The following is a 191,347-nucleotide window of genomic DNA, read 5'->3' on the forward strand; positions in this document are numbered from 1 at the left end:
CGAAGAGCTTGGTGCCGGGAGCGACGAGGCCACGCGGAATCTTCACCGTGACCTGATCGATACCCGCCCCGTAGAAGTTGTTCACCTCCTGGATGAGGACCGGATTCTCTGAGGGCACACCGGGCTGCGCCGTGGTCCAAGCGCCGAGGCTGCTGCCATACTGCACCGCGGGATTGAAGGAAGCTGAGTCATCGGTGCGGCGGAAGACGAAGTTCAGGTAGCTGGCGTCTACAGTGATTACCGGAGCAAGGGCGCTGGAATCCGAATCGGAAGGATCGCCGCCGATGACGAACTCAACACCATTGGGAATTCCATCGTGATCGGAGTCTGCGTTGGCACCCGCACCGGAGATTCCATTCGCACTCTCCCAAGCATTGTAGGCATTGCCGAGTGAGTAGGAGAGCTGCAGCGCATTGCCCACGACCTGCACCGACCATGAACCGGTGCCCGGGAAGGCGGTGTGATCGATGACGATCTCGCCCGCATCCAAGCCGGAGATACCGCCACTGGTGGAAACCAGCGTGAAGGTCTTGGGCGTCTCGCTAAAGTTCGCCAGCGACTCCGGGGTGATCACGATTGTGAGCGGAGACGCAGTCGTCGCTCCAATGGTGAGCGTGCCCGTCTGGATCTTGTCGTAGCCGCTACCGGCGGTGCCATTCCAGTCGGAGATCTGCCATGCGATCCGCGAACCCGCATCAAGCGAAAGACTATCGCCAAATGTCAGCGTGCCCACGCCATTGCCCGGAGCGAGTGTGCCGCTGACCGCGGAGGCGGTGGCCACCGTGCCGCTGCCGCCAAGGGTGCCCCCGGCATCCACTAACACCGGTGAGCTTGGCAAAGTGGTATTCAGGAGCAGCTTGCCACTGCGAACCGTGGTGAAGCCGCTGTAGCTCTTGGCGCCGGTAAAGGTGACTTCCTGGGCGTCGCTGCCGGTGGGGAGGCCGATGAAGACCTGGCCGCCGCCGCTGATCGCATTGCCCACCGTGAGGGCGTCCGTGCGGGTGAAGCTCAGAGTGCCCTCATTCACCACCGTAACACCACCGAGGCTACCGGCAGGGCCTGCGCCGCCTTGATTGATATCGGTATTGCCGGGGACGCCGCCGATCCGCACCGGCACACCGGTCGGGATGGTGAGAGTGCCACTCATGGTACTTTCCCCGGTGAGGATGAAGCCCATGAGGTTGTTCGTCATCGCCGCCGCCGGGTCTTCGATCGTGAGATTGCCGCTGCCCGAGATGATGCCTTGCAGCTTCATCGAGCGGTTCGTGCCGACCGAGCGGTTGATGATCTTGTTGTCCGCGCCGTTGAGCACGATGTCATTGGTCCAAGTCCAGTTGCCCTCGATCTGCGAGAGCTTTCCGCTCGTCGTCGTGTCGCCCAGGACCACATCGCCGCTACCCATGGCGGTCGCGCCGTTGCGGATGGTTTGGAACTCGGAGCCATTGGTGATTACCAGATTGCCGGAGAATCCCGCCCAAGAGCTGCCTTCACTGAAGCCGATGCCCGTGCCCGGATAACTGAAGACCGTGCCACCGCCATCGATCCGGATCTCGCCCTCGCCGCTCACAGTGCGCAGGTGCGGGCTGGTCTTGTAGTCCAGCAGGTCACTGCGATGGATCTTCAGGACCGCACCGGCACTGACCGCTACCGGCCCGCTGCCGATCTGACCGGAGGTCGCGCCATCGCCGAAGGTCAGGGATCCTTCTTCAACAAAAGTACTACCGGTGTAGGAGGTCGCCGCGGTCACAGTGGCGGTGCCCGTTCCCTGTTTGGTAAAGTCGCCGGTGCCACCAAGACTACCGCTGCCGCCGAGGGTGTAGGCCAAGGTGGAATTCGCCACCGTCACCGCGCCGGGAGTCAAGGTGCCGGTCAGGCTGACACTGCCGGTGCTCGCGCCATTCACGAATTCCACCAGATCTCCCTGCAAGTAGCTCGCGGGGCTGCCGCCGAGATTCCAATTCGTCGCACCGCCCGCTTCCCAGACACCGGTTCCACCGGTCCACTGCAGGGTGCCGCCCTTGTATTCCAACTCGACCTGCGTATCGGTCGTATTGTTCACCAGCGCGAAGCGCGAACCCGGGGCCAGCGAGAGATTCGCGAAGCCGGTGAAGCTGCCGCTGTAGTCAATGATTGGAATCCTGTCGCCGAAGTTCAGTCCACCGGTCGAAATCGCCGTGATCGTGTGGGGACCGCTCACCAGCAGACCGTCCGCCTGATTCACCACCAGTAGATCATAAACCGAGCCAGCGCGGAATTCCGAGGCACTGCCGCCGACAAGGGTTAGGGTCTTCACGAAGCCGGCACCGGCTTGGGCGGCGGTGCCCGCCGCGATCTTTGCGCCGGAGTTCACCGTCACCGCGCTGGAGGCGAGATCGCCGCCAAGTTTGAGAGTGCCGCCTTCCACCGTGGTCGCACCGCTGAGCGTGCTGATACCACTCAAGATCACCGTCCCCGCGCCGCGCTTCGCCAGCGTGCCGCTGCCGGAGATGACATTCGCCACGCTGACTGCGGCTCCCGTCCCGTAGTTGAAGACGAGCGCGCCGTCGTTGGCCACCGCATCCGCACCGATCGTGCCGATGGTGCCGCCATTGCCAATCTGCAGTGTGCCGGCAGCATTCACGGTGGTGGTGCCGGTGCGGGTGTTGTTCGCGCCGAGAATCAAGGTGCCGCCGGCGATCGTGAGATTGACGTTCGCGGAATTCGAGCCGCCGCTCTGCGTTTGCTTGCCAACCACGCCGGCCAAGGTCAGCGAGCCGATGCCATCCTTGGTGATGCTGAGTTGGCGAATGTCGGTGTTGTTCGTGCCAGTGTGGGCGAGAACCAGACCATTGAAGACCGTATCGCTCGCTTGATTGACGCTCAGCGTGACGGTGCTGGCGCCGGAGCCGGAGTCGCGGCGCAGGGCACCATAGCCGCTCAGCGAGCTCAGATTGATCGTCTTGCCACCCCATGAGCCGCTATCAAGAATCACATCCTTGGCATCGGTCGCTCCCGCTCCGGTATCGAGGCTGAAGGAAGTGCCTGCCGCTTGGGTGATCCCGGTGCGGCCGAGATAGAAGAAGCTGCCGCCAACCGCAGCGGGCGTGGTCGCCGCATTGCCGCCGCGCAGGGCCAGGGTGCCGTTGAAATTGAGAGCATTCGCGGTATTGAAGGCGGCCACCCCGAGATTGGAGGTGCCATTGGCCACCGTCAGGCGACCACTGCCACTGAGGCTGGAAAAGTTCAGGCTGTTGTTCGCCGCGCTGGTGGTGAGGGTGAGATTGTTCGCGCCCAGATTGATGGCTCCGGCGGTGAGGGTGTTGGCCCCGCCAATGCTTACGGCACCACTCGCGGCGCTCACATTGAGGCCGCCCCAGGTGAGGTTCGCGCCAAGGGTATTGGCCAAGGCGCTGGCCGCATTCCAGGTGGCAGTGTCCGCCGCCAGGGGTGGACTGCCATCGCTCCACGCGGCAGGCAGGTTCAGATTGTCCAAGGTGGTGCTGCGGAGGTCCTGTGCTTGGCCGGCACCGGTCGCAATCACAGCGAAGAGGAAGGCGTAGGATCGGGTATCCATGGAGGTATTTTTTCGAGGTTCGACGGGAACACGATCCGACGACGCGCGGCCCACGGCAACCAACCCCAAGCGGTCGGTCGGGCAGACCGGTTTGGAAAGCGCGCGGCATACCCATGCCTACTACTACCGGCCCCGTACTTGCTCGACATGCCTCGCCACGAGCGGCTCTTCGCCGGGTGCGCGGGAGCTCAGCCCCGCAGAAGCTACCGGTGCGGCACGACAGTATCTCGAGATGAAAACGTGGCTCTGCTGCGGACCTTTGCAGCAGACGGCAGTCAGGGACCATTCTGCGGGGCGGAGCCTCCGCGCTCCCGGCGAAGAGCCGCAGGTGACTCAAGGCAGCACTCTTACGCGGAAGAAGCGCTGGGTTCCCGCCTCGACCTCCAAGGAAGTCTCCGAGCCAGCAGCCCTTACCGGTCCAGCATAGTCCACCCAATTCAACAAATCCTCACTCCGCTCTACCACGTAGCTCCGACCCGGCACACTCTTCCAAGACAGCTTCCCCCCATCCAAGGAAGACGCACCAAACCTGGAAGCGCCCGACTGCGGATTCGTGCCCGCCGCATACTCCGCGCCATTCGACATCCCGTCGCCATCCGAGTCCCCTGCAGCATCATTCAGCGCCAGATTCAAGCCATTCAAGAGCTCCCACGCGTCCGGCATGCCATCTCCGTCGGCGTCCACCGCAGGATTCAGCAGCCAATCCTCCTCCACCCGTGCGAAGGTCAACTTGGTGTAGTCATCCTTCTCAAACAGAACTCCTACCGAGCGATCTGGCAGAATGCAGATCGAGGAATACGCCGCCGAGCCCGCATACAATTGCCGCGATACCGGCCACGAGGCCCCGCCGTCCGCAGAGACCCGCAGCGTGAAATTCACCCGTGAGGAACTGCTCGCGGGGTTGCCAAAGATCACCAGCTCGCGCGGATCGCCGCGATGCGTGCTGGCCCACTGGATTACGCTGCCTTGGCACACCGGATCCGGCACGGATGACAAGCGGAACAAGCTTTCCCACGTTCCATCGCGCATCGGCACCGCGCCACCCGGTGCATAGCGGATCCAGGCCCGCTGTCCGTTCGAGCCACTGGGCGTGCGCATGGAGAAGAGCAAACGGCCGTCATCGAGTTCGCAGACCGTGTTCTCATTCGTCTGCGGCGATGAGGTTGGAACGCCCGCCCCGAAGTCCCAGGTCGCCCCGTGATCGCTGCTGAAGACGGAGCAGACCCGCACCGTTCCACTGGCATCCCGATACTGGGACGGAAAAACCAAGGTGCCATTGCGCAGAGCGAGACCGTGCCCCGGCCCTTGGAAGATCAGGTGCCAATTCGGATCGTCCTTCACCGCCGCAGTCACATTGATCGGCGTGCTCCAAGTCTGGCCATTGTCCTCGCTCTTGGTCAGCACGTATTGGCCCGTTTCGCCCGGCAAGGTGCCTGCGCCCGAGCCATTGTAGGCGTGATTGCCGAAGGACCACAGCGCAGCCACCCACAGCGTGCCCGTTTGAGGATCGCGCAGAATGCAGGGATCGCCGACGCCATTGCCAGAGGAGCCAGTCACCGAGGCATCGAAATCCAGGATCACCCGTGTCGCGCTCCAAGTCGCACCACCATCGGTCGAGCGCGCATAGCCTACGTCGACGTTCGCAGGGAGGTCCCCTGAGTTATCGTAGCGATGATCATAGACTGCGTGCAGTACACCGTCCGCATCACTGACGATCCCGGGGATTCGGAAGGTGTTGATGCCTGCATCGCCGCTCTTTACCACATCCGAGAAGGCAGGGACCAGGCCCAGGGTCAGGACTCCCGGCGGATTGGCGTTCACTGGTGCCACCGTGCCGCTATGAACTCCCGAAAAGACCAGCGAGCCCCAACTCGCATCGAGAGTGCTGCCAAGTGCCGCGTATCGCCGCGGCACGACCGCCAGAGCCAAGCGATTCTCGCCATCCACCAAGGGCAGCGTGAACGTGAAGTCCAGCGTATCGCTGGCGGGAGCATTGATCGTCGCCAAGGTCGCACCGCTGTCTCGTGAGACCAGCGACACCGACTCGATCAGCGCCCGCGTCCCGGCTGCCAGCGTCGCCTGCACGCCTTGCAGGGAAGTCCCCGGCCCATCGTTTGCGATTACGCATTCCAACAAGTCATGCCGGCCAAAGCGCGCGATCTCCCGCGGTGTCTGCACGACCGTGCTTGAAAAGGGTGGCGCACCAATCGAACCCCAACGCGCATCCCAGCGCTGCTTCAACTCCGCAACCTCTCCTGCCCCCAACGCGCTGCTGTAGACCGCGACCTCGGCGATATCCGCCGCGAGCCGGGAGAAGGGCGAGCCGCCATTCGAGCCGAGGATCAAGCCGCCGAGCGGTGCGGTGCCGGCATCGGTTACGGTGGCCACTGCCACTCCGTCGATCCAATGCGTCACCGCGGTATTGCCGCTACCGTCCGGCGCAAAAGTGAAAACGTGCTGCTGCCAGGCTCCGGCCTGCCGCGGCGCGGTCGTGCTCTCCGCGCCATTCCAAGTGCCCGCCTGTGCGGTTATGCCCGCTTGCCAGTTGCCATCACGCACCTCCGCCCGGGTCCTGCCACTCGAAGTCGTGCCGTCGAAGAGGAAGCCGTTGTTAGAATCGGTCACGCGGCAGAGCAGCGCAATACTCCGCGCTCCGGTGATCGTGCCGAACTCGGTCGTGGCATTCGACCACAGGTCGTTGCTACCATCAAAGCGCATCGCCTTGCGCGGCTCGCCTGTGCCGGAACTCACTGCCCGCTGGAAGGTCTGACCGGCCACCTTGCGCGTCAGGTCCCGCAAGGCAGAGCCATTGTGCAGGTCCGCCCAACGCGTCACCGCATTTGCCGTGTCGAAGCCCATGCCATTGTCGGCGACGAACCATGCGTGCAGGTTCGCCCACGCCGGGAGCGGCTGTATCGGAAGAGAAGCCGTCGCCAGTGCCTCGGCAGCCATGCGTTCGCCGAGCAGGATCTGGCTCTCCGCATCGTAGTGCAGGCTCAGGCCATCCTGGTTGTGGATCACCAAGCCGGTGGACTCCGCATAGCCGATATCCGCGCGGGCATTCGCCAAGGCAAGCTGCCCGGCACGAGTCGTATCGCGAGCGCTACCCGTTCCCGCGATCTCACCGAAGACACCCTTCATCCCTGCTGCCGCCGGCAAGTCCGCCTGCAAGTTGGTGATGAGCTCGCTGAAGCGCGTGCCTGCCTCGCTCGCCTCCGTCGCGGTGTTGCTCTCGCCTTGCACGTAGAGCAATCCGGCAATGCGATGCGAGAGGTAGCCCGCGGGTAGATGCGCCACCGCGGCATTCACCGTGTTCACCACCTGATCGTACATGTGGTGATCCGCCGCGCTCTTTTGCCAGAAGCTATTGCCACCACCTCCGCGGGAGGCCTTCACCACCGCGAAGTTCCGGTAGCCGGCATTCCACAACATCCGCGCGAAGCCAATCTCTGGCCCCCAATGGTCGTCATTCCCCGCGTAGACACCGCCCGTCTGAGCGCCCATCACAGTCCAACCGCCGGAGGCCCCGAGCGCGGCATCGCCGGCTGCCGTACCGTCGCTACGATTGTCCCAGTAGAACGGCACCCCGCCCGCTTGTTCCGCGGGATGACTGCCGATCGCACCGTTCCGCATCCCCAAGTCGGTGGTCCCAAGCGTACCCAGCGAGTTCGACTGGCCGGTCAGCACGAAGATCTTCAGCACTTGGTTCTCGGCTACAGGTGCTTCTTCCTTCCACGACAAGCGCACATCCTCGAAGCCGATGTAGCGGGCATTGTTCTTCGCCAGCAGGCGGATCTCCAGGGGCTGGCCAAGCCGAGCGGCAAAGTCATCCGAGCGGAATTCGGCAGTGAATTCCTTGAGTAGCTTGCCGAGTTGATTGCCCGTACCGGTGGCATACATCGGCAGGGATTCCGTCATGGGCACCGATGCCAGCAGAGCGCCATTCGCGCGAATCTCCGCCGCGTAGTCGCCCGCGGCTGCGGCCGAGGAAGCCTTGAACATTGACACCTGGAGCTGGTAGCGGCGTCCCGCTTGGAGCGTCGCCGCAAGACTTTGCGTGATCCCAGTATCCGCTGGCCCCGCAATGATATAGCTGGATCCCGGCGTGCCAGTGCCGGTATCCGCTGCGCTCTCCGCAACGATCGAGTAGTCGGTCAGGCGCTTGGGAATCGCTGCGGCGTTCGGTGTGCCGGTTAGAGTCCATGATTCCGGCCCGCAGGCAGCCGTGCCACTATTGAGGAAAGCACCTTCAAAGTTGCCATTCGGCACCGGCACGCTCGTCCAGCGCGAAACCAGCGCCATGGAATCCGCAACATGGCTCGCGACATGCGCTTCACCCGCGCTGTTGGGATGCACATTGTCGTAGGTCATCGCCGCCGGGTCCCAGCCGCCCGCGAGCGGAGTCCAGTCGCTACCATCCCATGCCGGATTGGCCATCGGCACGATGCTCACGGTCGAGTTCGCATTCGTTTTCGCCGCAGCGATGGCAGGGAGCTGCGTGGCATTGTAGGCATCCACCGCCGTATTCAGCGCCACGCGGTTCGCATGCGTCGGGCCGACGTGGAGCAGTTCGCAGAGGTGGATCCGCACTGCCGGATTGTCCGCTTGCAGAAGATCGACCAGCGAGGAGACGTTCGCAGCCAGAGTGGCCGGAGTCTGTCCGGGATCATTCAGATCATTGATCCCGATCATCGTCACCACGGTGTCCGGCGTGTAACTCGCCAACCATGTCACCAGATCGCCGCTACCACGCTTGCCAGAGGAAGGACCCTCCGCGGCCCCCAGGATCTGCGAAGCCCGCCAGCCCCAGTGCCCCTCATGATCGCGGTCGAAGGCCCGCCCGCGCCATGTCGGGTAGAAAGCATTTGTCACGTCGTCCGCCGCGGTCGAGTTCGTGTAGTTGGTTGTGAGCGAGCCGACGAAATCGAAGTCCACGCCGGAATCGACCAAACGCTTGAAGAACTCCCAGCGCCAGGAGCGATTGCCGTTCTGCGCGAAGGTGTTCCCATTCACCGCATACCCGGAGCCCTGGGTGATTGAGTCACCGATCAAAGTGATCTTGCCCGGATCGGCGAAGGCCGTGACTGCGGAGAACAAAAACAACAAAAGGAAGCGCAACATGGCACGATAGGGTGAAGGAGACCCTCAGCGACGGCGGCGCAGCAGAGCGACCGCGCCTAACAGGCCAAGCATGGAGAGCGCAGGCTCCGGCACGGGCGCATAGGCCCCGGTGCTATCGAGACGGATCGAATCGATGGAGTAGTTGCCCGCGAGGCTGCTGCTGTAGTCGCCGATGAAGATCGAGCCACTCGCATTCATATTCGGATTGCCCGGCGCGATCGGTGTCGAGAGGCTGGCATTCAGCAGGGTCCCGTTGACCCAGTAGTAGTAACTGTTCGCCACGGCATCGTGGGCAATCCGGATGGTGTAGTAGTCGCCATTGCCGAAAGCAGTGCCGCTCATGAAGTCCAGATCGGTGGCGCCCGCCTCGATGCTCACGCGGTCGTCCTTCAGATAGATCGCGCTGGAGAGATTCTCGCCCGCCGGATCCGTCGCGATGCCGAACCAGCCGTTCGTGCCCTGCGTGCCGCCGGTCTTCGCCACCGTGATCTCCATGGTCCAATCCGCCGTGGTCGCATTCGCCACCGAGCGGAAGATCGCGCCGGTGAAGTCGCCGCGGTAGAGCTGGTCTGCCGCGGTGTTCGCTGCATAGCCGCCGCTCACCGTCGGAATGCCTGTATCCCACCAGTCATCGGTGGCATTCGCATCGAGATCCTGGTTGTTCGGCGCGCTATCCAGCTCATAGCGATACTGGAATAACGCGGAGTCAAGTTGCAGGGTGGCCGCGGCGTGGACCGGTAGCGCCAGGCAAACAAGAAGAAGGGCAAGCGGCTTCATCGGCCCCATCCATGCACCTCGCGCCGGCGGCATGCGACCCGCCGCATCCGGTCGGATGACAAGACCGGTTTTCCTTGTTCCGCGATTTCCCGGATCAGGTGATCATTGTGCATGCCATCGCTCTTCCGGCTTCTGTTCGTTCTGCTCTTCGCCCCACCTGCGATGGCTGGCGAGCTTGCGATCGGCCGCGCCTTCGGCAGCTCGATGGTGCTGCCGATGAATCGGTCCGTGCCAGTGCATGGCCATGCTGCGGCGGGCAGCGAGGTCAGCCTCCGCTTCGCCGGCCAGGCATTGCGCACGCAGGCTGACGCGCGCGGAAATTGGAGCATCACGCTGGCCGCCATGCCTGTCTCTGCATCGGGTCGCGAAATGCTGATCCAAGCCGGGGAAGAGAGGATCAAGCTGGAGGACATCCTCGTCGGCCGCGTCTTCCTCTGCTCCGGGCAATCGAATATGGACTTCTCGCTCTCCCGCGCGGTTGGTGGCGCCGCCGCGGCCAAAGAGGCGAAGAACCACTCCACGCTCCGACTTTTCAATCTAACAGGAGCGCCCACCGATAACCGGGCCTACGATGCGGCCACCCTCGCGAGCCTCAATACCCGCGATCATTTCCACGGCCAATGGCAGCGCCCTACTGAAGCCTCCGCGTGCGACTTCTCCGCGATCGCCTGGTGGACCGGCCTGCTGCTTCAGCGACGCGACTCGGTCCCCATCGGCCTGATCGAGAATGCCGTCGGCGGTTCCCCCACGGAGGCTTGGCTGCCGCGCGATCTCCTCCAGTCTCAGCGCGAGTATCGCGGCCTGCTCGGCAAGGACTGGCTGCAGTCAGAGATGATGAGTCCTTGGGCACGCGCACGCGCGAAGCAGAATCTTGGCAGCCACCTCGATGCCGAGCACCCCTTCCGCCCGGGCTTCCTCTTCGAGTCCGGTGTCCGCGACTTCTCGGGCTTTCCCTTCGATGGCGTGCTCTGGTATCAGGGCGAGACCAATGCCGAGCTCAATGAACCTACTTGGCACCGCCGTGTGATGACGGATCTGGTCAGCGGCTGGCGCAGCCGCCTCGGCGACAAGCGCCTGCCCTTCTACATCATCCAGCTTCCGCGCATCGGCGGCAAGGATCCCCTGCGCCGCTACTGGCCGGAGTATCGCAAGGCGCAGGCCGATGTCGCCAGGAGCCTCGACCGCGTGACCCTCATCGTCACCGAAGACCTCGGCTGGGACTCCCCGGATGTCCATCCGCCCGACAAGCTGCCGGTGGCGCGGCGCTTGGCGGCAGCGATCCCGCCACCCTGACGCGAAAGCTCGACGACAGCCCGCGCCTCCCGTGCCATCGGTGAAACGATGGCATCCGACGAGAACGAGCTCCTCCGCTGGCTTCACCGCTCCGCCCTGGCCACGGAGGAGACGGTGGACCGAGCGCGCCGCTGGCTGTGGCGCAGCACTGGCCGGAATCAGCCACAGGAGATCGCCGCCTACCACGGCTACGCGGATGCCACCGCGGTTCATCTAACAGGTAGGGTGCTGGCCCAGCGCGCCGCGGGCGGACCGCTGGATGACGACGGCTGGTGGGACAACCTCGTAAATACCTGGCGGCGCTGGGAAAGCGATGAAGTCGCGAATGTGCCCGTGACGATCGGCTTCGGTGATCAGGAGCAGACGGTGACCACTGACGAGGAGGGCTACTACCAGGCAAGCTTCCCAGCGCCCGCCGGACACCGCGATGAGCTCAGTTGGCAAAGCGCCAGCGCCGCGGTGGACTCGAAGGAAGGCATGATCCAGGCCACGCACGAAATCCTCATCCCCTCGCCCCGCGCGGCCTTCGGCATCATCAGCGATCTGGACGACACGGTCATCCACACCGGCATTACCAGCCTGCTGCTCGCGGCGAAACTCACCTTTCTGGAAAATGCCAAGACCCGCAAACCGCTCGATGGCGTCGCTGAACTCTATCAGGCACTGCAACGCGGGCTGGCACGGCAGCCGAGGAATCCCCTCTTCTACATCTCCAGCTCGCCTTGGAATCTCTACGACCTGCTGGTGGACTTCCTGCGTCTGAATGAGATCCCCGCCGGCCCTCTGATGCTCCGTGATCTCGGGATCGATGAAACGAAGTTCATCAAGGAGCAGGGACACGGTCACAAGCGGGAGAAAGCCCTGCGCCTGATTGATGCCTATCCCTCGCTACCCTTCGTCCTACTGGGCGATTCAGGCCAGCAAGACCCGGAAATCTACGCCGAAATCGCCCGATCAAGGCCGGGGCGGATCCTCGCCTGCTACATCCGCGACATCGATCCGGACTTCGATTCGGAGCGCGACACCCGTGTCCGGCGCGCCGTCGAGCTCGCCGCGGCGGCCGGTGTGCCGATGGTTCTCGCCCGCGACAGCGTTAGCATCTCCGAACACGCCCGCAGCCTCGGACTGCTACCGCCGTCTGCCTTACCAGCCGTGGCGCAGGAGGCAGCGGCCGACAAGCAACGGCCCGAGACCGGCGAGCAAGCGGTTCATGACGCACTGGAATCCCTGCTGCCCGGATAAGCTTTATAAATCTTTTATACAGAAGATTTTAGCATTTAACCTGAGATTTGCGTATTGTCGCCTCTCTCCCCTTGAAACACCGGGGTTCCTGACCTAGTTTCCGTGAATGGAGACCGTTGAGAGCCTTCGCGAGAAGTTCATGGAGAACAAGCCGGCGCCCCTGCCGCAGGAAGCCTACGAGGGGGAACAAGCACGCCGCCGTCGCAAGACCATGGCCGAGAACCACGCGATCCCCAAATGGGGCTGGGCGGTGGTCGGTGTGGCATTGGTCGTAGTGGGTGCCGCCACGATCTTCGCCTACCTCGGCAAGCAGGCTTTGGTAAACTCCATGCCGGACGTGATGCAGTGGGGCTACTACAGCGTGATCGCCCTCGCCGCACTGGTGGTCTACTTCCTGCCTGCAATCATCGCGCTGAACTACCGCGTGCGCCGCTCCGGAGCAGTCACCGTGATGAACTTGCTGCTGGGTTTCACTGGAGCCTTCATTCCGCTCCTCACCGCGGAGCATGCCGTGACGCTCTACCTGCTCCTCGGCTTCAGCTTCTTCCTGTGGATGCTTACCCTCGTGTGGTCGATCGCCGAGGCGGAGACCCGGGATCTGCACGGTCATTGAAATCAGGCATCCCTTTGCTCCTGTCGGAGTGAGAGAGACCGGACGACCGATCTGGAGCCTTTTCGCGTCAAGGGTTCATGGCTCAAGCGCGGGTATTTTACCGACCTTGGAAGGCTGGCAGCCGCAGACGACGCAGCCGCAGCCATCTTTTCCGCAGCAATTGGCGTGGCACTTGGTGATATTGACGCAGTTCATGCTGAATCGGTTCCCCCGGTCTTTCTCGTAGGACCAGCCACTCAAGCTGCGATGCGATACGTTCCCTGAGCGTTCCGGCTGGATCAGCCCGGCGGTCGAATAGTGGTTGTTATTCCCCGTTCCGAAAGGTCTGGCGGGATTTCCCAAGGGGCCCGCCATTCGCTTGTCCGCCGCCGGCGCTTCGGGTGCAGGGATCACCGTGGGAACCGCCGCCTTGGCCGCGGCAGCCGCACCCGCGGGACGAACTCTGACCGAGTCCTTCACGATGGAAAACTCAACGCCAGCTTGCCCGCCAAGATGGCGGAGTGCCTCCCAGAACGGAACCGATTTCAGGTCGAGGGTCAGCTCGTAGCGCGGCTTGAAATCCGCTGGCAGCTCGACCACGAAGGGAACCTGCAACGCATCTTGCGGTGATGCCAATGCCTTGATCTGAAGATACACAAGGGCATCCGTGAAATCAGCGTTGTGGAAACGGACCTCCGGCAGGACCCTCGCTTCGAGCTGCCGCTGCAGCGCCGGCTTGAAAATAGTTGGCTCGCCCGCCCGGGCCGGGCCGCCCAAAAGCAAACATCCGATCACGAGCCCTGGCAGGGAAGTGCTGAGCTTCGTTCCCGGAGCCTTCATGTGGAAACGTTGATGGCAGGAAGTCTTCATGGTGCGGGCTATGAGATGAATTGGAGGTTCTCATCCTGATCACGTGAGCCGGTCACAAACTGCCGCCTCATGAGAATTGAAGCGATGAGCGGGTTTTTGAATCCCATCAACTTTCACCCTGGCAGGAAGCTGCCGGAGAAGTGTCAAAAGATTGTCAAATCTGTTCAGACACGCGCTCCGCACCGCATGGACTCGCCTCGAACTCGGTCTTAAGCCCCAACCCTCTTAAACCGCGGCTTGTGCCCATCATCGGCAGAAGTCCTCTGCCGTCTGAGATAAGATCTACAGCCTTCCCGCTGCCTTGATGTCGAGGTAGCGGTTCGCGAGTGCGATCGGGAACTGCTGGGCTGGGACGTCCAGAGTCAGGATCCCGAAACCCTGGAGAGTGGCCAAGACCTCCGCGCGTTCGGCATCGTAGCGTTCGGCGGCGGCGAAGCGGAGGGCATCGCCAAAATCCTCAATCGGTTTGGTTCGGGCGTTTTCCACCGACCGCTCGCGCAGACTGGCGAGCAGCACCAGATGCTTCGAGCGCAAGAGGCGCAAGGCGGGCACGATTTCGGAGGCGTCCTCGCCGCGGAGGTTGGTCATTACCACCACCAGCGCACGGCGCTTCTGGTGGGCCAGCAGGCGCTCAGCGGCGGCAGAGAAATCGCTGGGTTCAGGCGTGGTGCGGTAGTCGAAGAGGTGATTCAGCAGCACCGACATCGAGTGCGAGCCCTTCACCGGTGGCAGCCAGCGGTTGGTGCCGCCGAAGGCTTGGACGCCGACTTGGTCACCCTGGCGGAGAGCCACGTAGGCCAGCAGCAGCATGGCGTTCAAGCAGTGGTCGAACTGCGGTAGTTCACCATCCATGGCGCGCATGCGGCGGCCGGTATCGGTGAGGAAGACGATGTTCTGATTGCGCTGCTCCTGGAACTCGCGGCTGATCAGCATCGCGCGGCGCGAGGTCGCCTTCCAATCGATCTGCGACATGGGGTCGCCCTCGCGATACTCGCGGAGCTGGTGGAAATCGCGGCTGCTGCCCGCGAAGGATTTTCGCACGATGCCCATTTGCTCCTGGCGGTGCTGCAGACTGAGAAGCGCGAAGCGGAGGACCGGCTCATAGTCCGGATAGACCTTCACTTCTTCCGGCGCGCCGACGAGGTAGCGGCGAAGCCATCCACCTAACAGCGACCAGCGGCGCACGTGGACTTGCCCGAAGGTCGAGATTCCACGCTCAATGATCCGCACCGCATGAGTCACCCGCGCCTTGCCCTGCGGTGCGATCGTGCCGCTCCACGGCATCGACTCGGCCTCGGCACCGGCAGGTACGCCATCGAAGATCTCCACCCGAGCGGGCACGCCGCCGGTATTGCGGATTTCGAGGCGCACATCCGACTTCTCCCCGACCGCAAAGCGCCCGGGCAGGCGGCGGCTGATCTCCACTTTCTTGAGCAGTAGCAGGACGATGGCATCCAGTAGGGCCACGGCTCCGAGCACGCTGCCACTGATCCACCAAGCCTTGGCAAGATCATGCCAGACCGAGGCAGCCAGCCCGAAGAGGGCCCAGGCCACCACGATCCATAGCGTTCTACCCGTCGGACTCATTACTGCCTCGGTGCGGGCACGGACTCGACGATGATCTTGAGCACCTCGTCCATCGATTGGCCGCCCATGGCGACTTCCGGGGCGAGTTGGACGCGGTGGCGGAGGACCGGCAGGGAGGCTGCCTTGATGTCGTCCGGGATCACATAGTGGCGGCCGTACATGAGTGCGATGGCCTTGCCGATGCGCACCAAAGCGATCGCACCGCGGGTGCCGGCACCGAGCCACACAGTCTTCGCTTCGCGCGTGGCCTGGACGATCGCCACGGCGTAGTCGACCACCTCACGGACCACTTGGACCGCTGCGGTGGCAGCTTGGGCACGGACTACATCTTCCGGCGTGGCCACAACCTGCAACACCTTGGTGGCGTTGTCGCCCGGCGCTTCGGCAGCGGCACGCGCCACGATCTCCGACTCCGAAGTCTTGTCCGGATAGTCGATGAGGATCTTCATCAGGAAGCGGTCGAGCTGAGCTTCCGGAAGTGGATAGGTGCCTTCGTGTTCCACCGGGTTCTGCGTGGCCAAGGTCATGAAGGGCGGCGAGAGACTCAGGGTCTCACCATCGATCGTGACCTGGCGCTCCTGCATCACTTCCAGCAGCGCGGCCTGGGTCTTGGCCGGGGCGCGGTTGATTTCGTCCGCCAGCAAAAGATTACAGAAGACCGGCCCGCGGCGGAGCTGGAAGGTCTGGCTCTTCATGTCGAAGAGGCGGAAGCCAGTCACGTCCGAAGGCATCAGATCAGGCGTGAACTGGATGCGGCCGAAAATCCCGCCGAAGGCCCGTGCGAGGCCGAGCACCAGTTGGGTCTTGCCGAGACCAGGCTTGCCTTCAAGCAAGACGTGGCCGCCTGCCAACAAGCCGGCCAGCACTTGGCTAACAACTTCACGCTGACCCAGCACGGCATGCTCCACCTGGGCGCGCAGGCGGGCTACCAGTGCCGAGGCATCCGGCGCTTGCGGCTGCGGCTGGTCCGCCTGGAAGTGCTCCGGCACGGCGGCCGGTGGCTGGTCCACCGGAGGAGGTGGTGGTTGATACATCGCATCTTCAGTCATGAGAGGGATAGGTGGATCTTCTGCAAATCGGCGATCACACGGGTGAAGGTCCCGGCATCCGGCGGACGCTCCTGAGTCATCGCGCGCTCGGCGCGCTCACGGCCGATGCCGGAGCGTTCGCCGATCCACTCGAAGAGATCGATCCCGCGCTGCGCGGCGGCGGAGTGGCGTTGCGCCCGTTCAATAATCAATTCACGCAACGGGCGCAGCATCGCCGAGCCGCGGTCGAGCCGCCATTGGAAATCGCCCAGCGCTTCGAGGTGGTGATCGTAGTCGCGCAGGTTTGAGCGCGCTTCCTCGCGGCGCAGCGGGCCGAAGCGCGGCATGTTCTTCCACAACCAGACAAGGGTGAGGGCAAACAAGCCGATCAGAGCCGGCCAAGCATTCCGCCACAGAAGATTCCAGAGTGAGAGCGCGGCATCCCGTACCACGATGATGCGCCCCTCATTCGGCGATTGCTCCGCCAGGGCCAGCAGCAGCGCCGCGTGTTCATGATCGGCGATGTAGCGGTTCCGGAAAGGCCGGGCATCGGTCATCACGCTGATCAGTCCCTCACCGTAGGCACACTGACCAAACAGCCCCGCCGGCCCCTTGAATGCCGAGACCGTGGCAAAGGACTCCGCGAAGACCTGATAGGTTTCCTCACCCGTCTTCAGTTCTTCCGCCGTCTGCTTCTTGTCCGTGGACTCACCGAGCTCAAGCCGCATCGCGGTCAGCCACTTCTTCAGCGGTGCCGGCACCACCTCTTCATCCTCGTCCCGGTAGCGGGAGTGGAATTGTGACCAGTCGTCGATGTAGGATTCGGCATTCTCCACCAGGCAGACCAAGTGGCCGCCGTTCGACACCCAGGTGGCAACCTCACGCACGTAGGTCTCCGTCGAGAGCACCGAGCCCGGAACGATCAACATCGAGGCATCGTGATCCAAGTCCGGCCAGCCCGGCTCGCTTTCGACCGTGTAGCCGTAGCGCTCCAAGAAGCGCTCCGCAGCAAGGTAGGCATCCAGCCGGGCCTTCCCCTTGTAGCCGATCTCACGGATGATGGTCTGGTGGGAGCCACAGCCGGCAAGCAAAAGACCCAGGAAGCAGGCGAGCCAATGCCAGCGTTTCATGCCGACCTCCTTTCTGAAAAGGGCCAGCGCGCACAGAGCTCGCGAATCGTCTCATCCGCCGGAACGGTGCGCCCGTAGGCAAGGCGCATCCATGCCTCGGTAAGCCCGCCGAAATAGGGCGCGTGCGGGGCGGCCTCCGCGGCCACCCGGCGCATGCAATCGCTCTCGGTGTCCGACTCCGAGATCTCAACCTTGCCAGCTTCGATCAGGCGCGAGATCGCGCCGCGATAAAGCAGGCTCATCGCCTCCTGGCGGCGGCCCACGCGCCACAACTCCAACGCCGCAGCCGGAATATCCGGCGGCAGGGTCTCGGGGGCCACATCCATGCCCATCACCACCCGTGCCGGCGGCGGGCGGAGGCGCCCTCCAGAGTCCACGGACCTGCCCCGGAGGAGATGGCGATAGCGCCAAATCAAGCTCACCACAAAAGCGATGGCAGCGGCGAGGACGAGATAGAGAACGATCTGCCCCAAGACGCCCAGCCACGAGAGATCGGCACCACCGCCGCCCGAAGGCTTGGGAGCATCAGGTGCCCGTTCCTCGACCTTGTGGATGGTGAAGTCCTCATGGGACTTCACGCTGTCGATGGTTTCCTTCGGAGTGGTTGCCGCGTCCGCAGCGGGCACCGAGAACATGATCAGAATCACCGCCAGCAAGGCGCTGCTCGCACCCCGCAGCCGGTTCGCCAGACGGCGGAAAGCCAGTTCAACATCCCAGCCCTCGATCCACGTACGATGGTTCACGTAAATGCCGAAGCCCGCACCCGTGGAAAAAACATCCACCAGCGACATGGACAAGAGGCAGGACAGGGTGATCGACCACATCAAGGTCCCGGGCAGGTCCAGCCAGGAGCCATCCCAGCTGTCGAGTGCGATCCACCATTCCTCGCCGGTCTGGTGGGGCAGGAAGAGCACTCCGGTGCCGAAGATTGCCGCCGCCAGCCAGATCGTCAGGGCGACGCGCCATAGGGCCAGCGCCACCACCGTGGCGTCACCGCGGCGCAGCAGCAGACGCACACGCTGGGCATAGTCCTTGCCGCGCAGTCCTTCCAGATCCTCCACTGCCATCGTCAGCGGCCGCCAGGGCGAGAGCCGCGCCCAGATCATGCGGAAAAAGAAACGCCGGAAGATCGCCCGCGGCCACTCGCGGAAGGTCGCCTTCCACGAAGGCAACTCGCCAAAGAGGTGGCGGCTGACCACGAACAGCACCATCCGCGAACCGATCGGCACAAACCACAGGCAGACCAGCAGTAGCAGGATCGGCGTGTCGTGAAGAAAAACGAAACTGAGCACGACCACCGGCAGCATGCCGAGCCACCAGCAGACGAAGAGGCGCCAGAAATCGCGCCGTGCCAACGCCAGGCCGAGATCCACGGCCTCCCAATCGCTGCGCGGACGGAGTTCCGCCGTCACATCTTCAAGCCGCACGGGTCCCCCTTCCCATCAGCAGGAAATAGGCGAAGCAGAGCACCCAGCCGGCGATGCCGACGCCATACTTGATGCCCACCGGTATCGGCTCCGCCGACCAGAAGCCCTCGAAGACGGCGGCCAACGCGGTCATCGCTCCGGCACCGTAGATCAGCGGCAGAGCCTGTTTCGCGGCTTCCCCCATCGCCCGGCCACGTGGCAAGCGTCCCGGTTTGAGCACTCCCATGCCAAGGCGCATTCCGGCCATGCCAGCCACGACCATCCCCAGCAGCTCATAGGAGGAGTGGCCGGCGACGAAGCTCCAGAAGGCCTCTGGATTGCAGGCATAGTTCGCATAGCCGGCGGACGCACCGATCTGGATGCCATTGAAGACCAGGAAGAAGATTGTGCCCAGACAGGCCACGATGCCGCCGGCGAAGATCTGGAAGTCGATCCCCACGTTGTTCTTGATGTAGAAGGCAAACATCCGGAAGTCGGAGCCGAACTCGCTGCGCAAATGGCTGAGCTGCTGGTCGCCCCCATACATGGACTCCATGCGCGACATCCCGTCTGGCCCAAGGGTCGCCCGAATCCAATCGATATCCAGATAGGCGGAGGCCATCATCCCGAAGAAAGGGATCCAGAACAGCGCGCTGCAAAGCCAGAACATGCGCCACTCCGCACGCACTGCCTGGGGGAAGCCTGCCAGGAAGAAGCGCACGACCGCCTCCCAGCCACGCTGGCGGGTCCGGTAGAGCTGCTTGTAGCCGCGGATCACCAGCGAGTTCAGCCGGTCGATCAACTGGCTGGGGTACATCCGGTGACGGGCCAGCGCGAGATCCGCGCAGGCTTCGCGGAAGCGCTTGGGCAGGGTTTCCACCCCAGGCTCGGGTTTGCCCTTCTCGGCTCCCGTAAGCAGGCGGTCGAGCTCGACCCACTCCGCGGCGCGGCGTTCTTCAAAGGATCCGGGGCTCATCGTTTTTCCTGCAGCCAGTGTGCAATCGCCATCATCCGTGAAACGCCGGTGGCGCCTTTTCCGCCGGTCAATTCGCTGGCGTGATCGGAGATTTCCGCCCGCCTCCCCTCAGACCACAAGCCGGCCCGCTCGCGGAAGGCAACCACTGCGCGGATTTCCTCCGGCCGCAAGGGCACCGTGGGGCGGGCCGCAGCCATCGGCGGCGGAGCTGGCACCGACGGTTCCGGGATCACCTTGTCATAGACCACCACCGTGCCGGCGGCGAGATCACCCAAACGCTGGAAACGCTTGGTAGCGAGGCAGCAAGCCAAGCCAAAACCCATCGTGGGCATACCCATGATCCCGGCACCGAGATAGGGCATCCCGTCCGCCACCCGCAGGAAACAGCGGACCACCGCTTGAGAGAAAGTAATGGGAGCCCCGGAGGTTTGCACCACCCGCAGACCCATCGCCCGCTTGCCGGGAGTCGCCCCCCAGCGGCTGGCCTCGAAGAAAACCGGAAACCACCACCAGGTGAAGAAGGAGGCCAGCTTCAGTATCCCGTCCGCCACGTTGCCGCCCGGTCCCATCATCCCGAGAATCCCTAGGATCATGGCCGCCACGATCAGTATTACCAACTGGAGGCCGGTATCGATCAACAAGGCCATCCCGCGGAGCAGCGGCCCCGCAATCCGCAGACGCACTTCCACGCCTTCCGCCAATTCGATGGCCTGCAACGTATCGATCCGTCCCGCGCTTTCCTCCATGGTTTGGAAATCGCCCTGAAGCTACCCGCTGGGGGGATGGCGTAAAGCTGGTTTTCAGGGGGCGCTTTGCGGGGCCCTAATCTTTGTAGATATCACCACGCGGACCGATGGCATCCACGTAGAGCACCTCGTCGATCTCGATGACCGTCACCTGCAAAATGGCGCGGTAGCTGCCGATCCGGAGGCGGGACCATCCGGCCATCCCGCCGCTCATCTGCTTGATGTGGGGATGGTCCGCGATATTGGCGAGTCCCGCGACTTCCCGCAGGGCGTCGCGCACTTGGACCACCCGATCTCGTGGCATGCGGCTCAAATAGCGGGCGGCGCGGCGGTGAAAGACGATCGACCGCATCAGATGCCCAGCTCCTTCTCCAGATCCTCCAAGGCAATGAAGTTCTCAGTCCGCCCCGCCTCACGATCGGCCTTGGCCTCGCGGATCGAGTCCTTTTCATCGGGAGTCAGATCGAGGCCGTGGGTCTCGATGAGGTCGATAAATTCCTCGTAAGGAATCACGACCTCAAGCGGCTTGCCGTCGCGGTCATACCGGACACTTTTTTGCAGGATGGCTTCCGCAGTCATGCCCCCAAGGTAACGGCTCGCCGGGTTTTTGCGAGCCTAGGTTTGCCGACAAACTCGAACCTTGCAGGAGCAGGAATGAACCTCAGGAATTGTTTGTTCCATGAAACCAGAACCCACCGCCATCTGGGGCGTCCCAGCTTACCTTCCCTACGTGCAGCCCGAACTGACTGACGAGGCCATCGCGGAGGTGGAACGCAAAATCGGCTACCGCTTGCCGGAGGCCTATCTGGCCTTGCTGCGGGTCCAGAATGGCGGCTACATCCGCCTCGGATTGCCGGATCAAGTCCACGACGTCATCGCGGGCATCGGCCCGCACTACCCGGCCCTGGAAGCACCGGACTGGGATGAGGTCCGTGAATATGTCAGTTTTCCCCTGGACGGGCTGGTGCCCTTCGATGGCGACGGCCACTGGCATCTTTGCTTGGACTACCGGGAAAACCCCGACTCTCCCAAGGTCACCTTGGCCGATGTCGAATGCGATCACGAAACTCCGATTGCTGATTCCTTCGAGGAATACCTGAGCCTTCTCACGGAGGACATGGAGGGAGACGAACTGGTACTCCCGGAAGTCCAAAACATCACGGCCCTCCTGGAGAAGCTTGGGCGCCACCTCGGGGTGACCTTCGAGGATCAGGGTGCATGGGGAAACGGCTATCCCGTGTATCGCGCCACGAGCAAGCAACTCCAAGAGCCAAACTGGATTTGGATTAGTCCCAATACCGTGTCTCGGGGCTTTGTCCGCGAGAACGATGAACGCTATGAGGAGGTCCGGGACTACTTGCCCGGCCAAGCGGATCGCTATCCCGACCTGCCGCCTGACAGCTATATCGTAAGTGCCACGGCGGGATGGGACGGGGCGATCTTGAGGGCATCCCGCGAACTGGAAATCCCTGCCCGGCCGTTTGACGAGTATCGTTAGGACTTGGCGACGGCTCACTCCCCGCCTTGTCGAAGACGCTGCGCTTGGTGCCCCTTGGTCAAATTCAAGCCACAAGCTCACCACATCATCGAAATCCCCGCGCTGATCGTATCCGTATCCGCTCCCGTATCCTCCTGCGTCCGGGTGCCGATGTAGGCGAGCTTGACGCCCACGGTGCGGCTGAGCGGGATGCCGATGCTGAGCGCCCAGCCCAGGTTGCCCTTCACGTCGTCGGAGGCGACGCCATTAACGGTGGATTCCCCGCCGTAGCCATAGCCGGTGCTGGCGGTGATCCACAGGCCCGGCCGGAACGTGTAACTGATGTGTCCCTGCCCGACAAAATAGACCTGCTCCTCCAAGGTGTTGCCCTTGAAGAACTCGTCGTTTTCGGTGGCGAAGCTTGCCGAACCAGAGAGCTCAAACGACCACGGACCCGAGTTGTGAACCCAGCCGAGTTGCGGCGTGAAGGTGTAGCGGTTGGAGCCCAGATTAATCAGCTTGTCCTGGAGATACTCACCAGTGGGCAGTCGTACCAGCAGCCCGAGGCCCACGATGTCCTCGCAGTCCTTCGCGGCGTTGTAGGCGGCGAATTCCTTCCCGGCGAGAGGGGGCGCTCCGTAGAGATTGATCGCGAAACGCAGCGTGGTATCAGCGAAGCCCTCGCGGTCCACGCTAGCGGGGACCCCATCCAGCAAGCCCTTCCAAGTCCCACTCTGGTAGGCTTGGGCCAAGTCGAAGCGCGCGGATTTCCCAAATAGCTCGAAGGAGCGGATATACTGAAGGCCGACGGTTTGAAGGTCGAATTGCCCGTCCTCGATCCGCAGCACCGGGTTGAAGGTGATTTCGCCACTACTGTAGGCGTAAGCGCCGCCGAGGAAATTCGCGCCGATCGGCAGGTGGCTCCAGCGTCGAGGTTCGATATCTTGGGCCAAACAGGGCGTAGCAAGAAGGACGGCGCCAATCCCAGCCGACATACCCCACCACCATTTCGAAGACCACGCTTCCGAGCACCTTGGCGTTGATACCATCGCCGGTCCCTATCCGATTTCCCCAGCCCGGCAAAGTTTAAGGTCGCGGTGGTGAACCAAGGTGCAACGGGAACTCCTCGCGACAGATAGACCGGGCCCGTCCCCCCGGACAGGCCCGGCCCGCCATGTGCGCACTCACATTCGGCCAGAAATGAAATGATCAGGCGGTGGCAGCCATCTCATTGAGCCCGCGGCTGAAGATTCCGCCGGTAGCGAGGCGGGTGAAGGCCTCGTCGGCGTCGCTCTCTTCCTCCAGAGTGGTGCCGAGAATGTCCGCATCATCGGTGTAGCCCAGACACTCGGCAAAGGAGCGCGCCGTACCATAGCCGGCGATCTCGTAGTGCTCGATCCGATTGGTAGCGGCGATCAGCACCGCATCACGGAGACTGCCGCCGCGGGTCCGGACGACATGCTTGCGGGCCTCGCGGATCAGTCCGCGGACGGCTTCGCATTCCTCGCCTCCAGGGTTCAGGCCATGGCGGCAGAAGATGTCCTGAAGCCGGGCGCGGTGGTTGCGGGTTTCTCCGATGTGCTTCTGGAAGGACTTGCGGAGGTTGGGATCGCTCACGCTATTGGTGAGGTCCGGCAGCGCGGCGATCAACTGCGACTCAGCGCTGTAAAGGTCACGCAACTGGTCGAAGTAAAGCTGCTCAAGGTTCGTGATCATGGTTGGGAAATGTTCCTGCCGCGACATTGCGAGCGGGGGAGTTTTTGATTCCGCGTTCCTCATCGCAGACCCTGTGCCGCCGCCGCGGCCAGAGCGTCCTCACTGACCATCAATGTAATACAGATACATCAGCCAATTCCAGCAGGCACATCGTGCATTCCGCATGACAGCCTCGCATTGCAAGCTGCGCGTTTTGCCCGGCTGGGCAGCGGCCCCCGCCAGAGAACGGTCAGTGTGATCCGACAGATCCCGCCGCACAACGATGACAGCCGCAGCGTGCACGGGATTCGACCTTGCCGCCGTATGGGTGGGCCGAAAGAGTCGCCGCTAACCCAAGAACGATGGAAGACCCGAACCGAATGGCCGACAGCACGGCGGCAGAACCCTCGCCACCCATGGCACTGTCGGAGGCCCAACAGCGGGCGGTGATCTCGCGGGTGAGTTGGAATCTGGTTCCCCTGCTCTTTTTCTGCTACATCGTCGCCTATATCGACCGGATCAACGTCGGCTTTGCAAAGTCGCATCTGGAGCCGGTGTTAGGGGTGGACCCCAAGATCTTTGGAGAGGTATTCGGAACCGGCGCCGGGCTCTTCTTCATCGGCTACTTCCTCTTCGAGGTGCCGAGCAACCTGGCGATGCAAAAGGTGGGTGCGAGGATCTGGATCGCGCGGATCATGATCGTGTGGGGCCTAGTCTCGATGTGCTTCATGTTCATCCATGACAAGACCAGCTTCTACCTGTTGCGCTTCCTGCTGGGCGCGGCGGAGGCCGGCTTCTTCCCGGGAGTGATCCTGTATCTGACCTGGTGGTTCCCGGCGAAGGAACGGGCCAAAACGGTGGCGCTCTTTGCCCTAGGCGGGGTGGCGGCAGGGATGATCGGCTCTCCAATCTCGGGACTGCTGCTCAAGATGGATGGCATCGCAAACCTGCCGGGATGGAAGTGGCTTTTCCTGATCGAGGCGATCCCGGCGGTGCTGATGGGCTTGGTCGTGCTCTTCTATCTGCCGAACCGGCCTGCTGACGCAAAGTGGCTTTCGATCCCGGAACGGACCTGGCTGATCAACAAGATCGCGGCGGAGGCGCAGCAGGCCGAAGTGCGGCGGATGAGCCTCAAGGATGTCTTCACCAGCCCGCTGGTGTGGGTGCTGTGCCTGCTCTACTTCCTGGTGAATGTGGCGGGCTACGGCTACGAATTCTGGCTACCCTCGATCGTGAAGGGCAAGATCGAGCCGATGTTCGCCAAGGAGCATCTCGATCTGCTGACGGGCTTGCTCAACATGATCCCCTACTTCGTCGCCGGGGTGGCGATGATCCTGGTGAGCCGCCACTCGGACCAGAGCGGGGAGCGTCGCAAGCACATCGCGGCCTCGGCCTTTGTCGCGGCGATCGGTTTCGCGGGAGCGGCTTTCTTGCAAAATCCCTGGCTCGCGCTGGCCAGCCTGGTGGTGGCGCTGGCCGGACAAAAGTCGACGCTGGGCCCATTCTGGGCGCTGGGTACCTCGCAACTAAGTGGCACCGCAGCAGCGGGCGGGATCGCTTTTATCAATTCAGTGGGCAATCTCGGCGGTTACTTCGGTCCCAAGATGGTGGGCATGATCGCGGACAAGGATCGCGGCAGCGGTACCATCGCGATGCTGTGGCTGGGCGGAGCGCTGCTGCTGCTATCGGTGATCGCGATGAATTTGCCGGAAGCGAAGCGAAAGGCCGAATGACGACGGTAGTCGCTCAGCTCACTATTCTTCGGCTTTGCCGATGCGCATGCGGGGACGCTCGCGCTCGACGCCCGGTTTCTGAGTTCCGGGGAGTTCCTTGGAATCAGGTGATTGCACCGGACTCTTGAAGGGTTCATGGGGACCGTCGCCCATGTCCACGTAGCGGCCTTTGACGGCATAACGCTTGTCGGCTTCCTCCTGCGCCTTGGCCTCGGCCACAGCGGCCTTCTTGGCCTCGTCCTGGCGGGCGGTGTAGGCCCACCACGCAAATGAGCCGCAGAAAATCACCACGCAAATGGTGATCGTGCGAATACGGCTCCAAGTGTTCGGACTCATCGGGCTGACTGGCGGGAGAGTTGCGCGGATTCAGAGACGGTCGAGAAAATTTCCCGCGCGGTTATGGGGAGATACGGAGCTTGGTGAGCAGAATTGGGAACGCATGCCCTCCGAACGCGCGGCTAGGCGGAATCTTGGGTCTCTCCTGCGAGCTTCTGCAGGCGGCTGAGATGGATGCGGGGGTCGGCAGCGTCGCCGTGATTTGGGAGGACGCCATCGAGGTTCAGGGCGAGGGCCTTGTGGATACTGGCGGAAATCCGCCCTTCCTCTGAATTGAAGATGGCCGGCGGACGGTGCGCGAGGCGGCCGTAGCTGGCGAAGAGATCGGCGCAGAAAAGCAGGCGGTGGCGCTCGCAATAGTAGCCGGTATGACCGGCAGTGTGGCCAGGGAGATGGACCGCGCGGAGACCCTGCCAGATCTCGAGTTCGTCGCCATTGTCGAGCCAGCGGTCGGGCGTGAAAGGCGCAAAACCCAGCAAGGGCCGACCGATTTTTTCCATGATGCCGGTAACCCGCGACCAGCCTTGATAGGACGGGTGGCCTGCATAGTGGGCGGCATCCAAACGCGGCGCGGCGATCCAGGCCCCGGTCTCGCGGGCGAGCCGGCTGACGTGGAGGATATGATCGAGATGGCCGTGGGTAAGGATGATGCCGAGGATCTTCTCCTGCTCCCAACCACTGCGGCGCAGGGCTTGCTTGAGGAGAAGCGGGCCGCCGATGAAGCCGCAATCTAACAGATAGAGGCCGTTCTCATCACGCAGGACGTGGAAGTTCACGAAGGGCGCGCGGACGATGAGCAGGCCGGGGACGCGCATGCCGCAGATCAACGTCGGACTACTCCACCCGCAAGCGCAGAAAGCGGCGGCGGTCGGCAGGGCCGATTGACAGGGTGGCGCGGAGATGGACGCGGGTGGCGTCTTCCTCAAGTGTGGACACGCTGAGACCGGCGGTCTGCCAGTTGTCGAACGTTTCCGACCACTCCGGCGTGGCCGTCACATCGGTGGCGGATTTCGAGGCCCACCACGTGAGGCTCAGATGGGTCGCATCGCGAGCCGCCACCGGCAGTGAGGACCCGGCGTCCAGGACGCCGGGATTGGCGGCAAGGTAGTATTCCAGGATGTTGGCCATCCCGTCGTGATCAGGATCCCCGTTCTTGGCATTGGGCGAGAGCCCGGGATAGCCGGTGAGCCAGGTATCGTAGCTGCTGCTGCCACCCACTGAAACCGCCACCGCGGCCGAGGTCGTGGTTCCGCCCAAGGCATCCGTGGCGATGGCGGTTAGATTATGGCTCCCGGAGGAGGGCACAAAGGAGAAGCTGAAGGGCGCGCTGGTATCGGTGGCGACCGGGCTGCCGTTGTCGAGCAACTGTACGGCATTCACCGTGCCGGTGGTGCCATTGCCATTCAGGTCGCCGGCGCTCACGCTGACGTTCAGGCTCTGACCGACGCTCAAGACTGCGCCGGCGGAGGGTGCGGTGATCGCAACCGTAGGCAGTGGATTGAAGGGCGGGCCGTGAATCTTCACACTGGCCGCGGTCAAGATGCCGGTGTCGTCGCTTGCCACGTCAGCGATCTTCAGTGTCCAAGTGCCGCTCGAGGACTCGCCCCAGTGGCGGACCGTGGAGAAAGTCCAGTTATCATAGCTGCCTGCCACATTGTTCGCCTCCATGAGCTTACTGACCATGCCTGAAGGCGAAGTGAGCGTAATCTCCAGATCACCGCAGTAGGTGTGGTCTACACTGAGGGTAACCTCCACGTGCTCCACGCGGCGGGCGCTGCCGTTGAATTGGAAAGTGCGGGTGATGCCCGCGGGCGCGGCGTCGGGGATGCTCACTGCCAAGCCGGTCTGCGAAACGGTTTGCGGGGAGCCTTTGGCGGGAAGATTGGTCCAAGTTGCCGCGAGGTTCACCGCCGCGGTGGCATCAATCAAACCGGCCCCGAAGTTGTGGTTGAAGTGGTAGCCGGCGGAGTTGTTCGACCAATCGGAATCCGCGGGGGCGATCTTCTTCGCGCTTTGAATGAGAATCTCCTGCACATCGCGCCAGCCAAGGTTGGGATTCTTCTGGAGCATCAGCGCGACGACGCCCGCGGCGGTGGGTGTCGCGGAGGAAGTGCCGCCGAAGGTGCTGGTGTAGTCGGTGGATGAATAGCCCAAGCTACCCGTGCGGTCGGTGGTGGTGATTCCCACTGCGGGGCTCGAGCCATTTGAGGGCGCGCAGACGACTACATTGGAGCCGCGTTCGCTGTAGTAGGAATGTCGGCCACGGCTATCGGTGGCACCGATGGCGATGGTGTGTATGTCGTTGGCATAGCCATCCAGGTTCGAGTTGTCGCCCTCGTTGCCGCCATTGCCCGCCGCCCACATGAAGATGGTGCCCAGGCCGCCGCGACCGGTGCTCGCGGCATTGGCGAGGGCCGCACGGGCCAGCGAGCCGGGGCCTTCGAGAGTCGCGCCATCGTCCTTCGGCCCCCAGCTGTTGGATTTTACCTGGATCAGCTGCGGCAGGTAGTCCATCGCCTCTGCCTCCACGGAGTCCGGCTCCAAAGAAGAGATCAGGCGCATGCCGACCAAGGTAGCTTCCGGGGCAGTGCCACTGACGCCGAGGCCATTGTTACCGCGGGCCGCGGCATTGCCGGCACAGGCAGTGCCGTGGTCATCATCGGTCTCGGGAGTAGGATCGTCGTCGCCGCCGTTCCAGTCCTTGTCATTCAAGGTATCGAGGTTGGCGGCGAGGTCGGGATGATTGGTCTGCAAGCCATCATCCACGATGCCAATGCGGATGCCGCTGCCGCGGACTCCACCAGCGCCGCCGTAGTTCCAAGCGCTTTCGATGTTCAAGTCGGTGCCGCTGAGGACTCCGCTTTGGTTCTGATATTTCAGGTGCCACTGCTGGGCGACCATCGGATCGTTCGGCATCGTGCGCTTCTGGCGCAGCGAGGCGAGTTGCAGCTCGACCAGCTCGACAGTGGGCGTCTTGCGCAGGGCATCAAGCACGGCGATCGCGGCCAAAGGATCGGCGGCTGAGACGACGGCGAATTCCGGGGCATAGGAGGGCCGTTCCTTGAGCACCACTCCGGCTGGCAGAGCTGGCACCGGGGATTGCGCGTCCGGCAGCTTCAGCGTGATGTCGCGGGTGATCGCCTTGCGATACTGGGGATCGTGCGGCTTGCCGGGCTCGTAGCAGACCGGGAGGACCTCGCGGTTGCGGTTGGAGACCTGAAGCTGCTTGAGGCGCTCGCGCAGGGTGGCGAGGGTCGCGGGAGGATCGAGGCGCAGGGTGATGTCGACACCATCCGCGCCTTTGGTCACGGCCTCGTCCAAGGCAATCTCGAAGGTCCGGGTGCTACCGCGGTCGCTGGTGGTGAGGGTAGCGGGCGCTTCGTCGGATGGGGCGAGCGATGGGGCGTCCTTTGCGGGTTCCGCGGCGGCTTGCGCTTGTGGCTGTTGTTCACTGGCGGGCGCACAGGTCAGCAGCGCGACCAAGCCGAGGGAGCCGGCAGCCACGAGAGTAGCGGCGACGATCCTGCGTCGTGAACGGGACATGGGTATGAAAGGGTGACAGCGTATCCGCAGATCGGATGGGTGGTATTAGGGAAAGAAGAAAGCACGGAGGCCTTGGCAGTCAAAGCGCCAAGGGGCCCGGAACCGTAAAATCACGCACCGACCGTCCTAAATCCGGGCCGCCCCGGAGACAGCCTGAAGGGGCCGTTCCAGCAGCTCTGAACGAATGCGACTCCCTTGAACCCAGTGGCTACCCCTAACCCTTCCCGCCGACCTCATAGCGCAGCTCCACCATCCCGCCACCCATCTGGCGGACCGCGGTCAACTGCAAGGTGGGACTAAGCACCCGCCGGGGAAACAGTGGCTTGCCCTGCCCCAAGGTGACAGAGCCGATCTGCACGATCATCTCATCCAGGAGACCAGCATCGTAGAATTGACCTGCGAGATCCCCGCCACCGACGACCCAGAGGTTCTTCTCCCCTGCTGCTTCCCGCATCAGGGAGTGAATTTCCCGGACATCCCCCTGAACGAAACGGATGTCCGCGCCTTCGACCGGCGGCAGCGAGCGGGTGCTGAAGACCCACACCGGCTGGGTATAAGGCCAAGCGGCTCCGGTTTCAGCAGCGACCTTGTCGGCGTTTCGCAGCATCCACTCATAGGTTGCAGATCCCATCGCCAGCGCGCCGACCTCCGCGATGAATTCCGGATAGCTGGACTCGCCCAGATCGCCTAGCGTGAAAAGCCATTCCAAGGAGTCGTCCTCAGTCGCGATGAATCCGTCGAGGCTGGTGGCGGTGTAGTATTGGGTCTTCGTCTTCATGCGGCGGGGTGAAGAGGGAAGCAAGTCCCTCACCTTGGATCAAGAGGTCCCCATAAAATCACGGGCCAAATTCCCACCGACCCATCCGAACGACAGCGGCGCAGCCGCTATTATCGGTTAGACCGCCAGCTCACCCCGCCTTCGCCGCAGCCCCGAGGCCCGGAGATTGATCGCGCGAGGGCGCGGAGACGCGCAATCCATGCCCAACCAGCCGCGGCAAGATACAGCCGGTGACCGCGAAGATCACAGTAGCCATGCAGAGTAGCATCGTTCCCATACCGCCATAGCGCAGGCCGATGATGGCGGCGATGGCAACCAAAGCAGACTCCACAAACTGCACCCGTGCCAGCCGCCCGATCTGGCCGCTGCCGATCATCATGGCATGATTGAGGTGACGCCAGACGTGGGCGACAAAATAGGTGGCATAGCACGCGATCAAGGTGCGCGGGGTGTCCGCGAATTCCTTGCCGAGCCAGAGCGGAAGCAGCAGCGGACCGAGCAGCACGAGGCCACCGAACGAACATAGTGCGAAGCCGCTGCCGTAGAGATAGAGACGACGGGCGGCGCGCTTGGCCCAGTGGTTGTCACCGCGGGCAAGAGCTTCCGCGACGGCAGGCCAAGTTGGCGTGCTGAGCATCATCACGAAGCCCAGCTGCATGATGGTCATCGAGACGAACACGCCGTAGAGCGCGGTGGCAGCGGGTCCATTCACATGACCGACGAGCCAACCGCAAAAACTGTATTCGACGTAGCCAGTGACGAGGGTGCAGGCGGAGAAGGCGAGGCCATCACTGAAAAGATGCTTGCCGATGGCCGGGCGGAATTGGGCCCAAGCCGGGCGGATCTCCGGATGCTTCCGCCACAGGGCAGCCGTGTTGCAAACCTTGGCGGTCACCACCGAGCCGTGGACAGCCAGCACGAGATACCAGACCTGCGGGATGAAAAAAATGCCCGTACCCACGGCGATGGCAGCCAACACATTGCCCAAGGCACCCCAGATATTATTGACGGAGGCCTCGAGCAAACCTTCACGGACGCGCTCGGTAAGATTGAGAACGAAGAGCAGAAGAAAAAGGCCGAGGCCAACCCAGAGAGCAGGACGCAAAGCGGACTCCTTGCCAGCGAAGCCTTGGCCAAACAGCTGCGGCAGCGGCACCAGCAGCAGCAGCGAGGCGAGGATCAAGCCGGCCAGAAGCGCCATGCCGATCATCACGAAGAAAGCCGTGGAAGCCAGTTCCCCGGCCTGCTTGCCGTCGCCCTTGGCCTTCGCGGCCGAGAGCCCGTGGGCAAGCGAGGGCCCGACGCCGATTTGCAGCAACGCGACCATCGCGAGGGTCATATTGACCGTCGTGTAGAGCCCGAATTCTTCGCGGCCGAGCACGCGTGCTGCCAGCGGGATCGAGAGCAACTGGAAGAGTGCCGTGCCCGCCTTCGAGAGGAAGGAGGTCACCACCGCCAGCTTGATCGACCGGTCGCGGTGGGCGGCATGGGCCGCCTGTTCCGTCCTGTCCGGACCTGTAGTTTCGTCGCTCAAAGGATTCTCTCTAACAGGCTCCCTTGCGGTTGAAGAAGGTCATCACCAGGATCTGAAGATCGAGGAAGAAGTTCCAGTTCTCGATGTAATCGAGATCGAACTTCACGCGCTCACGCAGACAGGTATCACCGCGCAAGCCGTTGACCTGGGCCCAGCCGGTGACGCCAGGCTTGATGTTGTGGCGCACATTGTAGTGCGGGATTTCCTCCTTGAAGCCCTCGATCAATTCCGGGCGCTCAGGACGCGGGCCTACGAGGCTCATCTCGCCATGCAACACGTTGAGGAACTGCGGCAGTTCGTCGATGTTCCATTCGCGCATGAAGGCTCCGATCTTGAGGCGGCGGGGGTCGTCCTTCACGGTCCAGCCGGGAGCTCCGCTGGCCTCAGCATCGACCTTCATCGAGCGGATCTTGAGGATATTGAAGGGGCGGCCGTTCAGGCCGATGCGGCGCTGCTTGTAGAAGATCGGGCCGCGGGATTCCATGCGGACCAAGATCCCGAAAACCGCGATCAGAGGGGCGAAGAGCACCAAGCCGACCAAGGCGCCGACGATATCGATGCCGCGCTTCAGCGCATTGTTGAAGGTGTGGTGAAGCGGCAGCTTGCCGATACCGAGGACCGGCATGCCGTGGAAGCTTTCGATCTGGAGGCCGGAGACAAGAATCTGGAAGCAGCTCGGGACCAGCTTGAAGTCGACGAACTCCTTGCCGCAGGTTTCCGCGAGCAGGAGCATCTGGTGGCGGTCCATGCAACCGTCCACCGCCATGATCAGGTCGGCACCAGACTCGCGGACGGTTTCGCGGAAGTCGTTGTAGCCTCCCAGCACCGGCACATCCGCCGGCGGCTCGGAGTCGAGCTCGCCATTCGGCGGCAGGATCACGCCATGCACATTGATCTGGTGGGCGCGGCCTTCACCGAAGCGTTCGATCGCACGACTGCACTCATCATTCCAACCGACGAAGACGGCCTTCTGGCGCAGCGCATTTGCGAAGGAATCGCGGCGCAACACGCAATAGAGGAACCAGCGCCAGGCGCTGAGCATGACCACAGAGATCAGCGCGGCGATCACGCAGTAAACGCGGCTGATCGCCGGATCAATCTTGAGGATCAAGGTGAGGCCGAGGAAGCCAACCAGCCACATCGCGCAGGTCTTCACGATCACGACGACGGTGCTGCGGATCGCGAGATAGTTCCGAGGGTCGTGAACGCGGAAGTTCGCGAGCATCACCAACATCATCAAGCCACCGAAAATGACGTGGCCGAGGTAGCCGCGCAGGCTGATGGCGGGATCGTCCACGCCGAAACTCTGGAGGCCGGATTCGAAGCGCAGGACGTACGCCAACATCATCGCGCCGAAAACCACCGCGGCATCACCGAGGAAGCTGGTGATGACGAGTTTCTGGTGAGCCACCCAAGGGCGGTGACGGTGTCGAAGGGCAAAAGTGTTCGGATTCTCGTCTATCGAGAGGTCCGGGGGGGGCGCTGCCGGGGAAGCAGACGTCTCCACGGATGGTGCCGGGGGTGCACAATTCATGGTTCGGGGGGATGTAGGGGGATTTTTCCGGATCGGGGGGGATCCTGCTACGACGGGGGAGCCGCAACTGGGTGAAGAACTAACAAAATCTAGCGGGACCGCTATTACGTGATCGGGGAGGGGGGAATTTCGGACATTCCACCCTCTGCAGCCGATGGGCTAGCCGCCACCGTTACGCCGGATCCGGACGAGGAAAGAGCCGGATGACTGAGGGGGACGACGGGCTCAGGTGCGCCATTTTCTTTGCCCCCGAACGGAGATTCGTTCCAGACAAATCCAATCAAATTTCCGCCAGATGAGCGGAGCAGATCAGCGGCTTTCTTGAGTTCCCGGCGCTCGCTGGCGTTCTGACGAACCACCAGACAAACGCGGTCGGCGTAGCGAGAAATGGCCAAGGCATCACTGACCGCCAGAACCGGAGGGCTATCGATCACCACCGAATCGAACCAACGGAAGGCATCCTCCAAAAGGACCGGCAGGCGGGTGCCGGAAAGCAGCTCCGCGGCGTCATCCCGCATGGGACCGGACGAGAGCAGGTAAAGATTCGGAAGGGCTGTGGGGAAGCAGGCGCTGGCTGGCTCCGCCTCACCGGTGAGGTAGGCACCGAGGCCGGCGGTATGGCCATTCACGTGCTGGCGGCTGAGGCCGGGACGGCGCATGTCCGCGTCCAGCAGCAGGGTCCGCTGGCCCTGCATGGCAAGGGAAGCCGCGTAGTTCATCGCGCAGAGCGAGCGCCCCTCGCCGGGCAGGGCGCTGGTGAAGAGGACGGTGCGGGCATTTGGCTTGGCCGGCGGCGGCAGCAAGACCGCGCGCAGGCGGCGAAAGGCCTCAGCCACCGGGGAGCCGGGATCGGAAAGCAGGACCATGTCCCCCTCCCTGCCGGACTGTATGGCCGGGAGACTCGCGAGGAGCGGGGAGCCGGTAGCGCGGGCAGCAGCGGCGGCATCCCGCACGCGGCCATCGCGCAGCTCGGTGCCGACCATCAGCACCAGCCCGCCGAGCATGCCTGCAAGGGCGGCCACCGGGAAAAGCACCTTCTTGGCCGGACGGGCGGCCTTTTCAGGGACAAAGGGGACGTCCCGCCAATCGATGGCAGAAGCGGTCAGCGAGCCAGCCATGGTGGCCTCGCGCAAGCGCTTGTCCACGGAGGCGTGCAAATCGCGGGCAGCCTCGGCATCGCGGCGGAGCTTGTCGAACTGCGCGCGCAGGCCATCCACGCCGACTGCGGCGGTGCGTGCATTGTTCACTTCGTCGGAGAGCTTGTGCTCGTTCTCCATCGCGACGTGATAGCTCTTTTCCAAGGCCTCACCGGCCGAGCGGACGGATTCGGCCAGATCCTGTTTCAGCTTCGCCACTTCGGCCGACAGCGCCTTGTAGACCGGATGCTTTTGCAGGTAGGTCTCCTTGGCCGTCGTGAACTCCAATTCCTTGGCCTGCAAGGCCCGGACCCGGGACATCACTTCATCGGCATGAGTGCTGCGGCCGATGCCTGCGATCGCGTCTGGATCCTCGGGATCGAACTTCTTGAAGGCTTCGTACTCCGCTTCCAGGCGCAGGCGCTCGGACTTGGCTTGAGTGAGCTGGGTATTGAGGTTGCCGAGGGGATCACCCGCAACCGCACTGCCCTCGCGGCCTTCAAGGCCCGGGATGGGATGGGCTTCGCGGAAAGACTGCAGGCCTTGCTCGGCCTCATCCATGACACCACGCAGCTCCTTTTCCTTCACGGCCAAGCCTTCGCTGGCCTTGCGGGCGGTTCCCTCGCGGCGCTCTCTGCTGGCAAGCTGGTACTCCGCGACGATCGACTCGACGAGCTCCTTGGCACGGACCGGATCCGTGTCCTCCACGGAGATCTCGACGACGCGGGTGCCGCGGTCGAGCTCTACCCGCAAGCGGCCGAGGAGGATGCCGATGAGACCTTGGTCCGTGGTACCAGCCGGAGCGAAGTCGGTCGCCTTGGCGAGTTGGTTGGACTTCACCACACGCAGCATCACCTCACGCGACGCCATGTTGCGCTCGATAGTGCGGAGTTGCTCCAGATCCTTGGTGTCCTCCCGGCCGAAGTCCGTGCCCATGGCGTCCGAGACCCGGGTGCCGACTTCCACCGAGCCGGTGGAAATGTAGATCTTTGGTGCCTTTTGGGTGTAGAGAACCATCGCGCCGATGGCCGCGGCCATGCAGAGCACGACGATCCAGCCGCGGCGGATGAGGATGCCGAGGAGGCGACCGGCTTCCACCTTCGGCAGATAGAGCGTGGGGCTGGAGGCCGCCAGTTCAGCCTTGGGCGGCGAATTGGTCAGGAAATGGTCCGGTTTGCGGGGGGAAGCCATGGGACGGGGCTGGGGGGAAGATGGAAAAATCAGAAGATACTCTCCGGGACGTTCAGGACGTCGCCATCGCGGAGCGTGATATCGTCCGCCTTGCCCGCGGTGATGTCCTTGAGGCTGAGGGTCTGGACCGAGCCGCCGCGCTTGAGGGTGATCTTCTTGATATTGGCGATGCGGGTAGTGCCACCAGCCATGCCAATGGCCTCGACCAAGGTGAGCTTGCGATCGGAAGGGATCTCAAAGACGCCGGAATTCTGGACTTGTCCCAAGACGGTGACACTGCGGCGCACGCGGGCCTCAATGGTGACGCTGACCTGCGGATTCACGAGGTAGCCATCCTTGAGCTTGGCGGTGATGGCGGCGGCAGCCTGGTCGGTGGTGAGGCCAGCCATCTTTACTGCGCCGATCAAAGGTATGCTGATGCTGCCATTCGGCGAGAGCTGGCCGCTGGTGGTCAGGTCATCCTGACGGAAGACGCGGATCTCCACATTGTCGCGCTGGCCGATCACGCCCGAGGAACGGGTGGGAGTCGACTGGCCGGCGGCGCGACCAGTAATGGCCGCGAGGATCCCCGCCAAGGCGGCAAGGATCAGAAAGATCTTCACATTCATAAGTGGGGGGGCTTGGGGGATCGATCAGAAGCGGTAGCCCATTTCGACGCCGGCTGTGTGGCTGTCGTAACCGAGGCCGGGGCGATTCGAGGAATTTTCCGAATAGCGGTAGAACAGGCCCATGCTGAAATCGTCTGTGAAACGGTACTCGAGCGCAGGACGAATGAAGTGGATGTTATCCACGCGGCCCGCGGGGGCGGTGCCGGAAACCTGAGTGTAGCTAGCACGCTCCGCCCCGGCTTCCAAGCGCGCACTCCACTTCTCGCCGAGGCGCTGGGCGATGCCGAGCGCGACGCCGGTCTGGGAGTAGTTCTGGCCCGGAGTGTAGGCAGAGGCCTGCTCGCGGCGGTAGCCATTCAAGTAGAACTCGGTGCCTTCGCGGGGCATCCAGCCGACACGACCTTCGAGAACCGGGTTGGTGTCCGAGCCATTGTCGAAGCTGCGGTGCTCGCCACCGAGCTCAAGGTCGACGGCAACCTTCTGGGTGGGCATCCACTCAAGTCGGCCGGTGACGCGGTGGACGGTCTGTTTGCCTGCGCCATCCACCTCGAAGTTGCCGCCGCGGTAGATCAGACCAAGGCGGGTCTTGGGCGAGTGGGTGTAGCGCAGGGCGACCTCACCGAAGGTGTGGCTGGAGTCCGCGAACCGCGAGGAGTCGTAGGAAATGGATTCGTAGCCGCCGCCGGCTTCGACGCTGACCTTCTCGCGAACTGACCAGGCTATGCGGACCGCAGTCGAAAGTTCAGTGCGGTCGGTGAGGGTGCCGGTATCCGCGGTGGCATCGCCGAGCTGGCCGACCGAGCCCTGCCAAGAAATCTGGGTCTTCTTGCCGCGCCAGCCGAGATCCCATTCGGCGACCTGGTCGACGCGGTCGTTGTCACTGTGGTCGAGGTAGGCGACGCCGGTGGGCTTGTAGGCGACCTGGAGGTAGCCGCCCTCGCCCGTGTTCTTGTCACCACGGCGATAGGCGATCGCCGGTGAGACGCGGATCACCGTATCCGACTCCGGGCGGCGGGCACTGAGGTAGATATTGCTCTCGTAGGCAGCGGAGACATTGACGCCCATCTGGAGCTCCTGCTCGCGGACCTCACCGGCCTGAGGGTCAAAGCGGTAGCCGCTGCCACGGGGCACAATCGCGCTGTCCACCTCCCCGCTCAAGCGACCGGGAGCAGTGGAATGCACCTCCTCGCCGGGAGCAGAAGCCACCAGCCCGGCCGCCAGATTGGCAACAAGGAGAGATGGCAACACCCGGGGGGTTTGGGGCGTGCGACGGGACATGCGAACGGGAAACAGCGGGCAGATCCTAAAATTTCCACCCCCTCGAAGGCAAGGAATTTCAAAATTCCAAACCTTACGAGATCACGTAATGCCCTCCATGTGACTTCCTGATAGAAGGAAGTTAGCACGTTCCAGCGGCGGATTTTGGCCATCCAAGAGCCCTTCCCACCGCTGGAGCGATGAGAATGAGAAGGAGATCGCGCGGATTGCCAGACCGTCGGTTTTTCAATATTTTCACTGCACCCACCCCCCCGTCGCCAGCCCCCCATGACCGCTGTCCCCCAAGCGCAGGAAGCCCTGCTTCTGCTCGACCGATTTCTTGCCCCTTTTGAAGCCCGAGCCCGCCGGGCACCGGATGAAACGGTGATCGTGGCAGGCGAGCGAAGCCTGAGCGCGGCTGATCTCGAGGCGCGCGCGAATCGTCTGGCCCGGCATCTCCAGACCATGGGTGTGTGCCCCGGTGTCTATGTGGGGATTGGCTTGGGCCGCTCGATCGAATTGATCGTGGCGCTGCTGGCGGTGGTGAAGGCGGGCGGGGCCTATGTGCCGCTCGATCCCGGCTACCCGCGCGAGCGACTGGACCACATGGTGGCCGCGGCGGGACTGAAGCTGGTGATCACGCTGCCGGAGCTGGCGGGGAACTTCAATGCGACGGCGGTGGACGTGAATGATGCGGCGCTGGAGGAACTCTCCCCTGCCCCGGTGAGCAGCTTCGCGACGGCGGAGGATCCGATGTATGCGATCTTCACCTCGGGCTCCACCGGTCAACCGAAAGCGGCATCGGTCTTCCGCAAGGGCTTTGCCAATCTGGTGGAATGGTACCTGGCGGAACTGGGCGCGGATCATAGGACGCTGGTGATCAGCTCGCCGAGCTTTGACCTGACGCAGAAGAATTTCTTCGCGCCACTGCTAGGCGGTGGCCTGCTGGTGCTGGATGAGGGCACGACCTACGATATCTCCCGTATCAGCAGGATGATGCGCAGTCATGGCATCACGCTGGTGAATTGCACGCCGAGTGCCTTCTACCCGCTGGTGGAAGCGGATGGGGCGGCGTTGGCGAGCGTGCGTTTCGCGGTACTGGGCGGCGAGCCGATTTCGATTCCGCGCCTGCGCGCCTGGCTGGAAACTGGCGCGGCGGAGGTGGTGAATACCTATGGGCCCACTGAGTGCACGGACATCTGCGCCTTCTACCGAATGCAAGGGCGGAATCTGGATGCCTTTGGCTTCGTGCCGCTGGGACATGAGATCCCGAATGTGAGGGTGACGATTCGCGATGAGGATCTGGCGGTAGTGCCGGATGGCGAGATGGGCGAGCTGTGCATTGCGGGCATTGGTCTCGGTGGCGGTTATCTCAACGATGCGGAGCGGACTCGGAAGGCTTTCGCGCTGGCCGGCGGGGTCTATCGCACGGGTGACTTGGCGCGGCGGTTGCCATGCGGGACTCTGGAGTTCCGCGGGCGGGCCGACCACCAGGTGAAGGTGAATGGCTATCGAATCGAGCTCGGCGAGATCGAGATCGCACTGGATACTCATGAAGCCGTGCGGGAAGCCGTAGTGCTGGCGCGCGATGGCCGGCTGACGGCACATGTGCGGGGCACGGCAACGGCGGCGGAACTGAAGACCCATCTCGCGACGAAGCTGCCTGCCTACATGATCCCGGGTGAGTTTGTTTTCCGGGACAGCTTTCCGCTTACCCCGAATGGAAAGATCGATCGCTTGGCTTTAGCTACTGAGGAGAATAGCTCCCATGGGTTTCATCGGACAAATGATGGCTCGCTGGTGGAGCGGATTCTCGGACTATGGAGCGATCTGCTAGAGAAAGAGGTCAGCGATCCTGAGGCGAACTTCTTCGATCTCGGTGGCACTTCCATTCACCTGGCCGTGATGCACGTGAAGCTGCGCGAGATGAGCGGCAAGGAGCTGGCGATCACGGATCTCTTTGCACGGCCGAGCGCGAAGGCGCTGGCAGATTTCCTTTCGCCCCAAGCGGCGGCCACCACCTCAAGCGCGCAAGATCGCGCGCGACTGCAACAGGCAGGCCTCGCGCGTTTCCGTCGCCCTTCCCCCCGCTAACAATATCCGATGAACGAAGAGCTCCCCCCAGCAGAAGCGATCGCGGTGATCGGCATGTCCGGGCGTTTTCCCGGTGCGGGGAATCCGGATGAATTCTGGCAGAACCTGATCGCGGGCAAGGATAGCATCACCCGCTTCGAGAGCCGCGTGGAGAGCGATGGCAGCAAGTATGTGGGGGCCCGTAGCATGTTCGACAAGCCGGACATGTTCGATGCTTCTTTCTTCGGGATCTACCCGAAGGAGGCCGAGCTGATGGACCCGCAGCACCGGGTATTCCTGGAGTGCGCGTGGGAAGCGATTGAGCATGGCGGCTACGATCCGCATGCCTATGCGGGCATGATCGGCGTTTACGCAGGTCTGAGCTTGAACTCCTATCTCTTGCACAATCTGGGCAAGGCCAAGGAGCTGGCGAAGAACTACCAGGTGGCCGAGTACCAGACGATGCTCGGCAATGACAAGGACTTCCTGCCGGTGCGGGTGAGCTACAAGCTCAACTTGCGCGGCCCGAGCATGACGATCCAGACGGCGTGCTCGACCTCGCTGGTGGCGATCTGCCAGGCGGCCACCTCATTGCTGACGTATCAGTGCGACATGGCACTGGCGGGCGGGGTTTCGATCAGCTTCCCGCAGCAGCGTGAGTATCTCTATACCGAGGAAGGCATGGTGTCGGGCGACGGCACGGTGCGGGCTTTTGATCAAGGTGCAAATGGCACTGTCTTCGGGCACGGCTGCGGCGTGGTCCTGCTGAAGCGCTTGAGTGAAGCGGTGGCGGACCGCGATCCGATCCTGGCGGTGATCAAGGGCTGGGCGGTGAACAACGATGGCTCGGACAAGATTGGCTTTGCCGCGCCGGGATTGAACGCACAAGCGGAGGTGATTGCCTTGGCGCAGGCATCCGCGGGGGTGAGCCCGCAGCAGGTTTCCTATATTGAGGCGCATGGCACAGGGACACCGCTCGGCGATCCGATTGAGATCGCGGCTCTGACAAAGGCGTTCCGCGATGGTGGTGCGGTTGGAAATGGGTATTGCGCGATCGGGACGGGCAAGACTCACATCGGGCATCTGGATGTGGCGGCGGGGGTGACTGGTCTTATTAAGACGATCCAGCAGTTCCGGTTTGGGAAGATCCCGGCTTTGCTGCACTTCACCGCGCCAAATCCGCGGATTGATTTTGCGAATAGCCCCCTGGCTCCGGTGGCGGAGATGAAGGAGTGGTTGAAGAATGGTACGCCGCGGATTGCGGGCGTCAGCGCCTTCGGTGTGGGTGGAACGAATGCGCATGTAGTGATGGAGGAGGCGCCGGAGGTGACGGCGACGAGTGGAGGGAGGAAGCAAGAGTTGTTTGTTTTGTCCGCCAAGACGGCCACGGCGCTTGAGGCGATGTCCGCGAACCTTGCGGCTCATATGGAGTGCGGTGGCATGACACCGCTTTCGCTCCGGGTTGGTGATGCTGCGGTGGGCGGAACCGGATCGGCGGAGAGTGAGTCTTCCCCAAGCCAAAGCGGTGTCGTGCCACCGCACTCCACAGGGCTTTCCGATGTGTCGTATACGCTGGCGATGGGCCGACGTGCCTTTCCCTTCCGCCGCCATGTGGTGGCAGGGAGTGTGGAAGAGGCGGTTGCGAAGCTGCGGGAGGGCGCGAAGTCGAGCGCTGCGCCGAAGGCGGCGAAGGTTGCGTTTCTGTTTCCCGGTCAGGGTTCGCAGTATTTGAACATGGGCCGTGAGTTGCTTGCGGAGCCAGCCTTCCGCGAGGCGGTGGATATATGCGCCTCGCTGCTGCAAGGGCATCTGGGATTGGATATCCGGGAGACGCTTTATCCTTCGGAAGCCACGCGCGATGAGGCGGAACAGCGAATTCACCAGACTTGGCTGACGCAGCCGTGCATCTTCGTGGTGGAGTATGCGCTTGCAAAGCTGTGGATGTCCTGGGGCGTTCAGCCTTGTCTTCTGATCGGACATAGCGTCGGCGAGTATGTCGCGGCGGTGCTGGCTGGGACTTTCTCTTTGCCGGATGCGCTGGGTCTGCTGGCGGTGCGTGCACGCCTGATGCAGGGGCTGCCTTCAGGAGCGATGCTGGCGGTGCGGCAGGGCGTGGATGAACTGGCGCTGCCGGAAGGAATTTACTTGGCGGCAATCAATTCGCCGAAGCTTTGCACGGTGTCCGGCTCGCATGAGGCAATCGCGGCCTATCAAGCTGAGCTGGAGGAGAAGAAGATTGTCAGCCGCCTGCTGAAGACTTCACACGCCTTCCACTCGGCGATGATGGAGCCGATGGTGGCGCCCTTCACGGCAGAGGCCGCGAAGGTGAGGACGAATGCGCCGACGATTCCCTGGATCTCGACTTGCACGGGCAAGGCGATGAATGCGACGACGCTGGCCGACGCCTCCTATTGGGCGCGGCAGCTGCGGCATGAGGTGCGCTTCACTGATGCGCTGGCAACCGCCTATGCGGAGCAAGGCCTGGTCTTGCTGGAAGTCGGGCCAGGGCAGGCGCTCGGGCCATTTGCACGGCAGCATCCGGACAAGGGTGGCGCCACGGTGATCTCCACCCTGCCTGCTTCTAACACCGCGAACGACCTGGCGGATCTGCTGAATGCCGCCGGCGAACTCTGGAAGGCTGGCACGACGCTGGACTGGACCGCCTTCTTCGCCGGACAGGAGCGCGCACGCGTGCACCTGCCGACTTACCCCTTCGAGCGCCAGAGCTTCTGGATCGACAAATCCGTTGAAGTCGAAGCTCCGGTGGCCGCGCCTGCGGGTGTTGCCGTTCCGTCCCCCCTTTCCGTTTCTGCTCTTCCCCCAAGCCCCCCTGTCATGTCTGCCCCCGCTGACCGCCGTCCTGATCTTGCCGCAAAGCTGCGCGCGATTGTCCTCGATCTCTCCGGCGTGGCCGTGGAGGACGATGCCGCGACCTTCACTGAACTTAGCTTCGATTCGCTTTTCCTGACTCAAGCCGCGCAGGCGATCCAATCGCGATTCGGCGTGAAGATCACCTTCCGGCAGATGTTGGGCGAGCTTTCGTCGGTGGCGGCCATTGCGGTGCACCTCGACAAGGAGATGCCTGCGGAGGTGGTGAGTGCGCCAGTTGCAGTGGCGGCTCGGGTGGTGGCTGCGCCTACGACAGCCGCCTTACTTCCGCCCGCAGCGAACGGTGGCACGACCATCGAGCAACTGATGGCGAATCAGATTCAACTGATGCAGGCACTGTTGGAATCCCAGCGGGGCGCGACACCGGCTGCGGTTGCTCCGGCTGCCAGCGGCAATCTTCCCGCGGTGAAGTGGCCCGTGGGCCACACGCGCAATGCCGTCACCAACACCCGCTTTGGCCCCTTCAAGCCGATCGACAAGGGCGAGAACGGTGGATTGACCGAGACGCAGGACAAGGCCCTGAGCGAGCTGATCAGCCGCTACGTCCGCAAGACTGCTTCCTCGAAGGCTTATACTGCAGAACACCGCGAGCACTATGCGGACCCGCGCGCGGTCGCGGGCTTCAAATCGCTGTGGAAGGAGATGGTCTATCCGATCGTTTCCGCGCGTTCGAAGGGCGCGAAGATCTGGGACCTCGACGGCAATGAGTATGTCGATATCACGATGGGCTTCGGCACCTACTTCTTCGGCCACTCGCCGGATTGGTTGATCGAGGCAGTCGAGAAGCAGCTCAAGACCGGCATCGAAATCGGGCCGCAGTCGCCGATCGCGGGCAAGCTCGCCAAGGCGATCTGCGAGCTGACGAACATGGATCGCGCGACCTTTTGCAACACCGGCTCCGAAGCGGTGATGGCGGCGATGCGGCTCTCCCGGACGATCACGGGACGGACGCGGATCGCGTATTTCACCGGCGACTACCACGGCATGTTCGAGGAAGTGCTGGTGCGCGGTGCCTGGGTGGATGGCGTTTACAAGGCTCAGCCGATCGCGCCGGGCATCCCGCAATCGCTGGTGGAGAACATGCTGGTGCTGGACTACGCGGATCCGGCCTCGCTGGAGATCCTGCGGGCGCATGCGCATGAGCTGGCGGCAGTGATGGTCGAGCCGGTGCAGAGCCGCGCGCCGGGCCTGCAGCCGCGCGAGTTCATGCAGGAGGTCCGCGCGATCACGAAGGCCGCAGGCACTGCCCTAATCTTTGATGAAGTGGTGACCGGCTTCCGCTGTCATCCGGGCGGTGCGCAGGCATACTTCGGCGTTGATGCGGACTTGGCGACCTATGGCAAGGTCATCGGCGGCGGCATGCCGATCGGCGTCCTGGCCGGCAAGCGCGAGTACATGGATGCGCTTGATGGCGGGGCCTGGAACTACGGTGATGATAGTTTCCCGGAGGTCGGCGTGACCTTCTTCGCGGGCACTTTTGTCAGGCATCCGCTGGCACTGGCCGCGGCTTGGCGCGTGGTGGAGCACCTGAAGGGTGAAGGCCCACGTTTGCAGATCGAGGTGACGGAGCGGGTGGATCGCCTGTGCCGCACCTTGAATGACTATCTCGCAGCGATCGGGGTTCCGATCCGCCTGCCGAACTTCAGTGCCTACGCGGTGATCGAACACGCGCCGGAGCTGAAGCATGCGAGTCTGCTGTGGTACTTCCTGCGCGAGCGCGGGGTGCACGTGTGGGAGGGCCGTCCGCTCTACTTCACGACGGCTCACACGGATGAAGATTTCGACCGGATTATACGCGGCTTCACCGAAGCGGTGGCCGACATGCAGGCAGCAGGCTTCTTGCCCGGCTCCAGTGCGGTGGTGGAAGCGCCGACGGTATTCCCGCGGCGTGACGTCTCGCTGACGACCGAGGCGCAGCGTGAGATTTTCCACTCGCTGATGATGGGAGATGACGCGAACTGCTCCTACAACGAGTCGAACGTGATCCGCTTCGAGGGTGAGCTGGATGCGGGTGCGCTGCGCACTGCGCTGGCGGACATCGTGACACGCCACCCGGCGCTGCGCAGCTCCTTCAGCGAGGATGGGCAGCAGCAAATTTTCCACGCCGCACCGCGCGAGGCGGCGGTGACGGCGCATGATTTCTCCGCGCTGACGGCTGATGTCCGCGAGATGAACTGGGCGCAGACCAAGGAGGATGAGGCCCGCACGCCCTTCGACTTGGTGCAGGGGCCGCTGCTTCGCCTGCAACTCGCGAAGCTGACCGCGGATCGCCACGAGCTGCTCTTCACCGCACATCACCTGGTGTGCGACGGCTGGTCCTTCGGGATGATCCTGATGGAGCTGGCGCAGGCCTACAATGCACGCAAGGCGAGCCGACTGCCGATGCTTCCGCCAGCGATGTCCTTTGCGGATTACGCGCGACTCGAGCTTTCCAACAAGGATTCCGAGGAGCGTGGCGCCGCAGAAAATTTCTGGGTGGCCAAGTTCTCGAATGGTGCCCCGGTGCTGGAGCTGCCGACTGACCGGGCTCGCCCGCAACTGAAGACCTATGCCGGTGCGATGGAAGCGATCACGCTGGATGCGGAGGGCTACGCACGGCTCAAGAAGGCATCCCCGAAGCTGGGCGGAACCTTGTTTGCGACCCTGCTTGGCACCTTCGCCACGCTATTGCATCGGCTTACAGGCCAGGACGATCTGGTGATTGGCGTGCCGGCGGCGGGTCAGACCCGCGTGGGCCGCGATGAGCTGGTGGGGCATTGCCTGAACTTCCTGCCGCTGCGCCTGAATACGGCTGCAGAACGCTCCTTCCGGACCTTCGCCGCAGAGGTGAAGGAACAGGTGCTCGAAGCCTATGATCACCAAGACTACACCTTCGGCAGCCTGCTGAAGAAACTGACCTTGCCGCGCGATACGAGTCGCCTGCCGTTGGTGACGGTGATGTTCAATATCGACAAGTCGGGCAGTGACCAGATCGGCTTCGATGGCCTGGGCTTCGATGTGGCGACGAATCCGAAGCGCCACGTCAACTTCGACCTCTTCTTCAACCTCGTGCAGACCGACGAGCGGATGATCGTGGAGTGCGAGTATAACACCGACCTGCATGATGCCGCGACAATCCGCCGCTGGCTCGGCTGCTTCGAGCAACTGATCGAGAGCGTGACCGCGGATGGCGATACCGCGCTGCAATCGCTGCCGATCCTGGCGGCGACCGAGAGCAAGCAGGTTCTGGTGGAGTGGAATGCGACGCAGCGGGAGTATCCGCGCACGGCTACCCTCCCTTGCTTGATCTCGCATGTCGCGGCGCGGGTGCCGGAGAAGGCGGCCGTGAGCTGTGGCTCGCAGGCCCTGACATACGGCCAGCTGGAGCTCCGGGCGAATGCGATCGCGGCGCGCTTGCAAATCGCAGGCGTAAAGCGCGGCCACCTGGTGGGCATTCACCTCGAACGCTCGACCGAGATGGTCGCGGGCCTGCTGGCGATCCTGAAGTGCGGCGCGGCCTATGTGCCGATGGACCCGAGTTTCCCAGCGGAGCGGCTGGCCTTCATGGTGGAGGATGCGCACATGCCGGTGATCCTGTCGCAGACGTCGCTGCACCGCGAGCTACCGGCCTCGCAGGCGACCGTGTTGCTGGCGGATGAGATTCCGGGCGATGCTTCCGGGTTTACTTCGGTGAAAGTCGATAGCGAGGATACCGCCTATGTGATCTTCACTTCCGGCTCGACCGGTCGACCGAAGGGCGTGCGGATCCCGCACCGTGCGGTGGTGAATTTCCTGAACTCGATGCGCCGTGAGCCGGGCCTGAGGCCGGATGATGTGTTGCTGGCGGTGACAACACTGTCCTTCGACATCGCGGGGCTGGAGATCTTCCTGCCGGTGACGACGGGTGCTGAAGTGGTGATCGCGACACGGGAGATCACGATCGACGGCAACCGCCTTGCTGAGACCATTTCGAGCAAGAATATCACGGTGTTGCAGGCGACGCCAGCGACCTGGCGGCTCTTGCTAGAGGGTGGCTGGAGCGGCAAGCCGGGCTTCAAAGCCCTGGTCGGAGGAGAAGCGGTGCCACGCGATTTGGTGAACCGACTGGCTCCCCTGTGCGGCGAGATCTGGAATGTCTATGGCCCGACCGAGACGACGATTTGGTCGACCACGGCGCAGGTTTTCGCGGGTGAAGGCCCGGTATTGATCGGTCGCCCGATCGACAATACGCAGGTGTATATCGTGAACAATGCGATGCTGCCGCAGCCGGTGGGTATCGCTGGTGAACTATTGATCGGCGGCGATGGCTTGGCGGAAGGTTATCATGACCGCCCGGACCTGACCGCGGACCGCTTCATCACGCTGCAGGGTGTGAGGCTGTATCGCACCGGTGACTTGGCGCGCTGGTTGCCAGATGGCAGCATCGAATGCTTGGGCCGCATGGATCACCAAGTGAAGGTGCGCGGCTTCCGGATCGAGCTGGGGGATATTGAAACTCACCTTGAGCAACACCCGGCGGTGGCGCAGGCAGTGGCGCATGTAAATGACGGCCGCCTCATTGCCTATGTGAAGACCGGTGCCAATGGTGGCAACGGCAGCGACGGCACGGCGATCTGGCGCGACCAGTGGGATCTGCTCTACAAATCCGCGATCGACCAATCGGGCAGCGACAGGCTGGATCGGCTGGATTCGGTGATCGCTGGTTGGGCCGGCGCGACGGATATCGACGCCCAGGTCGGCGAGTGGATCGATGCGACGGCAGCGCGGTTGCGGAAGTATGGTCCGCGCCGTATTTACGAGATCGGTTGTGGCACGGGGCAAATCCTGTCGCGCTTCGCGAGCGAGACCGAGGTCTACTGGGCATCGGACATTTCCGAGGTGGCGATCGAGGCGCTGCGAAAGAATTGGCCGCACCCTCACCTGAAGTTCTTCCACCGTCCGGCGGATGAGTTCACGGATATTCCCGCGCAGTATTTCGATACCGTGGTGATCAACTCGGTGGCGCAGTATTTCCCCGATGCCAACTACCTCGCGAAGGTGCTTCAGGGCGCGGCGAAGTGCCTGAGACCCGGTGGGCGTATTTTCCTGGGCGACATCCAGAGCAATGCGCTGCTGGCGGCCCACCATGCGGAGATTCTACGCGAGCGCTCGCCTGATGGCACCACGTGCCGACAGTTGCGTGAAAAGGTGGCACAGAGATTGGCGCGTGAGACCGAGCTGTCGCTCGATCCTGCGTGGTTCGATCGCGTGGATGTTCCTGGGCTTGCCCATGCGGAGATCCAACTGCGCCGCGGCCGGATGGCGAATGAGACGACGACTTATCACTACGACGTGATTCTCCACATCGGCGAGAAACCGGCGGTGCAACTGGTGACCAAGTGGCGGCAATGGGAGCGACTGAATTTGGAACAGCTTGAAGCGATTTTGGCGGAAGGCCCGGATGAGCTGGCGATCGCGGGCATTCCGGATGTGCGCTTGAATTCACCACTGGGTTTCCTGCGGGCTCTGGAACATTCACCGGAAGATGGGCCACTGCCCTTCGCCCCTGGCGTTCCTGGCAATGCGCTTTCCGCGGAGGCGCTCTTCGCCGTGGCGGAGTCCACCGGCTACCGGGCACATGTCCGCTGGCGGGGCAATGGCACGGCAGGCCTGATCGACGTGATCTTCCTTCCCGCGGGCAGCGGAGCGTTGCCGCTGTGGCCGATCCAATCGACGCCGGCTCCGCTCGCGAATGTGCCGTGGCAAGACGCACCGAGCGCATCGGGCGGCGAGCTGCCCGCACTGCTGCGGCTGCACCTGACGGGCAAACTGCCGGACTATATGGTGCCGACGGCATTCGTGGTGCTGGAGAACTTCCCGCTTACGCCCAATGGCAAGGTAGACCGCAAGGCCCTGCCTGCCCCGGGTGTGGGTGAAGAAGCCTCCGCCCGCGACATTGCCCAACCGAAGAACGAGACCGAGCGCCAGCTCGTCGAGATTTGGAAGCAGGTGCTCGGCTTGAAGGAGATCGGCGCCACGGATGACATCTTCGAGCTCGGTGGCGATTCGATCCTGATCTTCCAGATTAGCACGAGGGCGACCCGTGCCGGACTGAAGCTCACCCCAGCGCAGGTCTTCCGGCACCGCAATATTGCGGCAATCGCCGCGGATCTAACCGCAGCACCGGAGCCGGCTGCGGCCGGAAGCACGATCCAGCGGGTAAACCGCGATGCCTACCGCCGGAAGTCCTAACGCGAATCCGGAATTCCCAAGTTCCACCAATCGTGTTCATCCTCTCCTCCAGCCCGATGAGCCAAGCGCCCCAGACCCAAGACGCGACTGCTGCCCCTGCCGGGGATGGTGAGGAGCTGCTTGCCTTCCCGGCGTCGATCGCGCAGCAGGTTTTCTGGTACCTCGAGCTGCTGCAGCCTGAGGTCACGGCATTCAATATCCCAATGCGGTTCCGTCTGGAAGGGCCGCTCGAGCTTGGCCTGCTAGAGCGGAGCCTGCGAACAATCATCGAGCGCCACGAGGCACTGCGGACGCACTTCGAGGAAGATGAGGGCGAGCTGCTGCAGATCGTGCGGCCAAATGCGAACTTGACGCTGCCGCTGCACGATCTCACGGCGCTCCCGGAGAACGAGCGGCAGGCGGAGGCGGATCTCCTAGGCAGCATCGAGGCGCAGCGGCCCTTCCATCTAGCGACCGGTCCGGCCTTCCGGGCAGAGCTGGTGCGGCTCTCGACCACGGTGCACATTTTGCATGTCACGGTGCATCATGCGCTCTTCGACGGCTCGTCGATGACGGTGCTGACTGAAGAGCTGGCGACGATCTATCAGGCCTATTTCGAGGGCCGCGATTGCCCACTCGATGCGCCGCCGATCCAGTATGGCGACTTCAGCGTGTGGCAGAAGGAGTTCCTGGCCGGGCCGGAGATCGCCAAGCAACTGGCCTATTGGAAGCAGCGTCTGGCCGGGATGACCGAGCTGGACCTGCCAACCGACCGGCCGCGGCCTCCGGTGAAGACTTGGAGCGGTGATCTGATCTCCGCCCTGCTGCCGAAGGAGCTGACCCAGCGGCTGCAAGCGATCGCCTCGCGTCACGGGGCTACGCTCTATCATCTACTGCTCGCGGCGTACAAGACCCTGCTCCACCGCTACAGTGGCAGCACGGACATCGCGATCGGCTCGCCGATCACAGGTCGCACGCGTGCCGAGCTGGAGCCACTGATCGGGGTTTTCATCAACTCGCTGATTCTGCGCAGCGATCTCTCTGGCGACCCTCCTTTCGAGTCGCTGCTCTGCCAAGTGCGGGATACCGCGCTGGAGGCGGTGGAGAACCAGGAATTGCCCTTCGAGTGCCTGGTGAGAGCGGTCAAACCGGAGCGTGATCCGAGCCGCAATCCGCTGTTCCAAGTGAATTTCACGCACCAGCGTTCTTTCGCGAAGGCCGGGCGCTTTGGCGGAGTCGAGCTGATCCCGATCCCCTCGCGCTCACCGGGCGCGATCTTCGACCTGCACTTCTTCATGGTCGAGCGGGCCGAAGGTTGGCGGGTGACCTGCGACTACAGCAGCGATCTCTTCGACCGAGCCACGGCGGAGCGGATGCTCGGCCACTACCGGCAGCTGCTGGAGAACATCGCGGCGGATCCGGCCAAGCCGATCTCGCAGCTGGAAATCCTGACGCCGGCGGAAAAGCAAACGATCCTCGGCGAGTGGGCGGGAAGCACCAGTGAGTATCCACGCGATTCCAATATCGCGGCACTGTTCATCGAAACGGCGAAGGCGAATCCGGAGCGGACCGCACTGGTGTATGGATCGAGGTCCTTCACCTACTGGCAGATGCTGACGGAAGCCTCTGCCATCGCATCCAAACTGGAAGGCGCTGGCCTGCGCGCTGGAGAATTGGTGGCACTCAGCGCCAAGCCATCACCGGAGATGATCACCGGCCTGCTAGGCATCCTGCTGGCTGGCGGTGCCTATGTGCCGCTGGATCCGGACTATCCGGCGGAGCGCTTCACGCTGCTGTTAGAGGAGAGCAGCGCAAAGCTGGCACTCGCGGCGCCCGGCTGCAGTGGAACCTTCGAAGGATGGCACGGCAAGGTGGTCGAGATCCCTCAAGCGGGTCACGCCTCACCCTTCAACGCCACGCCGGAGCCGTTGTTCGGAGCTGAGCATCCGGCCTACCTGCTCTTCACCTCCGGCTCGACTGGCACGCCGAAGGGCGTATTGGTGCCGCATCGTGCGGTGCTGCGCTTGGTGCGCGGTTGCGACTTTATTTCGATCACGCCGGAGGACGTCTTTCTGCAGGCCGCGCCCTTGTCCTTCGATGCGTCCACAGTGGAGATCTGGGGCCCGCTGCTGAATGGCGGCAAGCTGGTGATCCCCTCCGGCGGGACCGGCTTGCAAGAAATCGCGAGCGCCGTGCGGGAGCAGGGCGTGACCACCCTGTGGCTCACCGCGGGCTTGTTCCAAGTGATGATTGAAGAGCACGCGGAGGCCCTGCGCGGCCTACGTTACTTGCTCGCGGGCGGCGACGTCCTCTCTGTGCCACACGTGCGCCGCGCGCTGGAGATGCTGCCCGGCACCACGCTGATCAATGGCTACGGGCCCACCGAGAATACCACCTTCACCGCATGCCACCGGATCTCGCTGGAGGATTGCGAACGGCCATCGATTCCGATTGGCCGCCCGATTGCGAATACCACAGTCTACATCGTCGATGAACAGGGCCGCACACTACCCGCCGGCATCCCTGGGGAACTGCTCACCGGCGGCGACGGCCTCGCGCTGGGCTATCACAACGATCCAGCCCTGACAGCAGAGCGCTTCATTTCGAACCCCTCGCTCTCCGCTCAAAGCTCCAGGCTCTACCGTACCGGAGATCTCTGCCGCTGGCTGGCGGATGGCACGATCGAATTCATCGGCCGGCGCGACCAACAGGTAAAGGTCCGCGGCTTCCGCATCGAACTAGGCGAGATCGAGGCTGCGCTCGCCTCGCATCCCGAGGTCCGCCAATCGAAGGTAGCGGTACGCGGCGCCAGCTCGGAAACGAAGCGGATCCTCGCTTGGGTGATGACCGAGCAGGGCAGCCTGCTGGATGCCAACTCCCTCTCGGCATGGCTGGCCACACGCCTACCTGCCTATCTCCGCCCGGACGGCGTGGCGCTGGTGGAGCAGTTCCCGGTCACCGCAAATGGCAAGATCGACGTCGCCGCGCTGCCGGACCCCGCGCAGGCGGCGGCCAGCGAGAGCAAGCCCTTCTCCCCACCGCAGGGCGAAACCGAACAAAAGCTCGCCGCACTATGGAGCGAACTACTACAAGTTCCGGAAATCGGCCGCGATGATGACTTCTTCGCGCTCGGTGGCCACTCGCTAATGGCGCTGCGCCTATTCTCGCGGCTGAACCGCGAGTTTGGCCAAAGCTTGCCGCTTGCTGCGCTCTTGAATCATCCCACGGTGGCTCGCCTCGCCGCCTTGCTCGCGCCCCAAGACATCGCGGCAACTCCGGCTGCGGCCTCCAAGGGCAAAGGTCACTTGGTCACGCTCTCCCCGGAGGGCAGTGGCACTCCTCTTTTCTGCCTGCATGGCGGTGATGGAGGGGTGCTCTTCTACCGCGATCTGGCGGAGAAGATGCCAAAGTCCTACCCGCTGCACGCGATCGAGTCCCTGAACCTCAGCAATAGCGGGCCCATCCATCCAGGGTCGGTCGAAGAGACCGCAGCGGCTTATGTGCAAATGCTTCTGAAGGTGCAGCCCGGCGGTCCCTATCGCCTCGCGGGCTATTCCTTCGGCGGCGTGGTCGCGCACGAGATGGCCTGTATCCTCCAGGAGCGCGGACATCAGGTAGAATTCGTCGGACTCTTCGACACCCACAATCCGGTCGCTCCCGCCAAGCGTTACACGCTGACCGGCCGCTTCAATGCCTTCTGGCAGCAGCAGCACGACTTGCCCTTGCCCGCGCGTCTCGAGCGCCTGCGCGAACGGATCGCCGAGGGCATCGCGACCAACCGCCGCGTGAAGGCCGAGCTGGCCGAAGCCTTCGGCAGCGGTCCGGCGGAGGCGCACAGCGACCTGCGCCGCGTGCAAGTGCGCGAGGAGAACTGGCGCGCCATGCAGGCCTACAAACCGCGACGCTTCCACGGCAAGCTGACCCTCTTCAAGGCGATAAGCTTGAGCGACAAGGTCCAGTGGCCGGAAGACTACGGTTGGCGCGAGTATGCCGGCGGCGGACTGGAAATCGTGCCAGTGCCCGGAGGCCACCTCACCCTCTTCAATTCCGAGAATGTGTCTGCGCTGGCTGCTGCCCTGGCGGCAAAGTTGGGTTGAAGAGGCGGGTGCCTCACGGCTGGTAGTAACCAAAGCGATAAAACTCACGCGCTCCGAGCTTCAGCCCGAGGCTGGCATGACCGCCGGAATCCAGCACCACCGTGCGCTCCAAGTTCCAGCCGCTGAGCAAAGACGAGCGATAGACCTCGACGATGGCCTTTGGCTGCGGATTGCTCAGAATCAGAGTGCCACTCGCGTCCGGCCGCACCGAGAGTTGCGCGGCGATCGCTGCGGTCATCGCACCCTGCTCGCCGACCGGCAGCGGCGCTGAGATGAAGACATAGGTCGCATAGGCCAGGCCAGACTTCGGCGCTTGGCCGACTCCGAAGACGACTTGGCCACGGTAGAAAGCGATTTGGCCAAATACATGATTGGAATGCGGGACGTCGCTCTTCCACAAGGCCAGCGCCTCGGCGGCGCTTTCGCTGGGCACACCCGCCATGCTCTCCACGGTGTTGTTGTCGGGAGGATAATTCGAAGGCAGCGGATAGCCTTCATTGAGTACCCGCTGATTCGACCAGACACCACTCGGATTGCGGTGGTCGAAGAACTTCCGTGCCTGCGTGTCCTGGGCATGTTTGCGTGCAGCCAGACAAAGACGCGGATCCAGCACGACCTGGACGCGCTGCTGCAGCGCATCATCGCGAATCAGCCGGTAGAGCTCCGCCTCTTTTGCATTTGGTTGGAATACCTGCTGGGCTCCAGATTCCACCACCATGCTGATGATCGACGCCAGGGCAAACGCCAACCCCTTCGACAAATAAACATGTGTTTTCATGGGATTAGGTGAACTACCTAAGATAATTCATATTTCCCAAGTGCAAGGCAGGGGCCCGCACCCCGACAGCTGCATTGCGAGTTGGTAGTCCGTGCGTGGTGCAAAGGATAGCAAATGCGCCACCGCGGTTGGCACCGGCTCTGCGGAACAAGCTCCAAGAACAACCCGAATGAAGTCATGAGCATGGACCCGAAACGCAGCAAAAAACCCAGGAAGGAGTTGGCACCCGACGATCCCAGCCGCGATGAGAATCACGACGAGAGTCGCATAAACCCCTTGGATTTTCCGGAGGATAAAGGTCAGCAAGGAGGCAAAGGCAAGAAGGGCTAGGAAATTGGACCTGCACCTTTGCAGGACTGCCGACGTTTGCAAATTGCAACCGTCGAAGGGGGATTTTGCAGCGTTCGCCCGGGAAACGATCGTTTATCTCCATTGGGGCTCAAGACATGTCGGAGGACCTATCTCAGGCACGCCACCCGCTAGGGACGATGCATGGATTTGACCGCCCCCGCTGTGAATAACAGCATCAGTAGCCGCGAGAACCGGGAAGCGAGGGTTTTCAGGGTTCCCACTCTTCGCAGGATCGCCTTCCTGGGCACTTATATCCCCCGCCGCTGCGGCATCGCTACTTTCACCGACGACCTCAATTGCGCGGTGAGCCGAGCCCTTCCGTCGGCAGAGCGAATCGTGATCGCAATGGGGGAACACGACGCCTATCCCGAGCAAGTCACGCTGGCCATTCGTGGCGACGATACCACGGCCTACCGGCGCGCGGCTGCTCACCTCAATCAGTCCGGAGTGGACCTGCTCTGCGTGCAGCACGAGTTTGGGATCTATGGAGGGCCGGCAGGCAGCTACCTGATGCCGCTGTTGCGCGAAGTGAGGATGCCGGTGGTGACCACTCTCCACAGCGTATTGCGTGGGCCTGACATCGCACAACGCAAGGTGATGGAAGAATTGGTCAAGCTCAGCACGCGCCTGGTGGTGATGGCGGAGAAGGGCGCCGAAATCCTGCGCGACGTGTATGAGGTCGATTCCCGCAAGATCGATGTGATCCCCCATGGCATTCCCGATTTCGCATGGTCGGAGAGCGATTCCACCAAGCAAGAGCTAGGCCTCGCCGCGCGCAAGGTCTTGCTGACCTTCGGCCTGCTCGGCCCGGGCAAGGGCATCGAGTACGCGATCCGTTCGCTGCCGGAGATCGCCGCACGCCACCCGGATATCCTCTATGTGGTGCTTGGAGCCACACATCCCAATCTGCTCGCGCATGAAGGCGAGCGTTACCGCGAAAGCCTGCAGCAACTGGCGGATGATCTCGGCGTCAGCGCGCAGCTCCGATTTGAAAACCGCTTTGTCGAAATGGAGGAACTGAAGCGCTTCATCGCCGCTGCCGACATCTACCTCACGCCCTATCCGAATGAGGCACAGATCACCTCGGGCACGCTGGCCTACGCCTTCGGTGCGGGAAAGGCGGTGATCTCTACACCCTACTGGCATGCCCAGGAGTTGCTGGCGAGGGGCGGCGGCTTGCTCGTGCCCGCGCGCGATTCCAGCGCGATTGCCGCGGCGGCCACGGGCCTGCTTGATGCACCCGAGAAGATGGACAGCCTCCGCCGCACCGCCTTCCAGCAGGGACGCGAGATGGTCTGGACGCGGGTGGGCGACCTCTACGCGCGCAGCTTCAGCCGTGCGGTGGCGGAGAGCGCCGGCCAAGTTCAGCGATCCGGTGTTTCATTCCCCCTCAGGAGCAAGCTGCCGCGCCTCAAGCTCGATCACCTGGAGCGCCTGACCGATGGCACCGGCATCTTCCAGCACGCGATCTTCGACGTGCCAAACTACCGCGAGGGCTACTGCACGGATGACAACGCGCGCGCCTTCCTCCTTGCGCTGATGTTGGAGACGGAAGGCCGCTTCCCCGCACTGCCGCGAATGGCCAGCACCTACCTCGCCTTCCTGGCAGCGTCCTTCAATGAAGCGAAGGGCCGCTTCCGGAACTTCATGAGCCATGGACGCGAGTGGCTGGAGGAGGCTGGCAGCGAGGACAGCCATGGACGCGCGCTATGGGCTCTCGGAACCGGTGCCGCGAGCGCCCGCCGCGACGGCTGGCGGCTACTCTGCCTGAAGCTCTTCCAAGGCGGCTTGCGGGCAGTGGAAGACTTCACCTCGCCACGGGCGTGGGCCTTCACCTTGCTCGGGCTTCATGAGTATCTGAAGGCCTATCCCGGGGACCTGCAGGCGCATCGCGTGCGCTTGCTGCTGGTGGATCGGTTACTGGAATGCTGGGACCACAGCGCCACGGGCGATTGGCGCTGGTTTGAGATCTCGCTGGCCTACGACAACGCGCGTCTCCCGCAGGCCCTGATCGCGAGCGGAAGCTGTCTTCCAGAGAGCCGCGCGCTGGAGGTCGGCATCGAATCGCTGAAGTGGCTCCTGCGGGTGCAGACCGCGGGCATGGGTCACTTCCGGCCGATCGGCAGCAATGGCTTCTACACTCGGGGCGGCGAACGGGCCGATTTCGACCAGCAGCCGCTGGAAGCACAGGCGACCGTGTCCGCATGCCTCGCTGCATGGCGGACCGAGGGCGATCCTCGCTGGCTGCGCGAGGCGGAGCGCGCCTTCGATTGGTTCCTCGGGCGGAATGACGTCGGGTTGCCACTCCATGATTCAGAGACCGGCGGCTGCTGCGACGGGCTGGAGCCGGATCGCGTGAATGCGAATCAAGGCGCGGAATCTTCTCTTGCGTTCGCGCTCTCGCTGACCGAGTTACGAGAGGCGATTGTCGCCAATACGCAAACCGTGAAGCAGATCGCATGACCAGGATTCGACTCCGCCGCCACGACCTGAACCTCCACCCCGAGAGTAACCGGGTGATCATTCGCCCCTTCATCCCGGGGGACACGCAGCGGATCACCACGGTCATTGGACGGGCCCTCGCGTTGTCGGAGGATGAGGTGGAGACCGAACTGGCGGGCGTGAAGAGCGAATTCCATGACCGCCACTTCGACATCGATGGTCTGCTGCTACAGCACTTCAACAAGGTCTCGGCTCATGTCTTCACGCAGCGCAATCTTTCCGTTTCGCGGCGCCTTCTGATCGGAGCGCTGTTCTCCGGGGAATATGCCCTGGAGTCGGCGGCGCTGTTCAATCCCTCGATCGTCCCCCACCCCAGTCAGGACAATCTCTCCGAGGGCGCGCTGCGCTTCATCATGAGCCTGCGCGCCACCGGCGAAGGCCATATCTCCTCGATCGAATTCCGCAGCGGCCAGATTCTCGCCGATGGCGGCATTCACCTCGATCCGGTGTCACGCTTCACCACCGTGCCGGAAATCATGCCGAATCCCTCCTACGAAAAGGAGAGCTTCGAGACCAAGCTCCACGAGATGGGTTTTGAGAACGGTTGGACCACCGGCTTGCTCGAACCCTTGGAAGAGCACTTCACCCGCAGCGACCTGCGCAAGTCAATGCGCGCCGTGCGCCAGCAATCGCGCAATCCATCCCGCGATCTGCTGCGCACCCTGGAGTGCGCGCTATGGCTCGCGGATTCAAACTACGAGCTGCGTTTCCCGGAAAAGCTGGCGGTGAGCGAGCGCATCATCTTTCCGGTTTCTCCCAACGAGAGCAACGGCATCGAGGATGCACGCTTCGTTCGCTTCGTGGAGGAAGACGGTTCGGTCATCTATCGGGCCACCTATACCGCCTACAACGGCAAGGCGATCCTCCCGCAGATGATCGAGACCGAGGATTTCCTGAGCTTCCGCGTGCTTACGCTCAATGGCAGCGCCGTGCAAAACAAGGGCATGGCGCTCTTCCCGCGGCGGGTCCAGGGCAGCTACGTGATGCTCTCGCGCCAGGATGACGAGAACCTTCTCATCATGTTCGCGAATGATCCACACCACTGGAATGACCCGCAGGTGCTCCTGCGGCCGGCGGAAATGTGGGAGTGCGTGAAGATCGGCAATTGCGGCTCGCCGATGGAAACGGAGGAGGGCTGGCTGGTGCTAACCCATGGCGTGGGTCCGATGAGGAAGTACTGCATCGGTGCCGCACTGCTCGATTTGGAAGATCCCACGCGGGTGATTGGACGCTTGCGGCAGCCGCTGCTCTCGCCCGAGGGTAACGAGCGGGAGGGCTATGTGCCGAATGTGGTGTACAGCTGTGGAGGGCTGATCCATGGGCGCACCCTGGTGCTGCCCTATGCGATGAGCGACAAGGCCTCCGCGGTGGTCTCCGTGTCGCTGGATGAGCTGCTAGTGGAATTAAAGGCGGGGGTCTAGCTTGATGAAACGCGGCTCCCGGGGCATCCTGATTCAGGCAACCCGAAGTAGGACTTGGGGATGTGCGTGATGCGGCAGGCGAGGTCATCCTCGCCGGACGCGACGATGAAATGCTCGCCCGCATCGGCGATGCCGGTGGTGAAGACCACACCCGTCAGGTAGCTCAGCTCGGCCCAGGGCTCCACCAGCTCGGGCCGCGGCTCGAGCACCGGCACCTCATCCTGGATAGCCACCACCATCCGCGGATCCTCCGCATCAAGGAAGGCATGAAAGGTCCGGTAGGTACCGACCACGCTGCCAGGCTGCACGCCGTGGTAAAGCATCAGCCAGCCCGCCTCTGTTAGGAGCGGTGGAGCACCACCCCCGATCCGCATCGCTGAAGAAGTGCCTCGCCGCGGCCGGATCAATGGAGTATCCGCAGGCTTCCAGTGCAGTGCATCCGGAGAGGAGGCCAGATTGATCGACGGACCAGCCTCGAACTCACTGTCCGGCGGGTAGGCGAAGTAGAGATCGCCCAAGGGCCGGGTCAGCGCATGGAACTTGCCGCCGGGTCGCCCCTCAAAGATCAGCATGTCCTTGTTTTGATGGTCCAGGATGATGCCCTGCAGCTCATAGTTCAGGCCATCCTGCGAGGTGTAGAGTGTCGTGGAGTGGCGCTCCGCGCTGACCGAGCAGGTGGTCATGTAGTAGCTATCGTTGACCCGCGAGATGCGGGCATCCTCCACGCCATACTCCTGATAGCTGGCTGCGGGGATGATTGCCTTGTCGTAGAGAATCTCCAGCACCTCGCCCCCATCCGGATCGAGGATGACCGGTAGCAACCAGGACAGCGAAGTCAGCGCCATCACCTTCGAGGCGTGGGCCAGCAGGCGGAACTTGCGGGGATCCGTCGCATCCACCGTCGAAAGCTCGTGCGCATCCACCACAAAGCCCTCGCGCGGGCTCCAGCGGATCGCGTGAATGCGGTCGCCGCGCACCGCCTCTTTCAGGGCTTCCGCGATCCGCACCATCAGCAGCAGCCTGCCGTCCGGCAAGCGGGTGAGAGCGGGATTGAAGACACCCAGCACAAAGGTCTCCCCTAGGATTCCCGAGCGTAGCGGCGAGCGCTCCAAGTCGACATCAGGTGGAGCGAGAACGATCCGGTCGCGTTGGAAGCTCATGAGGTTTCAGGTGGGTTGCAGTGACCGCCGGGCTGGTACTTGGATCCGGTCGCCACGGGCCGCTTGCCGCGGGATCAATACCATGGCACGGGCTGGATCAGATTCATCCCGCATCTTCAGCCCCGAATGCTCAACGCTCCGGGGTTCAAGGGATAGGGTCGAGGGCTGCCTTCATGGGCACTTTTGCCCACTGGTCATCTGGCTCACCTTTGGGGATTTTTCGTGACCGCTTTAACCACTCTTTCTTACGATCTACCCATGCGTCCATTCCTGTTGAGCCTGCTCCTCTGCCTTCCCATGCAGGCGGAAGTCCCCGTGATCCCGCTGCCACTGACGATGCGGGAGCAAGCGGTGGATTTCTCGCTCGAGGGAGCGGCGGCATCAGGCGCCCCGGACCCGCTGTTCCTGGAGTTGCTCTCGGAAGCGGCGGGACAGACCATCAAGGCGGACCCCGCGGGCAAGATCCGCTTCCTCCCCGTGGGCAATATCGCGATCAGCAGTGCGGAAGGCTATGTCCTGAAGATCGGCAAGGATAAGATCGAGATCAACGCGCCGAGTCCCGCCGGTCACTTCTACGGCCTACAAACGCTCCTGCAGCTCATGCGCTCGGCGCCGCGCGATGGCAACACCGTCCATTTCCCCTGCTCGCTCCTAGCCGACCAACCGCGCTTCGCGTGGCGCGGCTTTATGCTCGACGAAAGCCGCCACTTCAGCGGCGAGCTCGCGGTGAAGCGCCTGATCGACGCAATGGCGCGCTACAAGCTCAACCGCCTGCACTGGCATCTAACGGATTCCGCGGGCTGGCGGATCGAGATCAAGCGCTACCCGAAGCTCACGACTATCGGCGGCCGCGGCAATGAGTCCGACCGCTCGGCCAAGGCGCCGGTGGGCTACTACACCCAGGAGCAGATCCGCGCGATCGTGGCCTATGCCAAGCAGCGCAACGTGACCATCATCCCGGAGATCGATATGCCCGGTCATGCCGATGCCGCGATCGCTGCCTATCCGCAGCACGATGGCGGCGGCTACCTTCAGCCGAACAGCAAGGAGAAGTGGCCGCACTTCACCTTCAACCCGGCGAAGAAAGAGACCCTGGAGTTCCTCGACAATATCCTCAAGGAAGTCGCCACCCTCTTCCCCGATGCAGGGGTGATCCACATGGGGGGCGATGAAGTCCACTTCGGCTGGAAGCAGTGGACCGAGCTCCCCGAAGTGAAGGAGTTGATGGAGCGTGAGAAGCTCAAAGATCTGGCCGCGGTGGAGACTTGGTTTAGCAAGCGCATGGCGAAGACCGTGAATGGCCTTGGCTTCAGCGCCGGCGGCTGGGACGAGATCGCTTCCCGCGGCCTGCCGAAGGACAAGACCCTCGTCTTCTGGTGGCGGCACGACAAACCCCAGGTGCTGGAGCAGGCACTGGCGGAAGGCTATCCCGTGGTGCTTTGCCCGCGGCGCCCCTGCTACTTCGATTTCGTGCAGGATGACTCGCACAAGACAGGCCGGCGCTGGGGTGGCTTCAATACCTTGGCGGACACCTATCGTTTCCCTGCCGACCTGAAGCTCTCGACGGGGGACGAAAAACTGGTGCGCGGCGTCGAGGCCTGCCTGTGGACGGAGACCTGCCTCACCCAGGCACGGCGCGACTTCATGACTTGGCCCCGCTTGGTGGCGCTGGCCGAGACGGGTTGGACCAAGGAAGAGCGGAAAGATTACGCGAGCTTCGAGACCCGTCTGCCCACGGAACTCGCCTGGCTCAAGTCACATGGGATTCAAGCGTACGATCCCTTTGCAAAAAGCCCGGAAGTGGGCGATCTGGGCGCAAAACCGGAGTATCCGGACCGACCGGATTGATAGCCTAAGAAATGCGTAATAAAACACACGTTTTTCTAATGGAGCAGACCAGGGAAAGCTGCTAGACGGCCCCTGCTGTTTCCTCACCCCACCCCCATGTTCCGTCTCCCCTTTCTACGGTCCGTGCTGCTCTGTGCCCTCCTCTCCGGAGCAGCCTGCGCACAGACTTATGTCGATTTGAGTTTCTCGAACAACGTCCAGCCCGCGCTGGAAATGTATCCGAACAACTCGACCCTCGGCCCCTACTACACCTCCGGGCTGAACTTGGATTTCGCCGGCGCCGGCAACTACAATGGCAGCTCTGTCGACGTCCGCGTCAGTGTGATCGGCTTGACTGATGGCGAGAGTTCCAGCTTCCGTCCGACCAGCACCTATCAATGGGTGGGCTGGATCCCGGACTACAATTCGGTCAACAACTCCGACGACTTGGGCGTCTACTACCGCCACGATGGCAACCTGCTGCAGCCGAGTGGCGGCGTGGCTTGGACCATGTCCTTCTACGAGGGGGGCAGCAATTTCACCAATCCGCTCACGCTTCCCGGCGTGCGCTTCCTAGTCTATGACCACGATGGCGAGCCCCTCCAGCACGAGTCGATCCGAGCCTTTGGCGACGATGGCCTTGTCGGCTACCAGCTCGCCAATGGCAGCAACATCAGCGCCCATCAGGAAGGCGATGAATGGCGCTTTAACTCCGGCGGCCTCGGACTGTCCGAAACCGGCCCCGAGGGCGGCATGATTCTCTACTACCAGAATACCCAATCGATCCGTTTCGATCAATTCGCGACGACCTTCTTCGGGCTGCCTTCCGCCCAGAGCGGAGTCTTCCAAGCTTGGGATGGAAACCTCAACCTCATCGGTGGCAACACCAGCGGCTTCGGACCGCTCGTAAGCGTGCCGGAGCCCTCCGCACCGATGCTGGCTGCGATAGCGATGCTGGGATTGGTACTGCGGCGGAGACGCTGAGGCATTTCCGCAAAGACTTCAGATCTCCGCGGTGTCGATCCACCAATCGGCTCCCGCTTGCAAGGCGTGCCCATAGATCGCCGCAGGGGCAAGGGTCACGGGAACATCTTCCAGTTCCTGCAACAGCGCACCGCTCATTCTCTGCGGCACTGCCACAAACAGAGCCGGCATCCCGTTCTTCGTCGCCAACGCGGCAGCCCCCCTTAGCAAGCGAGCTCCCGCCACTGCATTGGCATAGGCGAAACACGAAAGATGCGCCGAAAGCATCTCCGATCCATTTTCCAGGAAGAGCCGCTTGCCCCGGCGCGTGTCTTCCAGAATCCCGCAGGCATCACCATCCCTCGTCGTGAGATGCACGGGCTCCATCAGTGAGCGCAACTCGGGCCTTGAGCGGCAAGCCGAATAGCCGCGCTGCGCGATACTTGAGCGCAATCCCGCGAATTCGTCCGGCGCGATCTCAACCACGCTCCCCTCGCATTCACTCGCTCCGATCCTCAGAATCGTGATCTCCGCCAAGCGTTGAAAGCGTGGCACTCCAAGCCGGCCGGTGTAGTCCGTCGGCAACTTGCCCGTGCCCTCCATCACCACGCAGTAGCAGCGATGCGAGTCGCTGCCTTCAATCGTGCGCTTCGTCTCGCGGATCAGCCTCGGCAAGGCCAACGAGCTGCGGGCAGCCGCGCTCAGTTTGAGATCACAAAGGTAGTGTGCCATCTGCACCATGCCCGCTTCGCCCCGCAATTCAAGCGAGCGCACGACCCGAGCCAGCCCCCCTCGAACGATACCGGCTTCCTCTAGCAAAACCAGCTCCGCTTCCCCCATTGCTTGGAAGAAAGGCAAGTAGTCCTCGCCATGGGAAATATAGAAGTACCCGGAGCTGCCGAGCGGATAGCTGAACTCTCTCTCAAAAGCAGCAAGGGCCCCGCCCATGCTCTCCGGAATCCGCGTGCGGAAACGATGCAAATTCATGGCCGGCTGCCGACGTGAATCAGCGGATAAAAATAGCTGCGGTCACGCCGCTCCATCGCCTGGCCCAGCGCGGCATTCCAGTCTAATCCAGTATCCAAGGCCGGGATATCGAGCGAAGAATTCAACTGGCGGATGATCACTTTCCCGCGCGGCTTCAGCACCCGCCGTGCAGCCAGCAAGGTCGCTTGGCCATCCTCGGGCGAAAGCCAATCAAGGATGTTCGAGAGGTGCACCAGCCCTGCGCTCTCCGCCGGCATCGCTTCCAGCAAGTCTCTCATCTTGCCGTGATGCCACTCCGCCTGCGCATTCATCGCATGCGGGGCTTGCAGCCAATCGTAGCGAAAGCCCGGATGGAAGCCCCCGCAAAGGATCTGCTGGAGAAAGGGATTCGTGCACGGCGCCACGCGACAAATGATCTCGCGCGTCCGCGACGCGAAATGCTCGGCGAAGGGCCGCTGCGGATTGCGGGTCGCCTCCGCGCCGAAAAGCCGGACCAGATTCTGGAGCGACATCACTTCAGCGAACGCCGCATCCAGAGCCCGCGCCAATCCCGATTCGCCAAAGCCCGGCAAAGGCAGCGGGCAAGCCAGCATCTCCGCGAGCGAAGCTTGCCACGGCAGCAGCTGCGTCCGGAGTCGAGCGAAGATCTGCTCATAGCGCCCGCATTGATCAGGCCCGATCGCCGCCACCCGCTCCGCTGGACCAAAGATATCATCCTCCAAGCCGAGCTCTTCCTTCAGTTCCCCGAGCCCATGGGCGCGCTCGAAAAGATTCATTGGCAGGTGTCCGAGCAAAGCCGCGGCATGCTCGCTCGGAACATCGGAAGCCAGCCGCCATTTCAGCCGGCCCAGCGCAAGCTGCGTCGGATTCACGTCCACCAAATGAATCTGCAGCGGCAACCGTCCCAAGCTGGCAGCAGTATCGCCGCCGGAAGCAATCATCACAATCCGCTCGCCCGCCGGCAAATGGCGCGCCAGCTCCATGTCCAGACGCGGATCCTCTCGCACCTGAGCAAACGCCAGCGGCCAGGCCGCGGCATCCACGGCCCAGGCATCGGCAGACGGCAATTCCGGCATCGAACTCATCGCTGCCTCCAGCCAAGCGGACTGCGCTTGAGGCTGCCAAGAACGAACTCCTTCACGAACGAACTATACGATGGAATGTACGGAGCACCCCGCTCGCGCAACTCGCCTCCCAAGGCTTCATGCACTTTCGGGAGCTGGTGCCAAGGAACCCCCGGGTAGAGGTGGTGCTCCAGGTGATAGTTCTCGTTGCACATGAAAAAGCGCACCACCGGCGAAGTCAGGATGCTGCGCGTGCCACGGATCTCGTCATCCGAGTGCTCGAGCAGCGTGTGCTGGCTCATCCCGCGGATATTCACCATCGTATTGATGAATAGCATCGGGATCAGCCACGCGTGGATCAGCCAGATTCCGGGAATCGGCGAATGACATAAGGCCGTGATCAGCAGCGCAGTCACCGCCACCTCAGCCAGGATACCAGCACGCGCCTTGGCATCGCCGTGCTTGAAGCCGAGAATCGGGATCGCGACGATATAAACCGGATAGCCTACCAGCAGCCGGAGCCAGTTCATGGTGAAAACCATCCAGGTCCAGCGCGTGTAGTTGGCGTAGTGGTCGGGATCACCCTCTTCCCCGAGGTGGCTGTGGTGGCGCAAGTGGAGAACGCGATAAGCGGAGCAATTCTGCAGCACCGGAATCGCACAAGCCGCGCCCAACACATCATTCAAGATCCGGTTCTTCGAAAGCGTCCCATGTACCGCCTCATGCGTGAAAAGGCTGATCCCATGCAAAGAAGCCGCCGCCAGGACGTAGACCGGAATCAGGAGCAACCACTGCCACCACACGATAACCTGCGCCGCGCCCATCACCGCAACGCCAGCCGTGCCGGCATAGAGCACGACGAAGCAGGCCAGCCTCGCCCAATGCCGCCACTCGCCGCGCGCATGGAATTCCCGCGCAAGTCCGGCAGGCAGCTTGGGTCTATCGGTCAATTCCATAGGGTCTTCTCTCGCTTGCGATCAAGGCCAGCAATCCACGATGCCAGTCAGCTCACGCTCTCGTTTCAGATCCATGACAATGCGGGCATCAATCCGCTCACGCGCCCCGCCGCCACTCAGGTAATAGCCACGCAGGGTGATGTGATAGGGCGCTGCGGCAATCGACAGCTCCGGATGGATCTTGAACTCCGCATAGTGTTTCGCCACCGGCCCTTCCTGCCGTGGCACCCCGTAGATCGAGAATTCCTTCCTCTTGAAAGCTAGCCGCAGCGGCAGCCCGACACCAGGATCCACCACCTTGCCGCGGCGATCCTCCATCGCGAGCAGCTCCACCACCACGCTGCGGTCCCTCCCGCGTGGCCGGATAAAGCCCAGCCGGATCTCGCCGTCCTCGCTGCTGCCGCCATCCGCCATCAGCACCGGATTGATCTCGGTATTGAAGCCCTTGTTCCCCTGTTGCCACCACGCATTGATCTCACGGTGGCCACCGGTGTTGATGTAGTTGTGCTCATGGAAGTCCGCCACCACATGGCTGCGGTAGCAGACGCAGCTGGCCATGCTCACGCTTAGCGCGGCCGTCGGCAGCCGCGCCATGATGAGTGCAGTATTCATCGTCATCGCGCAGCCGGATCGAGTTCCTCGTAAAGCCGGTTGAAAACATGCAGCCCGAGCTGCACCCCGTCTTCGATCGCCATGCGCCCGGCTGGATCGCGAGTCCACGCACCGTCCACCACCTTGAAGAAATCCGCGGCGTGACGTTTGTCGATCTGCGCATGGAGTTTGTAGTGGACCAGTTCCTCCTGCTCGATCCACCCGCGTTCCACGACCTTGCGACCGATCAGTTCGCAGATGTCCGCGAAGGCATACTCGATCACGCCGAGACAACCGAAAGCGGTCTCAATCCGCTCCATCGTGCAGGCCCCCATCAATGCCACATTGAAGGCGCGCACTCCCGCAGCCTCGCGCTCCTTCCCCATCTCCTGTGCTGTAACGCCCAGCGTGCGCAGGAAGGCCAAGAAAGTCAGATCATGCGCCACCGCCGGATCGAAGCCGTGCGGAGTGTCCTCCGACTCATCGTCAAATCCGTGCTCCTCGGAAAGATTGTGGATTAATCCTTGGCGGGAAGCGGAGTCCGGCATCCGCGCCATCAGCGCCGCCATCGGTCGGGAGAAGTAGCGCACCGCGAAATAAAACTGCTTCTGCGAGCGGACAAAGCGCTCGCGGCTCATCGCGTCCGTAGCGAGTTCCGTGAAGTAGTCATTGCTGAGAATCGCCCTTCGCCGGTGGGCCTGATCCACATAGTCGATCAAGGTTCCGGCCTGCTCCAAAGTGGCTTCCGACATAGTCACAGGGTAGAAGCCGAGTCCCCCGGGAGCAAGGTCGCCGGGAGCTGCGCGCCTTCTGGGAAGAGGCCTTAAAAAACACCCGCCAGCCCGAGGATTGAATTCACGCGGCTTCCAGCGCGGCAACATCGATGGACGCGATGATTAGCGCGAATTTTTCAATGGCCAAGCGATCGTCCGCTTCGCCTCAAAGAGCGCCCGGAAAAGAAACTGCGGCCCGACCGGACCACCGCGGGGAAACCCATGAACCCGCGTCAACCGGTCGGACCGCCATAGTAGTGTGAGATGAGAAAAGCAAAGCGCGTGCCAGATATGGCCAGTGAACTTCAGCCCTTCCTACTGAGTCTCCACTCTACTGCTTCGTCCACTGCAGCACCCCACCGGAGACACCTTCTTCCAGCTGCAGTTCCATCTTCAGCGCCCGCGTCTTCACCGGCGTGAACTTCACCACATTCGGCCGGTTCACCGCCGTTCCGAACGGCCCGGTTGCATCAACCGGCTTCCACTCCGTGCCATCAAGATAGAGCAAGCGCCAGGACTCCGGCACACGACAGCGTCCCGAGCCGCTGTCATCGAACCAATAGACCGAAGTCGACGAAGCTTCCTCCGGCTTGTCGAAGGTCCATTGCAACCACTCCCGTGTGCCCAGATGATTCCAGAAGGTGAGCCGCGGGATGCCCTCCCCGCGTGAGGAAGCAGGCGCCGGATTGCGCAAGATCTCCTCCCCGGCGTCGCCACCGTTGCGATATGAATAGCTGAAGCCCGGCTCCAGCACCGGCCCACCCCGCAGCAACGGGAAGGCCGTGATCCGCAAGGTCTGTGCGCCAAAGGGCACCAGCGTGACTTCTTCCAGCGGCTGGTCGCTCTTCACCGGGCTCGGCGGCACCTCGGCGGCCATATGATCATCCCGCACCAGGCCCCAATCCGGCAGACGCTTCGCCGCCACCGTGAGCTTCACCGGCGTCGTCTCCGGCAGCCACGGGTTGTTCGGCATCTTGCTGCGGCTGAGCTTGGCCTGCGGCTTGGCCCGATCGAGATCCAGGGCATAATTCCAAGGCGAGGCCGGCGTCAGCTCCACCTCATCGAAGCCACCGGGAAATAGCGTCACCGGCTTCACCTCCTCCTTGATCCGCAGCGAGAAGACCAAGGGCCCACGCCACAGGGAGGCTGAGCCATTGTAGGCATTCTCCGTCGCAAGCTCAGCCGGAAACTCCGCCACTACCTGGTCACCTTCCTTCCAAGTCCGCTCCAGCGTGAGGAATTCCCCGGCCTTCACTCCATCTACAAACTCGCCATTCACCGCCACGCGCGGGTTCACCACCCAGGACGGGATGCGCAACTTCAACGGGAACTCCAGCGGCTTGCCCGGGTGCAATGTGAAGCGCAGCGCGTCGGAGAAGGGATAGTCGGTCTCTTCGAGAATGCTCACCGGCGTATCGCCGAGCGTCACCGAAACCTTCGTCGGCCCATACGCCACCGCTGCCAGGCCGCCGTCCTGGGTGGCCATCCACGCGTGCTGCACATACTTCGGCCAGCCCATGTGCAGGTTGTAGCAGCAGCAGTGGAAGCCCGAGTGCGGGCTGCACAACAGGTCATCGCCATGATCGTCGGCAAAGGGCATCGTGCCCTTGAAGTTGCGCTGCGCCACCGGGGCATTCGGCAATGTGTAGTACTGGAATTGCTTGAATTCCTTCGTTGTGCCGCCGGGCAGCAGGTTGAACGCGATCCGCTCGTGGCGATCGGCAATCAGCGGATCGCCCAGCACCTCCATCGCCACCTCATTGCTCAGCATCTGCTCGACAATCGAGCACATCTCGATCCCCTGGGTGGTGGACTTCCCGGCCAGCGGCTCGGAGCCACTCCACATCCCGATGGATAGACCATGGCTGCGGCGCAGGCTGGTCCACGCATCCTGGAAGACCAGCGCATCGTCGCGATTCCCGGTGCGCTCGTAGTTGGCCACCGGGAACTTCATTCCTTGCGAAACATTCACCCCGTGCTCGATCCGGAAGTCCCCCGCACTGCCGCGCAGGCTTCTGTAGAATCCATTCCACCGGTTCGCCTGCTTTTCCAAGAGCGTCGCCAGCTCTAACAGGAAGGCATCGCCCGTGCGCTTGTAGAGCCACTGCACGGTATCGATCTGGTCGCCGGCGCGGGCCTTCGCCCACTCTTGCAGCGGCTGCTGCGGCAGGCTCATCAGCATGTACTGGCAGTATTTCGTCATCAGCGGGATGACGCGCGGATCCTTGGTCGCCTCGTAATAATCGCGCAGGGTCCACAAGATCACCATCCGCGGCCACCAGTCCTTGTTCGATGCCGGGCCGATCTGTCCATCCGGCCGCTGCGAGGCAATGATGGCATCGATCCACTTCTGCGCCTGAGCCTTCAGCTTCGGATCCTTCGTGACATAGGCGAGGCTCACCAAGCCGCGGATAAAATAAGGCCCCTTCTCCCAGCTCTCTCCTTTCCCACCGCGCCAGCCATTGTCCGGCCCCAGTTCGGGAATGACCTGCTCTGCATGACCGGTCAGCCCGTCCGCCTGCAAGTGGAGTTGATTCGTCAGCCAGCCCTGCGCCTCGACGCTGCCGAGATCCAGCGTGAGGAAGGGTGTGTCTTTCAGCGGCGCACGGGAAGATACCGCTTCCTTGGCAATCGGCGCCGCCTCAAGGGCGAGCGGCAAATGAAGGGCAAGCAACCAGAAACGCGAAAAGGTCATGGCCAACAAAATGACAGGGCGTTCGACTCGTCAAACACCAGCCATGTTCGCGCTCCTCGCCGCATCTCCGCGGCTCAGAACAGCCACCAAAAGAAAAACAGGATCATAATGATCACCATAATCTCCTGCGATCCTAGGCCTCCACTCATGGCACAAGGATCTCCGGCCGGACCCACAGGTCAACGCTGAAACCATTCTTCCCCGCCCGGCAACGAGTCGCCTGGGGGTCAGGCTGAAACAAAAAATACTTTTCAAATGAACACCTATTCGCTAGACGGGCTCTGTTATGAAAATCTCCTCCTCCTCCATCATCTTCGGCATCTTCCTTCTATCTCTCCCGGCAGGAGCCCGGGAACCCGCCAACCTTGATGAAGCCAAGAAGTGCGTGGTGTTTGTGAAATCCTATGACGAGGCCAACAAGCCTTTCGCCAATGCCACCGGCTTCATCATGGAGAGCGATGGCACCCAATGGATCTACACCAATGCCCATGCCATCGACGGCGGCAAGCGCATTGAGTTCACTGATTCCGAAGGCCAGGTCATCAAGGGATTGGGACGCTTCGCCTGCTTCTCCAAGAGCAGCGGTTCCGGCTCATTGAGCTCCGGAAAGGGGAAGCAAAAGGAAACCCATCGTTTCGGAGGCGACGGCATCCGGGTGGAACTGACCACCAAGCGCGATTTGGCCTTCGCGCCGGCCAGCGACCCCGCTTCCTTTGCCAAAGGGGCTGAAGTCATCACCCTTGGTGACAATGATGGCGACAAGGCCCTCGAAGTCCTCGATGGCACGATCACCAACTCCAACGGCAAGGTCCTCCAGTCCACCTGCAAAACCCGCCCCGGATGCAGCGGTGCGCCCCTCTTCAGCAAGGCGGACTACAAGGTCATCGCCCTGCATACCTGGGGCTTCTCCACTCAGACCAAGCTCGCCAGCAGGATCTGGCAGGATGAAAAGACCAAGACGGCCGGTGCCTCCATACTGGCCAAGGCGGAGTGGATCGAAATGAAAGCCGCCGACTTTCTCAGGTCCTCGACGGAAGCCATGAAGTTCCGCGACACGGTCAAGGGACTTTACCTCGTGTATCTGCTCGTCCCCCAGGAGGACGGCTTCAAGATCGATCCGGCAACGAAAGTCTACGCGACCAGCCTCACCTTCGAGGAGGCGTTCAAACGTTTCGACGAAGATGGCGTCCTGCGGCCAGTGATCCACTTGAACCGCCAGCTTGCCGGGCGGGGCAGGGACATCGGCGTGAACAACATGGAACTCGTGAAGATCTACTCCCGCGCGCTCCAGGAGATCCGCAGATCCTACCTTACCCAGAGAAAAGGACTGGAGGGCAAACTGGCTCCCTACTACCTGACGGAGTTCGAACAATCGGGCTTTTACGAGGCGGGCGATTGGCTGGCGAAGGAATTGGACAAGCCCGAGACTTGGTTTGAAGAGAAGGCCAAGCTGGGCGGCTCCATGCCTGTCGGCCGCTGGTTCAACCTCCGGCCATTGTCTGACTTGGGCGAATGAGTCACACAAAAAATTCTTTCAAACGAACAGTTGTCATGAGAATGCTCCCCGAAACATGAGAGCCTCCTCCTCACTGATATCCTGTGCCTCCCTCGCCGTGGCTCTGGCTGCCTCCGCCCGGGAGCCCGCGAATCTCGACGAAGCCAAGAAGTGCGTCGTGTTTGTCGCGACCTACGACGAGGACAGCAAGCCATACGCCAGGGCCACCGGCTTTGTTATGGAGGAGAATGGCGTACAATGGCTCTACACCAACGCCCATGCCATCGATGGTGCCAAGCGCATCGAGTTTGCCGATTCCGACGGCAAGGTCTTGGTCGGCTTCAAGCGCTTCGCCTGCTTTGCGAAGGGCAGCGGCGAAGCCGTGCTAACCAAGGAGGACGAGAAGGGAAAGATTACCTTCGGTGAAGACGGCGTCCGCTTCGAATTGGCCACCAAGCGCGACCTTGCTTTCGCTCCGGCCGCAGCCCAGCCCCTCCCGACCGGAACCGCGGTCGTCACCCTGGGCGACAATGATGGCGACAAGATTCTGGATGTCCTTGAGGGCACGGTGAGCGCCTCCAGCGCCAAGATCATCCAGTCCACCTGCGAGACCCGTCACGGCTCCAGTGGAGGTCCGCTTCTGAACAAAGCCGACCTCAAAGTCGTCGGCCTGAATACCTGGGGAATTCCCGCAGGCGTCAAAGTCGCCGATATGTTGTGGAGTGACCAGAAGTCGGAAGGTACCGCGGCAGCTACGGTTCTTGCCGGTGCCAAATGGATCGAGATGAAAACCTCCGACTTCCTCGCCTCCGGGGATGCAGGCGCCAAATTCCTCAATTCGGTCCGTGCGCTTTATCTGGTTTATCTGCTCACGCCCCAGGAAAGCGGCTTCAAGATTGATCCCCAAAAGCAAGTCTTCGGCACCGAAATGACCTATGCGGACGCGTTCCGCCTGCTCGGCCGCGAGGCGGTACTGCAACCGGTGATCTCATTGAACCTCAAGCTCGCCGGTCGCGGCAACGGCGGCATTGGGATCAATAACATGGAACTGGCAAAGATCTATGCCGGCACCCTCTATGAGGTCCGCAGATCTTACGCGGGCCAAAGGGAAGCCGCAATCGGCAAGCTGGCTCCCTACTATGTCTCGAAGTTCGGCCGCTCGGGACTCTTCAAAGCCGGCGATTGGCTGTCCAGGGAACTGTCCAAGCCTCAGGAGTGGTTTGCGTCCCGAACCAAAAACGGAGCGTCCATGCCCGTGGGCAAGTGGTTCAATCTCCGGCCCCTCTCGGACTTGGGGGAGCAAACCTTCTAAGCCGCAGCGAATCCCGCTAGAAAAGGAAGGTCCACACCAGCCAGAGGATGAAGCCGACGATCAGCAAGGAGAAGAAGGAGGGTTCAGGGGTCATGGTGGAGTGACTGTTGGGATTCTACTTCTTGGGAGCCGCCGTGGCACCCGCACCATCGAGCAACACAAAGCTCTTCATCACCTCCAGGAACACCTTCGAGGCCTCGTCCGCCTTGTCCACCGGTGACACCACCTGGATGGTGAAGATCGATCCATTGTGCACGAACTTCACGCCCGTGTGGAAAGTGGCATCTCCCGCCGCCGAATAACCCGTCGCTTCAAAGTTGAAGAAGACCACATCCTTGGAGAAGCCCTTCTTCCACTCGGTCTTTACCGCCTCGCCCTTCGCCTTCACGGAGCTTGAGTAAGCATTGAGATGCTTCTCCAGGGTCGGGCGCAGGGACTCCGGCTTGTCCGCCAGGGACTTCGCGACCTCGTTGTTTTGATCCACCTGGATGAGATAGCTCAGGCCCGCCCCGGCATCCTTGCCCTCGAAGTTCACGATCTTGCCGGAGGAATTGCTGGCCTTCGACATCTGCATCTTCACCGGCACATTGGCGGAGAACTTCAGATCGGTGGACTCGACCTTCTCGGCGAAAGCGGACTGCAACAACATCAAGGGAAGAACCCAGTAGCGGAGTTTCATGACCAACACCTTGGCTCTCCCTTCACCCCACGTAAAGCTTTCCGAAAACGCTGCCGCTCTTCGCGGCCCGGCCGCTTTCGTCTCCTCAACGCCGGAGACGCCGGCATTTTCCCGCGCAAGTCCTCAATGTATTCGCGGTAGCGTTGAAACGCTGCAACCACGTCCTCTTGGCGCTGGGCATCGAGGATGAGAGCCATGGCCGGGAGCTTGGCCTATCACAACTTCTCCGGCTCCTGCAGCAGCTTCGCCACCCGGCTCAGCAGCATCCCCGCACCACCACCATCGACCACCCGGTGGTCGAAGGTCACCACCAGTTCCGCCTCGGTCATCGGCACAAAGGCCTCCACCTGCTCGCTCCACACCGGTTTCTTCACCCCGGCGCCGAGGCCCAGCATCAGCGTCTCATTCGGCAGCGGGATCGGAGTACCGGAAGTCAGCCCGAAGGTGCCGAAGTTCGTCACCGTTGCGATGCCGCCCCTGACGTCATCTTCGGAAAGCCGGCGCCGACGGCCGCGCTCGACCATCTGGGCATATTCATTCGTCAGCTCCTGGAGCGACTTCTGGTCCACCTTGCGCAAGACCGGCACCACCACACCATCTTCCACCTGCACAGCCACGCCGATGTCGAAGGCCCGCGGATGCACCACCTTCTGACCCATCAGGAAGCCCGAGCTCGCGGGATCCTCCACCAGCGCGAGCGCGAAGGCCCGCAGCACATACAGCGTCAGGCCCGGCTTCGGATCTTGATTCCGGCGATGCTCCAGCACCCGGTCCAGGCGCACCGGCAATCCCACCGTCGCCAGCGGCCGCGTCCAGCTCCGGCGCATCGCATCCGCGACCGCCAGACGCATCGGCGAAGCATTGCTGCTCGGCCAAGTCTCGATGTAGTCGATGAACTTCTCCAGGTCCTCCACCGTCACGCGGCCACCGGCACCGGTGCCCACGATCGCGGAGATATCCGCCTCACGCAGGCCCATGTCATCCATGCGCGCCCGCATCCGCGGCGAAATGTAATGGGCACCCATCGTGCCGGTTGGCACCGGCAGGCCCTTCACGCTCGGCACCACTGCCGGCGCCTCCTCGTAGGAATCATCATCCAGCGCGAAGTGCAGGTTCTTCTCCTGCTGCTGCGGGGAGGCGGCTGCCGCCGTGCGGCGGTCCGCGGCGGCCTCCAAGGTATCCACCCCGGTCTTCGCCACTTCCTCCTCCGTGACGTCCAGCAAGCCTAACAGGGTTCCCACCGAATAGGTCTCCCCCTCCTTGGCCATGATCTCCTTCACCGTGCCGCGGCACAGCGTGGTCACGCCCATCGTCGCCTTGCTGGTCTCCACCTCGATCACCTCCTGGTCCACCATCACCTCCACGCCGGGAGCTATGCCGATGCGGACAACGGTCGCCTCGGCGATCGACTCGCCGAGCTGGGGCATGAGGATGGGAACGGTAGGCATCGGAAGAAATAACGGGTAACCAAGTACTAATTACTAAGCAAATCGTACTTAGAAGGTGAGGAGCTTGCGGAGTTCGATGCAGATCGTCTCCGGCGTAGGCCGGTGCGCGGCCCAGAGTTTGGGGTGATACGGCACCGGTGTATCGCGGGAATTCAGACGCAGCGGCGGGGCATCCAGCAAGTGGAAGCCCTCCACGCAAACGCGCGAGACCACTTCGGCAGTGACACCGCCCCACGGGAAAGCTTCGCCCAGCGCCAGCAGTCGTCCGGTGCGGGCCACGCTGGCCAGCACCGTGTCCATATCCAGCGGCTTCACCGAGCGCAGGTCCACCACCTCGATCTCCCAGCCACCTTCCTCTTTCAGGCGGTCCGCGGCGCGCACGGCCTCGTGCACCATCGCGCTGTAGGCGACCACGGTCGCGTGCTTGCCAGGCCGGGTAATGCGGGCCTTGCCGATCGGCAGGCCGTCACCATTGATCCGCGGCGCCTTCAGCCAGCGGTAAAGGAACTTGTGCTCGCAATAAATGACCGGGTCATCCAGCGCCACCGCGTCAAGCAGCATGTGATAGGCATCCGAAACGGTTGCCGGTGTCACCACGATCAGGCCGGGGTAGTGCGCATACAGCGCCTCCATGCTCTGGCTGTGGAAGGGCCCGGAGCCAGGCGTGCCACCGGAGGGCAGGCGCACCGTCAGCGGCACCGGCACACCGGTACGGTAGAAGTGCGTCGCGGCCTGGTTGACGATCTGGTTGAAGGCAATCGAGGAAAAGTCCGCGAACTGCATCTCGACGATCGGGCGCAGCCCTTCAATCGCCGCACCCACCGCCATGCCGATCATCGCGTCCTCGCTGATCGGCGAGTCCAGCACCCGCCCGGGAAAGGCTTCCGCCAGCCCCTTGGTCGCCTTGAAGGCCCCCCCGAACTGCGAAATATCCTGCCCGTAAAGAAACACACGCGGATCATCGCGCAGCAGCTTTTCCTGCGCGTCTCGGATCGCATCGACATAGGTCACGCTCATTCCACTCAAAGTCTTCCCGTTGTCGATTTGCAAGCGAACCACTCCTCATCCCACGGATCCGGCGCCGGCTCTTGCTGGGCTTGCGCCACTGCGGCCTGCACCTCATCGGTAAATTCGGTCTTCCAGCGCTCGATCTCGTCCGCGCCGGCGTAGCCGCCCTCGGTCATCTGCGCCGTCGCGACCTCCAGGCAATCGCGGCCCAGATTGCCGGCCCGCAGCGTGTTCGGCACATAGCTGCCATCGTCATGCTCGCCATGGCCGCTCAAGCGCAGCAGGCGGGCCACCACCATTTGCGGCCCCGCACCCTCCCGCGCCAGTGTCACAGCCCGGCCGATCACCTTTGAGCAGGCCAGCATGTCGGTGCCATCCACGGAGTGCCCGGCCACGCCGTAGCCCTTGGCACGGTCCAGCAAGTCCTCGCAGGCGTACTGCCGGTCCGTCGGCGTTGAATAGGCGAACTGGTTGTTCGCTACGATCACCACCATCGGCAGATTCTCGATCGCCACCATGTTCAGGCCCTCGTGAAAAGATCCGGTGGAGGTCGCGCCGTCGCCGACACAGGTCGCGCCGACGACACCCGCCATCTCCCCTTTCAAGCGCCGCGCCACCAGCATCCCCGCGACCACCGAGACTGTAGTCCCCAGGTGGGAGATCATCGCTGGCAGCCCCTCGAGCGGTCGGCCCCGGTGAATATTCCCGTCCCTCCCCTTCATCGGCCCCAGCACGGAGCCTAGGTAAGTGCGGGTGCAATCGAGCATTGATTCCCCGAAGGCGGTGCGCCCGGCTTGGTCGCGGATCAGCGGGGCGAAAATGTCACGGCCTCTCACCAGCGAGGCTCCCAGCGAGGCGCTCACCGCCTCCTGGCCCTTGCCGAGATACACGCCGCCGACGATTTTGCCCGCCTTGTAGAGGCTGGAGAGTTTACTCTCAAGGAGTCGCGCCTTGAGCATCGCCCTAAAGACGTCGCGCAAGTAGTCGCGATCCAATCCAGCGGCGGTCCTGACAGCTTCCTCGGTTTCCGGCACGGGCGGAAGGGTAAACAAGCAGGCCGAAGGGCGTCCACCGCTTTCCGGCGGCGAAAGTAGCAGAATGCGACCTGTCCGGTTTTCTCCCTACACAGTGGGTTTCCCTCCGCGGCCAGCAAAATGCCGATTTCCGGGGGCGACAATGTGACAACTTTGGTACACGTTCCACCCGTCAAACCCGCCCGACACCCCCGGTCAGTCCCCGGCGGCCTTGTTCTCAACCCAAGCCCCTGCATGAAGCCTGCCTGCTCCGCGTCGCGGAGATTGCCCCTGCTTGTCCTCGCGACAGGCCTCTTTCTGCCCGCGCTCAGCCCCGCTGCGACCCCTAAAGCGTGGTTCAGGGCAGACTCATTGACCGGCACCGAGGGCACCGCCATCCCGCAGTGGAGCGATTCCAGCCGCCACGGCAATCTCGCCCAGGCAAGCACCGCCCCCACCCTCACTCTCAATGCCTTGAGCGGCCTCCCCATGGTCCGCTTTAGCGGTGGCCAGTCGATGGTCTTTCCCCGCCCGGTCGAATCCGACTTCACCATCATGGTGCTCTTCCGCAGCAATGGCGGCGGGATCGGCACGGGCCTCGAGTTCTACGCAGGGGCTGGCATCGTCAGTGGCGAGGCCCCCGGTGTGGTCAGTGATTTCGGCACCTGCCTGCGCAGCAATGGGCGCATCTCGGCGGGCTCGGGCGCCCCGGACATCCACCTCAGTTCCGGAACGGGCGGCATTTATAACAACAACTCCGCCAACATCATGACCTTCGTCCGCGAACGGACGACAGGCCAGATTCGGCTCTATATGAACCGCCAGCTCCGGGATACCGATACCGGCGGCACGCAGTCCCTGAGCATTCCCTCCCAGCTTTGCATCGGTGCCCAGCCCGGCCCTTACAACTTCCTCGTCGGCGATATCGCCGAAATCATCGTTTCGGATGGCGCCCTTAGCACCAGCGACCAGCTCGTCCAAGAAGACGCCCTGCGCGGCAAATACGGCATGACCAGCGGCACCGTGCCGATGATTCCCGGCAGCGTCGCCGCCAATGGCACCCGCGTCTCCTGGCAAGAGTCGATCGGCGCCCGGAGCTACCAAGTCTATCGCGCGAGCTCGCTCAACGGCTCTTACACCCTGCTGGCCTCCAATCTCACCGGCAGCAGCTACACCGATCCCTCCCCGCTGCCCGGCATTGCGAACTTCTACAAGGTCGTCGCCGTGAATGGCATCGGCTTGAGCGCCATGTCCACTGCGGCACAGGGGATCTCGCCAGTGCTTCCGGCCAATGGCCCGGTGGTGATCAACGAGATTCACTACAATGGAGTAAGCAACGCCGTGCACAGCGACTTCGTGGAGCTGTATAACTTCAGCGCCAGCCCCGCGGACCTCGCCGGCTGGTCGCTCAGCGGTGGCATCGACTTCACCTTCCTGCCCGGCACCGTGATTCCCGCAGGCGGCTATCTGGTCGTGGCGGAAGACCCCGCGACCATCCAGACCCTCTGGGGCGTCAGCGCGCTCGGCCCCTACGAAAAGTCGCTCAGCTCCGATGGCGAAACCATCCGCCTGCGAAATGACGCGGACACGATCATCGCGGAAGTCAGCTACAAGTCCGGCTTCCCTTGGCCCTGCGCCGCAAATGGCCAGGGTGCCTCCGCGGAACTGGTGAATCCCTTGTTGGATGCGGCCAAGGGCAGTTCTTGGCGACCCTCGGCGATCCCCACCTTCGGCCAAACCGGCGAAATTGCCTCCCCCGGCGCGCAGAACTACCAGCTCTCGCTCAATCCCGCGCCTAACATCGAGCAGGTCGCCCACTCGCCACAGCTGCCGACCTCAAGCAACCCGATCACCGTGACCGCCCGACCCTCGGATGCCAACGGCCTGTCCTCGGTCCAGCTCGCCTATCAGATCGTCACTCCGGGCAATCACATCCCCGCTTACCTGCCGCTGCCGATCGTCAATCACCAGATTGATACCAGCCAGCCGCTTCCCGCGAATCCAGCCTTCGAAAACGCCGCGAACTGGACCACTGTCGCCATGAACGACAGCGGCAGCAGTGGCGATGCCGTGGCAGGCGATGGCATCTACAGTGCGGTGATCCCGGCCCAAGCCAACCGCAGCCTGGTGCGCTACCGCGTGACCGCCACCGACAGTGTTGGCGCCTCCACCCGCGCCCCTTTCGCCGACGACGAGTCGAAGAACTTCGCCTGCTTCGTTTACAATGGCGTGCCCAGCTATCAGGGCGTGGCAGCCTCCACGCTGGTCAAGCTGCCGACCTACCACTTCCTCGCCCGCAAGGCCGACTACGACCAGTGCGTGGCCTACAACTCCAACGACCAGCTCGCCGGCAACACCCCCGCCTGGACCTTCGAAAACTGGGAAGCCACGATCGTTTTCGACGGCGTGGTCTACGACCACATCAAGTTCCGCCTTCACGGCGGCAACGGCCGCTACAACTTCAGCGGCAAGCGCGCATTCCGCTTCTTCTTCAACAAGGGCTACGATTTCCAGAACCGCGACGAATTCGGCAACCTGAGCCCCACCAAGTGGAATAGCCTCACCACTGAAAACGGCTGGGAGAATCGCGGCACCCTGAACTACTCCCTGAACGAGCGGATGAACTTCCACCTCTGGGAGAAGATCGGCATCCCCTCGCCGCGCAGCAACTGGGGCCACTTCCGCACCATCATGACCGCCTCCGAACAGCCGGACGCTTATCACGGTGACTTCTGGGGCCTGATCTTCATCCACGAGGACTACGACAGCCGCTTCCTCGACTCCCATGGGATGGAGAAGGGTAATCTCTACAAACTCACTCGCGACTCCACCGACGGAGCCTCGCAACAGCGCTATCAGGCACCGGATGCGGTCTCCGATAGCTCCGATCACTACAACATCTACGCCAATCTCACGACCGGTAAGGACGACGCTTTCATCCGCCGCTATGTGAATGTCGAAAAGTGGTCCCGCTACCACGCGCTCTGCCAAGCGGTACGCCACTACGACTACTGGCCGGAGGGCGACAACAACGGGACCTACTACTTCGAGCCCGATTTCACCGACCAGACGGATAACCTCGGCAAGCTCTGGATCCTGCCCAATGACGTCGATGCCACCTGGGGACCGACGTGGAATGAAGGCAGGGACCGCGTCTATTCCGCGGTTTTCGACTCGCCCGCAAATCCCGGCCTCTACCCAGATTACTTCAACGCGGTGCGCGAAGTCCGCGACCTGCTCTGGCAGCCCGACCAGATCGATCCCCTGCTCGGCGAATTCTCCTCAGCGATCTCACCCTTCATCGCTGCCGACTCCATCCGCTGGAAGAACGCCCCCGCCGATGCCGGCAACTACAACGGTCTCGGTGGCGCCGGCATGACCTCGCTGGCAGCCCTCGTGCAGGACATGAAGAACTTCGCCTGGAACGGCGGCTCTTGGCCCGACCAGCCCGTCGGGGCCGGTGGCCGTGCCGCCTTCCTCGATAACCTCCAGCTCGGCGTCTCTAACAGCGAAGGCTCGACCATGCCTTCGACGCCCACCCTCAGCTACCAAGGCCCGGCAGGCTATCCGATCACCGGCCTCACTTTCCGCTCCAGCGACTTCAACGATCCGCAGGGCGCAGCGCAATTCGCGGCCATGCAGTGGCGCATCGCGGAAGTCACCGACCCCAGCTCCCCGGCTTACAACGCCCAGGACAAGGTGAAGCTCGAGTGGACCGCCGCCTACGACTCCGGCCCGCTGGCCACCTTCGCCTCCGACTTCAAGTTCTCCGGCGGCATTTGCTCCACCGGTCACGCCTACCGCGTGCGCGTCCGCCACAAGGACATCACCGGCCGCTGGAGTCACTGGTCCGCACCGCTACAATTCGTCGCCGGTGCAAATCCCGATGACCGCCCGGTGGTTATCAGCGAGCTGCTCTACAAGCCAAGCAACCCGACCCAAGCCGAGATCAACGCCGGCTTCGCCGACCAAGAGATGTTCGAATATCTCGAACTCCGCAATGTCGGCAGCCAGACCATATCCTTGGATCGCGCTTACTTCGACAAGGGCATCACCTACACCTTCCCCGATGGCACTTCCCTCGCTCCGGGAGCCTCCGGCTTGCTGGTACCGAATCCCGCCGCCTTCGCCTTCCGCTACGGTCCGGGCCGCCCGATCATCGGCACTTACACCGGCAACCTTAGCAACTCCGGCGAACGCATCCTGCTGCTTTCCGAGAACCAGGTGCCGCTGATCGACTTCACCTACGACGACGCCGCGCCATGGCCGACCGAAGCTGATAGCTCCGGCTACAGCCTCGTGCTGCTGAATTCCGAAACCCGGCCGGGCCCCGCCTTGGCCACGAATTGGCGCGCCAGCAGCCGCCCCGGCGGCGCACCCGGGGCGATTGATTCCTTCACCTACGAGTCCTGGGCTCAGATCTACGACGTCACCGGCAATGCCGCCAATGACGATGACCACGACGGCCTCTCGAACGGTATCGAATACGCCCTCGTCACTGACCCCTTGGCCTTCACGCCACCCATCCAAGGCGAGATCCAGACCTTGGTCGTCGAAAACGTCTCTGCCCCCTACCTGACCATCAGCTTCAAGCGTCGAGTCGATGCCCAGGATCTCAACTATCACATCCAGTATTCCAGCGACTGCCAGCTCTGGGACGAGAACGCCGTGAAGGTTAGCGAGACTGAGCACTTCGACGGCACCATCACTGAAACCTGGCGCTCGCCGGTGCCTGCTGCGGCAGCACAGGCCTTCCTGCGAGTGAAGACGACGCCCTGAAGCCGGCCACGCCGTCTTGCCACCTGCTCGGCAACGCGATGCAATCTCCCCAGCATCATGTCCAAGCCCAACAGCTTCCCCCTGATCCGCGCCAAGGTCCTCCGCCTCGTCGCGCTGATCCCCAAGGGCAAGTTCACCACCTACGGCTCGATCGCGCGGCACATGAACGTGAACCCGCGCCATGTCGCGAAGTCCCTCAGCGGCCTGAGCCCGGAAGAAAGCAAGAAGCTCCCTTGGCACCGCGTCGTCGCCGCGGAGGGACGCATCAGTAAATCGATGGCCCCGGAGCACGCCGAGCGCCAGCGCAAGCTGCTGGAAAAAGAGAAGATGAAGGTCGATCCCCGCGGCCTCATCCTCGATCAAGACACCCACTTCCACGCCGTCGGCCTGCGCCGCGAGATCCGCTGGGACCAAGAGTGAGGAGAGCGACTTCGAAAGCCGCAAGAATTGCCACCCCTTTCGCCCTTCCGCACCCCGCATGCGCCATTCCGCATTGCCCGCGGCGTCCGAGGCCTTCATAACCCCGCCGCATTTCTCCCTAGTCACCGCATCCACATTCTCAATCGCATCCGATGAAACCGACACTTCTCGTTCTCGCCGCAGGCATGGGCTCCCGCTACGGCGGCCTCAAGCAGATGGATCCCATGGGCCCAAATGGCGAGACGGTCCTGGACTACTCCGTCTTCGACGCGATCCGCGCCGGCTTCGGCAAAGTCGTCTTCATCATCCGCGAGGACTTCGCAGATGCCTTCAAGAACAGCGTCGGAGCCCGCTTCGCCGGCAAGATCGAGGTCGATTACGCCTTCCAGAAGCTCGATGACCTGCCGCAAGGTTTCTCCGTGCCGGAAGGCCGCACCAAGCCTTGGGGCACTGCCCACGCCATCCGCGCCGCCCGCAATGTGGTCGCGGAGCCCTTCGCCGTCATCAATGCCGATGACTTCTATGGTGCCGATGCCTACCAATCCATCGCCCGCTGGTTCGCCTCCGACCGCGGTGCCGCTGGCAAGGACCACTACTCGATGGTCGGCTACCCCCTGCGCAACACTCTCTCCGAGCACGGTTCGGTGAACCGCGGCATCTGCCAGACCGACGCCGCCGGCCTGCTCACCGACGTCGAGGAAGTCGTCGACATCGCCCGCGAGGCGGATGGCCTGGTCTTCGGCACCGCCCTCGACGGTTCACGCCGCGAAATCGCCGATGTCTGCCCCGTTTCGATGAACTTCTGGGGCTTCACCCCGGAATTCTTCACCCAGATCGAGGAGCACTTCACCGCCTTCCTTACCGCCAAGGGCAGCGAGCAGAAGTCCGAGTGCTACATCCCCACCGTCGTCGACGACCTGATTCGGCACGACAAGGCTGACTGCCGCGTTCTCGACACCACCTCCTCCTGGTTCGGCGTCACCTACCCCGACGACAAGCCGCACGTCGTCGCCTCAATCGCCAAGCTGATCGAGTCGGGCGACTACCCCACCCCGCTGGCCTGAGCCAATTCACAGAGATTTCCCCCAAAGGGGGCCAGCGACCGCTGGCCCCCTTTTTTGTGCCTCGCTGTCCCGCTTTCCGCTCCTTCCCTGCGACACCTAGCATCCCCTTCCGTTCAAAAATGCCGAATTTGGCCAACTTAGGAGATTACTAATCGCAACTCGATACGCATTAACCATGGTTTTCCAAGGAAACAGACATTCAAGTTATCCTAACCATCACGCCTAACAGCGCTGATTTTCAATCAATCGCAGAGAAAAAACCATCCTTGTTAGCCGACTGTCCGATTTCGGAAATCATATGGAAACCGATCTCGTCAGAGGTGAAAAAAAGTCTTGCCAGTTAAACCATCCACCTCCTTACTCCGCCCCGTTCCGCGAGGAACAGCCCGAGCAACCGGAGCCCCCACAAAGGCTGCAAGGGATCACATCGACTTTCAGCAAGGAGTTCACCCCCCGTTCCTGAAGAGAGTCTTCGAAGACACCGGCAGCCACCGCAGTTCCCCCCAGCACAGTTTGCCGACTTTCCCCCCGAAGTTTGTGTCCAGGGTGTGTCAGCCGCCCGGCGGGTCATCATCTCCCCGATCCGCCGGGCGGACTGCTGTACAGACCTGGCACCCGGGGGGCACGCTTCACGCGCATTGGCGGGCGCTTCCCTTGTCAGCCCACCCTTACTGGGCTAAGTGCGGCGGCGCATGGTAAGATTCACGCTTTTCGGGGTCCCAGTAGAGATCCAGCCTTGGTTCTGGCTGTCAGCAGCCATGCTGGGCGGACTCAACCAAGCGAACACGCCGGAAGGCCTGAAGCTGCTGCTCATCTCCGTCGTCGCGACCACTATCTCGATTCTGGTCCATGAATTCGGCCATGCCCTCGTCGGGCGACGCCTCGGCGGTGGCCACGCCAGCATTACCCTCTGGGCCTTCGGCGGCTTGGCTTACAACCAAGGCGGCCGCTTCACCAAATCGGGCCACTTCTGGAGGATCGCCGCCGGCCCCGGTGCAGGCTTCGCCTTCTTCATCCTGATTTGCCTGCTGCTGTCGCTGGCCTTCAGTCCGCGGGACGGCTGGGCCTTGCCGGCGAACCTCCTCTTCAGTGGCGGATTCAAGGTCTCCCCCCAGGCGGCTGAATTCTTCTTGGGCCGCTACCCGATCCTGCATCTGCTCTACAGCCTCCTCTGGATCAATTTCTGGTGGGGCATGGTGAACCTCTTGCCCGTCATCCCCTTGGATGGCGGCCGAATCGCCGAACTCTTCATCCGCCCACAGAAGCGCGTCCATCAAGTCGCCATCGTCGCGGCGGGAGGAATGGCCATCTACGCCGCCGTCGGGATGCAGAGCATCTACACCACCCTGCTCTTCGGCTACCTCGCCTACCGGAACTACCAATCGCTGAAGGAATACCACTGGCAGTAAGCCAGCGCAGCCTCACTTCACGAAAATCAGGCGCATCGCCGCCAGCAGTGAGAAGCCGATCACCATCCACTCGAAGGCCCGCTGCGAGACCCGCACGATCAGCCACTTCCCGACCAAGATCCCGACGAAGATCCCCGGCAGGCACTTCACATTATCCATCAGCGTCACCGGTGTGATCAGGTTCAGGCTACCGCTCAGGGGTAGCTTAATGATGTTCACCAGCAGGAAGAAGCGCGCACCGATCCCCAGCAGCTCCATCTTCGGCAAGCGCCGCGAGAGGAGATAGAGTTGGATCACCGGTCCCGCCGCATTCGCCAGCATCGTGGTAATCCCTCCCGCCGCACCCGCCGCGGTGCCAAAGGAGCGTGACGCTGCCATCCGGTCGAAGAAGGCAGGCTTCCACGCCTTCAGCGCCTGGAGCGCCACCATCGCCAGGATGCAGCCGCCGATTGCGGGCCTAGCAGCCGCGGGATGATCCTTCATCACCGTCAGCAGCCACCAGCCGATCCCCAAACCAACGATCGTCGCCGGCAGGAGCTTCCACACCGGCTTCCACGAGCCATGCTTCACAAAGCTGCGGTAAACCGCGATGTCCGCCACGATCAACAAGGGCAGCACGATCCCCGTCGAAGGAACCGCCCCGTAGAGATCCGCCATCAGGAGCACCGAGATCAGCGAGATCCCGCTAAAGCCCGCCTTTGACATCCCGATGCAAAACGCCGCCGTCAGCGCCATCGCATATTCGGCAGGAGTATCGAGCACGCCCCAGCCCTAATGCCCAACCGCAGCACTGGCAAGCAGCCGGAACGGCAGCTCCTTTCAAGGCCCCACCACCTCCACCTTGGCGAACCTCACCGGCTCACCCGGAGGGCGCGGCTGATCGATTCTCACCCGTTCCCACTGGGCATCGAGATCGGCCACCGTGACCGTTCCAATCATCGGGCCGAAGCCTGCGGCGGAGGGACTGGAGGAAACCTTCGGCAGGTAGCTCAGACCACTGCCCTTGCGCCGCAGATACTCCAACCGGAATGTATCTTGGCCACCGCTGCCCACGATAAGCTTGGCCACCGGCAAGCCTGCGCTGCCACCGCCGGCATCAAGGTTGCGGACATCGGGTGCCGCACCATTCAGGCGGAAGGCATACTTGAGCAAGTTCGCCACGCCATCACCCTTAGGACTCGCAGAAAGGTCGGCCGCGGGTCCTGTTAGACCATTCGCATTCGTCCAGGCGGCGTAGAGACTCGCCGCGGTGTCGACTCCAGCCGACAGGTTCAAGTCGAAGCTAGCCTCGTCGGCATCATCGCTGGCAATCGCTAGCGATGCCGAATAGCTGCCCACCGCCGGACCGCTGAAGCGCAGCACCAGGATGCCTTGTCCACCCGGAGCGATGCTGCCCTGCATCGCGGAACTATCGATGCTGAACCGCGCCGCATCAGTTCCCGTGAACGAACAACCGCTCCACGCCAGTGGCCCGCTGCCGGTATTCCGGATCGTCAGCGCGCGCGAAGTCGTCGCACCCGGCACAGCCATCGCGAAACCGAGCGCTCCGCCGTCCTGCAATTCCGGTGCTCCGGCCACCTCCACCACGATCTCCGGATCCGAGACAGGAATCACAAAGCCATAAGCTGCACCTGACCAAGTGGCGCCATTCCCGCTCTGCACGGCATAGACACCTGCACCGCTGCCCGATTCCCGCTCGGCACCCACAAGCACCGTCGTAGCAGAAATCGCCACCGCACCACCGAACCAATCCCCCGCTTCGCTGTTAGACGCTTTCAGATAGGCATCCTGCTGCCACTGCCCGGCGCTCCGGGAGAACAGGTAAGCAGCCCCGGCTCCTTCCGCACTGTCATTCGCGCTGTTGCCGTCCACACCGCTGGCATTGCTATCTTCGCCATAGGCACCCGCCACCAGCCGGTCGCCGTCTAGCGCCACGGCATCGCCGAAATCATCTCCAGCACCGCTGTTGGATGCCTTCAGGTAAGCCTGCAGCGGCCAAGCGTTGCCACTGCGGGTGAAGACATAGACGGCTCCGGACTCCGGAGCATCGCTCGCTTCCCCCGGAGCCCCGCAGACAAAGCTCTCCCCTGAGACTGAAACCGCAAAGCCGAAGCGCATGCCGGACGCTGCATTCGGCGCGATGATCCGTGTCGCATGGCTCCACTGGCCTCCGCTGCGCTGGAAAACATGCACCGCACCGCTGCCATCCGCGGCAAAGGGCGCGCCGACCACCACCACATCACCGGAGATCCCGACAGCGCTCCCGAACTCCGCATTCGCCGCCGTATCGGAAGCCTTGAGGTAGGCCTCCTGGGTCCAGGTGCTGCCGTTGCGCACGAAGACGTAGGCGGCTCCAGAGTGGCTTGCCGAAGTATCGCTGGCATTGCCATTCACACCGCTGGCCGCGCTGCTCTCGCGATTCGCACCCACCACCACGGTCCCGCCGGAAATCGCCACCGACATGCCGAAGAGATCCCAAGCGTGCGGCTCTGCCACCTTCAGATAAGCCTGCTGGCTCCACGTGCCTGCCGTGCGGGTAAAGATGTAGGCCGCGCCGGAAGAGGTGGCATTGTTGGCATTCTGGTTGCCATTCACTCCGGCGGCAGAGCTGTCCTCCTGCATCGCTCCGACGACGATGGTGTCTCCAGCGATGGCGACTGCGCAGCCGAAGCCGTCGCGGGCATCGCTGTTAGATGCCTTCAAATACGCCTGCTGGACCCAGACACCGTCCTGCCGGGCGAAGACGTAAGCCGCCCCGGAATCGAGGGCGTTGTCGTTCGATGCATCACCGTTGACACCCCGTGTGCCCGAATCTTCGGCAGGCGCACCAATCACCGCGGTATCACCGGAAATCGCCACCACGGATCCCAAGCTATCCAAGGCACTCCGGTTGAGCGCCTTCAGGTAAACCTGCTGGCTGGGTGCCGCAGCCTTGCACAGGCAAGGACACAGCACGGCTAACATGGCGCGGGCGACGAGGCTCATGTCGGGCGGGAGGCGGGGGAACCGGCCGAGAGCCGGCGAGATCGGGGGGCGCGGCAATCGGGAGAAATTGCCTAAGACCAACGAGTTCAGCACTTCCGATGCCGGAGCGCTAGGAACGTTTCCGCCTCATTTCCGGAAAAAGCCCTGCCCACGGATGGCAGCCCATGTAGGGCAGTGGAGCACCTCCTTGTCCGGCAAAGGCTCACAGCTTACCTCCGTTGCCACACCCGCGGATGGGTGATTGATTGGCTTCGTCCTGCATGCCCCTCCTCGATTCCCACAACCACCTCCAGCGTTTCGCGGATCCCACCCGGATCATCGCGGAGATGCGGGCAGCGGGCATCAGCGGCTGCGTGGTGAATGGCACCTCCGAGAAGGACTGGGAGCAGGTCGCCGCCCTCGCGACGGATTTCCCCGACTTCGTACAGCCCGCCTTCGGGCTCCATCCCTGGTGGGCCCACCGCCGCACGGAGCATTGGCAAGAATCGTTGTCAGTCCTGCTCAAGCGCTTTCCCCAAGCAGCAGTCGGCGAGTGCGGACTGGATGGCTGGGTGGAGGAGCCTACCTTGGAAATCCAGCGGGAGGTCTTCCTGCCGCAGATCGCACTGGCCCGCGAACACAACCGACCGCTCATCATCCATGCCCTCAAGGCATGGGAACCCTTGTTCGCGGCCTTCGAGGAAGAGGCTCCGCCCGCACGCTTCCTCCTCCACTCCTATGGCGGCTCTGCGGAGCTGGTGAAGCGCCTTGCACCGATGGGCGCTTGGTTCTCCTTCTCCGGCTACTTCCTGCATCCCAAGAAGTCCAAGGTGCTGGAAGCCTTCAAGGCGGTACCACGCAACCGGCTTCTGTTAGAGACCGACGCGCCCGACATGCTGCCGCCGGGAGAGTTCATCTCCCATCCTTTGCCGGAAGAAGAGAACCACCCCGCCAACCTCGCCCGTATCGCGGCCGGACTCGCCGCAGCACTCGGTATGGCGTCAGACGAACTGCTGCAAACGACCGCAGCAAATCACCGGCGCTTCTACGACATCGACTGAGCCGCACAGGCCTCGATGACTTCGCGTTCTCCCCTCCACCCCAAGCGGCCGATCACTTCCACGACAGTATCCCACTCCGGGAATACGATCCCTTCCCCGGCTACCTGCTCGTTATCCACAGGAAACTCCGCGGCGGGCAGCACCGTCTGGGAAAGATGGAAGCAGGCCCAAGCCCGCCATGCGCGGATCTCCTTCCGCTCACCGCTCACTCGCGTGGCGAGGTGCTGGAAGTGGCGGACGGGATTGCCGACGAAGTATCCCTCCGGGCGGTGACGGAGAAACCACACCAGCACCGCATAAGGCGGCGGATGAATCTGGAGAACTTCCTCAGCGCCGCTCAGGTCGGACATGAAGGCTTTATTGAGCTGGAGGATCGCCTGGGCCGGTTTGCCTTCGCGCCAAAGCGATTGTGCGTAGCGAAAGGTCGCGGCATAAAAATCCGGACCTTTCCGGACCGAAAGGGCCCGGGTGACGGCCCGGTCCAAGCCCTCATGCACTTCCGGCAAGAGCGGGCAGGGCGGGAAAATGAAGGTCGCATGAAGCGGCGACTTCATTTCCTCTTGTGATTGCGCCATGGTCTTGAGTCAGGCGTTTGGCCGGAGACCCGCAAGCGGGAATTCGGACCGTTTGAAAGTTTGCTGCCGTTCCGGGCGTTCCGGCTTCACAAGGCGGAACATACAGCTATCGTCACGAAACCCGTTTGAAAATGCGCCAAATTTCAAAATCCCTTCCCGCTGCGGCGGGTGCCTTTGCGGCCTCGCTGCTTCTTGCCGCTTGCGACAAGCCGGAGGCACGGGTCGCGGCGTCGACCACGGATGCGGGCAGCGAGGCCGAGGCCAAGTCGGCCGCCAATCCGGCACCGGTGCCAGTGGCTCTGCGCCTGCCCGAAACGGTTTCCTTCAACGAGCACATCCAGCCGATCCTCTCCGAGAATTGCTACCACTGCCACGGGCCAGACAGCGGCACCCGCGAACCGAAAAAGGCGCCGCTGCGGCTCGACCGCGAGGCGGATGCCTTCGCGCTGCGCGAGGACGGCAAGCCGGTGATCGTGAAGGGCAAGCCGGAAGAGTCGCAGCTGGTGAAGCTGATTCACGAAAAGGATCCGGAGAAGATCATGCCGCCGCCAGCCTCCCACAAGACGCTGGATGCCGGACAGGTCGCGCTGCTTGAGAAGTGGATCGCCCAAGGCGCGCGCTATGAGGCGCACTGGTCCTTCATGCCGGTGACGCGTCCGGAGCTGCCGGAGGCAGGGAAGGATTGGTCGGAGCACCCGATCGATCGCTTCATCGCAGCCAAGCTCCAGGAGAATGGCCTGAAACCGAATCCCCCGGAGGATCCCGCCCGCTTCTACCGCCGTCTGCACTTCGATCTCACCGGTCTGCCGCCTTCTCCGGAAGAGGTGGCAGCCTTCCAGAAGGCCGCCGCGAGCAACATGGACCAAGCAGTCGCGGCAGAGGCCGACCGCCTGCTGGCGACCACCGCGAGCTCCGAGCACCTCGCCCGCTACTGGCTGGATGCCGCGCGCTATGCGGACACCCACGGCATCCACATCGACAACTACCGTGCGATCTGGCCTTACCGCGATTGGGTGGTGCGCGCCTTCCAGGCAAACATGCCTTGGGATCAATTCACCGTTGAACAGATCGCCGGTGACATGCTCCCGGACCGCACGCTCGATCAGCAGGTGGCCACCGGCTTCAGCCGTTGTCTGGCGACCACCGGTGAGGGCGGCGCGATCTCGGAGGAATACGACGCGATCTACGCCAAGGACCGGGTGGATACCCTCTCCGCGGTGTGGCTGGGACTGACCACCGGATGTGCCGCTTGCCACGACCACAAGTTCGATCCGATTTCGACCAAGGAATTCTATTCGCTCACCGCCTTCTTCCGTAACACGCCGATGTCGGCGCTGGACGGCAACAACGCGGAGCACCCGCCGAATGTATTCGTGCCGCTGCAAGATGACCGCGAGCGCTGGGCCGCGGTGGCGGGTGAGATCGACGGCACCGAAAAGCAGATCGCGGCGCGCAAGGAATCGGCCCGAAGTGACTTCGATGCCTGGCTGGCTAAGGCGGCGATCGAGCCCGCGAAGGAAGCCGACTCCACGCTGGTGCTGCACCTGCCGCTCACGGAAGCGGAAGGACCGCTGCGCGGGACGGTAGATGGCGAGTCGCGTGAATGGCCGGCCAACCTGTCACGTGTGGATGCCCCGCTGGGCAAGGCCGCACAGGTCAGCGACGCAGTAGTGGAACTCGGCGATCTGGCCAGCTTCAAGCGCACCGACAAGGTGAGCTACGGCGGCTTCGTGCAGATCACGGGCAAGCCGACCGGTGCCATCGTGGCGCGGATGAATCCCGCTGAGAGCTTCCGCGGTTGGGACCTCTACCTACAGGGTGGTGTACCCGCAGCCCACGTGATCGACAAGTGGGATAGCTCCGCCAGCAAGTTCACCGGCACCGAGCCGCTGAAGCCCGGCACCTGGCATCACGTGATGGCAACCTTTGATGGCAGCAAGGGCGGCGATCAGGTGCTGGAGCTCTACGTGGACGGCAAGAAGATCAAGGGCTCGATCTCGCCGAACACGGTGGGACCGGAGATCGAAACCAAGGTGCTGCTGCGCCTGGGATCGCGCGATGGCAACGACTCCAAGCTCAACGACAAGGTGGCACTGCAGGACTTCCGCTTCTACCGCCGTGTGCTTTCGGCGCAGGAGGTCGCCAAGCTCGCACAGGACAGTATCGTGCAAGGCATCATCGCTACTCCGGTGGAGCAGCGGACCAAGGAGCAGACGGATAGCGTCTATCAGTATTTCCTCGCGACGGTGGATGGGCCTTCGCACGAGCTGGCGGACAAGCTCGCCGCGCTGAAGTCCGAGCAGGCGATGATCAAGGGCCGTGGCTCGGTCTCGCTGGTGATGGAGGAGAAGAAGAGCGAAGCCTTCGCACACGTGCTGACCCGCGGGGTGTATTCCGACAAGGGCGAGAAGGTCGCACCTACGACTCCCGCCGTACTTCCGCCGATGGCACCGGACTCGCCGAAGAACCGCCTGGGCTTGGCGAAGTGGCTGGTCGATCCGGCCAATCCCCTGCCCGCGCGGGTGACGATGAACCGCACCTGGTACTATTTCTTCGGCACCGGGATCGTGGAGACCAACGAAGACTTCGGGATCATGGGCGCGCGCCCGAGCCATCCCAAGCTACTGGATTGGCTGGCATCGGAGTTCGTGGACTCCAAGTGGGACTACCGCCACATGCTGAAATTAATCGTGACCTCGCAGGCCTACCGCCAGTCTTCGATCATCTCGCCGCAGAAACTGGAGAAGGACCCGGGCAACCGCCTGGTCTCACGCGGCCCGCGCTATCGCCTGGATGCGGAGGAACTGCGCGACATGGCGCTCGACGTTGGTGGCTTGCTCTCGCCCAAGATCGGCGGTCCGCCAGTGAAGCCCTACCAACCGGAGGGCATCTGGGAAGCGGTGGCGATGAAGGAATCGAACACCCGCAACTACAAACAGGATAGCGGCGAGGCGCTCTACCGGCGCTCGATCTACACCTTCTGGAAGCGCACCGCGCCGCACCCGGCGATGGAGATCCTGAATGCGCCGACGCGCGAAGTCTTCTGCGTGCGCCGCGACCGGACGAACACGCCGCTCCAGGCCTTCGTCACCTTGAACGACCCGCAATTTGTGGAGGCCTCGCGCGAGCTGGCCGAGCACGCGATCGCCGCATCCCCGGATACCGCCGCGCGGCTCGATTTCATCACCGAGCGCCTGATCTCGAGGAAGCTGGCCGCAGACGAACGCAAGCTGGCCATGGAGACCCTGAATGCGGCGCTGGCAGCCTACAAGGCGGATGCCAAGGAGGCACAGGCGATGATTACCAATGGTGAGACCAAACCGGATCCGAAGCTGGATGCGGTGGAACTCGCGGCATGGACGCTGGTGAGCAGCCAGCTCCTGAACCTGGACGAGACTTTGAACAAGTAAGAGCCGTCACCGGCCATCGAGCGATGAATTCTCTCCACGACTACAACTCCGCACTCACCCGCCGGCAGTTCTTCCGCAAGAACGGCACTGGCCTGGGAGTGGCCGCCTTGTCCTCGCTGCTGGGCAGCGGCAAGGCCTTCCCCGCAGTGATGGAGACCATGCTCCCGCACATCGCGCCGAAGGCGAAGCGGGCGATCTACATCTCGCTGATCGGGGCACCCTCGCAGCTCGACCTCTTCGACTACAAGCCGGACCTGCAGAAGCGCTTCAAGGAAGACCTGAAGGATTGGCTGGCGAAGGAAGGACAGCGGCTCACGGGCATGACCTCCGGGCAGAAGGCCTTCCCGCTGGCTCCGACGATCTTCAAGTTCTCCCAGCACGGGCAAGGTGGTGCATGGATCAGCGAGCTGCTGCCGTGGACCGCGAAGATGGCCGACGACATCTGCATCATCAAATCGATGCACACGGAGGCGATCAACCACGAGCCGGCCAACCAGCTCGTGTACACCGGCAACATGCAGTCGGGAAAGGCCTCGCTGGGCTCGTGGCTGTCCTACGGCCTGGGCAGCATGAACGAGGACCTGCCGACCTTCGTGGTGCTACACGCCCAACATTCTTCTCCGTATTCGAACGTGCAGGCGATCTCCGCGCGCCTGTGGGGCTCCGGCTACCTGCCGGGCAAGCACGCCGGCGTGGCGCTGCGCCCGAAGGGCGATCCGGTGCTCTACCTGCAAGATGCGCCCGGCATCTCCCGCGAACTGCGCCGCAAGATGCTCGACGGCCTGAACGCGATGAACCAGCGCTCTTACGAGGCGGTGGGCGATCCGGAGATCCAGACTCGGATCCAGCAGTATGAGATGGCCTTCCGGATGCAGACCTCGGTCCCGGAACTTGCCGACATGTCGAAGGAGCCGGATCACATTTACGAGCTCTACGGCAAGGATAGCAGGACTCGCGGCACCTTCGCGAGCTCCGCGCTGATGGCGCGGCGTCTCTTGGAGCGCGGCACCCGCTTCGTGCAGATCTTCCACCGCGGTTGGGACCAGCACGGCGACCTGCCGCGCGACCTGCGTTCGCAGTGCATGGATGTGGACCAAGGAGCCTTCGCCCTGATCCAGGACCTCAAACAGCGCGGCATGCTGGAGGATACGCTGGTGGTTTTCGGCGGCGAGTTCGGGCGGACGATCTACTGCCAGGGCGCCTTGAACGAGACCAACTACGGCCGTGACCACCACCCGCGCTGTTTCTCGCTCTGGCTGGCCGGCGGCGGAATCAAGGGCGGGCAGGTCTACGGGGAGACGGATGAGATGAGCTATAACATCGTGCAGAATCCGGTGCATATCCGGGATCTGCATGCGACCATCTTGAACCGTCTCGGCCTCGACCACGAGAAGCTCAGCTTTAAGTTCCAAGGCTTGGACCAGCGACTGACGGGCGTGGAGCCGGCGAAAGTGGTGAAAGACATCCTCGCCTGAACCGCCGCTTGGGCTGGCCTCTCCAGAGGGCAAATGTTCATACAAATTAGCCCAAAAACTGCACATTTGCTTCCTTGGCGGAAAGTTTCCGGGCAAGCAGGGGCCGCGCGATGCAGTTTTCGATCAATAGCAAGGATCCAGCCCCGCTCCATAGCCAGGTGGAGGTCTTGCTGCGCAAGCTGATCGCGGCCCCCAAGTATCAGCAAGGCAAGCTCCTGCCACCGGAAGCACAAATGGCAGCGGAGCTGGGGATCAGTCGCAATACCGTGCGTGCCGCGATCTCGCGACTGGTGCAAGAAGGGCTGCTGGAGCGCAAGGCCGGGGTAGGCACACGGGTGCTCAAGCACGCGGTTGCCACCAAGCTGGCTGACTGGGCGAGCTTCACCGGAGAGATGCTGCAGAAAGGCATCCGGGTGCAGACCTTCTCGCTGGAAGTCGCCATGATCCCGGCCGACGACGAAGTCTTCCTAAGCTTGGGAATCGAGCGCCACAAGAAGGGTGAACGCCTGCTCAGAATGGCGCGGGTGCGGGGCTATGACGACATTCCCGCGGTCTATTCGGTCTCTTGGTTTCACCCGCGGACGGGGCTGGCGGTGGATGATGATTTCTCAACCCCGCTCTACGAATTGATCCGCCGGAAGAGTGCACTGGTGGCGCAGATCTCGCGGGAAGAAATCCGTGCCGGGCTAGCGGACACGACCCTGGCCACACGACTGGATTGCAAGGCCGGCCTGCCCATCTTGGAGCGACGGCGGGTGGCGGAGGACGGCGGCAGCCGGCAGTTGGAGTTCAATCTGAACTACTATCGCAGCGACCGCTTCACCTACTCGATCACCATCGAGAGGAACCACGCTTAGAGAAAGCGGAAGAATTCGGTCCGGCGCAGACTGAGGGTGGCTGCTCGTGTCGCATGAATGGGTGACATTCACGGGGCAGTTCCCCGTTGCTCACGTCTTATGGAATGTTCAGACAAATAAAGTCGGCATATTCCGAGCGGATTCCCGCAACCAGGATCCACTGCCGGCGGTCCAGAACTCCACCCAAGACCCCAATGAAACCGGCTAAAACCCGTATCTTGACGGCGATCTACATAACAAGTGCAGCTGTCTCCCTGCCCCAATCCTTGGATGCAGCGATTGTCCCCGTTTCCAGCGCCACGGCCTCCTCGAATTGGCCGAGCCTCTCACTGACCAACACGATCAACGGCAGTGGCATAACCGGCTCGCTGGCGACGGAAGCCGACCTGGGGCTCGCCACCCACGACAACAACGGCTCCGCGGGCACCATGTGGCACTCCCAGATCGTCGATGGTGCCGGCATCACGCTCACCTATGCCTTCACCGGCCCCTCCAATCTGCGGACCATCTACTACTGGAACCACAACCAGAACAATGGGAACACCGACCGGGGAATCCAGGTCGCCGAGGTCCAGTACTCCACGAACGGCGGATCCAACTACCAAAGCTTGGGCAACTTCAACTTCATCGAGGCGGGCGGCGGTTCGGAGTTACCACATCCACTGGACCTAGGCAGCACCTTGGCGGGCGTGACACATCTACGCTTGGTGGTGGTGAGCGACTACGGCGGCATCGTGACCGGCTTGTCCGAGATCCGCTTCTCGGATGTCCCGCCGGTGGAGCCGAAGGCGATCATCAACTTCATGGCCAGTGATGGCATCATCCTGGACGGAAATCTGGTCACGCTCACTTGGGATACCCAACGAGTGACCAATCCGGCGATCACGCCCGGGGTGGGTCCGGTGGCTGTCTCCGACTTCACCGATGTGACCCCGGCATCCGGACAAGACACGACCTACACGCTGGCCGGAGGCAGCGGCAACGGACCGGTCTCGAGTGCAGTGGTGGTGCGCTCGGTCGCGGGTGGCTCCTCCACCTGCAAGTTCGTGCGCTTCACGCCGCGCAAGCTGAGGAACGACCTGGTGGCCAACAGCATTCAACTCGCAGAGTTCTATCTCTCCTTCGCGGGTGAGCATCTCAGCGGAGCCACTTTCTCAAACCCCGGCGGCAACAATCCCGGCGGGCAGGAAGCCCTCAACGCCGGCGACGGTCAGGCCAGCACCAAGTGGCTCGACTTCAACAAGGGACCCTTGCAACTTGAGTTCCCCACTCCGGTGACCTTCGACTCTTACGGTTTCATGACCGGGGGCGACGCCGCTGAACGCGACCCGGTCCGCTGGATCATCGAAGGCAGCGCCGACGGCAGCGCCTGGACACTGCTGGAGAACGTCACCACCTTCGACTACCCAACGCCGACCGCACGGAGCGTAGACACCCCGGATATCCCCTTCCCCGGGACCTCGCTGCGTCCTACCCTGAAGCTCACCGGCGATACCAAAGTGGTGGCGGGCGAGCCGCTCTCCCTGCACTGGATTACGGAGGGAGCCACCACAGTGACTTTGAATAGTGGCAGCGGCCCAGTGACGCTGGGCAGCACCAGCGGACGGACCACGGTGCTTCCAGTCGCGGACACGACCTACACCTTCGTGGCCACCAACTCCTTCAGCAAAACCACCACGGGATCGATCGCGGTCACGGTCATCACTCCGGCGATCACGGCGATCAACTACCCTAACTTCGACAGCGCGGGCGATGAAATTGCCCGGCTGGGAGATGCCACACTAACCGCAGATGCCACGCTGACAGTGCCCGGTCCGGGCAAGCGCCTGCGCCTGACACCGAACCAGGCGGGCACTGCTGGCAGCGCCTGGTTCCGCCTGCGGCAGCAGGTGGATGAAGGCTTCGATACTGCCTTTGGCTTCCAGTTCAAATCGGCCACCAACGGTGGCGCGGATGGCATGGCCTTCGTGATCCAGAATCATCCCGATGGCTCCGCAGCCAGTCCCGCCACCCTGCACGAACGGGGACTTCCGGAAGCCGCGCTCAACATAGCCCTCGACTCCTATCAGAGCGATGGCGATCCGAGCAATGCCATGCTGAAAGTGCTGAGCGGCAGCACGATCCTAGCGAGCGTCAATCTCGCTACCACACCAGGCATCACTTTCCCTGGAACCTTGGCGAATGACCTGACGGACAGCTCCACCGATGGCGCCGCACACCTGGTGCGGGTGGCTTACAGCCCGGGCTTCCTCGACATCTACTTCGACGGATTCCTGGTAGTCGATAATCTGGCAGTCGATCTCGGCACGATCGGGGCAATGGATGCGAATGGGACCAGCTATGTCGGCTTCACCGCGCGCACCGGTGGCGCTTTCGAGGCGCACGATGTGACCAATTGGACCTTCAGCGAGGGGGCGCCTTCCAACCTGGTTCTGCTCTCAAGCACGATCAACCGGGCGACTGGCCAAGCGGCACTGACTTGGACTTCATCACCCGGTAAGAGCTACCGGATCACCTCGTCCGTCGATCTGCAGAACTGGGGAACGGTGCTGGCGAGCGGCATTCCCGGCACACCGAATGAAGATGCCACCTTGTTCAATGTGAACTTCCCGAACACGCCGGTGAAGCTGTTCTTCCGCGTGGAGGAAGAATAGATCGCCAGCCGCTTTCGCCCGCTTTCCAGGAGGTCAATGCCGCCCGTCACACCCGCACCGGAGTGGCGGGCGGTTTGCTTATCGAAGAAAGCCTGGACTACTTGAAGTCCTTCAATCCTCCCGCCCAAGCATCCGGTTGGTATCCTTGACCGTCAGATTCTGCTTTTGCCAGGGAATGATGTCGGGCTTGGTGAAGGTCTTGCTGCGAGAGGCTGTCTCGGCGTCGGCGACCTTCTTGATGTTGGTACCGCCTTCTTCGCGGGCACGACCGGTGGCGTAGCCCTTGGTGCCGTAGTTCTCGCTGCCTTCGCGGGCGGCGACGGAAGCTTCGTGAGCGGATTCACCGGCGAAGCGCGATTCCTTCTGGAAGCGGCTGCCGTCGGTATCACCGGCGTAGACCTTCTTGTTGTAGTCCTTGTCGCCCCACCACGACTTCTTCTTGTAGTCGCCGGACTTGAATTCCTTGTTGTCCCACTTGCCCTTGAATTCCTTGTTGTCGCGGTTGAAGCCGGCGAATTCCTTGGCGGCTCCGGTGCGGTTGCCTTCCTTGTCCATGGAGAGGTTCATGGCGCCATACTTCTCCATGATGTGGCCCCGGTCGTCGTCGAACATATCGCCGGACTTGATCCGCTTGCCCTCGACGGGATCAGGGCTGCTACTCTCGGCGGCCATTTTGTCGCCGGAGGCCGAGCTACTGGTACCGGAGCCGGAGTTGCCACAAGCGGCCAACCAAAGGGCAGGCAGGGCGGCGAGCAGACGGGCGGAATTCCTCATGAAGGCCGGGACGGTGGCAGGTCGCCGGGGGGAGGGCAATCTGGAAAAACTAACGGCGAAGGCCCCCTCTAGACCCGGAAGAGGCCCCCTCTTTTCCCCACCAATGCCGCCGCACCGGTAATCGCGATAGCGAGGAAGACCATGGCCCAGACGCCGAGGGCGGCGGCCAGTTCGTGGCCATCCCCGAGGGAGGAAAGCAGGGTGTAAATCGCCTTGGTGATCGGGAAGTGCTCGGTCTGCTTGGCTAGGATCAGGCTATCGCTGACCTCCAGCATGGCGAAGGCGAAGGCGAGGATGCAGCCAGCGGCGAGGTTCGCGCCAATCAGCGGCAGGGAGACGCGGCGCAGGGTGCGGAAGGCCCCGGCCCCCAGGGAACGGGCGGCTTCTTCCAAGGCGGGATTGCTCTGCTGCAGGCCAGCCACTGCGGAGCGGACGACGTAGGGCAGACGGCGGACCGCGTAGGCGACGATCAGCAGGGCGGCGGGATTGCCGTCCTTGCCGATCAGGAAATTCAGCGGACGGCCGGGCTCGGAAAGCGCGAGGTAGCCGAAGGCAAGCACCAGGCCGGGCACGGCCAGCGGCAGCATGACCAGAGCATCCAGCAGGGAGCGGCCCTTGATCTTGCTGCGGACGATGACCCAGGCGATGGCGATGCCGAGAATGAGATCGATGAGCGTGGCGCCGGAGGCGTAGAGCAGGCTGTTCTTGATCGAGGGCACCACGATCTCACTGCCCAGGGCATCGACATAGTGCCTGAAGGTGAGCACGACCGGAGTGACCGTCTTGTACCAATCCTCCGAGAGTGAGAGCAGGACCACCCCGGCGTGCGGCAAGGCGGCGAGGAGGAAGACGAAGCCGAAGATGATCGCGCAGCCGAGACCTCGCAGGCCGGTGAGCTTCACTTCCCCACCCCTACCCTTCGGCCGCGGCTGGGCACCGGAGGTCTGGCGGCCGAAGAGGGCCTTGGTGATGGCGAAGACCAGCGCGGAAATCACCAGGATAATCGCCACCAGCGCGTAGGGCGCGGGATTCCCGGTGAGATCCTTGATGCCATCGAAGACCTGCACGGGTGCCACGCGGGTGTAGTCGAAGACCAGCGGCACGCCGAGTTCGGTGAAGGCCCAGACGAAGACGATAGCCGCGCCCGCGAAGATGCCGGGCATGGCCAGCGGCAGGGTGATGCGCCAGAGACGGCGGGCGGGCGAGCAGCCGAGATTCTCCGCGGCCTGCTCCATCGCGGGGTCCAGATTGGACAGCGCCGCGCTGATATTCATGTAGAGGATCGGATAGAGGTGGAGCGCGTTCATCGCCACGATCCCCCAGAAGCGGCCGCGTGCGAGCCAATCGACCGGCGCGTTGCGATTCATTGCGCCGAGGTCGATCAGCAGCGCATTGAGCGACCCTTGCACGCCGAGCATGTGCTTGATGCCGATGGCGCCGACGAAGGGCGGCAGCACCAGCGGGATGAGGATCAGCACGCCCAGCACACCGCGGCCGCGGAAGTCATAACGGTAGGCGAGTAGTGAGAGCGGAAAGGCGATCGCGAAGGTCGCGAGGGTGCTGGCGACACCGAGTGCAAGGGCGTTCCAGAGGCCTTCGCGGTAGACGGGATTGCGGAAGACATCACCGACGAAATCGAGGGTGAACTTGCCGTCAGGGGTCTTGAAGGCTTCACCGATGACCGAGATCGCCGGATAGATGAAGAAGGCCGCGAAGAGCGCGGTGACGAAGGCGGTGATGCCGATGGCTGCGCCGCGATTCATGGGCGGCCTCCTTCCCGGGCCATGGCGGCAGCTTTTTTATAGTTCTCGCGGAAGATGCCGGAGATGCGGGCCATCTCGCGGGAGATGTCTAATTTTGCCATGTTGTCTTTGCGGCCCACGAGGGGAACGAGCTCCTTCATGACGTGGCTGTAGCCGAGGTGGGAGGTATCGAAGAAGACCTTGCCGGCCGGGGTGGCGGCGATCTCCTCCAGGGTGCCGCCATTCCGGCGCATGAGGTCCCATGCCTCCTTCATCTCCTGGTGGGTATCCATGCACATGGCGCGATAGACCTGGCGGAGGACATTGAAGGCGGAGTTGGTGAGTGCGGCATCGTATTCGAAGCCGCCGCTGCGCTCGTAGGGCAGTGCGTCCGGGTCGGAGAACCAAGGCAAGTTCTTCACGGTGTAGAGGTCGCGGCGCACGGGCAGGCGGCGCGGCGAGGTTTCGCGCGGGCCGCCGGGCGCGCCAGCCTTGTAGTTCCAGAGGAGCTGGCCGGCATCGCTGAGGACGAAGGTGACGAACTCCTGGGCGATCTCCGAATGAGGAGCGCCACGCAGCACGGCGATGGGGTCCACGCTGATGGAGGTGCCGCCGAGGGGCGGGATCCAGAGCAGGCGGGTGGGCCCGCGCCTGCCGAGCTTCTCCTCGTAGGAGCGGCCGTAGAAATCGATGCAGGTGCCGGCGAGGGCGTCGCCCTGGGCGACATCGTGCGGGATCTTGCTGGCGGCGTCGGTGAAGTAGCGGGCGTTAGCGGCCATGGCCTGGAGAAGGTTGATGCCGTTCTTCCAGCCCTCCTCCTTCGCGGCCTCGTCGTCTTCCTTGCCCTTGACGATCCGCTTCTTCATCTGCTCTTGGATCATCATCTCGAACATCCGCGTGACCGATCCGCTCTTGGTGGGGTCCGCGAGTGCAACATAGCCAGCATAGGCAGGATCGGCGAGGTCCGCCCAACGGCGCGGCGGGAGGATGCCCAGACGGCGGACGGAATCCGCGTTGTAGCAGATGCCCATCTGCGAGAGGCAGGTGCCGACCCAGAGGTGCTTGGGATTGTAGTAGTTCTCGCCGGTGAACTTGGCCGGGATGACGTCCTCCTTGAACCATTCGGGGTGGGTCTTGAAGACTTCCAGCTCGACGAAGCGGTCCTTGCTCATCTGGCCAGCAAAGTCCGGCTCGCCGCCGCCGAAGAAGAGGTCCATGCCGACGCCGGACTTTTTGACCGCTTCCGCCTCGTGGCCGGGGTTCTGCTTCTTGGCGAGGGCCTCGGCGGCCTCGAAGGAGCTATTCAGGACGCGGGTGATGTCTGAGGTGCCGCCGGGGATGCGCCAGTCGATGTAGAGGGTGCGGCCGGTCTTGGCCTTCCAGTGGGCGGCGAAGGCCTCGCCGAACTCCGAGCGGATGGTCTCATTGTGCGGCGTGATGATGACCAGGCGGTCCTGGGCGTGGCCGGCGGCGGCGAGTTCGGAATTCCGGCGCAGCAGGATGGGCGCGGCGATGACCGCAGCCAGCAAGAGCAGGATCGGAAGGAAACGGCGCATCATGACGGGCTCGATCGCTTGGGTCCGTTAGACTAGGCTTGCAGCACGGCCACATCGCTGTGGCGGGCGGTCAGGCGCAGCGGGGTCTCGCCCGGCTCGCGGACGAGGTGGGGGTTGAGCTCGACGACCTGTTGGATGCCGACGGGGGTATCGACGAGGTATTGGATGCGTTGGCCGAGGTAGCTGCGCTCGATGATCTTGCCGGTGATGGGATTTTCGCCGCTCTGGGAATCCACGCGCCAGGCCTCCGGGCGGATCGAGAGGATGACCTCCTCGCCCGCAGCGGGGACCCACTCCGGGCGGGTGACGCGGCCGACCAGGGGGCCAGCGGCGCTCTCGATCATGGCGAATTCGCCGCGGACTTCGAGGGCCTTGCCTTTGACCAGATTGGTCTCGCCGATGAAGCCGGAGACGAAGGCGGTGTGGGGATTCCGATAGACGTCCTCGGCGGTGCCGAGCTGCTCGATGCGGCCCTTGTTGAGCACGGCCATGCGATCGGCCATGGAGAGGGCCTCCTCCTGGTCGTGGGTGACGTAGACGCCGGTGAGGCCGCCTTCCTTGACGATGCGGCGGATCTCGCGGCGCATTTCGATGCGGAGCTTGGCGTCGAGGTTCGAGAGTGGTTCGTCGAGCAGCAGGCACTTCGGGCGGACGACGAGGGCGCGGGCGAGGGCGACGCGCTGCTGTTGGCCGCCGGAAAGCTGGTCGATGCCGCGGTCACCCATGCCGGAGAGATGGACGAGTTCGAGGGCCTCCCCTACGCGCCTGCGGATCTCGGCCTTGTCGACCTTCCGTTCCTCGAGGCCGAAGGCGACGTTGCGCTCGACATTGAGGTGGGGCCAGAGGGCGTAGCTCTGGAAGACCATGGCGGCCTCGCGCTTGTGGGGCGGGAGTTGGGTCACGTCGCGATCGCCGAAGAAGATGTGGCCGGAGGTTGGGGTCTCGAGCCCGGCGATGCAGCGCAGGAGGGTGGTCTTGCCGCAGCCGGAGGCACCGAGGAGGAAAAAGAGCTCTCCTGCCGCGACTTCCACGCTAACGCCGTCGAGCGCCGTGACTTGGCCGAATTTTTTGACGATCGAGTCCGCGCGAATCGCATCCATGAGGCTGGGGGCATGCTTCCCGCCGTGGCGGTGCTTGCAAGCCGGAAGCAAGAAGCGGGCCCGGAAAAGGTCGTGTCAAAAAAGGCACGAAAAGAGCAAAGATTCTCTTGCCAAGCGTGGGTCCGGGACATAAATCCGCGGCCCACCAAACACCATGTGCTCGGGTGGCGGAATTGGTAGACGCGCTAGACTAAGGATCTAGTGGAGTAATCCGTGGGGGTTCGAGTCCCCCCTCGAGCACCACTCTTTGAATGATAAGGCCGGACATCAGTCCGGCCTTTCGTTTGCCCGCGAATTCCTAACAGCCGGGCGGAAGGAAATCCGATTCTCATCCGATAGAATCAAGGTGCTTTCCCATCGACCGCATCACGCCCTTGTGCATGTTAGGCACCGCATGAAACCCAAGTCCAAATCCTCCCCCGCCGCTGGTTCATCGACCGTCGCCCCCATCATCCGCATCATTGCCTTCCTCGAGCTCTTCGCGGGCATCGCCCTCTTGGCCATCGGCTTCAACAACCTCGACCGCCACCCTGAGCTTATCGCCTCCGGTGTCGCCGCCCTCATCGGAACCCCCTTCCTCTTCGCTGTCGCCGAGATCCTTGTCCGTTTGGCTGAGATCTCCGCGAACACCAAGAACCTCGCCAGCCTCCAAGCCGCCGGCATGATCAAGCGCGCCGATCACCCCGCCTTCTAGCCTCAGCGCGGGGCCTGTCGCTGGGCCCTCTTCTCGCTCCACCCGTTCCGCCGGAGAACACGTTCCGCCTTATCCAGATCCATCCAAGCGCCGTAGTCGCCCGCGTGCCGCGGCTGCCCGCCGGCAAGCAGCTCCGCCCGCACCCGTAGCAGCCGCCACAGTGCTCGTGGATCGTCCTCACCGATCCAGTCCCCCGCCCGGGTCCGGAACTCATACCCGAAGTCGAGCTGATGGGAAAAGAAGCGCTTCTCCAGACCCCAGTCGGTCGTGGGCCTTCCCCCGGCTGGATCTCATCCGTGTCCATCACAGCCACCCACTCCCCCGGCTGGCAGTCGGCAAGCTTCTCCCGGCGCATGGGTGCAGCGTAGCCGAGGGGTCAACAACATGGGATTTCACGGGCCGAGGAGATGAAATGAAAATAATTTCGATGAAATTTGCAAATCCAGCCTTGCGCCGACGCTTAGGAAATGTTGAGCTTCTCGCGCAATGTCTGAATTCAAAGGAAGCAGCGACTTCGAGATAGCACTTGGAAGTAGCCTGCAACCGCTGGGTAAGATCCCGCTGAAAGCGGTTCAGGACTACATCAGGTTGTACAGTCAGGTAGCACCCGCCCACTCCAAACGGAGCCAAGCGAGCCTGATTCACGATCACATGATCGATTGGGCCGGAAGGATTCTTCCGGCGGAATTCCGGCGCATCGATGTTCGCCAGAGGATCTTGTTCAATTTCAAGGACGAGTATCTCATCCAGTTTAACAAGCTGGAGGCGAACAACCGGCGCGCTTGCAACAACACATCCCAGCAGTCGCTCCTCTTCGAAGAAACCGGTGAGGTGGGACTGCCTGGCATCCGCGCTGTTCTTCCTCTCGTAACAATCGGCTACGTCACCGCGCAGGATGGCGTCTCGATTGAAGGGGTATTCGCCGTGCGGATCATCGACGGCACCCCTGATTGGATCATCCGCCTGGATGATCGCGAAGACGGCGAGGGCACTAACCAACCCATCCCTCTGCCCCATGCACCCTCGACTCCATCGCCCCGGATCAAACGACCCAGACCCGAATCGCCAGACGTTCGCGAGTTCGGTTCCGGTGAATCCTGAGAAAGTAGCAATGGCCAGGCTGGCTTGCGGATTCACGCAAGCCAGCTTCGCCACATCCATCGGTATCTCTCAATCCCTCCTCTCGAAACTTGAAGACGGCCTCCGCCGCGATCTTCCAGAAGACAAGCTTGCCTCTATGGTGTCCCTCACGGGATTCCCGGAAACCTTCTTCACCCGTGAAGGCGGTCGCCGGGCCATGAGCGACGACCTGTTCCGCAAATCAAAAGCAGCCGGGGCCAAGGTGTTGGCTCAAAACGACGCATTGGTGAACATCCGCCGGCTGGAAATCGAAACACTGCTCCCGAAGGTCGAGTTCGAAACTCTTCCCCGCCCCCATTGCTCCGTTGAGGACTTCGCCGGCGGTGCTCGCGAGATAGCCCGGAATCTTCGGCATGCTTGGCGCCTCGATCAGGGGCCCATCGAAAACCTCACGAAGTTAGCCGAGGACATCGGCTGCATTGTCATCCACTTTGATTTCGGAACCAGTAAGATCGACGGCCTCACCTCCTTCGCCAACGATGGAACCCCAATCATTTTCCTGAACCCAGCCTTTCCAGCGGCACGCCTCCGCGCCACGCTCGCGCATGAAATTGGGCACGTGATTATGCACCATTTCATGACGGCCACGGCCGACGAAGAGGCGTGGCAGTTTGCCTATGAACTCCTGATGCCCGAAAGGGAAATTCGCCCGAGCCTCTTCCCGCTGAACATCGACAAGCTCGTGCTCCTCAAGAACAAATGGAAGGTGTCCATGCAGTTCATCCTGATGTGGGCCCGGGAGATGGGCGCCCTCAAGGACGGCTATTTCCGCGTGCTGATGTGCCAGATCAGCAAGCGGGGCTGGAGAAAGCTAGAACCGTTCGACGGCGAATGGCTCATCGAGCAGCCCACCTTCTTGCGGGAAATCATCGACTATCACCTGAAGGATCTCGGCTACACCGAAGACGAACTCCGCTCTAGTATGGCGGCCAATGAACGCACATTCGGACCCGATTATTTGGGCCGCCCAAGCTTCACAGTGCTTTGAAATGGAAAGCCCGAGGTGCGGCGGGCACCTCGGGCTTCCAAATTCAAAGTGCGGGGACTTCGAGATAGCGCAGGAACCCTACCACCATATCCCGAGGAATCAAGGTCCATTTCTCGCATTTTCTGGGTCATTTCCCGCATTAAGCGGCATATGGAATCCGCAGGAAATAGGTCGGAACGGGCTGACGCAGCCGACGACCGCTGCGCGGCGTCCATGCGTGCATGAGCGGGTGTTTCCCGGGCCGAGATGGACTCATCAGCGCTCTCCTAACAAATCGAGCACTCGCGTTTCCTTCGCATCAAGACGGATGCTATGCTCCTGTGGGACCGGCGATTCGACGTGGATGATTCCCCGGTGATGTTGTGCGCGACGAGGTAGCGTTCGAGGCGGAGGGCGGGTGAGCTGGCGCGGGCGCCGGTGATGGGGTTCCAGCCTTCCTTCATCATGGTGCGGAGGATGGGCGCCTGCTTCTTGATCAGCGCGCGGTCGTGGCCGTCGCCGGGGAAGATGCTGGAGGGTTCGCGCAGGTAGATCGGTGGTGGCGGGCTTACTGGAGGAGCCTATATGGGTGGACGCCAGGGCGCTGAAAGCGCGGTCTAACAGGGGAGATTTTGGGAATTAGGTCGCCCTTACAGGGCTCGGGAATCGTCGCTGGATGAAGTCCCCGGGCGATGCCCGGGGCTGCGATAGGGTGCCCCTTTGGGGCGGGAGAAAGCAGAGTAGATTTCCAGAGTAGATTTCTACTGCGTGGTCGTTTCTTTACGCCTTTCAGACGGGATCTTGGAATCGTCAGACTGGATGAAGGATGAAGGGTCTCTTGAGGCTCGCTTGGAAGCGAACTGGTATTTGGTGCAAGGCGCGGTCAATTAGCCACCACCGATCCACGCAGCCGGACCTCAAGGGGGCTCAGGTCGGAAACCCGCTTCAAAGTTTTGTCGCCTACTTTGGGCGATGAATACCCGACACCCTTTGCAGGGATAGTTCAATCATCGATCCGTGGTGATGGTTCGAGGGTGAATTGCTCTGGATGTTGGTCGAACTCACGTTTGAAGAGAAACAGCCTTCCACAAGCAGAACATCGGTAAGCTTCACCCACACGTTGGAACAATTCGCGCTCGATTATGATCTCGATCAGCTCGTGGTCTGCGAATTCCCCGTAACCAGGGGAACTGAAGTAGTCGTGTAGCCAGTCACTTTCAGCTTCGGTGCCATTGGACCTCGCATTGAAAAAGTCGCGTATCCTGTGTGCTGCGGCGGTCAGGCCTTCTTCCGCGTCCGAGTCAGCAATCACCTTGCTCACGAATGGATAGGGTCCGCCGCTCTCCATCTTTTCAGAATGTCCGCAACTGCAAGTCCAGCTTCCCATCGGTCAATTCAAGAGCTTCTGCAAAACCTCCACAATTGAACAGCGGTTGTCGTGAATTTGCAAATCCCATGGAGCGCCGGATGTGAGGCCACACAGGAATGGAGGCTGGACTGCGGCGCTCTTCCCTGTCTCTGATCGGTGACCATCGGTGCTTCCGTGAAGTCGCTGGCGGGATCCGGAACCACAGTGGAAATCCCAGTTCTCACCCTAAGATTCCTGATATGAAGATGTTCGCTGCCGGTGCGCTCAGCACCTTGTTGGGTGTGGTCCTTCTGTCGGCGGTCAAGGACCTCGGACAGGCCCGTGCGGAGGACGCAGTGCCGCCCGCGGCCACGCCCGCCGCCAAAGAGACCTGGGAATCCAAGATCCGGAATGGCGGCTCATTTAATCAGGGGAATGTCATTGGCATGCGCTTGGAAATCCTTGTGGAAGGCGAGGATCGCGACCGCCTCACTTCCGAGTTGGTGCAGTATTTGTCGAACCCTCTGAACGGCCAGGAACGGCTGCCGGGTGAAGAATTCATCCGCAAACGGGATTATGCCGCCATGGCCTTCGTGGTATTGGTTCCCGATTTGAAATACTCGGTTCCCATCGGGGAGCTTCTGCACGAGCGAGACACAAGGATCAGGGACATCGTTACCTCTTACCACGAGAAAGTCATTGAGGGGATTACCAAGTAGATTTGGAGTTCCCGCTCCGGAGTCACGGGTGGCTTCGCGCTGAGAGTGCTGAGCTATGGCAGAACGATGGCTCTCGCCGCCGGGAGATCGGTCTGGCAGCTTGCTGGGGTGAAGCTCGCCCTGCACCGATCCATCATCTTCTGGTCCGGCCTGTTGGTGATGGGCTTCATCGTATGGGCGTGGGCGATATCCTATGACCATAGAAGCTGGGTGAACTTCGAAAGCTACGCTCTGGCCAATACCGAAGGGTATGCGTCAGTCGGGCACACTTGGATCCCCACCCAAAATGACGCGGGGCATTCGAAGACACGGCGGGGGCAATATCGCTACGAACGCGTAGCGCCGCCGTTCATCGCCCGCGGCAAGGAGGCGGCGATCTCTTCTTGGCCTGAGTGGGGCCAGGCCACTTACAAGGAGGTCCTGACGCTGGCCTATTCCGCGGGTCCAGCGGCGGCTTGGGGGGTGTTCGTTCCGCATTGGTTGCTGCTGCTGGGAAGTCTTCTTTTCTGGATGGCTTTGCTCTGCGGGCGGGCGAGGCGGAGGAAGAGGATGGGAACTCCACTCCAAGAGGCTGTGTGAAGATCGGGATGGCGGGATGAGGGTGAGGTGGGGATCTAAGGATGCGGCTTGTGGCCGCGGAAGTGCGACGGTCATAGACGCGCCGCTACAGGGGGGGATCCGAGGAGAAGCGCCATAAGCCGGACCTCGCGGAGTGAGGGTCCCTGCCTTATTCAGACAGGCTCTGAGAAATAAAGGCGCGATCGATGAGGGACGCTAGATGAAGCGCAGCGCTCCCAAATCGGACGGACCTTCAGCCCTCCATCCTTCGGCTGTGCAGTTCCTGGGCCTCGCGGCCCAGGCTTGTATGGAGTGGGCCGTTGGCCCTGAAGAGCAGTGGGCCTTTGGCCCTGATAGATTGGGTGAATATCGGGATGGAGGGGGCCTTTCTTGGGAAGGTGGGATGAGGGTGAGGTGGGGATCTGACGATGCGGCTTGTGGCCGCGAAAGTGCGACGGTCATAGACGCGCCGCTACAGGGGAGAGTCCGAGGGGCTTAGCTTACATCAAGACGGAGCCGATGTGGTTTTCACCTGACGGCTCCGTGGTGTTGTTGATGCGTTCGCTGGCGGGATCGGAAGACGGAATGGCCGGCCAATCCAGATCGTGGTTATGGCGAATGTAGTCGACGAGGGCAAGGAGCAGGCCGGCAGTGAGTAGCCCCATCGCCGTGTAGAGGATCCAGCCCCATTTGTCCGAAGGCCAACGCAGCATCGGAATCCAATCTAGGGGTTCAGGTGTGGGCGTCAACCCAGCTGCGAAGTTGTTGCTGTCGCGCTTTGGATGAGGACTGCGGGCGGAGTGGTTAGAGTTTGCGGTTTTCAAGCGGACAGAGTGTCCGCTCTCCGCAGGGGCCGCGGGTTGGGTGGCAGGTCCTCTCTTACTCGCTCTTCTTGGTCGAGACGGCTTCGATCTTCTCCTCAACTTTCTTTGCGGTTCCGGCTTCGATGTCGATGGCTACGGACATGGATCCACTATAGGATGGGGTGGCTGCCGCGCCGGTGGGAGAAGGGCCGGAAATGGTGAGTGAGAGGACATTTCCTTGCCACTTGGCGGGCACCGACTGGCTGCCAACCAGAGGATTTCCTTTTTCATCGTTGGGCTTGGGCAGCTTGAGGTCCTTCCAGACTTCCTTGGTCCGGACGAAGACGTGGGTATCAAGGTGTTGGGGGTTGCCCACGGCGAAGGCGACGGCATCCGAGCCGGCGGACCAGAGGATGCTGCCTTCCTTGATCTCGCCTTGCTTCAGGTCATCTTCCACGGCCAAGGTCAGGAAGAGTTTGCCTGAGACGCCCTCGAGCCAGACCTTGTCGGGCTTTTCAGGATGTGGCTGGACGAGCAGCACCAGATCACCCTTCGGCGAAGGGTAGCGCTGGACGGGTGTTTCTTCAGCCGCACTAACGGGGCTGAGGGCCAGAAGGCAGGAGCAGAGGAGTGTGGTATGGAATGGTTGCATCCATCACTGTGCCACGGTTTCTGCCCGGTTCAAGATGGGGAAGTTTCAAGGATCCCGCGGAACAGGGATCGAAGGCAGGGAAAAATGCGGAGGCGACTCTTCGTGGGTGTGGATGCGTGACTCGCCTGCAGCTTGGTTCCATCTTGAAAGGCCCCCTCCCCTGCCCTAGCGCTTGTAGAGCCCCTTGCAAGCAAGTCAGCGGAAGAGCAAGCGTCTGAAGAAATGAACCAAGCGCCACAGGAGTCGACGCGAAAGATCCGGATCGAGAAGCGGAGTGAGAATGCAGAGTTTCTCCGGCATCCACCATCCCAAGGAGCTCCGGGGCCGATCTTTGATGCGCTGGCAGCGCGCTTTCCCGCTTACGTGGTTGCAGGCAACCGGATCGAGTTGCATCGCGCCTTGGACGATCCTGCGCTTGAGGAACTGATGGCAGCGGCGATCGAGGCGGGACTAACCCCGCAGAAGCATCGAGCGGATGTGCCCGCCCAGGTGGAGATCAGCGATTTCCGCGTCTATACGGCCGCCGAGATTGATAGCGCACCTCTGCTAACGTGTGAGGGTCACGATCCCTTCATCGGCTCTGTAGTCTTGGATCCGGAGTCTCCAGCTGCCGGGCTGCGATTGAAGCGGGATCAATGGTTCAAGCGATGCAAGAAGCGGCAGTTCGGATCGATGGTGAACCTCTACCACCTGCTGGCGGTGCGAGGCGCGGCGAAGCAGGCCATGGAGCTGGCCGAGCTGCGCGGCCTGAAACTGATGATGATGCCAACCGATTCAGCGACCGGAGAGTGGCCGGAGGAGATCGAGCCGCTGCATCTGATCTGGTCGGAATGGGTGCTCCCTGAAGTGAATAACGAGCTCTTCAATAACCAGCACGAGGTTTTCCGTTCCAGCGAGCGGGATTTCACGAACTTGCAGAGCGGGTGCTTTTTGCTCGATGGCCACAAGATCTCTCCCGCTCTCCGCTACCGGGCCTTTGACACTTCATCGTTCGATGTGGCGGTTACCCGCGAGCGCTTCGGAGGGACGCAGCAGTGCTACAGCCAGATCGTGTATAGCCAGCGGGCAAGGCGAGTTCTCGAACAGCTCGATTCGAAGCTCATCTTTCGACCGGTGGAGATTCGTTGAGGCGGGAATGGTCTTGAGGGGCCTTGCGGCGGATCGCGCGGCATCCTCCCCTGAGCAGGGCGCAGGCCGCCATCAGCCCGATCGCAAGCACCCAGAGGACGACGAGAAAGGCGAAGAAGTAGGCGATTGAGAGCGGGTCGGGCATGGAAGCAGATGGCGAGAGGGTTCGGCTACTTGCCGTAGAGCTTGGCCATGCGCCGCATCAGTTTCTCGAGCCCGGCGTAGTAGTCGTCTTCCTTGAGCTCCTTCTTGCGTTGCCGCAGAGCTTCGATCTCGGCTTCGAGCTTGGTCCGCTCTTCACGGGCAGCGGGAGCAAGCGGATCTGCACTATCACCGAGGAAATGAATCTCGCGGGCCAGGGAGCCATCGGCTGCGGGGCCCTCGGCGCGGAGGCCTTTGAACTTGTCGGTGCCGGTTCCCTTACCATCGCCGTTGTCATCGATGACGGCATGCTCGGCCACGACGCGCTGGGCGTCGTCGTAGAAGGCCTTGGTAGTAGCGGAGGCGTGAAGGACAGCCTCTAACAGGGATAGCGAGCCATCGAGATCCAGGTCGGCGTCCGCGGAGTTGAGGGAATCGGCGAGCTTTTCACCGAGGCGCGCGTAGTTGCGCTCGCCGCCGCGGCTGGCGCTGACGATGACGCGGTCCTTCCCCGCCAGCGGCTCGACGAAGGGGCCGCTGGCCGAGAAGAGATTGAGGACGATGAGGCGGCGCTGGAAGGGCTTGAGGAGTTCCGCGACTTCCGTGGCCTCGATGTCCGGGCCGCGGAGGTTGAACTTGGCGGAGCGGCCGTCATAGGTGCCGTGGCCGATGAGCACCAGCCAGAGGTCGCCGCCGGTCTTTGGCAGGGCGGCGATGGCTTTGCTGAGACTTGGCTTGTCGCCATCAGCAGGCTCGTCGCCGAGGCCGATGGTGTTTGCCTCCATCTTCGCCTTTGCCGCGAGATCCTGCCAGACCTTGGCCTGGCGGCGGAATTCATCCTGATAGAGCGCGTTCCCGGGCTCCCCGATGACGAGGAGCAGGGCGCGCTTCTCCTCCGCCGCGTGCAGGAGCGGTGCCGCGGTGATCAGGAGGAGAGTGAGCAAGGTCTTCATGCGAGTTTCTTCCAGCGGCGCAATGACCACTCGCCGATGAAGCAGCCAAGTGCGGCGGCGAGCCACCAGGGCGAATGCCACAGGGGCTCGGAGCGGGTCTCGGTGATCGGGACCGGCAATTCATCGAGCGACCTAACAAATTCATCCAGCCCAGCCGGAGAGAGCACGCGGCCGCCGGTGGCGGTGGCGAGGCGGGTCATCGCGTCCATGTCGGGCTTGAGGGCCAGGTATTCGTCCTGGAGGGCATTCACGACCCAGCCGGTGCTGGCGGTCTGGGCCGGCCGGGTGCCGGCGGCGCGGCTGGTGGCCTCGGCGAGATAGGGGCCGGGAGCAGTGTCGGTGTGGAGCGACTCTAGGATGCCGGGAGTTTCGGCATTTGGCCGCGGGGAAAGCGTGGTCCAAGTCTCGTCAGGACGGCGGACGCGCAGGGCGATGCCACCGGATTCGGCGGGCTGGAAATCCTCGCCTAACAGACGGGTCGTGATCTGTTGGCCACTGGTCGCGGTCTCCGCTTTGACGGCGAGCGGGCGGGGCACATCGGAGAGCAGCCAGCGGGTGAGCTGCCGCCAGGTCTTGTCCATGTCCGCATGCGAGTTCGCATCGTGCAGGCCCCAGCGCCAGAGATCGGTGGCGGCGATCACGGCGGTATGCCCGCGGCCGTAGCGGCGCACGGCAAGTGCGGGGCTGGGCGCATCGGCGGACTCGAACTTGCCGACCTCCATCGCGCCGGGGCGGATCGCGGGGAGGCGGTGGATATTCTGGAACTCCGGCATCTCGCGCAGGCGCCGCTCCTCTTCCGCCTCGGTCTTGCGAAGGCGTGCCCATGGTTCTAACAGGCCTTCGCGGGTCAGCACGAATTTCCCCGAGGAGGGGGCATCGCCAGGTGTCGCGGGATCGAGGTAGACCGGCAGCATCTCGCCGATGGCGGTTTCCTTGTAGCCGCCGGCATCCAGCGACTCCATGCCGCCGAGCATGAGGACGCTGCCGCCACGCTCCGAGACGTAGCGCTGGAGCAGGCGCTGCTGGTCGCGGGTGAAGAACTCCGCCTCGAGGTCATCGAGGATCACCGCATCAAAGGGGAAGAGCCCGGCGGAGGTTTTTGGAAAGCCCTTGTCGAGTTCATCGCCGTCCTTGGTATTGAGGCGCATGAAGACGGCTTCATCGAAGCGCTCGGCGTTCTCCTGGTCGGCGAAGCCGCGGTAGAGCGGATTGCTATTCTCCCCTTGGCGGCCCCTCATCTGGAATTTCGGCTCGCGGCGCGCGATACGGATGACGCTGGTGAGGCTGACATCAGGGTCGTCCTCAAGCGCGCGCTGGAGGAACTTGTGCTCGAAGTTCGGCCGACCGCCGATGTAGAGCACACGGTAGGGGCCGCTATCGCGATTGGCGGCGACCATGCGGCGGTTGTTCTCCAGTGTGGCTTCTTGCAGGGGCTCGGCCGGCTTCACCGCGACTTCGAGGAAGGTGGTGCCAGTGGCTTCGGGGCGCACCTGGAAGCGAGGGTTCCAAGTGGCTTGGTCCCCGGTGAAATCGTGGCGCAATTCTTCGAGCACCTTGCCGCCGCGTTCGCTGACGGTGGCAACGACGCTCTTCCCGGCGAGGCCGAGCGCGGTGATCGAGGCGTCGACGAGGATCGGTGCGTCCTCGAACAAGGTGGCGCGCGCAGTGGCACTGGCGACGGAGAGATCCAGCAGAGGCTTCTCCGGTGCGATGACCAGCGGGAAGATTGGTGGCAAGCCGTCCTTCATCCCGGCGAGTGCGGCGGTGTCGGTGGGGCTGCCATCGGTAACGACGAGGATGCCGGCAAGCGGGCGGCCTTGATAACGATCGCGGGTTTCGCCGAGGGCGCGAGCCAAGGCCGAAGCATTGCCCTGGAAGTCCAGCGGTGCGCGATGATGGAGGCGCTGGTTGAAGGAGAAGCGATCGAGGATGAAGTCCTTGCCGAGCTTCTCCTGCCAGCCTTCCGGCTTGGGTTCGAGCAGGGCGTTCAGGCGGTCGGCGCGTGACTTGCCATCGGCCTGATCCTGCAAGCTCATGCTGCGACTGTTGTCTAAGAGCAGCGCCCAGTGATTGGTGCCGGGGCGGTTGTGGGTGCGGACGATTTCCGGGCGCAGCAGGAAGAAGAGCAGCAGCGCAAAGCCGAGCCACTTCAAGCCACCGGCCAGCCAGCGGATACGCAGGGGAATCCAAGGCTTGCCCCGGTAGCTGAAAAACAAAGCGACGGCGATGAGCACCAGCCCGATGATGCCTGGCAGGATCCAGCCGCTTTCAGGCCAGACTATTCTCATGTCTGCGATGATGGGGGTGTCGCTCATTTCCCCAATTCTTCAAAATAGCGGCGGACCACTTCATCATATCGCTCCGGCACGGGATCGCGGCCGACGGGAGCGAGCGGATCCTTGCGGTCGAGTTCGCGCAAGCGGGCATCGATCTTGCGGGCCGCTTCGGCGAGCGGGCGCACGACTTCCTTGTTGAGCTTGTCCTGCCCGGGCTCCAACGAGTGACGGGTGAAATCGCGCCTCATCTCACGGCCCGCTTGGCGCGCGCGGGAGACGGCGGCCTGGGCTTCTGGATCTTCGAGCATCGTTTCAAGATCAGCCAGGCGTTCATTCCACTGCTGGAAGTTGTCACCGGTGATTGGAGAGTTGCGGGAGCCGCCCCTGCCATCGCCGCCGCCTCGGTTGGAGCGGTTGTTAGGTCCGGGTTGGTTGCCCTGGCCGGGCTGGTTGCCGGCTTGCTCGCCGCGTTGGCCTTCACCGGGCTGCTGTCCGGGTTGGTTGCCTTGGCCGGGTTGATTGCCTGCTTGCTCGCCGGGTTGGCCTTGGCCGGGTTGTTGTCCGGGTTGGTTGCCCTGGCCCGGTTGATTGCCTGCTTGTTCGCCGCGCTGGCCTTCGCCGGGTTGCTGCGCGGGTTGGTTGCCTTGGCCCGGTTGGTTGCCTGCTTGCTCGCCGCGCTGGCCTTGGCCCGGTTGCAGTCCGGGTTGGTTGCCGGCTTGCTCGCCACGCTGGCCTTCGCCGGGTTGTTGCCCGGGTTGTTGCCCGGGCTGGTTGCCGGCTTGCTCGCCGCGCTGGCCTTCGCCGGGCTGCTGTCCGGGCTGTCTTTCTCCCGGGTTCTGCGGTGTTTCTCCGCCCGCTTGTTCCGCGAGTTGCTGCAACTGATCGCGGGCGTAGCGGAGTGCTTGCGCCTCGTCACCCAGCACGCGCTCGGCGGCACCCTCGATCTCGCGTGTTAGATTGGAAATCCCCTCGGCCGCGCGGTCGGAGGCGGGGCTCTTGCCGCCGGACTGCTCCATCTGTTCGAGGGAGCGGGCAATCTGGTTCTGCTCCGCTCCGCGGAGTGCTTCGGAGAGATCCTTCGAAACCAGCGGCTCGGCACGCTCGGCGGATTGCGCGGTCTCGCGCACATTCTCCATCAGCTTCTGGAGGTCCTCGCGCTGTTGGGCGATTTGCGGGGTGGCGGCGTCCGATTCCCGCAAGCGAGGAGCGCGTGGAGCCTCCGCTTGTTCGTCCGACCCGGCGAGCTGCTGTTGGCGTTCCTCCAGGGCCCGCGCATCCTTTCGCAGGTCGCGAAGTTCTTCCGCCAACTGCGCCGCGCTGTTTTGGCGGAAGTCATCGTGGACTTCCTCCAAGCTCTCCTGTGCGCGGCGACCGGCGGCGAGTGCCTCACCCAGCTTGTTCTCCGAGAGCTGCTGGTTTGCCTGTTGCGCCCGTTCACGGGCTTCATCGAGCGCATCGCTGCGCGGCTGTTGAGCGGCATCGCGCGCAGGATCATTCGTCTGCTCGCGAAGCTGATCGACGTCGGCGAGCAAGTCGCGCTGCTGCTCGCGGAGCTGCTTGAGCTGGCGCTCGACTTCGGCTCTTTGCTCGGGCGTCTTGGCCTCGGCGAGGGCATTCTTAAGGGCCTGGATCTCCTCGTTCAGATCGCGCTGGCGCTTGGCGAGCTCCTCCAGCTTGCGGAGTGTGTCCATGGCCTGGGCCGCCGCGCCACCGGCTGGCGTTTCGGGTCGCGCCTGGCGTTCGGCTTGATAGGGTGTCTCCTTCCGTTCCAGCTCGAGTTCGTCCCGCTGCATCTCTTCGGAGGCCGACGAGGATTGCTGACCGGCATTCTGGCCGGTCATGACCATCGTCTCCGAACCCATGAGCTGATAGAGATGCCGCAGTGCAACCTGCTCGTGGCTGATGGCTTCCTCCAGCGGAGCGGCGGAAGCCTGCTCCTTCGCCTTGGTTAGATCGTTCAAGGCATCCTTCATCGCCAAGCGCGCATCGGTGATGTGCTGGCGGACCGAGGGATTGGTCTGCTCCGCCTCCACGGCGGCCGCGGTTTCGATCACCATTTCTTGTGAGCGCCGCAGGGTTTCCAGCTCCTCCTTTTCGGGCGGGGTATCGCTGATCTCCGCATGGTCGCGGCGAATCGCCCAGGTGGCGTTGAGGAGCTGGGTCTCGGTCTTGATCAGGTCCGCAGCACCACCACCCTGCTGGCCTTGCTCGCCCGCCTGCTGTTGCTCCTGTTCGCCTCCGGGCGGCGCGGCTTGCTGACGATAGATCTCGTCGAAATCCCGAACGCGGACGATGTGGATGTCGCCATTGACCCGACGCTTCTTGCCATCCGGTCCCATGTCCTCGGCCCATGCATTCCACATCAGGATGTCCTTCGGCTTCGCGCCCGCGGCCTCGAGGTCGATGAGTTCAGAAAGCGGCGGCAGCTTGCCACCGTTGGCGAGAGGTGTCTCGAGCTCATGCCACTTCTCGCCATCGATGGTGAAGCGGAGCCCCTGCGCGAGCAGGCCGGTGTCATCGGTGATCTTCGCTTCAAGCCGCACTTCCTGGATCGGCGTGGCCTTCTCGTTCTTCCGCGGCAGCACCACCTTCACGACCGGTGCCTTGTTCGGCAGCACCTTGATGTCGAGCAGGTCCTTGCGCGAGTTCCGGCGTCCGGCGCTATCGGTGAGGACGAGTTCGTAGCGGACGCTTTCCTTTGGCGTAAGGTCGGCAAGGTAGCGCGCGGGATTGGTGGGATCCGCCGTGAGCTTCAGCGGCTCCTTGCCCTTTGCATTCAGGGTGGCGGAAAGTCCGGGCAAGTTCGCGGTGAAGGAGAGCGCGATCGCCGTGCGCTCGGGCACCTGGATCGCGCGCGGATCCTTGATGGTTTCAGCTGGCTTCGCAAGATGTTCAGGGAAAGTCAGCAGCGCCTGTGAACTGACCAGCGCGGGCAGATCGAAGACCCGCACCTTGAAGGAGCGGCTGCTGCCACCCGCCGTCACGATCCGGTAGTCCAGAGGTCCGGGCACGGCAGTGAGGCGGGCCTGGAACACGGGCTCAGTGAAAGGTCGCGTCATGGACAGCGAGCGGACCTGTCCCGATTCGTCGGTCGTCTCGAGCGATGCCTCGGCGGGGATGCTGGTGCCAAAGCGCGCTTGGACGGTCAGCGGGCTGCCACGTTCGATCTCGATATCGCCTGGCTCAACCGCGATGTCGAGAGGCGCGGTGACCGCCGCATTTGCCTCCGGCGGAGTGGTGGTGACATGGCTCGCGGCGGGCCCAAGGGCCAAGAGGAGGGCCAAGGCCAGGATTCCGACGCCGGTGAAATTCAGCGCCCGCAGTCCAGAGACACGCTGATGCGGCACCAGCTCGAGCCATTCATCACGCTCAGCCGCTGCGACCGACTCCACGAGCAAGCGAAGTTGGAGATAGTTGAAGGTGCCGCCCTCCGGATGCTGGTCGAGCGCCGCGAGCAAGGCGGTTCTCAGCTCCGGGTGCTTCGTTTCCACCAGCTTCGCGACTTCGCGCGGATTGCCCAGGCCGCTGCGGCTCCACATCCAGATGCCTGCGGAGGCCAAGCCTAACAGCGGCAGCAAGGTCTTGGTCAAGGTGCTGAGCGGAACCCCGGAGCGCCACAGCAGGATCCCGGCGATGAGGCCCAGCCACCAAGTCACGGCGAGCCCGCCGTGGAGGCGCTGCTGCTGCCGTCGCCGTGCGAGTTCGGCAAGGATGGCGTGCAATTGGCGGATCATGACGTTGCGGGGTTGGCGCGGCGGCCGGCGAAGGCAGCCCACGCGGTTTCGGCGAGATAGAATAGCGCGGCGGCGACGAGCAGCCACCAAGCGATGCGCTGGCGGCTCTCCTGCTCGGCACTGGAAAGGGTGGCGGTCATCGGATTCCCCTTCGCGATCACGGGCTCATCAAGAGGCAGCCCAAGCGCGCGAAGATCAGCCTCGGGCAAGGGTGTGAGTTCGGATTCGGAGGGATCGATCTGGATCGCGATGCGCCGGTCGCCCACGGCATGGATGCCGGGAGTATCGAGCCCTTCGTGGCCGACGAAATACACACCACGACCCTGTCCGGCATTCGCGATGAGTGAATGCAGCAGCGGCGCGAACTTCGTCGTCAGCGCCAGCTGGCTATCGGCGGGCCGCCAGGTCGTGGTCAGCACGTGGAGTGTTCCTTTCCCAAGGGGATAGCTCACCCATGCCGGATCGCCGCTGTCATAGCGGGCGAGCACTGTGCCCGGCGTGGTGAGGGCCTCGGGTAGCACCCGATACTTCCAGATGCGAATACCACTGAAGTCCGAGTAACGGGGATCGCCGAAAGGTGCAAAGACGGGAGACTTGAAATCGATTTCACCGAAGCGAGCGTGATCCTTGACCACGGCTTCCGTCGCCGTTGCATCCTTCACTTCGATGAGTTCGCCAAGAAGCTTGGCGGAGGCGGCATCGCGAAGAGCCAGCAAGGCGGTGCCACCCGACTCGATCACCTTCCGCAAGGTGCCGCTGTCTCCGGGCTTCCCATCCGTGATCGTGAGCGCCGGGGCCTCCGTGGGCGCCTTGTCCACGATCTCCACCGCGTAGTCCGCAGTCGGCTGCATCGCGCGGCGGAGAAAGTAAGTGGTCTCCTTGGTGTCAGTGGGCTCGCTCGGATCGGGGTGCCAAATCTTCACCACGGGCAAGGCCGAGGTGGTCCAGGCCGCTTCGTTGTCGAAGGCATAGTCGTCGCCGGTCAGGGTAAGCTTGCCCTCGTCGGGGACGCCCGCGGGAGCTTCGAAGATGGCGCTTTCGCCGGGCGGCACGGAGATCGCGGTCTTCGCCGCGCTGCCACTCCACTCCAGGGTGAAGGAAGACTTCGCCGAGCCCGCAGCATTGCTCACGCGGGCACGCCGGACTTGCTTCTCCAGTGGCAGCATCTGCACTCCGGCATTGGTCCAGCCTTCATTGGGTGTCAGGGGATGAAGCACGATGCGCAAGGCATCCGGCCATGACTCGCCACGCAGCCGATCCAGCGCGGAGCCCTTCTGCAAATCACCGAAGAGGTGGACTTGGAGTGGCGCTTCAGCACCGGCCGCGGCGACTGCGGAGAGGATCGCGTCGTCGAGATGGGTCGCTTGCCAATCGGCCTTCGCCTCGCCGAGCAGCGAGAGCGCGCTAGACTTTCGCTCGGCGGGCACCAGTTCGCGGGCACGCGCCGGATCTAACAGCATGTGGAGACGGTCCGAAAAGGTACCGAGCGCGATCGCATCGCCCTCGGGCAGCTTTCCGATTTTCTCGCGCGCGGCGGCCAGCGCCTTCTCCAGTGGGTCGCCACGCATGCTGGCGCTGGTGTCGATCAGGATGAAGTGAGTCACCGCAGCAGCGGGCGGGGCCGGCGAGTCTTCCTTCGCCGGGAAGAAGGGGCGCGCAAAGGCAAGCACCATGAGGGCGAGCGCGAGACAGCGCAGGATCAAGAGCAGGACATCCTGCAGGCGCGAGCGGCGTTTCGTGATCGGCGGATGATCCTCGAAGAACATCAGCGAGGAGAACGCGACCGTCTCCTTCGGCCGGTTCTTCCGCAAATGCAGCAGGACCGGCAGTGCGAGCGCTGCCAGTCCGGCGAGGAAAAATGGAGCGAGGAAGGCCACGATTTATGAGCTGCTCTTGCGGTCGATGCGTTGGCCGAGCGATTGCCGGTCGGAGAGATAGGTATGCAGTGCGGTCTCCAGCGACCGGTCGGTCGGCAGCAGGTGATGGAGGATGCCGAGCGTGTCGCACATCGACTTCAGGCCCTGCTGGTGCGCGTTGAACTTCTTGAGATAGCCGGCGCGCAACCGGTCGGGATCGGCAGGCAGGACGCGACCGGACTCCATGTCCTCGAAGTTCACCGTGGAGTCGAAGGTGAAGCTGATCTCCGCGGGATCGAGCGTCTGCATCAGGCTGATGTCATGGCCGCAGGCCGCGAGTGCGGAGAGCGGGGCTTTGAGTTCCGCCAGAGGAGTGAGGAAATCGGAAATCACGAAGACCAGTCCGCGCATGCGGCCCCGCGACAGGATCGCATCGACCGGAGAATTCAGTGCAGCCCCGATGCCAAGCGCGGGCTTGTCCAGTGCGGCGAGGATGGCGTGCAGGTGTCCGCTGCGATGGCGTGGCGGCAGATAATCGCGCGCCACTTCGTCATAGGTGAGCAGCCCGATTTCATCGCCCTGCTGGTGCAGGAACATCGCGAGGGTTGCCGCCAGAGTGCGCGCGTATTCGAGCTTAGTGTAGGACTTCGAGCCATAGCCCATCGATCGACTGAGATCTAACAGAACGTGACAACGCAGATTCGTCTCTTCGCGGAATTTCCGGATGAAGGACTTGTCGCGCCGCGCCAGCACCTTCCAGTCGAGATAGCGGATGTCATCGCCGGGGACATACTGGCGGTATTCGGCGAACTCCGCGGAGAAGCCGTGCCGTGGGCTGCGGTGAAGGCCTTTCCAGAAACCCTCCACCACCGTGCGTGCGCGCAGTTCGAGGCTGCGGACGCGCATCAAGGCCACCGGATCGGTGATGTTCGAAGCGCGGGGGGATGAGGGGTTGGAACTCATCAGGGCAATGGCACATGCTTGAGCAGTCGATCCACAATGCCCTCCGGCGTGATGCCTTCGGCCTCGGCGCGGAAATTCGGCAGTATCCGATGGCGCAGCACGGGATGGGCAAGCGCGCGGATATCATCTGGCGTGACATGGCTGCGACCGCCGAGCAGAGCACGCGCCTTGCCGCCGATGACGAGGCATTGTGCGGCACGCAGGCCGGCACCCCAGTTGACCCACTCGTTGATGAAGTCCGGCGTGCCCGCGCGGTTCGGCCGGGAGGCACCGACCAGGCGCACTGCATAGCGCGCAGTCTCCTCCGCAATCGGCACCCTCCGGACGATCTCATGGAAGGCCATGAGGTCCTCGCCGGTGAAGAGCGCCTCGATCGGTTCCGGCCGCTTCGAGGTGGTGCTGGTGACCACTGCCACCTCATCGTCCTCGCTGAGGTAGTCGATGCGGATGTCGAACATGAAGCGGTCGAGCTGCGCCTCCGGCAGCGGGTAGGTGCCTTCCATCTCCACCGGGTTCTTGGTGGCCAGCACGAAGAAAGGCTCCTCGAGTGGATAGCGCACGCCCGCCGCGGTGATCTGGTGCTCCTGCATCGCCTCCAGCAAGGCCGACTGGGTCTTGGGCGGCGTGCGGTTGATTTCATCCGCCAGGATCAGGTTGGCGAAGAGCGGACCCTTCACGAACTCCAAGCGCCGCCCGCCATCCGGCGACTCCCCGAGGATCTCCGTGCCGGTGATGTCCGCGGGCATCAGGTCGGGAGTGAACTGGATACGCTTGAAGGACAGATGGAAGAGCCGTGCCGTTGATTGGATCAGCAGGGTCTTCGCCAGTCCCGGCGCGCCGGTGATCAGCGCATGGCCGCCCGAGAGCAGTGCGATCAGCAACAGCTCGATGACCTCGTCCTGGCCGCGGATGACCTTGGCGAGTTCCTTGCGAATGCGGTCCCGCCCCTCCGCGATGCGGCGGACCAGCTGTTCTTCCGTGGCGAGTGAATCGTTGGCGGCAATCATGTGTTAGAGTCAGTGGGTCATCGAATAGACGACGATGTTGATGCCCATGGGAAAGGCGAGCTTCTCGCTGAATTCGGCGAAGTAGTAGGGATCCTCGCCCTCACGCTCCCAGCCATCGCCGAGGTCGGTATTCTGGCAGATGATCACCATCAGGCGGCCCTTCTGGTCGAAGATGCCGTGGAAGTGAGCGCCTCTTGCGCCCTTTTCCCAGAAGACGCCGGTGTAGCGGCCGCGGAGCGCCACTTCGATCGCGGGGATCTGCGGCTTCACCTTGAGCGGGAAGACCGTGCTGAAGATCGGGTGATCGAGTTCCAGTTCCTTGATCGCCAGATCAGGAAAGACCTTCTTCATCTGGTCGCGAGTGTTCTCCCACTCGTCGTCGCCCCAGAAGTCGTCGATCATCAGGAAGCCGCCATTGAGCAAATGCTCGCGCAGGATCTTGGCTTCTTCCTCCGTCAGATCGAGCGAGCCGGTCTCGAGAGTATAGAGAAAGGGATACTTCTTCAGCTCGGGATCGAGGATCGGCAGGATGATGGGCTCCGGATTCACACGAATCGCGGTCATCTGCTGGAGGCGGAAGGAGAAATTCAGATCGCTGTCCGGATAGTCCGTGGCCCACTTGTAGTGATTCTCGGGGCGCAGGCGGACGAAGCGGAAGGTGTCATCCGGGAAGCGCGGATCATTGTGCCAGCGCTCCACGCCGTTGCGGTCACCGAGGCTTGGCTCGCCGCGACGGCCACGACCCCAGCGGCCTTGGCCGGAAGAATCGGCGACGAAGGCGCAGAGCAAGAAGCTGGCGATGGCGAGAGCAGGCTTCATGGTGAAGGGGCAGCGGGAAAGGTGCTGAGAAGTTCCAAGGCGGCCTGGAAGCGGGGATTCTCTTCCAGTGCTTGCAAGACCTGGCGACGCGATGCCCTGGGGTCGGACTTCCGCAACAAGGTCGCGAGCTCGTAGTGGATGCGGCCGGCATCGCGGGGCTCCAGAGCAAGCAGCGACTCCAGCGCTTCGCGATTGCCGCGCGCATCGCCGGATTCCATGGCGGCGGCGGCCAGGGTGCGGTAGGCATTTTCCTGGAAAGGATTGGTCTGAAGCATTTGGTCGCCTTGGGCCGCTCGTTCCGCGGCGGAAAGCTTCCCACCGAGCTCCAACAAGCGCGCCGCGGCATCGGAGGCATTGGAATCAATCGCCAGCAGCTTCAGCAGTGCGGTGCGTTCCCCCGTTTCATCGCCCAGACCGCGGCAGGCGAGTGCGAGCGACATGTAGGGATTGAAGGCCTCGCGGTTGTTCGGCTCGGCAGCGATGAGCTTTTCCAGCAGCAGCTTCGACTCCTGCCATTTGCGCTCTTCGGTCAGGGCGGAAACCCGCATCATGGTGGCGGCGTAGCGCTTGGGATTTGCCGCGACCCACGCGGCAGGATTCTCGCGGTAGGCGACGTATTCCTCGTCACCGAGCGGCGACCAGTCGAGGTCAGGGCCGTAGGCTTTGGCGATCTTCCGTGCGTAGTCGAGGAAGTCCTTCTCCATCTCCTCGCCTGGCTTTGTGTGCTTCGCGATTGCATCAGCGACCGGCGTGCCGGCAGCAAGATCGGCGAGGATGCCACGCATTGCCTTGATTCCAAAATTGCGGACGATGTACTCGGCGACCAAAGAGGAGTGGTAGTAGCCGAACATGATGTCCTCGCCGGCGAAGGACTCATCGAGCTGGCTGACTGGAGGGACCTCGCCATCAAGGAAGCGCTGGCGGAACTCCGCGGTCATGCCCTGGCCCCAGCCTGCGTGGACCTCACGCTCCTCAAACACACTGATGCCCTCGGAAAGCCAGCGCGGGATGCGATGGCGGCTGGCGTCGAGGGTGATCGTGTGGGCCATCTCATGCCAGAGCACCGCTTCCCAATTCGCCCGGCCCAGACGGCCGCGCGGACTGGTCGCGGTGATCAAAGGACCGAAGCAAACGCCGAGGAAGGACTCGCCACCGGGCAGGCCGAAGGTGCGGATCGCGAAGTCCTCCTGCTTTGGCAGCATCTCCACCATCACGGGAGCGGCGAGCTTGATGCCGTATTTGTCGGCAAGTGTCGTCTTTGCCCGCGCCGAGAGCTCCAGCGCACGGGTACCGAAGACGGCCATGTCTTCGGGTGACATCCGCAGACGCACGCCATCCTTCTCGCGCACCGGGTAGTCCTTGAGCTTGTCGCGCAGAGTGATGAGGTTGAAGGCGGCGACGCTGTAGGGATCCTGCTCGTGCGCCATGGCGACGTTCTGCCAACCGGCTTCAAGCTGGCCGAAGCGCAGTTGATTCGATCCGAGCTCAAACAAGATCGAGGGCGATAGCGGATCGAGCTGCCGCGCTTCCTCAAGATACTTGATGCCTTCCTCGAAGCGATACTGGCCAGCCAAGGCCGTGCCGATGATTTCGGGCACACGAGGATCTTCTTTGTCGATCTTCCTAGCCCGCTCGATCGCAGCCTCGGCGTCCTCTTCTTGATCCTGCACGAAGGCGATTGCCGCCAGACCCGCCCACGCTTCGGGATGATCCGGATTGATGGCGAGCACCTGTTGCAGGACCTCCTTGGCTTCTTTGAAAGACTTGCGGCCCGTCAACTGGGTCGCCTTGTAGAGCAGGGCTGCGCTGTGCTTGGGATTCGCTTTCAGCGCCAGATCCAGATAGCTCGCGATTCCGGGTTCGCGATTCGCGGCGGGGAGTTCGAGCCCCGCTTGGGCAAGGCCCAGGTTGAAATCCGGATCTCCGGGAAAATGCTTCAGGCCCTCGCGGAAGTATTCCGCGGCGAGTTGCCGGTCGTGGTTCGCCAAGGCGAGTTTGCCGAGGGCACGGTAGGGCTCCCGCCCTTCCGGATCGATCTTCTTGGCTGGCTCCAGCAGCCGATCCAAGACCATCTTTGCATCCACGCGATGCTCTAACAAAAGCTCGGCGAAGGCAACGGTGCTCCGGGACTTGCCCTTGGCTGGCCGGGGCTCCTCAAACCTGGCGGCCCGCTCCATCAGGGCCGCGGCCTGATCCCGCTCACCGCTTGCGCGCAGGGCACGCCCGGCTTCCAGCGCGAGCTCGGGATCGAATGCCGCACGGCGCCCCAGCTCATTCACGCGCTCGGCGGCCTCTTGGTATTTCCCGGTCTCCAGCAGCGTGCGGATCTCCAGTGCGACGAACTCAGGATAATTTGCGTCGGCCTCGGTTGCCTTCCTCGCTGCCGTCAGGCTGGCCTCGTAGTCGCCCTTGAGAAAGGCAGTCCGCCCTGCCTCGATGGGAATGGGAGCCGCGGCAGGAGCAGGTTCCTGCGCGCAGACCGGGCCGTGCAAGGCCGCCATCGCGATCGCGACTCGCCAGCAGCGCTGAAGGCCTCGTTCCCACGTCATAGCCCAAAGGGTAGCATTTGGCATGCACTCGGCACGGAAAACCCGAGGGGATGGGGAAATTCCGGAAAGCGGGAGATCATCCGCAAGAAGAGGACGTTCCTTGGCTCATATTCCGGCAAAGCGAGGCACCACCAGAAAGAACGCGGCCTTGGGGGCCGGCCGCGTTCTTTCTCGGGGGCTCTTCACTCATTCCGCAAGCAAGCCGGCGGCAGCCTCGGGAATATCGAAGCTGGTGGAACCAACTCCGGTGAATGAGACCTTCGTGGTGCGGTTGACGTCGCGGTCCTCGCCGTTGAAATTCATGCGCCCGGTCAAGGTGAGTTCGTAGCCGCTCAACACCCCGTTCGTGACGGTGAAGGTGACTGAGCCGCCGGCACCGCTGACTTCCGGCGGATTACCGCCTCCGCCTTGGCCACCACCGCCGCCCCGACGGCCGAAGCCGCGGAAGGACATGAGTTCTTTGGCGGTCGCTTCATCAAGCGTGCCCTTGTAGCTGCCATTCTCCAGCTTCAGGTCTTTGGCCTTGGTTGCCAGCTCCTTGGCATCGGTAGTCGGCTCGCGGAGGTTCTGCACCATTCGCGCGACCCAACGGCCAGCGCCCTGTTCTTCGGCATCGGGATTCGGCACGACCCAGGCACCATCGCGCTGCATCGCGGCCTTGCCCTTGCGGGAGAGCACTTGGAATTCCTGATCGCGCCCCGGCATGGTGACGAGGATGTAACCGCCCGCGCCCTTTTTGCCGGAAGTCGTGCGATCGCCGAAATTGCCGCCGAAGGAAGATGTCTGGCTCCACGCATAGCTGGTGGCTGCGGACAGCTTCTCAGCCGCCGCGGACAGCTCGGTTGCGACATTCGCGGCGGGAGCTTGGCCGGGGGCCGCAGGTGGCGTCGCTGGCGGAGTTTCCTGGGCCGTGGCGCTGGCAAGGAGGACGAAAGAGAGAGGCAAGAATTGGAGGAGTTTCGGTTTCATGACAGATTTGAAGGTCCAGCAGGATGAAACCCTCCCTCCTGAAAAGAAGTTGCAGGATGTTTTGTCATTAGCGGCGACCGTGAAAAGCGCTGCTCCAAGACCCGCCGCAACCACCAGCTTCACAAAAAGTTCAAATCTTATGACTTTCTAGTCATCTCGATAGATGCTGCGATTCGCCTCCGAAACTGCAGTTCTCGATATGATCGATTGGCACTGGATTCTTCCTCTCCTCCTCGGGATCTATCTGATCCACGGTGGGATCAAGCGCTGGGCGCATGGGGTCGCGGAACTGGTGGACCCGATCGTGGTCGGGGTGCCCACTGGCTTCGTGGGATACCTCGCGCTACGCCTGATCATCGGCTACAAGGAAGTGACGGGCGTCGCGGCGCGGGTGATCGCGGGCTTCTACTTGCTGCTGGGAGTGGGCTGCCTGGGCTTTGCGGTTTTCGCGTTCTCCCTCTTCAGCTTGACGCCAAAGACGGCCCCGGCATCAGCCCCGAAGGTCGCAGCGAATCAGAATCCGGATCCGGCGAATCCGCCGATCGTCCCCGCTCGGGAGCTTCTCCCGCCGCCCTCCATGCCCCAGAGGACCGATCCGCAGGCACAGCCTGCTGCGGATGCGAATGCCGGCAGCATCGAACGCATGTCGAAAGATTGGCTGCCCCCGGGGATCGAGCGAAGGCAGCACAAGTAGGCGCGGGGGAGCGATCGGAGGGATGAGGTCGCAAAGCAGTCCGAAAGCCGCCTGAAAGAATGGTTTCCTGTCAGGCGTTCCCGATAGGCTCCCTGCTGATGAACCCCAGATTCCTTGCCGCTCTTTTTCTAGTCGCTCCGCTGCATGCGCAAGAGGCGCTGCCGGTGGAGTTGCGTTGCGAGTATCACCGCAATCCCTTGGCAGTGGGGACCGCGAAGCCACGGCTTTCGTGGAAGCTCAAGGCAGCGAATGAAGGGGCGCGCGATGTCACGCAGAGCGCCTATCAGATCCAAGCCATTGCGGATGGCCAAGGCGGCGCGGAATTGTGGAACAGCGGCAAGGTTGATTCTGCGGCCACTTCGCAGATCGAGTGGGCCGGGCAGGCGCTGGCTTCCCGGCAGCGGGTTCACTGGCGGGTGCGGGTCTGGGATGGGAAGGGCACGGTATCGGCTTGGAGTGAGCCGGGGGATTTTGGCATTGGCCTGTTAGATCCTGTGGATTGGAGCGCGCTGTGGATCAGTGCGAAGGATGATGCGGCCTTCACGACGACGGAGAACGTGCAGAACTTCGTGGGCGATCCCGAGCGCGGGAGCTTGATCCTCACACCCGCGAAGTATCTGCGGAAGGAATTCGAAGCGCCCATGGTCACGCGGGCGACTCTGCATGCGACGGCTCTGGGCGTTTACACCATCGAGCTGAATGGCAAGCGGGTCTCCGATGAGCGGCTGGCTCCCGGCTGGTCCGCCTATCAGCGGCGCTTGAATTACCAGACCTACGATGTGACCCAGCTGCTGCAAGCCGGCAAGAATGCGATTGGTGCGACCTTGGCGGACGGCTGGTATGCGGGCTATGTCGCCTATGGCCTGCTAACAGGTCAAGAGGGCTTGGTGTCTGGAGTGAACGGCCGCTACTACTATGGTGTCTCGCCAGCGCTGCGGGTGCAGCTTGAGCTGGAGATGAGCGATGGCACGCGGCAGACCGTGATCAGCGATCCGAGCTGGAAGAGCTCGCTTGGCCCGATCACCGAGACGGACATCCTGATGGGTGAAGCTTACGATGCCCGCAAGGAACTCAATGGCTGGTCCAAGCCAGGCTTCGATGATTCCGCGTGGCAGGCCGCGGTGTGCAAGACCGGCACGAATGCCAAGGTGGACCCGCATCCCGGCAATCCGGTCCGCCCGATTGAAGAGATCGCGGCCAAGTCGGTGCGGGAGCAGTCACCGGGAGTCTTCATCTTTGACCTCGGCCAGAACATCTCCGGGCTGGTCCGCCTGAAGGTGAAGGGCAAGGCGGGCGACAAGGTGAAGCTGCGCTATGCCGAGGTGCTCCACAATGACGGCCACCTGAGCACGGAGAACCTGCGCTGTGCCCGCGCGACCGATACTTATACTCTCAAAGGCGATCCCGACGGGGAGACCTGGACGCCGGAGTTCACCTATCATGGCTTCCAGTATGTGGAAGTGAGCGGCTTCCCCGGCACGCCGGACAAGGATGCGATCACCGGGATAGTGATTCATTCGGATACGCCTCGGCACGGTCACTTCGAGTGCTCAGACCCTATGCTGAACCAGCTCTATCGGAACATGGTCTGGACCCAGCGGGCGAACTTCTTCGAGATGCCCACCGACTGCCCGCAGCGTGACGAACGCATGGGCTGGACCGGTGATGCCCAGATCTACGTCCGCGCCGCGACCTTCAATGCGGACATCGCCGCCTTCTACACCAAGTGGCTGCGCGACCTGAACGACGACCAGTGGGACTACGGCGCGTATCCTCCGTATGCGCCGCGTCCCCTCGCCCGCCCGAACGAGCACCACGCCGCGGGCTGGATGGATTCCGGTGTGATCTGCCCTTGGACGATCTGGCAGGTCTACGGCGATACGCGTGTCATTCGCGAGCACTGGCGCAAGATGAATGACTTCATGGAGTGGCGTGCCGCCCGTGATCCTAGCCTGGCAGGCGCAACGGATGATTGCGGCTTTGGCGATTGGCTCTCCGTCGGAGCGGTGAAGACGCCGATCCCCTTCATCGACCTCGCCTACCATGCCTATGACGCGCGCTTGATGGCGGAGATGGCTGGAGCGATCGGCGACAAGGGCGCTGAGGCCCGTTATCGCGATCGCGCGTCCAAGATCGCGGCAGCTTTCCAGAAGCTTTACCTCAAGCCGGATGGCAGCCTCGTGGTGCACAATCAATCTGCTTACGCGATGGCGCTTTTCTTCGACCTCATCCCCGAGGCGCAGCGCCAGCAATCGGCTGCACAGCTTGCCAGTCTGGTGCAGGCCAATGGCAACAAGATGAGCACCGGCTTCCTCGGCACGCGGCCGCTCTTGCCCGCGCTCTCCGCCACTGGGCACCACGACCTCGCGGGCATTCTCATGCAGCAGAAGGAATATCCGAGCTGGGGCTATGAGGTGGAGAACGGAGCCACCACCATCTGGGAGCGCTGGGATTCCTACATCAAGGGCCAAGGTGTCCATGAGCCGAGCATGAACTCCTTCTCCCATTATGCCTTCGGCGCGGTGTGCGAGTGGATGATGTCGGATCTCGCGGGCATCGACCGCGCAACCCCGGGCTTCGACCGCATCCGCATCGCCCCGCGGCCCACCGGTACGATCACGCAGGCTAGCGGCGGCATGGAAACGCGGCATGGTCCGCTCTCCTGTTCATGGAAGATCGATGGCGATCATTTTGTCGCGGACGTGGTGATTCCGCCGAATACCACGGCGGAGATCACCTTGCCGGTGAGCGGCGAAATCTCCGAAGGAGGCCAGCCGATCCAAGGCCGCCCGGGTATCCGCGAAATCAAGGGCCAGCAGATCTTGGCTGGCTCGGGGAGCTATCACTTCAGCGGAAAACGCTGAGGGAGGCTGGGCGCTCAAGCTTTGACTTTTCGCTGACTGCCTCTCCCCCGTCCGTGGGAGCTGTCAGAAAAACGCGAAAAAGCGCGAAACTCGCGGTGTGAGGATTTGGACACTGCCCCGGCAGTCCCATCATAGCCGAATCGGAAATCCGTGGCTAATTCACGAGCTGCCCCAAAACCCAGATGGCTCGATCTGTACCCTCCGCCGGAGATCATTACTCATTTCCGCGCACCCTTCTTTCACTCCCGGCCTGCGCCTTCGCATCCGGGTTGATCCTGTGCTTGCCCGCCCACGGCGACCTGGTGAACCGCTGGTCCTTCAACAATGCCGCTGGCAATGCCACGCGCGGCACCACGATGACCGACAGCGTCTCCAGCGCGGTGGCCACCGTGCGCGGCAACGGCTCGACCTTCACCGGCACCGGCCTGACCATTACCGGCACGACCACCGGCAATCGCTCGGCTACCAGCATCTCCGGCTACGTGGACTTGCCGAATGGCCTCATCTCCTCGAAGACCAATCTCTCGGTCGAGATCTGGGCCACGCCGCTTTCGATCACGACTTATGGGCGGCTCTTCGACTTCGGGCGCATCACTGGCAATGGCATCGGCGGAGGCGCGGCGGGCGAGATCATCGACATCTCCGGCCCGGGTTCGACTCCGGGCACCACTACCGGCTCGGACGACCTGATGCTGTCCTTCTGCGTGGGCGATACGCTTAACACGCAGCGTTTGGAAGGTCGCATCAATGGTGGAAGCATCGCCACTTTTGACAGCAACGTCGCGACCACCGCCGGCACGCAGTATCACTACGTGATGACCTTCCAGGACGGGGTCGGCACCTACGGTTCGAATGGCGGACGTGCGACCTGGTATCGCAACGGCACCGTCGTCTCCACCATCGACCTGAACTTCCACCTCTCCGCCATCGAGGACGTGAACAACTGGCTCGGCCGTTCGATGTGGACTGCCGACGACAATGCGAACGCCAACTACAACGAGCTGCGGATCTACAATCACGCGCTGAGCGCTGCGGAGATCACCGCGGACTTCAATGCCGGTCCGGATACCATCGGCGTGCCACCCAATCCGACCGATCCGCCGGTCCCCGACAACCTGTGGACCTTCACCACCCAAGCGGCTTCCGAGGCGCCGTCCGGCACCACCTTCGCGGATGCGAAGGCCAATGTGCTGGTGACCCTGCGCGGCCAGGGTGCTTCTCTCAGCGGCGGCGCGGTGGTCCTGCCCGGCAGCACTACCGGCAATCAGCCCCTATCCACCATCTCCGCTTATCTCGATCTGCCGAATGGCATCGTGACAGCCACCCCGAGCGTGAGCTTCGAAGCCTGGGCCTCACCCTTGTCCTCGAAGAATTGGCAGCGCCTTTTCGACTTCGGCCGCTGCGCCTCCACGAATGGCGCTGGCGCCGCTCCCGGAGAGATCCTCGACACGGCGACCGCACCGGGCACGACCACGGGCTACGACAACCTGAGCCTCACCTTCAACAACGCTGCGAACATGAACTCGCAGCAGCTTGAAGGACAAAACGACGGCGGTGCCGCGCAATACACCTTCACCACCGCCACCACCACCGCGGGCACGAAGTACCACTACGTCTTCGTGATCGAGGACAAGCCCACCGGCTGCCAGGCACGCTGGTATCGCAATAGCGCGCTCCAGAACACGATGGATTTCACCTTCCATCTCTCCGACATCGAAGACGTGAACAACTGGATCGGCCGATCGATGTACAGCGGCGACTCCAATTCCAATCTCTCGCTGGATGAGCTGCGCATCTACCGCCGAGTGATCACCCCGGCGGAGATCCAGGCCAGCTACACCGCTGGCCCCGATCCCAGCGTCGGCCCGCCGGAACCGCCGGCTCCGGCCCCGGTGCCATCGCGCCGCTGGAATTTCAATACGGCAGCAGGCAGCGCCCCCGCAGGCACGCAATTCCTCGACACCGCGACCGGCGAGATCGCCACGGTCCGCGGCAACAACGCAACGCTCAGCGGCACGCAGTTGGTGCTGCCCACGACTACCACCACCGGCAACCAGACAGCCGACGCCATCTCCGCCTACCTGGAACTGCCGGATGGCATGATCTCCTCGCGGCCGAGCATGAGCTGCGAGGCATGGATCACGCCGCTTTCCTCGAAGAACTGGCAGCGCATCTTCGACTTCGGCCGCACTTCCATCACCAGCGGCCCCGGTGCCCGCACCGGCGAGATCATCGATAGCGCCACCGCTCCCGGCAACTTCGTTGCCTACGACAACCTCTTCCTCTCGCTCAACAACGGCGGCACCCTCGGCTCACATCGCCTGGAGGCAAAGCTCGGTGGCGCGGGTGCCGTCACCGCGAATACCGACCTGTCCTCCGTGACGACGGTGGGCACGCAGTATCACTACCTGATGAGCGTCCAGGATGGCGGTGGCGCCAGCGGCCCGACCGGCTGTCTTGTGAAGTGGTACCGGAATGGCAGCCTCGGCGGCAGCATCGACCTGCCCTACCGCCTGTCGGACCTGTCTGACTTCAACAACTGGATGGGCCGATCGATGTGGGCAGCTGACAACAACGGCAACTTCTCGATCGACGAGCTGCGAGTCTATGACCGCGCAATCAGCGCCGCCGAGGCCCTCTCTTCTTACAACGCCGGCCCGAATGCGAGCTTCGCCCCGCCGGTCGCCGCGAATGATGAGGCGACGATCCACCCGAACCAGAAGGTCTTGGTCGACGTGCTGGCCAACGACACGGGCAGCGTGCTTCCGGGGACCTTGGAAGTGCTGGGTGCGCCCGCCACCGGCACAGCCACCTTGAAGGACGGCAAGATCCTCTACGCCCACAGTGGCAGCAGCGCCGCACCGGTGACCTTCACCTATCGCGTGGGCAATGTCAGCGGCACCACCAGCACTGGCACGGTGACCATTCACTTCGCCACCAGCCTGCGCCTCACCAATACCGCGCTGGCCATGCCCGAAGCGCCGCCAGTGAATGCATGGCAGCTTGTCGATGCCCTGCCCGGCCTCAGCTTCACCCGTCCCATTTGCCTGACTTCACTCCCGGGCGACACCAAGCAGCTCTACGTCTGTGAGCAAGGCGGCGTCATCCGGCGCGTGGCCGACGTCACGGCCTCGACACCCGCCTCCACGGTCTTCCTCGATCTCACGACTCTGGGGAATGGATTCAACATCGGCCCCTTGTTGGCCGGACAACCCGAGAATGGCCTGCTCGGCCTCGCCTTCCACCCGAACTACGCGACGAATGGCTACTTCTACGTCGCCTACACTGTGAGCATCAGCGGCAACTACTTCCAGCGGATCTCCCGTTTCACGCGCAGTGCTGCCGACCCCACCGTCGCGGATCCAAGCAGCGAGTTGAACCTCCTCAATATCGACGACTTCGGCCTGAATCACAACGGCGGCGACCTTCACTTCAGCCCCAACGATGGCTACCTCTACTATGGCACCGGTGATGGCGAGAACTCCACCGCCGGCCAGTCGAGAAGCCAGAAGATCAACGACGATTTTTACTCCGGCATGTTCCGGATGGATGTCGACAAGAAGCCCGGAAGCCTTCCGCCCAATCCCCACGCATCGATCCCGACCCTCGGCGGCGTGGCCGGCTTCAATGTGCCAGCCGACAATCCCTTCGTTCACACCAGCCTCGGCGGCACCTGGAACGGCCTCTACAACGGAGTCGACTACTCCGGCTCGCTGGGTTCGGTGCGCACGGAGTTCTGGGCCACCGGCATCCGCCACTGCTGGCGCTTCTCGTTCGACTCCGTCACCGGCGATCTTTGGGAAGGCGACGTAGGACAGGACACCTACGAGGAAGTGAACAAGATCGTCAAAGGCGGCAACTACGGCTGGGCCTATCGCGAGGGTCTCCACACCTTCACCGGGATCCTCGGCAGCGCACCTGCGGGCTTCACTTCGCTCAATCCGATCTACGAATACCCCCACACCGGCGTGGCTGGCGGTGACGCCGCCTACAAAGGGAACTCCGTCGTCGGCGGCTACGTCTACCGTGGCACGCGCTACCCGGCTTTGGTTGGCACCTACATCTTCAGCGATTCCGTCTCAGGCCACGTTTGGCAGATGAACACGACCACCGGTGCCACAACGCGCCTCACCGGCCTGCCCGGTGCGTATGGAGTCATCTCTTCCCAAGGCGTGGACCCGAGCAACAAGGATCTGCTCTTCTGCGCCTACCTGACCGGCAAGATCATGCGCCTAGGCACCGGCAGCGCGACCAATGACGGCTTCCCCGCCACTCTCAGTGCTACCGGGCTCTTCGCCGACCTCAGCGATCTCTCCCCCGCCCCGGGCCTGCTGCCCTACCAGCCGAACCTCACCTTCTGGAGCGACTACGCGGTCAAGCGCCGCTGGTTCACCATCCCGAACTCCACGGACAAGATGACCTGGAGCAAGGATGGCAACTGGACCTATCCCGCCGGCATGGTCTGGGTGAAGCACTTCGATCTTGAAACCAGCCGCGGCAATCCGGCCACCAAGAAGCGCATCGAGACCCGGGTGCTGGTGAAGACCGACACCGGCTCCTATGGGGTCAGCTACCGCTGGAATGAAGCCCAGACCGAGGCCACCCTCGTCGAGGACGCAGGCACCGAATTCGATGTCGCTATTGACGACCACGGTACTCCGCACACCCAGCGCTGGCAGATCCCCGGCCGCTCAAGCTGCATCACCTGCCATACGCCGCAGGGCGGCCACGCGCTATCCTTCAATACCCGCCAGTTGAACATGGGCTACACCATGAACGGCTACACCGGCAACCAGCTCGAATTGCTTTCCAACAGCGGCTTCCTAAACAACACCCCGGATCCCGTGACCAGCCTCGCACGGCACGTGCGGCCGGATGAGACCAGCTTCCCGCTTGAGCAACGTGCCCGCTCCTACTTTGCGGTGAATTGCTCTTACTGCCACCAAACGGGCGGCAGCGCCGGTGGATCGTGGGATGGCCGGCCGCATCTCACGCTCGAGCAAACGAACTTGATCAACGGCGTCGCCGAGAACGACGGCGGAAATCCCCTGAACAAATACATCGTCCCGGGTGATACCACGCACAGCATCGTACTGAACCGCATGGCCGCCGCGAATGGCTTCGGCCGGATGCCTCCGCTGGGTAGCAACGAGGTCGATCCCACCGACATCCAGCTCGTCACCGATTGGATCAACAGCGAGCTGAGCAATCACGACCTCTACGACGAGTGGCGGGCCGGATACTTCACCGCCTTGGATCCGCTCGGTGCGAAGGATGCGGATCCCGATCACGATGGCGTGAGCAACTACGACGAATATCTGCTAGGCAGCTCGCCGCTCACCGGCGGCAATCCCTGGCAGGCCACCGTGGATGGCAAGAACGGCCTCTTCTTCACCCGCAAGGCATTCCGCTACTACTCGCTCGAGACCAGCACGAACCTGAAGGACTGGACCAAGGAGAGCCTGCCGAACTTCGACAGCCTCTACACGCCCGTCGACACCCCGGCATCGATCTCCCTGCCGGCGCCACCGAACGGCAGCCACTTCTTCCGTTTCAAGGTCACCGAACCCTGAGCATGCGGGCGCGCTACTTCGGCAGCACCTGGATTCTCAGATACATGTCCGGCCCGGCAGATAGCGGCAGCGTGGCCGTTGTCTTGCCGGAGGCCGTGGTCAGGTTGATGCCACCTGTCGTCCAGGTTTTGAGATCGGTGCTCTTCTGCACGGTGTAGTTCATCGTGGCATTGCGCGGGACCGGAAAGACGAGCCGCACGTTGGTGCCGACCCGCTCCACCTGCGGTTTCACAGCGGAGGAATCCTTTTCGGGATCGAAGCCGAAGCCATACTCCACCAAGTTCACCAAGCCATCGGCGTCGGGATCCGCCAGGTCACCGGAGATTGCCCCATCCGCCTTCTCGGTCGCGTTGAAATAGGTCGTCAACCAGGAGTCCGGGGCGAAGCGCAGATCCAGCGCCGCCGCGATCGAATAGGCCACCGCACCCGAGCAAGTCGCCACGCAGCGGAAGCGGCTGCCATTATACTCATAGCCCGGTGCATGCAGCGCCAGCGTGGCGGTATCCACTCCAGAGAAAACCGCGTTGTTGGAGAGGTTCTGCCAGGGCCCTCCCTTATCGACCTGCCGCTGCCATTGGTAGCCTGGCGTGGAGTCCGCCGCGACCGAGGCCGTGAAGCTCGTATCGCCGCCAATGTTCACAAAGCGGTTGACCGGCTGTGTGGTAAAGACCGTACCGAGACTCCGGATCACGCCATCACTCTTGCTGCTGATATAGAGCTCACCCGTGGCGTCTTCCGCCAAGCGGATGTCCGCACGACCGGTTCCGGAAATCGTAGCCCCACCCGGCAGATCGGAATCGATCCCGCCGCGGAAGTCGTAGCCTTCTTCCACGATCTCGAAGAAGCGGTCGTAGGAGCGCAGCCCGGCATCCGGGCTATCGTTCGGATCATCCCACAGGAAGGTCACCGGCTGCACGTCCGCCGTGGTCGCGGCCACGCCGTCCTGCGCTGCCTGCATCGCGCTCCAGTCGCAGCAAAAGACCCGCCCGGTGGTAATGTCCCCGAAGATGAATTTCCCCTGCAGTGCGGGCAGCGCACTGCCACGGTAGAAGAAGCCGTTCGCGATCGCATCGCCCCAAGCCGCGGCATGCGGGTAAGTGATCACCGGGTATTCCGGCACGAAGTCACCGGGCGCATTCGTCAGGTTGTCCTTGCGGATCGGCAGTGTGTCAGGACTGGGCGGTGCGGACAGCACCGGCGCGCCCGTGCTGATCGCGAGCTTCTGCGGTCCCTCGCGTTCACTATAACCATAGTTTTTCCCGCCGTGGATGATGTTCACTTCCTCCCAGGAATTCAGGCCTATCTCCTCCACCAGCAGGCTCGGGCTTTCGCCATTCTCCGGCAGGTGCCAAGTGAAGCGGTGCGGATTGCGATGGCCCAAGCTCCAGATCTCCGGCCGCGCGTTTGCCCCGAATGTCGCCTTGTTGAGGAAGGGGTTGTCGTTCGGGATCCGATAGCGCCCGCTTGCAGAGAGCGTGCTATCCTCGGTCTGCAGCGCAGTGTCCGGAATGATCCGCAGGATCTTGCCCACGATGCTATCCAGCCGCTGAGGATTGAGCTTGGTGGCATTCGACTCACCGGAGCCGCCATCGCCGCTGGCGAGATACATGATGCCCCACTCCGAGCTATCCGGCTTGGCCGTCGGGTTGAAGGTGATGTCACCCAGGGGATGGATCTGGCTGTTGTAGCCGATCCGCAGGATCTCGCGGGCAGTCCCTTCAAAGGTAAGGCTCGAGGGGTTCGTGTCGATCCACTCGATCAATACCGCGTGCCGGTTGATGGTGCCCAGCGGCGCGTTGATGACGTTCGTGCTCGTATAGCCCGTGGCATTGAAGCCGGGAAACTTGGTCGTCACCGGCAGCCGCGTGGCCGCGCCGTCAGCACTCGGGGTCTCGATGTGGATCGTGTAGAACTTGCCGGTGGTCGCGTAGGAAGGATCGAACTGGAAGCACACCAGGCCATTCGCGTAGCCCTGCTTCTTGGTAAAGTTCGGGAAAAGCCCGTTCGGCGTGGACTTGGTGACGGCGCTGCCCGCGGCATTCGGCACGTAGGACTTGTCCGCGTCGTCGGTGGAGGTCGAGCCGTTGAAATCGAGATAGGCCGTCCGCGCCGTAGCCTGCGCCAGCAATTGGCTCGTCCGGACTGCCACCGTCCCGCCCGCAGAGAAGATGTGCAGATTCCCGTTCAGGTCGCAGACCCAGATCCGGCCGGCATTGCCCGGCTCCGGGCGGATGAAATTGACCCGCGCCATGTAGGCCGGGTTGCCCGCGGTGGTCGCCACATTGCCAGAAAAGGGCATCGCGGCCCAGTCATTGACCCGCACCACCAGCGGCGGCGAGATCGCGGCCTGTAGGTTCGGCGAAACGGACAGCGGCAAAAGGGCCGCAATCAGGGGGGTAAACCGAGCAACGGCGGGGGAGGAAATCCGGCGCGGCGAGGCGAGGGAGACGTGAGGCATCCGGGGTTGGGCGGCAATCTACCGGCCCGCCCCGATTCTTCAAGCCATTGAAGATCAAATAGTCTCTAACATTTCCGAATAACTCCGGCACTCGCTATGCATCACAGGGATCGACCACTTTTTTGAAAGATATCGCCGTGGAGCATATCTGGCGGACGCCCCAAAATCCGCAAAATTCGGGAGCCAAGTCCCTTGTCAGAAGGATCTTGAAGGCCCTCGGAATCGCGCTTGGGTAGCTGCGTTTTTAGCCATTTTGCGCCTCGTTTCGCCTGAAAGTCCAAAATGCCAAACGCCGCTCCAGAATCTCCTTGTCAACTACCTTGCCATACAAGATACCTGCCCAGTCATGAAACCCGCACGCCCGTCCCCGCGCCGCCGTGTTTTCAAATGGCTCGCCGTGATCATTCTCCCCCTCGTCCTGTTTTTCGGCTGGGTAGTCCTCGGCCAACCGGGCCCCAGCGGCGTGCTCGCCTACAGCAAGGCCACTGATGGTACCGAATGCGTCGTTACCCAAAAGTGGAACGGCTGGATGAATGGCGAGCCCTACACCGTCAGCTTCTACACCCGCGGTCCCGACGGACGCTGGCACTGGCAATACATCGACCACGAAGTCGGCCGCTGGTTCCACTGCCGTCTCGAGATCGATGCCCCGCGCAATGAAGTGCGGGTCTACTGCGGTTACTCGCTCGCCAAGACCGTCCAACTCCACCCGGACAACGATTGGCCCGAGCAAAAGCCGCCCTTCCTTCCGAGGGCCCTGCAATCCACCTGAGCCATGAACGCGCAAAGCTCATCTGCCACGCGCCGCGTGCTCAAGCGCTCGGCCCTGATCCTCACTCCGATCCTGCTGTTCGCCGGTTGGTTCCTGCTCGGCCAGCCCGGCTTCGGCGGCGTGCTCGCCTATGCGAAGGCGAGCGACAATACCGACTGCATCGTCACGCAAACCTGCAATGGTTCCTGGGGCGAGCCCTACAGCGTCGGCTTCTATTCACGTGCCCCCGGCGGCATCTGGAACTGGCAATACATCGACCACGAGGCCGATCACTGGTGCAGCTGCCGCATGGAGATCGATGTGGCGAAGAATGAAGTGAAGATTTTCAACGGCGAGCACTTCGAGCGCAGCGTGCAGCTCCATGCCGACGACCGCCGGCCCGAGCAAAAGCCTCCGCATCTGCCCCCGGCCTTGAGCGGACAGTTGGTCCTCAGCCTCCAACAGAAACCGTGAAGGCCACGCTCATCTTCATCGGCATCGTGATCGCCGGCGAGATCCGGCCCTATCGCAGCGGCCTGGTCGGTAGCGCCACCGCGCGGATGGCACGCAGTGCGTGATCACCCAGACTTGGAACGGCTGGACCTTCGAATTCTACACCGTGAGCCTCTACACCCGCCGCCCCGGCGAGGACTGGCAGTGGCACTACATCGACCACGAGGCCGGCCACTGGAAGAAGTGCCAGATGGAATTCAGCACCGATGGCACCGAACTTGATACTATCGGCGGCGACAAGATGCGCCGCAGCTTCAAGCTTTCCGAGGCCGGCACGCCTTCCCAAGCTCCTCCCTACCTGCCGCCGGATATGGCAAACCCACCACGATGAGTCCGCTCGATCCAGCGGCAGGGGAACTTTTCGACAACTGGACCGTCCAGATGCGCAAGGGCGTGCTCGACCTGTGCATCCTCAAGGCTCTCGCCAGTGGCGAATGCTATGGCTACGCGCTGGTGAAATCCCTGGTCGCCATCCCCGGCGTGGGCGTTGCGGAGGGCTCGATCTATCCCCTGCTTTCGCGCCTGAAAAAGCAGGGCCTGGTCTCCACCCGCTTGGAAGAATCCACGGAGGGCCCCGCCCGCAAGTACTACCGCCTCACCGCCGCGGGCAGCGCGCTCGCGACGGAGATGCAGGCCTATTTCGATGAGATGACCCGGGGAGTCTCCGGACTGGGGCAAAACGACGCTGGCGACAGCGATGGCAAGGTCACCCCCGGCAATTTCACCACTCCTTCACCGCCCCTTCCCAAAGAGCAGCCTGAACTGCGAGAACGCAAACCACCGATCCCCCGATGAAAACGTGGACCGAACCAGCCGAACTACGATTGACGCAGTACCTTGCGGAGCGGGTCCAGCGCGAAGGCTTCAGCGGCGAGGAAGCGCTGGAGCTGCGTTCGGATCTGCTCAGCCACATCCATGAGGAAGCGGAGAAGGATCGAGCGGAATCGATCGGCTTGATGCAGTTGGAGGCCATCCTTAGTCACCTTGATGCCGGTTATCTTCCGGAGCCTACGCCTCCCCTGTCGGTTCCAGCCCCCTACAACCCGCCGACGACGCCGGATCCCCAGATCCGCACTGGGGTGCCCATTTCGCACAAGCGTCCCTGGCAAACCAAGCGCTGGCTCTTTGGCGTGGCGGCACCGCTGGGTGTCACCATCTTCGAGGCCCTCATCCCCTTTTGCGGCAGCGTCTTCTTCGATCCCCTCGCCACCTGGTGGCATCTGCTGCTGGTCCTGACTGTGCCCGCGGTGAATGCTTGGCTGCTGCTCGGCGCGCCGCGTGGCTCGGAGCGCTGGAAGGGCATTGCGGTCGGCTTCGCACTGGTCATCGCGATTTTTTACGCGCTGCTCTTCCTGCCCCTGCTGCCAGCTTCGATCCTTGCCGTCGTCATGGCTGGACTCGGCCTGCTCTCGCTCACGCCGATCATGGCTGGCATCGCCACCGCCAAGATCGCGATCAGCGCCGCGGATGATTCAGAGGACTTGGCGCGCTTCCGCAGCGGCCGCTGGACCGGCATCGCCGCCGCCCTGCTCGCCCTCTTCCTGTTAGAAGGTCCGGCCTTCTGGACCCGCAAGAATCTCGACATCGCCTCCGGCGAGGACAGCAAGCCGCGCCAGGCCGCGGTCGAGCGCTTGCGTTCCTTCCACTCGGAGCGCACCCTGCTGCTCGCTTGCTATGAGGGTAGCCGCGGCACCTCTCAGGGCACCGACATCTCCGGGTGGATCTGCAAAGGGTGGAAAAACATTGGCGATTCCTTCGCCGAGGACTTCGAGCGAGTCCGCCGGCCTGACTCCGATCGCACCCGCGATGTCTTCTTCCGCGTCACCGGCAAGCCCTTCAGCGAAGTGCAGCCGCCGCGCACGATACGCAGTGCAGTCTTCGGCATGGGCCGCGGCCGGGAATTCGAAGAGGTGGAGTTCGACAACCATCTGGGCGGTGACCAGGTCGCCGTGCGTGTGCGGAATCTCGATCTCGCCGAGTCGCGCTTCGATGGCCACGTGGATGCCCGCTCGCGGATCGGCTACGGCGAGTGGACCATGGTCTTCAGGAACGAGGGCCGCGATGCCAAGGAAGCGCGCTGCCAGGTGCAGCTGCCGCAGGGTGGCCGCGTCTCGCGCCTGACCCTGTGGGTAAATGGCGAGCCGCGCGAGGCTGCGTTCAACTCGATCTCGAAGGTGAAGGCAGCCTACAAGGAAGTCGCGGTGGTCCAACGGCGCGATCCGGTGCTGGTCACCATGTCCGGGCCGGATACCGTGCTAGTGCAGTGTTTCCCCGTTCCCGCGCATGGCGAGATGAAGATCCGCTTCGGCATCACCGCGCCGGTCGATGGTGAGCTCTGGGAACTCCCGCGAATTCTCGAACGCAACTTTGGCACCAGCGAAAGCCTGGAACACGCGGTCTGGCTGCAAGGCGACGGCGGCTTTGATCTGGTTGAGACCGGGGAGCAGGACCGCATCGCCCGTCGCGATGGAGAAGGCTACTCGCTCTCCGTCAGCCTCGATCCAAATGCCGCGATGGGCCGCATCACTGCGGTGCGCCTGAAGGCCAGGACCGAGATGGAGAAACCATTGTGGTGCGAGGACCAGTTCGCCTCGAATGACCAGCGCTACCTGATCCGCGAGCCTAGCGTCATCCGCAGGCCCGGCAGCAAACTGCTTCTTGTCGTCGATGCCTCCGCCGCGATGAGCGAGGCCAAGTCGTGGATCACCGAATCACTGGAGAAGAATTTCTCCGCAGGTGATTTCCGCATCCTCCTCGCCGATGACACGGCGCATGAAGTGAAGCTCGACGAACTCAAGCGCGCCGACTTCAGCGGCGGCCGCGACAACGAGCCCGCGCTGCGTGAGGCCGTGCGCCTCGCCAAGTCCGGCGAGGTCGATGAAATTATCTGGCTCCACGGCCCTCAAGCCGTCGGCCTCTCACAGGCGGAAGCCCTGATCCAGATCATCGAGCGCGGCACCCGCCACCCGGTGATCCACACCGTGATGGCCGCGAATGGTCCGAACCGCCTCGCCGAAGCCCTTCAACGCAGCGGCACCCTGCAACGCGGCCCTGTCCTGTTAGACACACACCGGGACTTCCCCGCCTTCCTCAAGGGCCTGATGGTCGAGCACGACGAGACCGCCTGGCACTGGAAGCGCAGCGCCCAGGTCCCCCCGGAAATGGGCAAGCCGGTCTGGAACCACCTCGCCCGCCAGTGGGCCATCGAGTCGGTCGAAACCCCGCGCTCCGAGATCTCGGAAAACGAGCGCCCTGCCCTCGCCGCCAAGTATCAACTGGTCACCAGTGTTTCCGGTGCGGTCGTGCTCGAGACCAAGGAGCAATACGAGAAGCACGGCCTCACCCCGGTCGATGCCAACGCCGCCCCGCAAATCCCCGGCGTCCCTGAAGCCTCGACCTCCCTGCTGCTCATGCTCAGCGCCAGCATGGGCCTTCTGCGCCGCAATCGCCGTAGCAAGGACTCGTAGTCTCGTAGTGGAATGGCTGCGCCATTCCGGCTGGGCGAATTCCCCTACTAGAACGCGACCGATCACCGGGTTCCCACTGGGTGCGCCGACTTTAGTCGGCCTCTCAAGCCTGGGTCGTCTTTCTCGCCCTCGTGTCCCCTTCCTAACGGGCCGGCTAAAGCCGGCGCAGCCAGTGCTCCCGCCCATCAACAAGCCTTCACTCAACTTCCGCCATGGAAACTCCACCACTCCAAAACCACGACACATCTCGTACTTCCCCCGGACCTTCCTGGCCCATCCTCATCGCCATCACCCTCGTCATCTGTGGCACCGCCGCCTGCATGACCCACAACGTCTACTATACCGAGGGCGAGATCATGGTGGGCGTCTATGCCTTCGCCACAGCCGGGACAGCCGCCCTGCTACTCCTCGGCCTCGCCAACCGCAGCCTCGCCGCTTGGCTCATCGTCATCTGCGGCGGCAGCCTCGTTCTCTGGCAGGCCTACCAACAGCGCCGCTGGGCCATTCTTCATGAAGAAGTCGTCGGCGTCCTCGCGCACATCCACCAAATCCAGCAGAAAACCGGCAACTACCCGACCACCCTCGACGGCTACACCTTCTCCCACCCCGAGTTCAAAAGCCACATCAGCTACTCCTTCCCCGAAGGAAAAATGTCCCTCGGCTACTACCTCAACAATCCCGGCACCGGCTATTGGTATCATCAGGACAGCGGCTTCGGCTACTATCCGGACTGACTGAAGCCCAACTCCACGTGCTCCCTCAAATCCCCATCAGGTCCTCAAAGGTCACCCACGCCCTCACGCGATTTTCCTCATACCGGTACCTCTCCTTCCACACAAAGGGCCTCCTCCCGCTTCCACGCTCCACCCAGCCCTGGATCTCCAGCGTCAGGATCTCCGTCTTGTCCGCTGGCACGTAGTCAAACTTCCGTGGCAGATTGATCTCCGCATAGTACTGCCCCTTCCCTACACCGCTCGTCACCGTGTGCGCCATCACCCTCAAGCGATCCGCGGGCACCACCAGGTCCTGCCGGAAGCTCCCGCTCGCGATCGTCACTCGCTCAAACCCATAGGCCCGGTACGGCTTCTTCGTGTGGTAGCGCGTATCGATCCGGAACGGCGCCCGGACATCATTCGCGAAAATATTCGAGCTATAGGAAGTCGAGAACACCTGCACAACGAAGTCATCCTCGAAGCTCCCATCCGGCGGGATCTTCACCTCCACCATCTCGTAGGTCTTCCGCGAGTGATTCACCATGCACCCGCTGCTCACCACCGCGAGCAAGGCCACTAGTCCCAGCAAAGCAAGGCGCGCCCGGTTCATCATCTCTTCGCTTTCCGCTTACCGGCTCACCCCGCGCTTCGATCCCTCCACGAACTCGATCAGGTGCTTCACCTGCTCGTTGTTCGCCGCCTTCTCCGCCTTCAGCGAACCCAGCGCCGTCGCCAGGTTCCCGTCCTTCTTCAGGAAGAGCTTCTTGTAAGCCGTCTTCAGCGCCTTGATCGACTTCTCATCGAAACCACGCCGCTGCAAGCCGATCAGGTTCAGCCCACGCGTTGCCCCCGGATGCCCGTCCACGATCATATAGGGCGGGACGTCCTGTACGATCTTCGCACAGCCACCGATGATCGAGTGGCAACCGATCCGGCAGAACTGGTGGATCGCCGCCAGCCCGGAGACGATCGCATGGTCGCCCACCTCCACGTGACCGGCCAGCGTGCCGTTGTTCGAAAGGATGATGTGATTCCCAAGCTGGCAATCGTGCGCCACGTGCGAGTAGCACAGGAGCAAATTGTCGTTTCCGATCCGCGTCGGGATCTCCGCCACCGTCCCGCGGTGCACGGTGGTGTTCTCGCGGAAGACATTCCGGTCCCCGATCTCCAGGTAGGTCGGTTCCCCGATGTACTTCAGGTCCTGGGTCTTCCCGCCGATCGCCGCGAAGGCGAAAAACTCGTTCTCCTTCCCGATCTTGCAGGGCCCGTCGATCACCACGTGCGAGTGCAGCACACAGCCCTCACCCAGCTCCACCCCGGCCCCGATCACACAATAGGGTCCAACGCGCACGTTTGCGCCGAGCTTCGCTTCCGGTGAGATGACCGCGGTCGAGTGGATCACGGGCGGAATCACGAAGCACGCGGGCCGGAATGGCGATAGTTTTTTGGCTCAGCGCCGGATTTGGCGGCGGGGAAAAGGCAGTGGAGGCACCACGAATGAACAGCCAATTTTACGAATCTGGGAGGGCTGGAAAAGTTCGGAGCCTGGCTTTTCCTGCCTTCATTCGTGGGATCGGCTGTTGATTGGTGGTGCCTCCGTCACTCCCCCACCTTGAAATCCCGGATCACCGCCATGTGCTGCATCTGAGGAAGGCCGCTGTCCCCGGCCTGCGCCGGTGCCACCTTCTCCAGCGGCTCGAATACCCGGGTGTCAAACACCAGCCCGTCCTCAAACTCCTGCCCGGCCAGCTTCACCGGCACCTCCATCTTGTCCAGTACCGGACTCGCCAGCACCCAATCGTAGGGCCGGTTCCGCGGCTTGTTCGTGAAGATATTCCCCATCCCGTCATGCGGAGGCTTCGCTGGCACCACCAGCGCCTTCTCCATCAGCTTGAAGCAGGGCTCCTGCGTCGTCCGCGTGTTGAAATCCCCGCCCACAATCAGCAGCGCGTCCTTCGGCAGCTTCCCCGCCAGCGCCTTCATCAGCGCCTCCGCCTGGGTCGCTCGGGAGCTCGCATTCTTCGAGTGCAAGTGCAGGCTCACCGCCCAGAGGTCCTTGCCGCCCGGCAGCGCGATCCGCGCCCAGAAGAACTCGCGGTTGTCGAGCTGCGGATCATCCCAGATCCCCGATTCCGCGATCGGCCAGCGGCTGATCACCCCGTTCGGGATCCCCTTGGTCTCCTCCTTCGCGACATGGAAATCCTGCCCGAAGGTCGCATTCACCCACTGCCGCGTCGGCATCGTCGTGTTGAATTCCTGGATCAGCACCACATCCGGCTTCAGAGCCTTCAGGATCCGCGCTCCCGCCCCCTCAGGATTGCTGTGGTTGCCATTGTCCGGCGAGTAGCTCTGCGCGTTGTCGGAGGTCAAATTCGCCGCCACCGCCCGGATCGCCAGCGGCTCCCCACCGGCCAGCCCGGCCAGAATCTGCCACAGGGGGAACCACAAACATCTCACGCCCTCCCTCTAACGCATCCCTGCCGTTCTTGGAACTTGGAACTTTCCCCGTCCCGCTCCACCCTCCACCCCATGAGCACCGCGGTGTATGCCGGATCCTTCGATCCGCCGACCAATGGCCACCTCTGGATGATCCAGCGAGGACTCGAAATGTTCGAGCGCCTCATCGTCGCCATCGGCAGCAATCCCAGCAAGAGCTACACCTTCAGCGTCGAGCAGCGCCTCGAGCTCCTGCGCGCCTCGATTCCCTCCGCCGAGCGCCTCACCATCGCTCATTTCGACAACCGCTACCTCGTCCACTACGCCCGCGAGCAGGACGCCAAGTTCATCCTCCGCGGTATCCGCGGCCCGAACGACTACGAGTACGAGCGCGTGATGCGCCACGTGAATGCCGACCTCGCCCCGGCCATCACCACCATCTTCCTCATGCCCCCGCGAGACATGGCGGAGGTGTCATCCAGCATGGTCATGGGCCTCGTCGGCCCGGTAGGCTGGGAGGACCAAGTCCGCCGCTACGTCCCCGCCCCCGTCTTCGACGCGCTGGAGCAGCGGGTGAAGTAAAGCGGCTACCCCATCACCGCAAAGCCCTGTGGAGGGCGGACACTCTGTCCGCCCATGGGAAAGCCTTGGCCTCACTGGAGACGCCCCGACATCCGCGCCCCCCGTCCACAAGCGGACAAGAATGTCCGCTCTCCCCCGAAAGAGCGCTCCCGCAGCCGCGTTTTCCCATTTCCAGCCACGCCGCTTTCGGGAAAACTCCACCCCGCGACGATTCCGGTCACCCAAGGCCCCGCTCGCGACATCTGCCGGTCAGAACCCATGAAATCCCTGCTCCGCATCCTCCTCTGGATCGCCATCGCCCTCCTCGGCGCCACCGCCGTCGGCATCGCCGCCTTCCAGCGAAATGAGCCTGTGAACGCCCTCTGGCTGGTCGTCGCCGGCGTCTGCACCTTCGCGATCTCCTACCGTTTCTACTCCGCCTGGCTGGTTGCCAAAGTCCTCACCGTCGATGACCGCCGCGCGCCCGCCGCGGTAACCTGCAGCGATGGCAAGGACTTCGTCCCCACGCCGAAGTGGGTCGTCTTCGGCCACCACTTCGCGGCGATCGCCGGCCCCGGACCCTTGGTCGGCCCGGTCCTCGCCGCCCAATTCGGCTATCTCCCCGGCACCCTTTGGATCCTCGTCGGTGCCACCCTCGGCGGCGGCGTGCACGATGCGGTGGTGCTCTTCGCCTCGATGCGCCGCAATGGCAAATCCCTGGGCCAGATGCTCAAGGAGGAGATCAATCCCGTCGTCGGCCTGATCGCGATGCTCAGCCTGCTCGCGATCATGACCATCATCCTCGCCGTGCTCGGCCTGGTAGTGGTCAATGCCCTCGCCGAGAGCCCTTGGGGTCTCTTCACCATCGCCTGCACCATCCCGCTCGCCATGGTCATGGGCCTGGCCATCAAGAGCGGCAAGGTCAGCGTCACCGCCGCCTCCATCTTCGGCGTCGTCGGCCTCCTGGTCGCGGTCGCCGGTGGCCAATACCTGACGGATGAGATGAAGGCCGCGCTCACGCTGAAGAAAACCGATCTGGCTTGGGCGATCATGATCTACGGCTTCGCCGCCGCGGTCCTGCCGGTCTGGCTGCTGCTCGCGCCACGCGACTACCTCAGCACCTTCATGAAGCTGGGCACCGTCGCCATCCTCGCGGTCTTCATCATACTCCTCCACCCGCCGCTGCACATGCCGGCGATCACGCCCTTCATCGATGGTTCTGGCTTCGTCGTCGCGGCGCCGGTCTTCCCCTTCGTCTGCATCACCATCGCCTGTGGAGCCGTCAGCGGCTTCCACGCCCTGATCTCCTCCGGCACCACGCCGAAGCTACTGGCCCGCGAGAAGGATATCCGCCTCGTCGGCTACGGCTCCATGGTCGTGGAAATGCTCGTCGCGCTCATGGCGATCATCGCCGCCTGCGCCCTCCAGCCCGGCCAGTACTTCGCGATCAACTCGCCCGTCGATCCCAACAACATCCCCGCCGTCGAGGCCCAGATCGCCAAGATCAATTCCTACGGCCCCGAGTATGCCGTGACCCGCGTGGAGATGGAACAACTCGCCCACGACCTCGGCGAGCCGCACATCATCGGCAAGGTCGGCGGCGCGCCCACCTTCGCCGTCGGCATGGCCCACATGTTCGCGAAGGTCATCCCCGGGCAGACCGCCCTCTCGCTGTGGTACCACTTCGCGATCATGTTCGAGGCGCTCTTCATCCTCACCACCCTGGATGCGGGCACGCGGGTGGGACGCTTCATCTTGCAGGACCTGTTAGGCCAGATGCACCCCAAGCTCCGCGAGACCGGCTCCTGGGGCGCGAACGTCACCGCCACCTTCCTCCTCGTCGCCGCCTGGGGCTACTTCATGTATCAGGGTGCCATCGATCCCTCCGGGATCGCCAAGAGCCTGTGGCCGATCTTCGGCATCGCCAACCAGCTCCTCGCCGTCATCGCCTTCTGCCTCGGCACCACCATCCTGATCAAGATGGGCAAGGTCCGCTACGCCTGGTGCACCTTCGTGCCAATGGTCTTCCTCACCGTCATCACCTTCACCGCCGGCATCATGAAGATCTGGTCCACCAAGGCCGCCGGCTTCCTACCCGAGATCGCCAAGCAAAAGGCCGCCATTGCCGAGGGCCTCAACGGAGCCGCCCTCGCCAAGACCCAAACCGCCCTCACCAACGCCCGCGTCGATGTCGTCATCACCGCGATGTTCCTGCTCTTCGTCGCCGCCATCGTCATCGGCTGCTGCCGCGAGTGGATCCTGCTGCTGCGCAAGCAGAAGCCGGTAGTGCTGAAGGAGAGCGACTATGTAGCGCTGGCGGAGTAAGCACGACTGCTGAGGCTTGAGTTCCTGCACCAGTGCAGGGTATTCGATTGTTAGCTCAAGAACCTGACAATATGGGATGGAACACCAGCATCGCTTGCGGCGGCCCTTGGAATCCGGATCTCCTCGATTCGCTCGCTCCGGGCTACGAGAAACAAGCCAAGACCACCGATTTCGGAACGGCAACGTCATCCGATTCCACCGGCCGGATTGCCATTGGCATCCTTCCCAACGGAGTTGTGGTCGCGGCGACTCGCACTGAATACGACGCGCTCACCGACCTCTCCCTCATGCTGTCCGCAAACGGTCGCTCGGGAGTATTCCATTTGGGCTCCACCGCCTGCTATTACGAGTATCAGCTCCATGCATTTGGCGAGACGCTCGAGCGCAGGTCTACCGGGGGCGACGACGACAATGGCTTCGATGATGATTCCCTCGATCCCGACGACACCCTGAGCCTGCTCGACGAGGAGGATGGAATCGGCAACGTCGAGCTCGATGAAGATGGCTTGCTCGCCTTGTTCCTCCGCACCATCGGCCAGCCGGATTGGCGCTGGCAGGATGACTTGAGATTGCACTACTATTCGCCGCTCGAAGTCTAGCAAGACATCGGCGCCGCCACGCGCCGCCACGCGCCGCGGACGCCTTATACTGCTCTCCTACTAGAGCCGTTCTGGCTCCCCGGTGAACCATCAGACAACAGATTCGACTTCGCTTGGCTTCACCCATCTTCCCCCCAGGGTCTGCTCTTCACTTACACCCGCGTGACCTGACATGGCCGACACTCCTCCGCCCGCCACCATCGACGCCTACATCGCGGACTTTCCTCCCGAGATCCGCGCGATGTTAGAGCGCATGCGCGCCATCATCAGCAAGGCCTCGCCCAAGGCCAGCGAGACCATCGCTTGGGGCATGCCCACCTTCAAGCAAGACGGCAACCTCGTCCACTTCGCCGCCTTCAAGCGGCACATGAGCCTCTTCGCCAGCACCAGCACCGTCACCCATTTCAAGGGCGAGCTGGCGGACTACGTGACCCACAAGGCCACGATCCAATTTCCCTACGGCAAACCCCTCCCCGCGGCGCTCATTACGAAACTTGTGAAGCACCGCATCGCCGAGAACGCCGAAAAGCTCGCCGCCAAACGGGCCCGAGGGAAGTAGCACCCGGCTACCCCTCCGGGTAGTCGACATCCCACTCCCACTTCCTCCACCATCCCCAAACCCATGAAACCCCTTCTTCTCCTCACCGCTCTCCTTCTCCCCATCACTCTGGTCCACGCGGAAGATCCGGCCCCCTATCCCAACTGCGCCAAGATCTTCAATGGCCAGAACTTCGATGGCTGGATCGCCGATTCCTCCACCTGGACCATCGTCGAAGGCGGCATCATGCGCGGCAGCGCCGGCACCTCGCGCCTCGCCTACACGAAGGCCGACTACGGCAGCTTCCGCCTTATCTTCAGCTCACGCATGAATCCCGTGAACAAGGACCACCTCGGGGTGCTCTTCTGGGGCGACCGCCCCACGGATCCCGCCAAGCCCAAGATCGACAATGCCGGCTGGCTCCAGTTCATGCCACCCTTCGGCGGCATGTGGGATTACCACCCGCCTCAGCACAAGGACCTCCCCCACCAGACTCTGGTCGCAGGTCCGCGCAGCTCCGATGAGTGGCACCTCACCGAGATGCTCCTCAATCTCGACAAAGGCACCCTCCGCGCCGCCGTCGATGGAGTGGAGATCGTCCGCTACACTCACCCGACCCCCGCAGAGCGCACGAATCCCGAAAAGCGCATCATTCCCGGCCCTGTCGGCATGTTCCGCCACGGCGGCGGCACATCCGAATACAAGGAGATCTACCTTGAGGCCGATCCCAAGGAGGACAAGCTCATCACGGTGAAGTGAGGAGGAAAGGATCCTCATCACAGGGCCATGGCATGACCCGGATCCCAATATCCCACGATCTTCAGCTCTGATTTTTGCTGCCTCCCGCCCCGCGTCTGCTTCAAGCTCCCGGCGATGATTCCCACCCGAATCCCGGTCGCCATCGCCTGCTGTCTCCTGGCCGTCGCCGCCAGCTCCTGCCGCGCGCCCATCGAAGAACAGGACGCCATCCGCAAGCTCGCCGCCGACACCCGCCCGCTCACCGCCGCCGAGGTCAGCTCCATGCCCCAGGAAGTGAGTCTCGGCGAGCTCGAACAAAAATTCGGCCGCGGCGAGCCGCAGTCCGGCAACCGCCTCGCCTACCGCTCCAGCGACAAAGACAAATTCTTCTGGGTCTATCCCTACAATCCGCCGACCGGCAGCGGCCCAATGGTCCATCACATCGTCCTCGCCGACCGACTGGAAGAGAAAGGCAAGATCGTCTGGCCGGAGAAATACCGGAAAACTCCCCCGGCCACCGCAGCCTACATGGTCAGCCAGATGTAGTCCTGCGGATTGACCGATCGGGAAGAATTTTGCTGCCCGCCGCCCACCGTCCACTCATCGTCGGCGACAATGAAGGCCATTTTCAGCTTCGCCCCACTCGCCGCCTGCCTGCTCTCCCTTTCGGGTTGCGCAGCTCCTCATCTAGTCGGCAACCGCAATGCCGTGCGCGACGAACAGCTCATGACCCTGCCAAGCGCCGCCAGCCTCGCCGAAGTGCAGAAGGCTTTTAGCCCCGCCGAACCCCTCCCCGGCCCCCGCATCTCCTATCAGGCTCAGGCCGCTGAGCATCCCGGCGAATACTACTGGATCTACACCTACCACCCGAAGGATGGAGGCACCGAGCCGATGGTCCATCACATCGTCCTCGCCGACCGCACCGGAGAAGGCGGCAAGGTCATGTGGCCCGCCAAGTGGCTCGACATGTCCCCCGCCTCCGCCGCCTACGTTCTGCGAAAGACGGAGGGCCAATAAGGCGGGCAGGGACCTTTCTCTGAAAGCTCAGGCCGGGCAACTCCACAGCCCTTGCTAGACTGCATCGATCCCGCCTCCATGACTGCACCCAAGTCCACCTGCAGCACCTGCGGCGCCGAGATTCTCCAAATCACCGCCGAACACACCGGGGGCCTCTGTATGCCCTGCAAGAAGCAGGAAAACGAAGAGCGCCGCGCTCCCCCGCCACCCCTCCAGGTCTCCTGCGTTGTCGAATCGCTCCATGGCTCGACGCCCCGCTTCTTCGCCACGCCCGAGGATCTCATAGGCGCATTGGAGAAAGTGGGCTCCATCGGCGGAGACGATCACCCCAATCGCTACGAGGTCGAAGCCCAGCTCGCCTTGCTTCGGCACGTCATCCGTGTCCGGAACAGAAACTTCTGCCTCAACAACGACCACTGGAACCGCACCGGCTGGGCCCTGCTAACGCTCTTCGAACAAGGACAAGCCGACTTCCAAGCCGAGGCTATCGGTCCGCGGTATCGCTTCGCCGACCTCACCAAGGAGAATTGGACCCGCGGCACGGAGCCCTTGGCTCAACAAGGCGGCTTCAGCTACCGCACCGCCGATGGCATGCTTGTATTCTCCATCAGCACCTGGCGCTCCTGAGCCATCCCGCCCCCCACACACTCCATTCCTCATTCGAAAATTCTGCATTCGGCATTACCCTCCACCACCATGACCAAGCTCCTCATTCTCCCCGGCAGCGCCCGCCGCGAATCCTTCAATCGCAAACTCGCCGGCATCGCCGCTGCCATCGCCACCGAGGCCGGTGCCGCCGTTGACCTCGTCGATCCCGCCGACTTCCGCCTGCCCCTCTACGATGCCGAGCTTGAAGAAGCCGAAGGCCTGCCCGCCAATGCCAAGGCTCTCAAGCAGAAGTTTCTCGCCGCCCAGGCCATCCTCTTCGTCTCGCCGGAGTACAACTCCTCCATCACCCCGCTTATGAAAAACATCATCGACTGGGTCAGCCGCACCGAGACCGATGACGAGCCCGACCTCGCCGCCTACAAGGGCAAGGTCGCCGGCCTCCTCTCCGCCTCTCCCGGTGGCTTCGGCGGCATGCGCGGCCTCGTCCATCTGCGCTCCATCCTCGGCAACATCGGCGTCCTCGTCACCCCCGCCCAATTCGCGCTCTCCAGCGCCTACGACAAATTCGACGACGCCGGCCAACTCAAGAACCCCAAGGATCTTGAGAGTGTTCGCAGGGTCGTCACCACTCTCCTCGCCACCACCGCAAAGCTCAGCGCCTAACAGGTGCTTCTGGTTTCAACCGCGAAATCACGCAAAAGGGAGCGAAATTTAAAAGACAGGAACTCACAGTGGAGAGCCCCAAACCCGCACTCCAATTCTGTGTATTCCGCGGTTTGATCTCCGGCTGTTCAAATTTCGCGGCTTTCGCGCCCCTTCGCGGTTAAACTCTCCTGACCCCATGGCAATCGGCACGGCAGCACCCTGGCGCATCCGCGTCGATACCGGCGGCACCTTCACCGACGCCTGGGCGCTTGGCCCCGATGCCATCGAGCGCCGTGCCAAGATCCTCTCCGATGGCACCCTCCGCTGCCGCCTCATCTCCAAGCAGGATGACAACTACTGGCTCACCGACTCCGAGCTCCCCGCTCTCGATTCGACCTTCCGCAACTGGCACGATGGCGACACCATCGTCCAAGACAGCCGCGAAGGCGCCAAGCTCCTCCAGCTCTCCGGAGATACGAAAAACCTGGTAGCTGGCCAAATCCTCACCCTCTCCTGCGGCGATGAGGCGCCCGTCGCCGTCGCCCGCATCCTCACCGGCACCCCCGCCGGTGCAAAGCTCCCGCCTGCCGACTTCCGAGTCGCCACCACGCGCGGCACCAACGCCCTCCTCGAACGCAAGGGTGCCCGCCTCGCCTTCTTCACCACCCACGGCTTCGCTGACCTGTTAGAGATCCGCGACCAGCGCCGAGCCCGCCTCTTCTCGCTTTCGCAGCCCGCGCCTGAAGTCCTCCCCGCCTTCACCGCCGCGATCCACGCCCGCCTTGATCGCGAGGGCAATGTCGTCGTCCCTCTCGAGGAAGACGCCCTCCGCGCCGCGGCCCGCGATGCCATTGCCCAAGGCTGCAGCGTCGCCGCCGTCGCCCTGCTCCATTCCTGGAAAGACCCACAGCAGGAACAGCGCGCTGGCGAAATCCTCCGCGAGTCCGGCTTCACCCACGTCATCCTCTCTGCGGAAATCGCACCGCTCATCCGCCTGCTCCCGCGCGCCGAGACCGCCGTCGCCGAAGCCTTTCTAACACCCGTTATGGAGCACTTCGTCCGCCGCGTCGCGAGTGCCCTTGATGGCAGCGAGCCATGGCTTATGACCAGCGCCGGCGGCCTCGTCCCCGCCAGCCGCTTCCGGCCAAAGGACTCGCTCCTCTCCGGTCCCGCCGGTGGCCTCGTCGGTGCCGCGGAGCTCGCCCGGGCCGCCGGCTTCCCGCGCGTCCTCACCTTCGACATGGGCGGCACCAGCACCGATGTCGCGCGCATCGATGGCCCCTTCGTTTGGCGCCAAGAGCAAGAGATCGGCCCCGCCCGCGTCTTCGCCCCCGCACTCAAGATCGAAACGGTGGCCGCTGGCGGTGGCTCCATCTGCCGCTTCCACAATGGCCGCCTCGAAGTCGGCCCCGATAGCGCCGGCGCCGATCCCGGCCCTGCCTGCTACGGCCGCGGCGGCCCTCTGACACTCACCGATGTCAATATCCTCGCCGGTTACATGGACGCAGCCAAGGCAGGCATCCCCCTCGATCGCGCCGCCGCCGAGGCCCGCCTCGATGAGCTTCTAACAGACCTCCGTAACGCGGGCGAATCCACCACCGCCGAAGCCCTGCTCGCCGGTCTCCGCGAACTTGCCGTCGAGACCATGGCCGAGGCGATCCGCGGCGTCAGCGTCCGCGAAGGCTGCGCCCCTCAGGACTTTGCCCTCCTCGCCTTCGGCGGTGCCGGCCCGCAGCACGCCTGCGCCGTCGCGGAGAAGCTTGGCGTCAGCACCGTTCTCGTTCCTGCCGATGCCGGCCTGCTTAGCGCTTGGGGCCTCGAACGCGCCCGCCGCCAGGAGCAGCGCGTGAAGCAAGTCCTCGCTTCTTTCGACAGCATCGCCGCCGATCTAACAGGCGCATGGCAAGCCCTCGCCAGCGGAGCTGCCAGCGGCCTCGACCATCCCGAATTCCGCTGGCTCGCCGACCTCCGTCTCAAGGGCCAGGATACCGCCCTCACCGTCGAGGCCACCTCTGCCGCCGAGTCCACCACCTCACTCAAGGACAAATTCGTCACCGAGTACCGCGCTCTCTACGGCTACCCGCCCACCGCCGGCCGGGAACTCGAGCTCGTCGCCCTCCGAGTCGTCGCCGAAGAACACAGCTCTCCCTCCATCCCCGAAGCCTTCCCCGACGAAACAACACCCGGTCCTCTCCTCCTGCAGGACCGCTTCTCCACCTGCGTCATCCCCGAAGGCTGGCAGATGCGGAAAGGCAGCAAAGACACCCTGCTGCTGGATCGCCCCACTTCTTCACCACTCCGCACTCCGCTCTCCCCGCTCGGCACTCCTTCCACCGTTTCCGCCGGCCTCTTCCGCAGCCGCTTCGAAGGCATCGTCACCGCCATGGGCGAGATGCTGCGCCGCACCGCCCTCTCCACTAACGTCAAGGAACGCCTCGACTTCTCCTGCGCCCTGTTAGATGCAGACGGCCACCTCGTCGCCAGCGCCCCGCACGTCCCTGTCCACCTCGGTGCCCTCGGCGTCTGCGTCCGCGAAGTCCTCAAGATCCTCGATCCCGGCCCCGGCGATGTCGTCATCACCAATCACCCCGCCTTTGGTGGCTCGCACCTGCCGGACGTCACTCTGATCGCACCAGTCTTCGATCCTTCGGGCGAGCGCGTCGCCTTCGTCGCGAACCGCGCCCACCACGCCGAGATCGGTGGCAAGGCTCCAGGCTCCATGCCCGCCGATGCCAAGGTCCTCGCTGAGGAAGGCGTCGTCATCGCCCCGCGCCTGCTAATGGCAGGCGGCGAACCGCTCTTCGATGAAGTGGAAGAGCTGCTGCTCGATGCTCCCTGGGCCTCGCGGCGCATCGGCGACAACCTCGCCGACCTGGAAGCCCAGCTCGCCTCTGTCCTCCACGGCAGCATCGCCATCAAACGCCTCATCGCCGAACATGGCGGCGACACCGTCCGCAGCGAACTCCGCGGCATCCTCGACCGCTCCGCCGCCCTCATGGCCACCCGCCTCGCCACCGTGGACATCGATCATGAAGTGATCTCCAGCTTCGACGATGGAACCCCGCTCCAGGTCCATCTCACCGCCTCCGCTGGCTCGATGAAGATCGACTTCACTGGCACCGGTCCCGTCCACCCGCGCAATCTCAATGCCACTCCCGCCATTGTCCGTAGCGTCGTCCTCTACGCATTGCGTCTCTGGCTCGGCGAAGACATCCCGCTCAACGAAGGCCTGCTAGAGACCGTCGATATCATCGTTCCCACCGGTCTCCTCTCGCCTGACTTCGACCCCGATCCGGCCAAGGCCCCCGCCGTCGTCGGCGGCAATGTCGAGACCAGCCAGCGCCTCACCGACCTCCTGCTGGAAGCCCTCGACCTCGCCGCCAATGGTCCCGGCACCATGAACAACTTCCTCTTCGGCGACGAGAGCTTCGGCTACTACGAAACCCTCGCCGGCGGCTCCGGCGCCGGCCCGCAGCACCACGGTGCCTCCGGCCGCCACGTCCACATGACAAATACCGCCATCACCGACCCCGAGATCCTCGAACACCGCTTCCCCGTCCGCCTCTGGAAGTACGAGATCCGCCGTAATTCCGGCGGCCACGGCCTGCATACCGGCGGTGATGGCGTCATCCGCGAAGTCGAGTTCCTCGAGCCACTTACTGTCTCCTTCCTCACCGAACGCCGCAACAGCTCCCCCCAAGGCCTCCACGGCGGCCAAGCCGGTCAGCACGGCATGCAGCACCGCATCCTCCCCGACGGCACCGAACAACTCCTCCCCGGCGCCGTCACCTACCAAGCCAGCGCCAACGAGCGCGTCCGCATCTCCACCCCCGGCGGCGGTGGCTGGGGAACCTAACCGTCTCCCGCTTCGCGGCGCAGCCGCTTTCGGAGTGCGCGCGAGAATCGCCGCTTTTTGTGCGCGTTCACCCTTTCCAACGCCACCCAAGTTCTAGGCCGATCCCCGCCCAAAGAGGGAAACGGCCCCACCGCAGCACCAGAGCAGGACAAAATGGTGAATTGCCAATCAACTCCCTGATCTGCTGAGATGGTTACTCAGTTATCTCGCTGTTTTCCTTTCATGAGCCGCCGCCCCCTTCTCCTCATCGGAAGCCACCTTGCCGTTCTCGGCCTCGTCTACGGCATCACCCGCGGCAGCACCCACAGCCCCAGCGCCAGCAACCCCGCATCACCCCACCCCAACGCGAAGTCCGCCGACCGCAACAACTCCGGACCAAGCGCCGATGGCCAGGCCTTGCTCGCCGACTTCATCCAGCACCAGAAGGAGAGCTCCACTTCACCCTACAGGTTGCTGAAGGCCACCCTCCCCGTCGCCGCCGATCCCGAGGCCGCGGCGATCGAAGCGATCCGCGCCTACTCCGCCATGAAACGGGGCGAGGCCCCTAACGGCGAAGAAGCCGAACGCCAGTTGACCGAGCTTGCCGTGCGCGTCCTCCACTGGTTGCGCCAAGCCAAAGACCCCGCCGAGATCATCAAATTCCTGGCCACCGACGAAGTCGCCAGGGAGATGGATCTCCTTCCATCCCTCTGCTATACCGCCATCAAGGACGCGGCCGCCGAACAAGGGATCACCAAGTCCTGGCCCTGGCTATGGAAGAACCCCTCCACCCGCGAGCCCTTCGGGCGCGTCGCCATGGAGGAGATGAAAGCGGGAGGAGGCTTCGCCCTGATCTTGCAGCTCGAAGCCGCCATGAAGGGCGACCCCTTGTTCTCCAGCCAGCGCCGCTTTGTCGCGATCGATCCCTCCGGCAAGCGGGAACAATACTACCTGCAAGTGGGCACGGCGACACCCTTCAGGGACCGGCAGGCCCTGTTCGACTTCGCCATATCCCCCGACCAACAAGAGGTCCGCTCGGATCTACTGCGGGGCTTCGCCCGCAGCAGCGAGGAGGCCGCCCAGTGGCTGCTGGAGCGGGAAGGCCTCGACCCGGAAATGGCGGACTTCGCGCGCAAGCGGCAGAACTTCCTCGCCTCTAGCAATACCTCCTTGGATTACGACCGCCGCATCGAAGCCCTCCAACAATCGTCCGACCAGGAGGGCAAGGACCACCAGACGCTGCTCAATGAAATGGTCCAACGCGACCTCCTCAAGATCCTCACCGAAGACCGCGACTGGCGCTACGAATTCCGCAACGGCGTCTCCTCGCTCGATGACGTGACCGCCGCGATTCGCAGCGCCATGCCGGAGGTGCCGCCCGAGGCGGAGGAAGCGCTGCTGGTTTCACTCTACCGACAACTCGTCGAAGAGGACGCCAAAAAGGCCCTGCCCCTGCTCGACTCACTACCGGAAGACCGCCGTCGCGACGCCTTGTTCAACTCCACCTGGCAGAGCATGGTGAACATCGATCCCGACGACTATCTCAGCTTCTTCTCCTCGCTGCCGGAACCCGTGACAGCGGAGGAGAAGGACTATCGGACCAAGGGCTGGAACTGGAAGGCGCGCGGCTTCCTCATGCGCTACGGCGACGATTACGTCGAGTGGGTCAAGCAGATGCCGCCGGGCATCGACAAGGAAACCGCGATGAACTCCCTCATCTGGGCCACGCGCGAGCAGAACCCGGCCGAAGCCCGCAAGCTGAGCGATCAACTCTATCCGCCCAAGAAAAGCGAATGAAGCGAAACAGCGTTTTCATCCTTCTCGCCAGTCACCTCGCGGTGGCAGCCCTCGGGCTGCTCCTCGCCTTGCCGGATCAAGCCGGCAAAACCGCGGATCCGGAGAGCAATCAAAGCTCCCCCGCGGCCACGGGCCATGCCCCCGGCGGTAAGACTCCACCGCGGCAAAAGAGCGGCAGCTTCCAGCCATCCACCTCATGGCGTGGCGGCGAGTTCGCGCGTGCCTGGAAGGCCGTCCGCACCGCCAAGCTCTCCACCACCGAGCGGATCAAGCTCCAGCGCGACCTCCTGAGGCAATGGGCCGAGGTCGATCTGGTCGCGGCGATCGAGGCCGCCTTGGCGGAGGAATGGGATAGAGACAATGGCGGCTACTACGATCCTAGTGGTCCCCTCTTGGATTGCTTCTCCGCTGAGCTAGCCAAGGATCCCGCCCGCGGCTGGGAAATGATCCGCCGCCGCCAGTTCGGGGTGGGCACCGGCATGCTGCGCCACGTCTGGATCAGCGCGGTCGGAAACAAGGATCCGCTCTTCCTCGCCTCCAAACTCGGCGAGCTTTCCTGGCGCGACCGCAATGAAGCGATCGCCGCCTGCCGCTCGGAACTCCGGCCAGGCTCGGAGACGGCGGAGAAGTTGTTCGCTGTGCTCGCCCGCCTTCCCGAGGATGTGGTGAGCGCGGAGGATCTACTGAAGTTTTCCGGTCGCTCGGCGGCAGACAATACCCCGGAAGCCCTCAAGCAAGAAATCCTCGGTCTGGGCCCGCAGGACCAGCGCATGGCCAAGGTCCTCGCCATCCAGTGGGGCCGGCAGCTCTCCTCGCAAAGCGTCGCGGAGATCGAAGCGCAGGTCGCCGCCGTGCCAGAAGCGCTCCGCAGCGAGGTGCTGTGGTCGGCCTTCGACGTTTCGCCCGCGGACTCCGCGGAGAACACCCTCGGTCTCGCCACCCTGCTGGTGGACAACGGCGCATGGACGAAACTCGAACAACGCGAAACCACCGTCCTGCTCCAGCAACTCGCCCGCGACGGCGCCGCCAAGGAAGTCGCGGACTGGGCCACCAGCCTGCCGGTGCGCAAGGAAACCACCGAACTCTTCCACCGCAGCGTCGATCACTATCTGAACACGAACATGGACGGCGCGCGCGAATGGCTCGCCAGCATCCCGCCCGGCGTCTGGCACGACCGCGCCTACGCCGAGTACTCGCAGCAAGCGCTCAACGCCCACAACAACCCCGACGCTTCCCGTTGGGCCCTCGACCAGATCGGCGACGCAAGCTTCAAGCGCGAGGCCGAGAGCTGGCGCTCGCAGTGGGAGAAGCGCACCGGTTGGAAGGCACGTTGAATCGCACCACCAACACGTGCCCCTATTTGAGCCACAGGTCTCTGGGAGTGCGGTGGGCATCGCCGCTTTCTGTGCGAAGCCTCGCCTCAGCACGCCACCCAAGTTCTAGGTGGATTCCCCCCACCTCGTGCCCGTCGCGACTGATTCCCAGTGATCGCTTGCTCCAGACCCTCCCCCGCTGCCGTCCTCCCTTAGGCTGAAGCTTCCGGGAACTCCCACGGCGGGCCGAGGCAACACGCGCCCAAAACGGGCGCACTTCCCAAAGCAGCAGCAGCGCCGCGCGTGGACCTCCCTGTGCCATTCGCTCCTTTCGTGGTGTCTCTCTGCCTTTGCCCTCCGCATTTCGCCCACCCGCACTAAACCTTCGCTTCCCTGCGATCCGTGTATTCCGTGGCTCATTTCCGGCTTTTTGCCTGGGCCTTAACCCACCTTGAAACAAGGCGAGCCCATCCCCGCGCCCCTTCTCATATGCTCCGTTTCCCCGTCCCCCTGCCTTCTCCCGCTCGGGTCCTTCCTCTCTTGATCGCCTTGGCCGTCCTATGCTGCCTCGCCCCGTCGGCCCGCGCCTTCGACCCCGCCGACTACGGCCACGTCTCCCTGCACCTCAAGGCAGACGCGCTCAACCAGGCGGACAATACCCCGGTGCTCAGCTGGGGCCCCTTGAGCGCCGGGGCCAATGAAACACCGGTCTTCACCGCCAGCGACCCCCGCTTCAATGGCAAGCCCTCGGTTCACTTCGATGGCATCGACGACGTGATGAAGAGAACCGGCGCGAACTACCAAGCCCGCGCCATCTATGCCGTGGTCTGCTTGGAAAGTCCCACACCGGCCCTCGCCGGATTGCTGGGCACCGGGAACGACAAGCTGAACATCCGGCGCAACGACTCGACCAGCTTCTATCGTTCGGCCGGTCACAACGTGGACTCGAATGACTTCGTCGGCAATGGTCCCGTGACCGGCACGCTCTATGTGAATATGACCTCCGCCGGTGCCTACACCACCGGGGCCGCCCATCTGGTCCGGGCCTTCGCCGGCAGTGACAAGATCTACGAGAACTTCTGGATGGGTAGCCCCTACAGCGGCGCCAATCGCCTTTGGAAGGGCAGCGTCGCGGAGATCATCGTCTTCCAGGACCAGATGACCACGGAAGCGATGGACCAAGTAAACTGGTATCTCCAGCAGAAGTACAACCTGCCCACCACCTTCCAGACTCCGGCCCCCGACACCAAGCTGAAGGCGACGGCCGGTAGCATCAGCTCCACCCGCGGCCTGCTCTCCACTGCCGGCGCCCCCGTCACGCTGAGCTGGGAAACCGAGCGCGCCACCACCCTCTCGGTCAATCAGGGAGTGCAGTCGTCCACCGCGGTTGCCAGCGGTTCGGCTACGGTTTCGCCGACGCAGACCACCACCTACACGCTCACCGCGCAAAACTCCACCGGCAGCACCGCCAAGACGGTCACGATCTACATCGGCACCACCGCACAAGCGGCAGTGCTGAATGAATTCCTCGCCAGCAACGGTGGCGGACTGACGGATGAGGATGGCGACAGCGGCGACTGGATCGAGATCTTCAACCCGAATCCCTTCGCGATCGATTTGGCCGGCTATCGCCTCCAGGACTCCGCCAATACCTGGGACTTCCCCGCGCAGTCCGCGATCGAGGCTAGCAGCTATCGCATCGTCTTCGCTTCCTCCAAGAATCGCACAAATCCAGCCGGCAACCTGCACACGAATTTCAGCCTGAGTGCCGATGGTGAGTACCTCGCGCTGAAGACTCCGCAAGGCGCCATCGCCACCGCCTTCGCCCCGGCTTACCCGCCGCAGCGGCAAAACCTCTCCGCGGGCTTGTCTAACAACCTCATCGCATTCTACGCGGACCCGACCCCCGGGGCCGCGAATGGCACAGCCTCGGCAGGCCTCACGGATGATGTCTACTTCTCGATGCCGCACGGCCTCTACGAATCCGGCTTCCCCTTGGAGCTTTCCTGCATCACCAGCGGCTCGGTCATCCGCTACACCACGGATGCCAGCACCCCGACGGAAACCAGCGCCGCGTACACCGGCCCGCTCGATATCTCAAGCACCCGCACCATCCGGGCCCGCGCCTTCCGCAGCGGCTACCTGCCCTCGCCCGTGGTCACCCAGAGCTATATTTTGCTGAATGACGTACTGGCGAACCAGATCTATGCCACCGGCACCGCCCCCGCCGGATGGCCCGCCGGCACCGTCAATGGCCAGCAATTCCGCTACGGCTGGAACACCACGCTCAAGACGCAATACACCAACCAGCAACTGCTGGACGGTCTCAAGCAGCTTCCCAGTGTCTCGCTGGTCACAGATCAGGAGAACCTCACCTCCTCGGCAACTGGCATCTATGTCAATGCCGACCAGAAGGGCTCCCTGTGGGAGCGCCCCGCCTCCTTCGAGTTCATGCCCGCGGATGGCAGCGATGGCTTCCAGATCAATGCCGGCCTGCGCATCCGCGGAGGTGCCAGCCGCGGCGATGGCTTCGTCAGGCACGGCTTCCGCCTTTTCTTCCGCGGCGGCTATGGCGATTCCAAGCTCACCTATCCCCTGCACGGCACATCCGGCACCGATCAATTCGATACCCTCGATCTGCGCACCGAGCAGAACTACCACTGGTCGAATTCCTCCGATGTGCAGAACACGGCCACACACGAAGTCTTCGCCCGCGACTTGATGGGAGCCACCGGCCAGGCCTCCACCCGCACGCAGTCCTTCCACCTCTATCTGAATGGCCAATACTGGGGCATCTATCAGACCGAGGAACGCGCCCAGGAAGATTACGGTGCCACCTACTTCGGCGGACGTTCAGATGACTACGATGTAATCCAAACCTCCAGCCACCCCGCCCTGACCTACGAAGTCTCCAGCGGCCAACTCGACGCCTGGAGCACCATGTGGAACCTTGCCCGCGCCCACGCGGCAAATCCCACCGATGCGAATTACTTCGCCCTCAGCGGACGCAACGCGAACGGCGTGCGGAATCCCGCGATGCCCGTGTACGTGGACATCGACAACCTCATCACCTACATGCTGGTGATCTTCTACATCGGCGATGGCGACGCACCGCTGATCAACAGTCGCGGCTGCAACATCGCCAACAACTGGCGCGGCCTCCGCAACCGCTCCGCCAGCGATGGCTTCCGCTTCTTCGTCCACGACTCGGAGCATTCGATGAAGACCTCCCTCTTCGTGGAGGACCGGGTCAATACAGCCGCCCCCACTGCCAGCAACCGCCCGAACTTCACCTACTCCAATCCGGAGTGGATCCACGAGGACCTCAGCGCCAGCCCCGAGTACCGCATCCGCTTTGCGGACATCATCCAGAAGCATCTCTTCAATGGTGGAGCAATCACGCCCTCTGCCGCGCAGGCACTCTTCGATGCGCGCGCGGGACAGATCTCCCAGGCGATCGTCGCGGATGCGGCCCGCTGGGGCACGAATGCCACCAACCACACCCTGGCCCAGTGGCAAGCGCGCCTGAATTACTTGCGCAGCAATTTCTTCGCCACCCGCACCTACAACCTCATCACTCACCTGCGGACGCGTGGCTTGTTCCCCTCGGTAAATGCGCCGCTCTTCTCGCAGCGCGGCGGTTCGGTGGCACCCGGCTACCTGCTCTCGCTGTCCACCGGCGGCCAGACCGGCACGATCTACTACACGCTGGATGGCAGCGATCCACGTGCCGTGGGTGGCGCTATCGCCGGCAGCACTTACGCCAGCCCCGGCATTCCGATCAATGGGCTGGTCAAGGTAAGGGCGCGCTTCCGCAGCAGCACCGGCGTGTGGTCGGCCTTGGATGAGGCCAGCCTCATCGGGGCCCTGCCCGCAGCTACTGGAGATATCGTAGTCAGCAAGATCCACTACCACCCAGACAACCCGAGCGAAGCGGAACAGGCCGCAGGCTTCGATTCCGATGCCGACTTCGAATATGTCGAGCTAATGAACATCTCCTCACAGACGCTGGACATTTCGGCACTGGCCTTCAAGACGGGCATCGAGTTCAGCTTTGCCGGCTCGGAGATCCCGGTGCTTGCGCCGGGCGGGCGGGTGCTGGTGGCGGGAAATGCCGCGGCGCTGCAATTCCGTTACGGCCCCGGCCTGCCGATCGCCGGCAGCTTCAGCGGAGATCTCAGCAACGGCGGCGAGACCCTGCGCCTGGAAGGCACCGGCGCTGCGGTGATCAAACAATTCTTCTACGACGATATCGCGCCATGGCCCGTGACTCCGGACGGCGGTGGCTTCGTGCTGGTCCTGAAGAGTCCGGCGGACAATCCGGATCACGCACTGGGCACCAGCTGGCGCGCCAGCTTCAGCCGCGGCGGCAAGCCCGGCACTGCCGACACACTCGATCCGCAGACTTGGCGCGGGCTGAACTTCAGCGCAACCGACCTGGCCGATCCTGCCAAGGAAGCCAGCTTGTGGGGCAACAACGCGGATCCCGACGGCGATGGCATGGTGAACCTCATCGAGATGATCACCGGCAGCTCGCCCTTGGACTCGAAGTCCCGGCCTGCACCTGAGCTTTCCTGGTGGACCGATCCGGCGACCGAGGCAAGGTACCTAACACTAAGCCTGCGGATCCTCCGCGACCTGAGCGGAGTGCAAATCACCGCCAAGGCCTCAAACGATCTGCTGTCCTGGCCGGACACCCTCTCATCGACCGGCCCCGCCGTGTCACAAGCTGACGGCACCGCCATCCTCAGCTTCCGCGATCCCCTTCCCGTGGGGCAAGGCCCCGCAGCCCAGCGCTTCGTGAGGATCGTTGTGACGGAGCCGTGATCACGGCCAAGACCCCGGCCGTGGATGGAGTCAACGCTGCGTGAATTCATTCACGCGGCAGGCTCTATCGGAGAGCACGCGGGCATCGCGCGTGTTCCTGCGATATTTCCACCAAGGATCGGGAACTCCGGTAGGCATCGTACAACCGTGCAAGTTGCCTCAAACCCCTCCACCGAGCACTCCCTCCGCCTTCCACTTTAGGTGTAGCGGAAGAATGACGCATTGACCCTGAAACCGAAGGCCCCCTTCCTGCGGATGGATAAGAACGCCCGATTGCTTCGAATTCACGGAACTCCCTCATCCTGAAAATTTTTCGCGAAATCTGCCAAGAAACCGAATGCCCGCCCGACTTGCTTGGTGAAATCGACGGAACATGGAGCTGAGGACCCGCAGCCCCTCCCGCGATTTCGATATCACGACTGCTCCTCAATGAAGAAATCCATCATCATCCCGCTCCTTGGTTTGCTCGGCACTGCTGCGGCACATGCACAAGCCGCCCCCAAGCCGGGATCCATCTCGCCTCTTCTCTTCGAAGCGACCATCACCACCGAAAACGCGCCGCAAGACCAGAACCTGCCACAGGGTTCCAAGCGCCGCACCTTCACCGTGAACTCCGTGCGCTTGGTCAATCGCGACATCCTGGAGGCCATGCGCACCGCGCCGCTTCTCGATGGCACGATCACCGGCTGGAGCATCGCCCGCGTGGCGGATGCAAATGGCGTCGGCAACCTCTACGCCATCAAGGCCGGCAAGACTGCCGTGGCCGTGCCCGCCAACCTGCTCAGTCAGCCGGTGGCTCAAGGCACCGCCACCACCGGTAGCTCGATCATCCCGGCCACCGGCCCGGCACGCCCGAACCTGATCCGCAAGACCTACGCCACCATGGCGGTCAAGCAAGGCTCCAGCACCGCCGCCGGCACGCAGACGATCAAGTTCGGCACGCTCAAGATTGGCACCACCAATCACGTGATCCAGACGCAGATCGATAACTTCAATATCACCGGCGATAGCTTCACCGGCCAAGGCATCATCGCCGGCACCTATCGCACGCAGCGTCCCGCCTTGGGCAACCTCATCGCCCTCTTCCCCGGCGCCACGGTTCCCTAACAGCCTCATTCGTTTCCTCCTCCACCACCCGCCCCGCCGCCCCTCTCCTCTGGGACCGGCGGGGCCCCTTGCTCCTCTTCCTCCCGATCTTGGCCACTGCACTTCTCCAATGACTTCTCCGCTTACCCCTATGAAAAGACTGTTTCTCCTTCTCGGTCTCGCTGCATGGGTCGCCCTGATCGTGCTCCTTCCTCCCAAGGGCCATGACGACAACTCCAAGGCTTCTTCTTCCGCTCCCCAAAGCCTGAAGACTGCGCGCAGCAATCGCACCGCCCCCTCTAAGACGGACGCAGTCGCGCAAAAGGAAGAGGATGATGCGAAGCCAGCAAGCCTCGACGAACGCCGCGAGGATGCCCACACCATCATCGATGCCGCCGTGGTCACCTACTCGCCGGAAGGCGTGAAGGCGATCCGCCCCTTCCTTCTCGATACGGATGCCGAGATCCGCGCCGCCGCCCGTGATGGCATGGTCCAGCTCGGCGAAGCCGATGCCGTCCCGCTCCTGCGCGACGCCGCCTCGAAGCTGAAGGACACCACGGAGATCGCTTCCCTCCAGGAAGCCGCCGATCTGCTGGCCCTGCCCGCATGGTCGGACACTCCCGAGGCTGCGGCAGTGGTCGCGGATATCCGCGCTGGGATGGAACAAGAGCAGTGAAGGGCGCAGTGAACGAAGCAAGGTCCATCGAGCCGTCCGGCAATTGGTTGGCAGAGGTTCTCGTCCGCTACGAGAAGCCTCTCCTCAAGCACGCCTATGGCCTGTGCTCCGACCGAGAACTCTCACGCGATGCGGTGCAGGAAACTTTTTTCCGCCTGATCCGCACCCGCGAAAAAGGGATGCCGGAAAACATCACCGCCTGGCTCTTCACCGTCTGCCGCAACGTGCTCACCGATCACATGCGCCGTCAGAAGGTCGTGCAATTCGGCTGGGACCTCCCCGACGTGGAAGACGATTCCGACTCTCCAATCCATCAGCTCGCCAAGGGTGAACGCGAGGAAAAGCTCGCCGCCATGGTTGCCGAGCTCCCCGAGCGCGAGCGCGAACTGGTCCGCCTGAAATTCCAAGTCGGCCTCAGCTACAAGGAGATCGAGGAACTCACCGGCATCTCCCAAGGCAACATCGGCTACTTTCTCCACAAGGCGGTGAAGGAGCTCAAGGACCGCTGGCAGCGCGAAGGAGGTGAAGGATGAGCCCGAGCGATCCCTTCGAAGATTTCCTGGAAGACGCGCTCGGCGCTCCCGACTTCGAACTCGGGCACGAAATGCGCCGCCGCCTGCTCGCGGCCGCCGTCGCCGGCGATACAGCCGCAGTGACTTGCGACAATGTGGTCCCCATGGATCGCGCCGACCCCGATGCCGCCGCCGGTTTCGCATGGCTGGTCGGCGAGGCCCCGGCTTCCACCGCCCTGATGTCCCGCATGGCAGCGGACCATACTTTTCTGGAGACGCTCGACAGCGAGCGCTGCTTCCTCCGCACGCTCCGTGCCGCGCTCCGGCGCAGTGCCGCGGCGGCAGTCCCCGCCCCTGCCCGGCGCTCTTGGGTCCCGGCGGCGGCCATGTCCGCCGCCGCTGTCCTCGCCTTGGCCGCTGGGGCGATCTTCTGGAGCCCCGGTAGCCAGCCCGCCACCGCGACAGCCGTGGCCGCGGCGGAACCGGCCCTCGACCGGGCCTCTTCGGCCCCCGACCCCGGCCTTTTTTCCGCGGAAAAGCCGGCCCTTATCTCCAGTGCGACCCCTGATTCCGGAGACTCCGGAGCGTCTGCCGCTGGCGGCGCTGCCTCCCTCCCGGAAGCTGAACTCGCCGGCCTGAAGTTGCCCGCGCACCCCGAGCCACAAGGCACCGGACGCTCCGTCGCGCTCGACGATCCTTTGCTGGAAGCCGTTCAGCCGCTGGGATCCGCCCTCGCATTCGCGGCCAAGGACGAAGTCCTGCCTGAGCCGATGCTCGCAATGCTCGGCGGTGGCCTGAACGATAGCGGCAGCGGAATCGGGATGGATTCTTCGTCCGAGGGTATGCTCGCATCCCTCTCAGGGAACTCCATGCACTCCTTCACGGGCGGCATGGGCAGCATCGGTGGTGGCGGACTCCCGAATGGCGCTGCCCTGATCGGTAGCACCGGTCCCACTGGCGGCAAGGAGGGCACGATTCCGGAGCCTGGTGGCGCCCTGCCGGTCATGATCGGCTTCCTGATTCTGCTCCTCCGCCGGCCGGCACGGCAGGGGTAAGTGAGGCAAGGCGGCCCCGCAAACCCTTGTTGCATAAGGGTTCTACGACCTAACACCGCTTGCAGCGCCTGGGAATCCTTTATCCCACAAGGGCTCAGCGCCCCCTTGGGGAAATCTATCAGCTGCGATCCCTTGTGCCACAAGGGATCTACGGGGTCGCGTAGGAGCGCCTCACGCGATTGCGTGATGCACGGTAATTCAGAAACGTGAATAGTGAGGGGCGTCAAAGGTTACTCACTCTCACTTCTCCACCCCATGACCACTCAAGAGCGCATCAACCAGCTGACCAACGCTGCCCTTCGTTCCGCCCCGCCGTCCGCCACCGCACCGAAGCCGGTGACCTACATGCCGTCCTTCGACGAGCTGAAGGGCGTCCAATACTCCAGCAACCCGGCTGCCGCTCCCGCCGCCAAGGCCGCTCCCGCAGCGCCGATCGCTGTTGCCGCTCCTGTTTCCTCTCCCGCCCCCGCCGCTGCTCCGGCTCCCGCCGCCCCAGTCCTTACCGTGGTCAAGGATGTCCACGAAAGCGATCCGGAGCTGAAGGATATGCTGGATTCCCGCGATGGCAGCCGCAAGAAGCGCGAGAAGCGCAACAACCGCCTGGCCACCGCCGCCCTGCTGCTCCTCGTCGTCTCCGGCGGTAGCTGGCTGACCTTCTCGCCCACGGCCCGGGCCAAGATGAACACCCTCGTCACCGCCGTGAAACAAAGCGGCAAGGACGTAAAGTCCCTCGGCTCGATCATGGGCACCTACGAGAAGCAGCTCGACAAGGTCGCCGTCCAAGGCGCCCGCGTGGATGCCGCCGCTCTGGCCCTGGGCGTGGATCCCAAGGGCGATGCCTCCGCCCAGGACGCGTCCATCGCCGCCGGCATGAAGGACCTGACCGGTGAAGGCGGCGGACCGACCGTCCAAGAGCGCGATGCCAAGCTTCAGCAGAAATTCGGCGTCGTCAGCAAGCTGGCCAAGGGCATGGCTCCCAAGACCCAGAAGGCCGAGTCTGACGTGCAGTTCTAAGCGGATCCGCGAATCCGCCCGGAAGCAGGCCCTCTCATCCTGTCCCTTTCCGTCCTCTCCCATTTTCTCCCCTGTTCGATTTTCCCCTTTCGCAGCTTTTGCTGGCGTCGTCCGCCCGGACCTTCTCAACCCGGGCAGATGAACTCTCACCGCCAGTCGGAGCGCTCGCGTCTCTCCCCTAGGAACACTTTTACCCCGGAGTCCAGACTGTCGTAGTCCCGGCAGTCCACCCACGCCCCAGCACCGCGGCATCGTTTGTCCGCCTGCCCTACCCCGCCATGCCCGGTCCCGACTGACCGGCCTGGCACCACCTGACAAGGGAAGCGGCATGCCTTGCCCCGAGGTGCGCACACCTGCCCAGCCAACCCCCGGCTGGTCCGGTGTGCCCCCTTCCCGAGGCCCGCAAGTCCTTGCGCACCACTGCACAAGCTACGCAATCCCGTGGGTTGTTCCACGCGAAGGCGTAATACCGGTAGGGGTCGTTTTCTGAATAATGGTCATCGTTACAAGCTTCTACCTGACCATGAGCATTCAAGAACGAGTCAACGAACTGGCCAACGCAGCTCTCCGCTCCGCCCCTCCTTCCGCCGGTATTCCGAAGCCCGCCACCTTCATGCCTTCCTTCGAGCAAATGCGCAGCGCGGACTCCACCGCCGCGAAGCCTGCCGTCCAAGTGCCGGCACAACGCATCAGCATCGCACTGAATGCCTTCGATCTGGCTTTCGCTTCCGCCACTCCCGGCCAAGGCTGAGCCCGGGTAAAATCAGGTTCTCTCCCCAGTTTGGCTGCAGTCTCAGGCGGCCCTTCCGTTAGGTGCGCGGATCGATTTTCGAACGCACCTCCTCCAAGAGGCGAGGATTAGCCTCCAGCGAATCCGCAATGGCGCGGATCACCGCCAGGGTCGGGCGGGAGACATGGTGCTCCATCCCCTCCACATCCCGATAGATGGTGTCCTCTTCCAGGCCGAAGAGCCGAAGGAATCGGGTGAGTGTTTCGTGGCGGTCGATGATTGCCTTGGCAATGCGATGACCTTCGTCGGTTAGGACGGTGCCGCGGTACTTTTCGTGTTTCACCAGCCCCTCGTTGTCGAGTCGGCGCAGCATGTTGGTCACGCTGGCCTGGGAGATGCCGAGGTTCTTCGAGATGTCGACCGCACGTGCATAGCCCTTGCTCTCGATCAGATGCAGGATCTGCTCGAGATAATCGTCCATGGCGACGGAGCCGCTGGTGCGCTGGGATCGGGCGGGCACGGGGGAAGTGGAAGGCCGCGAAGATGAAGTGACAAGGAGAAGTCGCGCAAGCCGCAAGTTAGGTGGGGAACAGCGGACAGTATCGGGATTTTTACCGACATTCTCCGGGCGCGGGCGACAAGGAGATGCGTGACTTACGTGTCACCATTCAAAGGACGATAGAGTGTAACACGCGTATTCAGGGTGGCACTGCACCTCGCTTGCTTGCCCTGGGCTATCGCTCCTTGGGGCACTAAAAGCTACTTCCCGAAGAGTTCTTCGCGGAGGAGTGGCTTGTTGGATTCGCTGTCCCAATAGGCGAAACCGGCTTTCCAGTCCCACATGGTCCAAGGGATCTTGCGGTGCTCGGTGGCGGTGCGGAAGTCGCGGATATAGCGCTTGCGGCTGGCGGGATCGGCATTGCGGACCGCGCCGAATTCGCCGGCGTGGATGGGGCGGCCGAAACGGGCGGACCATGCCATGGCATCATCCAGCAGATCCTCGATGACGCGGCTACTGCAAGGGTTGTCCTTGCCCTTGGCGGTATTGTAGTCCTTCAGCCATGCGGCGATACCGGCATTCTCACGGAGGGATTCCGGGATTGCCACGGGGACCGCGGGCGGGCCGGGGTACGAGATTCCCCGTAGGTCCTGGTAGCCGACCCAAGCCGCGCCCTGGTGGGTGAATTGGAAGGGTTCGTAGCTGTGGATGGTGACGATGATGCGGTCGTCGTTGTCCGGCAGGAAGAAGCGGTCGAGTCCCGCGACGCCAGCCCACTGCGGCGGATCCGCGAGCAGGATGCGCTTGGAATCTATCCCGCGGATCGCGGCGATGGCTTCGGCATGGACGGAGGTGAGAACCTCATGATCGAGTGCGCCGTTGGGCTCGTTGGCGAGTTCGAGGTAGAGCTGCGGTGGCCAGTCCTTGAAGTGCTTGGCGATGACTTGCCAGCCGGAGGCGAAGGCTTGGCGCGCGGCCTGCGGGTCCTTGTAGAGCTCCTCGAAGTGCTGCCAGTTCACGATCACCGAGAGCTTCTTTTCCAGCGCGTGCTTGAGCAGGGCATCAAGATCCGTGATGAAGTCCGGCTTGATCGCGCCGTTCTCGAGGTAGTACTGCCATGCGATCGGAACGCGGATGTGGTCGAAACCCTCGGCGGCGATGCGATCGATGTCGGTCAGGTCATACTTCACGCCCCAGGTGCCGGGCGCGGCTTCCCAGCCATTGCCGAGATTCACGCCGCGCTTGAGGGCGGCGCAGGCTTTGTGCGCGGGGGTGTCATGGCCCAGGTTTGCGGGTGCCTTGAAGCCGGGCGTCACCGCAGCGCGGGCGTAGAACTTGAGTGTCACTGGCAGGCCGGACTTAACCGACAGCTTGGCGATGAGCGGGCGCCCATGCCAGGAGGCACCGCAGGACTTGCCCTGGCGGGCCTCATTGCCGGGTGCCAGTGGCCAAGTCCCGGCGATAGGATAGGGTCGCCATGGTGACTCCCAGTTCTGCGGTTTGCCGTCGCTGCCGCTCAGCTCGAAGCCACCATTCTGGACCTCCGAGCCCGTGGCGGAGAAATCATCCCAGAGGATTTCTTGCTGATAGAGTTGTCCGGGCTTCGCCTCCGCCCAGGGGCCGTTCAGGTCGAGTTCCACGCTGCCATCGTGACCCGGTGTGAACTTCAGCGTGAACTCGCGCCAGTCCCACCAGCGGACGGGAAAGCGAATGTCGCTCAGGCGCTCGCGTTTCTCCGGCGTGTCCTCGAAGTCGCCGCGGGAGATTTCACCTTGGGAGATGGTGACATCGCGGAGGGGGGCGGCATCTGCAGGCACGCGGAGGAACATACGGGCCTCCGCGGGCATGCGGGGGACGAATTCTTCCTCCGCGTGGAGCGGGAGAAGCAGGGCGAGAGGGAGCAGGAAACGCATGAGTGGAGCTGGTTTTGTTTAACCGCAAAATCCCGCGAAACACGCGAAATTTGGAAGGCAGGAAGAACGCAGCTGGAGCACTAGCGACCACTCCTTCCTCGGCGCAGCCGCAAACTGGCGTGGACCGGAGGTCAACCACGGATGAAAGGCAAGGAAGATGGGAGGCACCACGAATCGGACGAATCCGACGAATGAAGAAGGAGGCTACTCTGCGCAGCGGGTTACGCCACCCATCGAGGAGGATGCGGTGGGTGGAGATGCTAGGGTTTGCGGGGAGTTGCTGGCACTCTCGGACAGAATCCGCTGCCCCGAGAAATGACGCCCGGAGAGCGACACTCCTTCAGCTCGGCTTCACCTGCCGCAAGGCGGGGACCATGGCAAGCCAGGTGCTGAGCATGGCGATGAGGAAGGCGAAGCTGATGGAAGGGACTTGGAAGACTTCCTTCCAAGCATCGAATCCTTGCTTGTGGACCTCGATGGATCCGGAGATGCCGAGAGCGAGGACGCCGAGGCCGGCGAGGAGGAAGACGGCGCGGCCCATGCGCGATTCGTTGGTGAAGACCAGAGAAAAGGGCAATGCCGCGGCGAGCATGGTGCCACCAGCAACGGCGAGATCCATGCCCGCGGCAAAGAAGCCGCCGAACATGAGTGCGATGCCTCCGAAGAAAAGGAAGCCGACCACCAAGCCCTCCACCTTCTCGCCGCGGTCCAGTGACATGCGGGCGATGGGGTCCTTCATCACCAGGCAATTCGCGATGCCGGAGGCGAGCCAGCTACCGAAGAGGAAAAGGTAGTAAATCAGGAAGACCGGCAGCACGAGGGCCGGATTGATCGATTGGGCGATGGTGCGGATGATCCGGAAGCCGAAGACGATGCCGATGATGATGAAGGTCCGGTTCTGCTCGCTGAAGCGCTGGAGGAAGAAGGCCCAGCGCAAGAAGAGGCGGTAGAAGCCGGAGCGGGCGCGATAAGATTCCTTCAAGCCCTCGCGGGCGTATTTCATCTCGGGATTGAGGCGCAGCGCTTCCTTGAAGAAGTTCTCCGCTTCCTTCACCTGATGGCGCTGTAGAGCGGCCCATCCGGCATTCGCGAAGGAGAAGGCATTGTCCGGATCGCGCGCGAGGCGGCGGCGGGACTCCTGCTCGGACTCATCCAACTTCTTCTGCAAGCGTAGTACATGCGCGAGCAGGTTCGAGGCGGTCTCATCATCGGCATCCAGCTCCAGCGCGTGGCGGGCGGATTGCTCGGCCTCGGCCCAACGGTGGAGACCGCAGAGGGCGAGGGTCTTGGCGTTCCAAGAATAGACATCCTCGGGGTCGATGGCGATGGCGGACTCCGCGAGGGGCAGCGCTTCCTTCTCGCGGTCGAGCATCGAGAGGATGCGCGATTGCAAGGCCTGGGGGAATGGGTCGTTGGGCAGCAGGCCGGTGGCCTTGCGGGCGTCCTCGAGCGCGAGGGCCTTCGCGCCTTCCATCTCCATGCGGTTCAGGGCCAGCTCGATGAAGGCACTCGGGTCGTCGGGATACTGGCCGAGGTGCGAATGGAGCATGGCCACCGCTTCTTCATGACGGCGGTGCTGGCGCAGCATCTGGGCGCGGGAGAGAATGGTGCTCATTGGAACGAATCAGGAAGAGGGTTGGCGATGCGGGAAGCATCCACCCGGAACTTCAGGTGAGGATTGCTTCTCCCGTGCTTCATCCGCCTCAAGGCGGGACTACATACCCTTGGATTCCGGCTCATTTCTTGAGTCCGAGATACACCAGCACGTCATCGTAGAAGCCGCTCTGGTTGGCGTAGAGCGCATGGTTCTTCGCGCTCTCGAACCACTTGCGGGTGGAGGGCTTCACATCCTTGGCGGCCTTCGCCAGCATCTTGCCGCTGACGGGGATGAGGCTACCCTTTTTCATCGCCTCCGCGAGGGCTGCCTCGGTGGCGAGGTCGAAGACGGCCTTGAGGTCGGCACCGGAGAAGCCTTCGCAACGCTTGGCCAGATCCGCCGGATCGAAGTCCGCGAGCGGCTTGCCCTTGGCATGAATCTTCACGATGTCCTCGCGCGCGGCGGTATCCGGCGGCGGGACAAAGATGATGCGATCGAAGCGGCCGGGACGCAGGAAGGCGCCATCGAGATGCCAGGGGGCATTGGTCGCGCCGAGGATCAGGAGGCCGTCATTCGCGGAGTTCGCGCCATCGAGTTCGCTGAGGAACTGGTTGATCAGATTGCGGCCCGCGGAGTGACGCAGGTCGCGGCGGTCTGCAGCAAGGGCATCGGTCTCATCGAAGAACAAGACGGCGGGAGCGGACTTGCGCGCGAGTTCGAAGATCTTGTGCAGCTTCTGCTCGGACTCGCCAATATACATGTCGAGCACCTGATGCAGGCCGACGGAAAAGAAGGCGGCATCGATCTCCCCTGCCGTGGCGCGGGCCATGAGGGTCTTGCCGCAACCGGGCGGACCGTAGAGTAGCACGCCGCCGCCTGCCTTCTTCCCATAAGCGGCGAAAAGGTCGGGATTCTTCAGCGGATGGATGATCTTCATCCGGATGTCGTCCTTCACCTTGTTCATCCCGCCGACGCCATCGAACTTGATATCGGCGCGCACGCGGAACTCGAGATCGAGATCACGGGCCGCCACGGCATCCATGCCTTCGAAGGGATTGCCATCGTCATCGTCCTCCTCCTCACGGATGGTACCGGCGGAAGTCATGGCGACCTTCTTGTTGCCACCGGCCTTGAGGATCGCCTGCAGGAGTTCGTCATCCGCCTGCGAGCGATCGAGATCGACGGCAGTGTCATAGAAGGCACGGGCCGATGCGCCATCGCCTTCATCGAGCGCGATGCGGGCGCGAAGCATCCAAGCGGCGGCGAGGCGCGGTTGCTTGGCGCAGAGTGCTTCCAGGCGAACCATCGCTTCCGAGCTTTCCCCGGCGAGGTCGAGCAGGCGCGCGATCGCGACCAAGGCCTCGCCATGGTCCGGCTGCAGGACCAGCACGCGATCGAAGCAATCGCGGGCATCCGCAAGCTCGAAGCGGTCCTCGTGCAGCTTCCCGACCAGCATGAGCAGCGGGATATTCTGGGGAGACGCGGCCAGCGCGACCTTCAGGGCATCCAAATCCATGCCTCGGAGGAAAGCGGAGCGAACGGGGGAAGCAAGGCTAAGGACTTGGAATTTAGCCGTAAAGTGGCGTGAAACCGTGAAATTTCAGTGAAGGGAAAGCCCGGTTAGGAGAACGCGATGCCCAGACGCTCAGGAATCTGCTTGAGAGGAACTAGTCCCACAAGGTGTCCCCCTTTGTGCACCGCCGCGAACGGGAACATCGCCCGTGCGCCATCAAGTCATACACCCTCACTCCCCACCCTTCACCTCAGCGAGCTTGGCCTTCAGCTCCTGCATCTTTTGCGGGAAGGTCTCGGCGAGGTTGTCGGACTCGGAGGGATCCTTGCCGAGGTTGATGAGGCGGTCCGGCACTTTGCCCTTCGGGCCCGCGGGGATGAACTTCCAGTTGGCCATGCGGATCGCGAGCTGGCCGGAGTGTTCGATGTTGTATTCGCGGCCTTCTTCGGACTCGCCCAAGAGCGCGGGCAGAACGTCCTGGCTGTCCGGGAAATTCCCATCGCCGCCGGTGAGGGTGGCGAAGCTCTTGGCGAAGTCGATCTGGTTGACGATCGCGCTGCTCTTCTGGTCCGGCTTCACGCGGGCGGGCCAGCGGACCAGAAATGGCACGCGGGTGCCACCTTCGAGGATGCTGTATTTGCCGCCGCTCCAGGGGCCCGCAGGCTTGTGCGTGCCGAGCTTCTCCTGGGCTTGATCCTTGTAGCCATCGTCGATCACCGGACCATTGTCGCTGGTGAAGATGAGCAGCGTGTTCTCCGCGAGCTTAAGCTCATCTAACAGGCGAAGAACTTCCCCCACTTGCCAGTCGGCTTGCACGATCGCATCGCCGCGCGGGCCCATGCTGGTCTTGCCAACGAAGCGCGGATTCGGCACGCGCGGCACGTGGATATCGTGCATCGCGAAGTAGAGGAAGAAGGGCGCGTCCTTCGACTCGCGGATGAAGCGCAATGCCTGGCCCGCGAGGTGATCCGCCATCTCTTCGTCATTCCACAGGGCCTTGGTGCCGCCCTTCATGTAGCCGATGCGGCCAATGCCATTGATGACCGCCATGTTGTGGCCCTGGCTCCAGTCCATCTTGAGTGAGGCGCGATCCTTCACGCCATTCGGCAGGCCTTCGTAGCCCTTGAAGCCTTGCTTGTAGGTGACCTCAATGGGATCCGCGGGATCGAGGTTCTGAACCTTGCCATCCTCGATGAAGACGCAAGGCACGCGGTCGCCGGTGGCGGCCATGATGTGGGAGAAGTCGAAGCCGAGTTCGCGCGGCGAGGGCTTGATCTCCTGGTTCCAATTCACGCCCTCCTTGCCGCCGAGGCCGAGGTGCCACTTGCCGACCGCACCGGTGCGGTAGCCGGCCTTCTTCAGCATCGCCGGCAGGGTCGGCTTTGCGGGATCGATGATCATCGCAGCATCGCCCGGAAGGACGCCGGTGCCTTGCTGGCGCCAGGCATACTTGCCGGTGAGCAAGGAGAAGCGCGAGGGCGTGCAGGTCGAGGAAGTGGCGTAGCCGGAGTTGAAGTTGATGCCCTCCTTGGCGATCCGGTCGATGTTGGGTGTCTGCACCGCGGTCGCGCCATTGCAGGAGACATCGCCCCAGCCGAGGTCGTCGGCGTAAATGAGGATGATGTTCGGCTTGTCCGCGGCGTGGGCTGCGGAGATCGCGATGATGGCGAGGAGAGCGGAGCGGAGCATGACTTGGTCGATACGGTGAGGAGCGGAGAAGCGATCAGGGCACGGCGCAAAACTGACCGAAAACCCGATTTTCATGATCGGAATGTGACGAAATCCCCGAGTGTTACACGATCTTTCTCCGCAAGCATGCTCTTGCCCCCTCCGCTCCCAGAAGGCCTACTACTTGAGACCATGAAACCCCTCAGGAAATTCTTCGGCTGCTGCCTTGCGTCCCTGCTCCTCCCGGTCGGCGGAATCGCGCGAGTCCAAGCAGAGCCCGAATACAAGGTGATCAACTGTCGTCCGGCCGAACTCACCGAGAAGGGCAAGAAGAACATCGCCGCCCAACTCGAACGCTGCGGGATCAAGAACTCGAAATGGGCCTTCATTTACAGTCACTTCGATGACACCTACCTGATCTCCCATGGCGAAGATGAGAAGAGCGGCGGCTGGATCCAATTCGACGCTTGGAATGCCAAGGACAAGAAGTGGTCAAGACAAGTCCCGGCCAAGGCCGGGGAGCTGTCCTTCGCCAACAACTATCTGGACTACTTCGTATCTCTGTCCACGAAGGGTCAGGTGAAATGCGAAGTGATCGACGACATGATCAGCGACGCTTGGCTGACCGTCGTAGCCAAGCCGGGCGCTGCTGAAATCACCCTGGCTACACCTGGTAGCCAGAATGCGAACGCGATCTATATCTTCAATCAATTGATGGCCCATGCCTTCGACGAGAAGATCGGCCGTGAGGCCTTCGGTGCCGGACAGATGGAGCAATTGCTCCAGCTTTCCAAGGATCCGGAAGCGGCTATGACCTTGACGAAAGGTTTGGACTTTGCCGTCTGGTTCCCAAAGGAGACTCCCGCTCACGAACTCTTCAAAGGACCTATCCTGAATGAGAAGGTGTCGGAAAAGATCGTGGGGCCTTGAGCTGACAACGCGGCCAAACAGCCCTATCCCCACCACCCGCAGGTCCTATCCTGCTCCGCACAGCAGACGTCCACTTCCAGGAAAGCTGCCTTCACCGCAGCACTCGCCTTGACCGGGCAATTGCAATCACGGCTGAGGTGGCCCAGGACCACGCGGCGCAGGCCACCGGGCACCAACTCCGCGACGAGGGCCGCGGTCTGGGCATTCGAGAGATGGCCGTGGCGCGAGGAGATCCGCTGCTTGGTGGACCAAGGACGCTTCGTGTCTGCCTCTAACAGACCGTCGTCGTAGTTCGCTTCCACGAACAAGGCCTGCACGCCGCGCAGGCGCTCGGTGATCAGCTTGGTCACGTGGCCGGTGTCGCTCAGAAGACCGAAGGCCTTCTCTTCGTGGCGGAAGGTGAAGCCGACCGGCTCGACAGCGTCGTGCGGCACGGCAAAGGACTGGACCTCCAGACCATTCATGCGGAAGCCGGCACCGGATTCGAAGATCTTCCACGAGGCGGTATCCACGCCGCCGTCGCGCACGACCATCGCGGTGGAGGGCGTGGCATAGACAGGCACCGCGAGTTGCTTCATCAGCACGCGCAAGCCCTTCACGTGGTCGCCGTGCTCATGCGTCAGCAGCACTGCGGTGATCGAGGCGGGGTCCACGCCGCAGGACTTCATGCGGTCGGTGAGTTGCTTGGCGGAGAGCCCGGCATCGACGAGCAGGCGAATGCCGCCGGCCTCCACGACCGCCGCATTCCCCCCACTGCCGCTGCCAAGGACGATGAACCGCACGGGCACGCGGTAGCAAAGGGGTCGCAAGTAGCAAGTAGCGAGTGGTGGTGGCTGGAAATTTGCGGCGGCAAACCTTGGGACTCCGATCCCACTGGTATGTAGTCCCGCCTTCAGGCGGAAGAAGCTACGCGAACTGCCGCTTCTCCCCAAGGCCCCCGGGATGTGGATCCGCCGCCAGAACTGCTTCGTCCGCCTGAAGGCGGGACTACATACCCTTGGAGCCCTGCCTCACCCCGGGCTCGAAACAGCATGGGAGCGTCCCCCTCCCTTCTTGCCTCTTGCACCCCGCTACTCCAAACTCCTCCCGTGAGACACATCCGCGTCATCCACCGGCTGCGCACCTTGCTGGCGCTGCTGGTGTTTGCGGCGATGGTCGCGGCTGGGGGCGGCCTCTACTGGGCGAACCAGACCGGGCTGCCGGATTCATGGCGCGGCGAGATCGAGAAGGCACTCGAATCCAAGGGCCTGTATGCGGATATCGGCCAACTCCGCTACTGGCCGCTGCAGGGCGTGGAGGCGGATGAGGTGAAGGTCTATGCCGATGCCAGCCGCCAGCGGGTGGTAGCCCATGCCAGCGAGGTGATTTTCGGGCTGGATCGCACGAAATTGGCCCGCGGAAGCGTCCGCGTGGAACGCCTCGACCTTCGTGGGGGCACCCTGACCCTACCGATCGATCCGGATGATCCGAATACCAAGGTGCTGGAGGTCAAGAACGCCAGCGGCCGGGTGCTGATGCCCGGCGGACGCCGTTTGGAAATACTGGATGCGCGCGGCGAGGTCAGCGGCGTGCGCTTGGAATTCGAGGCTCTCCTGCTCGGCTACCGCCAGCGCCTTTCGCCACCTCCGCAGGATCCGAATGCCGAGCTGCAGCGCCGCCGCTTGCTTTCCCAAGTCATCGGCCTGCTGGAACCGTGGCGCTTCGAGGAGGGCAAGCCGCCGGTGATCCGGATGCGCGTGGAGGGCGATCTGGACGACCAGAAGTCGGTGCGCGCCGATGTCTATCTCAGCAGCGGCGCCCTCGAGCGCGGCGACATCCACATCAGCCGCGTGGAGGCCCGTGGCGAGATGCGCGGGCGCCTGCTGGTGCTCGATTCCCTTGATCTCGAAGATGGGGCGGTCGCCTGAAGGGCCGCATGGAATACGACCTCTCGACCCGCTCGGCGCGCTTTGAGATGCGCTCGAACCTGGATCTGCCGCCGATCCTGCGCGCGATCGATGCCGGCGGCCTGCTGCGCGAGGTCGGCTTCCAATCGCGCCCGGACCTGAATGCCGGCGGCCACATCGAGTGGCCGATGAACGCGCCGCCGACCTTCCACATCACCGGCCACCTCGCGGCAGACAATGTGAGCTACGCGCGCCACACCGCCAGCCGCCTGGAGAGCGATGTCTCCTTCGATGGCAAGAACCTCTTCCTCGACAACTTGATCGCCAAGCGTCCGGACGGCCAGCTCAAGGCCCGCCTGCTGGTGAAGGACGACGAGATCCGGTGGTCCGCCGCCGGCAATCTCAAGGCCAGCGTCTGGAAGGACTTCTTCGACAAGGTGCCACTGGGCAAGGTGCTGAACGACTTCTCCGAGCGCGACAACACCACGGTGGATGGCAGCGTGGAGGGTCACGCCAGCCGCAGCGATCCCCATGCCTGGGGCGTGACCGGCACGGTGAAGGCTACCCACATGGCCTACAAGGGCACGCCCTTCAACCGCGCCCAAGTGAGCATGAAGCTCGACCACGACTTCCTCGATTTCACTGATGGTACCGTGGAGTTCGACTACAGCAACTATGCCATGCGCAAGGCCCACGGCGGCCCGTTGACCGGCAAGGCCAAGGTCGATCGCGTGCGTTACAACCGCGAGCCGTCGACGCTCACGCTGGAAGGCATCGAGGGCAACTTCTGGCCGGCCCCGGTGCTGCGGATGTTCCTGCCGAATGTGGCCGATCATTTGGAGGAGTATGGCTTCCACAATCCCCCGGCGCTCAGCGGCAGCGGTACTATCGGCCTGATGAAGGCGCAGCAGAAGACCGACTTCAAGGTCCACGGCTCCACCCCGGGCAAGGTCAGTTACCACTTCGCCGGCCAGGACCTCTTGCTCGACGGGCTGGAGACGAACGTGCGGGTCAAGCCCGGCCGCACCGAGGTGCGCGACCTCGCCTTCAGCCTCTTCGATGGGCCGCTGCGCGCGAACTTCGATGTCATCTATGGCGACGGCGAGGGCCAACACGTGGATGGCGAGATCGATTGGACCCACTTGAGCCTGCCCGAGCTCTCTACCGCCTGCGGCTTCGACAAGCAGGCCAAGGGCTTCGTTACCGGCCGTATGAACTTCCAGCAACAGGCTGGCAAGGAGGCCGCCGGCCTGAATGGCGAAGGCCACATCGCGCTGGAGGAAGGCGAGCTCTTCTCCGTGCCGATCTTCGGACCGCTCTCACCGTTGCTCGCCGCCGTGGTCGACCGCAAGGCCGGCTTCCAGCAGGCGACCGAGGCCTTCTGTAGCTTCAAGGTGAAGGACGGCGTGCTCAGCACCCGGGACTTCTACACCGACACCTCCTCCATGACCTTCACCGGCGACGGCACCGCGGACCTCAACCGCAAGACCCTGGACATGACCATCCGCATGAATGCCCGCGGCTTCCTGGGTCTCATCACCCTGCCGCTCAAGCCGGTGGTCGATGGGCTGTTCCAATTCCGCGGCACCGGCCCGCTCAAGCAACCGAAGTGGGACAACGTGATGTTCACTTCCCCGCCGGATGATGAGAACGACAAGCTGCTCAAGCCCCCGAAGGCCCGCTTGAGGCTGGCACCAAACCGGAGGTGAAGACCTAGCACGACTTCACCAAGCCAAGCAGCACGCCGCATCCGCAGCCTCCAGCTCGGCCAGGTGTTCTGGCTCCTTTCGCGCCCCCCTCGCGCGCGGTAGTGGCACTCGCATCCCGCCAGAACGACGGTATCCCGCGCACGAAAGCGCCAGTAGCAGAAACAGGATGCCCCACCAGTGGGACGTGAATGAAATACCAAACTTGAAAGATGGACCCCGAACCCGGGAAGCGTTGGAATTTTGACCGCATACATTCCAACTTGGAAGCCTAAACTTTCCCTTGGGGATCCGAATTTCCCCAACAGATCATTCCTTGCGCCCTCCCGGAGGACGTGCCAGCTTCAGGGGCAGGGGCGACTGCCGTCCCGAGCATCATCATTCTGTTTATTTCCAACCACTCCTACCGCCATGTCAGACTCTTTCGCCAATTCCCTCGACCCGAGCGCGAACGGTCCCTCCGTGGGCCAGGCCGCCAATGATCTCCGCGCCGCCGCCGGCGAGAAAGCCAAGGAACTCGGCGATCAGGCCAAGGCCTTGAAGGACAAGGCCGCCGAATCCGTGCAGCACTTCAAGGACGTGGCGACCGAGAAGGCCAGCCACCTCAAGGAAGTCGCCAGCGAGAAGGCCCTCGCCTTCAAGAGCGCCGCCGCCGAGCGCGCCGAGCAGCTCAAGGAGGCTGCCGGTGAGCGCGCCCGCCAATTCCGCACCGTCGCGGATGACCAGTGGCGCGAGACCCGCGACAAGGCCAAGGAAATGCACATCACCACCGAGGACTACATCCGCCAGCACCCGACCCGCTGCGTGGTTGGTGCCCTTGGCATCGGTTTCGTGATCGGCCTGCTCGCCCGCCGCTGAATCGCATCGATCTAGCACGGAGATTCAGGATCACCCGTGAAACGCTCCCCACAGGGCGCGTTCACGGGTCCTTTGACCCCCATGAGCGAGTTCCCTGAACCGGATCCCTACACGTCCCCCCCCCCTCGTGGCGGGAGTCGGCGGTCGAATTCGTGTCGGCGCGCCTCGAGCTGATCGCCTTCGAGGCCAAGGAGGCCAAGAAGCACGCCGCCGGTCGCGCCGCGCTGTTGGTGATCATCCTCGGCAGCGCGGGGATCGCTTATCTGACGATTCTCGCCGGGGTGATCGGTTGGATTGCCTCTGCCGGCGTGCCGTGGTATTTCGTCACGCTCGGGGCCGCCTTCCTTCACCTGCTGGTCGCGGGGATTGCCGTGGCTATCATCAAGCGCCCCCTTCCTCCCGCCTTCACTCACACCAAGGCTGAACTCGCCAAAGACCGCGAATGGCTCATCAACAAGAAGAACCCGGGCTCCCGACCCTGATCGCGCGGATTGAAGCCTCGCGCCGCCACGTCGCTGCGGATGTCGCCGAGCTGCGCCACCAGCTTGATGTGCCTGCGCGGGTCAAGCGCTCGGTCAAGGCGAAGCCCGCGGTCTGGCTGGGCGGCTCTCTGGGTGCCGGTTTCCTCGCCAGTCTCCTGCTCAAACGCCGCCGCCATCACCACGCCACGGCCTCCGTCCGCGAGGAAAAGGCCAAGGTAAAGGGCGGCCTCTTCGGCATGCTGCTCGGCGGGGCTTTCAGCATCGCCCGCCCGGCCCTGCAGAACTGGGCCCTGCGCGAGTTCCAGTCACGCTTCGCACAGCCTAGGTATTCACAGGATAAACACCCCTGAGAATAAGCCGCATTTCCCCCTTCCCAACCCCGATTCTTACGCTCTAAAGCACGCCTACATGTCCGAGCACCGTGTCCTCGATCACGTTGACGAATATCTGAAACTCGGCCGCGAGTATCAGTGTTCCGACGTCCATTTGCCGACCGCATTCCCGCCGGCCTGGCGTCGCTATGGCCAACTCCAGCCGATTTGGAATGATCACCCGCCGCTCACCGCAGAGGAAACGGAGCGTCTTGCCCGATCCTTTCTTGGAGAGCGCGAATGGAACCGCTTGCAGGAAAAAGGCGACGTCGACTTCGCTTACTACAACCCCGAGGGCCGTTTCCGCGCTTCGGTGGTGAAGCAGCGCCTCGGCTACGACATGGTCTTCCGGATCATCAATTCCGAGATCAAGACCATGGAGGAGATTGATCTCCCCATCGAGCACTTGGTCCCGCTGACCCGTTACCACAACGGTCTGATTCTGGTGACCGGCTCGGTCGGCTCCGGTAAGTCCACCACCCTGGCCGCCCTGATCGACTTCATTAACCAGGACCGCGAGGACCACATCCTCACCTTGGAAGACCCGATCGAATACGTTTTCGAATCGAAGGGTTGCCAAGTAAACCAGCGCGAGGTCCACACCCACACCGAGTCCTTCGCCAAGGCCCTTCGCGGTGCCCTGCGGGAAGACCCGGACGTCATCATGGTCGGGGAAATGCGCGACCTTGAAACCATCTCGCTGGCCCTCACCGCTGCGGAGACCGGTCACTTGGTGCTCGGCACCCTGCACACCGGCAACGCTCCGCGGACCCTGGACCGGGTGCTTGACGTGTTCCCCACCGACCAGCGCGAGCAGATCCGCATCATGGTCTCCGAATCGCTGCGCGGCGTGCTCTCCCAGCAGCTGGTGCCGCGTGCCGATGGCAATGGCCGGGTGATGGCTCTCGAGCTCTTGGTCAACACCGCCGCCGTCTCCGCTACCATCCGCGATGGCAAAACCTTCATGCTTCCCGGCATCATGCAGACCGGTAAGAACGTCGGCATGATCACCATGGATGAGTCCCTGCGGAAGCTCTACATGAAGGGACTGATCACGCAGGAAGAGACCTACTTCCGCTGCGAGGACAAGATCCAGATGCGCTCCTTCTTCCAATCCTGATTTCGCCGATCCCATGCCACGCATCGACGCTCTTTTCCAATACCTCGTCGCGAACCGGGGGTCCGACTTGCACCTCTCAGAGGGCCAGCCGCCGAAGGTCCGCAAGCACGGCGCCGTCGTCGCCATCCCGGACCAGCCGGTCCTCCAAGGCGATGACTTCAGGCACATGCTTGAGGAGATCTGCGATCCCAAGGCCTTCCAGAAATACCTGGAGACCGGGGACCTCGACTTCGCTTACGCGATGGACGAGGACTCGCGCTTCCGCTGCAACTACCTGAAGCAAAACTACGGCCTCGCCGCGGTCTTCCGCTTGATCCCCACAGAGATCATGTCGTTGGAGTCGCTAGGCGTGCCGGAAGTGGTCAAAAATTTCGGCCAAATCCGCTCCGGCTTGGTGCTGGTCACCGGTCCCACCGGCTCGGGCAAGTCCACCACGCTCGCGGCGCTGCTCGACTACATCAACATCAACTTCAACCGCCACATTATCACGGTTGAAGAGCCGATCGAGTTCGTGCACCGCAACAAGCGCTCGATCATCACCCAGCGCGAGGTGCCGATCCAGACGCCGAGCTTCTCCGACGGTCTGCGCGCTGCCCTGCGTGAAGACGCGGACATCGTGCTGGTGGGTGAGATGCGCGACCTTGAGACCATCTCGCTTGCCCTGACGGCCGCGGAAACCGGCCTGCTGGTCTTCGGCACCCTGCACACCAACAACGCCCGCAAGACGGTTGACCGTATCATCGACGTGTTCCCCGCCGACCAGCAGTCGCAGGTGCGCACCATGCTCGCAGCCTCGCTGCGCGGTGTGCTCGCCCAGCTCCTCTGCAAGCGCGTGGACAAGCCGGGCCGTGTTGCCGTGCACGAGATCATGTTCGCCACCCCGGCGGTCGCCGCCATCATCCGTGAAGGGGCCACCCAGAAACTCTACGACGTCATCACCGGCGGCAAGGGCGAGGGCATGCAGTTCATGGATGAATCGATCTGGAACAAGCTCCAATCCGGCATGATCTCGCCGGAAGAAGCTTACATGAAGGCGATCGACAAAACTCGCTTCAAGAAGTTCCTCTCCGATAAGTCTTCACACCTCGGCGATGCCTCGGGTGAAAGCCCGCTGGAACACTGAGGTTTTCTTCGCAAGGCTTACGATTTACGCAAGGCGGGCTGGTTCAGCCCGCCTTGTTTGTTTTGGGATGGACCTAGAGGAGGTCGGGCCGAGATCCCTCACCCTTCATTCATGTTCACGCGCGCCCATTCGTAGTTGGCAAACCGCCGCCAACTTGTCGTCCTCCCTGTATGAAGAAACGCCTGCGCAAAAAGAAGCACCTGGGAGAGTTCGCCGTGCGCGGCGTGAGTCTGCGCGTGCGCTTCGTCGACGGTTTTGATGAAGCGGCCTTTGACCGCTTCATTGACGACTTCATCGATTGGATCGAAACGAAGGACCTGCAGTTCGGCGGTGGCGGCTCCTATCAAAGCGCGTGGGAAGGCGTGATTGATCCCAGCCCGCAATGGCTGGAAATCCCTTCGGATGTCATCGCAGACTTGGAATCTTGGCTTCGCGCCAGCGGTCAAGTGTCTGGCTTCGAAATCTCGCCTCCCTGGGATCTCTACTACGGCCGCGATCCCTTCGATACGGAAGCGAGCTAGCTTCCCCTCCTCCTTCTGTGAGTTCTCCGTAAAGGCCGCCAATTGCCTTGTGAGCCCGAGCGGAGGTCGCTGAAGTCCCGCGTCCCGCCCATGTCCCCTTCCCTGCCCTTCCTCCTCGCGCCCCTGGCATTGACCCTGGTGACACCCCTCGCCGCGGAGCTGCCGGTCCCCCGCCTGGTCAAGGACATCGACCAAAGGATTGGCGACAACAGCTCAGACCCCACGAACTTCCACGAGGTCGATGGCAAGCTGCTCTTTTCCGCGCTGGCGCCCTATGGCGATTCCCGCGTCTGGATGAGCGATGGCAGCGCCGCCGGCACTCAACAGGTGGTGAATCCCGTGCCGGATCTCGTGGCGACCTGGGACCCGAAGACATGGGTCAAGGCCGGCGGGAAGAGGTTCTTCGCCGCCGCTCGCGCCGATGGTGGCGGGATGCGGCTGTGGACTCACAGCGACGACGGGACCAGCTCCGTCACCGCCGAACTCGCCGCCTTTCCGGAGCCACCGCAGCAGCTCACCGCCTGCGGCGATCTGCTCTACTTCACCGTAAAGCACGGCGCGACCGGCTTGGTGCTCTGGCGCAGTGATGGGACCGCCCCCGGCACAATTCCCCTGACCCTCGCCGACCCCGGCAGTGCCCCGGCAGGCAGCGGCTTTTCCTATCTGACGAAACTAACAGCCGCCGGCGATGAGCTTTGGTTCGCGGCGAACACCCTGCACCTCTACCGCAGCCGCGGCACTCCTGAGACCACCGTCGAGCTCGACTACATGTCAAAATTCCGGGACGGCGGGATTGCGGAAATTGTCGCCGCGGACCAAGGGATCTTCTTTACCTGCAAGGGCGGCCAAAACTACCAAGACATCCTCGTGAAGACCACGGGGACCTTGGAAAGCACCATCAGCCTCGGCGGCGCGAATTGGGACGCGCCCCCCGACCAATGGCGCGATCCGGAAAATCTCCACTACTGGAATGGCGCGCTCTACTTCACCGCGTGGACCCCTCAAAAGGGCGGCCAGTTGTACCGCAGCGATGGCACGCCCGGCGGCACCGCGATGGTGAAAACCATCGGAGGGCCAAGAACCGTCGCTCCAGACATCCTCGGCACCACGGACAGCTTCATGTTCCTGGAGGCGGACGACGGCAAGCACGGCAGTGAACTCTGGCGAAGCGATGGCACGGCCAAAGGCACCTATCTGGTGAAAGATATCACCAAGGGCCCCGGCGAAACTTACCTCGGGCATTCCGCAGTGGCCGGTGGCAAGCTTTGGTTCAGTGGTCCGGCCGGCAGGGCATGGGCTGCCCTCTGGGTCAGCGATGGCACGGCCAAGGGCACCCGCCGGCTGAAGAGCTTCACCGAATACGGCTCCGGCTTGCATGCGATCGGCCGCGCCGGCGGGACCTGCTATTTCTCCGCCAACGATGTGGTCCACGGCTATGAGTTGTGGCAGAGCGATGGCACCCCGCGCGGCACCACCCTGCTGAAGGATCTCGCCGATGGCGGCCGCGATGGCGTGAGCGATGCCGCGAATGTCGCGGTCCTCGACGGCAACTACTATTTCTTTGGTAATAACAGCAAGGACTGGCGCGACCTCTGGCGCAGCGATGGCAGCAGCGCGGGCACGGTCATGGTCCCCGAATTCAGCAAAGGCCGCAGGCCGCCCTGGCTCACCGACCTCAGCTCTGTCGGCGGACGACTGATGGTGGCGATCGACAATGGCTGGAAGGTCTGGAGCACCGACGGCACGCCCACGGGCCTGATCAAGGAACAAAACTTCCCCGGCGAACCGAACCCGGATCGGGTGGCGGAGGCCGGCGGCAAGAGCTTCGCCTTCATCGACAAGGCCATCTATCTCCTGCGCCCCGGTGATCGCAATGGCCCGCTGAAACTCGAGCAAGGCCTGCCCAATCTCTTCTTCCGGAAGGGCCCCATAGTGGCCATGAAGGACCGCGTCTACTTCCCCTTGCTGGGTGACGGCCGCCCACCGGCGCTCTGGACTTCAGACGGCACGCTGGCAGGCACCGTGGAGGTGAAGCAGCCCGGCGGCGCCATCGCCTCGGAGGCACCCCGCGAACTCACCGTTTTCAATGGGGCCCTCTATTTCCTGACCAGTCATGACTTCAAGTCCCGGCTGTGGAAGTCCGATGGCACTGCGGCCGGAACCACCGTGCTTTCCGAGTCTTGGGACGGGGATTGCAGGTACTTCAGGCTCCAAGCCTGCAATGGCAAGCTCTGCCTCTTCGGGGCCAGCTCGAACGCCGGAATGACGCGGATCTTCACCACGGATGGTAACAGCGCGCCGGTCTTGCAGACCTCCTTCCCCACGGGCGACAGCTCGCTGACGATGCTCCACTCAACAGGAGACGAGATCTACTTCCCGCATTTCCACTATCCTCCGGGAGGCATTGCCATGTGGCGCACGGATGGCACGGCAGAGGGCACCTTCGTCTTGAAGGACAGCGTCGATCCCGCGCCCCCCACCACACCGCCGGTCCCTCCCCAGCCGGTGACGGTGGGCCCATGGACCTACTTCGCGGCGAATGACGGGATGCACGGGCTCGAACTATGGCGCACCGATGGCAGCCCGGCGAACACGGTGATGATCGCCGATCTGCTGGATGGCCCGCTTGGCTCATGGCCCCAGGGCCTGCGCCGGATCGGCGACCGTTTGCTCTTCACCGCGCTCACCCACGGTGGCCGCGAGCTGTGGGCGATCGATGATGCCGGTGCGGCAGCGGCGGCTAGCGCTCCCCTGTCCACTCCGCTCATGGCGGCAGCGGCCTCCGCGGAGGAAAATCCGGAAGCCCTGCTGCGCCACGCCTTCAATGTCGCGCAAGCCGGCGACACCACGCCCGTGATTCCCGGCAGCGGCACGGCTGGCTATCCTGCCGTCAGCACCACCGGCCAAGTACTGCTCGTGGAGTACTTGCGGCGGAAGGACGGCAGCCTGATCTACACGCCCCAGTATTCCCCATCGCTGGAGCCCGGCAGCTTCCAAGCAATGACTGGCAGCATCACCCTCACCACCATCGATGCCGTGTGGGAACGCGTGGTGGCCGAGCAAGCCTACGATCCTGCCACTACCCCACGGATTTTTGCACGGGTTGAGGTGAAGGCGGCCAAGTAAGAGCGAGCGGACAAGCATCTCTCCTTCTTCATACTCGCGAGGGTCAGTCTCAGGCCCACCACTCCGGGGCGGAAAACAAATCCCCGGACAGTTCGCACAATTGTTAGCAGTCCCCGGCGACGGCTCCATTTCCGCCGCCATCCCCGCAAATTCCACGAAGCACTCTCCCGCAGCAGCGATCTGCCCCGCACCGTTGACGCCCCTCTCCTGTTCCGATAGCGTCACCCCGTCCCGACTGAACCTCCTGTAAATGGCGACGGAAACGCTCAGCTTCCTCTGCCCGCATTGCGAAATCCGGCTCACTGTTCCGGTCACGCTGGCGGGAGTTAAGGGACCTTGCCCGAATTGCCGGCTGCCGATCACGGCGCCGACACCCGCTACCGGCCCATCGCCTTTTGGCGAGGCCCAAGCTAACACGGCACCCGCACCTGAGCCTGCGTCCCCGCTGCCCTCAATGCCTGCCGCTGCAAATGCTCCGGCGGCTCCGGCACCCGATTCATCTCCGCCGTTGACACCTGCCCCGGTGGCGGTGGCTCCGGCATCGTCTCCAGCAGCCCAAGCGGAACTGCCACTCGCCGCGCCTGAGCCCCGGCGCGCTGAAGAAGCTCCCTTCGCCGAGCCTCCGGCCGAGGCTGCTACTGCTCCACCGGACACCGCGCCAGCCGACGCCGAGGAATCCGCGGCCCCCGAGGGCCCGAAGATCCGGCCAGAGCCGCGTGGCATGAAGGATCGCCCGCTGGCCTCCCCGATGTCGGTCCGCCATAGCACGGAGGATGAGCGGATGCGCCGCCAGAGCCCGATCCTGTCACCTGCACGCCGGCGCGAGCCGTCCCGGGTGATGCTCGCCCTGATTCCCGCCGTCTTCTGCGCCGCAGCCACCATCTTGAGCGGCCTGCTGCTGGCCTACTACCTGCCGAATGGCCCGATCCGCGCGGCCCGCCGCGCCAGCGAGCCACTCAACCTGCCCGCCGCGCCGAATCCCCAGCAGAAGTCTCCCGCCAACCCGCCCACGGGTGGCGGCAACGATCCATCGGCTGCCACCCCACAGCCCGCGCCTTCTCCCGAACCCGCCCCCGCTGCGCCGACAGTCGAGCCCACTCCGCCGGAAAATTCCGGGCTCACCGACGCCCGATCCAACCGGGAAGAGGAAGTTTCCGCTGCCGTCCGTGCCAATCAGGCACTCGATGCCTTCCTCAAGGCCAAGGAGGCCCAAGCCCGTGTCGGCTTGGTGGAACCGGATGCGACACTGGAGCAACTCCAAGGCTGGCCGGTGACTCGCGGACCACTCTGGGAGGTCGCCCAGATCGCCTACGATCTGCCCCAGCACAATCCCAAGGAGCAGATCACCGACTACCCTTACCGCGTCACCTTCCTCATCCCGAACCGCAAGAGCGTGGAGTTTTCCATGCTGGTGCGGCAGCGCGGAGCCCAGCCGCCGCGGGTCTTCTTGCCCGCTTTCCTGGATCTCGCCGGCGGCCGCCTCGCCACCTACACCCGCGAGCCGAATACCCTGGAGCCCGCGACCTTCCATGTCGTGCTGGAACCGCTCTCCAGTTGCAACGAGGACGGCATCCCGAACCCCGACCGCAAGTTCACGCTGAAGCTGCTGCCCTGTACTAACGGTCGTGAGATGGTACGGGCCTACGTTTCCACCGGCTCACGCTTCAAGAAGATGCTGGATGAGCCGGAGTCCTCCCTGCGCTGGGGCATGCGCCTGCGCAGCACCGTGACCCTGCAGTGGAATCACAAGGAGGATCCCAAGCATCCCTACCTCGAATTGATCGATATCAATTCGCTGGGCTGGAACCCCTGAGCTTGATCATCCCCGCGGCATTCAGCGCATCGTAGCCGCCGTGCAGGGCCTTGACCTCCGGCAACATGCCGAAGTCGCGGAGCTGCCGCGCCGTTTCCTTGCTCACGGTGCACTTCACGCCGTTGCAATAGACCACCGCCTTGTGGCCCTTCATGATCGCCTCCATGTTAGCCTCGATCTGCTGGTCGAAGGGAACTTGACCCATGGTGGTGATGTGGATGGATCCTTCCAGACCGTCGCGCTTCCAGTCCGCTTCGCTGCGCGCATCGATCCAGAGCACATCGCCCCACTCGGCCTTGACCGTCGCCAGGCAAACTTCATCAGGCGAGATCTGCTTGGGATCGCAGGGCACTGAACGGTCCGGTGGCCCGGCAATCTTCCAAGTGCCGACCGCACCAGCAGTCGCCAGCAGCAGCACCAGCCCGAGCTCCGCGATCGTTCTCATGGTTGTTGCGGCTGCGTCGCGGCAGCACTCGCCACCGGTTTGCGGACCACCGTGAACAGCCGCTGGGCAGCGTGCCGCTTCAATTCGCAGTCCGTCTGGATGTGAATCACCCCCATCGACAAGGTCTCGGTATTCTTCGGCGTGACCAGGATCTCGTACTTCTTGCCGTCCTCGACCGTCTTCAACTCCTGGGTGAAGCGGTTGTCATCGGCGCTGGACAGCGACAGCACGTGAATCGGCTTCTCGTAATGCATCGTCACCGTGACGGTCTTCGGCTTGGCTTCCTCACCGCTGAACCAGGTCAGCGTCTTCGGCTCCACCGAAACCAACTCGGGAATCGTGATGCGGGAGATCAGGTTCACCGAGGGCTCATCTTCCTTGTCGCCGTTCAGGCGCAGTTGCACCGCCTTGTCGATCGTGCCGGCGAGTGCGCTCAGCTCGAACTCCGCGCGGATCACTCCGCTCTCCCCCGGCGCATACTTCAGCTTGTCCGCTGGCTTGATCGAAGCCGTGATGCAGGAGCAACTGGCACTATAGTTCAAAATCTCCACCGTCTCCTTCGACTCGTTCTTGAAGGGGAACTCCGCCACCACCTTCTCCGCATCCGGAGCCACCTTGAATTCGCGGAGCATCGTCTCGAATTTCAGCTCCGCCGCCGTCAGGGGCAGGCAGAGCGCGCAGAGGGCCGGCAACAGGAATCGCATGGCTTACTAATGACCCGGTCGGGGCCGCGGCGCAAGCCCGGGCAAGGCGGCCCAAAAGATGGTCCGCATCCTACTTCTTCGGCGCCGCGCCCACTGCCGGCGGCTTCACCAGCGTGAAGAGATTGCGGTTCGCCTGCTTCTTGTAAGGAGAGTCAGTCTCGATCCGCACCACACCGTTCGAAGCCGTCGCGGTCTGCGCCGGGGTCACGGTGATCTCGTATTTCTTGCCTTCTTCGAGTGTCTTCCACTCCTGCGCGAACTTGGGGTCCGCACCGGACACCTTGGTGATCTTCGTGGGCCTGTCGCCACTCATCGTCACGATCGCCTTCTTCGGCTCCGGCTTCTCGCCGATCTCCCAGATCAGCGCCTTCGGCTCCAAGCTGACCAACTCGGGAATCTTCGCCACCATGGTGAGCACGTGGGAAGGCGCAATGGCCGGATCGCCCTGCAACCACAGCCCCATCTTCTTCTCCACCACACCGGTAAGCGCGGTGGTATCCATGGAGAGACGGATCACGCCGCCCTTGCCGGGCTCGATCAGCATGCCTCCCTTGATCTCTCCGCTCAGGCACTCGCACTCGCTCTTATAGTGGTCGATCACCACGGGCTTGTCGCCCTTGTTCTCGAATTTGAGATCGACGTGCGCGGAAGTCGCCTCGAAGGGCACGTCCACGCTGAGTGTGGTGGACTCGAAAGTCAGTGTGCCCGCTGCCAGCGGCAGCGCCGCGGCAAGAAAAAGTGCGAGGATCATCTTCATGGCTTGCCCCCCTTCTCCGGCGACAGCTCCACCGAGAGGATCAGGCGTCCGCCCTTCCACTCCGGGCCAAGGATGAACAGCGGCTTGCCGTAGGTCAGTGCCGCATCGGTCTTGAGGATCTTCTTGCGGCTGAGCCACAGCTCGAGGTCGAGCCGCATGGTGTCGTTGTTGAGCAGATTGCTCTGCGGCTCGAAGCGCAGCATCACCTCATCGCTCGCCGGCTGGAAAGGCTCCGCCCAGTTTTGATAGCTGCGATAGAGCATGCGGTGGTCCCGCGCCAGCTCCAGATACTTGGTATACTTCAGCTTCTGCTCCTTCGTCAGGCGCGCGGCGATCTCTGCGGAGGCGTCCTTGGCACGCGGTCCAGCGGCAGCCGGATCCCCGTTGGTGCCTTGGTAGACGATCACCTTCACCGAGCCGATGACCTCTTTGCCGGGAT

General features: G+C 63.0%; 136 protein-coding genes and 1 tRNA gene. 69 read left to right on the forward strand and 68 right to left on the reverse strand.

What is annotated here, in order from left to right; all coding sequences use genetic code 11:
• The 3 genes from BV071_RS09185 to BV071_RS09195 all read right to left on the reverse strand — a co-directional run.
• Nucleotides 1-3,553 (reverse strand): autotransporter-associated beta strand repeat-containing protein (locus tag BV071_RS09185; protein ID WP_035605406.1); only part of this gene is annotated, 3,553 nt, incomplete at its 3' end.
• A gap of 333 nt (nt 3,554-3,886) precedes the next feature.
• Nucleotides 3,887-8,674, reverse strand: coding sequence for an exo-alpha-sialidase (locus tag BV071_RS32745; RefSeq protein WP_081885888.1), 4,788 nt, complete (start codon nt 8,672-8,674; stop codon nt 3,887-3,889).
• Between the two features lie 24 nt (nt 8,675-8,698).
• Nucleotides 8,699-9,451 carry a hypothetical protein gene (locus tag BV071_RS09195; protein ID WP_265594253.1) on the reverse strand — a complete coding sequence of 251 codons (753 nt, stop codon included), beginning with the start codon at nt 9,449-9,451 and terminating at the stop codon, nt 8,699-8,701.
• Nucleotides 9,452-9,562: 111 nt separating this feature from the next.
• On the opposite strand from BV071_RS09195, the gene BV071_RS09200 reads away from it, so the two are divergent.
• The 3 genes from BV071_RS09200 to BV071_RS09210 all read left to right on the forward strand — a co-directional run bounded on the left by BV071_RS09200 (nt 9,563) and on the right by BV071_RS09210 (nt 12,599).
• Nucleotides 9,563-10,744, forward strand: a complete 1,182-nt coding sequence (locus BV071_RS09200) for a sialate O-acetylesterase (RefSeq protein WP_035605410.1) — start codon at nt 9,563-9,565, stop codon at nt 10,742-10,744.
• Nucleotides 10,745-10,792: 48 nt separating this feature from the next.
• A complete protein-coding gene (locus tag BV071_RS09205) occupies nt 10,793-11,986 on the forward strand; it encodes a phosphatase domain-containing protein (protein WP_052573094.1) in 1,194 nt (397 codons plus the stop codon).
• A 106-nt stretch (nt 11,987-12,092) separates the two neighbouring features.
• Nucleotides 12,093-12,599, forward strand: a complete 507-nt coding sequence (locus BV071_RS09210; RefSeq protein WP_035605413.1) for a superinfection immunity protein — start codon at nt 12,093-12,095, stop codon at nt 12,597-12,599.
• 75 nt (nt 12,600-12,674) lie between these two features.
• On the opposite strand, the gene BV071_RS09215 is transcribed toward BV071_RS09210, so the two are convergent.
• From BV071_RS09215 to BV071_RS09255, 9 genes are all read right to left on the reverse strand, one after another.
• Nucleotides 12,675-13,448 (reverse strand): hypothetical protein, encoded by a 774-nt coding sequence (locus BV071_RS09215; RefSeq protein WP_035605415.1) that lies wholly within the window; start codon nt 13,446-13,448, stop codon nt 12,675-12,677.
• A 282-nt stretch (nt 13,449-13,730) separates the two neighbouring features.
• Nucleotides 13,731-15,035, reverse strand: a complete 1,305-nt coding sequence (locus tag BV071_RS09220; RefSeq protein WP_035605418.1) for a DUF58 domain-containing protein — start codon at nt 15,033-15,035, stop codon at nt 13,731-13,733.
• Complete coding sequence (locus BV071_RS09225; protein ID WP_035605421.1) at nt 15,035-16,084, reverse strand: MoxR family ATPase; 1,050 nt, start codon at nt 16,082-16,084, stop codon at nt 15,035-15,037. Before BV071_RS09225 ends, BV071_RS09220 begins: the two co-directional genes overlap by 1 nt.
• Nucleotides 16,081-17,193 carry a DUF4350 domain-containing protein gene (locus BV071_RS09230; RefSeq protein ID WP_035605424.1) on the reverse strand — a complete coding sequence of 371 codons (1,113 nt, stop codon included), beginning with the start codon at nt 17,191-17,193 and terminating at the stop codon, nt 16,081-16,083. Before BV071_RS09230 ends, BV071_RS09225 begins: the two co-directional genes overlap by 4 nt.
• Nucleotides 17,190-18,620, reverse strand: a complete 1,431-nt coding sequence (locus tag BV071_RS09235; RefSeq protein ID WP_035605426.1) for a DUF4129 domain-containing protein — start codon at nt 18,618-18,620, stop codon at nt 17,190-17,192. The genes BV071_RS09230 and BV071_RS09235 overlap by 4 nt, the downstream gene beginning before the upstream one ends.
• The gene (locus tag BV071_RS09240) at nt 18,610-19,575 is read right to left on the reverse strand and encodes a stage II sporulation protein M (protein WP_035605430.1); all 966 of its coding nucleotides are present in this window, start codon (nt 19,573-19,575) and stop codon (nt 18,610-18,612) included. Before BV071_RS09240 ends, BV071_RS09235 begins: the two co-directional genes overlap by 11 nt.
• A complete protein-coding gene (locus BV071_RS09245) occupies nt 19,572-20,321 on the reverse strand; it encodes an RDD family protein (protein ID WP_035605433.1) in 750 nt (249 codons plus the stop codon). Before BV071_RS09245 ends, BV071_RS09240 begins: the two co-directional genes overlap by 4 nt.
• Before the next feature lie 76 nt (nt 20,322-20,397).
• Complete coding sequence (locus BV071_RS09250) at nt 20,398-20,625, reverse strand: hypothetical protein (protein WP_265594254.1); 228 nt, start codon at nt 20,623-20,625, stop codon at nt 20,398-20,400.
• Nucleotides 20,626-20,672: 47 nt separating this feature from the next.
• A complete protein-coding gene (locus BV071_RS09255) occupies nt 20,673-20,900 on the reverse strand; it encodes a hypothetical protein (protein ID WP_035605439.1) in 228 nt (75 codons plus the stop codon).
• A 100-nt stretch (nt 20,901-21,000) separates the two neighbouring features.
• Between BV071_RS09255 and BV071_RS32750 the strand changes: the two genes are divergently transcribed.
• Nucleotides 21,001-21,819 carry an SMI1/KNR4 family protein gene (locus BV071_RS32750; RefSeq protein ID WP_052573096.1) on the forward strand — a complete coding sequence of 273 codons (819 nt, stop codon included), beginning with the start codon at nt 21,001-21,003 and terminating at the stop codon, nt 21,817-21,819.
• 77 nt (nt 21,820-21,896) lie between these two features.
• Here the strand turns inward: BV071_RS32750 and BV071_RS09265 are convergent, their stop codons facing one another.
• Together BV071_RS09265 and BV071_RS09270 are read right to left on the reverse strand one after the other, a co-directional pair.
• Entirely contained in the window at nt 21,897-22,751 is an 855-nt protein-coding gene (locus BV071_RS09265) for a transporter (RefSeq protein ID WP_035605442.1), read from the reverse strand.
• A gap of 256 nt (nt 22,752-23,007) precedes the next feature.
• Nucleotides 23,008-23,514, reverse strand: coding sequence for a ferritin-like domain-containing protein (locus BV071_RS09270; RefSeq protein ID WP_035605444.1), 507 nt, complete (start codon nt 23,512-23,514; stop codon nt 23,008-23,010).
• Between the two features lie 395 nt (nt 23,515-23,909).
• On the opposite strand from BV071_RS09270, the gene BV071_RS09275 reads away from it, so the two are divergent.
• Nucleotides 23,910-25,226 (forward strand): MFS transporter, encoded by a 1,317-nt coding sequence (locus BV071_RS09275; RefSeq protein ID WP_035605447.1) that lies wholly within the window; start codon nt 23,910-23,912, stop codon nt 25,224-25,226.
• A 21-nt stretch (nt 25,227-25,247) separates the two neighbouring features.
• Here BV071_RS09275 and BV071_RS09280 read toward each other — a convergent pair whose 3' ends face one another.
• The 9 genes from BV071_RS09280 to BV071_RS09320 all read right to left on the reverse strand — a co-directional run bounded on the left by BV071_RS09280 (nt 25,248) and on the right by BV071_RS09320 (nt 37,131).
• Nucleotides 25,248-25,562, reverse strand: a complete 315-nt coding sequence (locus BV071_RS09280) for a hypothetical protein (protein WP_035605449.1) — start codon at nt 25,560-25,562, stop codon at nt 25,248-25,250.
• 122 nt (nt 25,563-25,684) lie between these two features.
• Nucleotides 25,685-26,377 (reverse strand): MBL fold metallo-hydrolase, encoded by a 693-nt coding sequence (locus tag BV071_RS09285; RefSeq protein ID WP_265594255.1) that lies wholly within the window; start codon nt 26,375-26,377, stop codon nt 25,685-25,687.
• A 19-nt stretch (nt 26,378-26,396) separates the two neighbouring features.
• Entirely contained in the window at nt 26,397-29,105 is a 2,709-nt protein-coding gene (locus tag BV071_RS32755; protein ID WP_081885890.1) for a S8 family serine peptidase, read from the reverse strand.
• Nucleotides 29,106-29,319: 214 nt separating this feature from the next.
• The gene (locus BV071_RS09295; protein WP_035605453.1) at nt 29,320-29,883 is read right to left on the reverse strand and encodes a dihydrofolate reductase family protein; all 564 of its coding nucleotides are present in this window, start codon (nt 29,881-29,883) and stop codon (nt 29,320-29,322) included.
• A 130-nt stretch (nt 29,884-30,013) separates the two neighbouring features.
• Nucleotides 30,014-31,417 (reverse strand): oligosaccharide flippase family protein, encoded by a 1,404-nt coding sequence (locus BV071_RS09300; RefSeq protein ID WP_035605457.1) that lies wholly within the window; start codon nt 31,415-31,417, stop codon nt 30,014-30,016.
• Between the two features lie 10 nt (nt 31,418-31,427).
• The gene (locus BV071_RS09305) at nt 31,428-32,828 is read right to left on the reverse strand and encodes a sugar transferase (RefSeq protein ID WP_035605460.1); all 1,401 of its coding nucleotides are present in this window, start codon (nt 32,826-32,828) and stop codon (nt 31,428-31,430) included.
• Between the two features lie 227 nt (nt 32,829-33,055).
• Nucleotides 33,056-35,278, reverse strand: a complete 2,223-nt coding sequence (locus tag BV071_RS09310; RefSeq protein ID WP_035605463.1) for a polysaccharide biosynthesis tyrosine autokinase — start codon at nt 35,276-35,278, stop codon at nt 33,056-33,058.
• A gap of 29 nt (nt 35,279-35,307) precedes the next feature.
• Complete coding sequence (locus BV071_RS09315) at nt 35,308-35,886, reverse strand: polysaccharide biosynthesis/export family protein (protein WP_035605466.1); 579 nt, start codon at nt 35,884-35,886, stop codon at nt 35,308-35,310.
• A 24-nt stretch (nt 35,887-35,910) separates the two neighbouring features.
• Nucleotides 35,911-37,131 (reverse strand): outer membrane beta-barrel protein, encoded by a 1,221-nt coding sequence (locus tag BV071_RS09320; protein WP_265594256.1) that lies wholly within the window; start codon nt 37,129-37,131, stop codon nt 35,911-35,913.
• Nucleotides 37,132-37,431: 300 nt separating this feature from the next.
• On the opposite strand from BV071_RS09320, the gene BV071_RS09325 reads away from it, so the two are divergent.
• The 3 genes from BV071_RS09325 to BV071_RS09335 are packed head-to-tail and all read left to right on the forward strand — an operon-like array spanning nt 37,432 to nt 52,391.
• The gene (locus BV071_RS09325) at nt 37,432-39,237 is read left to right on the forward strand and encodes a non-ribosomal peptide synthetase (protein ID WP_052573098.1); all 1,806 of its coding nucleotides are present in this window, start codon (nt 37,432-37,434) and stop codon (nt 39,235-39,237) included.
• Between the two features lie 9 nt (nt 39,238-39,246).
• Entirely contained in the window at nt 39,247-48,315 is a 9,069-nt protein-coding gene (locus BV071_RS09330) for a hybrid non-ribosomal peptide synthetase/type I polyketide synthase (RefSeq protein WP_052573099.1), read from the forward strand.
• A gap of 32 nt (nt 48,316-48,347) precedes the next feature.
• Nucleotides 48,348-52,391: a non-ribosomal peptide synthetase gene (locus BV071_RS09335; protein ID WP_052573100.1), complete on the forward strand. Its 4,044-nt coding sequence runs from the start codon at nt 48,348-48,350 to the stop codon at nt 52,389-52,391.
• Between the two features lie 13 nt (nt 52,392-52,404).
• Here BV071_RS09335 and BV071_RS09340 read toward each other — a convergent pair whose 3' ends face one another.
• Nucleotides 52,405-53,169: a CAP domain-containing protein gene (locus BV071_RS09340; RefSeq protein WP_265594257.1), complete on the reverse strand. Its 765-nt coding sequence runs from the start codon at nt 53,167-53,169 to the stop codon at nt 52,405-52,407.
• Between the two features lie 654 nt (nt 53,170-53,823).
• On the opposite strand from BV071_RS09340, the gene BV071_RS09350 reads away from it, so the two are divergent.
• Nucleotides 53,824-55,983, forward strand: coding sequence for a glycosyltransferase family 4 protein (locus BV071_RS09350; RefSeq protein ID WP_265594258.1), 2,160 nt, complete (start codon nt 53,824-53,826; stop codon nt 55,981-55,983).
• Nucleotides 55,980-57,443 (forward strand): glycoside hydrolase family 130 protein, encoded by a 1,464-nt coding sequence (locus tag BV071_RS09355; protein ID WP_265594259.1) that lies wholly within the window; start codon nt 55,980-55,982, stop codon nt 57,441-57,443. Before BV071_RS09350 ends, BV071_RS09355 begins: the two co-directional genes overlap by 4 nt.
• Here BV071_RS09355 and BV071_RS09360 read toward each other — a convergent pair.
• Complete coding sequence (locus BV071_RS09360) at nt 57,440-58,603, reverse strand: glycosidase (protein WP_052573101.1); 1,164 nt, start codon at nt 58,601-58,603, stop codon at nt 57,440-57,442. The genes BV071_RS09355 and BV071_RS09360 overlap by 4 nt on opposite strands.
• Nucleotides 58,604-58,861: 258 nt before the next feature.
• Here BV071_RS09360 and BV071_RS09365 point away from each other — a divergent pair, with 258 nt between their 5' ends.
• A complete protein-coding gene (locus BV071_RS09365; protein WP_035605479.1) occupies nt 58,862-60,451 on the forward strand; it encodes a beta-N-acetylhexosaminidase in 1,590 nt (529 codons plus the stop codon).
• A 96-nt stretch (nt 60,452-60,547) separates the two neighbouring features.
• Nucleotides 60,548-61,414, forward strand: coding sequence for a PEP-CTERM sorting domain-containing protein (locus BV071_RS09370; RefSeq protein ID WP_265594260.1), 867 nt, complete (start codon nt 60,548-60,550; stop codon nt 61,412-61,414).
• Nucleotides 61,415-61,432: 18 nt separating this feature from the next.
• On the opposite strand, the gene BV071_RS09375 is transcribed toward BV071_RS09370, so the two are convergent.
• The 6 genes from BV071_RS09375 to BV071_RS09400 form a co-directional block, all read right to left on the reverse strand.
• Nucleotides 61,433-62,380, reverse strand: a complete 948-nt coding sequence (locus BV071_RS09375; RefSeq protein ID WP_265594261.1) for a hypothetical protein — start codon at nt 62,378-62,380, stop codon at nt 61,433-61,435.
• Nucleotides 62,377-63,465 carry a DUF3419 family protein gene (locus BV071_RS09380; protein WP_052573102.1) on the reverse strand — a complete coding sequence of 363 codons (1,089 nt, stop codon included), beginning with the start codon at nt 63,463-63,465 and terminating at the stop codon, nt 62,377-62,379. The genes BV071_RS09375 and BV071_RS09380 overlap by 4 nt, the downstream gene beginning before the upstream one ends.
• The gene (locus BV071_RS09385) at nt 63,462-64,394 is read right to left on the reverse strand and encodes a fatty acid desaturase (protein WP_265594262.1); all 933 of its coding nucleotides are present in this window, start codon (nt 64,392-64,394) and stop codon (nt 63,462-63,464) included. The genes BV071_RS09380 and BV071_RS09385 overlap by 4 nt, the downstream gene beginning before the upstream one ends.
• A 27-nt stretch (nt 64,395-64,421) precedes the next feature.
• Nucleotides 64,422-65,012 (reverse strand): hypothetical protein, encoded by a 591-nt coding sequence (locus BV071_RS09390; RefSeq protein WP_035605491.1) that lies wholly within the window; start codon nt 65,010-65,012, stop codon nt 64,422-64,424.
• A 2-nt stretch (nt 65,013-65,014) separates the two neighbouring features.
• Complete coding sequence (locus BV071_RS09395; RefSeq protein WP_052573103.1) at nt 65,015-65,743, reverse strand: iron-containing redox enzyme family protein; 729 nt, start codon at nt 65,741-65,743, stop codon at nt 65,015-65,017.
• Nucleotides 65,744-66,095: 352 nt separating this feature from the next.
• Nucleotides 66,096-68,459: a beta-L-arabinofuranosidase domain-containing protein gene (locus BV071_RS09400; RefSeq protein WP_052573104.1), complete on the reverse strand. Its 2,364-nt coding sequence runs from the start codon at nt 68,457-68,459 to the stop codon at nt 66,096-66,098.
• Nucleotides 68,460-68,745: 286 nt separating this feature from the next.
• Between BV071_RS09400 and BV071_RS09405 the strand changes: the two genes are divergently transcribed.
• Together BV071_RS09405 and BV071_RS09410 are read left to right on the forward strand one after the other, a co-directional pair.
• The gene (locus tag BV071_RS09405) at nt 68,746-69,975 is read left to right on the forward strand and encodes a serine protease (RefSeq protein WP_035605494.1); all 1,230 of its coding nucleotides are present in this window, start codon (nt 68,746-68,748) and stop codon (nt 69,973-69,975) included.
• 55 nt (nt 69,976-70,030) lie between these two features.
• Complete coding sequence (locus BV071_RS09410; protein WP_081885895.1) at nt 70,031-71,266, forward strand: serine protease; 1,236 nt, start codon at nt 70,031-70,033, stop codon at nt 71,264-71,266.
• A gap of 115 nt (nt 71,267-71,381) precedes the next feature.
• Here the strand turns inward: BV071_RS09410 and BV071_RS09415 are convergent, their stop codons facing one another.
• The 4 genes from BV071_RS09415 to BV071_RS09430 form a co-directional block, all read right to left on the reverse strand.
• Nucleotides 71,382-71,945 (reverse strand): hypothetical protein, encoded by a 564-nt coding sequence (locus BV071_RS09415; protein ID WP_035605500.1) that lies wholly within the window; start codon nt 71,943-71,945, stop codon nt 71,382-71,384.
• Between the two features lie 215 nt (nt 71,946-72,160).
• On the reverse strand, nt 72,161-73,393 hold the full coding sequence (locus BV071_RS09420) for a dihydrolipoamide acetyltransferase family protein (protein WP_035605504.1): 1,233 nt from the start codon (nt 73,391-73,393) through the stop codon (nt 72,161-72,163).
• Nucleotides 73,394-73,441: 48 nt separating this feature from the next.
• Entirely contained in the window at nt 73,442-74,410 is a 969-nt protein-coding gene (locus BV071_RS09425) for a transketolase C-terminal domain-containing protein (RefSeq protein ID WP_052573105.1), read from the reverse strand.
• 5 nt (nt 74,411-74,415) lie between these two features.
• Nucleotides 74,416-75,435: a thiamine pyrophosphate-dependent enzyme gene (locus tag BV071_RS09430; protein WP_265594263.1), complete on the reverse strand. Its 1,020-nt coding sequence runs from the start codon at nt 75,433-75,435 to the stop codon at nt 74,416-74,418.
• 234 nt (nt 75,436-75,669) lie between these two features.
• Between BV071_RS09430 and BV071_RS09435 the strand changes: the two genes are divergently transcribed.
• The 4 genes from BV071_RS09435 to BV071_RS09450 all read left to right on the forward strand — a co-directional run bounded on the left by BV071_RS09435 (nt 75,670) and on the right by BV071_RS09450 (nt 83,086).
• Nucleotides 75,670-80,193, forward strand: a complete 4,524-nt coding sequence (locus BV071_RS09435; protein WP_265594264.1) for a lamin tail domain-containing protein — start codon at nt 75,670-75,672, stop codon at nt 80,191-80,193.
• 57 nt (nt 80,194-80,250) lie between these two features.
• A complete protein-coding gene (locus BV071_RS09440; protein WP_035605509.1) occupies nt 80,251-80,613 on the forward strand; it encodes an MGMT family protein in 363 nt (120 codons plus the stop codon).
• A 152-nt stretch (nt 80,614-80,765) separates the two neighbouring features.
• Entirely contained in the window at nt 80,766-81,677 is a 912-nt protein-coding gene (locus BV071_RS09445) for a sugar phosphate nucleotidyltransferase (RefSeq protein ID WP_035605512.1), read from the forward strand.
• 692 nt (nt 81,678-82,369) lie between these two features.
• On the forward strand, nt 82,370-83,086 hold the full coding sequence (locus BV071_RS09450) for a site-2 protease family protein (RefSeq protein ID WP_265594265.1): 717 nt from the start codon (nt 82,370-82,372) through the stop codon (nt 83,084-83,086).
• 12 nt (nt 83,087-83,098) lie between these two features.
• Here BV071_RS09450 and BV071_RS09455 read toward each other — a convergent pair whose 3' ends face one another.
• Both BV071_RS09455 and BV071_RS32760 read right to left on the reverse strand, forming a co-directional pair.
• Nucleotides 83,099-83,848, reverse strand: coding sequence for a sulfite exporter TauE/SafE family protein (locus BV071_RS09455; RefSeq protein ID WP_035605518.1), 750 nt, complete (start codon nt 83,846-83,848; stop codon nt 83,099-83,101).
• A gap of 57 nt (nt 83,849-83,905) precedes the next feature.
• A complete protein-coding gene (locus BV071_RS32760) occupies nt 83,906-86,071 on the reverse strand; it encodes a choice-of-anchor D domain-containing protein (protein WP_052573106.1) in 2,166 nt (721 codons plus the stop codon).
• Nucleotides 86,072-86,331: 260 nt separating this feature from the next.
• Between BV071_RS32760 and BV071_RS09465 the strand changes: the two genes are divergently transcribed.
• Nucleotides 86,332-87,111, forward strand: coding sequence for a TatD family hydrolase (locus BV071_RS09465; protein ID WP_035605521.1), 780 nt, complete (start codon nt 86,332-86,334; stop codon nt 87,109-87,111).
• Here the strand turns inward: BV071_RS09465 and BV071_RS32765 are convergent.
• On the reverse strand, nt 87,096-87,665 hold the full coding sequence (locus BV071_RS32765) for a hypothetical protein (RefSeq protein WP_265594266.1): 570 nt from the start codon (nt 87,663-87,665) through the stop codon (nt 87,096-87,098). The genes BV071_RS09465 and BV071_RS32765 overlap by 16 nt on opposite strands.
• A 152-nt stretch (nt 87,666-87,817) precedes the next feature.
• On the opposite strand from BV071_RS32765, the gene BV071_RS09475 reads away from it, so the two are divergent.
• From BV071_RS09475 to BV071_RS09490, 4 genes are all read left to right on the forward strand, one after another.
• Nucleotides 87,818-91,096, forward strand: coding sequence for a DUF1553 domain-containing protein (locus BV071_RS09475; protein ID WP_052573108.1), 3,279 nt, complete (start codon nt 87,818-87,820; stop codon nt 91,094-91,096).
• Nucleotides 91,097-91,119: 23 nt separating this feature from the next.
• A complete protein-coding gene (locus BV071_RS09480; protein WP_035605524.1) occupies nt 91,120-92,571 on the forward strand; it encodes a DUF1501 domain-containing protein in 1,452 nt (483 codons plus the stop codon).
• Between the two features lie 110 nt (nt 92,572-92,681).
• Nucleotides 92,682-93,428 (forward strand): GntR family transcriptional regulator, encoded by a 747-nt coding sequence (locus tag BV071_RS09485; protein ID WP_035605527.1) that lies wholly within the window; start codon nt 92,682-92,684, stop codon nt 93,426-93,428.
• 194 nt (nt 93,429-93,622) lie between these two features.
• The gene (locus tag BV071_RS09490; RefSeq protein WP_265594267.1) at nt 93,623-96,082 is read left to right on the forward strand and encodes an L-type lectin-domain containing protein; all 2,460 of its coding nucleotides are present in this window, start codon (nt 93,623-93,625) and stop codon (nt 96,080-96,082) included.
• A 111-nt stretch (nt 96,083-96,193) separates the two neighbouring features.
• Here the strand turns inward: BV071_RS09490 and BV071_RS09495 are convergent, their stop codons facing one another.
• The 4 genes from BV071_RS09495 to BV071_RS09510 all read right to left on the reverse strand — a co-directional run bounded on the left by BV071_RS09495 (nt 96,194) and on the right by BV071_RS09510 (nt 101,254).
• The gene (locus tag BV071_RS09495) at nt 96,194-96,856 is read right to left on the reverse strand and encodes a hypothetical protein (protein ID WP_265594268.1); all 663 of its coding nucleotides are present in this window, start codon (nt 96,854-96,856) and stop codon (nt 96,194-96,196) included.
• 68 nt (nt 96,857-96,924) lie between these two features.
• Nucleotides 96,925-98,619: an iron ABC transporter permease gene (locus BV071_RS09500; RefSeq protein WP_052573109.1), complete on the reverse strand. Its 1,695-nt coding sequence runs from the start codon at nt 98,617-98,619 to the stop codon at nt 96,925-96,927.
• On the reverse strand, nt 98,616-100,157 hold the full coding sequence (locus BV071_RS09505) for an ABC transporter substrate-binding protein (RefSeq protein WP_035605536.1): 1,542 nt from the start codon (nt 100,155-100,157) through the stop codon (nt 98,616-98,618). The genes BV071_RS09500 and BV071_RS09505 overlap by 4 nt, the downstream gene beginning before the upstream one ends.
• Nucleotides 100,158-100,186: 29 nt before the next feature.
• Complete coding sequence (locus tag BV071_RS09510) at nt 100,187-101,254, reverse strand: ABC transporter ATP-binding protein (RefSeq protein ID WP_035605539.1); 1,068 nt, start codon at nt 101,252-101,254, stop codon at nt 100,187-100,189.
• Between the two features lie 158 nt (nt 101,255-101,412).
• On the opposite strand from BV071_RS09510, the gene BV071_RS09515 reads away from it, so the two are divergent.
• The 4 genes from BV071_RS09515 (at nt 101,413) to BV071_RS09530 (ending at nt 104,076) form a co-directional block, all read left to right on the forward strand.
• Nucleotides 101,413-101,497: transfer RNA gene (locus tag BV071_RS09515), tRNA-Leu, on the forward strand.
• A gap of 151 nt (nt 101,498-101,648) precedes the next feature.
• On the forward strand, nt 101,649-101,948 hold the full coding sequence (locus tag BV071_RS09520; RefSeq protein WP_035605542.1) for a hypothetical protein: 300 nt from the start codon (nt 101,649-101,651) through the stop codon (nt 101,946-101,948).
• Between the two features lie 486 nt (nt 101,949-102,434).
• Nucleotides 102,435-103,049 (forward strand): hypothetical protein, encoded by a 615-nt coding sequence (locus BV071_RS35255; protein ID WP_035605545.1) that lies wholly within the window; start codon nt 102,435-102,437, stop codon nt 103,047-103,049.
• Nucleotides 103,039-104,076, forward strand: a complete 1,038-nt coding sequence (locus BV071_RS09530; protein ID WP_265594269.1) for an XRE family transcriptional regulator — start codon at nt 103,039-103,041, stop codon at nt 104,074-104,076. Before BV071_RS35255 ends, BV071_RS09530 begins: the two co-directional genes overlap by 11 nt.
• Before the next feature lie 982 nt (nt 104,077-105,058).
• Here the strand turns inward: BV071_RS09530 and BV071_RS09535 are convergent.
• A complete protein-coding gene (locus tag BV071_RS09535) occupies nt 105,059-105,376 on the reverse strand; it encodes a hypothetical protein (RefSeq protein ID WP_265594270.1) in 318 nt (105 codons plus the stop codon).
• A gap of 287 nt (nt 105,377-105,663) precedes the next feature.
• On the opposite strand from BV071_RS09535, the gene BV071_RS09540 reads away from it, so the two are divergent.
• Entirely contained in the window at nt 105,664-106,122 is a 459-nt protein-coding gene (locus BV071_RS09540; protein ID WP_035605555.1) for a hypothetical protein, read from the forward strand.
• A gap of 108 nt (nt 106,123-106,230) precedes the next feature.
• Nucleotides 106,231-106,701, forward strand: a complete 471-nt coding sequence (locus BV071_RS09545) for a hypothetical protein (protein WP_265594271.1) — start codon at nt 106,231-106,233, stop codon at nt 106,699-106,701.
• Between the two features lie 479 nt (nt 106,702-107,180).
• Here the strand turns inward: BV071_RS09545 and BV071_RS09550 are convergent, their stop codons facing one another.
• Together BV071_RS09550 and BV071_RS09555 are read right to left on the reverse strand one after the other, a co-directional pair.
• Nucleotides 107,181-107,393: a hypothetical protein gene (locus tag BV071_RS09550; RefSeq protein WP_035605561.1), complete on the reverse strand. Its 213-nt coding sequence runs from the start codon at nt 107,391-107,393 to the stop codon at nt 107,181-107,183.
• 166 nt (nt 107,394-107,559) lie between these two features.
• Nucleotides 107,560-108,135: a hypothetical protein gene (locus tag BV071_RS09555; protein WP_035605564.1), complete on the reverse strand. Its 576-nt coding sequence runs from the start codon at nt 108,133-108,135 to the stop codon at nt 107,560-107,562.
• Nucleotides 108,136-108,357: 222 nt separating this feature from the next.
• Between BV071_RS09555 and BV071_RS09560 the strand changes: the two genes are divergently transcribed.
• Nucleotides 108,358-109,263, forward strand: a complete 906-nt coding sequence (locus BV071_RS09560; RefSeq protein WP_035605567.1) for a hypothetical protein — start codon at nt 108,358-108,360, stop codon at nt 109,261-109,263.
• Between the two features lie 170 nt (nt 109,264-109,433).
• On the opposite strand, the gene BV071_RS09565 is transcribed toward BV071_RS09560, so the two are convergent.
• From BV071_RS09565 to BV071_RS09605, 9 genes are all read right to left on the reverse strand, one after another.
• Nucleotides 109,434-110,357, reverse strand: a complete 924-nt coding sequence (locus BV071_RS09565; RefSeq protein WP_035605570.1) for a hypothetical protein — start codon at nt 110,355-110,357, stop codon at nt 109,434-109,436.
• Complete coding sequence (locus tag BV071_RS09570; RefSeq protein WP_035605573.1) at nt 110,354-112,672, reverse strand: hypothetical protein; 2,319 nt, start codon at nt 112,670-112,672, stop codon at nt 110,354-110,356. Before BV071_RS09570 ends, BV071_RS09565 begins: the two co-directional genes overlap by 4 nt.
• Nucleotides 112,669-116,367, reverse strand: coding sequence for a hypothetical protein (locus tag BV071_RS09575; protein ID WP_265594272.1), 3,699 nt, complete (start codon nt 116,365-116,367; stop codon nt 112,669-112,671). Before BV071_RS09575 ends, BV071_RS09570 begins: the two co-directional genes overlap by 4 nt.
• Nucleotides 116,364-118,244 (reverse strand): VWA domain-containing protein, encoded by a 1,881-nt coding sequence (locus BV071_RS09580; RefSeq protein ID WP_035605580.1) that lies wholly within the window; start codon nt 118,242-118,244, stop codon nt 116,364-116,366. Before BV071_RS09580 ends, BV071_RS09575 begins: the two co-directional genes overlap by 4 nt.
• Before the next feature lie 3 nt (nt 118,245-118,247).
• Complete coding sequence (locus BV071_RS09585; RefSeq protein WP_075090873.1) at nt 118,248-119,186, reverse strand: DUF58 domain-containing protein; 939 nt, start codon at nt 119,184-119,186, stop codon at nt 118,248-118,250.
• The gene (locus BV071_RS09590; RefSeq protein ID WP_035605583.1) at nt 119,186-120,193 is read right to left on the reverse strand and encodes a MoxR family ATPase; all 1,008 of its coding nucleotides are present in this window, start codon (nt 120,191-120,193) and stop codon (nt 119,186-119,188) included. Before BV071_RS09590 ends, BV071_RS09585 begins: the two co-directional genes overlap by 1 nt.
• 9 nt (nt 120,194-120,202) lie before the next feature.
• A complete protein-coding gene (locus tag BV071_RS09595; RefSeq protein WP_035605586.1) occupies nt 120,203-121,012 on the reverse strand; it encodes a DUF4159 domain-containing protein in 810 nt (269 codons plus the stop codon).
• Nucleotides 121,009-123,561: a tetratricopeptide repeat protein gene (locus tag BV071_RS09600; RefSeq protein WP_035605589.1), complete on the reverse strand. Its 2,553-nt coding sequence runs from the start codon at nt 123,559-123,561 to the stop codon at nt 121,009-121,011. The genes BV071_RS09595 and BV071_RS09600 overlap by 4 nt, the downstream gene beginning before the upstream one ends.
• 186 nt (nt 123,562-123,747) lie before the next feature.
• Entirely contained in the window at nt 123,748-124,530 is a 783-nt protein-coding gene (locus BV071_RS09605) for a hypothetical protein (protein ID WP_035605592.1), read from the reverse strand.
• Between the two features lie 163 nt (nt 124,531-124,693).
• Between BV071_RS09605 and BV071_RS09610 the strand changes: the two genes are divergently transcribed.
• From BV071_RS09610 to BV071_RS09620, 3 genes are all read left to right on the forward strand, one after another.
• A complete protein-coding gene (locus tag BV071_RS09610) occupies nt 124,694-125,224 on the forward strand; it encodes a hypothetical protein (RefSeq protein WP_035605594.1) in 531 nt (176 codons plus the stop codon).
• Nucleotides 125,225-125,322: 98 nt separating this feature from the next.
• Complete coding sequence (locus tag BV071_RS09615) at nt 125,323-128,088, forward strand: alpha-L-rhamnosidase (RefSeq protein WP_075090874.1); 2,766 nt, start codon at nt 125,323-125,325, stop codon at nt 128,086-128,088.
• Nucleotides 128,089-128,369: 281 nt separating this feature from the next.
• Entirely contained in the window at nt 128,370-133,661 is a 5,292-nt protein-coding gene (locus BV071_RS09620) for a LamG-like jellyroll fold domain-containing protein (RefSeq protein WP_265594273.1), read from the forward strand.
• A 13-nt stretch (nt 133,662-133,674) separates the two neighbouring features.
• On the opposite strand, the gene BV071_RS09625 is transcribed toward BV071_RS09620, so the two are convergent.
• Entirely contained in the window at nt 133,675-136,119 is a 2,445-nt protein-coding gene (locus tag BV071_RS09625) for a PQQ-dependent sugar dehydrogenase (protein ID WP_081885902.1), read from the reverse strand.
• 346 nt (nt 136,120-136,465) lie between these two features.
• On the opposite strand from BV071_RS09625, the gene BV071_RS09630 reads away from it, so the two are divergent.
• From BV071_RS09630 to BV071_RS09655, 6 genes are all read left to right on the forward strand, one after another.
• Nucleotides 136,466-136,891, forward strand: a complete 426-nt coding sequence (locus BV071_RS09630; RefSeq protein ID WP_035605600.1) for a hypothetical protein — start codon at nt 136,466-136,468, stop codon at nt 136,889-136,891.
• A gap of 3 nt (nt 136,892-136,894) precedes the next feature.
• Entirely contained in the window at nt 136,895-137,344 is a 450-nt protein-coding gene (locus tag BV071_RS09635; RefSeq protein WP_035605603.1) for a hypothetical protein, read from the forward strand.
• A gap of 100 nt (nt 137,345-137,444) precedes the next feature.
• A complete protein-coding gene (locus BV071_RS09640; RefSeq protein ID WP_035605606.1) occupies nt 137,445-137,714 on the forward strand; it encodes a hypothetical protein in 270 nt (89 codons plus the stop codon).
• Nucleotides 137,711-138,178 (forward strand): PadR family transcriptional regulator, encoded by a 468-nt coding sequence (locus BV071_RS09645; protein WP_075090875.1) that lies wholly within the window; start codon nt 137,711-137,713, stop codon nt 138,176-138,178. The genes BV071_RS09640 and BV071_RS09645 overlap by 4 nt, the downstream gene beginning before the upstream one ends.
• Entirely contained in the window at nt 138,175-140,850 is a 2,676-nt protein-coding gene (locus BV071_RS09650) for a VIT domain-containing protein (RefSeq protein WP_081885903.1), read from the forward strand. Before BV071_RS09645 ends, BV071_RS09650 begins: the two co-directional genes overlap by 4 nt.
• 212 nt (nt 140,851-141,062) lie before the next feature.
• On the forward strand, nt 141,063-141,584 hold the full coding sequence (locus BV071_RS09655) for a hypothetical protein (protein ID WP_035605612.1): 522 nt from the start codon (nt 141,063-141,065) through the stop codon (nt 141,582-141,584).
• Nucleotides 141,585-141,609: 25 nt separating this feature from the next.
• Here BV071_RS09655 and BV071_RS09660 read toward each other — a convergent pair whose 3' ends face one another.
• From BV071_RS09660 to BV071_RS09670, 3 genes are all read right to left on the reverse strand, one after another.
• Complete coding sequence (locus BV071_RS09660) at nt 141,610-142,140, reverse strand: hypothetical protein (protein ID WP_265594274.1); 531 nt, start codon at nt 142,138-142,140, stop codon at nt 141,610-141,612.
• Between the two features lie 51 nt (nt 142,141-142,191).
• Nucleotides 142,192-142,965: an acyl-ACP--UDP-N-acetylglucosamine O-acyltransferase gene (gene lpxA / locus BV071_RS09665; RefSeq protein ID WP_035605619.1), complete on the reverse strand. Its 774-nt coding sequence runs from the start codon at nt 142,963-142,965 to the stop codon at nt 142,192-142,194.
• Nucleotides 142,966-143,162: 197 nt separating this feature from the next.
• Complete coding sequence (locus BV071_RS09670; RefSeq protein ID WP_265594275.1) at nt 143,163-144,020, reverse strand: endonuclease/exonuclease/phosphatase family protein; 858 nt, start codon at nt 144,018-144,020, stop codon at nt 143,163-143,165.
• Nucleotides 144,021-144,092: 72 nt separating this feature from the next.
• Here BV071_RS09670 and coaD point away from each other — a divergent pair, with 72 nt between their 5' ends.
• The 19 genes from coaD (at nt 144,093) to BV071_RS09765 (ending at nt 167,897) form a co-directional block, all read left to right on the forward strand.
• Entirely contained in the window at nt 144,093-144,581 is a 489-nt protein-coding gene (coaD, locus tag BV071_RS09675; protein ID WP_035605621.1) for a pantetheine-phosphate adenylyltransferase, read from the forward strand.
• Between the two features lie 258 nt (nt 144,582-144,839).
• On the forward strand, nt 144,840-146,885 hold the full coding sequence (locus BV071_RS09680) for a carbon starvation CstA family protein (RefSeq protein ID WP_035605624.1): 2,046 nt from the start codon (nt 144,840-144,842) through the stop codon (nt 146,883-146,885).
• 71 nt (nt 146,886-146,956) lie between these two features.
• On the forward strand, nt 146,957-147,484 hold the full coding sequence (locus BV071_RS09685) for a hypothetical protein (protein WP_035605626.1): 528 nt from the start codon (nt 146,957-146,959) through the stop codon (nt 147,482-147,484).
• A gap of 172 nt (nt 147,485-147,656) precedes the next feature.
• On the forward strand, nt 147,657-148,043 hold the full coding sequence (locus BV071_RS09690; RefSeq protein ID WP_035605629.1) for a DUF1801 domain-containing protein: 387 nt from the start codon (nt 147,657-147,659) through the stop codon (nt 148,041-148,043).
• A 63-nt stretch (nt 148,044-148,106) separates the two neighbouring features.
• A complete protein-coding gene (locus BV071_RS09695) occupies nt 148,107-148,781 on the forward strand; it encodes a family 16 glycoside hydrolase (RefSeq protein WP_035605634.1) in 675 nt (224 codons plus the stop codon).
• 114 nt (nt 148,782-148,895) lie between these two features.
• On the forward strand, nt 148,896-149,306 hold the full coding sequence (locus BV071_RS09700; protein WP_035605637.1) for a hypothetical protein: 411 nt from the start codon (nt 148,896-148,898) through the stop codon (nt 149,304-149,306).
• A 69-nt stretch (nt 149,307-149,375) separates the two neighbouring features.
• The gene (locus BV071_RS09705; protein ID WP_035605639.1) at nt 149,376-149,777 is read left to right on the forward strand and encodes a hypothetical protein; all 402 of its coding nucleotides are present in this window, start codon (nt 149,376-149,378) and stop codon (nt 149,775-149,777) included.
• Between the two features lie 78 nt (nt 149,778-149,855).
• The gene (locus BV071_RS09710; protein WP_265594276.1) at nt 149,856-150,404 is read left to right on the forward strand and encodes a hypothetical protein; all 549 of its coding nucleotides are present in this window, start codon (nt 149,856-149,858) and stop codon (nt 150,402-150,404) included.
• 69 nt (nt 150,405-150,473) lie between these two features.
• Nucleotides 150,474-151,049, forward strand: a complete 576-nt coding sequence (locus BV071_RS09715) for an NAD(P)H-dependent oxidoreductase (RefSeq protein WP_035605643.1) — start codon at nt 150,474-150,476, stop codon at nt 151,047-151,049.
• A 178-nt stretch (nt 151,050-151,227) separates the two neighbouring features.
• Nucleotides 151,228-154,887 (forward strand): hydantoinase B/oxoprolinase family protein, encoded by a 3,660-nt coding sequence (locus BV071_RS09720; protein ID WP_035605646.1) that lies wholly within the window; start codon nt 151,228-151,230, stop codon nt 154,885-154,887.
• Between the two features lie 222 nt (nt 154,888-155,109).
• Entirely contained in the window at nt 155,110-156,663 is a 1,554-nt protein-coding gene (locus BV071_RS09725) for a hypothetical protein (protein ID WP_035605650.1), read from the forward strand.
• Nucleotides 156,660-157,997 carry a hypothetical protein gene (locus BV071_RS09730; RefSeq protein ID WP_035605655.1) on the forward strand — a complete coding sequence of 446 codons (1,338 nt, stop codon included), beginning with the start codon at nt 156,660-156,662 and terminating at the stop codon, nt 157,995-157,997. Before BV071_RS09725 ends, BV071_RS09730 begins: the two co-directional genes overlap by 4 nt.
• Before the next feature lie 468 nt (nt 157,998-158,465).
• A complete protein-coding gene (locus BV071_RS09735) occupies nt 158,466-162,803 on the forward strand; it encodes an FN3 associated domain-containing protein (RefSeq protein ID WP_265594277.1) in 4,338 nt (1,445 codons plus the stop codon).
• A gap of 429 nt (nt 162,804-163,232) precedes the next feature.
• Nucleotides 163,233-163,910 carry a hypothetical protein gene (locus BV071_RS09740; protein WP_035605662.1) on the forward strand — a complete coding sequence of 226 codons (678 nt, stop codon included), beginning with the start codon at nt 163,233-163,235 and terminating at the stop codon, nt 163,908-163,910.
• A 130-nt stretch (nt 163,911-164,040) separates the two neighbouring features.
• Nucleotides 164,041-164,565, forward strand: coding sequence for a hypothetical protein (locus BV071_RS09745; RefSeq protein ID WP_035605664.1), 525 nt, complete (start codon nt 164,041-164,043; stop codon nt 164,563-164,565).
• 8 nt (nt 164,566-164,573) lie between these two features.
• Complete coding sequence (locus BV071_RS09750; protein WP_265594278.1) at nt 164,574-165,098, forward strand: sigma-70 family RNA polymerase sigma factor; 525 nt, start codon at nt 164,574-164,576, stop codon at nt 165,096-165,098.
• Nucleotides 165,095-166,132 (forward strand): hypothetical protein, encoded by a 1,038-nt coding sequence (locus BV071_RS09755; RefSeq protein ID WP_035605679.1) that lies wholly within the window; start codon nt 165,095-165,097, stop codon nt 166,130-166,132. The genes BV071_RS09750 and BV071_RS09755 overlap by 4 nt, the downstream gene beginning before the upstream one ends.
• 255 nt (nt 166,133-166,387) lie before the next feature.
• The gene (locus BV071_RS09760) at nt 166,388-167,146 is read left to right on the forward strand and encodes a hypothetical protein (protein ID WP_035605682.1); all 759 of its coding nucleotides are present in this window, start codon (nt 166,388-166,390) and stop codon (nt 167,144-167,146) included.
• A 523-nt stretch (nt 167,147-167,669) separates the two neighbouring features.
• Complete coding sequence (locus tag BV071_RS09765) at nt 167,670-167,897, forward strand: hypothetical protein (RefSeq protein WP_265594279.1); 228 nt, start codon at nt 167,670-167,672, stop codon at nt 167,895-167,897.
• A 58-nt stretch (nt 167,898-167,955) separates the two neighbouring features.
• On the opposite strand, the gene mntR is transcribed toward BV071_RS09765, so the two are convergent.
• From mntR to BV071_RS09790, 5 genes are all read right to left on the reverse strand, one after another.
• Complete coding sequence (gene mntR, locus BV071_RS09770; protein ID WP_265594280.1) at nt 167,956-168,396, reverse strand: transcriptional regulator MntR; 441 nt, start codon at nt 168,394-168,396, stop codon at nt 167,956-167,958.
• Nucleotides 168,397-168,635: 239 nt separating this feature from the next.
• Nucleotides 168,636-170,288 carry a glycoside hydrolase family 5 protein gene (locus BV071_RS09775; RefSeq protein WP_035605692.1) on the reverse strand — a complete coding sequence of 551 codons (1,653 nt, stop codon included), beginning with the start codon at nt 170,286-170,288 and terminating at the stop codon, nt 168,636-168,638.
• Between the two features lie 340 nt (nt 170,289-170,628).
• Nucleotides 170,629-171,903 carry a hypothetical protein gene (locus BV071_RS09780; protein WP_035605695.1) on the reverse strand — a complete coding sequence of 425 codons (1,275 nt, stop codon included), beginning with the start codon at nt 171,901-171,903 and terminating at the stop codon, nt 170,629-170,631.
• A gap of 121 nt (nt 171,904-172,024) precedes the next feature.
• Nucleotides 172,025-173,401, reverse strand: a complete 1,377-nt coding sequence (locus tag BV071_RS09785) for an AAA family ATPase (RefSeq protein ID WP_035605698.1) — start codon at nt 173,399-173,401, stop codon at nt 172,025-172,027.
• 228 nt (nt 173,402-173,629) lie between these two features.
• A complete protein-coding gene (locus BV071_RS09790) occupies nt 173,630-175,087 on the reverse strand; it encodes an arylsulfatase (protein WP_035605701.1) in 1,458 nt (485 codons plus the stop codon).
• Nucleotides 175,088-175,258: 171 nt separating this feature from the next.
• Here BV071_RS09790 and BV071_RS09795 point away from each other — a divergent pair, with 171 nt between their 5' ends.
• Entirely contained in the window at nt 175,259-175,996 is a 738-nt protein-coding gene (locus BV071_RS09795; RefSeq protein WP_265594281.1) for a hypothetical protein, read from the forward strand.
• 23 nt (nt 175,997-176,019) lie between these two features.
• On the opposite strand, the gene BV071_RS09800 is transcribed toward BV071_RS09795, so the two are convergent.
• Nucleotides 176,020-176,778 (reverse strand): MBL fold metallo-hydrolase, encoded by a 759-nt coding sequence (locus tag BV071_RS09800; protein ID WP_052573112.1) that lies wholly within the window; start codon nt 176,776-176,778, stop codon nt 176,020-176,022.
• A gap of 306 nt (nt 176,779-177,084) precedes the next feature.
• On the opposite strand from BV071_RS09800, the gene BV071_RS09805 reads away from it, so the two are divergent.
• The 10 genes from BV071_RS09805 to BV071_RS09850 all read left to right on the forward strand — a co-directional run bounded on the left by BV071_RS09805 (nt 177,085) and on the right by BV071_RS09850 (nt 189,002).
• Complete coding sequence (locus BV071_RS09805; protein ID WP_035605707.1) at nt 177,085-177,903, forward strand: hypothetical protein; 819 nt, start codon at nt 177,085-177,087, stop codon at nt 177,901-177,903.
• Between the two features lie 8 nt (nt 177,904-177,911).
• A complete protein-coding gene (locus tag BV071_RS09810; RefSeq protein ID WP_035605708.1) occupies nt 177,912-179,591 on the forward strand; it encodes an AsmA-like C-terminal region-containing protein in 1,680 nt (559 codons plus the stop codon).
• Between the two features lie 408 nt (nt 179,592-179,999).
• On the forward strand, nt 180,000-180,446 hold the full coding sequence (locus BV071_RS09815) for a DUF883 family protein (protein WP_035605711.1): 447 nt from the start codon (nt 180,000-180,002) through the stop codon (nt 180,444-180,446).
• 152 nt (nt 180,447-180,598) lie between these two features.
• Nucleotides 180,599-180,928, forward strand: coding sequence for a phage holin family protein (locus BV071_RS09820; protein WP_035605713.1), 330 nt, complete (start codon nt 180,599-180,601; stop codon nt 180,926-180,928).
• Nucleotides 180,889-181,278: a hypothetical protein gene (locus BV071_RS09825; protein ID WP_035605718.1), complete on the forward strand. Its 390-nt coding sequence runs from the start codon at nt 180,889-180,891 to the stop codon at nt 181,276-181,278. Before BV071_RS09820 ends, BV071_RS09825 begins: the two co-directional genes overlap by 40 nt.
• A 58-nt stretch (nt 181,279-181,336) precedes the next feature.
• The gene (locus BV071_RS09830; protein WP_035605721.1) at nt 181,337-182,419 is read left to right on the forward strand and encodes a type IV pilus twitching motility protein PilT; all 1,083 of its coding nucleotides are present in this window, start codon (nt 181,337-181,339) and stop codon (nt 182,417-182,419) included.
• 13 nt (nt 182,420-182,432) lie between these two features.
• Nucleotides 182,433-183,542: a type IV pilus twitching motility protein PilT gene (locus BV071_RS09835; protein WP_035605724.1), complete on the forward strand. Its 1,110-nt coding sequence runs from the start codon at nt 182,433-182,435 to the stop codon at nt 183,540-183,542.
• Nucleotides 183,543-183,712: 170 nt separating this feature from the next.
• Complete coding sequence (locus BV071_RS09840; RefSeq protein ID WP_052573113.1) at nt 183,713-184,063, forward strand: 50S ribosome-binding protein YggL; 351 nt, start codon at nt 183,713-183,715, stop codon at nt 184,061-184,063.
• 90 nt (nt 184,064-184,153) lie between these two features.
• Entirely contained in the window at nt 184,154-187,189 is a 3,036-nt protein-coding gene (locus BV071_RS09845; protein WP_035605727.1) for a hypothetical protein, read from the forward strand.
• Between the two features lie 508 nt (nt 187,190-187,697).
• Complete coding sequence (locus BV071_RS09850; RefSeq protein WP_265594282.1) at nt 187,698-189,002, forward strand: hypothetical protein; 1,305 nt, start codon at nt 187,698-187,700, stop codon at nt 189,000-189,002.
• Here BV071_RS09850 and BV071_RS09855 read toward each other — a convergent pair.
• The 4 genes from BV071_RS09855 to BV071_RS09870 form a co-directional block, all read right to left on the reverse strand.
• On the reverse strand, nt 188,977-189,447 hold the full coding sequence (locus BV071_RS09855; protein ID WP_035605737.1) for a rhodanese-like domain-containing protein: 471 nt from the start codon (nt 189,445-189,447) through the stop codon (nt 188,977-188,979). The genes BV071_RS09850 and BV071_RS09855 overlap by 26 nt on opposite strands.
• On the reverse strand, nt 189,444-190,151 hold the full coding sequence (locus BV071_RS09860; RefSeq protein WP_035605739.1) for a DUF1573 domain-containing protein: 708 nt from the start codon (nt 190,149-190,151) through the stop codon (nt 189,444-189,446). The genes BV071_RS09855 and BV071_RS09860 overlap by 4 nt, the downstream gene beginning before the upstream one ends.
• A 70-nt stretch (nt 190,152-190,221) precedes the next feature.
• Nucleotides 190,222-190,902, reverse strand: coding sequence for a DUF1573 domain-containing protein (locus tag BV071_RS09865; protein ID WP_265594283.1), 681 nt, complete (start codon nt 190,900-190,902; stop codon nt 190,222-190,224).
• A 2-nt stretch (nt 190,903-190,904) separates the two neighbouring features.
• A partial coding sequence (locus tag BV071_RS09870; RefSeq protein WP_035605744.1) for a hypothetical protein occupies nt 190,905-191,347 on the reverse strand: 443 nt, incomplete at its 5' end.

The sequence above is a fragment of the Haloferula sp. BvORR071 genome, from assembly GCF_000739615.1.
Lineage (GTDB): Bacteria > Verrucomicrobiota > Verrucomicrobiia > Verrucomicrobiales > Akkermansiaceae > Haloferula.

What these genes read in the sequence shown, in the direction of transcription:
- BV071_RS09400 (WP_052573104.1), bottom strand. Translation starts at nt 68,459, where the DNA reads ATGACCTTTTCGCGTTTCTGGTTGCTTGCCCTTCATTTGCCGCTCGCC.
- BV071_RS09605 (WP_035605592.1), bottom strand. Translation starts at nt 124,530, where the DNA reads ATGAAACCGAAACTCCTCCAATTCTTGCCTCTCTCTTTCGTCCTCCTT.
- BV071_RS09615 (WP_075090874.1), top strand. Translation starts at nt 125,323, where the DNA reads ATGAACCCCAGATTCCTTGCCGCTCTTTTTCTAGTCGCTCCGCTGCAT.
- BV071_RS09610 (WP_035605594.1), top strand. Translation starts at nt 124,694, where the DNA reads ATGCTGCGATTCGCCTCCGAAACTGCAGTTCTCGATATGATCGATTGG.
- BV071_RS09280 (WP_035605449.1), bottom strand. Translation starts at nt 25,562, where the DNA reads ATGAGTCCGAACACTTGGAGCCGTATTCGCACGATCACCATTTGCGTG.
- BV071_RS09790 (WP_035605701.1), bottom strand. Translation starts at nt 175,087, where the DNA reads ATGCTCCGCTCCGCTCTCCTCGCCATCATCGCGATCTCCGCAGCCCAC.
- BV071_RS35255 (WP_035605545.1), top strand. Translation starts at nt 102,435, where the DNA reads ATGTCTGAATTCAAAGGAAGCAGCGACTTCGAGATAGCACTTGGAAGT.
- BV071_RS09630 (WP_035605600.1), top strand. Translation starts at nt 136,466, where the DNA reads ATGAAACCCGCACGCCCGTCCCCGCGCCGCCGTGTTTTCAAATGGCTC.
- BV071_RS09645 (WP_075090875.1), top strand. Translation starts at nt 137,711, where the DNA reads ATGAGTCCGCTCGATCCAGCGGCAGGGGAACTTTTCGACAACTGGACC.
- BV071_RS09220 (WP_035605418.1), bottom strand. Translation starts at nt 15,035, where the DNA reads ATGAGTCCGACGGGTAGAACGCTATGGATCGTGGTGGCCTGGGCCCTC.
- BV071_RS09215 (WP_035605415.1), bottom strand. Translation starts at nt 13,448, where the DNA reads ATGAAGACTTCCTGCCATCAACGTTTCCACATGAAGGCTCCGGGAACG.
- BV071_RS09730 (WP_035605655.1), top strand. Translation starts at nt 156,660, where the DNA reads ATGAAGCGAAACAGCGTTTTCATCCTTCTCGCCAGTCACCTCGCGGTG.
- BV071_RS09740 (WP_035605662.1), top strand. Translation starts at nt 163,233, where the DNA reads ATGAAGAAATCCATCATCATCCCGCTCCTTGGTTTGCTCGGCACTGCT.
- BV071_RS32765 (WP_265594266.1), bottom strand. Translation starts at nt 87,665, where the DNA reads ATGAAGTCGCCGCTTCATGCGACCTTCATTTTCCCGCCCTGCCCGCTC.
- BV071_RS09735 (WP_265594277.1), top strand. Translation starts at nt 158,466, where the DNA reads ATGCTCCGTTTCCCCGTCCCCCTGCCTTCTCCCGCTCGGGTCCTTCCT.
- BV071_RS09555 (WP_035605564.1), bottom strand. Translation starts at nt 108,135, where the DNA reads ATGCAACCATTCCATACCACACTCCTCTGCTCCTGCCTTCTGGCCCTC.
- BV071_RS09240 (WP_035605430.1), bottom strand. Translation starts at nt 19,575, where the DNA reads ATGAGCCCCGGATCCTTTGAAGAACGCCGCGCCGCGGAGTGGGTCGAG.
- BV071_RS09830 (WP_035605721.1), top strand. Translation starts at nt 181,337, where the DNA reads ATGTCCGAGCACCGTGTCCTCGATCACGTTGACGAATATCTGAAACTC.
- BV071_RS09490 (WP_265594267.1), top strand. Translation starts at nt 93,623, where the DNA reads ATGAAACCGGCTAAAACCCGTATCTTGACGGCGATCTACATAACAAGT.
- BV071_RS09690 (WP_035605629.1), top strand. Translation starts at nt 147,657, where the DNA reads ATGGCCGACACTCCTCCGCCCGCCACCATCGACGCCTACATCGCGGAC.
- BV071_RS09355 (WP_265594259.1), top strand. Translation starts at nt 55,980, where the DNA reads ATGACCAGGATTCGACTCCGCCGCCACGACCTGAACCTCCACCCCGAG.
- BV071_RS09540 (WP_035605555.1), top strand. Translation starts at nt 105,664, where the DNA reads ATGAAGATGTTCGCTGCCGGTGCGCTCAGCACCTTGTTGGGTGTGGTC.
- BV071_RS09505 (WP_035605536.1), bottom strand. Translation starts at nt 100,157, where the DNA reads ATGATGCGCCGTTTCCTTCCGATCCTGCTCTTGCTGGCTGCGGTCATC.
- BV071_RS09195 (WP_265594253.1), bottom strand. Translation starts at nt 9,451, where the DNA reads ATGAAGCCGCTTGCCCTTCTTCTTGTTTGCCTGGCGCTACCGGTCCAC.
- BV071_RS09255 (WP_035605439.1), bottom strand. Translation starts at nt 20,900, where the DNA reads ATGACTGCGGAAGCCATCCTGCAAAAAAGTGTCCGGTATGACCGCGAC.
- BV071_RS09275 (WP_035605447.1), top strand. Translation starts at nt 23,910, where the DNA reads ATGGCACTGTCGGAGGCCCAACAGCGGGCGGTGATCTCGCGGGTGAGT.
- BV071_RS09590 (WP_035605583.1), bottom strand. Translation starts at nt 120,193, where the DNA reads ATGATTGCCGCCAACGATTCACTCGCCACGGAAGAACAGCTGGTCCGC.
- BV071_RS09410 (WP_081885895.1), top strand. Translation starts at nt 70,031, where the DNA reads ATGAGAGCCTCCTCCTCACTGATATCCTGTGCCTCCCTCGCCGTGGCT.
- BV071_RS09650 (WP_081885903.1), top strand. Translation starts at nt 138,175, where the DNA reads ATGAAAACGTGGACCGAACCAGCCGAACTACGATTGACGCAGTACCTT.
- BV071_RS09475 (WP_052573108.1), top strand. Translation starts at nt 87,818, where the DNA reads ATGCGCCAAATTTCAAAATCCCTTCCCGCTGCGGCGGGTGCCTTTGCG.
- BV071_RS09500 (WP_052573109.1), bottom strand. Translation starts at nt 98,619, where the DNA reads ATGAATCGCGGCGCAGCCATCGGCATCACCGCCTTCGTCACCGCGCTC.
- BV071_RS09865 (WP_265594283.1), bottom strand. Translation starts at nt 190,902, where the DNA reads ATGATCCTCGCACTTTTTCTTGCCGCGGCGCTGCCGCTGGCAGCGGGC.
- BV071_RS09445 (WP_035605512.1), top strand. Translation starts at nt 80,766, where the DNA reads ATGAAACCGACACTTCTCGTTCTCGCCGCAGGCATGGGCTCCCGCTAC.
- BV071_RS09810 (WP_035605708.1), top strand. Translation starts at nt 177,912, where the DNA reads ATGGAATACGACCTCTCGACCCGCTCGGCGCGCTTTGAGATGCGCTCG.
- BV071_RS09210 (WP_035605413.1), top strand. Translation starts at nt 12,093, where the DNA reads ATGGAGACCGTTGAGAGCCTTCGCGAGAAGTTCATGGAGAACAAGCCG.
- BV071_RS09390 (WP_035605491.1), bottom strand. Translation starts at nt 65,012, where the DNA reads ATGAATACTGCACTCATCATGGCGCGGCTGCCGACGGCCGCGCTAAGC.
- BV071_RS09700 (WP_035605637.1), top strand. Translation starts at nt 148,896, where the DNA reads ATGATTCCCACCCGAATCCCGGTCGCCATCGCCTGCTGTCTCCTGGCC.
- BV071_RS09325 (WP_052573098.1), top strand. Translation starts at nt 37,432, where the DNA reads ATGACCGCTGTCCCCCAAGCGCAGGAAGCCCTGCTTCTGCTCGACCGA.
- BV071_RS09285 (WP_265594255.1), bottom strand. Translation starts at nt 26,377, where the DNA reads ATGCGCGTCCCCGGCCTGCTCATCGTCCGCGCGCCCTTCGTGAACTTC.
- BV071_RS09595 (WP_035605586.1), bottom strand. Translation starts at nt 121,012, where the DNA reads ATGAAGCCTGCTCTCGCCATCGCCAGCTTCTTGCTCTGCGCCTTCGTC.
- BV071_RS09575 (WP_265594272.1), bottom strand. Translation starts at nt 116,367, where the DNA reads ATGATCCGCCAATTGCACGCCATCCTTGCCGAACTCGCACGGCGACGG.
- BV071_RS09245 (WP_035605433.1), bottom strand. Translation starts at nt 20,321, where the DNA reads ATGGAGGAAAGCGCGGGACGGATCGATACGTTGCAGGCCATCGAATTG.
- BV071_RS09585 (WP_075090873.1), bottom strand. Translation starts at nt 119,186, where the DNA reads ATGAGTTCCAACCCCTCATCCCCCCGCGCTTCGAACATCACCGATCCG.
- BV071_RS09395 (WP_052573103.1), bottom strand. Translation starts at nt 65,743, where the DNA reads ATGTCGGAAGCCACTTTGGAGCAGGCCGGAACCTTGATCGACTATGTG.
- BV071_RS09340 (WP_265594257.1), bottom strand. Translation starts at nt 53,169, where the DNA reads ATGAAAACACATGTTTATTTGTCGAAGGGGTTGGCGTTTGCCCTGGCG.
- BV071_RS09435 (WP_265594264.1), top strand. Translation starts at nt 75,670, where the DNA reads ATGAAGCCTGCCTGCTCCGCGTCGCGGAGATTGCCCCTGCTTGTCCTC.
- BV071_RS32760 (WP_052573106.1), bottom strand. Translation starts at nt 86,071, where the DNA reads ATGAGCCTCGTCGCCCGCGCCATGTTAGCCGTGCTGTGTCCTTGCCTG.
- BV071_RS09420 (WP_035605504.1), bottom strand. Translation starts at nt 73,393, where the DNA reads ATGCCTACCGTTCCCATCCTCATGCCCCAGCTCGGCGAGTCGATCGCC.
- BV071_RS09465 (WP_035605521.1), top strand. Translation starts at nt 86,332, where the DNA reads ATGCCCCTCCTCGATTCCCACAACCACCTCCAGCGTTTCGCGGATCCC.
- BV071_RS09705 (WP_035605639.1), top strand. Translation starts at nt 149,376, where the DNA reads ATGAAGGCCATTTTCAGCTTCGCCCCACTCGCCGCCTGCCTGCTCTCC.
- BV071_RS09655 (WP_035605612.1), top strand. Translation starts at nt 141,063, where the DNA reads ATGGAAACTCCACCACTCCAAAACCACGACACATCTCGTACTTCCCCC.
- BV071_RS09330 (WP_052573099.1), top strand. Translation starts at nt 39,247, where the DNA reads ATGAACGAAGAGCTCCCCCCAGCAGAAGCGATCGCGGTGATCGGCATG.
- BV071_RS09440 (WP_035605509.1), top strand. Translation starts at nt 80,251, where the DNA reads ATGTCCAAGCCCAACAGCTTCCCCCTGATCCGCGCCAAGGTCCTCCGC.
- BV071_RS09720 (WP_035605646.1), top strand. Translation starts at nt 151,228, where the DNA reads ATGGCAATCGGCACGGCAGCACCCTGGCGCATCCGCGTCGATACCGGC.
- BV071_RS09380 (WP_052573102.1), bottom strand. Translation starts at nt 63,465, where the DNA reads ATGAGTTCGATGCCGGAATTGCCGTCTGCCGATGCCTGGGCCGTGGAT.
- BV071_RS09565 (WP_035605570.1), bottom strand. Translation starts at nt 110,357, where the DNA reads ATGAAGACCTTGCTCACTCTCCTCCTGATCACCGCGGCACCGCTCCTG.
- BV071_RS09695 (WP_035605634.1), top strand. Translation starts at nt 148,107, where the DNA reads ATGAAACCCCTTCTTCTCCTCACCGCTCTCCTTCTCCCCATCACTCTG.
- BV071_RS09825 (WP_035605718.1), top strand. Translation starts at nt 180,889, where the DNA reads ATGGCTCATCAACAAGAAGAACCCGGGCTCCCGACCCTGATCGCGCGG.
- BV071_RS09725 (WP_035605650.1), top strand. Translation starts at nt 155,110, where the DNA reads ATGAGCCGCCGCCCCCTTCTCCTCATCGGAAGCCACCTTGCCGTTCTC.
- BV071_RS09250 (WP_265594254.1), bottom strand. Translation starts at nt 20,625, where the DNA reads ATGCCACGAGATCGGGTGGTCCAAGTGCGCGACGCCCTGCGGGAAGTC.
- BV071_RS09710 (WP_265594276.1), top strand. Translation starts at nt 149,856, where the DNA reads ATGACTGCACCCAAGTCCACCTGCAGCACCTGCGGCGCCGAGATTCTC.
- BV071_RS09425 (WP_052573105.1), bottom strand. Translation starts at nt 74,410, where the DNA reads ATGAGCGTGACCTATGTCGATGCGATCCGAGACGCGCAGGAAAAGCTG.
- BV071_RS09780 (WP_035605695.1), bottom strand. Translation starts at nt 171,903, where the DNA reads ATGAGCACCATTCTCTCCCGCGCCCAGATGCTGCGCCAGCACCGCCGT.
- BV071_RS09755 (WP_035605679.1), top strand. Translation starts at nt 165,095, where the DNA reads ATGAGCCCGAGCGATCCCTTCGAAGATTTCCTGGAAGACGCGCTCGGC.
- BV071_RS09745 (WP_035605664.1), top strand. Translation starts at nt 164,041, where the DNA reads ATGAAAAGACTGTTTCTCCTTCTCGGTCTCGCTGCATGGGTCGCCCTG.
- coaD (WP_035605621.1), top strand. Translation starts at nt 144,093, where the DNA reads ATGAGCACCGCGGTGTATGCCGGATCCTTCGATCCGCCGACCAATGGC.
- BV071_RS09230 (WP_035605424.1), bottom strand. Translation starts at nt 17,193, where the DNA reads ATGAAACGCTGGCATTGGCTCGCCTGCTTCCTGGGTCTTTTGCTTGCC.
- BV071_RS32750 (WP_052573096.1), top strand. Translation starts at nt 21,001, where the DNA reads ATGAAACCAGAACCCACCGCCATCTGGGGCGTCCCAGCTTACCTTCCC.
- BV071_RS09315 (WP_035605466.1), bottom strand. Translation starts at nt 35,886, where the DNA reads ATGAATGTGAAGATCTTTCTGATCCTTGCCGCCTTGGCGGGGATCCTC.
- BV071_RS09495 (WP_265594268.1), bottom strand. Translation starts at nt 96,856, where the DNA reads ATGAGGAATTCCGCCCGTCTGCTCGCCGCCCTGCCTGCCCTTTGGTTG.
- BV071_RS32755 (WP_081885890.1), bottom strand. Translation starts at nt 29,105, where the DNA reads ATGTCCCGTTCACGACGCAGGATCGTCGCCGCTACTCTCGTGGCTGCC.
- BV071_RS09510 (WP_035605539.1), bottom strand. Translation starts at nt 101,254, where the DNA reads ATGGATGCGATTCGCGCGGACTCGATCGTCAAAAAATTCGGCCAAGTC.
- BV071_RS09600 (WP_035605589.1), bottom strand. Translation starts at nt 123,561, where the DNA reads ATGACGTGGGAACGAGGCCTTCAGCGCTGCTGGCGAGTCGCGATCGCG.
- BV071_RS09760 (WP_035605682.1), top strand. Translation starts at nt 166,388, where the DNA reads ATGACCACTCAAGAGCGCATCAACCAGCTGACCAACGCTGCCCTTCGT.
- BV071_RS09365 (WP_035605479.1), top strand. Translation starts at nt 58,862, where the DNA reads ATGCGTCCATTCCTGTTGAGCCTGCTCCTCTGCCTTCCCATGCAGGCG.
- BV071_RS09485 (WP_035605527.1), top strand. Translation starts at nt 92,682, where the DNA reads ATGCAGTTTTCGATCAATAGCAAGGATCCAGCCCCGCTCCATAGCCAG.
- BV071_RS09405 (WP_035605494.1), top strand. Translation starts at nt 68,746, where the DNA reads ATGAAAATCTCCTCCTCCTCCATCATCTTCGGCATCTTCCTTCTATCT.
- BV071_RS09200 (WP_035605410.1), top strand. Translation starts at nt 9,563, where the DNA reads ATGCCATCGCTCTTCCGGCTTCTGTTCGTTCTGCTCTTCGCCCCACCT.
- BV071_RS09860 (WP_035605739.1), bottom strand. Translation starts at nt 190,151, where the DNA reads ATGCGATTCCTGTTGCCGGCCCTCTGCGCGCTCTGCCTGCCCCTGACG.
- BV071_RS09635 (WP_035605603.1), top strand. Translation starts at nt 136,895, where the DNA reads ATGAACGCGCAAAGCTCATCTGCCACGCGCCGCGTGCTCAAGCGCTCG.
- BV071_RS32745 (WP_081885888.1), bottom strand. Translation starts at nt 8,674, where the DNA reads ATGTTGCGCTTCCTTTTGTTGTTTTTGTTCTCCGCAGTCACGGCCTTC.
- BV071_RS09765 (WP_265594279.1), top strand. Translation starts at nt 167,670, where the DNA reads ATGAGCATTCAAGAACGAGTCAACGAACTGGCCAACGCAGCTCTCCGC.
- BV071_RS09840 (WP_052573113.1), top strand. Translation starts at nt 183,713, where the DNA reads ATGAAGAAACGCCTGCGCAAAAAGAAGCACCTGGGAGAGTTCGCCGTG.
- BV071_RS09375 (WP_265594261.1), bottom strand. Translation starts at nt 62,380, where the DNA reads ATGAATTTGCATCGTTTCCGCACGCGGATTCCGGAGAGCATGGGCGGG.
- BV071_RS09775 (WP_035605692.1), bottom strand. Translation starts at nt 170,288, where the DNA reads ATGCGTTTCCTGCTCCCTCTCGCCCTGCTTCTCCCGCTCCACGCGGAG.
- BV071_RS09520 (WP_035605542.1), top strand. Translation starts at nt 101,649, where the DNA reads ATGAAACCCAAGTCCAAATCCTCCCCCGCCGCTGGTTCATCGACCGTC.
- BV071_RS09795 (WP_265594281.1), top strand. Translation starts at nt 175,259, where the DNA reads ATGAAACCCCTCAGGAAATTCTTCGGCTGCTGCCTTGCGTCCCTGCTC.
- BV071_RS09370 (WP_265594260.1), top strand. Translation starts at nt 60,548, where the DNA reads ATGTTCCGTCTCCCCTTTCTACGGTCCGTGCTGCTCTGTGCCCTCCTC.
- BV071_RS09835 (WP_035605724.1), top strand. Translation starts at nt 182,433, where the DNA reads ATGCCACGCATCGACGCTCTTTTCCAATACCTCGTCGCGAACCGGGGG.
- BV071_RS09625 (WP_081885902.1), bottom strand. Translation starts at nt 136,119, where the DNA reads ATGCCTCACGTCTCCCTCGCCTCGCCGCGCCGGATTTCCTCCCCCGCC.
- BV071_RS09360 (WP_052573101.1), bottom strand. Translation starts at nt 58,603, where the DNA reads ATGAGCTTCCAACGCGACCGGATCGTTCTCGCTCCACCTGATGTCGAC.
- BV071_RS09310 (WP_035605463.1), bottom strand. Translation starts at nt 35,278, where the DNA reads ATGGCTTCCCCCCGCAAACCGGACCATTTCCTGACCAATTCGCCGCCC.
- BV071_RS09480 (WP_035605524.1), top strand. Translation starts at nt 91,120, where the DNA reads ATGAATTCTCTCCACGACTACAACTCCGCACTCACCCGCCGGCAGTTC.
- BV071_RS09815 (WP_035605711.1), top strand. Translation starts at nt 180,000, where the DNA reads ATGTCAGACTCTTTCGCCAATTCCCTCGACCCGAGCGCGAACGGTCCC.
- BV071_RS09855 (WP_035605737.1), bottom strand. Translation starts at nt 189,447, where the DNA reads ATGAGAACGATCGCGGAGCTCGGGCTGGTGCTGCTGCTGGCGACTGCT.
- BV071_RS09205 (WP_052573094.1), top strand. Translation starts at nt 10,793, where the DNA reads ATGGCATCCGACGAGAACGAGCTCCTCCGCTGGCTTCACCGCTCCGCC.
- BV071_RS09270 (WP_035605444.1), bottom strand. Translation starts at nt 23,514, where the DNA reads ATGATCACGAACCTTGAGCAGCTTTACTTCGACCAGTTGCGTGACCTT.
- BV071_RS09715 (WP_035605643.1), top strand. Translation starts at nt 150,474, where the DNA reads ATGACCAAGCTCCTCATTCTCCCCGGCAGCGCCCGCCGCGAATCCTTC.
- BV071_RS09845 (WP_035605727.1), top strand. Translation starts at nt 184,154, where the DNA reads ATGTCCCCTTCCCTGCCCTTCCTCCTCGCGCCCCTGGCATTGACCCTG.
- BV071_RS09560 (WP_035605567.1), top strand. Translation starts at nt 108,358, where the DNA reads ATGAACCAAGCGCCACAGGAGTCGACGCGAAAGATCCGGATCGAGAAG.
- BV071_RS09295 (WP_035605453.1), bottom strand. Translation starts at nt 29,883, where the DNA reads ATGAAGACGAAGACCCAATACTACACCGCCACCAGCCTCGACGGATTC.
- BV071_RS09680 (WP_035605624.1), top strand. Translation starts at nt 144,840, where the DNA reads ATGAAATCCCTGCTCCGCATCCTCCTCTGGATCGCCATCGCCCTCCTC.
- BV071_RS09450 (WP_265594265.1), top strand. Translation starts at nt 82,370, where the DNA reads ATGGTAAGATTCACGCTTTTCGGGGTCCCAGTAGAGATCCAGCCTTGG.
- BV071_RS09785 (WP_035605698.1), bottom strand. Translation starts at nt 173,401, where the DNA reads ATGGATTTGGATGCCCTGAAGGTCGCGCTGGCCGCGTCTCCCCAGAAT.
- BV071_RS09550 (WP_035605561.1), bottom strand. Translation starts at nt 107,393, where the DNA reads ATGCTGCGTTGGCCTTCGGACAAATGGGGCTGGATCCTCTACACGGCG.
- BV071_RS09685 (WP_035605626.1), top strand. Translation starts at nt 146,957, where the DNA reads ATGGGATGGAACACCAGCATCGCTTGCGGCGGCCCTTGGAATCCGGAT.
- BV071_RS09225 (WP_035605421.1), bottom strand. Translation starts at nt 16,084, where the DNA reads ATGACTGAAGATGCGATGTATCAACCACCACCTCCTCCGGTGGACCAG.
- BV071_RS09570 (WP_035605573.1), bottom strand. Translation starts at nt 112,672, where the DNA reads ATGAGCGACACCCCCATCATCGCAGACATGAGAATAGTCTGGCCTGAA.
- BV071_RS09415 (WP_035605500.1), bottom strand. Translation starts at nt 71,945, where the DNA reads ATGAAACTCCGCTACTGGGTTCTTCCCTTGATGTTGTTGCAGTCCGCT.